Origin of the sequence: Nonomuraea sp. NPDC049714, from assembly GCF_044465295.1 — a bacterium.
In the GTDB taxonomy this organism is placed as follows: domain Bacteria; phylum Actinomycetota; class Actinomycetes; order Streptosporangiales; family Streptosporangiaceae; genus Nonomuraea.
The window spans coordinates 56896-284469 of record NZ_JBITLM010000010.1 but is presented as its reverse complement, the minus strand read 5'-3'; the positions used below and the strand labels follow the sequence as shown (position 1 = coordinate 284469).

212 protein-coding genes, 2 tRNA genes and 1 pseudogene (2 of these 215 cut by a window edge) are annotated in these 227574 nt (G+C 70.5%); 126 read left to right on the top strand and 89 right to left on the bottom strand.

Annotated features, from left to right (window positions below; genetic code table 11):
- On the bottom strand, positions 1–270 hold the 5' end (the start) of the coding sequence (locus ACIBQX_RS34585; protein ID WP_397012046.1) for a TetR family transcriptional regulator. The gene continues 648 nt to the left of window position 1, outside the view; the window shows 270 of its 918 coding nt (coding positions 1–270); the start codon lies at positions 268–270; its stop codon lies beyond the left edge, outside the window.
- A 79-nt stretch (positions 271–349) separates the two neighbouring features.
- Positions 350–1291, bottom strand: a complete 942-nt coding sequence (locus ACIBQX_RS34580; protein ID WP_397012044.1) for an acyl-CoA desaturase — start codon at positions 1289–1291, stop codon at positions 350–352.
- A 288-nt stretch (positions 1292–1579) separates the two neighbouring features.
- Between ACIBQX_RS34580 and ACIBQX_RS34575 the strand changes: the two genes are divergently transcribed.
- From ACIBQX_RS34575 to ACIBQX_RS34520, 12 genes are all read left to right on the top strand, one after another.
- A tRNA-Gln gene (locus tag ACIBQX_RS34575) sits at positions 1580–1651 on the top strand.
- 137 nt (positions 1652–1788) lie between these two features.
- Positions 1789–3240: a bifunctional UDP-N-acetylglucosamine diphosphorylase/glucosamine-1-phosphate N-acetyltransferase GlmU gene (gene glmU / locus ACIBQX_RS34570; RefSeq protein WP_397012042.1), complete on the top strand. Its 1452-nt coding sequence runs from the start codon at positions 1789–1791 to the stop codon at positions 3238–3240.
- Positions 3241–3292: 52 nt separating this feature from the next.
- Entirely contained in the window at positions 3293–4270 is a 978-nt protein-coding gene (locus ACIBQX_RS34565) for a ribose-phosphate diphosphokinase (RefSeq protein WP_397012040.1), read from the top strand.
- Positions 4271–4375: 105 nt separating this feature from the next.
- Positions 4376–4972 (top strand): 50S ribosomal protein L25/general stress protein Ctc, encoded by a 597-nt coding sequence (locus tag ACIBQX_RS34560; RefSeq protein WP_397012038.1) that lies wholly within the window; start codon positions 4376–4378, stop codon positions 4970–4972.
- 65 nt (positions 4973–5037) lie between these two features.
- Complete coding sequence (pth, locus tag ACIBQX_RS34555; RefSeq protein ID WP_397012036.1) at positions 5038–5622, top strand: aminoacyl-tRNA hydrolase; 585 nt, start codon at positions 5038–5040, stop codon at positions 5620–5622.
- Between the two features lie 149 nt (positions 5623–5771).
- Positions 5772–7184, top strand: a complete 1413-nt coding sequence (locus ACIBQX_RS34550; protein ID WP_397012236.1) for a sugar transferase — start codon at positions 5772–5774, stop codon at positions 7182–7184.
- Positions 7184–7948: a 3'(2'),5'-bisphosphate nucleotidase CysQ gene (locus ACIBQX_RS34545; RefSeq protein WP_397012034.1), complete on the top strand. Its 765-nt coding sequence runs from the start codon at positions 7184–7186 to the stop codon at positions 7946–7948. Before ACIBQX_RS34550 ends, ACIBQX_RS34545 begins: the two co-directional genes overlap by 1 nt.
- Positions 7949–7967: 19 nt before the next feature.
- On the top strand, positions 7968–8882 hold the full coding sequence (cysD, locus tag ACIBQX_RS34540; RefSeq protein WP_397012032.1) for a sulfate adenylyltransferase subunit CysD: 915 nt from the start codon (positions 7968–7970) through the stop codon (positions 8880–8882).
- A gap of 4 nt (positions 8883–8886) precedes the next feature.
- Positions 8887–10149, top strand: coding sequence for a sulfate adenylyltransferase subunit CysN (cysN, locus tag ACIBQX_RS34535; RefSeq protein ID WP_397012030.1), 1263 nt, complete (start codon positions 8887–8889; stop codon positions 10147–10149).
- A gap of 327 nt (positions 10150–10476) precedes the next feature.
- The gene (locus ACIBQX_RS34530; RefSeq protein WP_397012028.1) at positions 10477–11388 is read left to right on the top strand and encodes a sulfotransferase; all 912 of its coding nucleotides are present in this window, start codon (positions 10477–10479) and stop codon (positions 11386–11388) included.
- Positions 11385–12347, top strand: a complete 963-nt coding sequence (locus ACIBQX_RS34525) for a glycosyltransferase family 2 protein (protein WP_397012026.1) — start codon at positions 11385–11387, stop codon at positions 12345–12347. The genes ACIBQX_RS34530 and ACIBQX_RS34525 overlap by 4 nt, the downstream gene beginning before the upstream one ends.
- 213 nt (positions 12348–12560) lie before the next feature.
- Complete coding sequence (locus tag ACIBQX_RS34520) at positions 12561–13310, top strand: WecB/TagA/CpsF family glycosyltransferase (protein ID WP_397012024.1); 750 nt, start codon at positions 12561–12563, stop codon at positions 13308–13310.
- On the opposite strand, the gene ACIBQX_RS34515 is transcribed toward ACIBQX_RS34520, so the two are convergent.
- The 6 genes from ACIBQX_RS34515 to ACIBQX_RS34490 are packed head-to-tail and all read right to left on the bottom strand — an operon-like array spanning position 13276 to position 19819.
- Positions 13276–14205 carry a sulfotransferase gene (locus ACIBQX_RS34515; protein WP_397012022.1) on the bottom strand — a complete coding sequence of 310 codons (930 nt, stop codon included), beginning with the start codon at positions 14203–14205 and terminating at the stop codon, positions 13276–13278. The two genes, ACIBQX_RS34520 and ACIBQX_RS34515, sit on opposite strands and share 35 nt — an antisense overlap.
- A complete protein-coding gene (locus ACIBQX_RS34510) occupies positions 14202–15512 on the bottom strand; it encodes a lipopolysaccharide biosynthesis protein (RefSeq protein WP_397012020.1) in 1311 nt (436 codons plus the stop codon). The genes ACIBQX_RS34515 and ACIBQX_RS34510 overlap by 4 nt, the downstream gene beginning before the upstream one ends.
- Positions 15500–16345, bottom strand: coding sequence for a sulfotransferase domain-containing protein (locus ACIBQX_RS34505; RefSeq protein WP_397012235.1), 846 nt, complete (start codon positions 16343–16345; stop codon positions 15500–15502). Before ACIBQX_RS34505 ends, ACIBQX_RS34510 begins: the two co-directional genes overlap by 13 nt.
- Positions 16346–16350: 5 nt before the next feature.
- Complete coding sequence (locus ACIBQX_RS34500) at positions 16351–17256, bottom strand: hypothetical protein (RefSeq protein WP_397012018.1); 906 nt, start codon at positions 17254–17256, stop codon at positions 16351–16353.
- On the bottom strand, positions 17253–18521 hold the full coding sequence (locus ACIBQX_RS34495) for a hypothetical protein (protein WP_397012016.1): 1269 nt from the start codon (positions 18519–18521) through the stop codon (positions 17253–17255). The genes ACIBQX_RS34500 and ACIBQX_RS34495 overlap by 4 nt, the downstream gene beginning before the upstream one ends.
- Positions 18518–19819 (bottom strand): Wzz/FepE/Etk N-terminal domain-containing protein, encoded by a 1302-nt coding sequence (locus ACIBQX_RS34490; protein ID WP_397012014.1) that lies wholly within the window; start codon positions 19817–19819, stop codon positions 18518–18520. Before ACIBQX_RS34490 ends, ACIBQX_RS34495 begins: the two co-directional genes overlap by 4 nt.
- 361 nt (positions 19820–20180) lie before the next feature.
- Between ACIBQX_RS34490 and ACIBQX_RS34485 the strand changes: the two genes are divergently transcribed.
- Entirely contained in the window at positions 20181–21248 is a 1068-nt protein-coding gene (locus tag ACIBQX_RS34485; protein ID WP_397012012.1) for a glycoside hydrolase family 26 protein, read from the top strand.
- Here ACIBQX_RS34485 and ACIBQX_RS34480 read toward each other — a convergent pair.
- From ACIBQX_RS34480 to ACIBQX_RS34470, 3 genes are read right to left on the bottom strand one after another with little or no spacing between them, the layout of a single operon-like run.
- Positions 21193–22074 (bottom strand): sulfite exporter TauE/SafE family protein, encoded by an 882-nt coding sequence (locus ACIBQX_RS34480; RefSeq protein WP_397012010.1) that lies wholly within the window; start codon positions 22072–22074, stop codon positions 21193–21195. The two genes, ACIBQX_RS34485 and ACIBQX_RS34480, sit on opposite strands and share 56 nt — an antisense overlap.
- A complete protein-coding gene (cysC, locus tag ACIBQX_RS34475; protein ID WP_397012008.1) occupies positions 22071–23294 on the bottom strand; it encodes an adenylyl-sulfate kinase in 1224 nt (407 codons plus the stop codon). The genes ACIBQX_RS34480 and cysC overlap by 4 nt, the downstream gene beginning before the upstream one ends.
- Before the next feature lie 59 nt (positions 23295–23353).
- On the bottom strand, positions 23354–24070 hold the full coding sequence (locus ACIBQX_RS34470) for a class I SAM-dependent methyltransferase (RefSeq protein ID WP_397012006.1): 717 nt from the start codon (positions 24068–24070) through the stop codon (positions 23354–23356).
- 67 nt (positions 24071–24137) lie between these two features.
- Here ACIBQX_RS34470 and ACIBQX_RS34465 point away from each other — a divergent pair, with 67 nt between their 5' ends.
- The 18 genes from ACIBQX_RS34465 (at position 24138) to ACIBQX_RS34380 (ending at position 42197) form a co-directional block, all read left to right on the top strand.
- A complete protein-coding gene (locus ACIBQX_RS34465) occupies positions 24138–24494 on the top strand; it encodes a signal peptidase I (protein ID WP_397012233.1) in 357 nt (118 codons plus the stop codon).
- 98 nt (positions 24495–24592) lie between these two features.
- The gene (gene mfd / locus ACIBQX_RS34460; protein ID WP_397012004.1) at positions 24593–28081 is read left to right on the top strand and encodes a transcription-repair coupling factor; all 3489 of its coding nucleotides are present in this window, start codon (positions 24593–24595) and stop codon (positions 28079–28081) included.
- Positions 28082–28109: 28 nt separating this feature from the next.
- Positions 28110–28724 carry a SurA N-terminal domain-containing protein gene (locus tag ACIBQX_RS34455; protein WP_397012002.1) on the top strand — a complete coding sequence of 205 codons (615 nt, stop codon included), beginning with the start codon at positions 28110–28112 and terminating at the stop codon, positions 28722–28724.
- A gap of 8 nt (positions 28725–28732) precedes the next feature.
- Entirely contained in the window at positions 28733–29674 is a 942-nt protein-coding gene (locus tag ACIBQX_RS34450; RefSeq protein WP_397012000.1) for a MazG family protein, read from the top strand.
- Positions 29675–29725: 51 nt separating this feature from the next.
- Positions 29726–31942, top strand: a complete 2217-nt coding sequence (locus ACIBQX_RS34445; protein ID WP_397011998.1) for a WD40 repeat domain-containing serine/threonine protein kinase — start codon at positions 29726–29728, stop codon at positions 31940–31942.
- A 53-nt stretch (positions 31943–31995) separates the two neighbouring features.
- Positions 31996–33273 (top strand): phosphopyruvate hydratase, encoded by a 1278-nt coding sequence (gene eno, locus ACIBQX_RS34440; RefSeq protein ID WP_397011996.1) that lies wholly within the window; start codon positions 31996–31998, stop codon positions 33271–33273.
- 81 nt (positions 33274–33354) lie between these two features.
- Entirely contained in the window at positions 33355–33777 is a 423-nt protein-coding gene (locus ACIBQX_RS34435; protein ID WP_397011994.1) for a septum formation initiator family protein, read from the top strand.
- On the top strand, positions 33764–34252 hold the full coding sequence (locus ACIBQX_RS34430) for a DUF501 domain-containing protein (protein ID WP_397011992.1): 489 nt from the start codon (positions 33764–33766) through the stop codon (positions 34250–34252). Before ACIBQX_RS34435 ends, ACIBQX_RS34430 begins: the two co-directional genes overlap by 14 nt.
- Positions 34243–35187 (top strand): exopolyphosphatase, encoded by a 945-nt coding sequence (locus tag ACIBQX_RS34425; RefSeq protein ID WP_397011990.1) that lies wholly within the window; start codon positions 34243–34245, stop codon positions 35185–35187. The genes ACIBQX_RS34430 and ACIBQX_RS34425 overlap by 10 nt, the downstream gene beginning before the upstream one ends.
- Before the next feature lie 178 nt (positions 35188–35365).
- Positions 35366–36565 carry a hypothetical protein gene (locus ACIBQX_RS34420; RefSeq protein ID WP_397011988.1) on the top strand — a complete coding sequence of 400 codons (1200 nt, stop codon included), beginning with the start codon at positions 35366–35368 and terminating at the stop codon, positions 36563–36565.
- 191 nt (positions 36566–36756) lie between these two features.
- Positions 36757–37560: a uracil-DNA glycosylase gene (locus tag ACIBQX_RS34415; protein WP_397011986.1), complete on the top strand. Its 804-nt coding sequence runs from the start codon at positions 36757–36759 to the stop codon at positions 37558–37560.
- A 99-nt stretch (positions 37561–37659) separates the two neighbouring features.
- The gene (locus tag ACIBQX_RS34410; RefSeq protein WP_397011984.1) at positions 37660–38976 is read left to right on the top strand and encodes an NAD(P)/FAD-dependent oxidoreductase; all 1317 of its coding nucleotides are present in this window, start codon (positions 37660–37662) and stop codon (positions 38974–38976) included.
- Between the two features lie 113 nt (positions 38977–39089).
- A complete protein-coding gene (locus ACIBQX_RS34405) occupies positions 39090–39572 on the top strand; it encodes a glycine cleavage system protein R (protein ID WP_397011982.1) in 483 nt (160 codons plus the stop codon).
- Between the two features lie 65 nt (positions 39573–39637).
- Positions 39638–40189 carry a peptide deformylase gene (locus ACIBQX_RS34400; RefSeq protein ID WP_397011980.1) on the top strand — a complete coding sequence of 184 codons (552 nt, stop codon included), beginning with the start codon at positions 39638–39640 and terminating at the stop codon, positions 40187–40189.
- Positions 40190–40238: 49 nt separating this feature from the next.
- Positions 40239–40311 (top strand) — tRNA-Leu (locus tag ACIBQX_RS34395).
- 171 nt (positions 40312–40482) lie between these two features.
- Positions 40483–41271, top strand: coding sequence for a Bax inhibitor-1/YccA family protein (locus ACIBQX_RS34390; RefSeq protein ID WP_397011978.1), 789 nt, complete (start codon positions 40483–40485; stop codon positions 41269–41271).
- A gap of 161 nt (positions 41272–41432) precedes the next feature.
- The gene (locus ACIBQX_RS34385) at positions 41433–41666 is read left to right on the top strand and encodes a DUF4287 domain-containing protein (protein WP_397011976.1); all 234 of its coding nucleotides are present in this window, start codon (positions 41433–41435) and stop codon (positions 41664–41666) included.
- Between the two features lie 120 nt (positions 41667–41786).
- Positions 41787–42197 carry a PPOX class F420-dependent oxidoreductase gene (locus ACIBQX_RS34380; protein ID WP_397011974.1) on the top strand — a complete coding sequence of 137 codons (411 nt, stop codon included), beginning with the start codon at positions 41787–41789 and terminating at the stop codon, positions 42195–42197.
- A gap of 39 nt (positions 42198–42236) precedes the next feature.
- On the opposite strand, the gene ACIBQX_RS34375 is transcribed toward ACIBQX_RS34380, so the two are convergent.
- The 3 genes from ACIBQX_RS34375 to ACIBQX_RS34365 all read right to left on the bottom strand — a co-directional run bounded on the left by ACIBQX_RS34375 (position 42237) and on the right by ACIBQX_RS34365 (position 45931).
- Positions 42237–43454 (bottom strand): acetyl-CoA C-acetyltransferase, encoded by a 1218-nt coding sequence (locus ACIBQX_RS34375; protein ID WP_397011972.1) that lies wholly within the window; start codon positions 43452–43454, stop codon positions 42237–42239.
- A 91-nt stretch (positions 43455–43545) separates the two neighbouring features.
- Positions 43546–44886, bottom strand: coding sequence for a PQQ-binding-like beta-propeller repeat protein (locus tag ACIBQX_RS34370; protein ID WP_397011970.1), 1341 nt, complete (start codon positions 44884–44886; stop codon positions 43546–43548).
- A gap of 61 nt (positions 44887–44947) precedes the next feature.
- Complete coding sequence (locus ACIBQX_RS34365; RefSeq protein WP_397011968.1) at positions 44948–45931, bottom strand: SGNH/GDSL hydrolase family protein; 984 nt, start codon at positions 45929–45931, stop codon at positions 44948–44950.
- Between the two features lie 123 nt (positions 45932–46054).
- Here ACIBQX_RS34365 and ACIBQX_RS34360 point away from each other — a divergent pair, with 123 nt between their 5' ends.
- Positions 46055–47425 carry a cystathionine beta-synthase gene (locus ACIBQX_RS34360; protein WP_397011966.1) on the top strand — a complete coding sequence of 457 codons (1371 nt, stop codon included), beginning with the start codon at positions 46055–46057 and terminating at the stop codon, positions 47423–47425.
- Positions 47426–47485: 60 nt separating this feature from the next.
- Here the strand turns inward: ACIBQX_RS34360 and ACIBQX_RS34355 are convergent, their stop codons facing one another.
- The 3 genes from ACIBQX_RS34355 to ACIBQX_RS34345 form a co-directional block, all read right to left on the bottom strand.
- A complete protein-coding gene (locus tag ACIBQX_RS34355; protein WP_397011964.1) occupies positions 47486–48673 on the bottom strand; it encodes an ABC transporter substrate-binding protein in 1188 nt (395 codons plus the stop codon).
- A gap of 75 nt (positions 48674–48748) precedes the next feature.
- Positions 48749–49102, bottom strand: a complete 354-nt coding sequence (locus ACIBQX_RS34350; protein WP_397011962.1) for a hypothetical protein — start codon at positions 49100–49102, stop codon at positions 48749–48751.
- A gap of 173 nt (positions 49103–49275) precedes the next feature.
- A complete protein-coding gene (locus ACIBQX_RS34345) occupies positions 49276–50415 on the bottom strand; it encodes a sensor histidine kinase (protein WP_397011960.1) in 1140 nt (379 codons plus the stop codon).
- Positions 50416–50529: 114 nt separating this feature from the next.
- Between ACIBQX_RS34345 and ACIBQX_RS34340 the strand changes: the two genes are divergently transcribed.
- Positions 50530–50754: a hypothetical protein gene (locus ACIBQX_RS34340; protein WP_397011959.1), complete on the top strand. Its 225-nt coding sequence runs from the start codon at positions 50530–50532 to the stop codon at positions 50752–50754.
- 116 nt (positions 50755–50870) lie between these two features.
- Complete coding sequence (locus ACIBQX_RS34335) at positions 50871–52013, top strand: cystathionine gamma-synthase (protein ID WP_397011957.1); 1143 nt, start codon at positions 50871–50873, stop codon at positions 52011–52013.
- A gap of 122 nt (positions 52014–52135) precedes the next feature.
- On the opposite strand, the gene ACIBQX_RS34330 is transcribed toward ACIBQX_RS34335, so the two are convergent.
- The 5 genes from ACIBQX_RS34330 to ACIBQX_RS34310 form a co-directional block, all read right to left on the bottom strand.
- Complete coding sequence (locus ACIBQX_RS34330; RefSeq protein ID WP_397011955.1) at positions 52136–52363, bottom strand: hypothetical protein; 228 nt, start codon at positions 52361–52363, stop codon at positions 52136–52138.
- Positions 52363–53037: a hypothetical protein gene (locus tag ACIBQX_RS34325; protein WP_397011953.1), complete on the bottom strand. Its 675-nt coding sequence runs from the start codon at positions 53035–53037 to the stop codon at positions 52363–52365. Before ACIBQX_RS34325 ends, ACIBQX_RS34330 begins: the two co-directional genes overlap by 1 nt.
- A gap of 27 nt (positions 53038–53064) precedes the next feature.
- On the bottom strand, positions 53065–53391 hold the full coding sequence (locus tag ACIBQX_RS34320; protein WP_397011951.1) for a PadR family transcriptional regulator: 327 nt from the start codon (positions 53389–53391) through the stop codon (positions 53065–53067).
- 155 nt (positions 53392–53546) lie between these two features.
- Positions 53547–53978 carry a hypothetical protein gene (locus ACIBQX_RS34315; RefSeq protein ID WP_397011949.1) on the bottom strand — a complete coding sequence of 144 codons (432 nt, stop codon included), beginning with the start codon at positions 53976–53978 and terminating at the stop codon, positions 53547–53549.
- 10 nt (positions 53979–53988) lie between these two features.
- Positions 53989–54111 carry a hypothetical protein gene (locus tag ACIBQX_RS34310; RefSeq protein WP_397011947.1) on the bottom strand — a complete coding sequence of 41 codons (123 nt, stop codon included), beginning with the start codon at positions 54109–54111 and terminating at the stop codon, positions 53989–53991.
- A 140-nt stretch (positions 54112–54251) separates the two neighbouring features.
- On the opposite strand from ACIBQX_RS34310, the gene ACIBQX_RS34305 reads away from it, so the two are divergent.
- Positions 54252–54674 (top strand): DUF6292 family protein, encoded by a 423-nt coding sequence (locus tag ACIBQX_RS34305; protein WP_397011945.1) that lies wholly within the window; start codon positions 54252–54254, stop codon positions 54672–54674.
- A 48-nt stretch (positions 54675–54722) separates the two neighbouring features.
- On the opposite strand, the gene ACIBQX_RS34300 is transcribed toward ACIBQX_RS34305, so the two are convergent.
- Positions 54723–56690, bottom strand: coding sequence for a VWA domain-containing protein (locus ACIBQX_RS34300; protein WP_397011943.1), 1968 nt, complete (start codon positions 56688–56690; stop codon positions 54723–54725).
- A gap of 122 nt (positions 56691–56812) precedes the next feature.
- Positions 56813–58252: a sigma 54-interacting transcriptional regulator gene (locus ACIBQX_RS34295; RefSeq protein ID WP_397011941.1), complete on the bottom strand. Its 1440-nt coding sequence runs from the start codon at positions 58250–58252 to the stop codon at positions 56813–56815.
- Between the two features lie 122 nt (positions 58253–58374).
- Here ACIBQX_RS34295 and ACIBQX_RS34290 point away from each other — a divergent pair, with 122 nt between their 5' ends.
- Together ACIBQX_RS34290 and ACIBQX_RS34285 are read left to right on the top strand one after the other, a co-directional pair.
- The gene (locus ACIBQX_RS34290) at positions 58375–59556 is read left to right on the top strand and encodes an FIST N-terminal domain-containing protein (RefSeq protein ID WP_397012231.1); all 1182 of its coding nucleotides are present in this window, start codon (positions 58375–58377) and stop codon (positions 59554–59556) included.
- The gene (locus ACIBQX_RS34285) at positions 59553–60665 is read left to right on the top strand and encodes an ROK family protein (protein ID WP_397011939.1); all 1113 of its coding nucleotides are present in this window, start codon (positions 59553–59555) and stop codon (positions 60663–60665) included. Before ACIBQX_RS34290 ends, ACIBQX_RS34285 begins: the two co-directional genes overlap by 4 nt.
- Here ACIBQX_RS34285 and ACIBQX_RS34280 read toward each other — a convergent pair.
- The 3 genes from ACIBQX_RS34280 to hppD all read right to left on the bottom strand — a co-directional run bounded on the left by ACIBQX_RS34280 (position 60662) and on the right by hppD (position 63706).
- Positions 60662–60982 (bottom strand): DUF4386 family protein, encoded by a 321-nt coding sequence (locus tag ACIBQX_RS34280; protein ID WP_397011937.1) that lies wholly within the window; start codon positions 60980–60982, stop codon positions 60662–60664. The genes ACIBQX_RS34285 and ACIBQX_RS34280 overlap by 4 nt on opposite strands.
- A gap of 132 nt (positions 60983–61114) precedes the next feature.
- Complete coding sequence (locus ACIBQX_RS34275) at positions 61115–62524, bottom strand: M1 family metallopeptidase (RefSeq protein ID WP_397011935.1); 1410 nt, start codon at positions 62522–62524, stop codon at positions 61115–61117.
- Between the two features lie 72 nt (positions 62525–62596).
- Positions 62597–63706, bottom strand: a complete 1110-nt coding sequence (gene hppD / locus ACIBQX_RS34270; protein WP_397011933.1) for a 4-hydroxyphenylpyruvate dioxygenase — start codon at positions 63704–63706, stop codon at positions 62597–62599.
- A 103-nt stretch (positions 63707–63809) separates the two neighbouring features.
- On the opposite strand from hppD, the gene ACIBQX_RS34265 reads away from it, so the two are divergent.
- Positions 63810–64295 carry an Lrp/AsnC family transcriptional regulator gene (locus ACIBQX_RS34265; protein WP_397011931.1) on the top strand — a complete coding sequence of 162 codons (486 nt, stop codon included), beginning with the start codon at positions 63810–63812 and terminating at the stop codon, positions 64293–64295.
- Positions 64296–64393: 98 nt separating this feature from the next.
- Entirely contained in the window at positions 64394–66502 is a 2109-nt protein-coding gene (locus ACIBQX_RS34260; RefSeq protein ID WP_397011929.1) for a transglycosylase domain-containing protein, read from the top strand.
- A 97-nt stretch (positions 66503–66599) separates the two neighbouring features.
- Here the strand turns inward: ACIBQX_RS34260 and ACIBQX_RS34255 are convergent, their stop codons facing one another.
- Complete coding sequence (locus ACIBQX_RS34255) at positions 66600–68606, bottom strand: thioredoxin domain-containing protein (protein WP_397011927.1); 2007 nt, start codon at positions 68604–68606, stop codon at positions 66600–66602.
- A 98-nt stretch (positions 68607–68704) separates the two neighbouring features.
- Here ACIBQX_RS34255 and ACIBQX_RS34250 point away from each other — a divergent pair, with 98 nt between their 5' ends.
- A complete protein-coding gene (locus ACIBQX_RS34250) occupies positions 68705–69856 on the top strand; it encodes a hypothetical protein (protein WP_397011926.1) in 1152 nt (383 codons plus the stop codon).
- Here the strand turns inward: ACIBQX_RS34250 and ACIBQX_RS34245 are convergent.
- From ACIBQX_RS34245 to mca, 3 genes are all read right to left on the bottom strand, one after another.
- Positions 69842–70126, bottom strand: a complete 285-nt coding sequence (locus ACIBQX_RS34245) for a GNAT family N-acetyltransferase (protein WP_397011924.1) — start codon at positions 70124–70126, stop codon at positions 69842–69844. The genes ACIBQX_RS34250 and ACIBQX_RS34245 overlap by 15 nt on opposite strands.
- A complete protein-coding gene (locus tag ACIBQX_RS34240) occupies positions 70127–70288 on the bottom strand; it encodes a hypothetical protein (protein WP_397011922.1) in 162 nt (53 codons plus the stop codon). It abuts the gene before it with no gap.
- Positions 70289–70370: 82 nt separating this feature from the next.
- Positions 70371–71255: a mycothiol conjugate amidase Mca gene (gene mca / locus ACIBQX_RS34235; protein WP_397011920.1), complete on the bottom strand. Its 885-nt coding sequence runs from the start codon at positions 71253–71255 to the stop codon at positions 70371–70373.
- Between the two features lie 135 nt (positions 71256–71390).
- Here mca and ACIBQX_RS34230 point away from each other — a divergent pair, with 135 nt between their 5' ends.
- The 11 genes from ACIBQX_RS34230 to ACIBQX_RS34180 all read left to right on the top strand — a co-directional run bounded on the left by ACIBQX_RS34230 (position 71391) and on the right by ACIBQX_RS34180 (position 82593).
- Positions 71391–71807, top strand: a complete 417-nt coding sequence (locus ACIBQX_RS34230) for a DUF4307 domain-containing protein (protein WP_397011918.1) — start codon at positions 71391–71393, stop codon at positions 71805–71807.
- Between the two features lie 107 nt (positions 71808–71914).
- Entirely contained in the window at positions 71915–72415 is a 501-nt protein-coding gene (gene greA / locus ACIBQX_RS34225) for a transcription elongation factor GreA (RefSeq protein ID WP_397011916.1), read from the top strand.
- A gap of 86 nt (positions 72416–72501) precedes the next feature.
- Entirely contained in the window at positions 72502–73668 is a 1167-nt protein-coding gene (locus ACIBQX_RS34220) for a C40 family peptidase (protein ID WP_397011914.1), read from the top strand.
- 73 nt (positions 73669–73741) lie between these two features.
- On the top strand, positions 73742–74263 hold the full coding sequence (locus ACIBQX_RS34215) for a hypothetical protein (RefSeq protein ID WP_397011912.1): 522 nt from the start codon (positions 73742–73744) through the stop codon (positions 74261–74263).
- Between the two features lie 226 nt (positions 74264–74489).
- The gene (locus ACIBQX_RS34210) at positions 74490–76283 is read left to right on the top strand and encodes a phosphoenolpyruvate carboxykinase (GTP) (protein ID WP_397011910.1); all 1794 of its coding nucleotides are present in this window, start codon (positions 74490–74492) and stop codon (positions 76281–76283) included.
- 73 nt (positions 76284–76356) lie between these two features.
- The gene (locus tag ACIBQX_RS34205) at positions 76357–77316 is read left to right on the top strand and encodes a TIGR04222 domain-containing membrane protein (RefSeq protein ID WP_397011908.1); all 960 of its coding nucleotides are present in this window, start codon (positions 76357–76359) and stop codon (positions 77314–77316) included.
- Between the two features lie 66 nt (positions 77317–77382).
- Positions 77383–78384 carry a TIGR04222 domain-containing membrane protein gene (locus ACIBQX_RS34200; protein WP_397011906.1) on the top strand — a complete coding sequence of 334 codons (1002 nt, stop codon included), beginning with the start codon at positions 77383–77385 and terminating at the stop codon, positions 78382–78384.
- A gap of 100 nt (positions 78385–78484) precedes the next feature.
- Entirely contained in the window at positions 78485–79294 is an 810-nt protein-coding gene (locus ACIBQX_RS34195) for a DUF692 family multinuclear iron-containing protein (protein ID WP_397011904.1), read from the top strand.
- Between the two features lie 176 nt (positions 79295–79470).
- Positions 79471–79935 (top strand): hypothetical protein, encoded by a 465-nt coding sequence (locus tag ACIBQX_RS34190; RefSeq protein ID WP_397011902.1) that lies wholly within the window; start codon positions 79471–79473, stop codon positions 79933–79935.
- Positions 79936–80304: 369 nt separating this feature from the next.
- A complete protein-coding gene (locus tag ACIBQX_RS34185; RefSeq protein ID WP_397011900.1) occupies positions 80305–81066 on the top strand; it encodes an isoprenyl transferase in 762 nt (253 codons plus the stop codon).
- Positions 81067–81273: 207 nt separating this feature from the next.
- Positions 81274–82593 carry a PhoH family protein gene (locus ACIBQX_RS34180; RefSeq protein WP_397011898.1) on the top strand — a complete coding sequence of 440 codons (1320 nt, stop codon included), beginning with the start codon at positions 81274–81276 and terminating at the stop codon, positions 82591–82593.
- Between the two features lies 1 nt (position 82594).
- Here ACIBQX_RS34180 and ACIBQX_RS34175 read toward each other — a convergent pair whose 3' ends face one another.
- The 3 genes from ACIBQX_RS34175 to ACIBQX_RS34165 are packed head-to-tail and all read right to left on the bottom strand — an operon-like array spanning position 82595 to position 85181.
- Positions 82595–83101 (bottom strand): hypothetical protein, encoded by a 507-nt coding sequence (locus tag ACIBQX_RS34175; RefSeq protein WP_397011896.1) that lies wholly within the window; start codon positions 83099–83101, stop codon positions 82595–82597.
- Complete coding sequence (locus tag ACIBQX_RS34170; protein WP_397011894.1) at positions 83098–84510, bottom strand: ATP-binding protein; 1413 nt, start codon at positions 84508–84510, stop codon at positions 83098–83100. The genes ACIBQX_RS34175 and ACIBQX_RS34170 overlap by 4 nt, the downstream gene beginning before the upstream one ends.
- Positions 84507–85181, bottom strand: coding sequence for a response regulator (locus tag ACIBQX_RS34165; RefSeq protein ID WP_397011892.1), 675 nt, complete (start codon positions 85179–85181; stop codon positions 84507–84509). Before ACIBQX_RS34165 ends, ACIBQX_RS34170 begins: the two co-directional genes overlap by 4 nt.
- Positions 85182–85466: 285 nt before the next feature.
- Between ACIBQX_RS34165 and ACIBQX_RS34160 the strand changes: the two genes are divergently transcribed.
- Positions 85467–86159 carry a lytic transglycosylase domain-containing protein gene (locus ACIBQX_RS34160; RefSeq protein ID WP_397011890.1) on the top strand — a complete coding sequence of 231 codons (693 nt, stop codon included), beginning with the start codon at positions 85467–85469 and terminating at the stop codon, positions 86157–86159.
- Between the two features lie 70 nt (positions 86160–86229).
- The gene (locus ACIBQX_RS34155; protein ID WP_397011888.1) at positions 86230–88227 is read left to right on the top strand and encodes a glycosyltransferase family 2 protein; all 1998 of its coding nucleotides are present in this window, start codon (positions 86230–86232) and stop codon (positions 88225–88227) included.
- 43 nt (positions 88228–88270) lie between these two features.
- On the opposite strand, the gene ACIBQX_RS34150 is transcribed toward ACIBQX_RS34155, so the two are convergent.
- Positions 88271–90112: a helix-turn-helix domain-containing protein gene (locus ACIBQX_RS34150; protein WP_397011886.1), complete on the bottom strand. Its 1842-nt coding sequence runs from the start codon at positions 90110–90112 to the stop codon at positions 88271–88273.
- Positions 90113–90384: 272 nt separating this feature from the next.
- Between ACIBQX_RS34150 and trpD the strand changes: the two genes are divergently transcribed.
- Positions 90385–91443, top strand: coding sequence for an anthranilate phosphoribosyltransferase (gene trpD / locus ACIBQX_RS34145; RefSeq protein ID WP_397011884.1), 1059 nt, complete (start codon positions 90385–90387; stop codon positions 91441–91443).
- A 7-nt stretch (positions 91444–91450) separates the two neighbouring features.
- On the opposite strand, the gene ACIBQX_RS34140 is transcribed toward trpD, so the two are convergent.
- From ACIBQX_RS34140 to ACIBQX_RS34130, 3 genes are all read right to left on the bottom strand, one after another.
- Positions 91451–92839, bottom strand: a complete 1389-nt coding sequence (locus ACIBQX_RS34140; RefSeq protein ID WP_397011882.1) for a class II fumarate hydratase — start codon at positions 92837–92839, stop codon at positions 91451–91453.
- 95 nt (positions 92840–92934) lie between these two features.
- Positions 92935–94719, bottom strand: a complete 1785-nt coding sequence (locus ACIBQX_RS34135; RefSeq protein WP_397011880.1) for a protein kinase — start codon at positions 94717–94719, stop codon at positions 92935–92937.
- A gap of 35 nt (positions 94720–94754) precedes the next feature.
- The gene (locus ACIBQX_RS34130; protein WP_397011878.1) at positions 94755–95864 is read right to left on the bottom strand and encodes a serine/threonine-protein kinase; all 1110 of its coding nucleotides are present in this window, start codon (positions 95862–95864) and stop codon (positions 94755–94757) included.
- Positions 95865–96349: 485 nt separating this feature from the next.
- On the opposite strand from ACIBQX_RS34130, the gene ACIBQX_RS34125 reads away from it, so the two are divergent.
- Complete coding sequence (locus tag ACIBQX_RS34125; protein ID WP_397011876.1) at positions 96350–96538, top strand: DUF5999 family protein; 189 nt, start codon at positions 96350–96352, stop codon at positions 96536–96538.
- A 79-nt stretch (positions 96539–96617) separates the two neighbouring features.
- On the opposite strand, the gene ACIBQX_RS34120 is transcribed toward ACIBQX_RS34125, so the two are convergent.
- The gene (locus ACIBQX_RS34120; RefSeq protein WP_397011874.1) at positions 96618–98270 is read right to left on the bottom strand and encodes a fumarate hydratase; all 1653 of its coding nucleotides are present in this window, start codon (positions 98268–98270) and stop codon (positions 96618–96620) included.
- Positions 98271–98272: 2 nt separating this feature from the next.
- On the bottom strand, positions 98273–99202 hold the full coding sequence (locus ACIBQX_RS34115; RefSeq protein ID WP_397011872.1) for a DMT family transporter: 930 nt from the start codon (positions 99200–99202) through the stop codon (positions 98273–98275).
- Positions 99203–99312: 110 nt separating this feature from the next.
- On the opposite strand from ACIBQX_RS34115, the gene ACIBQX_RS34110 reads away from it, so the two are divergent.
- A complete protein-coding gene (locus ACIBQX_RS34110; protein WP_397011870.1) occupies positions 99313–100644 on the top strand; it encodes a PLP-dependent aminotransferase family protein in 1332 nt (443 codons plus the stop codon).
- Between the two features lie 16 nt (positions 100645–100660).
- A complete protein-coding gene (locus ACIBQX_RS34105; RefSeq protein ID WP_397011868.1) occupies positions 100661–101608 on the top strand; it encodes a Gfo/Idh/MocA family oxidoreductase in 948 nt (315 codons plus the stop codon).
- Between the two features lie 27 nt (positions 101609–101635).
- On the opposite strand, the gene ACIBQX_RS34100 is transcribed toward ACIBQX_RS34105, so the two are convergent.
- Together ACIBQX_RS34100 and ACIBQX_RS34095 are read right to left on the bottom strand one after the other, a co-directional pair.
- Positions 101636–102796: an MFS transporter gene (locus tag ACIBQX_RS34100; protein ID WP_397011866.1), complete on the bottom strand. Its 1161-nt coding sequence runs from the start codon at positions 102794–102796 to the stop codon at positions 101636–101638.
- A gap of 47 nt (positions 102797–102843) precedes the next feature.
- On the bottom strand, positions 102844–103521 hold the full coding sequence (locus ACIBQX_RS34095) for a DUF998 domain-containing protein (protein ID WP_397011864.1): 678 nt from the start codon (positions 103519–103521) through the stop codon (positions 102844–102846).
- Positions 103522–103614: 93 nt separating this feature from the next.
- On the opposite strand from ACIBQX_RS34095, the gene ACIBQX_RS34090 reads away from it, so the two are divergent.
- Together ACIBQX_RS34090 and ACIBQX_RS34085 are read left to right on the top strand one after the other, a co-directional pair.
- On the top strand, positions 103615–104166 hold the full coding sequence (locus ACIBQX_RS34090) for a TetR/AcrR family transcriptional regulator (protein ID WP_397011862.1): 552 nt from the start codon (positions 103615–103617) through the stop codon (positions 104164–104166).
- Positions 104167–104218: 52 nt separating this feature from the next.
- Entirely contained in the window at positions 104219–104869 is a 651-nt protein-coding gene (locus ACIBQX_RS34085; protein ID WP_397011860.1) for a DUF1707 domain-containing protein, read from the top strand.
- A gap of 110 nt (positions 104870–104979) precedes the next feature.
- On the opposite strand, the gene glpX is transcribed toward ACIBQX_RS34085, so the two are convergent.
- Positions 104980–106014 carry a class II fructose-bisphosphatase gene (gene glpX / locus ACIBQX_RS34080; protein ID WP_397011858.1) on the bottom strand — a complete coding sequence of 345 codons (1035 nt, stop codon included), beginning with the start codon at positions 106012–106014 and terminating at the stop codon, positions 104980–104982.
- Between the two features lie 80 nt (positions 106015–106094).
- Between glpX and ACIBQX_RS34075 the strand changes: the two genes are divergently transcribed.
- The 3 genes from ACIBQX_RS34075 (at position 106095) to ACIBQX_RS34065 (ending at position 107584) form a co-directional block, all read left to right on the top strand.
- Positions 106095–106706: a TetR/AcrR family transcriptional regulator gene (locus ACIBQX_RS34075; RefSeq protein WP_397011856.1), complete on the top strand. Its 612-nt coding sequence runs from the start codon at positions 106095–106097 to the stop codon at positions 106704–106706.
- Positions 106707–106717: 11 nt separating this feature from the next.
- Positions 106718–107254 carry a DUF4245 domain-containing protein gene (locus ACIBQX_RS34070; RefSeq protein ID WP_397011854.1) on the top strand — a complete coding sequence of 179 codons (537 nt, stop codon included), beginning with the start codon at positions 106718–106720 and terminating at the stop codon, positions 107252–107254.
- 93 nt (positions 107255–107347) lie between these two features.
- On the top strand, positions 107348–107584 hold the full coding sequence (locus ACIBQX_RS34065; RefSeq protein WP_189141880.1) for an exodeoxyribonuclease VII small subunit: 237 nt from the start codon (positions 107348–107350) through the stop codon (positions 107582–107584).
- Positions 107585–107775: 191 nt separating this feature from the next.
- Here the strand turns inward: ACIBQX_RS34065 and ACIBQX_RS34060 are convergent, their stop codons facing one another.
- Complete coding sequence (locus tag ACIBQX_RS34060) at positions 107776–108183, bottom strand: nitroreductase family deazaflavin-dependent oxidoreductase (RefSeq protein WP_397011852.1); 408 nt, start codon at positions 108181–108183, stop codon at positions 107776–107778.
- Between the two features lie 87 nt (positions 108184–108270).
- On the opposite strand from ACIBQX_RS34060, the gene ACIBQX_RS34055 reads away from it, so the two are divergent.
- A complete protein-coding gene (locus tag ACIBQX_RS34055) occupies positions 108271–108873 on the top strand; it encodes a TetR/AcrR family transcriptional regulator (RefSeq protein WP_397011850.1) in 603 nt (200 codons plus the stop codon).
- Between the two features lie 586 nt (positions 108874–109459).
- On the opposite strand, the pseudogene xseA reads toward ACIBQX_RS34055, so the two are convergent.
- Positions 109460–110659: pseudogene (gene xseA, locus ACIBQX_RS34050) on the bottom strand (exodeoxyribonuclease VII large subunit); the annotation flags it as partial.
- Positions 110660–110685: 26 nt separating this feature from the next.
- Positions 110686–111801, bottom strand: coding sequence for a hypothetical protein (locus tag ACIBQX_RS34045; RefSeq protein WP_397011848.1), 1116 nt, complete (start codon positions 111799–111801; stop codon positions 110686–110688).
- 102 nt (positions 111802–111903) lie between these two features.
- Between ACIBQX_RS34045 and ACIBQX_RS34040 the strand changes: the two genes are divergently transcribed.
- A complete protein-coding gene (locus ACIBQX_RS34040; protein WP_397011846.1) occupies positions 111904–112869 on the top strand; it encodes a 4-hydroxy-3-methylbut-2-enyl diphosphate reductase in 966 nt (321 codons plus the stop codon).
- 20 nt (positions 112870–112889) lie between these two features.
- On the opposite strand, the gene ACIBQX_RS34035 is transcribed toward ACIBQX_RS34040, so the two are convergent.
- Together ACIBQX_RS34035 and ACIBQX_RS34030 are read right to left on the bottom strand one after the other, a co-directional pair.
- The gene (locus ACIBQX_RS34035; protein WP_397011844.1) at positions 112890–113399 is read right to left on the bottom strand and encodes a DUF6542 domain-containing protein; all 510 of its coding nucleotides are present in this window, start codon (positions 113397–113399) and stop codon (positions 112890–112892) included.
- Between the two features lie 14 nt (positions 113400–113413).
- Positions 113414–114682 (bottom strand): DNA recombination protein RmuC, encoded by a 1269-nt coding sequence (locus ACIBQX_RS34030; protein WP_397011842.1) that lies wholly within the window; start codon positions 114680–114682, stop codon positions 113414–113416.
- Between the two features lie 105 nt (positions 114683–114787).
- Between ACIBQX_RS34030 and ychF the strand changes: the two genes are divergently transcribed.
- The 13 genes from ychF to ACIBQX_RS33965 all read left to right on the top strand — a co-directional run bounded on the left by ychF (position 114788) and on the right by ACIBQX_RS33965 (position 132486).
- The gene (gene ychF, locus ACIBQX_RS34025; RefSeq protein ID WP_397011840.1) at positions 114788–115864 is read left to right on the top strand and encodes a redox-regulated ATPase YchF; all 1077 of its coding nucleotides are present in this window, start codon (positions 114788–114790) and stop codon (positions 115862–115864) included.
- A 63-nt stretch (positions 115865–115927) separates the two neighbouring features.
- A complete protein-coding gene (locus ACIBQX_RS34020; protein WP_397011838.1) occupies positions 115928–116656 on the top strand; it encodes a class I SAM-dependent methyltransferase in 729 nt (242 codons plus the stop codon).
- Positions 116657–116736: 80 nt separating this feature from the next.
- On the top strand, positions 116737–117033 hold the full coding sequence (locus tag ACIBQX_RS34015; RefSeq protein WP_397011836.1) for a hypothetical protein: 297 nt from the start codon (positions 116737–116739) through the stop codon (positions 117031–117033).
- Positions 117034–117701: 668 nt separating this feature from the next.
- Positions 117702–118418, top strand: coding sequence for a conjugal transfer protein (locus ACIBQX_RS34010; protein WP_397011834.1), 717 nt, complete (start codon positions 117702–117704; stop codon positions 118416–118418).
- Between the two features lie 61 nt (positions 118419–118479).
- Positions 118480–118746: a hypothetical protein gene (locus ACIBQX_RS34005; protein WP_225277783.1), complete on the top strand. Its 267-nt coding sequence runs from the start codon at positions 118480–118482 to the stop codon at positions 118744–118746.
- 55 nt (positions 118747–118801) lie between these two features.
- Positions 118802–122164, top strand: a complete 3363-nt coding sequence (locus ACIBQX_RS34000) for a TcpE family conjugal transfer membrane protein (protein ID WP_397011832.1) — start codon at positions 118802–118804, stop codon at positions 122162–122164.
- 47 nt (positions 122165–122211) lie between these two features.
- Positions 122212–124686: an ATP-binding protein gene (locus tag ACIBQX_RS33995; RefSeq protein WP_397011830.1), complete on the top strand. Its 2475-nt coding sequence runs from the start codon at positions 122212–122214 to the stop codon at positions 124684–124686.
- On the top strand, positions 124683–127013 hold the full coding sequence (locus ACIBQX_RS33990; protein WP_397011828.1) for a type IV secretion system protein: 2331 nt from the start codon (positions 124683–124685) through the stop codon (positions 127011–127013). The genes ACIBQX_RS33995 and ACIBQX_RS33990 overlap by 4 nt, the downstream gene beginning before the upstream one ends.
- A gap of 2 nt (positions 127014–127015) precedes the next feature.
- Positions 127016–127642 carry a hypothetical protein gene (locus tag ACIBQX_RS33985; RefSeq protein WP_397011826.1) on the top strand — a complete coding sequence of 209 codons (627 nt, stop codon included), beginning with the start codon at positions 127016–127018 and terminating at the stop codon, positions 127640–127642.
- A complete protein-coding gene (locus ACIBQX_RS33980) occupies positions 127639–128730 on the top strand; it encodes an NlpC/P60 family protein (RefSeq protein ID WP_397011824.1) in 1092 nt (363 codons plus the stop codon). Before ACIBQX_RS33985 ends, ACIBQX_RS33980 begins: the two co-directional genes overlap by 4 nt.
- Positions 128730–129140 (top strand): (deoxy)nucleoside triphosphate pyrophosphohydrolase, encoded by a 411-nt coding sequence (locus tag ACIBQX_RS33975; protein WP_397011822.1) that lies wholly within the window; start codon positions 128730–128732, stop codon positions 129138–129140. The genes ACIBQX_RS33980 and ACIBQX_RS33975 overlap by 1 nt, the downstream gene beginning before the upstream one ends.
- Before the next feature lie 47 nt (positions 129141–129187).
- Positions 129188–131056, top strand: a complete 1869-nt coding sequence (locus ACIBQX_RS33970) for a hypothetical protein (RefSeq protein ID WP_397011820.1) — start codon at positions 129188–129190, stop codon at positions 131054–131056.
- A 74-nt stretch (positions 131057–131130) separates the two neighbouring features.
- Positions 131131–132486, top strand: coding sequence for a hypothetical protein (locus ACIBQX_RS33965; RefSeq protein ID WP_397011818.1), 1356 nt, complete (start codon positions 131131–131133; stop codon positions 132484–132486).
- Positions 132487–132549: 63 nt separating this feature from the next.
- Here the strand turns inward: ACIBQX_RS33965 and ACIBQX_RS33960 are convergent, their stop codons facing one another.
- The 7 genes from ACIBQX_RS33960 to ACIBQX_RS33930 all read right to left on the bottom strand — a co-directional run bounded on the left by ACIBQX_RS33960 (position 132550) and on the right by ACIBQX_RS33930 (position 139869).
- Positions 132550–133305, bottom strand: a complete 756-nt coding sequence (locus ACIBQX_RS33960) for a succinate dehydrogenase/fumarate reductase iron-sulfur subunit (RefSeq protein WP_397011816.1) — start codon at positions 133303–133305, stop codon at positions 132550–132552.
- Positions 133302–135191 carry a fumarate reductase/succinate dehydrogenase flavoprotein subunit gene (locus ACIBQX_RS33955; RefSeq protein WP_397011814.1) on the bottom strand — a complete coding sequence of 630 codons (1890 nt, stop codon included), beginning with the start codon at positions 135189–135191 and terminating at the stop codon, positions 133302–133304. The genes ACIBQX_RS33960 and ACIBQX_RS33955 overlap by 4 nt, the downstream gene beginning before the upstream one ends.
- Before the next feature lie 10 nt (positions 135192–135201).
- Positions 135202–135990, bottom strand: coding sequence for a hypothetical protein (locus ACIBQX_RS33950; protein ID WP_397011812.1), 789 nt, complete (start codon positions 135988–135990; stop codon positions 135202–135204).
- A 180-nt stretch (positions 135991–136170) separates the two neighbouring features.
- Positions 136171–136632, bottom strand: coding sequence for a response regulator (locus ACIBQX_RS33945; protein ID WP_397011810.1), 462 nt, complete (start codon positions 136630–136632; stop codon positions 136171–136173).
- Complete coding sequence (locus ACIBQX_RS33940) at positions 136625–137773, bottom strand: ATP-binding protein (protein ID WP_397011808.1); 1149 nt, start codon at positions 137771–137773, stop codon at positions 136625–136627. Before ACIBQX_RS33940 ends, ACIBQX_RS33945 begins: the two co-directional genes overlap by 8 nt.
- The gene (locus ACIBQX_RS33935; protein WP_397011806.1) at positions 137770–138906 is read right to left on the bottom strand and encodes a PP2C family protein-serine/threonine phosphatase; all 1137 of its coding nucleotides are present in this window, start codon (positions 138904–138906) and stop codon (positions 137770–137772) included. Before ACIBQX_RS33935 ends, ACIBQX_RS33940 begins: the two co-directional genes overlap by 4 nt.
- A 33-nt stretch (positions 138907–138939) precedes the next feature.
- Complete coding sequence (locus tag ACIBQX_RS33930; protein ID WP_397011804.1) at positions 138940–139869, bottom strand: LysR family transcriptional regulator; 930 nt, start codon at positions 139867–139869, stop codon at positions 138940–138942.
- Between the two features lie 135 nt (positions 139870–140004).
- Here ACIBQX_RS33930 and ACIBQX_RS33925 point away from each other — a divergent pair, with 135 nt between their 5' ends.
- The 5 genes from ACIBQX_RS33925 to ACIBQX_RS33905 all read left to right on the top strand — a co-directional run bounded on the left by ACIBQX_RS33925 (position 140005) and on the right by ACIBQX_RS33905 (position 145164).
- Entirely contained in the window at positions 140005–140757 is a 753-nt protein-coding gene (locus tag ACIBQX_RS33925) for a succinate dehydrogenase cytochrome b subunit (RefSeq protein WP_397011802.1), read from the top strand.
- Positions 140754–142679 carry a fumarate reductase/succinate dehydrogenase flavoprotein subunit gene (locus tag ACIBQX_RS33920; RefSeq protein WP_397011800.1) on the top strand — a complete coding sequence of 642 codons (1926 nt, stop codon included), beginning with the start codon at positions 140754–140756 and terminating at the stop codon, positions 142677–142679. The genes ACIBQX_RS33925 and ACIBQX_RS33920 overlap by 4 nt, the downstream gene beginning before the upstream one ends.
- Entirely contained in the window at positions 142676–143416 is a 741-nt protein-coding gene (locus tag ACIBQX_RS33915; RefSeq protein WP_397011798.1) for a succinate dehydrogenase/fumarate reductase iron-sulfur subunit, read from the top strand. Before ACIBQX_RS33920 ends, ACIBQX_RS33915 begins: the two co-directional genes overlap by 4 nt.
- 132 nt (positions 143417–143548) lie before the next feature.
- Positions 143549–144064: a SigE family RNA polymerase sigma factor gene (locus tag ACIBQX_RS33910; RefSeq protein WP_397011796.1), complete on the top strand. Its 516-nt coding sequence runs from the start codon at positions 143549–143551 to the stop codon at positions 144062–144064.
- The gene (locus ACIBQX_RS33905) at positions 144061–145164 is read left to right on the top strand and encodes a hypothetical protein (RefSeq protein ID WP_397011794.1); all 1104 of its coding nucleotides are present in this window, start codon (positions 144061–144063) and stop codon (positions 145162–145164) included. The genes ACIBQX_RS33910 and ACIBQX_RS33905 overlap by 4 nt, the downstream gene beginning before the upstream one ends.
- A 136-nt stretch (positions 145165–145300) precedes the next feature.
- Here ACIBQX_RS33905 and ACIBQX_RS33900 read toward each other — a convergent pair whose 3' ends face one another.
- Complete coding sequence (locus tag ACIBQX_RS33900) at positions 145301–146044, bottom strand: TetR/AcrR family transcriptional regulator (protein ID WP_397011792.1); 744 nt, start codon at positions 146042–146044, stop codon at positions 145301–145303.
- 58 nt (positions 146045–146102) lie between these two features.
- Between ACIBQX_RS33900 and ACIBQX_RS33895 the strand changes: the two genes are divergently transcribed.
- The 4 genes from ACIBQX_RS33895 (at position 146103) to ACIBQX_RS33880 (ending at position 150209) form a co-directional block, all read left to right on the top strand.
- Complete coding sequence (locus tag ACIBQX_RS33895) at positions 146103–147299, top strand: FAD-dependent oxidoreductase (protein WP_397011790.1); 1197 nt, start codon at positions 146103–146105, stop codon at positions 147297–147299.
- Positions 147300–147369: 70 nt separating this feature from the next.
- Positions 147370–148176 carry an alpha/beta fold hydrolase gene (locus ACIBQX_RS33890; RefSeq protein ID WP_397011788.1) on the top strand — a complete coding sequence of 269 codons (807 nt, stop codon included), beginning with the start codon at positions 147370–147372 and terminating at the stop codon, positions 148174–148176.
- A gap of 15 nt (positions 148177–148191) precedes the next feature.
- Positions 148192–148608: a VOC family protein gene (locus ACIBQX_RS33885; protein ID WP_397011786.1), complete on the top strand. Its 417-nt coding sequence runs from the start codon at positions 148192–148194 to the stop codon at positions 148606–148608.
- A 59-nt stretch (positions 148609–148667) separates the two neighbouring features.
- Complete coding sequence (locus ACIBQX_RS33880) at positions 148668–150209, top strand: ATP-binding protein (RefSeq protein ID WP_397011784.1); 1542 nt, start codon at positions 148668–148670, stop codon at positions 150207–150209.
- Here the strand turns inward: ACIBQX_RS33880 and ACIBQX_RS33875 are convergent.
- Together ACIBQX_RS33875 and ACIBQX_RS33870 are read right to left on the bottom strand one after the other, a co-directional pair.
- Complete coding sequence (locus ACIBQX_RS33875; RefSeq protein WP_397011782.1) at positions 150142–151077, bottom strand: MFS transporter; 936 nt, start codon at positions 151075–151077, stop codon at positions 150142–150144. The genes ACIBQX_RS33880 and ACIBQX_RS33875 overlap by 68 nt on opposite strands.
- Positions 151078–151425: 348 nt before the next feature.
- Positions 151426–152046: a phosphotransferase gene (locus ACIBQX_RS33870; RefSeq protein ID WP_397011780.1), complete on the bottom strand. Its 621-nt coding sequence runs from the start codon at positions 152044–152046 to the stop codon at positions 151426–151428.
- Positions 152047–152243: 197 nt separating this feature from the next.
- Here ACIBQX_RS33870 and ACIBQX_RS33865 point away from each other — a divergent pair, with 197 nt between their 5' ends.
- Genes ACIBQX_RS33865 through ACIBQX_RS33855 form a run of 3 tightly spaced genes read left to right on the top strand, consistent with a single transcriptional unit; the run spans position 152244 to position 156234 of the window.
- On the top strand, positions 152244–153902 hold the full coding sequence (locus ACIBQX_RS33865; protein WP_397011778.1) for an ABC transporter transmembrane domain-containing protein: 1659 nt from the start codon (positions 152244–152246) through the stop codon (positions 153900–153902).
- Positions 153903–153906: 4 nt separating this feature from the next.
- On the top strand, positions 153907–155691 hold the full coding sequence (locus ACIBQX_RS33860; RefSeq protein ID WP_397011776.1) for an ABC transporter ATP-binding protein: 1785 nt from the start codon (positions 153907–153909) through the stop codon (positions 155689–155691).
- A gap of 33 nt (positions 155692–155724) precedes the next feature.
- Complete coding sequence (locus tag ACIBQX_RS33855; protein ID WP_397011774.1) at positions 155725–156234, top strand: hypothetical protein; 510 nt, start codon at positions 155725–155727, stop codon at positions 156232–156234.
- A gap of 608 nt (positions 156235–156842) precedes the next feature.
- Here the strand turns inward: ACIBQX_RS33855 and ACIBQX_RS33850 are convergent.
- Complete coding sequence (locus ACIBQX_RS33850) at positions 156843–157775, bottom strand: helix-turn-helix domain-containing protein (protein ID WP_397011772.1); 933 nt, start codon at positions 157773–157775, stop codon at positions 156843–156845.
- Positions 157776–158049: 274 nt separating this feature from the next.
- On the opposite strand from ACIBQX_RS33850, the gene ACIBQX_RS33845 reads away from it, so the two are divergent.
- The gene (locus tag ACIBQX_RS33845) at positions 158050–158931 is read left to right on the top strand and encodes a hypothetical protein (protein ID WP_397011770.1); all 882 of its coding nucleotides are present in this window, start codon (positions 158050–158052) and stop codon (positions 158929–158931) included.
- Positions 158932–159000: 69 nt separating this feature from the next.
- Positions 159001–159495, top strand: a complete 495-nt coding sequence (locus ACIBQX_RS33840; protein WP_397011768.1) for a hypothetical protein — start codon at positions 159001–159003, stop codon at positions 159493–159495.
- A 226-nt stretch (positions 159496–159721) separates the two neighbouring features.
- Here the strand turns inward: ACIBQX_RS33840 and ACIBQX_RS33835 are convergent, their stop codons facing one another.
- Both ACIBQX_RS33835 and ACIBQX_RS33830 read right to left on the bottom strand, forming a co-directional pair.
- The gene (locus tag ACIBQX_RS33835; RefSeq protein WP_397011766.1) at positions 159722–161191 is read right to left on the bottom strand and encodes an alpha/beta fold hydrolase; all 1470 of its coding nucleotides are present in this window, start codon (positions 161189–161191) and stop codon (positions 159722–159724) included.
- 83 nt (positions 161192–161274) lie between these two features.
- The gene (locus ACIBQX_RS33830; RefSeq protein ID WP_397011764.1) at positions 161275–163347 is read right to left on the bottom strand and encodes a prolyl oligopeptidase family serine peptidase; all 2073 of its coding nucleotides are present in this window, start codon (positions 163345–163347) and stop codon (positions 161275–161277) included.
- Between the two features lie 45 nt (positions 163348–163392).
- On the opposite strand from ACIBQX_RS33830, the gene mshB reads away from it, so the two are divergent.
- From mshB to ACIBQX_RS33800, 6 genes are all read left to right on the top strand, one after another.
- Complete coding sequence (gene mshB, locus ACIBQX_RS33825; protein ID WP_397011762.1) at positions 163393–164298, top strand: N-acetyl-1-D-myo-inositol-2-amino-2-deoxy-alpha-D-glucopyranoside deacetylase; 906 nt, start codon at positions 163393–163395, stop codon at positions 164296–164298.
- Positions 164299–164309: 11 nt separating this feature from the next.
- Positions 164310–164729 (top strand): DUF6113 family protein, encoded by a 420-nt coding sequence (locus ACIBQX_RS33820; protein ID WP_397011760.1) that lies wholly within the window; start codon positions 164310–164312, stop codon positions 164727–164729.
- 18 nt (positions 164730–164747) lie between these two features.
- Positions 164748–165248, top strand: coding sequence for a flavin reductase family protein (locus tag ACIBQX_RS33815; RefSeq protein ID WP_397011758.1), 501 nt, complete (start codon positions 164748–164750; stop codon positions 165246–165248).
- Positions 165245–165676 carry a hypothetical protein gene (locus tag ACIBQX_RS33810; RefSeq protein WP_397011756.1) on the top strand — a complete coding sequence of 144 codons (432 nt, stop codon included), beginning with the start codon at positions 165245–165247 and terminating at the stop codon, positions 165674–165676. The genes ACIBQX_RS33815 and ACIBQX_RS33810 overlap by 4 nt, the downstream gene beginning before the upstream one ends.
- Positions 165677–165706: 30 nt before the next feature.
- Positions 165707–166642, top strand: coding sequence for an MBL fold metallo-hydrolase (locus ACIBQX_RS33805; RefSeq protein ID WP_397011754.1), 936 nt, complete (start codon positions 165707–165709; stop codon positions 166640–166642).
- A gap of 188 nt (positions 166643–166830) precedes the next feature.
- A complete protein-coding gene (locus ACIBQX_RS33800; RefSeq protein ID WP_397011752.1) occupies positions 166831–168771 on the top strand; it encodes a GH32 C-terminal domain-containing protein in 1941 nt (646 codons plus the stop codon).
- 39 nt (positions 168772–168810) lie between these two features.
- Here the strand turns inward: ACIBQX_RS33800 and ACIBQX_RS33795 are convergent, their stop codons facing one another.
- The 8 genes from ACIBQX_RS33795 to ACIBQX_RS33760 form a co-directional block, all read right to left on the bottom strand.
- The gene (locus ACIBQX_RS33795) at positions 168811–171333 is read right to left on the bottom strand and encodes a penicillin acylase family protein (RefSeq protein WP_397011750.1); all 2523 of its coding nucleotides are present in this window, start codon (positions 171331–171333) and stop codon (positions 168811–168813) included.
- A gap of 332 nt (positions 171334–171665) precedes the next feature.
- Complete coding sequence (gene cysS, locus ACIBQX_RS33790; RefSeq protein ID WP_397011748.1) at positions 171666–173024, bottom strand: cysteine--tRNA ligase; 1359 nt, start codon at positions 173022–173024, stop codon at positions 171666–171668.
- A 19-nt stretch (positions 173025–173043) separates the two neighbouring features.
- Positions 173044–174888, bottom strand: coding sequence for a sigma factor-like helix-turn-helix DNA-binding protein (locus tag ACIBQX_RS33785; protein WP_397011746.1), 1845 nt, complete (start codon positions 174886–174888; stop codon positions 173044–173046).
- 48 nt (positions 174889–174936) lie between these two features.
- Entirely contained in the window at positions 174937–176844 is a 1908-nt protein-coding gene (locus tag ACIBQX_RS33780; protein ID WP_397011744.1) for a UvrD-helicase domain-containing protein, read from the bottom strand.
- Positions 176845–176849: 5 nt separating this feature from the next.
- Positions 176850–179078 (bottom strand): hypothetical protein, encoded by a 2229-nt coding sequence (locus ACIBQX_RS33775; RefSeq protein ID WP_397011742.1) that lies wholly within the window; start codon positions 179076–179078, stop codon positions 176850–176852.
- A 134-nt stretch (positions 179079–179212) separates the two neighbouring features.
- Positions 179213–179989 (bottom strand): class I SAM-dependent methyltransferase, encoded by a 777-nt coding sequence (locus ACIBQX_RS33770; protein WP_397011740.1) that lies wholly within the window; start codon positions 179987–179989, stop codon positions 179213–179215.
- Positions 179990–180091: 102 nt separating this feature from the next.
- A complete protein-coding gene (locus tag ACIBQX_RS33765) occupies positions 180092–181150 on the bottom strand; it encodes an ABC transporter substrate-binding protein (protein ID WP_397011738.1) in 1059 nt (352 codons plus the stop codon).
- 17 nt (positions 181151–181167) lie between these two features.
- Entirely contained in the window at positions 181168–181398 is a 231-nt protein-coding gene (locus ACIBQX_RS33760) for a hypothetical protein (RefSeq protein ID WP_397011736.1), read from the bottom strand.
- A 115-nt stretch (positions 181399–181513) separates the two neighbouring features.
- Between ACIBQX_RS33760 and fdxA the strand changes: the two genes are divergently transcribed.
- From fdxA to ACIBQX_RS33745, 3 genes are all read left to right on the top strand, one after another.
- A complete protein-coding gene (fdxA, locus tag ACIBQX_RS33755; RefSeq protein ID WP_397011734.1) occupies positions 181514–181837 on the top strand; it encodes a ferredoxin in 324 nt (107 codons plus the stop codon).
- Between the two features lie 162 nt (positions 181838–181999).
- Positions 182000–183070, top strand: coding sequence for a succinyldiaminopimelate transaminase (gene dapC, locus ACIBQX_RS33750; protein ID WP_397011732.1), 1071 nt, complete (start codon positions 182000–182002; stop codon positions 183068–183070).
- Positions 183071–183176: 106 nt separating this feature from the next.
- A complete protein-coding gene (locus tag ACIBQX_RS33745) occupies positions 183177–183845 on the top strand; it encodes a DUF4178 domain-containing protein (protein WP_397011730.1) in 669 nt (222 codons plus the stop codon).
- A 4-nt stretch (positions 183846–183849) separates the two neighbouring features.
- Here the strand turns inward: ACIBQX_RS33745 and ACIBQX_RS33740 are convergent, their stop codons facing one another.
- Positions 183850–184671 carry a hypothetical protein gene (locus tag ACIBQX_RS33740; protein ID WP_397011728.1) on the bottom strand — a complete coding sequence of 274 codons (822 nt, stop codon included), beginning with the start codon at positions 184669–184671 and terminating at the stop codon, positions 183850–183852.
- A gap of 37 nt (positions 184672–184708) precedes the next feature.
- Here ACIBQX_RS33740 and ACIBQX_RS33735 point away from each other — a divergent pair, with 37 nt between their 5' ends.
- The 6 genes from ACIBQX_RS33735 to ACIBQX_RS33710 all read left to right on the top strand — a co-directional run bounded on the left by ACIBQX_RS33735 (position 184709) and on the right by ACIBQX_RS33710 (position 189597).
- Positions 184709–185542: a 2,3,4,5-tetrahydropyridine-2,6-dicarboxylate N-succinyltransferase gene (locus ACIBQX_RS33735; RefSeq protein WP_397011726.1), complete on the top strand. Its 834-nt coding sequence runs from the start codon at positions 184709–184711 to the stop codon at positions 185540–185542.
- Positions 185542–186597, top strand: a complete 1056-nt coding sequence (dapE, locus tag ACIBQX_RS33730) for a succinyl-diaminopimelate desuccinylase (RefSeq protein ID WP_397011724.1) — start codon at positions 185542–185544, stop codon at positions 186595–186597. The genes ACIBQX_RS33735 and dapE overlap by 1 nt, the downstream gene beginning before the upstream one ends.
- Before the next feature lie 247 nt (positions 186598–186844).
- Entirely contained in the window at positions 186845–187642 is a 798-nt protein-coding gene (locus ACIBQX_RS33725; protein ID WP_397011722.1) for a TIGR00730 family Rossman fold protein, read from the top strand.
- A 35-nt stretch (positions 187643–187677) separates the two neighbouring features.
- A complete protein-coding gene (locus ACIBQX_RS33720; RefSeq protein ID WP_397011720.1) occupies positions 187678–188262 on the top strand; it encodes a TIGR00730 family Rossman fold protein in 585 nt (194 codons plus the stop codon).
- 70 nt (positions 188263–188332) lie between these two features.
- On the top strand, positions 188333–189031 hold the full coding sequence (locus ACIBQX_RS33715) for a hypothetical protein (protein WP_397011718.1): 699 nt from the start codon (positions 188333–188335) through the stop codon (positions 189029–189031).
- Entirely contained in the window at positions 189028–189597 is a 570-nt protein-coding gene (locus ACIBQX_RS33710) for a DNA-3-methyladenine glycosylase I (RefSeq protein WP_397011716.1), read from the top strand. The genes ACIBQX_RS33715 and ACIBQX_RS33710 overlap by 4 nt, the downstream gene beginning before the upstream one ends.
- On the opposite strand, the gene ACIBQX_RS33705 is transcribed toward ACIBQX_RS33710, so the two are convergent.
- The gene (locus tag ACIBQX_RS33705) at positions 189584–190345 is read right to left on the bottom strand and encodes an enoyl-CoA hydratase-related protein (RefSeq protein ID WP_397012229.1); all 762 of its coding nucleotides are present in this window, start codon (positions 190343–190345) and stop codon (positions 189584–189586) included. The two genes, ACIBQX_RS33710 and ACIBQX_RS33705, sit on opposite strands and share 14 nt — an antisense overlap.
- 11 nt (positions 190346–190356) lie before the next feature.
- Positions 190357–191133 carry a PaaX family transcriptional regulator C-terminal domain-containing protein gene (locus ACIBQX_RS33700; protein WP_397011714.1) on the bottom strand — a complete coding sequence of 259 codons (777 nt, stop codon included), beginning with the start codon at positions 191131–191133 and terminating at the stop codon, positions 190357–190359.
- Between the two features lie 179 nt (positions 191134–191312).
- On the opposite strand from ACIBQX_RS33700, the gene ACIBQX_RS33695 reads away from it, so the two are divergent.
- Both ACIBQX_RS33695 and ACIBQX_RS33690 read left to right on the top strand, forming a co-directional pair.
- Positions 191313–191480: a DUF3117 domain-containing protein gene (locus ACIBQX_RS33695; protein ID WP_020545024.1), complete on the top strand. Its 168-nt coding sequence runs from the start codon at positions 191313–191315 to the stop codon at positions 191478–191480.
- A 78-nt stretch (positions 191481–191558) separates the two neighbouring features.
- Positions 191559–193004, top strand: coding sequence for a leucyl aminopeptidase (locus tag ACIBQX_RS33690; protein WP_397011712.1), 1446 nt, complete (start codon positions 191559–191561; stop codon positions 193002–193004).
- Positions 193005–193041: 37 nt separating this feature from the next.
- On the opposite strand, the gene ACIBQX_RS33685 is transcribed toward ACIBQX_RS33690, so the two are convergent.
- Positions 193042–193680, bottom strand: coding sequence for an O-methyltransferase (locus ACIBQX_RS33685; protein ID WP_397011710.1), 639 nt, complete (start codon positions 193678–193680; stop codon positions 193042–193044).
- Between the two features lie 161 nt (positions 193681–193841).
- Between ACIBQX_RS33685 and sigE the strand changes: the two genes are divergently transcribed.
- The 4 genes from sigE to ACIBQX_RS33665 all read left to right on the top strand — a co-directional run bounded on the left by sigE (position 193842) and on the right by ACIBQX_RS33665 (position 197692).
- Positions 193842–194540: an RNA polymerase sigma factor SigE gene (gene sigE / locus ACIBQX_RS33680; RefSeq protein WP_397011708.1), complete on the top strand. Its 699-nt coding sequence runs from the start codon at positions 193842–193844 to the stop codon at positions 194538–194540.
- 1 nt (position 194541) lies between these two features.
- Positions 194542–195084, top strand: coding sequence for an anti-sigma factor family protein (locus ACIBQX_RS33675; protein ID WP_397011706.1), 543 nt, complete (start codon positions 194542–194544; stop codon positions 195082–195084).
- 165 nt (positions 195085–195249) lie between these two features.
- A complete protein-coding gene (locus ACIBQX_RS33670; RefSeq protein ID WP_397011704.1) occupies positions 195250–197169 on the top strand; it encodes a trypsin-like peptidase domain-containing protein in 1920 nt (639 codons plus the stop codon).
- A gap of 169 nt (positions 197170–197338) precedes the next feature.
- A complete protein-coding gene (locus tag ACIBQX_RS33665) occupies positions 197339–197692 on the top strand; it encodes a sec-independent translocase (RefSeq protein WP_397011702.1) in 354 nt (117 codons plus the stop codon).
- Between the two features lie 97 nt (positions 197693–197789).
- Here the strand turns inward: ACIBQX_RS33665 and ACIBQX_RS33660 are convergent, their stop codons facing one another.
- The 3 genes from ACIBQX_RS33660 to ACIBQX_RS33650 form a co-directional block, all read right to left on the bottom strand.
- Positions 197790–198929 (bottom strand): Mrp/NBP35 family ATP-binding protein, encoded by a 1140-nt coding sequence (locus ACIBQX_RS33660; RefSeq protein WP_397011700.1) that lies wholly within the window; start codon positions 198927–198929, stop codon positions 197790–197792.
- Positions 198930–199118: 189 nt separating this feature from the next.
- A complete protein-coding gene (locus ACIBQX_RS33655) occupies positions 199119–199586 on the bottom strand; it encodes a DUF1003 domain-containing protein (protein WP_397011698.1) in 468 nt (155 codons plus the stop codon).
- Positions 199583–200788 carry a magnesium transporter MgtE N-terminal domain-containing protein gene (locus ACIBQX_RS33650; protein ID WP_397011696.1) on the bottom strand — a complete coding sequence of 402 codons (1206 nt, stop codon included), beginning with the start codon at positions 200786–200788 and terminating at the stop codon, positions 199583–199585. Before ACIBQX_RS33650 ends, ACIBQX_RS33655 begins: the two co-directional genes overlap by 4 nt.
- 109 nt (positions 200789–200897) lie before the next feature.
- Between ACIBQX_RS33650 and ACIBQX_RS33645 the strand changes: the two genes are divergently transcribed.
- The gene (locus ACIBQX_RS33645; protein WP_397011694.1) at positions 200898–201839 is read left to right on the top strand and encodes an EamA family transporter; all 942 of its coding nucleotides are present in this window, start codon (positions 200898–200900) and stop codon (positions 201837–201839) included.
- On the opposite strand, the gene ACIBQX_RS33640 is transcribed toward ACIBQX_RS33645, so the two are convergent.
- Entirely contained in the window at positions 201797–202216 is a 420-nt protein-coding gene (locus tag ACIBQX_RS33640) for a hypothetical protein (protein ID WP_397011692.1), read from the bottom strand. The two genes, ACIBQX_RS33645 and ACIBQX_RS33640, sit on opposite strands and share 43 nt — an antisense overlap.
- Before the next feature lie 128 nt (positions 202217–202344).
- Between ACIBQX_RS33640 and ACIBQX_RS33635 the strand changes: the two genes are divergently transcribed.
- Positions 202345–203283, top strand: a complete 939-nt coding sequence (locus ACIBQX_RS33635; RefSeq protein ID WP_397011690.1) for an HpcH/HpaI aldolase/citrate lyase family protein — start codon at positions 202345–202347, stop codon at positions 203281–203283.
- Here the strand turns inward: ACIBQX_RS33635 and ACIBQX_RS33630 are convergent.
- Both ACIBQX_RS33630 and ACIBQX_RS33625 read right to left on the bottom strand, forming a co-directional pair.
- Positions 203280–203825, bottom strand: a complete 546-nt coding sequence (locus tag ACIBQX_RS33630; protein WP_397011688.1) for a DUF6529 family protein — start codon at positions 203823–203825, stop codon at positions 203280–203282. The genes ACIBQX_RS33635 and ACIBQX_RS33630 overlap by 4 nt on opposite strands.
- Positions 203822–204553, bottom strand: a complete 732-nt coding sequence (locus ACIBQX_RS33625) for a hypothetical protein (protein WP_397011686.1) — start codon at positions 204551–204553, stop codon at positions 203822–203824. The genes ACIBQX_RS33630 and ACIBQX_RS33625 overlap by 4 nt, the downstream gene beginning before the upstream one ends.
- Positions 204554–204747: 194 nt before the next feature.
- Between ACIBQX_RS33625 and ACIBQX_RS33620 the strand changes: the two genes are divergently transcribed.
- Together ACIBQX_RS33620 and ACIBQX_RS33615 are read left to right on the top strand one after the other, a co-directional pair.
- The gene (locus tag ACIBQX_RS33620) at positions 204748–205647 is read left to right on the top strand and encodes a lysostaphin resistance A-like protein (protein WP_397011684.1); all 900 of its coding nucleotides are present in this window, start codon (positions 204748–204750) and stop codon (positions 205645–205647) included.
- Between the two features lie 348 nt (positions 205648–205995).
- Complete coding sequence (locus ACIBQX_RS33615) at positions 205996–208920, top strand: hypothetical protein (RefSeq protein WP_397011682.1); 2925 nt, start codon at positions 205996–205998, stop codon at positions 208918–208920.
- 14 nt (positions 208921–208934) lie between these two features.
- On the opposite strand, the gene ACIBQX_RS33610 is transcribed toward ACIBQX_RS33615, so the two are convergent.
- Entirely contained in the window at positions 208935–209318 is a 384-nt protein-coding gene (locus ACIBQX_RS33610; RefSeq protein ID WP_397011681.1) for an NUDIX hydrolase, read from the bottom strand.
- A gap of 62 nt (positions 209319–209380) precedes the next feature.
- Between ACIBQX_RS33610 and ACIBQX_RS33605 the strand changes: the two genes are divergently transcribed.
- From ACIBQX_RS33605 to ACIBQX_RS33595, 3 genes are all read left to right on the top strand, one after another.
- On the top strand, positions 209381–210031 hold the full coding sequence (locus tag ACIBQX_RS33605; RefSeq protein WP_397011679.1) for a DUF6758 family protein: 651 nt from the start codon (positions 209381–209383) through the stop codon (positions 210029–210031).
- Between the two features lie 81 nt (positions 210032–210112).
- Positions 210113–210829 carry an MBL fold metallo-hydrolase gene (locus tag ACIBQX_RS33600; RefSeq protein WP_397011677.1) on the top strand — a complete coding sequence of 239 codons (717 nt, stop codon included), beginning with the start codon at positions 210113–210115 and terminating at the stop codon, positions 210827–210829.
- A gap of 1 nt (position 210830) precedes the next feature.
- Positions 210831–211835 carry a RecB family exonuclease gene (locus ACIBQX_RS33595; protein ID WP_397011675.1) on the top strand — a complete coding sequence of 335 codons (1005 nt, stop codon included), beginning with the start codon at positions 210831–210833 and terminating at the stop codon, positions 211833–211835.
- Positions 211836–211845: 10 nt separating this feature from the next.
- Here ACIBQX_RS33595 and ACIBQX_RS33590 read toward each other — a convergent pair whose 3' ends face one another.
- Both ACIBQX_RS33590 and ACIBQX_RS33585 read right to left on the bottom strand, forming a co-directional pair.
- Positions 211846–212736 (bottom strand): alpha/beta fold hydrolase, encoded by an 891-nt coding sequence (locus tag ACIBQX_RS33590; RefSeq protein ID WP_397011673.1) that lies wholly within the window; start codon positions 212734–212736, stop codon positions 211846–211848.
- Between the two features lie 185 nt (positions 212737–212921).
- Entirely contained in the window at positions 212922–214751 is a 1830-nt protein-coding gene (locus tag ACIBQX_RS33585; RefSeq protein ID WP_397011671.1) for a DEAD/DEAH box helicase, read from the bottom strand.
- Positions 214752–215102: 351 nt separating this feature from the next.
- Between ACIBQX_RS33585 and ACIBQX_RS33580 the strand changes: the two genes are divergently transcribed.
- Positions 215103–215747, top strand: a complete 645-nt coding sequence (locus ACIBQX_RS33580; RefSeq protein ID WP_397011669.1) for a ferritin-like fold-containing protein — start codon at positions 215103–215105, stop codon at positions 215745–215747.
- 387 nt (positions 215748–216134) lie between these two features.
- Here ACIBQX_RS33580 and ACIBQX_RS33575 read toward each other — a convergent pair whose 3' ends face one another.
- The 5 genes from ACIBQX_RS33575 to ligD (ACIBQX_RS33555) form a co-directional block, all read right to left on the bottom strand.
- Entirely contained in the window at positions 216135–216368 is a 234-nt protein-coding gene (locus ACIBQX_RS33575; protein ID WP_308112994.1) for a DUF3107 domain-containing protein, read from the bottom strand.
- An 82-nt stretch (positions 216369–216450) separates the two neighbouring features.
- Positions 216451–217071 (bottom strand): TetR/AcrR family transcriptional regulator, encoded by a 621-nt coding sequence (locus tag ACIBQX_RS33570; RefSeq protein ID WP_397011667.1) that lies wholly within the window; start codon positions 217069–217071, stop codon positions 216451–216453.
- A 60-nt stretch (positions 217072–217131) separates the two neighbouring features.
- Positions 217132–217344 (bottom strand): hypothetical protein, encoded by a 213-nt coding sequence (locus tag ACIBQX_RS33565; protein WP_397011665.1) that lies wholly within the window; start codon positions 217342–217344, stop codon positions 217132–217134.
- A 31-nt stretch (positions 217345–217375) separates the two neighbouring features.
- Positions 217376–218257 (bottom strand): non-homologous end-joining DNA ligase, encoded by an 882-nt coding sequence (gene ligD, locus ACIBQX_RS33560; protein ID WP_397011663.1) that lies wholly within the window; start codon positions 218255–218257, stop codon positions 217376–217378.
- Positions 218258–218287: 30 nt separating this feature from the next.
- Positions 218288–219169 (bottom strand): non-homologous end-joining DNA ligase, encoded by an 882-nt coding sequence (ligD, locus tag ACIBQX_RS33555; RefSeq protein ID WP_397011661.1) that lies wholly within the window; start codon positions 219167–219169, stop codon positions 218288–218290.
- Positions 219170–219252: 83 nt separating this feature from the next.
- Here ligD (ACIBQX_RS33555) and ACIBQX_RS33550 point away from each other — a divergent pair, with 83 nt between their 5' ends.
- The 3 genes from ACIBQX_RS33550 to ACIBQX_RS33540 all read left to right on the top strand — a co-directional run bounded on the left by ACIBQX_RS33550 (position 219253) and on the right by ACIBQX_RS33540 (position 222052).
- The gene (locus ACIBQX_RS33550) at positions 219253–220152 is read left to right on the top strand and encodes a Ku protein (protein WP_397011659.1); all 900 of its coding nucleotides are present in this window, start codon (positions 219253–219255) and stop codon (positions 220150–220152) included.
- A gap of 1403 nt (positions 220153–221555) precedes the next feature.
- Positions 221556–221783 carry a hypothetical protein gene (locus ACIBQX_RS33545; protein WP_397011657.1) on the top strand — a complete coding sequence of 76 codons (228 nt, stop codon included), beginning with the start codon at positions 221556–221558 and terminating at the stop codon, positions 221781–221783.
- A 116-nt stretch (positions 221784–221899) separates the two neighbouring features.
- Positions 221900–222052, top strand: coding sequence for a hypothetical protein (locus ACIBQX_RS33540; RefSeq protein ID WP_397011656.1), 153 nt, complete (start codon positions 221900–221902; stop codon positions 222050–222052).
- Between the two features lie 1199 nt (positions 222053–223251).
- Here ACIBQX_RS33540 and ACIBQX_RS33535 read toward each other — a convergent pair.
- Together ACIBQX_RS33535 and ACIBQX_RS33530 are read right to left on the bottom strand one after the other, a co-directional pair.
- A complete protein-coding gene (locus ACIBQX_RS33535) occupies positions 223252–223593 on the bottom strand; it encodes a hypothetical protein (protein ID WP_397011654.1) in 342 nt (113 codons plus the stop codon).
- Between the two features lie 484 nt (positions 223594–224077).
- Positions 224078–224344 carry a hypothetical protein gene (locus tag ACIBQX_RS33530; protein WP_397011652.1) on the bottom strand — a complete coding sequence of 89 codons (267 nt, stop codon included), beginning with the start codon at positions 224342–224344 and terminating at the stop codon, positions 224078–224080.
- A 644-nt stretch (positions 224345–224988) separates the two neighbouring features.
- Between ACIBQX_RS33530 and ACIBQX_RS33525 the strand changes: the two genes are divergently transcribed.
- The 3 genes from ACIBQX_RS33525 to ACIBQX_RS33515 form a co-directional block, all read left to right on the top strand.
- A complete protein-coding gene (locus ACIBQX_RS33525; protein ID WP_397011650.1) occupies positions 224989–225885 on the top strand; it encodes an alpha/beta fold hydrolase in 897 nt (298 codons plus the stop codon).
- A 42-nt stretch (positions 225886–225927) separates the two neighbouring features.
- Positions 225928–227109: an adenylyltransferase/sulfurtransferase MoeZ gene (gene moeZ / locus ACIBQX_RS33520; protein WP_397011648.1), complete on the top strand. Its 1182-nt coding sequence runs from the start codon at positions 225928–225930 to the stop codon at positions 227107–227109.
- A 77-nt stretch (positions 227110–227186) separates the two neighbouring features.
- A protein-coding gene (locus tag ACIBQX_RS33515; protein ID WP_397011646.1) for a hypothetical protein crosses the window boundary here: on the top strand, positions 227187–227574 show its 5' portion. Its footprint extends 332 nt past the window's final position; the window shows 388 of its 720 coding nt (coding positions 1–388); the start codon lies at positions 227187–227189; its stop codon lies off the right edge, out of view.

Sequence of the window (227574 nt, the reverse complement as noted above, 5' to 3'; positions counted from 1 at the left end):
CCGCAGCAGGGCCAGCGCGGCGCGTTCGAGCTTGACCAGCGAGTGGCTCGCGGTCAGCGCCTCGGTGATCATGCCGAGCAGCTTCTGCATCTCCCGGTCGACGACGACGGCGTACACGCCTTCTTTTCCGCCGAAGTGCTCGTACACCACCGGCTTGGAGACGTGCGCGGTGGCCGCGATCTCCTCGATCGAGGTCCCGTCGAACCCCTTCTGCGCGAAAAGCGTCCGGCTGATCAGTATCAGCTGCTCTCTTCGTTCTTTTCCGGTCATACGCCTGCGAGATCGGGATTCGGTCACGGTTTCCATAATGGCGGTGCCTGACGAACCGCAGGGCCCCGATGGAGCGGTGTCAGGCAATCCGCTTCGCCGCCAGCCGCTCGGGATTCGGCCAGCGTACGTTGTACACCCAGCCCAGCCTCTCGAAGATCCGGATCAGGCCGGCGCTCAGGTCGATCTGGCCCTTGAGCACGCCGTGCCTGGCGCAGCTGGGGTCGGAGTGGTGCAGGTTGTGCCAGGACTCGCCGAAGGACGGGATCGCCAGCCACCACACGTTGCGGGACTTGTCACGTACCTGGAAGGCCTCGTCGCCGAACACGTGGCAGATCGAGTTGATCGACCAGGTGACGTGGTGCAGCAGCCCGATGCGGACCAGCGTGCCCCAGAACAGCGCGGTCAGCGCGCCCTGCCAGGACCAGGTGAGGAGCCCGCCGAGGATGCCGGGCAGCAGGAGGGAGACGAGGGCCAGCGCGCCGAACGCCCTGTGCAGCTTCATCACGTCGGGGTCGCGGCACAGGTCCGGGGCGTACTTCTCGCGGTTGGTGCGCTCGGCGTCGAACAGCCAGCCCATGTGCGCGTAGAGCAGGCCCTTGGTCATCGACTTGAAGCCGGGGCCGAAGCGCCACGGCGAGTGCGGGTCGCCCTCCTTGTCGGAGAACTTGTGGTGCTTGCGGTGGGTGGCGACCCAGTCGAGCACGGACATCTCCAGCGAGAGGCTGCCCGCGATGCCCAGGGCGATCTTCAGGGGCCGCTTGGCCTTGAACGAGCCGTGGGTGAAGTAGCGGTGCAGACCGACGGTGACGCCGAGACCGGACACGACGTAGAAGACACCGGCGATGACGACGTCCGTCCAGCCGAGCAGTCCCCACCCCCAGGCCATCGGGACGGCGGCCAGGATCGCGACGATGGGCAACCCGACGACCAGGGCGAAGGAGACGAGCTCGGCCTTGGTACGTGGTTCTGGTTCGACATCGGGCTTCGGTCCGGGTGTCGGACGGTCGGCGATAACGGTCATGGGCTGCCTCTCACGAGCTGTCTGGGAACTATGTCCGTCCTACGTCACCGTAACTTACGCCATCGTAGGTAAGGAAGACCTAAGACATGACGGAGTCCCGACGGGTATGCGTTGATTCCATGCCTTGCGGCGTTTCGGGCGGTCTGTTATAAGCGCCCACGGCTCCAACGTGCCCGTCAACCGGCGATCTAGTCCGCCGAGGGGGATCGGAGGGCGATATTCGGGCGCGCACGCCTGTGCGGGGTCGGTATCGTAGGACCGTGTCGGATGCCACGGTGTCCGCCTGATTCCCGGATCGTCTAATCGGCAGGACAAGTGGTTTTGGTCCACTTTGTAGGGGTTCGAGTCCTCTTCCGGGAGCTTTTCGGCTCGCCCTCCCGAAAGCCCCCCTGGAAGAGAGCTCAGGGCGGCCAGGTATCCTCACGGTGTCGGGAGGGTTGCGGTGCGATAGCCCGCATATGACCCTGAGACCGTCCAGCCACAGGGAGCCTCAGTCCGTGAGTGTGCCGCGCCCGGCCGCCGTCATCGTCCTCGCCGCCGGCGAGGGCACCCGGATGAAGAGCCAGACCCCGAAAGTCCTGCATGAGTTGTGCGGCCGAGCCTTGGTCGACCACATGCTCTCCGCCGCCAGGGACCTCGGTCCCGAGCGGCTCATCGTCGTCATCGGCCACGCGCTGGAGCGAGTCGGCGCCCACCTGGCCGAGACCAGCCCGGACGCGCGCGCCGTCGTCCAGCACGAGCAGCGCGGCACCGGTCACGCGGTCCGCACCGTGCTGGAGGAGACCGGCACCATCACCGGCACCGTCCTGGTCACCTACGGAGACGTGCCGCTGCTGCGCACCGAGACCATGGCCGAGTTGCTCCAGCGGCACGAGTCCGACGGCAACGCGGTCACCGTGCTCACGGCCGAGGTGCCCGACCCCACCGGCTACGGGCGCATCATCCGCGACGACGGCGGGGCCGTGCTGGAGATCGTCGAGGACAAGGACGCCAGCCCCGGCCAGCGGGCCGTCAAGGAGATGAACTCCGGCATCTACGCCTTCGACGGCGAGCTCCTGGCCGACGCCGTCAAGCGCGTCTCCAGCGACAACGCCCAGGGCGAGGAGTATCTCACCGACGTGCTGTCGATCCTGCGCGGCGACGGTCACCGCGTCGGCGCGCACGTCGCCGGCGACTACGCCGAGGTCGAGGGCGTCAACGACCGGGTCCAGCTGGCCTTCGCCCGCAAGGTGCTCAACCAGCGGCTGCTGGAGCGGCACATGCGCGGCGGGGTCACCGTCGTCGACCCCGGCAGCACCTGGATCGACGTGGGCGTGCGGATCGAGCCCGACGCCGTCATCCACCCCGGCACGCAGCTGCACGGCCGCACCGTGGTCGAGGCCGGCGCCGAGATCGGCCCCGCCACCACGCTGACCGACACCCTCGTCGGCGCGGGCGCCGTGGTGCGCAACGCCGTCGCCGACGGCGCCGAGATCGGCCCGCAGGCCAGCGTCGGCCCCTATGCCTACCTGCGCCCCGGCACCGTCCTCGGCCGCAGCGCCAAGGCCGGCACCTTCGTCGAGATGAAGAACTCCCAGGTCGGCGAGCGCTCCAAGGTGCCCCACCTGACCTACGCGGGAGACGCCACGATCGGCGACGACGTCAACATCGGCGCCGCCGTGGTCTTCGTCAACTACGACGGAGTCACCAAGAGTCGCACCACGGTCGGCGACGGCGCGTTCGTCGGCTGCGACACCATGCTCATCGCCCCGGTGACGATCGGAGACGGCGCCTACACGGCCGCCGGCTCCGTCATCGACGGCGATGTGCCGCCCGGCGCCATCGGGGTGGCCAGAGCGCGTCAGCGCAACATCGAAAAGTGGGTCTTGCGCAGGCGCGCGGGCACCAAATCAGCCGCGGCCGCCGAGCGGGCGCTGGCTGAGCAAGAACAGCGGGAGAGTGGCACATGACCGAGCTCGCCGAGGTCATCGGTACAGACAGCGGGTCCGTGGAGGACGTCTCATGACAAGCCTCAAGCAACCGGGTGAGAAAGCTCTCATGCTCTTCTCCGGCCGGGCCTATCCCGAACTGGCCGAGGAGGTCGCCGAGCACCTCGGCGTCTCCCTGACGCCCACCAAACTGATCGACTTCGCCAACGGCGAGATCTACGCCCGCTACCTCGAATCCGTCCGCGGTTGCGACGCCTTCGTGCTCCAGAGCCACACCGGTCCGATCAACCAGTGGATCATGGAACAGCTCATCATGGTCGACGCGCTCAAGCGGGCCTCCGCCAAGCGCATCACCGTGGTCATGCCGTTCTTCGGCTACGCCAGGCAGGACAAGAAGGGCCGGGGCCGCGAGCCGATCACGGCCAGGCTGATGGCCGACCTGTTCAAGACCGCGGGCGCCGACCGGCTCATGTCGATCGACCTGCACACCTCGCAGATCCAGGGCTTCTTCGACGGACCGGTCGACCACCTGTTCGCCATGCCGGTGCTGGAGAACTATCTGAAGAACCGGCTCGACCTGGCCAACACCACCATCGTCTCGCCCGACACCGGCCGGGTGCGCCTGTCGGAGCGCTGGGCCGACACGCTCGGCACCCCGCTGGCCTTCATCCACAAGAGGCGCGACCTCGACGTGGCCAACTCCGTGAAGGTCAACGAGGTCGTCGGCAAGGTACGCGGCCGCACCTGCGTGCTGATCGACGACATGATCGACACGGCCGGCACCATCTGCAAGGCCGCCGACGCCCTCTACGACCAGGGCGCCACCAACGTGATCACGGCCGCCACGCACGCGGTGTTCTCCGACCCGGCGGTCGACCGGCTGAAGAACTCCCGGATCTCCGAGGTCATCGTCACCAACACGCTGCCGTTGCCGGAGGAGAGCCGCTTCGACAAGCTGACCGTGCTGTCGATCGCCCCGCTCATCGCCCGAGCCATCACCGAGGTGTTCACCGACGGCTCCGTCACCAGCATGTTCGAGGGTGACACCTGAGCTGCGCCGGCGCTGTAGACTGGCCCGGTTGCGCTCGTAACGCCTTCCGCTAGGGCGGGTGAGGGGGAGCGCAAAATCCGATCTTCCGCATCCCTAGGAGATGTCGTGTCCGAAGTACGTATCACCGCTGAGTCGCGCACCGTGTTCGGCAAGGGCGCAGCCCGCAAGATCCGCCGCTCCGACAAGGTGCCCGCCGTCCTCTACGGGCACGGCACCGACACCAAGCACCTGACCCTGCCGGGTCACGAGGTCCTCCTCGCGCTGCGCACGCCCAACGTGCTGATCCGCCTGGCCGGTGACGGCATCGACGAGCTGGCGCTGCCCAAGGGCGTCCAGCGCGACCCGATCCGGGGCTTCATCGAGCACGTCGACCTGCTCCTGGTCCGGCGCGGCGAGAAGGTCACCGTCGAGATCCCTGTCACCACGGTCGGCGACGTCAACTCCGAGGGCCTGCTCGACCAGCAGCTCGTGTCCGTCTCCGTGGAGACCGAGGCCACGCACATCCCGACCGGCATCGAGGTCGACGTCGACGGGCTGACCGTCGGCACCGTCATCACCGCCGCTCAGCTTTCCCTCCCGGAGGGCACCACCCTCGCCGCCGACGCGGAGGCCGTGATCCTCCAGGTCATCGGCAAGCCGACCGAGGCTCCGGCCGAGGCCGAAGAGGGTGCCGAGGACGGCGCCGCCGAGGCCGCCGAGTAATTCGTCGCGATCACGGGACAGCCGGCACCGCGCCGGCTGTCCCGTTCCGCGCTTGAGGGGAGCACATGGACCGCTGGCTGATCGCCGGGCTCGGCAACCCGGGGCCCGAATACGCGGGTAACAGGCACAATGCGGGCTTCATGGTGCTCGACGAGCTGGCCGCCAGGGCGAGCGGGCGGTTCAAGGCGCACCGCAGCCGCTCGGAGGTGCTCGAGACCCGGGCCGCCGTGCTCGCCAAGCCGCTGACGTACATGAACCTGTCCGGCGGGCCGGTCAAGGCCCTCGCCGACTTCTACAAGATCGGCCCCGAGCGGCTGATCGTGGTCCACGACGAGCTCGACGTCCCCTACGGCGCGCTGCGCGCCAAGCTGGGCGGCGGCGACAACGGCCACAACGGGCTCAAGTCGATCACCAAGGTGCTCGGCACCCGCGACTACCTGCGCGTCCGCTTCGGCATCGGCAGGCCGCCCGGCCGGATGGACCCCGCCTCCTTCGTCCTGAAGGACTTCGCCACCGCCGAGCGTAAAGACCTGGCGTTCCTGGTCGACCGGGCCGCCGACGTGGTCGAATCGCTGATGGAACGCGGCCTCGAAGCCACTCAGAACGACTTCCATCGCGCCGATCTGAACATTTCCGGCCCTCCACGCTGACCTCCGCATAGGGCCGTTCGCGGGTTCCCTGTCGTCGCCGACCGCTACGATTTGGTGACTGTCTGTTCGCGATCGGTCACTCGGAGGCGTGTGTGCACGACGGACCCCACGGTGAGGCGCTGCTGGCCCTCGTCGGATCCGGTCCCGAGGTGGCCTGGCGCGTCGGCCCGCGCGTGCCCTGCTGGGTGCGCGCCTACAAGATCCAGGCCTTGGCGGCCGACCTGCTCGCCGCGAGCGCGGGTTCGGCCGCCGCCTTCGTGTTCAGGTTCGGCGAGGTCACCGCACACGCCGCCCCCTATCTGGTGGCGAGCGTGGTGCTGCCGCTGGTGTGGATCTGCGCGGTCGCGCTCAACAGGGCCTACGAGCCCCGGCTGATCGGCGTCGGCTCAGAGGAGTTCCGCCGGATCGTGCAGTGCGGCGTCGCGCTGACCGCCGCGCTCGCCATCGGCTCCTACGTGACCAAGACCGACATCGCCCGCGGCTACGTGGTGCTCGCCCTGCCGCTGGTCACACTCCTCACCCTGGTGCTCAGACACTGCCTGCGCCGCTCGCTGCACCGGCGCCGGGCGCGCGGCGCGTGCATGCGCAAGGTCGTGGCGGTCGGCCACGCCGCCTCGGTGGACGAGCTCGTCCGGCTCTTCCGCAAGGAGCGCCATCACGGCATGGAGGTCGTGGCGGCCTGCCTGCCCGACGAGGCTCCCCAGGGCAGCGTGGCCGGGGTGCCCGTGTTCGGCCACTTCAGCGACGTGCCCCTGGTCGTCGACCAGGTCCGGGCCGACACCGTGGCCGTGCTCGCCTGCCCCGAGATGGACGGCCTGGCGCTGCGCCGACTGGCCTGGCGGCTGGAGGCCACGCATACCGAGCTGGTGGTGGCACCCGCGCTGATGGACGTCGCCGGGCCGCGCACCACCATCAGGCCCGCCGCCGGGCTGCCGCTGCTGCATGTCGAGCACCCCGAGCTGACGGGCGCCCGCCAGCTCGTCAAGAACGTCTTCGACCGGCTGGTCGCGCTCTCCTTGCTGGTGCTGCTGTCCCCGCTGCTGACCGCGCTGGCCATCGCCGTCCGCGCGACCAGCCCGGGGCCCGCGCTGTTCAGGCAGACCAGGGTCGGCAGAGACGGCGAGCTTTTCACCATTGTGAAATTCCGCACTATGCGGCGCGGCTCCGAACGCCAGAAGATCACCCTCGTCAGCGACCGCGACGGGCCCCTGTTCAAGATCCGCAACGACCCGCGTGTGACCCCGCTCGGCGCGTTCATGCGCCGTCACTCACTCGACGAGCTGCCTCAGCTCATCAACGTCACCCTCGGCCACATGTCGCTGGTCGGGCCGCGCCCGCCGCTGCCCGAAGAGGTCGCCCGCTACGGCGACGACGTGCGCCGGCGGCTCCTCGTCCGGCCCGGCCTGACCGGTCTGTGGCAGGTGAACGGCAGGTCGGATCTGTCCTGGGAGGAATCCGTCCGGCTGGACCTGCGTTACGTGGAGAACTGGACCCTCATGCTGGACCTGCAGATCCTGTGGAAGACTTGGTCGGCCGTCGCCCGCGGGCAAGGAGCTTATTGATGACGATTCGTGACGACCACGCCCTGGCTGCCGACCTGGCCACCGAGGCGGGGGAGCACCTGCTGCAGGTCCGACGGCGGGAGGGTTTCGCCGACCCGGCCGTCCTGCGATCCGCCGGGGACCGTGCCGCGCACGTACTGCTGATGGAGTCGCTCGCCAGGCTGAGGCCCTCCGACAGCGTGCTGTCGGAGGAGGCCACCCGCGAGGAGCGGATGGATCCGCGCCGGCAGAGCGCGGATCGGGTGTGGATCGTCGACCCGCTCGACGGCACCCGTGAGTTCTCCGAGGAGGGCAGGTCCGACTGGGCCGTCCACGTGGCGCTGTGGGAGCGGGGAGTGCTCGCCGCCGGGGCCGTGGCGCTGCCCGCGCAGGGGCGCACGCTGACCACCGTCGAGCCGCCCAAGCTGCCCGCCTACGACGGAGGCAGGTTCCGCATCGCGGTGAGCCGCACCCGGCCGCCGGAGTTCGTGCAGAAGCTCGCCTATCTCGTCGGCGCCGATCTGGTGCCGATCGGATCGGCGGGCGCGAAGATCTCCGCGGTGCTGACCGGAGAGGTCGAGGCGTACGTGCACGCGGGCGGTCAGTACGAGTGGGATTCGGCCGCGCCGGTCGCCGTGGCCCTCGCCGCGGGCGCCCACGCCAGCCGGATCGACGGCGCGAAGCTGACCTACAACCAAGTCGACCCCTCACTACCAGATATTCTGGTTTCCCTACCGGACTTGGCGTCAACTCTGCTCGCCGGGATCCGGGACCTGCATCGATAACCGCCGGAGGAGAGCCCTCATGCTCCAGCGCGACTACACCACGTCGCAGCTCGACGTCCTCGAAGCCGAGGCCATCCACATCATGCGCGAGGTGGCGGCCGAGTTCGAGCGTCCCTGTCTGCTCTTCTCCGGCGGTAAGGATTCCATCGTCATGCTCCGCATCGCGGAGAAGGCGTTCTGGCCCGCCGCCATCCCGTTCCCGCTCATGCACGTCGACACCGGGCACAACTTCGACGAGGTCATCGAGTTCCGCGACCGCCGCAGCGCCGAGCTCGGCGCCCGCCTGATCGTGGCCAGCGTGCAGAGCTCCATCGACGCCGGCCGCGTGGTGGAGCAGACCGGCCGCAGGGCCTCACGCAACCGCCTGCAGACGACCACGCTGCTCGACGCCATCGAGGAGCACGAGTTCGACGCGGTCTTCGGCGGCGCCAGGCGCGACGAGGAGAAGGCCAGGGCGAAGGAGCGGGTGTTCTCCTTCCGCGACGACTTCGGCCAGTGGGACCCGAAGAACCAGCGCCCCGAGCTGTGGAACCTCTACAACGCGCGGATCAGCAAGGGCGAGCACATCCGGGTCTTCCCGCTGTCCAACTGGACCGAGCTGGACATCTGGGACTACATCCGGCGGGAGGGCATCGAGATCCCCTCCATCTACTTCGCCCACACCCGCAAGGTCTTCGAGCGTGACGGCATGCTGCTGCCCGACGCCGACATCGTGCAGCGGGGCGACGATGAGCCGCTGTTCGAGTCCGTGGTGCGCTATCGCACGGTGGGTGACATGACCTGCACCGGAGCCGTGCAGTCCAATGCCGCGACGGTCGAGGAGATCATCGAGGAGATCGCGGCGACCCGGATCACCGAGCGCGGGGCCACCAGGGCCGACGACCGTGCCTCGGAGGCCGCCATGGAGGATCGCAAGCGGGAAGGCTACTTCTAAACCGATGGACATTCTGCGTTTCGCCACGGCGGGAAGCGTCGACGACGGCAAGTCCACCCTCATCGGGCGGCTCCTGTTCGACTCCAAGGCGATCTTCGAAGACCAGCTGGAGGCCGTCGAGCGCACCTCGCGCGACCGCGGCACCGAGTACACCGACCTGTCGCTGCTCACCGACGGCCTGCGGGCCGAGCGGGAGCAGGGCATCACCATCGACGTCGCCTACCGTTACTTCGCGACGCCGCGCCGCAAGTTCATCATCGCGGACACCCCCGGGCACATCCAGTACACCCGCAACATGGTCACCGGCGCCTCCACCGCCGACCTGGCCATCATCCTCATCGACGCGCGCAAGGGCGTGCTGGAGCAGTCACGCCGGCACGCCTTCCTCACCTCACTCCTGCGCGTCCCCCACCTGGTGCTGGCCGTCAACAAGATGGACCTGGTGGACTACTCCGAGGAGCGCTTCGACGAGATCCGCGAGGAGTTCACCGCCTTCGCGTCCAAGCTGAACGTGTCCGACCTCACGTTCATCCCCATCTCCGCGCTCAACGGCGACAACGTGGTGTCCCGCTCCGAGAACACCCCCTGGTACCAAGGCACCTCGCTGCTCCACCACCTGGAGAACGTGCACATCGCCTCCGACCGCAACCTGGTCGACGTGCGCTTCCCCGTCCAGTACGTCATCCGCCCCCAGCGGGCCACCGACCACGCCTTCCACGACTACCGCGGCTACGCCGGGCAGGTCGCGGGCGGGGTGCTCAAGCCGGGTGACGAAGTGGTGCACCTCCCATCCGGGCTGACGACCAGGATCGCCTCCATCGACACCTTCGACGGGCCGGTGGAGGAGGCGTTCCCGCCCATGTCGGTGACGCTCCGGTTCGAGGACGACCTCGACATCTCCCGGGGCGACATGATCGCCCGGCCCAACAACCAGCCGCAGGTCGCCCAGGACGTGGAGGCGATGGTCTGCTGGATGGCCGACGGCGTGAAGCTCACGCCCCGCTCCAAGCTGACCATCAAGCACACCACCCGCACGGCCAGGGCCCTGGTCCGCGACCTGCAGTACCGCCTCGACGTCAACACCCTGCACCGGGACGAGGAAGCGACGTCGCTCGGCCTCAACGAGATCGGCCGCGTCACGCTCCGGATCACCCAGCCGCTGTTCGTGGACGACTACGGGCGTAACCGGATGACGGGCGGCTTCATCCTGGTGGACGAGTCCACCAACGGGACGGTGGGCGCCGGCATGATCATGGACGTCCGCTGACCTTCCGGTGCCGGGTGCGTGGGCCGGGCCTGATGGGTTCTGGCTGGGTTGGCCGGGCCTGACGGGGTTGTGGTTGCGGATTCGTACCGAAAACATCTGTGCTGGTCGGTCCGGCCGATGTGCTCTGATGAGCACGTCGGCCGGACCTTTTTGAATTCCCGAGCCTGGCCTTCCTCCGCGCGGAGGCCGTACGGGCGCGTGCGGTTTTCCCGGCACGTGGCGTAACGCGGGTCTGAAGGTAGATCTCTTGGCGGTTCGGTGACCATGCGATTACTCTCCGCGCTAGCATCTCCACGTTCCGTGTTCGCGACGTGAGGGTTCACGCTTGTGACCGATCGTTCGACCGCTCCCCGTGTGATCTTCCTGGGCGGCCTCGGCCGTAGCGGCACCACTCTGCTCGAACGGCTTCTCGGCCAGTTGCCCGAGGTCGCGCCCCTCGGTGAGGTGGTGCACCTCTGGGAGCGCGGCGTCCTGGCCGACGAGCCGTGCGGCTGCGGCCGGCCGTTCACGACGTGCCCGTTCTGGCGCGGCGTCGGTGAGCGCGCCTTCGGCGGGTGGACGTCCATGCTGGCCGAGCGCGTCATGGCGCTACGCCATCGGGTCGACCGCACGCGCCGGTTGGCGCGCATCGCCCACGAGGACCTGCCGGAGTACGTACGCGCCTACCGCCGTGTCTACCAGGCGGCGGCCGACGCGGCCCAGGCCCGGACGGTGGTCGACTCCAGCAAGCACGCCTCGCTCGCCTACTGCCTGCTGGAGGCCGGGGTGAACGTGCACATCGTGCAGGTGGTCCGCGAGCCCCGGGCCGTCGCCCACTCCTGGCGCAGGACCGTGGCCCGCCCCGAGGACGGCAGGCCGATGACCCGCTGGGGCCCCGCCCGCACCGCCGTGCACTGGACGGCCCAGAACCTGGCCCTGGAGCTGCTGGCCGTCCGTGGCGCCCCCGTCACCCGCGTCCGCTACGAGGACCTGCTGACCGCGCCGCACGACACGCTGACGAACCTGGCTCAGGACCTCGGCTTCACGGCCCCGCGCCTGCCGTTCCTGCAGGGCACGACCGCCTACCTGACCACGGCGCACACCGCCTCGGGCAACCCGATGCGCTTCACCGCCGGGGCCGTCGAGCTGGCCAGGGACGACTCCTGGCTGCGCGGCCTGCCCCGGCACCACCGCGGCCTAGTGGCGGCCCTCACCTGGCCGCTCAGAGCCCGGTACGGCTACGGAAGGGACACCGCGTGACGCCTGCCTCGGTGGGCGTGGTGATCCCCACTCGCGGCGACCGCCCCGCCCACCTGCGCGCAGCCGTCGAAGCGGCCCTCACCCAGGACTACGAAGGCACCGTGACCGTAGCGGTGGTCGTCGACGGCGGTGACCACCGTGCCGTCGCCGACAGCCTTCACCCCATCCCTGTCGGTGCCGTTCTCCGGTCGGCCGTTGACGGTGGGGAGCGGCGTGTGGTCGCCGACCGTGTGCCGGGTGTGCGCGTGCTGGCCAATCGGCTCACTCCGGGGTTGCCGGGGGCCCGTAACACCGGCATCGCCGCCTGTGACACCGACCTGATCGCCTTCTGCGACGACGATGACGTGTGGCTGCCCGGCAAGCTCGCCGCTCAGACGCGGCTGCTCGCCGACGCGGGCGCCGAGTTCGCCAGCTGCGGCATCGAGGTCGAGTACGGGGGGCGGCGGGTGCCGAGGCTGGCCGGGACCCGACGGGTCACCGCCGCCGACCTGGTGCGCTCGCGCATGGTGATGGTGCACTCGTCGACGTTCCTGTTCAGACGTGGCACGGTCTGGGTGGACGAGAGCGCCCCCAGCGGCCAGAACGAGGACTGGGACCTCGCGCTCCGCGCCGCCAAGCGACACCCGATCGCCAACGCCGACGAGCCGTTCGTCCGGGTCCGGTGGGGCGCGTCCCACTACGTCGCCCGATGGGCGGACCGTATCGCCGGGCTTGAGTGGATGCTCGCCCGGCACCCCGAACTGGCCGTGGATCCGCGCGGCGCGGCACGGATCTACGGTCAGCTCGCCTTCGGCCACGCCGCCCTGGGGCACCGCCGTGACGCGGGCCGCTGGGCCGCCCGCACCTTCGCCGCCCGCCTCGGCGAGCCCCGCGCGCCCATCGCCCTGGCCGTGGCCGCGGGCCTGATCCCCGCCTCCACCGTCCTGGCCCTGCTCCACCAGCGCGGGCACGGCATCTGATGATCCCGGCTCCAACGAACCCCACAGAAGACCTGTCCGGCAAGGCGTACGGCCAGGGGACGCTTGGGCGTGCGGTGAGGGGGATGGCGAGGCGTACGGCCAGGGGACGCCAGGGCGTGCGGTGAGGGGGAGGGCGCGGTGAAGAGCAAGGGGGATGGTGGGGTGGGTTGTAGGGCGGCGCGGGTGGTGGTCGGGGGGGTTGGGTTTGATCCGGTGACCGAGGGTGAGGTGGCCGGGTGGGTGGAGGGTGAGCTGGCCGCCGGTAGGGGTGGGCACATCGTGACCCCGAACGTGGACATCTGCCGGGCCGTGGCCGGGGACGCCGCGCTGCGGGAGCTGGTGAACGGGGCTGAGGTGGTGGTGGCTGACGGGATGCCGCTGGTGTGGGCGTCACGGCTGCTGGGGACGCCGGTGCCCGAGCGGGTCACGGGGGCGGACCTGATCTGGTCGCTGAGCGATCGGGCCGCTCGGTGCGGGTGGCCCGTCTATCTGCTCGGCGGCCCGCCCGGTGTCGCCGCGGCGGCCGCCGCCGAGCTGGCGAGCCGCCATCCAGGGCTGCGGGTCTGCGGGGTGGACGCGCCGCCGTACGGGTTCGACGCGACCGCGCGAGGCAGGCGGCGGGCGCGGCGGAAGGTCGTGGAGGCGCGGCCGAGCCTGGTGTTCGTGGGGCTCGGGTTCCCCCGGCAGGATCTGCTCATCGGCGAGCTGCGTCGGGAGCTGCCCGGAGCCTGGTTCGTGGGGTGCGGGGCGGCGATCGGGTTCGCCGCCGGCACGGTGTCACGGGCGCCCGGGTGGATGCGCGGGGCGGGGCTGGAGTGGCTGTTCCGGCTGGCCTGTGAGCCCGGCCGGCTGGCCAGGCGCTATCTGGTGGACGGCGTGCCCTTCGCGCTGCGCCTGCTGCTCTCCTCGGCGGTCACCCGCCTGCGCCTCAGCGGGGCGGCGGGTCGGCGGTCAGCGCTCTGATCCTGTCGATCTCGTCCTGGGTGAGGCCCCGGGCGCCCGCTTGCAGGGCCGCCCGCGAGTTCATCGGTCGGTAGCCGGTGCGCGACAGTCCTGACCAGGCGAATCCCCGGTCCCGCCCGCCGGGGGCGGTGCACGCCTCCATGACGCGCTCCTCGGCGGCCGGGGTCCAGGTCAGACCGGCGTACTCGTACAGGCGCTTGAAGCCCGTCCGGGGGTCGGCGGCGAGATCGTCGTAGGACGTGACCAGGATGCCGGAGGTGCGGGCGAGGATCTCCCGCGTCACCCGCCACAGCGCCGCCGCCTTGGCGACCCGGTCCTGGGAGCCGACCAGGACGCGCAGCCGCAGCACCTGGGGATGGTCACGGACGAGCAGGGGCTGTTCGAGGAGCTCGTGGAAGTAGACCGTCCAGCCGAGCCGCTGCCAGCTCGCCACGAATGACACCGGGTCGCGGACGAGGGCGATCACCCTGCACCCCAGCCGCTCGGCGAACCAGCCCGCCGACAGCACCGCGAACGGGTCGTCCAGCAGCGCCCGCCGCCCCGCGAGGCGGCCCAGCGTGAAGGCCCCGCCGTAGCGGAGCATCCGCGCCAGGTCGTACGGGGAGCGGTTGGCCCGCAGTTCGGCTGCCCAGCGGTAGCGCAGCGCGACGGTGTCGCGGAAGGCGGGCAGCCAGGTGGGGGAGTTGTCGTCGCAGATGTACTGGAAGCGGTGGCGTACCTGGGCGCGCAGGACGCCGGGGCAGCGGCCGGGCGGGTGCTGCGGGTTGAGCGGCTCGTTGACGTAGATGAGCTCGCCACCGGCGGCCAGCATCTTGCCCACCCAGCTCGTGCCGCTCCTCGGCAGCCCGGTCACCAGCACCGGGGGACGGTCGTTCCTGCCGCTCGTGCCGTTCATGCTGTGGCCCAGGTGCGCAGGCGCAGCGCCGACAGGCTGTGGCGGCCGAAGGGGCGCAGGCCGTAGCGGCGGTGGAGCTGCCAGAGCGGCAGCGCGTTCTTGACCAGCACGCCGGCGGACCAGCCGAGCGCCGCGCCCAGCGCGCCGTGGGCCGGGACCAGCGCCAGGTCCAGCAGGACCGTGCAGGCGCAGGCCGCGACGAGGTTGCGCAGGCTGGCCGTGGTGTGGCCGGCGGCGGTCAGCACGACGTCGACCATGCCGGACGCGGTGGCCGCCATCATCGTGGCCGCCAGGACCAGCGCCACGGGCACCGCCGCGCCGTAGTCGTCGCCGAAGAGCCGCAGCAGCCAGGGGGCGGTCAGCGCGTAGGCGAGCCAGACGGGCCAGGTCAGCAGCACCAGCCACATGGTGGTCGCCTGATAGAGCTCCCTGGCCCCGGCCAGGTCGCCGTCGGCGAGCGTTCTGACCAGGCGTGGTTGTACGGCCCGCGCCAGGCCCTGGTTGGCGAGCTGGCCCACGATCTTGAAGCGGGTGGCGGCGGTGTAGACGGCCGCCTGCACCGGGCCGGCGAGCAGGGCGACGATCACGATGTCGAACCGCTGGAACACCGCCTGGATCGCCGCCGCCACCGATCTCGGGGCGGTGTGCCGCCACAGGTCCCGGCCGGCGCCGGGCAGGCAGGGCGTGCGGGGCGCGCGACCGCGCAGGGCCAGCGCCGCCAGCACGAGCACGGGCAGGTACGGCAGCGCCCACGCGACAGGCAGCGCCCACGCGGCGGCGACGGCCGGACCCGGGAGCCAGGGCGACGTGCCCGCCAGCGCCACGGCGCCCACCAGGACGAGCTGGCCCACCGGGAGCAGCACCCCGTCAAGCAGCACCGTGGGGCGCAGGGCGCCGAAGCCCCGGCCGGCGGCGAGCAGCACGTCGGCCACGGCCATGACCGGCAGGGCCAGGGCCACGGGGCCGAGCCATGGGTACAGCAGCACGCCGACGACCGTCGCGGCCCCCGTGACCGGCACCAGGGCCGCCCGGATATATCCCGAAATACCGTGATATTCGTGGGCGCTGGCTCGGGCGATGAAGTACACCAGCCCGTTGCCCGCGTCCAGCTTCACGATCCCGGCGGCCATCAGCACCAGCGCGGTCACCGTGAAGAACGCGCCCGCCTGCCCGGCAGGGAAGGCCCTGGTGACGACCACGACGAGAGCGAACTGGGCCAGCGCGGCCACCACCGCCCCCGTCAGCCCGGCCACCCCACCCCGAGCCACCCGCCCGAGCGCCGCCCGCCGCTGGGTCAACTCCGCCATGATGGCTCACCGCCCAGCCAGCTCACCAGGCGGGTGTCGTACGCCTCGAAGTGGTCGCGCAGACTCCGGCGGAGAGAGTTCGGCAGTGGCCTGGGCAGCGGCCGGCCGTTGTGCCGTTCGAACGCCGGCTCGCCCAGCGGGGGCACCCCCAGGAAGTCCAGCACCCGGTCGTAGGCCTGCCGGGGGTCGGCGAAGAAGCGGTGACTGTCGAGGACCAGGATCCGCTCCCGCCCCAACAGCGGCTCCAGCCGGTCGAGCTGATCGGCGTAGCGCCCGCGCGCCAGGTAGCCGTGGTGGCGGTGGGAGTGGTGCGCGGCGTGCGGCCGGGCCCGCAGGCTCTCCTCGGCCCCCGCGAGCCGCCCGGCCTCCAGCTCCAGCGCGTGCTCGAAGTCGGGCTCCGTCTCGAAGCCTCTGGCCAGCTCGTGGGCGTGCGCGGAGCAGGCCCGCTCGACCGGGTCGCGCACCAGCACGATCAGCTTCACCCCCGGCAGGTCGGCGGCGATCCGCTCCCCGGCCAGCGGATGGAACAGGTAGTACGGCGCGGACTCGAACGCCTGTGGCGCGCTGCCGTGCCGCCGGGCGAGCAGCGCCGCGCCCACCCGGAGCGGGAAGTGCGCCCGGTACCAGGCGGGCCCTCGCCAGTAGGCGGCGTCGAAGTAGTGGACCCCCTTGTGCAGCACCGGTTTGAGCAACAGGGGGTGCTGCGCGAGCGCCCGGTAGAGCGAGGTGGTGCCGCACCGCTGCGCCCCGGCGATCAGGAACGACGGCAGGATCCGCGCCCCGGAGGTGATCCGTCCGGTGGTGCGCGACACGGACAGCGCCGATCGCTTCATGGCCTTCACGTCAGCGACTCCTGGTGGTCGACGACCGGGCTGAGCCAGCGGCTCGGCGGGCCGAGGGGTTCGTGGCCGTCGGCGGCGTGCCGGTCGGCCAGCGCGATGAGGTAGTGCAGCGCGGTCTGCCTGGCCTGCGCGGCCGACAGCCCGAGCGGCGCGAGGGTCCGCACCGCCTGGGCGAGGCAGGCGCGCGCGGCGGTCGGCGGGTCCATGCGGCGCAGCGCCCGCTGGAAGAAGTGGTGCACCGCGTCGAACCCGTAGGGGACGCCGGTCGCGTAGCGTTCCCAGTCCCATACGAGCAGCCGCCCGTCGGCTGACGGCGAGACGTTCCACGGGGACAGGTCGCCGTGCCAGGCCGCGCCGTCGGGGCCGCCCGTGGCCGCGATCTCCTTGACGGCCCTGACCAGCAGCGGGCCGGGCACCCGGCGGCGGCGGACGGGCAGCGGCGACAGGGCGAGCAGGCTGAGGCCGCGCCAGTCGCCGTGGTGGAGCACGGTGGGTGGGACGACGGTCTTGAGCGGTCGTCCGGCCAGTTCGCGCAGTGCGGCGGCCTCGTTGTCGATCAGCGTGCGGGCCCGGTCGGTGTCGCCCACCTTGACGAAGGCCAGGCGGGCGCCGTCGCTGTGCACCTCCAGGACGGGCTTGCGGTTGGCCCGGCGCGCCGGGCGCACGCGCAGGACGGTCTCCACCGGCACGCCGAAGACCTCGCCTAGATGGGCCGAGATCGACCCGTCGATGGGCAGCAGGATGCGCGGCCCGGCCAGCCGGTGCCACCAGCGGCGCGGCGCCAGCCGGCGAGGCAGCCGCGCGTGCGGGAGCAGCGTGTGGGCGCGCGGATCGCCCTGGCCGGGATAGAGGAGCCGGAGCGTGTCGCCGAGGTAGCTGAGCCTGATGTCGGTGTCGGTCATGCGGGATTTCTCCACAGGAGCGCGAAGGAGATGAAGTAGAGGCTGAGCGGCGTGACCAGGCCGTCGTAGACGAACATGTAGAGCAGCACCAGGCCCATCACCAGCACTCCGGCGAGCCCGATCGGGGTCCTGTCGGTCCAGTGGCGGCGGATCGCGCCGACGAAGAAGGCCACGTAGAGCGCCGCCCCCACGAAGCCCTGCGTGATGAGCATCAGCCAGAGCTGGCCGTCGCCGCCCAGCGGGGGATGGCCGCAGCCGGGGCACCAGCCGGTCTTGCCGGTGGTGATCGTGCGGTGGTTGCCCGTGGCGTTGCGGGTGTTGCCGAAGCCGATGACGGGCGAGTGGGTCGCGGCTTCGATCGTGGCCGACACGGTGAAGGCCCGGATGCCGTTGGAGTGGGGGTTGTCCAGCCGCTGCACGACGAGCGGGGCGAGCGGGCTGAGCGCGAACACCAGCGCCCCCGTCGCCGCCGCCGCGCAGAGGGTGATCCTGGTCCTGCCGCCCACCCGGACGATCAGGTAGCCGACGGCCAGCCCGAGGCCGATCCACAGGCCCCGGTTGAGCGAGTAGGCGATCGGGACGGCCGCCAGGGCGATCACCACCACGGCCAGCGCCTTACGGCCGCGAGAGCCGTACACCCACCAGCCGACCACGAACCAGACGAGCAGCACCGACACGTTGCTGCCCCACGCGTTGGCCCACTCGAACGGCGCCTCCGGCCGGGGCGAGGCGTAGCCGAGCACCTTCTGGGTCTGCGCGGCGGTGGGGTGGATCAGGTTCTGGACGAACGAGTTGTCGGCCAGCCAGCCGGGCAGGACCAGCTCCACCGGCGAGGTGAAGGAGAAGCCGGGAGCCAGCACGCCGAGCAGCCCGCCCGCCACGGTGGTGATGAACAGCACGCCGAGCATCCGTACGAGCCGGAGCTGCGGCAACTCGCGCTCGGTGAGGTTGCCGAGGTAGAGGACCATGGTCAGCAGCGACAGGTAGAGCGTCAGGCGCATGGAGTAGCCGACGAGCCGGCCCAGGCCGAGCTCGCCGTAGGTGCCGGGCGGCATCTCCCCCAGCATCAATCCGCTCACCAGGTAGCCGGCGAGCAGCAGCAGCCACAGCCCGAACCCGCGCGGCACCCGGATCGGCCGGCGCCGCCACAGGATGATCCCCATGGGCACGGCCAGCACGACCACCGACAGTCCGCCGAAGCCGAGCGCCCACCAGACGGGATAACCGAGCAGCAGCGCGGCGATGGGCCACGCGGGCCCTGTCACGCCTGCTTGCCCGGCGGCTGCTGGAGCGCGTGCAGGGGCGTGGTCTCGGCACTCGCGGGCGGCTCGGGCTCGCCGCTGGCGACCAGCTTGCCCAGCGACGTGTGCTGGGGAGCGTAGGGGGCGGGCGTCAGGTCCGTGGTGATCACCGCGCCGATGATCGGCACGTTGTGCCGGCTGAGGTGCCGTACGGTGGCCGCGACCTGGACGGAGGTCGCCCGGCCCAGCCCGATCAGCAGCAGGGCCGCGTCAGCCCTGGCCAGGTCGCTCACGTCCGCGCCGCTCAGCACCGACAACGGCGCGCTGGTGGCCAGCGGGGCGGTCACCCGGGAGGAGCCGAGCTCGGCCGGGACGGACCTGACCAGCAGTCGCTTGCCCGGGCAGGCGGCGAGCACGGCGGAAGCCAGGTCGTGCAGCGCGGCGGGGTCGCGCGGGTGTGACAGGTCGGCCAGGGCGGGCAGCCCGGTGAGCCGCTCGACGTCGGCGCCGCTGCGCAGCCGGGTGTCGAGCCGGTCGCGCAGCGCCGCCGCGGCGGCCCCCAGCAGTAGGCCCGCCATGAGCCCGGAGCCGAGGTACAGCGGCAGGGTGGGGGAGCTCGGCGCGGGCGGCGCGACGGCCGGGCTGATGACCGATCCGGGGGTCACGGCGAGAGTCCTGAGCGCGTCGTACTTGAGCGTGAGGCTGTTGGCCTGCCGGTTGAGCACGCCCTGCCGGTGGGTGGCGAGCGTGTGCGCGGCGGTGCCCCTGGTCAGCCCGCCGAGCTGCTTGATCACCGCGCTGAGCGAGGTGTTGACGTGCTTGAGCTTGGCCAGCAGGAGCTTCTGCTGGGCGAGGATGGCGGCCTGCGCGCTCTCGGTGCGGTGGGCGAGGTAGGCCTCGGCGTAGGCCCGCGAGCCGGCGGCGGCGGCGGCCGGGTCGGCGGCGCTGTAGGAGATCGACAGGACGGACGAGTTGGGCGGGACCGTCACCTGGGCGGGCTCCAGGGCGGTGGCGCGCACCGCCTGGGCGGCCTTGGCCGCGACGACGGAGGACAGGGCGATCTGCGCCTCGGTGTCGAGGTTGAGGGGCTCGCGCTGGCGGGTGGTCACCTGGTTGACCTGCTCGGTGGTGCCCACGGGCGTGACGAGGACCTGGGTGGTCGCGGTGTAGGCGGGAGGGACGATCCGCAGCAGGGCCAGCCCCGTCGTGCCCCCGGCCAGCACGCAGCCGAGCAGGAGCAGCCAGCGCCTGCGGAGCAGCGAGAGGTGCTCTCCCAGGTCGGTGCCGGAGCGGTGGGCCGGGCGATCCGGCGACAGGCTCATGGAGGCGGGTCTCCCTGCAGTGAGTTGCGCGTTGTCGCCCTTCGGCGACTCTGCGTAACGTGCCGAGGTGTGCGCCCACTATAGGCGGGCCAGATATTACCCAGCCAGATTACCCAAGATTTTCTCTTGTACGACCAGCGAATCGTACCGCTATAAAGCGAGAAATCGGGATTTATTGGTGAGCCAGATGCCCCTCTGGCCTGCCCTGACTGCTACTCCGGCTGAAGTTCCCGCATGGGCGTGGCATGGTTCAGGTTGATAGGGCGGGGGTCGCCCAATGAGAGGGTTGAAAGTTATGGCGCGCTGGAATTATTCGTATAGAGCGGTAAATGGTAATTTGAAGGCTAATGTCGCCAAAGGTGTGGTCGGCAAGAGCGTCATTCCGGCCTTGGTCGTCCTGCTGGCCGCGTGCTCGGGCGCCGAGCCACGTGTGCCGGACGCCGGCGCTCGGAGCGCGACGGCGGGAAGCGGCAGTCCGGCGGCGGCGAGCGCGCCCGCCTGCGCCGTCACCGGCAAGCTCATCCCCTCGTGCGGCGCGTGGTGGGGCATCGCCCCGGAGATCTTCACGGGCGCCCGCCTGGAGGAGGCGCTGCACAGCGCCGAGTCGCGCATGGGAGCGACGGCCGACCTGGTGCACGTCTACCACCGGGGCAAGGAGTTGTTCCCGACCGAGCAGGAGATCCGGCTCGCCCGGGACCCGGCCAGGCCCCGCCTGCTGCTGATCAACTGGAAGCCGTCGCTCGGTCACACCTGGGCCGAGATCGCCGAGGGCGCCATCGACGCCAGGATCGACCGCCTGGCCCACCATCTCCGGCGGACCTTCCCCGAGGAGTTCTTCCTCACCATCCATCACGAGCCGGAGAACGACGTGGACACGGCGGCGGCGTCCGGCATGGGGGCCGACGACTACGCGGCCATGTTCCGGCACGTCGTGCTCCGGCTGCGCGACCGGGGCGTGAAGAACGCGGTGACCGTGATGACCTACATGGGCGCGCCCAACTGGGCCTCCAAGCCCTGGTTCGAGGAGCTCTACCCGGGCGACGACGTGGTCGACTGGGTGGCGATGGACCCCTACGCCGACAGTCGGGTGCACGACTTCGGCAGCCTGGTCAACAAGACCCGCGAGGACTTCGACGAGTGGCCCGGGTTCTATCGCTGGATGCAGTGGCGCTTTCCCGGCAAACCGGTCATGGTCGCGGAGTGGGGGGTGTTCGAGCGGGCGGACGACCCGGCGTTCAAGCGCGCGTTCTTCGAGTCCGTACGCAGCCAGGTCCGTCGCTATCCGCAGATCAAGGCGCTGGTCTACTTCGACTCGCCGAGCGCGCCGAGGGGCGACACCCGCTTCGACACCGACCCCACGGCGGACCGGGCGTTCACCGAGCTCGCGCGAGATCAGCACTTTCGAGCGACGCGCGTGCCCCGGCCCTGACCCGCAGGCGCCAGCCGACGACCATGGCCAGCGCGGTCACCGCCACCACGGCCAGGGTGACCAGGTCGGCCACGCCGAGCAGCTTGAGCGCCGAGGCCAGCAGCACGACGGCGAGCATCGCCCTGATGAGACCGCCGGGAGCCCGGGAGGAGACACGGGCGCCCAGATAGACGCCGGGGATCGAGCCGATCAGCAGTGAGAGCGTGAGATCGAACCGGAAGTCGCCGAACAGCAGGTGCCCCACCGCCGCCGAGACCACCAGCGGCACGGCCTGGACCAGGTCGGTGCCGACGAGCTGGTTGGCCTTGAGCGCCGGATAGAGGGCGATCAGGGCCACGATGATCAGAGAACCCGAGCCCACGGAGGACACGCCCACCACCAGACCGCCTACCGTACCGACCAGTAGGGTCGGGATTGGGCGTACGACGATCTCCCGTGCTTCCGCCGAGCCGCCCCTGTCGCCCAGCCACGCCTTGATCCCCAGGCCCGCGACGGCCAGCAGCAGCGCGACGCCGAGCGCGTACTTCACCCCGTCGCCGACCGCGAACGCGCGCGCCAGGAACACCCCGCAGAACGCCGCCGGGACCGACCCCACGCAGAGCCAGCCGACCAGGCGCATGTTCACGGTGCCCCGGCGCAGGTGGACCATGCCGCCCACCGGCTTCATCACCGCCGAGGCCACCAGGTCGCTGGAGACGGCGGCCAGCGGCGGCACGTTGAAGAACAGCATCATCATCGGCGTCATCAGCGCGCCGCCGCCCATGCCGGTGAGCCCGACGACGATGGCCACCAGGAACGAGCCGAGGATCAGGGGGAGATCGATCACCGGATCCACCGTCCGTTGCGCAGGGTGCCCAGCACCTGTTCGACCGCCGCCTCGACGGAGATGTGCGTGGTGTCGACGACCAGGTCGGCGTCGTCCGGCTCCTCGTAGGGATCGGAGATGCCGGTGAACTCGGGGATGAGGCCCGCGCGGGCCTTGGTGTACAGGCCCTTGCGGTCGCGGCGCTCGCACTCCTCCAGCGGGGTGGCGACGTGCACGAGCAGGAAGTCGGCGCCGACCGACTCGACCATCTCGCGCACCTCCTCGCGGGTGGCGGCGTAAGGGGCGATGGGGGCGCAGATGGCCAGGCCCCCGTGGCGGGCGGCCTCGGCGGCGACGAAGCCGATGCGGCGGATGTTGAGGTCGCGGTCGGCCTTGGAGAACGTCAGGCCCTTGGAGAGCAGGTGGCGCACCACGTCGCCGTCGAGGTAGGTGACCGTGCGGGTGCCGAGCTCCAGCAGGGTGTCACGCAGGCCGCGGGCGATCGTGGACTTGCCCGATCCGGACAGGCCGGTGAAGAACACCACCAGGCCGCGGCGGTGCGGCGGGCCGGGGATCTTCACCGGCTCGGGCCCGGCCAGGTGCTCGGTGGCGCCGTAGGAGAAGGCGATGTGCTCGCGCAGCTCCAGGTCGATCTCCGGCTCCTCGCGCGGCGCCAGCGGCACCGGGACGACGATCGTGGTCTCGGGCAGCTGGTCCCGGGCCTTCAGCGCGGCCCTGACCACGGCCGGGCCGGCCTCGCCGTACGACAGCGGGAGCAGCAGGATCACCGCGTCGAGCTCCTTGGCGGTGGCGAGGATCTCGCTGAGGTCGTCGAGCGGGCCCCGCATGGTGACCGCGAGGGCCGGACGCCCGCCGAGCTCCACGCGGACCTCGTCAGGGGTGCGGCGCAGCCGGGCGAACGGGCCGTGCTCGGCCGCGCCCAGCCCGCGCACCGGCCCGGCGGCCGGGCCGTCCGCCGGGTGCTCGGTCACGGTGAGCACGGCGAGCGGGACGCCCTCGGGGTCGAGCAGCGTGACCTCGTCGCCGGGAGCGACGTCGCCGGGCAGGTGGATGGTGATGGGGGCCGGCCATGGAGTGCCGTCGGCGAGTGTGCCGCGCTCGTGCACCAGATGGACGTCGTCGTGGCCGAGGAACCCGGTCAACGGCTGGAACGCCCCGGAGAGCAGCAGCTCCAGGTCGGCCAGCTCACGCGCGTCGGGGGTCCACTCCACGTCATTCATCCCAACTATTCCGATTACATTGGTAGGAAACAATCCTAGCCACTGTGACCGGCGTGTCGCTAGATGAGCCGGGCGAAGTGGTATTGCGGTTTTCTGATGACCATGGTGATCTCATCGTGCGTGGCAGGGTAGCGCCCCCGGCTCAGCTTGGCAGCCAGGCTCACGGCCGCGCTGCCCACCCGGCCCATGGCGGGCCCGCTCGTCGCCGTCTCCTCGTCCATGACCAGCAGGCCACGGGTCAGGCAGAAGGCGTGCATGCCGTCGGCCGAGGTCAGCGGCTCGTAGACGGCGGGCAGCGGCCCCGGGGTCCCCGCCGCCACCAGGCGCCGCCAGACCAGCCGGCGCGCCCACGACGGGATCATCCTGTCCAGGGCCCCGTAGGCGGAGTCGCGGTCGCGCATCCGCAGCAGCACCAGGCCTCCGGGCCGCAGCGACTGCAGGAGCCGGTCCAGCACCAGCTCCGCGTGCTCGATCCGCTCCAGCAGGAAGGACAGCTGGATCACGTCGAACGACCTGGGCGGCAGCGGCGCGGAGCGCAGGTCGCCCAGCGCCCAGGTGACCAGGTCGGCCCGCTCCTCCACCACTCTCCTGATCGCCGGCCGATCCTCATCGACCCCCGACGCCCGCGTCTCGATCCGCTCCACGGTCAGTGGCTCGTCGTGCGCACACCCGGCGACCAGCACATCCAGCCGCCGGCCGAGCTGCCCCGCCCACTGCTCCCGGATGCGCTGATCGAACAGATCGCCCCTCGGGACTACCGATCGCACCTCAGACATGTGACCCACAGTAATCAATAAATGGCCGAGAGTGATGCACATCTCCCTGGTAGCGTCCGGAACCGTGATGCGGGTGTACGTGGGGAACGCGGTCATGGACGGGGCCGGCGACGACGGATGGCTGCTGGGCCACTTCAAACCCGGCGGCGACGTCCGGCACAGCGACGACGTCGAGATCAAATGGGGTACGCACGCGGCGGGCGAGGAGCGGGCGCGCTGGGTGAGCGGTGAACGGCGCACCGCGCTGCTGGTGCTGATCAGCGGCCGGTTCCGGGTCGAGTTGCCCGGCCGCAGCGTGCTGCTGGCCGAGCGCGGCGACTACGTGGTGTGGGGCGAGGGGGTCGACCACTCCTGGCGGGCGGAGGAGGAGTCGGTCGTCATGACGGTGCGCTGGCCCAGCGTGGCGGGCTACAAGGTGCCGTAGGGGGCGCGGGGGCATGGCGGCGGGCAAGTAGGCTGGTACGCAACACCCCCGCGCTGGCTTGGCCGGGGGTCGTCGTGTTGCCATCTGGGGCCTATCTGATGAGTCTTTCCGGACTGCTCGACCTTCTCACCGCTGATCCGAAGCTGACCGCAGCCCTGGAGCAGGGCGGCGACGTCTCCCTGGTCGCGCCCGCCTCCTTGAGGCCGTTCGGCGTGGCCGCGCTGGCCGGACACGACCAGCGGACCGTGCTGGCCGTCACCGCGACGGGCCGGGAGGCCGAAGACCTGGCCGCCGCGTTGACGAGCCTCATCGAGCCGAGTTCGGTGGCCGTCTTCCCGGCTTGGGAGACGCTGCCGCACGAGCGGCTCTCGCCCCGTTCCGACACGGTGGGGCAGCGGCTGGCCGTGCTGCGGCGGCTCGCGCACCCGGTCAAGGGTGACACCGCCGCCGGCCCGCTCAACGTGATCGTCACGCCGGTCAGGGCCCTGCTGCAGCCGATCGTGCGGGGGCTGGGCGACCTGGAGCCGATGCGGCTCAAGGCCGGCGACGACGCCGATCTGGACGAGGTGGTCGCCAACCTCGTCGGCAACGGCTACCACCGGGTCGACATGGTGGAGAAGCGCGGCGAGGTCGCGGTGCGCGGCGGGCTGCTCGACGTGTTCCCGCCGACCGAGGAGCACCCGCTGCGGCTGGAGTTCTGGGGCGACACGGTCGAGGAGATCCGCTGGTTCAAGGTGGCCGACCAGCGCTCGCTGGAGGCGGCGGAGGACGGCCTGTTCGCGCCGCCCTGCCGTGAGCTGCTGCTGACCGAGGAGGTCCAGGGCCGGGCCCGCGAGCTGGCCGAGCGCCACCCCGCGCTGGCCGAGGTGCTCGACCGGCTCGCCGAGGGCATCCCGGTCGAGGGCATGGAGGCGTTCGCGCCGGTCCTGTGCGGTGAGATGGACCTGCTGATCGACCACCTGCCCGCGAGGGCGGCCGTGTTCGTCTGCGACCCCGAGCGGATCAGGGGCCGGGCCGAGGAGCTGGTGCGCACCTCGCAGGAGTTCCTGGAGGCGTCCTGGATCACCGCCGCGGCCGGCGGCGAGGCGCCGATCGACCTGGGCGCGGCCGCGTTCCGGACGCTGGAGGAGATCCGCGACCACGCGGACTCGCTGGGGCAGCCGTGGTGGTCGATGGCCCCGTTCGGCAGCGGGATCGAGCTGGCCGCGCACGACTCCGAGGCTTACCGGGGAGACACCCGGAAGGCGCTCGACGACATCAAGGGCTGGCTCGCCGAGGACAAGGCGGTCGTGCTGCTCAGCGAGGGACACGGCCCGGCCGAGCGGATGGTCGAGCTGCTCAAGGGCGTCGACGTTCCCGCACGTCTAGAGAAATATCTGGACAAGGCGCCCGAGCCGAAGGTCGTGCACGTCACCACCGGGCTCATCGAGCACGGCTTCATCACCCCCGGCCTGGCCGTGCTCACCCACCTCGACCTGGTCGGCCAGAAGGCGTCCACCAAGGACATGCGCCGCCTGCCGTCGCGCCGCCGCAACATGGTCGACCCGCTGCAGCTCAAGGTCGGCGACAACGTCGTGCACGAGCAGCACGGCGTCGGCCGCTACATCGAGATGGTGCAGCGCACCGTCCAGGGCGCCACCCGCGAGTACCTCGTCATCGAGTACGCCAAGGGCGACCGGCTGTACGTGCCCACCGACCAGCTCGACGAGGTCACCCGTTACGTCGGCGGCGAGGCGCCCACGCTCAACCGGATGGGCGGCGGCGACTGGGCCAAGGCCAAGTCGCGGGCGAAGAAGGCGGTCAAGGAGATCGCCGGCGAGCTCATCCGCCTCTACTCCGCGCGCATGGCCTCACCCGGCCACGCCTTCGCCCCCGACTCGCCGTGGCAGCGCGAGATGGAGGACGCCTTCCCCTACGCCGAGACGGGCGACCAGCTGGAGGCCATCGACGAGGTCAAGCGCGACATGGAGCGCGGCGTCCCGATGGACCGGCTGATCTGCGGCGACGTCGGCTACGGCAAGACCGAGATCGCGGTACGGGCCGCGTTCAAGGCCGTGCAGGACGGCAAGCAGGTGGCCGTGCTGGTGCCGACCACGCTGCTGGTGCAGCAGCACCTGTCCACCTTCGCCGAGCGGTTCTCCAGCTTCCCCGTCTCGGTCCACCCGGTGTCGCGTTTCCAGACCGACGGCGAGATCAAGGGCACCCTCGAAGGGCTCCGCACCGGCGCCGTGGACCTGGTGATCGGCACCCACCGGCTGCTCAGCCCCGAGGTCAGGTTCAAGGACCTGGGTCTGATCATCATCGACGAGGAGCAGCGCTTCGGCGTCGAGCACAAAGAGGCCATGAAGCACCTGCGCACCCAGGTCGACGTGCTGGCCATGTCCGCCACGCCGATCCCGCGCACGCTGGAGATGGGGCTCACCGGCATCCGTGAGATGTCGACGATCCTCACCCCGCCGGAGGAACGCCACCCCATCCTCACCTTCGTCGGGCCGTACGACGAGAAGCAGATCGCGGCCGCCATCAGGCGCGAGCTGATGCGCGACGGCCAGACCTTCTTCGTGCACAACCGGGTGGCCTCGATCAACCGGGTCGCCGCCCGGCTGCGGGAGCTCGTCCCGGAGGCCCGGGTGGCGGTCGCGCACGGGCAGATGAACGAGCACCAGCTTGAAAAGATCATGGTCGGGTTCTGGGAGCGCGACTACGACCTGCTGGTCTGCACCACGATCGTGGAGTCGGGCCTCGACGTGCCCAACGCCAACACGCTGATCGTCGACCGGGCCGACAGCTACGGCCTGTCGCAGCTCCACCAGATCAGAGGCCGGGTCGGGCGGGGCAGGGAGCGGGGCTACGCCTACTTCCTCTACCCGCCGGAGAAGCCGCTCACCGAGACCGCGCACGAGCGGCTGGCCACGATCGCCCAGCACACCGAGATGGGCGCGGGCATGTACGTCGCGATGAAGGACCTGGAGATCCGCGGCGCCGGCAACGTGCTGGGCGCCGAGCAGTCGGGCTTCATCGCGGGCGTCGGCTTCGACCTGTACGTACGGCTCATGTCCGAGGCGGTCCAGGAGCAGAAGGCCAAGCTGTCGGGCGAGCCCGTGCAGGCGGAGCAGCACGACGTCAAGGTCGAGCTGCCGATCAACGCGCACATCCCGCACGACTACGTGACATCCGAGCGGCTGCGGCTGGAGGCGTACAAACGCATCGCCGCGATCTCCACCGACGGCCACATCGGCGAGGTCCGCGACGAGCTGACCGACCGGTACGGCAAGCCGCCCGTCGAGGTGGAGAATCTGCTGGAGGTCGCCCGGTTCCGGATCATGGCCAGGCGGGCCGGATTGACGGACGTCACCCTGCAGGGACAGAACATCAAGTTCGGTCCCGCGAGCCTGCGGGAGTCGCAGCAGGTCCGGCTGGACCGGCTCTACAAGAAGGCCATCTACAAGCAGGCGGCGCAGACGCTGCTGGTGCCGGTGCCCAAGACCAAGCCCCTGGGCGGCCGGCCTCTGCGGGACCTGGAGTTGCTCAAATGGTGCGGTGATCTGGTTGAGGCGATGTTCCTCGAGCCCGCACGGGTAAGCTAGCGGCGGTTTTTGGCGGAAAGGGAAGCATGTGAAGTCGATTCGAGTGGCTCTGGCCGCTACAGCGGCGGGGGCCGGCCTCTTCGCGCTGACGGCCTGCGGGACGACGGTCGAGGCCGGTGCCGCGGCGGTCGTCGGGGACCAGCGGATCTCCTCCCAGGATCTCAAGCGCAACGTTCAGGAGTTCGAGGCCGCACTGAGGAAGGCCCGGATCGACCCGGGCCAGCTCGGCGTGCCGATCTCCCAGTTCGTCCTGTTCCGGATGACGAACCAGCTCCGCTACCAGCAGATCGCCGACAAGCACGGCGTCACGGTCAGCGAGACGGAGATCGACCAGGCGCTGAAGCAGCCGGGCCAGCAGCAGACGCCCGAGATGAACCTGCTGACCAAGGGCGTCTCGCCGGCCAACCCGCGCGCCTACCTGCGTGCCGAGCTCGGCGCCGCCAAGGTGATCGAGAAGTGGGGCGGTACCCAGAGCCAGGACGCCGCGGCGAAGTGGAACGAGGAGTACAACGCGGTCAAGCCCGTCTTCAGCCCCCGCTACGGCTCCTTCACGCCGGATCAGGGCTTCGTCGACCCGGGCCGGTTCGGCACGCCCGCGCAGCCGCCGCAGCAGCAACAGCAACAGCAACAGCAGCAGCAGTAGGGCCGGGTATGCCGCTCGTCGTCGTCACCACCTCGCCGCGCATCGCGCCGGGCCTGCTGAGCCACCAGGCCTGGCAGGCGTTGCGGTCCGGCCAGGTGCTGACCGGCTCACCGGCCCACCCGCAGCTGCCCTACCTGGCGGAGGCGGGCGTCGAGGTCGCCGTCGTGACCCCGGACGCGGCGGAGCTGGCCGGGCGGGCGGTGCGCGAGACCGTGGTCTGGCTCGCCGACGGCGACGACGAGGACTTCATGCGCGCGCTCGGCCACGCCGCGGTCGCGCTGGAGGAGCCGCCGCTGATCGAGGTGGTGCCCGGCTCCTACGACCTGCCGGGCGCCCGGGTGCTGGACCTGGTCGCGGTCATGGACCGGCTGCGCACCGAATGCCCCTGGGACCGCAAGCAGACGCACGAGTCGCTCGTGCCGTACCTGCTCGAAGAGGCCTACGAGGTGCTGGAGACCATCGAGGGCGGCGACTATCCGGCGCTCCGCGAGGAGCTCGGTGACCTGCTGCTCCAGGTGGTGTTCCACGCCCGGGTGGCCGACGGCTTCGACATGGACGACGTGGCCGCCGGGATCGTCGAGAAGCTGGTGCGCCGCCACCCCCACGTGTTCGGCTCGGTGCGGGCGGAGACGGCCGACGAGGTGAGCGACAACTGGGAGACGATCAAGGCGGCCGAGCGGGCGTCCAAGGGCAGCCGGTCGCTGCTCGACGGCGTGCCGATGGGACAGCCGGCGCTGTCACTGGCCGCTCAGCTCGTACGACGCGCCGAACGGGCGGGCGTGCCCGCCGGGCTCGCGTCAGCGGTCGGACAGGGGATCGCCCGAGAGCTGTTCGACCTGGTCCGCCGCGCCCAGGAGGCGGGGCTGGACGCCGAGGCGGAGCTGCGCGCGGCCGCCCGCTCCTACCGCGATCGGGTACACGCCTGGGAGTCCCGGCAGCCTCCTCAGTAGCGCCACGCATCCCGAAATGCCAGGATTTACCCGTTACGGGGGAGGTCTCTGATGTCTCGGTTACGCCAGCTGCAGCATGGCGAGCTGCGCGAGGTCGCGGGCTACCGCCTCCTGCGTGGCCTGGGAGACGGCGGGCAGGGATCGGTCTACCTCGGCGAGGACCACGGCGGCCGGCAGGTCGCGATCAAGATCCTGCACGCCAGGCTGCTCGGCGACCGGCGGGCGACGCGCAGGTTCCTCCAGGAATGCGAGCTGGCCGAGAAGGTCGCCGCCTTCTGCACGGCCAGGGTGATCGGCTCCGGCCTCGTGGCCGGCCGCCCGTACATCGTGAGCGAGTACGTCCCCGGGCCCTCGCTGCAGGAGTCGGTGGTCAGGGAAGGCGCCAGGACGGGCGGCGCGCTGGAACGGCTGGCCGTCGGCACCGCCGCCGCGCTGAACGCCATCCACCGCGCGGGCATCGTGCACCGCGACTTCAAGCCGGCCAACATCCTGCTGGGCCCCGACGGGCCGAGGGTGATCGACTTCGGCATCGCCAAGGCCATGGAGGCGGGCACCACCGCCAGCAGCGTGGTGGGCACCCCCGGCTACATGTCGCCCGAGCAGATCGCCGGTGAGCCGGCCAGCGCGGCCTCCGACATGTTCAGCTGGGCCTCCACCGTGGCGTACGCGGCCACGGGCCGGGCCCTGTTCGCGGGCGAGTCGATTCCGGCGGTCATGCACCGCATCCTGACCGAGGAGCCGGACCTGCCGGACGTGGCCGAGCCGCTCCGCTCGTTGCTGGCCGGCTGCCTGGACAAGCGGCCCGCCGCCCGGCCGACGGCCTCCGACGTCCTGCACGCGCTCATGGAGGGCGACGAGGGCCTGCGCCGGTACGGTGGCGGGTCCACCGGCGCGGCGAGCCGGCGTCCCGGCAGGGCGGTCACCGGAACCCGCCGGACGGCGACGGGCGGCCGAGCCGAGGCCCGGCCGATGAGAGCGCGCCCGTCCGTACGGCGACGGCCCGCGACCGGCGACGTGCCCGAGTCCCCGCGACGTCGGCCGGTGACGGGTGACGTGCCCGAGTCCCCGCGACGTCGGCCCGTGACCGGCGACGTGCCTGGGTCCGTGTGGGCGCAGGTCGAGCACGACGGCCGGCACAGCGGGGAGCTGCGCCGGGGCGTCGCCAGGCCCGCTTCCCCGGTGCGCCGGAGGCGGGCCAAGGCGGCGGGGGCCGTGGCCGTCACGCTGGTCGGCGGCATCACGCTGGGCCTGCTGTGGCGCGGTTCGGACAGTCCGCCCGCCGGCACCTCCGTGACGAGCGAGCCCGCCGCGGCCGAGCAACTCGGCAGGCCCTTCGGGCTCGGCAAGCTCGTCGACGCGCTGGCGGTCGGCGTGCTGGACGGCAGGACCGTGGTGGCCGCCGCCGCTCCGCAGGCGCGTAACGTCCAGCTCTGGGACCCCGCCACGGGCGAGCGGCTGGCCGTCTCCCCGTCGTCGGACGCCGCCTCGGGCGTCACAGCGCTTCAGTTCGTCCAGGTCGACGGGGTGCCCTCGGTCGCCTGGTCCAGCAAGGACGGATTCGTTTCGCACTGGGCGCCCGGCTCTCCGGTCGTGACGGCCAAGGTGTGCGGCAGCGACGCCGTGATGGCCGCCGTGCCGCGCAAGGAGGATCCGGTCGTCGCCGTCGGCTGCCCCAACGGCCGCCTCCAGGGCTGGGACCTGCGTACCGGAAAGAAGACCGGTCCGTTCCACGCCTCGAAGGAGCCTGTTTCCCAGCTCGCCTGGACTGGGGAGGACGGCCTGGTGGCCTTCGGCTCTCGGTGGAACGGGCTGCGGCTGGCCAACCTGTGGGGCGGCGCTCAAGGCATGTCGCCCCAGGTGGCAGGCGAGGCGGCGGGCGAGGTGCTGGGCGAGGGGGCAGGCGGGGAGACGGGCGAGGTGCTGGCGATCGCCGCCGCACCGGGGCAGCCGGTGGCCGTCGGCGTCCGTGGCCGGGGCGCCGACCTCCACGACCACCGCACCGGCCGGCGCAGGTGCGCCGTCGCCGCGCCGGACGGCGCGGAGCTGACCAGGCTGGCCATCACCGGGGCGGGCGGCCGTGGCCTGCTGTACGGGAGTGGCGGCGCCGTGCTGCACGTGTGGGACACCGGCTCCTGCGCGCGGCTGGCCTCCGTGCCCGTGCCGGACCAGGTCACCGCCCTGGCCGTGGGGGAGATCGGCGGCCGTCAGGCGGTGGTGGCGGCCACCGGGGGCATGATGCGCGCGTGGACCGTGCGGGGCGGACGGTGAGCGTACCGATAGGCTCTGAACGCATATTGCCTTTCGAATTAGGAGCGCATCCCGTGGCTACCATCGAGGTCGTTTACGCTCGCGAGATCCTCGACTCCCGGGGCAACCCCACGGTTGAGGTCGAGGTGATTCTCGACGACGGCAGCACCGGCCGTGCGGCGGTGCCCAGTGGCGCGTCCACCGGCCAGTTCGAGGCCGTCGAACTGCGTGACGGCGACGCACGCTACGGCGGCAAGGGCGTGCAGAAGGCCGTGCTGGCCGTCACCGACGAGATCTTCGACGAGGTGCACGGCGTCGAGGCCGAGGACCAGCGCATCGTCGACCAGATCATGATCGACCTGGACCGGACGCCCAACAAGGCCAAGCTCGGCGCCAACGCCATCCTGGGCGTCTCGCTGGCCGTGGCCAAGGCCGCCGCCGACAGCGCCGACCTGCCGCTCTTCCGTTACGTCGGCGGTCCCAACGCCCACGTGCTGCCCGTGCCGATGATGAACATCCTCAACGGCGGCGCGCACGCCGACACCAACGTCGACATCCAGGAGTTCATGATCGCGCCGATCGGGGCGGAGACGTTCCGCGAGGCCGTGCGCATGGGCACCGAGGTCTACCACGCGCTCAAGGGCGTGCTGAAGGAGAAGGGCTACGCCACCGGCCTGGGCGACGAGGGCGGCTTCGCCCCCAACCTGCCCTCCAACCGCGACGCGCTCGACCTGATCCTGGTCGCCATCGAGCGGGCCGGCTACACCCCCGGCACCGACATCGGCCTGGCGTTGGACGTGGCCGCCTCCGAGTTCCACAAGGACGGCGTCTACACCATCGACGGCAAGGGCCTGTCGGCCCAGGAGCTCATCGCCTTCTACGCCGACCTCGTCGACAACTACCCGCTGGTCTCCATCGAGGACCCGCTGGACGAGAACGACTGGGAGGGCTGGCACGCGATCACCGAGGCGCTGGGCAGCAAGGTCCAGCTCGTCGGCGACGACCTGTTCGTGACCAACCCGGAGCGGCTGGCGCGCGGCATCAAGGAGGGCACCGCCAACTCCCTGCTGGTCAAGGTCAACCAGATCGGCACGCTGTCGGAGACGCTCGACGCGGTCGCCCTGGCCCACCGCAGCGGCTACACCTGCATGATGAGCCACCGCTCCGGCGAGACCGAGGACACGACGATCGCCGACCTGGCCGTCGCCGTCAACTGCGGTCAGATCAAGACCGGCGCCCCGGCCCGGTCCGACCGGGTGGCGAAGTACAACCAGCTGCTGCGCATCGAGGAAATCCTCGACGACGCCGCACGCTACGCGGGTCGCGGGGCTTTCCCGCGTTTCCAGCGCTAGTTTCGGGTACGGCTCGCGGCGGGGCGACATGCCCGGCCGCGAGCCGCGCCGGAGCCGTACGACGGATTGGGGGTGCTCAGCATGGCGAAGAGACCGCAGCTGACCGGCAGGGCCGCCATCCTCGCGATCGTGGTGTGCGCGATCGCGATGAGTCTCGCCTACCCCGTGCGCGAGTACATCGCCCAGCGCCGCAACATCGCCGAGCTCCGCGAGGAGAAGGCCAGGGTCCAGGCGGAGCGGCAGAAGCTGGTCGCCGAGAGCGAGCAGATCCGCGATCCCAACTGGATCAAGCGCACGGCCAAGGAGCGGCTCCACTACTGCGGGCCGGGCGAGAAGTGCTACGTGGTGATGGACGCCGCGCCGGGCAAGGATCAGACGGCCGTGAAGCAGGCCGCCGCGCTCCCGCCGTGGTATCAGACGCTGTGGGAGTCGGTCGAGGCGGCTGACACCGGCAAGGGACGCAGAGCGGGAGCAGGGGAGAAGGCAGGCGTTGGAGAGCAGTGACGTGGAGGCGGTCCAGCGGCAGCTCGGGCGGCCGCCGAGAGGGCTGCGCGGTGTGGCGCACCGCTGTCCGTGCGGCAATCCGGACGTGGTGGAGACCGCGCCTCGGCTGGCGGACGGCTCGCCCTTCCCGACCCTCTACTACCTGACCTGTCCCAAGGCGGCCTCCGCGATCGGCACCCTGGAGGGCTCGGGGCTGATGCGGGAGATGCAGGCCAGGCTGGCCACCGATGCCGAGCTGGCGGCGGCCTACGACGCCGCGCACCACGACTACGTCGCCAGGCGCGACAAGATCGCCGAGGAAGAGGGCCTGGAGCCGCTCCCGCGTGACATGCAGAGCACCGGCGGCATGCCGAAGCGGGTCAAGTGCCTGCACGCGCTCGTCGCGCACGAGCTGGCGGTGCCGGGCGCCAATCCGTTCGGCAGGGAGGCGCTGGACGCCCTCCCGGACTGGTGGAGTGACGGACCATGCGCGTAGCGGCCATCGACTGCGGCACCAACTCGGTGCGCCTGCTCGTCGCCGACGTCGACGACGACACGCTGACCGAGGTCGAGCGGCGGATGGAGATCGTCCGGCTGGGCCAGGGGGTCGACGAGACCGGCCGGCTGGCGCCTGAGGCGCTGGCGCGGACGTTCGGCGCGATGCGCGGCTACCGCAAGCTGATCGACCAGCACGGCGTGACGGCCACCCGGGTGGTCGCCACGAGCGCCACCCGCGACGCGGCCAACCGGCAGGAGTTCGCCGACGGGGTGCGGGAGATCTTCGGGGTCGAGCCGGAGGTGGTCTCGGGGGCGGAGGAGGCCGAGCTGTCGTTCACCGGCGCGACCAGGGGGCTGGTGCGGTTGTCGCCGGAGACGGAGGTGCCGCAGGGGCCGCTGCCTCCTTACCTCGTGGTGGACATCGGTGGTGGCTCGACCGAGTTCGTGGTCGGCTCCGCGCACGCCGAGGCGGCCGTCTCGGTCGACATCGGGTGTGTCCGGCTGACCGAGCGGCATCTGCGCGCGGCCGGGGATCCGCCTTCGGCGGTGGCGCTGGAGGCCGTGGTGGCCGACATCGAGGCGGCGCTCGACCGGGTGGAGGCGGAGGTTCCGGTACGGCGGGCGCGCACGCTGGTGGGGCTGGCCGGTTCGGTGACGACGGTCGCGGGCATCGCGCTCGACCTTCCCGCGTACGATCCGGAGCGCATCCATCACTCTCGGATATCCGCCGGGCAGGTGCATGAGGTGACGCGCAGGCTGCTGTCGATGACCCATGGTGAGCGCGCGGCCGTTCCGGTGATGCATCCCGGACGAATTGACGTGATCGGAGTCGGTTCCCTGATTCTGGACCGTCTTGTGCGGCGCTTCGGGTTTCCGCAGGTCGTCGTCAGCGAGCACGACATTCTTGATGGAATTGCCTGGTCCATAACTTAACGTTGCGACCAGATTGGGACATATCCCCATTGGGTGTCCTGTTGAGTGCGCAATCCTTTTTGTGCTTTAGTGATCGCGTGCATTGCGGGGGCTTTGCCATATTGTCGGACACGGATGCTGTCGACGTGGCAACCGTTCCCGGGTGCGTCCTCCCCTCACGGAATGGAGCACTCCTGTCATGAAGTCCTCTGCGTTAGCGCGGAAGGCGGCGGCGTTCGGCGCCTCCACCGCCATGATGGCCGGTCTGGTGGCCGGGCTGGCGGCCAGTCCCGCCCAGGCGGCCACCTCCGGCTCGGCGGCCACGGCCGCCACCGCCAAGGCCAAGGTGTCGGTCTCGAAGCCCAAGGTGTCGACCGGCGACTACCAGGGCTCCTGCCCGGTCGACGTGAAGTTCTCGTCGACGGTCAAGGTCAAGCCCGGCAAGAAGCGGACCACGCTCGCTTACCGCTGGCTCCACGCCGACGGGTCCAAGAGCAAGGTCAAGACCGTCACCGTCAAGGGCACCCGTACCAAGTCCATCACGGTGAGCGAGAAGGCCACCTTCAACGGCGACCTCAAGGGCTGGCAGGCCCTGCAGGTGCTGAGCCCGCGCAAGGTGACCTCCAAGAAGAGCTACTTCTCGGTGTCCTGTCTCAAGCTGGACGCCAAGAAGCCCGAGGCGCGGGTCTCGGCCCGGGCCTGGGCGAGCCCGTCTCGCTACGTGGGCGCCTGCACGCCCGGCACCAAGATCGACATTGTCGGCAAGATCAGGGTCGACCGTCCGTCGTGGGTCCGCTATCGCTGGGTCGTCAACGGCGATGTCGTGGACTACGGCAAGGTCAGGGTGTGGGACTCCCGCACCGTCAGCGTCGGCGTCTCGCCCCGCCACAGCCAGCACGGCTCGGCGGTCCTCGAGGTGCTCAGCCCCGACCGCACCACCTCCAACCGGGCCCACTACAAGGTCTGGTGCAAGGACTACACCCCGCGTCCCGTCCCGTCCGTGAAGGTCTTCGCCACTGGGATGTCGGCCTCGACGGACAAGGACTGCAAGGTCAGCGCGAGCGCTTCGATCCGCTCCACTGGCTCCGCCCGCGTCCAGTGGACCTGGTCGCTGAACGGCCGGACCGTCTCCAGCGGTCAGGGCTACTTCCACGGCCGCGACTCCAAGAGCGTCTCACTGCCTGCCCAGGCGCTGAGTGGCTCGGCGAAGGACGGTGGCAGAATCGTGCTGTCGGTCCAGGGCCCGAACAACAGCGACTCGACCGGGGCGGTCTACGCCGCGTGCGCCAAGCCGGAGCCGGCCGTCACGGCGACTCCGGTTCCCACGGTGAAGCCGACCGTCACGGCGACCCCGGTCCCGTCGGCGAGCCCGGTTCCTTCCGAGGTTTCCAGCAAGTAGCCGAGACGGGGCTGATCGACGGCCAGGTCGGCGTCGGTCCGCCTCGGTGAGGTGAGCGGTTTCTCGACCGGGTGGCGCCCTCATGCGCCGCCCGGTCTTCCGCGTCCGGCCTTCGCCCGGGAGGGCACCCGTGGCTCATGAGCGGGACTGCGGTTCACGGGTGGGCTCGGTGGTCGGGCACCATCGGTGTCATGAGTTTCGTACCGCCCGGCACCGGCTGGCCCGACGATCCGGCGACCGCCGACACCCCGGTCGCGCACGACCCCGCCGACGTGCGCGGGCTCGCGGCCACGAGTGACACCCTCGCGGAGCTCACCGCCAGGCAGTCGGTCTGCCGGGCCTGCCCGCGCCTGGTGACCTGGCGCGAGGACGTGGCGGTGGCCAAGCGGCGGGCGTTCGCCGGGGAGACCTACTGGGGGCGGCCCGTCGCCGGGTGGGGCGACGAGCGTCCCCGCGTTCTGATCGTGGGGCTGGCCCCGGCCGCGCACGGCGGCAACAGGACCGGCCGGATCTTCACCGGCGACCGCAGCGGTGACTGGCTGTTCGCCTCGCTGTACCGCACCGGTCTGGCCACGCAGGAGACCAGCACGCACGCCGGCGACGGTCAGCGTCTGATCGGCGCCCGGATGCTGGCGTCGGTGCGCTGCGCGCCGCCCGCGAACAAGCCGCTCCCGCAGGAGAAGGCGGCCTGCCTGCCGTGGATGGCGCGGGAGATCGCGCTGGTCGCGCCGACCGTCCGGGTGATCGTGGCGCTGGGCGGCTACGCCTGGCAGGCGATGTGGCCGGCGCTCAAGGACGCCGGTTACGTCCTGCCGCGTAGCCGGCCGCCGTTCGGGCACGGGGTAGAGGTCCCGGTGCGGCACGGTGACGCGGGTGACGCGGTGGTCACGCTGCTGAGCTGCTATCACCCCAGCCAGCAGAACACCTTCACCGGCAGGGTCACCGCCGCGATGCTTGACGACGTCTTCACCAGAGCGGGGGAGTTGGCAGTGTGACGCGTCGCACCATCCGGGAATTGGCCTTTTGCGCGACGGAGACGTACGCTGCTTGTGAAAGCTTTCACAAAGTCTTTCCACGAGGGATGGGGCCTCAGGATGAGTAAGCACGTTCTGATCGTCGGCGGCGGTTACGTCGGCCTCTACACAGCACTGCGCCTGCAGCGGAAGCTCGCCAGCGAGCTGCGCGGCGGCGAGGTGCGGATCACGATCATCGATCCCCAGTCCTACATGACCTACCAGCCGTTCCTGCCGGAGGCCGCCGCGGGCAACCTCTCGCCCCGGCACCTGGTCGCGCCGCTGCGGCGGATCCTGCCCAAGGTGCGGATTCTGAACGGCCGGGTCACCAAGGTGAACCACTCGGGGCACACCGTCACCTTCCAGCCCGCCGAGGGCGCGCCGCGTGACGTCTCCTACGACGTGATCGTCATGGCGGCCGGCTCGATCTCGCGCACCCTGCCGATCCCCGGTCTCACCGACATCGGCATCGGCTTCAAGACCGTCGGCGAGGCCATCGCGCTGCGCAACCGCGTGCTGCACCTGCTGGACGTGGCCGAGTCGACCGACGACCCGGAGCTGCGCCGCAGGGCGCTGACCTTCGTCGTGGTCGGCGCGGGCTTCGCCGGGGTGGAGGCGCTGGCCGAGCTGGAGGACATGGCCAAGCACTCCACGCGCTACTACCGCAACCTCACGCCGGCCGACATCCGCTGGGTGCTGGTCGAGGCCACCGACCGGGTGCTGCCCGAGGTCGGGCCGGAAATGGGCAAGTGGACGCTGGAGCAGCTGCGCGAGCGCGGCATCGACGTGAAGCTGGAGACCCGGCTGGAGTCCTGCGAGGGCGGCCACGTGGTGCTCTCCGACGGCTCGGAGTTCGAGGCCGAGACGCTGGTGTGGACCGCGGGCGTCAAGCCCAGCCCGGTCGTCGCCGAAAGCGACCTGCCGCTCGACGAGCGCGGCCGGCTCAAGGCCACGACCAAGCTCACCCTCGCGGGCACCCGGGACGCCTTCGCCGCCGGTGACGCGGCCGGGGTGCCCGACGTGACCAACCCGGGCCAGTACTGCGCGCCCAACGCCCAGCACGCGGTCCGCCAGGCCAAGGTGCTGGCCGACAACATCGTCCGGTACCTGCGCGGGCAGGAATTGGTCGATTACCGGCACAAGTATGTCGGATCGGTCGCCGGTCTCGGCCTGCACCAAGGCGTCGCCAACGTCTACGGCGTCAAGCTTCGCGGATTCCCTGCGTGGTTCATGCACCGCACCTACCATCTGTCGCGGGTGCCGACGCTGAACCGCAAGGTCCGCGTCGTCGTCGACTGGACCCTGGCCCTGTTCTTCAAGCGGGAGACGATCTCGCTCGGGGAGATGGAACATCCACGCGAGGGATTCAGGGCCGCGGTCAAGACGATGCGCCGCTAGCCCTTCGCGCGCAGCGCCCCGGCGATCACTCGCGCCGGGGCGCTTTCGGCACCCACCCGAACTGATCGGAAGGGGATTCACGGGTGGGGCTATCAGCGGTGACCGTGCTAGGCGTGGACAGGCCAGGCGTGATCGCCGCGGTCACCGGTTCGCTCGCCGACTGCGGGGCCAACATCCAGGACTCGACGATGACGTTGCTCGGCGGCCATGTGGCGATGATGCTGCTGGTCTCGGGCGACCTGAGCCCTGACGAGCTGATGAAACAGCTCTCCGTGCCCGATCTGGTGGTGACGGCCTCCGCCGTGGAGGCGTACCGCTACTTCCGCGGCCAGAGCGACGGCCTCGGCTACGTGCTGACCGTCCACGGCCCCGACCGGCCCGGCATCATCTCCGGGATCAGCGCCGTGCTCGCCGCCGACGGCGGCAACATCACGGGGATGAGCACCCGGCTCACCGGCCGCCTGTACGTCCTCATCGCCGACGTCGAGCTGCCCGAGAACGTGGACGTGGCCGCGCTCATGCGCAGGCTGGCGGCCGTCGGCGCCGGGCTCGACTCCGAGATCACCTTCCGCCCGGTCGAGCCCGACCTGCTCTGAGCCCCCTGGCGGACCCTGCCGGCCGCCTCCGAAACCGTCCAGGAGATCAACGTCAGGAGATCGACGTGCCCGAACGCTCAAGCCCCCGCCCGGTGAACGGGCCGCGAGGGAAGGCGCGTCAGGTGCTCGGCGCGCCCGACCCCATCCTGTCCTCCCCGGCCGAGCAGGTGGACCCGACGGCCCCCGAGGTGGTGGCCGCGGCGGCCGACCTGCTGGCCACCCTCCGCGACGAGCCCGCCAGAACCGGCCTGGCGGCCCCCCAGATCGGGCTGAGCTGGCGTCTGATCGCCTTTGACGCCGGTCGCCACCCCAGGAGTCGGTCCTGGGCCGGAGAGCTCGTGGTGGTCAATCCTCGCCTCACGGAGGCCTCGCGCTGGGACTGCGGGCGCGAGGGGTGCACGTCCGTGGCGGGCCTCATGGGTGATGTACGCCGAGCGTCCCGTATCACGGTAGATGGGCGTTTGCCAGGAACCGGGAAGCCCGTCACCATCGAAGCCGATGCTTTCGAAGCTCGGTGCATTCAGCACCAACTGGACCATCTGGACGGCGTACTCTTCCTGGACAGAGTGTCAGGAGCCATCTCACTTCATCGCAGACTTCACACTTGTGACGCCTGATACGAAGTTGTGCTCCTCGGAAGCATGGTCCGTTTCGTATGATTGCGGCGCCCCCGTAGCCCAATGGCAGAGGCAAACCCCTTAAAAGGGTTGCGGTGCGGGTTCGAATCCCGCCGGGGGCACCGACCATCTACCATCCGAAATGCTTCCGAATTCGCTCCGTTGACCTTGGGAACTTCCCGGCGGGCGCGTTCGTTGACCACCTGCTTGGAGTCTCGAAACCACATAGATCATGAGTGCGAGTTGACCTAGGTGCCGTCCGGTCCCATAGGCTCGGCGCACAGGAGGCAGCGATGCAGAGTAGAAACCCCGTTTTCAGTAGGTCACGGCAGTCGGCGGGCTGGGGCGCCCCGGCTCCGAGCCCCGACCAGCTGCAGAACATGTACGACGCCCCTTCCTACGCTCCGCCGACCCAGCCCGCCTTCCGGGCCATGACGCTGGACGACGTCGTCGTCCGCAGCTTCATGACGCTGGGCACCCTGGTCGTGACGGCAGCCGCGGCCTGGTATCTCGACGTGTCCCCCGGAGTGGCCATCGGCGCCGCCATCGTGGCGCTGGTCCTCGGCCTGATCGTGTCGTTCACGCAGAGCAGCAACCCGGCGCTCATCCTGGGTTACGCCGCCTTCGAGGGTGTCTTCCTGGGCACCATCAGCAGCCTGTTCGAGGGACAGATCAGCGGCATCGTGATCCAGGCGGTCCTCGGCACCGCCATGGCGTTCGGCGGCGTGCTGGCCGTCTACACACTACGGATCGTCCGGGTCACCCCGAAGATGGTGAAGTACGTCATCGCGGCGGCCGTCGCGGCCCTCGGTCTGATCCTCGTCAACCTGGTGGCCGGCTTCTTCGTCCCGGGCGGGCTCGGCCTGCGCGAGGCGGGCACGCTCGGCATCGTGTTCAGCGCCGCCATGATCCTGCTCGGCTGCTTCTTCCTGCTCCTCGACTTCGACTCGATCGAGCAGGGCGTCAAGCAGGGCGCTCCGGCCAAGTTCGCCTGGCAGTGCGCCTTCGGGCTCACGCTGAGCCTGGTCTGGATCTACCTTGAGGTGCTCCGCCTGCTCAGCTACTTCTCCAGTAGCGACTGATCCCGCGTCTCGACGAGAGGGCCCCGCCACACTTGGCGGGGCCCTCTTTTCGTGCTATAGGAAATCTACCCGCATAACGAAACGATCACAGCTTGGGGTCTTGCCATTCGGCAAGCGGTGTTGCAGGGTCAAGCAAAGGACCTTAATCCGTGGAGGTGCCCATGTCCTTGAACCACTCACCGGAGACGCAGACGAAGCTCATCGCAAGGGTCCCGGCCATAACGGGACGCGAACTCCCCGAGTGGTTCCTAGCCATCGACAACGGCCCATCCTTCCTGAGGTGCGACGAGCGGGCCAACTGGCTCGCCGACGAGCACGGGCTGACCCACGGCTACGCCGCCGCGATCGTGCACGAACACGAGCGGTTCCGCCGTAACCGCATGGGCTTCATCTAGGCTCATCGCTGACCCGCGCCCGTGCCGTCCGGCACGGGCGCGCAGCCATGACCGCAGCCATGACCGCTCCCACGGCGCGCGTACCCGCGCACACGGATCCGTACGCGCGATCATAGGCTCATGGACCTAGACAAGGCGCGGGACTTCCTCGCCCGCCACCATCGCGCCATCCTGCTGACCGCGCACCCCGACGGCCGTCCCCAGATGTCGCCGGTGCTGGTGGGCGTCGACGACGAGGGCCGCATCATCGTCAGCACCAGGGAGACGGCGGCCAAGACCCACAACGCCCGCGGCAACCCCCAGGTGGCCGTCTGCGCCTTCACCGACGGCTTCTTCGGCGAGTGGATCCAGGTGGAGGGCACCGCGGAGGTCGTCTCGCTGCCGGACGCCATGGACGACCTGATCGAGTACTACCGCAGGATCTCCGGCGAGCATCCGGACTGGGACGACTACCGGGCCGCGATGGTCCGCGAGCGCCGCGTCGTCCTCCGCATCACGCCGCACCGCGCCGGCCCCGACCGCCACGGCTGAGCCGGCCGGGCGTTTTGTGCGGCCCGGCCGGTGCGCCGGTCAGCTCAGGCGCTCCAGAATCATCGCCATGCCCTGGCCACCGCCCACGCACATCGTCTCCAGGCCGATGCTCTTGTCGTGGTGGCGCAGGCTGTTGATCAGGGTCGAGGTGATGCGGGCGCCCGTCATGCCGAACGGGTGGCCGACCGCGATGGCGCCGCCGTTGACGTTCAGCCGGTCGAGGTCGATGCCGAGGTCCTGGTAGGACGGGATGACCTGGGCGGCGAACGCCTCGTTGATCTCCACCAGGTCGATGTCCTCGATCGCCATCCCGGCGCGGGACAGCGCCTGCCTGGTCGCGCCGACCGGGCCGAGGCCCATGATCTCGGGCGACAGGCCGGTGACGCCGGTCGAGACGATCCGGGCCAGCGGGGTGATGCCCAGCTCCGCGGCCTTGACGTCGCTCATGATGACCACCGCGGCGGCGCCGTCGTTGAGCGGGCAGCAGTTGCCCGCCGTCACGGTGCCGTCGGGGCGGAAGACCGGCTTGAGCGTGGACACCTTCTCGTAGGTGGTGCCGGCGCGCGGCCCGTCGTCCTTGCTGACCACGGTGCCGTCGGGCAGCGTGACCGGCGTGATGTCCTTCTGCCAGAAGCCGTCGGCCAGTGCCTTCTCGGCCAGGTTCTGCGAGCGTACGCCGAACTCGTCCTGCTCCTCGCGGCTGACGCCCTTGATCTGGGCGAGGTTCTCGGCCGTCTGGCCCATCGCGATGTAGATGTCGGGCACCGCGTCGTCCTCGCGCGGGTCGTGCCAGCTCTGGCCGCCCTGCCCGGCCGCCTTGGTCCTGCCCCGGGCCTCGTCGAAGATCGGGTTCATGGTGTCGGGCCAGCTGTCGGAGCTGCCCTTGGCCAGCCGGGACACCGTCTCCACCCCGGCCGACACGAACACGTCGCCCTCGCCCGCCTTGATCGCGTGGAACGCCATCCTGGTGGTCTGCAGCGACGAGGAGCAGTAGCGGGTGATCGTGGTGCCGGGCACGTCGTCCAGGCCCAGCATCACCGCCACCACGCGGGCCATGTTGAAGCCCTGCTCACCGCCGGGCAGGCCGCAGCCCAGCATGAGATCGTCGATCGTGTGCGGATCGAGCTGGGGCACCTTGGCCAGCGCCGCCTGGATCATCTGCACGGTCAGGTCGTCGGGGCGGATCTCCTTGAGCGATCCCTTGCCTGCCCGCCCGATGGGCGAGCGGGCGGTTGCGACGATGACTGCCTCGGGCATGGCCCCTCCTTTGTCAGCACAGGACTAGAACTATATTCCAATATCCCTTCTGTCATCACGCCCGCCCCCACTGTTTTTCGGTACGGCGACGCTAGCCGTACATGCCGGGAGCGGTGGCGGTGCGGTCGTTGGTGGCGTGCACCGCGCCCTTCTCGTCGCGCCACAGCCGCCAGCCGTGCTGGCTGCCGGTGAACCAGGACGGCGGGGTGGCGGCCTCGGCGATCCGCTTGCCGGTGGCGAGGTCGTACTCGCACAGGGCGGCGGTGGAGTAGAAGCCGGGGGCCTGGCCCTTGAGCGGGAGAGGCTTGGGATCGGTCACGCAGAAGGACCAGCCCCGCTGCTCCTCGACCGGCACCGGCTTGCCGGTGACGAGGTCGAAGGCGCTGCCCTTGTGGTCGTGCTTGAGGAAGCCGAGCTTGTCCATGCGGTTGGGGAAGGCGAGCCACCAGCCGGAGCCGGGGACGTCGGCGGCGGTGATCTGGCCGACGACGCGGCCGGTCTCGGAGTCGAGCCTAGCGAAGCCGCCGTAGGAGCCCTGCCGGTCGACAGGGCGGACGACGGGGGCGAAGCCGGGGCTGCCGCTGGGATAGACGCGCACCACGGAAGGGCGCATCCAGTTGATCGTGCCGTCGCCGATCTTGACGGAGAACAGGCCGAAGGTGGAGACGTTCTTGGTCTTCGGGTTGGTGTAGGGGGCGACGTAGCCGATGAGGTTGTCGCCGGTGGCGCCGAAGGCCCAGCCCCCGGACATGTCGATGCCGGGGCCGAGTGCCTGCTCGATGGGCTGCTGCCACTGGAGCTTGCCGGTCTTGAGGTCGTAGGACTCGATCATCGGGTTCTTGGCCAGGCGCAGCATCAGGACCCGGTCGCGGTCGGACCACTCGACCTCGGCGATGCCGGGCAGCTTCCACTTGAGGTTGCCGGTGTCGGGGTCGAGCACGACGACGCGGGCGCCCGCCGTGGCGGTGTGCTCCGACAGGCAGACGTACGGGCCGCAGCGTTGCGGGCCGAAGGTCGAGTGGATCGGCCTGGTCCACTTCTGCTTGCCGGTGCGGGCCTCCCGGGCGACGAGGGTGGCGTTCCAGCGGCCCTTCTTGGCCGGGTCGAGGGCGACGATCGTCGCTCCCTTGGCCGTCTCCACCAGGGCGGGGGCCGAGACGCCCATCCCGGGGAGGCGGCCGGCCATGGTGGCGGGGTGGGCCCAGAGCTTCTTGCCGTCGGCGAGGTCGAGCGAGACGGTCTCCAGTGCGCCGTCAGGCTTCATGGCGGTGGTGGTCACCACCCCGCCGGCCGCAGCCATCCGGCTGACGGCGTTGATCTCGGTGTTGTGCCAGGTCGGATAGGTGGCGGTGGCTGCATCGCTGTTGGAACAGCCGGCCAGGGCCAAGGTCCCGGCGAGTGCGAGAGCCGGTTTCGCGAGAGGCCGGAGCACGGGCAATTCACTCCAAACTGGGGAACACGAGTGACGGCTCCAGCGCGGAGGGTGACCGGTTTCAGGCGTCGTTGAGCCCCTCCCCAAGACGCCGGCGGAACAGCGCCGCCCACTTTCCGTGGGTGCCGCTGGTCCGCCCGGCGACCCGGGTCGCGGACACCTCGGTGCCGGGCTCCTCCGCGGCCGTGGCCGCCGCAAGGTAGATCGGTTGCAGTCCTTCGCCGCGCGCGGGTCGCGGCTCGGGCCACAACCCCAACGCAGCGCACACCGAAGGTAGCACCGCGTAAGCGGCCTGTGCGTAACCTCGGTCAGATGGATGGAAACGATCCGGTCCGAACATTTCGCCCGGGTTTGTGTGGAATTCCGGTCCCAGGAGGTCGGCGAACGCCACCGTACGGCCACCCGCGTCCACCACCGCGACCGTCTGCGCGGCGGCGATCTGGCGGCTCCAGCGCCGGGCCACCCAGCGCAGCGGCTGGGCGAGCGGCCGGACCGTGCCGAGGTCGGGGCAGGTGCCGACGATCACCTCGGCGCCCACGTCACGCAGCCGCCGCACCGCCTTGATCAGGTGCCGCACGGAGGTGGCGGGCGAGGTCGCGGTGATGACGTCGTTGGCGCCGACGAAGAGCACCGCCACATCCGGCTCCATCGCCAGCGCGGCGTCCACCTGCTCGTCCAGCTCGGCGGAGGCCGCCCCCGACTTGCCCACGACGCACAGCAGCACCGGGCGCTCGGCGATCGCGGCCAGCCCGTTGGCGAGCATGACCGCCGGTGTCTTGGCGGGATCTGTCATGCCGAGCCCGATAGAGGTGGAATCGCCCAGCATGGCCAGTTTGATCGGCAGGCCGGGGTAGTCGCCGTAGACCCCGTCGGCAGGTGGGCCGTCCATGCCGTGCGGGCGTCCGATGGTCTTCCTCGCCAGCAGGCTCTCGGCGATCAGCAGCCCGTAGGCGGTGGCGCCGAGCGCCGTCAGGCCGCCGCCTCCCAGCGCGGCGGCCGTGGCGATGCGTCGTGCCGCGCGTGCCGTGCCCGCTGTCCAGACCACGTGTGCCTCCCTGGCCGAACTCGGCGGTAGCGTTTGCATGAAACTAGCCGAGGGCCTGCCACCTGCACGGGATCTCGGCCTCGGACCTGCTGACCAAGCTTTGGCAAAGAAGGTGACACCTCGGTGCGCGTTTATGATTCCCTGGTCGAGCTGATGGGCAACACCCCACTCGTCCGGTTGCACAAGGTTTCGGCGGGAATGCCGGCCCAGGTGCTCGCCAAAGTCGAGTACTTCAACCCCGGTGGGTCCGTCAAGGACCGCATCGCCGTCCGCATGATCGACGCTGCCGAGGCCTCGGGCGAGCTGCGGCCCGGCGGCGTCATCGTCGAGCCGACGTCCGGCAACACCGGCGTCGGCCTGGCCATCGTGGCCCAGCAGAGGGGCTACCGGTGCCTGTTCGTGGTGCCGGACAAGGTCGCCCAGGACAAGATCTCGGTCCTGCGCGCGTACGGCGCGGAGGTCGTGGTCTGCCCCAGCGCCGTCGCGCCCGAGCATCCGGAGTCCTACTACTCGGTCTCCGACCGGCTGGCCCGCGAGATCCCCGACGCCTGGAAGCCGGACCAGTATTCCAACGTCAACAACCCCGACTCCCACTACCACTCCACCGGCCCGGAGATCTGGGAGCAGACCGAGGGCAGGATCACCCACTTCGTCGCGGGCATCGGCACCGGGGGCACCATCAGCGGCACCGGCCGCTACCTCAAGGAGGTCTCCGGCGGCAGCGTGAAGATCATCGGCGCTGACCCGGAAGGGTCCGTCTACTCCGGCGGCTCCGGCAGGCCGTACCTGGTGGAAGGGGTGGGCGAGGACATCTGGCCGGCCACCTACGACACCAAGATCTGCGACGAGATCATCGCGGTGTCCGACAAGGACTCCTTCAACATGACCCGCAAGCTGGCCCGTGAGGAGGCGCTGCTGGTCGGCGGCTCCTGCGGGATGGCCGTGGTCGCGGCGCTCCAGGTGGCGGCCACGGCGGGGCCGGACGACGTGGTCGTGGTGCTGCTGCCCGACGGCGGCCGCGGCTACCTGTCCAAGATCTTCAACGACGACTGGATGGCCGACTACGGCTTCCTGACCACCACCTCGGAGGAGGGCCTGGTGCGCGACGTGCTGGCCCGCAAGGGGGCGAGCCTGCCCAACTTCGTGCACGCGCACCCGCACGAGTCGGTGGGCACGGCCATCGCCACCATGCGCGAATACTCCGTGTCCCAGCTTCCGGTGATGAACGAGGAGCCGCCGGTGATGGCGGCCGAGGTGGTCGGCTCGATCGTCGAGCGCGACCTCCTCGACGCTCTCTACCACGGCAAGCTGACCTCCGACGACCTGGTCTCGCAGCACATGTCCGCGCCGCTGCCCATGATCGGCAGTGGCGAGCCGGTGTCGATGGCGGTCGAGGCGCTGAAGTCGGCGGACGCCGCGGTGGTGCTCGAAGAGGGCAAGCCCGCCGGCCTCCTCACCCGCCAGGACCTGCTCACCTTCCTGGCCAACCACTGATTCGGAGCGGTGCGCCGCCGCTCGGGCGCGGCTCGACCGGCGTCCGCTTCGGTGCAGAGGTCACCGTGCCGACATCAGGTCCGCGGTGATGGGCACCTCGGGCAGGCCGGTGTTGGTGACCAAGGCGAGCTCGTGCCCGCGGCTGGTCGGCTGCCATTGGCCGCCGACCAGGGGGACGAGCGCGATGTTGGGGGTGGGGCCGCTCGTCCAGTCCAGCGACCCCGCCATGGTGGTGATGCGGGTGCTGCTGATCGCCTGGGCGATGGCGTGGCGGTCGGTGGGGTCGGCAGCGCGGGCCAGGGCATGGTGGGCGACCTCGATGAGGGCGTGGGCCAGGCCCAGGGGCTGCAGCCACGGGTTGCCCGTGACCTGCTGGTATGCCGTGGCCAGGTCGGCGGCGGTGGTGCCGTCCAGGCTGGAGCGGTAGGGGTGGTGCGGCGTCCAGTAGACCAGGGTGCCCACTCGCGCCTGAGCCAGTTCCTCGCTCCCGGCAGCTCCGGTGTGCGGGTAGGCCAGCCACCGCGAGCAGGTGATCAGGCGCGGGTGCAGCCCGGATCGGTGGGCCTGGCGGTGGAACAGCGTCAGGTCGGCGGCGGTGGCGGCGCTGGTGACGATGTCGGCGCCGTGCCGGCGCAGCTGGTCGACATGGTCACTCAGATCGACGGCGGGCTCCCGGTAGCCGCCGGGGTCGATCAAAGTGTGGCCGCGTTTCCTGGCCACGGGCGCGAAACCGTCACGGTCGTGGCGCAGCAGACGGCCTTGTAGGTCGTCGTTCCACAGGCATCCCACCGTCTGCGTCGCACCCAGGCGCTCCCACATCTCGGCGAACACGGTGGCGATGTCGTCCAGGCCCCAGGCGAAGTGGTAGGTCCATGCGAATCGTTGGTGCTCCTCGGCGCCGGCCCGGTGGACGTAGGCCTGCCAGGGGAAGGTGGTCGACACGCAAGGCACCTGGAGTTCTTCGCAAGCGTCGACCACTGCGGGCAGCACCTGGGTGCCCGCCATGGTGATCACGACGTGTGCCTGTTCGTCGGTGGCCAGTTCCCGTACGGCCTGGCGGGCGCGGACGGGGTCCGATCGGCTGTCGCGGATCGCGATGCGCAACGGGTGGCGGCGGCTCCCGTTGCGTAGGTGGGTCAGTCGTGGCGCCAGCCATGGGAGCAGAAATGACAGCGGATCTCCGAGCCGGGCCAGTCGCCCGGTCAGGGGGATCACGGCGCCTATGCACACCTGCGGATCTGCCATCATCACCTCGGTCTGCGGTCGTCGGGGCAGGGGTGTGGGGGCCTGGGCGGGCAGACCCCCCGGGCGGCTGCCCGGTCGTTACCCGTGCACGGTCACGCAGGTGGTGCGGCTCATGATGGAGATCGTCTCGTTCCCGCAGTTGTTGCTGTGGCCGGAGGCGTTGCGGGCGAACAGGAGGTTGGACAGGATGCCGCCGCTGGGGCCGGCGATGTCGCCGCCCTTGCCGGGGTTGTGGCGGTCCTTGGCGATACAGGTGCGCTCTTTGAGCAGGGAGAGCTTGCCCGTGCCGCAGAGGTTCGCGTGGCCGGAGGAGTTCCGCCCGGAGATGTTGGACAGCAGGCCGCCCGGGCCTGCGTCGCGGTCGCCCGTGGCGGCGCCGGCGGCGCCGATCCCGGCCGGCGCGGCCATGATGCCCGCCACGGCTGCTGCCACTACGAAGATTTTCCGTACTGTCTGCATGGTTCCCGTCTCACTTGTGCGGAAGGTTGTGCCGCCTGGTCGCATCCTGCGATCGGGCAGCACTGAGAGTAATGGAATCATCGCGTTCGGTTATAGAAATCTTCAAACGCCATGGTTCTGAGCGGCTGTGCCGGCCGGGCGGGGGGTCAGTGGAGAGGGAACTCGGCGCGGATCTCCCAGGCGCCCTCGGGGGTGAGGCCGGCGTCGAGGTGGCCGCCGAGCGCCTCGACCCGCTCCGCCATGCCCACGAGACCGAAGCCGCCGCCGAGGCGGGAGACCCTGGGGTCCGAGACCGAGTCGTAGTTGCGCACCCGCAGCACCACGACGGCGTCGTACCGCCGCAGGTCGGCCTCGACCCAGGCGGCCCGCGGCGCGTGCTTGCGGACGTTGGTGAGCGCCTCCAGCAGCACCCGGTGCAGGGTCGTCAGCACCTCGGGGGCCAGCGTGCGATCGTCGATGCCCTGGCCGATCTCGAACGCCACCTTCGGACCCTCCGCCGAGAAGCGGTCGGTGAGCAGCCGCAGGTCCGCGAGCGAGGTGCCGGGGCTGCGGGACGCCTCGTCGGCTCTGAGCACGGTGACCATCCGGCGCATCGAGGTGAGCGCCTCGCCGCCGGCCGTGGCGATGGCGTCGAGCGCCGGCACCACGGCCGCCGGGCTGGTCTCGGCGACCGTACGGGCGGCCTGTGCCTGCACGACGATGCCGGTGATGTGGTGGGCGACCAGGTCGTGCAGCTCCCTGGCCAGCTCCAGCCGTTCGGCGCGTCGTACGGAATGGACGGCCTCTTTACGGCGCTCCTGCTGGAAGCGCAGGTAGCCGCCGACGCCGGCGATCGTCGACCAGGCGGCGAACAGCAGGAACGCGAAGGCGAGGGCCTCGACGCTCGAGCTGCGGCCGAAGGCCTCGGTCATGAGCACGATCAGGCCGGCGCCGGTCAGGATGGCCGCCGTGCGGACCGGCTCCACGTGTCTGATCACGCCGAGGGAGAGGACGAGCAGCGCCCCCGTCTCCGCCGCGCCGGGCATGCCGGTGGTGCCCGAGAATCCCATGATCAACGAGGTGAGCATGGAGAGGGCGAACATGATGCCCAAGGTCTCCACCCGGAAGCGGCGGCGCAGGGCCACGGCCGCGATCCCGGCGACTCCGCAGCAGAACACCAGAATCTGGAGCCCCGCGGAGGTGATGGCGACGGCCAGGTCGGCCAGGAGCATGAGGCCGAGCCAGCCGAACATGGCGATCTCGCTCAGCCGGCGGATCCAGTAGACGACGCGTTTGGATTCCCGCACGGTCCGAGCCTAGGCCGCAAGTCGTAGAGGTCGTATCGACCATTCGGCCGAGCACGGGGGAGAGGGACCGGCCCTTCAGCCGAGGCGGGGACAGGGGGTGGGGAGCGATTCTGGATGAGCCGGAAGGGGGCGACCATGGTGGTCATCGGATTCGTACTACTGGGTGTCGGGCTGGTCATCGGGGTGCTGCTGGCACTGACCGACCCGGTGCTGCTGTCGCGCATCAACGGGGAGCCCGCTGAGGGGGCCAGCGGGCGGCACATCAGGGTGCGCGAGGCGGAGATCGTACGGCTGCCGCGCAGCAGGGCCGATGACCGCCGGGAGCCCACGGCCGCCTGAGACCGGCTCGCGCGGTATGGCGCGCGAGCCGCAGGGCATCGCGGGGGGTGATGCCCCGGCGCGGCCCGCGCTCTGTTGGGGAACGGAGCGCGGGCCGCGTCCGTTACGGTGGCGGTATGACCAACGGTTTCGAAACCCTGGCGATCCACGCAGGTCAGGAGCCTGATCCTGTGACCGGCGCGGTCGTGCCGCCGATATACGCGACCTCCACCTACAAGCAGGACGGTGTGGGCGGCCTGCGTTCTGGATACGAATACAGCCGCTCGGCCAATCCCACGAGGACGGCGCTCGAAGAGGCGCTGGCGGCGGTGGAGGGCGGGGCGCGCGGGCTGGCGTTCGCCTCCGGGCTCGCAGCCGAGGACACCCTGCTCCGCGCGGTGTGCAAGCCACAAGACCACGTCGTCATCCCGAACGACGCCTACGGCGGCACCTACCGGCTGTTCGCCAAGGTGCACGAGCGCTGGGGCCTGCACTACGACCCGGTGCCGCTCGGCGACCTGGACGCGGTGGCGTCGGCGCTGACCCAGAAGACGAAGGTCATCTGGGTGGAGACGCCCACCAACCCGCTGCTCGGCATCGCCGACATCGCGGCGCTGGCCCGGCTCGCCCATGACAACGGCTCGCTGCTCGTCGTCGACAACACCTTCGCCTCGCCGTACCTCCAGCAGCCGCTGGCGCTCGGCGCGGACGTCGTCGTGCACTCGACCACCAAGTACGTCGGCGGCCACTCCGACGTGGTCGGCGGCGCTCTCGTCGCGGCCGACCAGGGGCTCGGCGACGAGCTCGCCTACCACCAGAACGCGATGGGCGCGGTCGCGGGGCCGTTCGACGCGTGGCTGACGCTGCGCGGGCTCAAGACGCTCGGCGTGCGCATGGACCGCCACTGCGACAACGCCGAGCGAGTCGTCGACCTGCTGCTCGCGCACCCGAAGGTGACCCAGGTGCTCTACCCGGGGCTCGGCGAGCACCCCGGTCACGAGGTGGCCGCCAAGCAGATGAAGAGGTTCGGCGGCATGGTGTCGTTCCGGGTGGCCGGCGGCGAGGCCGAGGCGGTCGAGGTGTGCAACCGCACCGAGTTGTTCACGCTCGGCGAGTCGCTCGGCGGTGTCGAGTCGCTCATCGAGCATCCGGGCAGGATGACGCACGCCTCCGTGGCCGGCTCGCCGCTGGAGGTCCCCGGCGACCTGGTGCGCCTGTCGGTCGGCATCGAGACGATCGACGACCTGCTCGCCGACCTGACACGGGCGCTCGGCCAGTGATCAGGTGACGCTTCGCGCTGTGGGCTAGGGGTCACACGGCGACGGTTGCTGATTCGCCGCCACTTCGTCCCTGGGACGGCATCCGCAGCCCTGGACCTCCACTTGCGAAACGCGTCCGCCCGTCACCTTGCCGGCTTGACGGGCGGACGCTCGCTCTCGGCGGATGCTGACCTCCGACTGCGATAGAGCACCGTCATGATGGCCGGGATGTGTTTGGCCTCGGCCTTGTCCAGGGCTTTTGAGGCCAGGAAGAGCAGGACCAGTTGCCTACATATGTAGGCCATGAGCCATGCAACACCGCCGATGAGGTAGGCCCACCACGGCATGCTCGACAAGAGTGCGCTGCTCATCACGTGTCCTCTTCAAGGGGCATGACCTTGTAGTGGTTGGTATAGGTCGTGCGGTAGGCAATGGCGATACGCCTGGTGGCCGGCACGATGCCGCTGGCGCAGATGCACAGTGAGATCAGGCCGATCGGGCCATTCGCCAGGGCCATCACGAGGACGCAAACCGTCGCGGCGCCCGTCAGCGTGCCACCCAGAGCCGCACGGATGACGGTGTCGTCGTTGGTGGTGTCGAGCAGCTCGCCGATGACCACCTTTCCCGCGCCGGCGAAGTACAGGCCGCTGGCGATCGCCAGGATCACGGAGGTCACAACCCCCAGGGCGGGCGATTCGACCACCATGCCGACGAAAACGCCGACGAAAAAACCCGCGCCTGAGGCAAGGACGGTGACAATTCCCGCGGATACACCGCCGATGAGGCCAAGGACGAAGGCGATGGCCGTCAGCCCGATGAGCAGGCTTCTGGAGCTGCGTCTGCGGCTGCCATGGGGAGCCAGCTTGCGTACGCTCCGGTGTTGGTCGACGGCGAACGTGAGAGCCCGGATGATGCGTATTGAGGGGCTTCGGACCTCGTGATCGTCAAGGATGGCCGGGAGCTCTGCCGTCCACTCCCCGGTAGTAGCTTGGCGCGATGTCGATCGGCAGCTTGAGGCAGGCGCTGCGGATGAGGCGCTTCGCATTCCGTAAGGTACGGGGATGAAGGGCCATCACACCGCCCCTTGTGGCGAAGGCCTGGACGGTTGGAAGCCGTTACTCGTGGCGTCCAGGGACGCCCGAGCCAGCTCCTCCCGAGCGATGCGAATGCCGTCCCCGGTCAGCCGGTAGTACTTTCGCGGCGGACGCCCCGCCTCGTCGGCCGACTGCGACTCCCACTCGGCTGTGACCAGCCCCTCGTCCATGAGTCTGGCGAGCATGGGATAAAGCGTGCCGCTGGCCAGTCGGGCGGCCTTCATCAATTCGTAGCCGTAGCGGTCTTCCGTGGGATCTGCCAGAAAGGCCGCCAGCACCCGCGCCAGGGGCCCGGTTAGCTTCATGACTTAAATCTACCTATGTAGGCTACATATGTCGAGGCTACTCCTCCCTGGCTTGAGGAGTGGGTCATTCATGCTCCGCCACGTGTGCTCCGGCGGGCCGCGGTGACCGCGACAGGTACCTCGAACCCTCAAGATCGTGAAGCGTCTCCGGAAGGCTAGCCGGGCACCACCATCAGGAAGAGGATCACCAGCCAGATCACCGCGAGCAGGCCGCTGATGGCGGCGATCCGGCCGTTCTGCACCTTCGCGTCGTCGTCCTTCTCCTCGCTCTGGAGGGCCTGGACGGCGCCGCGCAGGTCGCGGTCGATGATGAAGAGCAGCACGATGCCGACGATGAACAACGTCATCGACGCCGTCATGTACCACTCGCCGAGCACCCCGCCGCCCAGCACCACGCCGAGCACCACCCCGAACACGAAGACGCCCAGCGCCGCGACGCTGTAGATCCGGGTCGTGCGCTGGATGTTGCGGAGCACGGGCAGGTTGTTGTCGCGGATGGCGCGCGGCGCGGCCATGGTTGCGGCGGTCAGCGGCCCGATGGTGAAGACCGCGAAGCCGATGTGCAGCCAGAGAAACAGGGACGACATGCGGGAGAGACTAGTCCCCGGCGATCTCGGCCGGGGACTCGACACTCTCTTTGCTTTCGGCGGAGCAGCGCATGATCAGCTCGTTGCCGACGATGGCGATGATCATCAGCGTGATGAGAATGACGGCGATCATTAGCACCCCCTCTTTCCCCGTAGCGGGCGGAAATACCGCCCGTAATGACTAGACGCTTGGGCGTCGGCACGAGTTCGGCCCAGGTATCGTTGTGCACCGCTGGATTTTCCTTACCTTCTGGGCACAAGGGGGTGCCGTCCGTGACCATCAGGCACGTCGAGCCGTATTCCGATGAGTGGCTGCAGCAGCCGGTCTGCTACGTGCGGCTAGTCGTCGAGCTGCTCGGAGCCGAGGTCGCCGACTGGTGGGAGGGCCCCTGCGATCCGCGCGAGGCGACCGTTCGCCTGGCGGACGGGGCCGCGCTGGTGTGGGACGAGGAGAGCGGCTGGCGGCTGGGCCGCCTCGTCTCCGGCGGTCCCGGCGAGCGCACCGAGCTGACCGGGTCCCGCTATCTGGGCGGCGGGCTGCTGCCCAGGCCGGAGCGGGTGCCCGCGGCGCTGGCCGACGCCCGCGCGGGCGTCGGCGCCTGCAGCGCGTGGCGTCCCTGCTACCGCTCCCACCGCAACTGCCACGACGGCTTCGACCTCGCGCTCGATTTCTACACGCGCCTCATCGACGCCTGACCGCTTTTACCCGCGCCTCATCGACGCCGGGCCGCGCGGGCCGGGACGTCAGCGTGCCCGGCGCACGCGCAGGAAGTCGCTCACCACGTATTCGCCCAGCCGGTCGGCGTCGGGCGAGAAGACGCGCCCGCCGTTGCGCCGGGCGACCTCGTCGACGAACTCCTTGAGCCGGTCGTCGCCCGCCAGCATGAAGACGTTGAGCGTGGCGCGGCGGCGGGTCATCTTGTCCACCTCGGCCAGCGTCAGCTCCAGCGTCTCCGACGACGGCGGCCACTCGAAGGCGGAGCGGCCGTTGCGCATCAGGTGGGCGGTCGGCTCGCCGTCGGTGACGACGAGCACCACCGGCTCGAAGTCGGGGTGGCGATCCAGGTGACGTCCCGCGATCAGCAGCGCGTGGTGCAGGTTGGTGCCCTGCACCATGTCCCAGTCGAGGCCGGCGAGCTCGTCCGGCTGCAGGACCCGCGCGTAGTTGGAGAAGCCGATGATCTGTACGGCGTCCTGCGGGAATTTGGCGGCCACCAGCGCCTGCAGGGCCAGCGCCGTCTGCTTGGCCGCGGCCCAGGTGCCCCGCAGGGCCATCGAGTAGGACAGGTCGACCAGCAGGCAGATGGCCGCGGCGCTGCGCCGCTCGGTCTCGGCCACCTCGAAGTCGTCGACGGACAGGCGCACGGATGTGCCGGCACCGGAACCGGTGCGCAGGCCGCCGCCGCGCACGCCGTTGACCAGGGTGCGGACCACGTCGATCGGCTGCTCGTCGCCGAACCGCCAGGGGCGTGACGAGCCGGTGAGCTCGCCCGCCGAGCCCGCGTCGTGCTGGTCGTGGTCGCCCCGCCGCCCGGCGTCGAGCGAGGAGAACACCCGGCGCAGCGCGGTCTCGCCGAGCCGCCGCACGGCCTTGGGGGTGAGCTCCAGCTTGCCGCGGCGGCGCAGGAGGTAGCCCTGCTCCTCCAGCTCCCGCTCGATCCGCTTCAGCCCTTCGAGGTCGTCGACGGCCGAGCGGCCGAGGGCACGGCGGACCGCGGCCTCGTCGATGTCGTCCAGCCTGGCCCCGGGGTAGTCCTGGCGCAGGGCGGTCTCCAGCTGGGCGAGGTCGGCCAGCTCCTCCAGGGCGGTGACGGCGTCGCCCATGCCGAGCGGCTCCTCGCCGGTCATCCGCTCGCCGGCGTCCCAGGCGAGGTCGGGGCGGCGGGCGGCGAGGGCCTCGCCGAGGCGGCGCATCTGGTCCGACAGCCCGGACTGGTCGAGGGTCTCGTCGATCAGGTTGCCGAGCTCCTCGCGCTGGCGCGGGGTCATCGAGGCGAGCATGCGCTGGGTGGCGGCGGCGCGGCGGGCGAGGGCGTCGACGAGCTCGTCGAGGTTCCGGGGCTTCTCCGGGAACATGTCGCCATATTTCGCGATGAAGTCGTCGAAGTCGGCCTGCTGGTGCTCGCCTCGGGCGTCCTTGTCCAGCATGTCGTTCAAGTCCGACATCATCTGGCGGACCCGCTCCATCGCCTCCGGGTCAGGATTCGCCAGCGCGTCGCGCAGCCCCTTGAACTGGCTGTCGAGAACCTCCCGCCGCAGCAGGTCGCGCAGCTCCTCGAAGGTCTGCCTGGCGGCGGCAGAGCGCCACTCGTAGGGCGTCAGCGCCTGGATGGCGCCGGCGGTGTCGTCGGGCAGGGTGTCGAGCTCGGCCTCACGCAGCCGGGCGTCGTCGGACGGGTCGGGGAACAGCTCGGCGCGCTCCTGCCCGATCGCCTTGTCCAGCAGCGCCCGTGCGCGCTCCAGGGTGCCGTCGAGCCGGCCGCTCTCCCGCAGCTCCCGGCGGCGTCGGCGTACCTCTCTGAGCATGTCGTCGAGGCCCCGGCGGTCTCGCGCGCCCGGCAGCCCGCGCTTGAGCAGGTCGCGCAGGGCGTGCACGGGCGTGGAGCCGGACAGGATGGCGTCGCCCATCTCGTCGAGAGCCGCACGCACGTCGTACGGCGGGGCGAGGGGGTCCGGGCCGTCGTGGAACTCGCCATAGCGGTAGGCCGTCACGGACCCACGCTAACCCCAGATGCTCCCCTTTGCGGACCCTGAGCCCGTACGTGTGGGTCCGCCTGTGGTGAACAGCGCCGAGGCGGCCCCGCCGGCGAAGCCGGGCGAGACCGCCCCGACGGTCAGGTCCGGTAGACGGCGACGCCGTCGAGGTCGTCCTTCGACAGCCGGCGCATCAGGTAGAGGCCCTCCAGGGTGAACTCCAGCGCCGCCGCCGCGTGTCCCGGAGACTCCTCGCCGGCGCCCATGCCCAGCGCGGTCATGATCTTGGCGAGGCCGTTGACCGGGCCGATCCGGTGCAGCAGCTCGCCCGCGCCGATCAGCTCGCCCGACTCCACCTGGTTGCCCTCGGCGAACTTGTCGGTGAGCGGCGACAGGTCCAAGCCGCCCAGCCGGCTCCTGAACGTCTCGGCCGTGGCCCGGCGCAGCAGGTGGGCCAGGATCTCGGTCTCCCTGCCCTCCTCGCTGACCTCGAACTCGACCTTGCCGCGCAGGCTGTGCACGACCGGGGCCAGGTCGCACACCCGGGTCACCGCCTGCTCCTCGCCGGCGATCGCGGCCCTGCGCACGGCGGAGGCCGAGGCGGTCTCGGCGGCCGCGATCGAGAAGCGCGCCGACACGCCGGAGCGGGCGTCGACGGCCGTGGACTCGCGGACCAGCCGGGTGAACCTGGCGATCGCCTCGATGAGGTGCTCGGGGATGTCGGCCCCGATGTCCGGCACGGTCTCCTGCCGGATGAGCGTGAGCTCGTCCTCGATCGTGAGTGGGTAGTGGGTGCGGACCTCGGCGCCGAAGCGGTCCTTCAGCGGGGTGATGATCCGGCCCCTGTTGGTGTAGTCCTCGGGGTTGGCGCTGGCGATGAGCAGGATGTCGAGCGGCAGCCGCAGGTTGTAGCCGCGCACTTGGATGTCGCGCTCCTCCAGCACGTTGAGCAGCGAGACCTGGATGCGCTCGGCCAGGTCGGGCAGCTCGTTGACGGAGAAGACGCCGCGGTTGGTGCGCGGGACCAGGCCGTAGTGGACGGTCTCGGGGTCGCCGAGCCGCCGCCCCTCGGCGATCTTGATCGGGTCGATGTCGCCGATCAGGTCGCCCACCGAGGTGTCGGGGGTGGCGAGTTTCTCGCCGTAACGCTCGTCACGGTGCTTCCACGCCACGGGGAGCTCGTCGCCCAGCTCGTCCGCCAGCGCGCGGCAGCGACCGCAGACAGGGGAGTAGGGATGGTCGTTGATCTCGCATCCCTCCACGACGGGGGTCCACTCGTCGAGGAGGCCGGTGACCGTGCGGATGAGCCGGGTCTTTCCCTGGCCCCGCTCACCGAGCAGGACCAGGTCATGCCCGGCGATCAGGGCCCGTTCGAGATGGGGCAGGACGGAGTCGTCGAAGCCCACGATGCCTGGGAAACGGGGCTCGCCCGCTCGGAGTTTGGCCAGCAGGTTTTCGCGGACCTCGGCTTTGACGGTGCGATGAACGTGGCCGCTCTCTCGCAACTCGCGAAGAATACGAGGCTGATGCACGGGATCGAGACTACGTCCCTCAGAGATGATGCGGGGAGAGTTTCGCATCTGGCGGAGATTTCGGATCTTGACTATTAGGTGACGGTTCGTGTGCGTGCTTGTCCTTTTAAGGGGGAGAATCGGGCCTAGGGGACTTGGACCTGCTGAGGGAGGCGAGAGGCGTGGCACTGATGACGAGCCGCTTCGCTGACGGCCTCGCCGTGGATTCCGATCTGGTGACGGCCGCGGAGAAGGCCGTCGGCCAAGCCCTGGCGAGACTCAACGGGCAAGCCGACCTGGTCTGTTTCTTCATCTGCGGCGAGGACCCAGAGGACGTGGCCAGGGCGGGCGAGCGCGCCATGCGGCTCGCCCCGGAGGCGCAGGTGATCGGCTGCAGCGCCACCGGGGTGATCGGCGACGGGCAGGGCGTGGAGCTGACGCCCGCCGTGAGCGCCTGGGCGGCGACCCTCGACGGGGCGGAGATCACGACCTTCGCGCTGGAGACGCTGACCGCCGAGGACAAGTTCGTGGTGGTCGGGCTGCCCGAGCGCGGCGCCGACGACCATGTGGCGATCATCCTCGCCGACCCCTACTCCTTCCCGACGGACGCCTTCGTCGAACGGTCCGTGGAGGTGCTCGGTGACCTGCCGTTGATCGGCGGCCTGGCCAACGGGCTCCAGGGCCGCGGGTCGGTCCGGCTGTTCGCCGACGGCGAGGTCTACACCGAAGGCGCGATCGGCGTGCTGATCAGCGGAGCCGTACGGGTCAGCACCGTGGTCAGCCAGGGCTGCCGCCCGATCGGCCCCAGCATGGTGGTCACCCGTTGCGAGGAGAACCTGCTGCTGGAGCTGGCCGGGCAGCCCGCCCTCTCCCGCCTTGAGGACATCGTCAGCGACCTCGACGAGGACGACCGCGAGCTGGTGGCCGCCGGACTGCAGATCGGCGTGGCCATGGATGAGTACGCCGAACGCCACGAACGCGGCGACTTCCTGATCAGAGGTGTGATCGGCATCGACCCCGAACGCGAGGCCGTGGCCATCGGCGACATCGTGGACATCGGCCGCACCGTGCGCTTCCAGGTGCGCGACGCCGCCACCGCCGACGAGGACCTCTACGACCTGCTCGACGCGCACCGCGAGGAGCTCGGCAGGGTCGACGGCGCGCTGCTGTTCTCCTGCAACGGCCGCGGCTCGGCGATGTTCGGCACCGCCGACCACGACCCCGTCGCCCTGCGCGACACGCTCGGCCCCATCGGCATGGCCGGGTTCTTCGCCGCCGGCGAGGTCGGGCCGGTCGCGGGCCACAACCACGTGCACGGCTTCACCGCCTCCGTGCTCGTCTTCTCCTCCTCCGGATCGGCGGGCGGCGCGTGATCCTGGCGATCGACGTGGGCGGCACCAAGATGGCCGCCGCCCTCGTCGGCCCCGACGGCACGCCGCGGCGGATCACGCGCGTCGCCACCCCGCAGCACGCGGACGGGCAGACCCTGTGGAAGACCCTCACCGACCTGATCGAGCCGCTCTCCGGCGAGGTGGAGGGGGTGGGGGTCGGCTGCGGCGGCCCGATGACCTGGCCGGACGGCGAGGTGTCACCGCTCAACATCCCCGGCTGGCGCGGCTTCCCGCTGCGCGCCAGGCTCGCGGCCCGCTTTCCCGGCCTTCCGGTACGGATACACAACGACGCGGTCTGCGTGGCCGTGGCCGAGCACTGGCAGGGCGCGGGCCGTGGCAGCGCCGACATGCTCGGGATGGTGGTGTCGACCGGGGTGGGCGGCGGGCTCATCCTCGGCGGACGCCTGATCAACGGCGGCACCGGCAACTCCGGGCACATCGGGCACGTCGTGGTGGAGCCCGAGGACGGGCCGCGGTGCGGGTGCGGCGGCCACGGCTGCCTGGAGGCGGTCGCCAGAGGCCCCGCCCTCACCGAGTGGGCCCTGTCCCAGGGCTGGACCCCGGCCACCCCCACCGGCAGAGAGGGCACCGCTCCTGGGGCCGCTGACCGGGGGGACACCGGCCGGGAATCCGAAGGCAGGCGAGCGGTGGGTCCGGGGATCGGTGATCCGTGTGCGGCCGGTCCGGGGATCGCCAATCTGGGGGCCGCCGGGGTGGGAGTCGTCGGGTCGGTGGCCGCCGGTGCTGTGGGGGCGGAGCCGTACCGGGAGGATCGGGCGGTCACCGGGCGCGCGCTGGCGGCGGACGCCCGGGCGGGTGACGAGGTGGCCGTGGCCGCGATGCGGCGGGCCGGACGCGCACTGGGCATCGCGATCGCGTCCGCCACCCATCTGTGCGACCTGGACCTGGTGACCATCGGCGGCGGCCTGTCGCAGGCGGGTGAGCCGCTGTTCGGGCCGCTGGAGGAGGCGCTGCGCGAGCACGCCCGCATGGACTTCGCCCGCCGGGTCCGGGTGGTGCCCGCTGCCTTGGGCCAGGAGGCGGGACTGGTCGGCGCGGCCGCGCTGATCTTGGCCGCGGAGCGCTACTAGGCGGCCATCGCCATGCTGCTCGGGGTGATGTTCCGGCCTTTGACCAGCAGCCACAGCATGAGGACCACTTCGCCGACGAAGGTGAACACGGCGGCGTCGGGTGTGTGACCGAGCACCGCGCCGAAGCTGTCCACGAGGTATCCGAGCCCCGCGATCCCGAGCAGGACGCCCACCACCCTGGCCCACCGGTAGGCCAGGTAGCCGAGAAGCAGCAGGTGAAGGCCGAAGAAGGTGACCAGGTTCTCCAGGACGGCCATCGCGAAGAGGGATAACCCCGCGACCAGGGCAGGCCCGCGCATCGTTCCGGACGAGTTCATTTCCCCTCCTGGGGCTCGAACACGAGTCAGGTAAAGAATCTTTGACATCGTCAAAGTAACAAAAGACGGACATCGTGTCTATGATTCTTTACATCAGGAGGAGCGGTGTCCTGGCGCCGGGGGCTTGCCAGGTCAGAGGGTGGGACGCTTCGGCTGGAAGAGCCAGGCGTCGAAGAGAGCGTCGAGCTGCTTGCCCGACATGCGCTCGGCCAGCGCGACGAACTGCTCCGTCGTGACGGAGCCGTACTGGTGCTCGCTGGTCCAGGTCTTGAGCAGCTCGAAGAACGTCTCGTCGCCGATGGCCCCGCGCAGCGCGTGCAGCGTCATCGCGCCACGGCTGTAGACGGACTCGTTGAACAGGTCGTCGGGCCTGGCGCGGCCGGGCGGGTAGGCCCAGATGGAGTCGTTCGCCGGGCGCTCGTAGAAGGATTTGAAGGAGGCGTCGGCGGTGCCGGTGCCCTTGTGCTCGGCCCAGAGCCACTCGGCGTAGGTGGCGAAGCCCTCGTTGAGCCACAGGTCCTTCCAGCGCTTGATGCTCAGGCTGTTGCCGAACCACTGGTGGGCCAGCTCGTGGGCGATGATGTCCGCGCCGGGCTCGAAGCCGCCGTAGAGGGGCTTGGTCTGGTTCTCCAGCGCGTAGCCGGCCGAGAAGTCGTCGACCACGCCGCCCGTGGAGGAGAACGGGTAGCGGCCGAACACGGTGCCCCAATGGTCGGTGATCTCGGCGGAGAGCTTGTAGAGCTTGTCCAGCGAGCCGGCGAACTTGGGGTCGACCGCCGCGAGGTTGCGGATGCCGCCCGGAGTCGTGCCCTGCCGGAGCCGGAACTTGCCGACCGTGGCCGTCGCCAGGTAGGTGGTCATCGGGTGCGCTTCGCGCCAGGTGAAGGTGGTCTTGCCGCCCGAGGTCCGCGGCTTGCCGGTGAGCTCGCCGTTGGCCAGCGCGGTCACGCCCTTGGGCACGGTGATCTCGAAGTCGAAGGTGGCCTTGTCGGCGGGGTGGTCGTTGCCGGGGAACCAGGTCCTGGCGCCGTTGGGCTCGCAGGCCACGAACGCGCCGTCGGGGGTCGGGATGAAGCCGTACCGGCCGAGGTTGGAGGAGTCCACGACCGGCTGCGGGACGCCCGCGTAGGCCACCTTGACGGTGAAGGCCGACCCCTGCCGCAGCGGCGCGGCGGGGGCGACGGTCAGCTCGTGGCCCGCGCGGGAGAACGTCGCGGCGGCCCCGTCAACGGAGACCTCGCTCACCTTGAAGCCCTTGAGGTCCAGGTTGAACCGGGTCAGCGACTGCTTGGCCGTGGCCTGGATCGTCGCCACGCCGTCGAGCCGCCGGCCCGCCGGGGTGTAGCCGAGCTTGAGCGCGTAATGGGAGACGTCGTAGCCGCCGTTGCCGTCGAGGGGGAAGTCGGCGTCGCCGATCCCCGGCGCGCCGGCCTGGGCGGAGAGTCGCTCGGCCGGGCGGGCCGCCCCGTCGGACGGCCCGCAGGCGAGCGCGCCCATCAGGGTGGCCAGGAGAACGGCGGCCTGCCGCTTGGTGGACCTCATCTGTGCTACGTCCCCCTTCGATGCGTGACCACAAGACTACGCTGAGTCAGGCACCGCTGGAGACGCCTCGGGTCAGAGGTTTCCCCTGCGCTCCTGCTCGCGCTCGATGGCCTCGAAGAGCGCCTTGAAGTTGCCCTTGCCGAACCCGAGCGAGCCGTGCCGCTCGATGAGCTCGAAGAAGACCGTCGGCCGGTCCTGCACCGGCTTGGTGAAGATCTGCAGCAGGTAGCCGTCCTCGTCCCTGTCGACCAGGATCTTGCGCTTCTTCAGCTCCTCGATCGGCGCCCTCACCTCGCCGATGCGGCCGCGCAGTTCGGGGTCGTCGTAGTAGGAGTCGGGCGTGTCGAGGAACTCCATCCCGGCCGCGCGCATGTGGTCGACCGTGGTCAGGATGTCGTTGGTGGCCAGCGCGATGTGCTGCACGCCGGGCCCGCCGTAGAACTCCAGATACTCGTCGATCTGCGACTTCTTGCGGCTGACCGCCGGCTCGTTCAGCGGGAACTTGACCTTGCGCGAGCCGTCCGCGACGACCTTGGACATCAGCGCCGAATACTCCGTGGCGATGTCGTCGCCGACGAACTCCGCCATGTTCGTGAAGCCCATGACCTTCCGGTAGAACTCCACCCACTCGTCCATCTTGCCGAGCTCGACGTTGCCCACACAGTGGTCGACGGCCTGGAACAGCCGCCCGGTCCTGGTGGCGGGCGGCGCGACGAGCGGCGCGGCGGGCTGGTAGCCCGGCAGGTACACGCCGCCGTAATTGGCCCTGTCCACGAGTGTGTGCCGCGTCTCGCCGTAGGTGGCGATCGCCGCGAGCACGACCTTGCCGCGCTCGTCCTCCATCGTGTACGGCTCCGCCAGGCCGCGCGCGCCGTGGGCCACGGCGTGCCGATAGGCCGCCTCCACGTCCGGGACCTCCAGGGCCAGGTCGATCACTCCGTCGCCGTGCTCGGCCACGTGCCTGGCCAGGTCGGTGCCGGGCCTGATCGAGGACCGGAGCTCGAACCTGGCGCTGCCCGAGGTGAGTACGTAGGCCACCTCGTCGCGGCTGCCGTTCTCCGGCCCGCGATAGGCCACCAGCTTCATGCCGAAAGCCGTCGAGTAGTAGTGGGCTGCCTGCTTGGCGTTGCCGACGGCGAACACCACGGCATCCATCCCGTTGACCGGAAAGACATCGCTCATAGAGCTAACTCTCGATAGAGATGGACGAGTTGTGCAAGAGTTGCTTAAAATAGTGGACAATCTGCCCACTGCTGGACGGCATCCACCGGAGAATCTGTACACCATGACGATCGATGAGCTGGACGCCCGGTTGATCGCGCTGCTGTCCGCCGAGCCGAGGCTCGGCGTGCTGGAGTGCTCGCGCAGGCTCGGCGTCGCCCGCGGGACCGTCCAGGCACGGCTGGACAGGCTGGCCGCCCGGGGCGTCATCACCGGGTTCGGCCCCGACATCTCGACCGAGGCGCTCGGCTACGACGTCACCGCCTTCGTCCTGATGGAGATCCGCCAGGTCGCCGGGCACGACCCGGTCGCCGACCGGCTGGCGCTCATCCCCGAGGTGCTGGAGGTGCACACCATCACCGGCGGCAGCGACCTGCTGTGCCGGGTGGTGGCCCGGACCAACGCCGATCTGCAGCGGGTCATCGACGAGATCGTGGACGTCCAGGGCGTGCTCAGAACGTCGTCGATCATCGCCCTGGACACCCCGGTTCCGTACCGAGTCCTCCCGTTGGTCGCCGATGTCCCTCGCCGGGCGGCGCGCGAGCCGTAGCATCGGCGGAGGGACGATGCACCGTTATCGATCGTTTACCCTTGTGACCTTCGCCCAGGTGACGGGGGGATCGACGGACGTGATCGGGGGGTGACGGCATGCGGAAGCGGCGATGGCTCCGTATCTCACTGATTGTCGGTGGCTCGGGGTTCCTCGTGCTGGCCGCGCTTTTCGGCATCGCGTGGGCGATGACCCCCATCCCGGACACCACCCAGAAGGACGCCACGGCGCAGGGCTCGGTCATCTACTACCGCGACGGCAAGAGCGTCATCGCCCGGCAGGGGGTCGACCGCCGCACCGTGGAGCTGGCCAAGGTGCCCGAGCACGTGCGCGACGCCGTGATCGCGGCCGAGAACCGCTCGTTCTACGAGGACGGCGGCGTCTCGGCCAAGGGCACCACGCGAGCCCTGTGGTCGACGCTCACCGGCCAGCAGCTCCAGGGCGGCTCCACCATCACCCAGCAGCTGGTGCGTAACTACTACAGCGGCCTGAGCCAGGAACGGTCCATCACCCGCAAGTTCAAAGAGATCATGATCTCGATCAAGGTCGACCAGTCCAAGTCCAAGGACTGGGTGCTGGAGCAGTATCTCAACACCATCTACTTCGGCCGCGGCGCCAACGGCGTCCAGGCCGCGGCCCAGGCCTACTTCGGCAAGGACGTCGACGAGCTCGGCGTCGCCCAGGGCGCCTACCTCGCCGCGGTCATCCAGCAGCCCAGCCGCTTCGCCGACCCCAAGGGCGCCGACCTCGACGCCGCCGAGGTCCGCTGGCGGTCGGTCGTCCAGGCCATGGTCGAGACCGGCGCGCTCACCGCCGAGGAGGCCGCCGAGCAGAAGTTCCCCAAGCTGACCGCGCCGAAGAAGCCGTTCCAGCTCAAGGGGCAGGCGCAGTACATGCTGGAGCAGGTGACCTCGGAGCTCAACCGGCGCGGCTACTCCGACGAGGACATCAACGGCGGCGGCCTCAAGATCGTCACCACCTTCGACAAGAAGCTCATGGAGGCGGCCGAGCGCGCCGTCAAGGAGACGCTGCCGGACTCCACACCCAAGAAGGTGCGCACCGGCCTGGCCGCGGTCGACCCGGCCACCGGCGAGATCGTCGCCTTCTACGGCGGCAGCCCCGACCAGACGAAGTACGACAACGCCTTCTCCGCCAAGGTGATGGCCGGCTCCACCTTCAAGCCCTATACGCTGGCCGCCGCGCTGGACAACGGCTTCGAGCTGTCCACCAGGGTCAACGGCAACTCCCCGATGCGGGTGGCCTCCGCCCCCGACACCCCCATCCCCAACGACAGCGGCCGCTCCTACGGGCAGATCAACCTGGTGAGCGCCACCCAGAACTCCGTCAACACCGCCTTCGTGGACCTCGCCCAGAAGGTGGGCACCGACAAGGTCGCCGCCACCGCCACCGCCATGGGCATCCCGGCCCAGCAGCTCGGCCCGCACGTCGAGGCCGCCACCTTCCCGCTCGGCGTGGCCTCCGTGAGCGCCGTGCAGAACGCGTCCGGCTTCTCCACCCTCGCCAACGGCGGCGTCCACATGGAGGCGCACGTGGTCAAGCGCGTCACCGGCGCCGACGGCAAGAAGGACACGATCAAGCCGGTCGCCACCGAGGCCGTCAGCAAGCAGGCGGCGGCGGACGCCACCTACGCGATGCGGCAGGTCGTGCAGTACGGCACCGGCACGGCGGCACGGCTCTACGACCGTCCCGTGGCGGGCAAGACGGGCACCACGGACGACTCCCGGTCGGTCTGGTTCAACGGCTTCACCCCGCAGCTGGCCGTCGCGGTGGACATGTTCCGCTCCGACAACAAGCCGGTCAGCGTCCCCGGTTACGGAGTGCAGTTCGGCGGTCAGCTGCCGGCGCAGATCTGGCGGGCGTTCATGACCGAGGCCATGCGGGACAAGCCCGTCGAGGACTTCCCCGAGCCGTCCGGCCTCGGCTACACGCCGGACTACTCCGCGCCGGAGCGCGACTACGACGAGCGCCCCACCACCGCCCCCACCCGGCAGCCGGAGCAGTGGGACGACGTCCCGGAGAACGAGGCCACCGAGCCGCCTCTCATCGACGACGCGCCGATCGAGGAGGGCCCCGTCGAGGAGGAGCAGGGACCTCCCGAGCGGGACACGGACCAACCGGCCGAGCCGGACCTCCAGCCCTCCGGCCGCCCCGACGACGGCGAAGCCGACCCGGCCGACCTCGGCTGACCACCCGGTCGCGCCGCCACCCGGTCGCGCCGCCACCCGGTCGCGCCGCCACCCGGCCGTGTAGATCTGACGATCAGGCGGCCGGGGCGCGGTGGGGCTAGCGGTCGGCCAGCTGGGCCCGTAGGTCTTCGGGGGTGGTGACGGGCAGCCGGCAGGTGAAGCCGCGGCACACGTAGGCCGCCGGCGCGCCGGCGATCAGCTGCCGCCCTTCCAGCAGCGGCACCCCGCCGTCCGCGACCCCGCCGTCCGCGACCCCGCCGTCCGCGACCCTGCCGGCCGGCGTCGCGGGGCCGCCCAGGGCGATCACCAGGCCGGGCACGTCGGCGAGGTAGGCCTCCCGATGCAGGATCTGGGTACGCGGGTCGCCGGGCGGCCCGACGACCGCCACCTCGACCGGCCCGTCGAGCGCCGCCCGCGCCACCGCGAGCCCCCAGCCGGCGAACCGGGCGTGCTTGGCCGCCAGCACCGAGACCGTGCCGAGGGCCGCGTGCGCCGCCTCCCGGTGCCTGCTGGAGCCGGTCAGGGCGGCGTACGACAGCAGCGCCCCCGCCGCGGCGTACTGCCCAGAGGGCGTGGCGTTGTCGGTGGGGTCCTGCGGCCGCTGGAACAGCCGCTCGGCGTCGTCCGCGGTGTCGAAGAAGCCGCCTGTCCCGTCGGCGAACCGGTCGAGCAGGGTGTCGAGCAGCGTGCCCGCCAGCCGGAACCAGCGCGTCTCCCCGGTCGCCCCGTAGAGGGCGATCAGCCCCTCGGCCAGGTTGGCGTAGTCCTCCAGCACTCCGGCGTTCGTGCCCGCCCGGCCGTCGCGGGAGGTCCGCAGCAGTCTGCCGTCGGCCACGTGCACCCGTTCGAGCAGGGTCGCGGCGGCCTCCGCGGCCGTCACCAGGTCAGGCCGGTCGAGCGCCATGCCGGTCTCGGCCAGGGCCGCGATGGCGAGCCCGGTCCAGCCGGCCACCACCTTGTCGTCCCGTCCTGGACGTACGCGCTCCTCCCGGGCGGCGAGCAGCCGCTCGCGCACGCTCGCCAGCCGGGCGGGGTCGGCGGGGTCCTGCGGGAGCTGCAGGACGGATGTGCCGTGCTCGAACGTGCCGGTCACGTCGAACACCTCGGCCGCCCACGCCCCGTCGTCGTCGCCGAGCACCTCGCTCAGCTGCTCGGGCGTCCAGACGTAGAAGCGGCCCTCCTCGCCCTCGCTGTCGGCGTCCAGGGCGGAGGCGAAGCCGCCCTCGGCGGTGCGCAGCTCGCGCAGCAGCCAGTCGGCGGTCTCCAGCGCCACCCGACGGGCCAGGGGGCCGCCGCCGGCCCGCCACCAGTGGGTGTAGACCCGCAGCAGCAGCGCGTTGTCGTACAGCATCTTCTCGAAGTGCGGCACCACCCAGCCGGCGTCCACGCTGTAGCGGGCGAAGCCGCCGCCGAGCTGGTCGTAGATGCCGCCGCGCGCCATCGCGGCGAGCGTCGTGCCGCTCATCTCGCGCTCACCGGAGCGCAGCAGGAACTCCAGCACCATCGACGGCGGGAACTTCGGCGCGCCGCCGAAGCCGCCGCGCACCGGATCGAACGACTCGCGCAGGTTGCGTACGGCCGTCTCCAGCGTGTCCTCGGTGGGCAGCGGCCCGCTGGGCAGGGAGGCGCTGGAGTTGAGCACCTCCACCACCTTCGAGCCCTGCTCCAGCACGGTCGCCCGGTCGTTGGCCCACGCGCCGGACAGGCCCTGCAGCAGCCGCTGGAACTGGGGGCGCGGGAAGTAGGTGCCGCAGTAGAAGGGATGCCCCTCGGGTGTGGCGAACACGGTCATCGGCCAGCCGCCCTGCTGGGTCATGGCCTGGGTGGCGCTCATGTAGACGGCGTCGACGTCGGGGCGTTCCTCGCGGTCCACCTTGATGTTGACGAAGTTGTCGTTCATCAGCCGGGCGGTGTCGGGATCCTCGAAGCTCTCGTGCGCCATGACGTGGCACCAGTGACACGCCGAGTAGCCGACGCTGATCAGCAGCGGTACGTCGCGGCGCCGGGCCTCGGCGAACGCCTCCTCGCCCCACGGGTGCCAGTCGACGGGATTGCCCGCGTGCTGCAGCAGGTAGGGGCTCGTCGCGTCCTGCAACCGGTTCATTACTTCACTTTAGACGGTCGCTCCGGTGACGATCGCGGTGACCTGGTGTTCTCCGGGCGGCTGTGTGCGCGGAGGAGCGGGGGCGTAGTTTACGGATCGTGGACCTCGACTACGTCTGTGCGCACGCCGGCCGTCCCGCAGCCGCTCTCACTCGCAGGGACGTCGCACGCGCGCTGCTCACCGTGCCCTCTGGAGTGGCGCTCGTGGCGCTGCCCGACCTGCGGCGGGAGCTTCTGGCCGCCGGTAACCCGCTGTCGTCGTCGTTCTGGGAGTCGGCCAGGACGACGCTCGGCTCGATCGAGTCGGGGGCCGCCACCGTCGGCGACGTGCAGCGCTGGGTCGAGTCGACGGGGAGCGAGCCGATCCTGATGACGCCGAGCTATTTCGTGTGGGCGGAGGAGAACGAGCGCGGGCCGGTGGCGGAGGAGATGTTCGACCTGCTCGTCGCCTACCTGGAGGAGCGGATGCGCTCGGGGGAGATCGACCCGGACGCGCTGGCGACCGGCGACCATCGGGCCCGCCGCGCCTACGAGGAGCTGCAGGAGCGCTGGCTCAGCACGCCGCTGCCCGACGGGCGGGTGCCGGGCTTCGTGGTCAGCGACGAGCAGGACGAGGAGCTGTACGCCGCGGTGGGCGAGGAGGAGGCACTGGCGCTGTCGGAGCTGCACCGGATCATGGGCGAGCTGGACAAGCAGCCGGATCTGCCCGTGGCCGACCTCGCGCGGGCCGGCACCCGGCTGCGGGGGCTGCTCGACCGTCCCGGCTATCCGGCCAACGTGCTGCGCGCCTGCGCGGGGTTCGAGGACAGGCCGCTGCCCGACGACGACACGGAGCTGTGGCTGGCGGTCGCGGCGGGGATCGCGGGGCCGCTCTCCGACCTGCCGGAGGAGGCGGACCTGCTGGAGGAGTTCGTGGACCTCGACCGTGAGCTCAGCGACGAGGACACGGTGCTGGCCAACCTGTTCGCCATCCAGTACGCCGACTGGCTGGCGGCGGTCACCGCCCTCGTCAGGCTGGGGCCGGGCGTCCTCGCCTCACCCGAGCGGATCGCCCGGCTGATCTCGGAGTCCGAGGACATCGACGCCTACGACGAGGGCCCGGACGACCTCGGCGCGACCGAGGTGCTGTTCGGCCCGGTGGTGAGCCTGTGGAGGCACCTCGGCATCGTCGACGAGGACGGCGTGCTCACTCCGCTGGGCTGGTGGGGCCTGCCCAAGGCGCTGGAGCGCGCCTGGTCACCCGTCGACTAGATCTTGGTATTCGGGGTGGCGCTCGATGTAGGTCACCACGTAGGGGCACAGGGGCACGACCCGCAGTCCGGCGTCGCGGCTCGCCTCCAGGGCGTGCTTGACCAGCCTGCCGGCCAGCCCCTTGCCCCCGTGCTCCGGCTGGACCTCGGTGTGCGTGAGCACGATCTTCGCGCCCCGCAGGCGGTAGTCGGCGAACCCGGCGACCTGTCCGTCCACGAGGACCTCGAACCGGCTCTTCGCCGGGTCGTCGACCACTTCAATCGTCGGCATCTACTCGGATTTCTTGTCGAGGTCGGCCTCGTGCGGCACTTCGATCCTGGCGATCTGCTTGTTCATGGACTTGACCAGAACGTACAGGGCCAGGCCGATGAGGGCGACGACGGTGAAGCCGAGAATGCCCGGGCTGATATCACCTGCTGCTAGAACGTGCACACATCCAGTCTGCCACCTGGGTGCCGTGCTCGGTTCGGCGGCTCAGTGCCTCGGCGGAGAGGTGGCTCAGTGGAGAGGTGGCTCAGTGGCAGGCCGGTGAGCTCTCCTCGGCGTGGATGCCGGCGAACAGGTCGTCCTCCGGCAGCTCGGTGTCGACCAGCGAGCGCGCCAGGTGGTAGTCCTCGGTCGGCCAGACCTCCTCCTGCACCTCACGCGGGCACTGGAAGAACCAGCCGTCGGGGTCCACCTGGGTGGCGTGCGCGAGCAGCGCCTCGTCGCGGATCCGGAAGTATTCGGCGCACCGCACCTGGGTGGTCACGTGCCACTTGGTGGGCCGGTCCTCCCACCGGGAGATCCAGTCGGCGTACGGTGAGCCGAGGCCGCGCGCGGTCATCGCCTCGTGCAGCGCCTCGAACCGGTCCTTGCTGAAGCCCATGTGGTAGTAGAGCTTCAGCGGCTGCCACGGGTCGCCGGTGCCGGGGTAGCGGTCGGGGTCGCCCGCCGCCTCGAACGCCTCCACCGAGACCTTGTTGGTCATGATGTGGTCGGGGTGCGGGTAGCCGCCGTCGTCGTCGTAGGTGATGATCACATGCGGCCTGAACTCGCGCACCGCGGCGACCAGCGGAGCCGAGGCGTCCTCCAGCTTCTGCAAGGCGAAGCAGCCTTCGGGCAGCTCCTCCTCCTCGTTCTCCGGCAGCCCCGAGTCGACGAATCCCATGAAACGCTGCTCAACGCCGAGGATCTCTCGGGCCCGGGCCATCTCGGCTCTGCGCACCTCGGCGATGTTCGCCACGATCTCAGGGCGGTCCATCTTGGGGTTCAGCACGGAACCACGCTCACCGCCCGTGAGCGTACAGACCAGCACGTCCACGCCTTCACGGACGTAACGTGCCATCGTCGCAGCGCCCTTGCTCGACTCGTCGTCGGGGTGGGCGTGGACGGCCATCAGCCTCAGCGGTGCACTCACGGGCTCGATGTCTCCTCAGTAGGGACCGATCACTTGCCCAGAGAGGTTAGTTTCTGCTGGGCGGTCGCGAGGGCGTGGCCCCCGCAGGCGACAATTGTCTCGGATAACGCTCAGGGAGTGCAGGGAGATTCCGCCATGGCCACCAGAGATGTCGAGAACGGGCCCGTTCTCGGCACACCCGACGACTTCCCCGACCGTCCAGAACGCGGCGGGCGGCTCGTCGTGCACGTCGTGATCGGCGTGCTCGTGGCCATCATCGCAGGTGGATGGGGTTATGTGATGTGGTCGATGACCGGGAGCAACACCGGCGCGGTGGCGCAGGTGGTGTCCTTCGACGTCGACCCGGCCCAAGCCGAGATCACCTTCACCGTCAGCAAGCCCTCCGGCAGGGCGGCGGTCTGCCGGATCAGGGCCACGGACGTGGACCATGCAGAAGTGGGCAGCAAGGAAGTAAGAATTCCCGCTGGTGAGGGTAGTAAGCAGCTCAAGGAACGCCTGGACACCAGTGTCCAGGCCACTTCCGTGCACGTGCAGTACTGCAATCTCGTATAGTGAGACATTTGGGGAAGCGTTCGCGCGGTTGGCTTGTTAGTCTTTCGCGATTCAACCGCATGCAACCTTCAGTGATCTCAGGGCCCCCTAGCTAGCAAGGAGAACCCGTGGCCGACTCTCGCGATGAGAACGTCACATGGCTGACGCAGGAGGCGTACGACCGCCTGAAGGCCGAGTACGAATATCTCTCGGGGCCCGGGCGCGTCGACATCGCCAAGAAGATCGAGGCCGCCCGCGAAGAGGGTGACCTCAAGGAGAACGGCGGCTACCACGCGGCCAAGGACGAACAGGGCAAGATGGAGGCGCGGATCTTCCACCTCCGGCAGATCCTGGACAGCGCGCAGGTGGGTGAGGCCCCCAAGACCGAGGGGGTGGTGGGCCCCGGCATGACGGTGACCATCCGCTTCACCGGTGACGACGACGAGGTGACGTTCCTGCTCGCCTCCCGTGAGGAGAGCGGCTCCCCGATCGACGTCTACTCGCCACGGTCCCCGCTCGGTGCGGCGATCAACGGCAAGAAGATCGGTGAGAAGGCGACGTACAGCATGCCCAACGGTCGTCAGAACACCGTCGAGATCCTCGAGGCTGTGCCGTACATCGGCAACTGACCCCCGAAGAACAGCTCCGCCGGGCCCACGCTGGCCCGGCGGAGTTCGCTCGTTCCTCGGGGATCGGCCAGGACCTCAGCTTCCTGGTGAGCACGAGGCGGCGGCGTGACACCCGCAAGCTGATCCCGTTCATCGTGGTGGCGCTGGTCGCCGTGCTGACGGCCGACGTGCTGCTGCTCGCCGAGATCAGGCAGCCGGCCGAGCCGGTCGTCACGGAGGCCGTACGGGTCCGCCCGGCTCCGAAGCAGAGCCTGATGGCGCAGTCGGAGACGGTGCAGCCGGTGAAGCCGCTCGCGGGCCTGCACAAGCCCAATCTCTTCGTGGTGACGCGCAAGCCGCTCACCCAGGCCCACTTACAGAAGGTCGCCCGGCTGCCGGGGGTGCGCGCGCTGGAGCTGGCCGACGCCGCCAGCGTCACGCTCGACGGCAAGCGGGTGCAGACCCTCGCCGTCGACCCCTCCTCCTTCCGCGCCTACACGCCCAAGGTGACGGCCGCCTCGGACGCGCTGTGGTCCAACGTGGCGGCGGGTGACGTGGCCGTGTCGTTCGTGCTGGGCAACGACGGCGGGCTGACGCTGCATCGGAAGGTGAGCGGGCCGGCCGGGCCGCTGCGGATCGGCGCCTACGCCACGACCGGCTTCGGCGGGGTGGACGCGGTCGTGTCCAAGCGGACCGGCCGCACGCTGGGCCTCCCGCGCGACAACGCGCTGATCATCAGTGCCCCGAAGGCCGACTCGGCCAAGCTCCGCGACAGGCTGGAGAAGCTGCTGCCGAAGGGCACCCAGACGGCCATGGTCAACCCGGTGCTGCCCGTACGGCAGACCAGGCAGCGCAACTGGCCGACCGGGTCGTTCATGTCGGGTGAGCAGCTCACGGCCGCCTTGGAGGCCGCCGCCTCCAAGCTCGGCACACCGTACGTGTGGGGCGCCGAGGGGCCGACCACCTTCGACTGCTCGGGGCTGGTCCAGTGGGCCTACGGGCAGGCGGGGGTACGCATGCCGCGCGTGACGCACCAGCAGTGGGTGACGGGGCCGCAGGTGCCGCTCAGCGATGCGCAGCCGGGTGACCTGCTGTTCTGGCGCAATGACCCCACCAATCCCGGCTACATCTCGCATGTGGCGATCTACTGGGGCAACGGCAAGATGCTGCACGCCCCCCGCACCGGCGACGTGGTCAAGATCGCCCCGGTGAACACCCGCAACCTGGCCGGTGTGGTCAGGGTGAGCCCGCAGGCCGCCACCCAGGTTCGCTGAGCCTTCTGGTTCCGTACGAGACCGCCTCGTTCTGGTGCGTGCTATTTTCCGGCAACTATGTAATGTTGATTACATGGCAAGCGATGACATGACAGCGCAGATGCGCGGCTGGTTCACCGGGCGGCTCCCGCAAGGCTGGTTCACCGGCCCGCCCCAGGTCACCAGGGACCGCGAGGAGATCGCGGTCGTCGGCACGCTGCCGGATCCCCCGGCGGGTGTGGAGGAGGCCGAGCGAGGGGCCCTCATCGACGGGCTGATCGGCCGGTTCAGGGAGGAGACGCGGGAGCGGCGCATCGAGATCGCCAAGGAGGCCGAGCGGAAGTTCCGGCAGAAGGTCTCCTGGGGTGTCACCTGTGGTGGTGAGACTGTGATGTTCACCACACTCTCCGTGCCCGTCATGACCAGGTTGCGGCAGTCCGAGCGACAGGTCCTCGACACGCTCGTGGCCGCCGGGGTGGCCCGCAGTCGCAGCGACGCCCTCGCCTGGTGCGTCCGCCTGGTCGGCCGCAACACCGACACCTGGCTGGGGGAATTGCGCGACGCCCTGCAGCATGTGGACCGGGTCAGGTCCGCGGGGCCCGACGTCAATTCGTGAGCGGATTGGACTAAACCATTCGGCACATTGGTTTAGACCATTTCGATTGGCCTAAACCAGCGTGCCGGCGACTTTCTTTTAAAACGTGTCCCGGTGGGTAGGCTCCCCCAATCGTCAAGGCCGCTGCCTGCGGCGACAGCCGAGTCAGAGGTCTATGCCAATTGGCTTTCCGGTGTCGTCGTCGTTAATGATGAGCGGGCCCTGAGAGAGTGGAGGAGCCGCAGCCGTGTCTGTTTCCGTGGAAGTTCCCACGCCTACCGCCAATGCCGAATTGGCCGCGTGGGTGAAAGAGATAGCCGCCCTTACCGAGCCGGACCGGATCGAGTGGTGCGACGGCTCGGAGGAGGAGTGGACGCGCCTGACCAACCTCCTGGTCGACCAGGGCACGTTCACCCGGCTGGCCAAGCGGCCCAACAGCTTCTACGCGACCTCCGACCCGAGCGACGTGGCCCGGGTCGAGGACCGCACCTTCATCTGCTCCGAGCGGGAGCAGGACGCCGGGCCGACCAACCACTGGATCGCGCCGGCCGAGATGCGCAGGACCTTCGGCGAGGTGTTCAAGGGCAGCATGCGCGGCCGCACGATGTACGTCGTGCCGTTCTGCATGGGGCCGCTCGGCGGCGACATCTCCCAGCTCGGCGTCGAGATCACCGACTCGCCGTACGTCGTGGTCTCGATGCGGGTCATGACCAGGATGGGCGATCGGGCGCTGCGCCTGATCGAGGAGCGCGGCGAGTTCGTCAAGGCCGTCCACAGCGTCGGCGCGCCGCTGGAGCCCGGCCAGCAGGACGTCCCGTGGCCGTGCAACTCCACCAAGTACATCAGCCACTTCCCCGAGACCCGCGAGATCTGGTCCTACGGCTCCGGCTACGGCGGCAACGCCCTGCTCGGCAAGAAGTGCTACGCGCTGCGCATCGCCAGCGTGATGGCGCGTGACCAGGGCTGGCTGGCCGAGCACATGCTCATCCTCAAGCTGACGCCGCCCTCCGGGGAGCACCGCTACGTCGTGGCCGCCTTCCCCAGCGCTTGCGGCAAGACCAACCTCGCCATGCTCCAGCCGACCATCCCCGGCTGGAAGGTCGAGACGGTCGGTGACGACATCGCCTGGATGCGCTTCGGAGACGACGGCCGGCTCTACGCCATCAACCCCGAGGCCGGCTTCTTCGGCGTCGCGCCCGGCACCGGCGAGACCACCAACGCCAACGCGGTCAAGACGCTCTGGGGCAACAGCATCTTCACCAACGTCGCGCTCACCGACGACGGCGACGTGTGGTGGGAGGGCCTGACCGACAAGCCGCCGGCGCACCTGACCGACTGGAAGGGCCGTTCCTGGACCCCGGACAGCGACGAGCCCGCCGCCCATCCGAACTCCCGCTTCACCACGCCTGCCTCCCAGTGCCCGATCATCGCCCCCGAATGGCAGGACCCCAAGGGCGTGCCGATCTCGGCGATCCTGTTCGGCGGCCGCCGGGCCACCGCGGTGCCGCTCGTCACCGAGTCGCTGAGCTGGGAGCACGGCGTCTTCCTCGGCGCGAACATCGCCTCGGAGAAGACCGCGGCGGCCGAGGGCAAGGTCGGTGAGCTGCGCCACGACCCGTTCGCGATGCTGCCGTTCTGCGGCTACAACATGGGCGACTACTTCGCCCACTGGCTGGACATCGGCCGCCGCCAGGGCGCGAAGCTGCCGCGCATCTACTACGTGAACTGGTTCCGCAAGAACGCCGACGGAAAGTTCATCTGGCCGGGCTTCGGCGAGAACAGCCGCGTGCTCAAGTGGATCGTGGACCGGCTGAACGGCGAGGCCAAGGCCGTGCCGACCCCGATCGGGCTGGTGCCGGACTCGCTCGACACCGAGGGGCTCGACCTGCCCGAAGAGGACCTGCGCACGCTGCTGAGCGTCGACCGCGAGGTGTGGCGCGAGGAGGCGGCGCTGATCCCGGCCCACTTCGACACGTTCGGCAAGCAGCTGCCCAAGGAGCTGTGGGAGGAGTACAACGCCCTGGTGGACCGCCTCGGCTGACCTTGTGCGACGCGGCCGGCCCGGCTAGCTTGGCGGCCCCGCAGTGCTGCCGAGGGAGCCGGGACGGACACGGATGGACAACGTCTTACTGATCGCGGCCATCGGCGTGGTGGGGCTCGTCCTCGCCGCAGACCGAGCCGCTCAGCGTGCCGCCGACAAGGCCCGGGGCAGGGCGGGGGCGGGAAGCTTCGGCCACGACCTGTCCCCTTATGAGCTGGCGTACCTCTCCGGTGGGCCGCGACGCGCGCTCAACGCGGCGCTGGCCGTCCTCGCGACGGCCGGCGCCGTCCGCGTCTCACGGGGCGCGCGCGTGACGATCGTGTACGGCGCCCGCCCGTCGCCGGTGCCGATCGAGCAGGCGGTGCTGGACGTCCTCGGCGCGCGGCCGGGCGGCTGTACGGCGGGTGAGCTGCGGCACGCGCTGGCGGAGCACCCGGCGCTCGCCGAGCTGGCCGGTGGTCTCACCCGCCGGGGCCTGCTGCTGCCCGAGGGGGCGGTGGCCGACGCCGCGAACGGCCGCCTGAGGTGGCTCATGGCGGCCGTGGCGGCGGGGTTCGTCTTCGAGGTGACCGCGATCGTGCTGGCGGTGGCCGGCGTGGCGGGCAAGGAGGGGAAGTTCCTGGGGGCGCTGCTGTTCGGCGCGTTCGGGGTGTTCGTGGGCCTCTCGTCGATCTACAAGGAGCGCCGCAAGCAGCGTGACCGGGTCAGCAAGGAGGGGCGCCAGGTGCTGCTGTCGGCGCTGCGCCGCCATCCGCGCGGCTTCCGCGACCCGGGGTCGCTCAGCCTGGCCGTCGGCGTCCCCGTGGCGCTGTACGGCCTGGGGGAGGTGGACGATCGGATCATCGGCGAGGAGTTGTCGGCCGGGAGCCCGGGAGGCGACATCGCCGGATCCTGCGGGACCTACGCGGACCCCTCCTCTGGCTTCGGATCCTCTGGTTCCGGGGATGGCGGCGGGGGTGGTTTCGGGGGCGGAGACTTCGGCGGTGGCGGCGGATCCTCCGGCTGCGGCGGAGGCGGCGGGTCAGGTGGTTGAGACCTTCAGGCGGGAACCTTTCCGCCTCTCGCGGGCGTCTACTGGATACTCGTAGAGGAGGCGGCCATGGGAGTCCTTGTAACGCTCATCCTGGTCTGTGCCGTATTGATCGCAGCCGTCATAGCGACGACCAGCTCGCTGAAGAGCAGATACGCGCGCATGCGCGGGGCCGTGGACGCGGGAACGCGTGAGCTCGGCGCCTACGAGGTCGCCTATCTCGCGGGCGGCGCGCTGCGGGCGGTCAACACCGCCATCGCCGTGCTGACCCGGGCGGGGCTGCTCCGCGTCTCCAGAGGGGGCCTCCTGCACCCCGTCGCGGGCGCGGCTCGCCCCGGCGACGACCTCGAACGGGCCGTCCTGGCGGCGGCGGGCAGCGGGGCCTCAGCCCACGAGGTCCGCCACGAGGTCGGCAAGGGCCAGGAGATGACCGCCATCCACCACCAGCTGATCGCCCTGGGCCTGATCGCGCCCGAGGAGGCGACCGGGACGGTCCGCTCGCGGCTCAGGCGCCTGGCGCTGCTGTCGGTGCTGTGCCTGATCCTCGTGCCAGTGACCCTGCTCTGCGTGCTGTACCTGCCCGAGGCGGACACCATGGCAGGGGCAGTGCTGGCCGTGGGCGCGATAGCGCTGGTGGTGACCGGGATCTCCGGGCTGAGCACCTATGTCCGGCTGCGGCGGGCGCTGCGGAGCCTGGTCACCTACGCGGGCCAAGAACGGCTGAGCAGGGCCAAGAGCACGCACCGGCCGGGCGCCCCGGCGGCGACGGTGTCGGACATCTCCATGCCGGTCGCCCTGTACGGCCTGAGCGCGATGGGCGACCCCGAGACCGAGGCCGAGCTCAACGCCCGCGACAACGCGGTGCCGCCCGGCGGCAGCTGCGCCGGCGGAACCTGCGGCGGCTCCCACGACACCACCCAGAGCTTCGGCGGCGGCGACTTCGTCGGCTCCAGCGGCACGAGCTCCAGCGGCGGGAGCGGCAGCCACAGCGCCTCCAGCAGCTCCTGTGGCGGTGGCGGCAGCTCGTGCGGTGGTGGCGGCGGCTGTGGCGGAGGCTGCGGTGGTGGCTGACCAGCCACGGGAGCATGCGGCGTCGGCTGACCGATCTCCGGAGCATGCGGCGTCGGCCGATCGTCGATCGGAGCACGCGGCGAGTGGGAGGTGGGGTCGGATGGGGCGGCTGGGGTTGGGCATCGGGTGGCGCGCGGAGATCGATCTCACCGTGGAGCGGCTGGCCGGCGTCGAGTTCGTCGAGGTCATCGCCGAGAACATCCGTCCCGCCTCCCTCCCCGCGTCGCTGCGGGTGCTGCGCGAACGCGGCCTCCCCGTGATCCCGCACGGCGTGAGCCTCGGCGTCGGCGGCGCCGAACCACCCTCCGCCGCCACCCTCGCCCACCTGGCCGCCTGCGCCCAGGCGCTGGACGCCCCGCTGGTCAGCGAGCACCTCGCGTTCGTCCGGGCGGGCGGCGTCGAGGCCGGTCACCTGCTGCCGGTGCCCCGCACCCGCGACGCCCTGAAGGTCGTCGCGCAGAACGTGCGCCAGGCCCAGGACGCGCTGCCGGTCCCGCTCGCCCTGGAGAACGTGGCCGCCCTCTTCGGCTGGCCAGAGGACGAGCTCACCGACGCCCAGTTCCTCGGCGAGCTGGTCGAGCTCACCGGCGTGCACCTGCTCATCGACGTCGCCAACCTCTACACCAACCAGGTGAACCTCGGGCTGTCGGCCGTCCAGGCGCTCGACGACCTGCCGCTGTCGCAGCTCGCGTACGTGCACGTCGCCGGCGGGGAGGAGCACGGCGGCGTCTGGCACGACACGCACACCGCCTCGGTGCCCGAGCCCGTCCTCGACATCCTCCGGGAGCTCTGCGCCCGCACCCACCCGCCGGGCGTCCTGCTGGAGTGGGACGACCACTACCCCAGCGACGAGGCCCTCGCCGCCGAACTCTCCCGCATCCGAGCCGCCACGACCACCCCCACCCCATGACCCCCGACCCACCCCCAACCCAGCCCCCGAGCGCGCCCACGGCTAAGTTCTCTGGCTTGTCCGATGGGCAGTTCCCGTGCACGCCCACCGCACAGTCGCCGAGCTTGTCCGACGGGCAGCCGTCGGGTGTTCCTGCTGAGCGGGGCCGGAGGCAGTCGGCTGGGCAGGAGCCGCGGGTGGCCGGTGACCGGGATCCCGGTGGGGAGGATGGTGCGGGTCGGCGGAGGTTGGCCGAGGCGCAGGCGCGGGTGGTGGCGGCGTTGGTCAGCGGTGCGGAGCCGCCGGAGGGGTTCGACGCCGCGCGGTTGAGGGTGCAGGCGGGGAGCCTCGTGGCCAAGCGCCGCAGTGTCGTGGCCAGGCTGCGGCCGGATGCGGCCCGGGCGGCGGGGAAGGATCTGGCCGCCGACTTCGCCGCCTACGCCCGCTCCCGTACGGTGCCGCCGCCCGGTTATCGCGCGGACGCCGACGACTTCGCGGCCTGGCTCCGCGCCCAGGGGAAGATGCCCACCGCGCCTGCCGGGCCCACCGCGCCTGCCGGGCCCACCGCGCCTGCCGGGCCCACCGCGCCCGCCGGGTTCGCTGAGGCTGCGGGGCCGGACAGGTCGTCCTGGTGGGTCAGGTTGTGGCGGCGTTCTCCCTGATCAGGCGGCGCGCTTCCGGTCAGGTGCCCTCTTCCCCGTCGGCAGGCGGATTTCCTCCGGGGCAGACCCTCCCCGGAGGAGGGCTACGCTGTCGAATACGCACCATTCCGCCGTGCCCAAGTGGCACGGGTGGTGAGTGGCGGCTGCCCGGAGGCCTGTTAAAGACCTGCGGGACGGGCGGGCAGGGCAGGTGAGTGGTGCTCGTGCCGGCGGCGTTCGGCTGGGTTCGTGTACGGGCTCATGGACGGCTTCGGGCGGGTCGGAAGGCCGCCTGGAGCCCGTGGATGGGCACGGGCACGGGCGAAACGCGGTGATAATTGCCTGTTGGGTCGTCCGACCTGAGGTACTGCAGCGCTGGGGAGGGACTCCGTGGGCCTGCGCGATGTGGTCTACCGGGTGTACGAACGCCGGCTGGAGGCCAAGCTGTCGAAAGACAGCGTGCCCCGGCACGTCGGGGTCATCATCGACGGCAACCGCCGCTGGGCGCGCGCCATGGGGATGCGGGACGTCGCGACGGGACACCGTAAGGGCGCCGACAAGATAGCCGAGCTGCTCACCTGGTGTCGTGAGACCGGTGTCGAGGTCGTCACGGTCTGGATGCTGTCGAACGACAACCTCAACCGGCCCAGCGAGGAGCTCGAGCCGCTGCTGGGCATCATCGAGGACGTCACGCAGGAGCTCGTGGAGCTGGGGTGGCGGATCAGTCCGGTCGGAGCGCTCGACCTGCTCCCGGACAGGACGGCTAATGTCCTAAAAAATGCGAAAGAAGTAACATCACACCGTCCGGGCCTGATTGTGAACGTTGCAGTTGGGTATGGAGGAAGGCGTGAGATTGCCGATGCGGTGCGCTCACTCCTCCAGGAGCATGCGAGCAGGGGCGCGAGCATCGAGGACCTCGTCGAGGTGCTCGATGTCGAACATATCGCGGAGCATCTCTACACTCGCGGCCAGCCCGACCCGGATCTTCTCATCCGGACCTCGGGCGAACAGCGTCTGTCGGGCTTCATGTTGTGGCAGAGTGCTCACTCAGAGTTCTACTTCCACGAGGCCTACTGGCCCGACTTCCGCAGGGTGGATTTCCTGCGGGCGCTGCGTGATTACGCTGCGAGACACCGACGTTACGGTTCCTGACGGGACATCTGGGTATCCAGAACGTAACGTTGGAAGTGTCCGGTCGCAGACCGAACACTCCGGAGAGGTCCCGCCTTTGCACCAACATCTGCCGAGGGGGGCCGGAACCCGGCACCGCCGGCATGTCGCGGTGGGAGACCCGGGTCCGGTCCGATTCCCGCCTCGTCTGCAGGGCGCCCGACCGCTAGGGCGCCCGGGGGAGAACGTGTGGCAGTGTCCTCGAGCAACCCTTCGACCAACCCCGCCAAGCGCACTTACGTGCTGGACACCTCGGTCCTGCTAGCCGATCCGGCGGCAATGACCCGCTTCGCGGAGCACGATGTCGTTCTGCCGATCGTCGTGATCACGGAGCTGGAGGGAAAGCGGCACCATCCCGAGCTGGGCTATTTCGCCAGAAAGGCCCTGCGCTACTTCGACGACCTGCGCGTTGAGTACGGCAGGCTGGACGAGCCCATGCCGACAGGGGACGGCACGATCAGGGTTGAGCTCAATCACAGCGATCCGTCCATCTTGCCCGTGGGGTTCCGCCTGGGCGACAACGACACGCGCATCCTCACCGTGGCCCGTTCGCTGGCCGCGGAGGGGTGTGACGTCGTGCTCGTCTCCAAGGACCTGCCCATGCGGGTCAAGGCGGCCTCGATCGGCCTGTCGGCGGAGGAGTACCGCGCCGAGCTGGTGGTCGAGTCCGGCTGGACGGGGATGGCCGAGGTCCAGGTGACCGCGGAGGGCGTCGAGACGCTCTTCGAGCACGGCACGGCCGACCTGGAGGAGGCCAGGGAACTGCCCACGCACACCGGCCTGCGGCTGCTGTCGGCGAAGGGATCGGCGCTCGGGCGGGTGCAGCCGGACAAGTCGGTGCGGCTGGTGCGCGGTGACCGTGAGGTGTTCGGGCTGCACGGCCGCTCCGCCGAGCAGCGCATCGCGCTGGACCTGCTCATGGACCCGGAGATCGGCATCGTCTCACTCGGCGGCAGGGCGGGCACGGGCAAGTCCGCCCTGGCCCTCTGCGCGGGGCTGGAGGCGGTCCTGGAGCGCCGTCAGCACCGCAAGGTGGTCGTCTTCCGCCCGCTGTACGCCGTCGGCGGTCAGGAGCTCGGCTACCTGCCCGGCGGCGAGGGCGAGAAGATGGGCCCGTGGGCGCAGGCGGTCTACGACACCCTGGGCGCGGTCACCACGCCGGAGGTGATCGACGAGGTGCTCGATCGCGGCATGCTGGAGGTGCTGCCGCTGACGCACATCCGCGGCCGGTCGCTGCACGACGCCTTCGTCATCGTGGACGAGGCCCAGTCGCTGGAGCGCGGGGTGCTGCTGACCGTGCTCAGCCGCATCGGCGCCAACTCACGGGTGGTGCTCACCCACGACATCGCCCAGCGTGACAACCTGCGGGTCGGGCGGCACGACGGCGTGGTGGCCGTGGTGGAGAAGCTGAAGGGGCATCCGCTGTTCGCGCACGTCACGCTGACCAGGTCCGAGCGCTCGCCGATCGCCGCGCTGGTGACGGAGATGCTGGAAGACCTGTCCATCTAGCTCACTTGAACTCGCCGCACGTGCGCCGTCCCTCCGTGGTGGTGGAGGGGCGGTCCACGTACTGGCGGATGATCTTTACTTCCTCGACCGTCGTGTCCTGCTGGGCGGTGCACACGATCTGCGCCTTGCCGAGCTCGGTCAGCGTGCCCTCGCCCTTGATGAACACGGTCAGCGTCGAGGTCCGCGGCAGCTTGACCTCGTCGCGCTGGACGGGGTTGAGCGAGTCCTCGATGCCCTCGAAGACGAAGCCGCGCAGGGCGGTGTCCCGGTCGCCGAGCGGCTGGGTCGAGGCGTCGAACAGGGCGGTGAGGAGGCTGCTCACCGAGTCGGAGTCCACGTCGGCGGGCTCCAGCGTGAGCTCGCCGTCCTTGAGCAGGTAGATGGTCTTGGACGGTGGCGGGACCCGGACGACGGGCGGGCCGCCCCGGTCGATCACGTCGGTGGGGGAGATGCCGCAGGCCGCCGTCAGGAGCAGCGCGACCGCCGCGAGCGCGTGCCGCCTGCTCATGGGTGCGGGAGCCAGACCGTGAAGAGCGTGCCGGGAGTCTGCGCCCGTACGGAGATCGTGCCGCCGTGCAGGTGCACGTTGGCGCGCGCGATGGCCAGGCCCAGGCCGCTGCCCTGGCTGCGGGAGCGGCCCGCGCCCGCCTTGTAGAAGCGGTCGAAGACGTGCGGCATCGCCGCCGCCGGGATGCCCTGGCCGTGGTCGCGCACCTTCACCTCCAGGCCGTTCTGCGTGGCTCTCGCGCTGACCTCCACCGGGGGCGCGCCGTGCTTGAGCGCGTTGCCGACCAGGTTGGCCACGATGACGTCGAACCTGCTCAGGTCGAGGGTGACGGTCAGGCTCCGGGAGGAGGTCACCTCGACCTGCTCGCTCCAGCCTCGCACTTCCAGGCAGTCGTGGATGGCGTCCGACACGTTCACCGGCTCCAGGTTGAGGGTGGCCGTGCCCGCGTCGAAGCGGCTGACCTCGATGAGGTGCTCGACCAGTTCGCGCAGCCGCTCGATCTCGCGCAGCACCAGCCGCACCGCCTCGGCGGGCGCCGTCGGCAGCCGGCTGGCCTCCTCGGAGAGCATGTCGGCCACGGCCGTCATCGCGGTGAGCGGCGTGCGCAGCTCGTGCGAGACGTCGGCGACGAACCTGCGCGACATCGCCTCCAGCGAGCGCAGCTCCGCCACGCTCAGCTCCAGCGCCGCCGCCGCGTCGTTGAACCTGGAGGTCAGCTCGGCGAGCTCGTCCTGTCCGTGTACGGGCAGGCGCGTGTCCAGGCGGCCCTGGCCGAGCGCCTGAGCCGCCGCGCTGAGCCTCCGTACGGGCAGCAGCACCTGTCTGGCCGACAGTACGGCCACCACCAGGGCGATGAGCACGATGGCGGCGCCGCCCTGGGCCAGGGTGGCGCGCAGCGTGGCCAGCTGGCTCTCGTCGTCGCGCAGCGGGAAGAAGACGAACGCCCGTAGCCCGGTGGGCTCGGGGGCCTTGGCGGTCGCGCGGTGGACCTCCGCGCCGACGATCAGCCAGAGCTCGCCGCGCAGCGTCTTGCGCTGGGTGACGATGTTCTGCTTGGAGCGGCCGTGCAGCTCGTTGGGCACGTCGTTCATGGTCATCGGGCCGTCGGTGTGCGTCAGGTCGCCGTACTCCAGCACGACGCTGCGGCCGGGGCCGTCGAGTGCCTGGGACAGGTTGGACAGCTCTCTGGTGCCGGGCTCGGCCTCGCCCGGCCTGAGCCTGCCGATGGGGAAGCTGATCTGGTTGAGCTGCCTGGTCACCAGGTCGACGGAGGAGTCCTCGGCCCGCTTGAGCAACGCCGTCTTGGCCAGCTCGAACCCGATGGTCGCGACGAGGACGGACGCGGTGACGGCCACCAGGGTGAAGGTGATGACCAGGCGCGCCCGGAACCCGGTGGGCGGCCGGATCACGGAGGACTGAACCGGTAGCCGAAACCGCGCACGGTGTGGATGAACACCGGCTCCGCCGGCCTCGGCTCGATCTTCGCCCTGACCCGCTGCACGCAGGCGTCGACCAGACGGGAGTCCGCGACGTGCGTGTGGTCCCAGACCGCGCGCAGCAGGTAGCGCCGGTTGAGCACCTGGCCGGGATGGCGTACCAGCTCCAGCAGCAGGCGCAGCTCGGTGGGCGTCAGGTGGATCTCCTTGCTGGCCAGCATGACCTTGAGCGCGCCTCTGTCGATCATGAGGTCGCCGAACGAGATGCGGTCGGAGGTGGCGGATTCGGCCCGGCGCAGTACGGCGCGGATGCGGGCGTCCAGCACCCGCGGCTCGACCGGTTTGACCACGTAGTCGTCGGCGCCCGCCTCCAGGCCGACCACCACGTCCAGGTCGTCGCCCCGCGCGGTGAGCAGGATCACCGGGAGCTGGTCGAGCTTGCGGATGCGCCGGCACACCTCGACGCCGTCGATGCCGGGCAGCATGACGTCGAGGATGACGATCTCGGGGCGGCGCGAGCGTATGTGGTCCAGGGCCTCCTCACCCGTCGCGTAGGCCGTGACGGAGTGCCCCTGCCTGGTCAGCGCCAGCTCCAGGGCTGTGCGCACAGAGGGGTCGTCTTCAACGAGAAGGATGCCTGCCACGGGCACATTATTAGTCCATGTCGCGTATATCCGGGTTGTGTCACGAAACCGTGACGTGCCGGGGATGTGGCTCTGAAGTCCCTGCGGCAGGCTGATTACGGTCCGCCCTTCGGTTACGGGAGCCCGAAGGGCGGACCATGCCACTGTGACCAAAATCACAACCATGAGGAAAGTCCGGGCTAACCTGCAGGTTAGCCAACAGATGGCAAAGTAAATCCCGCGTTTCGGTTGCGGAGTACCCCCCAAGGCAGGGCAAGCTCATGGACCGTGAGCCCAGGTCCGAAGTTGAGTGAGCGCCCAGCGCGCAGCGCCTCCCGCCCGGCACGCCGGCGCTCGCGGCTGACCCCGAAGCGGATAGCGATCATCGGCCTGTCCGTCGTGGTCGTCTTCGGCGGTGGCGGATACGTCGCCTACCGCGCGGTCCAGAACGCCAACGCCCCGCAGACCGACGCGTTCTCGCTGGAGGACCTCGGTGCGTTCGCCAGTGGCGACCTCAGCGCGCCCGACCCCGAGACCGACGCGCTCAAGGAGGCGGCCACGCAGGCGTACAAGGCCGCCGAGCTCAAGGCCGCACGCGAGGGCAAGGACCCGCTCGACGTGATCGAGATCAAGAAGAAGGCGCCGGGCGGCGACGGTTTCCCGCCCGCCAACTTCCCGCCGGGCAGCGACCCGTCCCCCGGCACCAACAAGGCCACGGCCAAGAGCATGCTTGCCTCGGCCGGGTTCGGCCAGGACCAGTGGGGCTGCCTGGAGTCGCTCTGGATGAAGGAGAGCGGCTGGAACGAGCGGGCGATGAACCGCTACTCCGGCGCCTACGGCATCCCCCAGTCCCTGCCCGGCACCAAGATGGCCAGCGCGGGCGCCGACTGGCAGACCAACGCCGCCACCCAGATCAAGTGGGGTCTGGGCTACATCAAGGGCCGCTACGGCACTCCCTGCGCTGCTTGGGGGCACTCCCAGGCCAAGGGATGGTACTAGCGGGTCAGGTTTCCTTCTGTAATCGGCAAGCCGTCGCGACCGCCCATGTATGACCGCGCACGCTGGCGGCATGGGTGTGAAGGTCAGTGTGATCGTCAATGTCCACAACCCGGGGGATCGCGCCGATGCGTGCATCCGCTCCACGCTGGAGCAGACCCTGCCGGCGGACGACTATGAAGTGATCTTCGTCGACGACGGGTCCACGGACGGGATCGCGGAACGGCTCGACACCGTGGGCGCCGTCCGCCGCAACGTTCGGGTGCTGCACCTGCCGCACACAGGATCACCGATGCGCGGGCGCAACGTCGGCCTGGCGTCCGCCCGGGGCGACTACGTCTACCTGCTCGACCAGTACGACAGGCTGGAGCGCGACGCGCTGGAGCGGATGCACGAGCGGGCCACGGAGACCGACGCCGACGTGCTCGTCGGCCGCCTGGTGCGCGACGGCGGCGCGCCGATGACCGCGTTCGACCGCAGCAAGGCCCGCGCCGACATCCTGCGCGACCGGCTGCTCACCCTGCTCACGCCGCACAAGCTCTACCGCCGCGCCTTCCTGGAGGAGCACGAGCTCGGCTTCGCCGTGCCGGGCGGGCCCATCGCCGAGCAGGACTTCGTGATGCGGGCCTACCTGCAGGCCAAGGTCATCGCCGTGCTGGCCGAGCACGTCTGCTGCCACCTCGGCGAGCGCACAGTCATCGAGGAGCACCCGCGCACCACCGTCCGGGAACTGCGGGCGCTGCTCGGCCACATCGACACCTATGTCGGGGAGGGCCGCCAGCGCGACCGCATGTACGCCCACTGGTTCCGCACCGCCGTGCTGCGGCCCTTCCTCACGGCCACGTTCGCCAGCTCCTCCACCGACAGGGGCGCGTACTTCCGCATGATCCAGGACCTGGTCGGCGAGCGTTTCCCCGACCGGCTCGACCGCTACCTGCCCGTCCAGCTCAGGGCCATCGCGGCGCTGATCCGCGCCGGGCGGCTGGACCAGCTCGTCATGCTGGCCAACTCCTCACGCCGGGCCGGGCTGCGCGCCGACCTGACCGAGGTCCGCTGGGACGCGCACGTCCTGGTGCTCGGGCTGGCCGTCGAGGTGCTGGCCGGGGACGGCAGACCCGACAGGTTCCGCACGGACGGCGACCGCCTGTTCTGGAGGCCGCCGCGGGCCATCGACGCCAAGCTGCTCCCGGACCACGTCACCGACGTCACCGACGCCGTCGAACGCGCCCGCATCGAGGTCTACGTACGGCACGCCGAGACCGGGGACGTGCACTTCCTCCCGGTGGCCTACCAGGTCGAACGGGTGCCGGAGGGACGCCGGCACGCCCGCGTGCGGATCACCGGGGAGGCCAGGGTCGACGTGATCGCCGCCGCCCAGGGCGAGCCGCTCAGGCCCGGCCAGTGGGAGGTGCACGTACGCATGTTCGGCGGGGCCTACCAGGCCAGGAGCCGGGTGCGGCGCACGGACGGGCCGCTCAACTGCCTCGGCGTGCTCGCCCAGCGGCCCAGGATGCGGCTGGTGGTGCCGTGCTGGACCGACGACGGCCGGCTCGGCCTGGCCGTCGAGCCGCGCTCGTTCACCGAGTCGATCGCCCTGGTGTCCCCGGGGGTGCGGGCCAAGCTGGTCGACGAGCACCTGTTCGTCGTGCTGCCCGTGCCATATGTGCCGCCGAGCGGCGGGCCGCCGCTGGAGCTGGTGCTGCGCGGCGCCGGCCGGCGGCCCCGCGAGGTGTCGGCGCCCGCGCTGGTCGAGGCCGGGGTGCCCGGCAAGATCGCGGGTCAGCTGGTGGCCAAGGTGCCGGTGAAGCGGCGAATGCCGGGCCGCGACGCCCTCGGCCCCGGCGCCTGGCTGCCGTCGCTGCGCAGCACGGAGGAGGAGATCGGGCTGCGCTTCGCGCTGGAGATGCGCAGAGGGAAGGTCGAGGTGTGTCCCAGCTCGGCGGTCACCCCGCAGCGGCGCTCGCCCATGGGCCGCGACACCGCGCTGCACCGCCTGGGCCGCCGCCTGCCCGGCGCGCGGCACCTGGTCCGGCTGGCCCGCGCGGGCAGGCACCGCTACCTCAAGGACTGACCATCCCTCCCTCAAGACCGGCCATGGTGCCGTCACCCACAGGCTAAGCGGAGGTTGTGTGGCCGAGCCGGTGCAGGCGGAGGGCGAGCTGGATCTCCAGCGCCCGCTCCGGCTCCTGCCAGCCGTCGCCGAGCAGCCTGCCGATCCTGTCGAACCGCTGAGTGACGGTGTTCACGTGGATGTGCATGAGCTCGGCCGTGCGTGACGGCGACCCTCCGCTGCCGAAGTAGGCGGCGAGCGTCCCGGTCAGCGCGGTGCCCCGGCGGGCGTCGTAGTCGATGACCGGGCCGAGCACCGAGCCGACGAAGCCCCGCACGTCGCGGCCGTCGCCGATGAGCAGCCCGACGAAGCCCAGCTCGGCGGCGCTCGCGCCGTCGCCCGCCCGGCCGAGCGCGATGAGCGCCTCCGCGCAGCGCCGCGCCTCCTGATAGGCGGCGGCGACGGGCACGTCACCGGCCGGCGCCGCGCCCGCCGTCGCGGGGGAGTGCAGGGACGCGCTCAGCTCGGCGGCCAGGCGCTGGGCGAGCGGGCCCGCGTCCGCTCCCGGCAGCAGCAGCACCACCTCGCCGGCCCGGCCGGCGGCCAGCCCTTGCCTGATGGTCGCCTCCGACGAGGCCCAGAACGCGGCCCGTTCGCGCTGCGCGTCGTGCTTGACCACCACCACGACGTGCGGCGCCGACAGGTCGACGCCCAGCCTGCGGGCGCGTTCGTCCAGGCCGGGCGAGCCTGGGTGGGAGATCAGGTCGTCGAGCAGCTCGCCGCGCACCCGTCCCTCGGCCTCCGCGACGCTCCTGCGGAACAGCAGCAGCAGCGCGCACACCAGCGCGGCCCGCTCCAGGATGCGCTCGTCGGCGTCGTCGCTGCGCAGGACCAGCGTGCAGAGCGGCTCCCCGCCGACGTCCACCGACGCGATCCGCAGATCGCCTTTGCGCACCGTACGGCCCAGCGCCCGGGACGCCTGCGCGGCCTCGGCGACGCCGGCGTCGAGTTCCCCGGCGTCGCCGGTGAGCGGCCGGCCGAGGGCGTCGAGCACGGCCAGCGATCCGCCGAGCACGTCCGTCACGACGGCGGCCACGTCCTCGATGCCGCCGCCGCGCAGCACCAGCGAGGTCATCCGGTCGTGGGCCGTCGCCGCTCGCTCCACGGCCTCGGCGTGCCGGCCGGCGGCGCGGTGCGCCTCGGAGAGCTCCTCCAGCGCGTTCCTGGTCTCCTGCAGCAGCCTGGCGTTGTCGAGCGCCACGGCCGCGTGCGCCGCCAGGCTCGCCAGCAGCGACACCTCCTCCTGCCCGAACGGCCTGGCGGTGCGGTTGGCCGCGAACAGCACGCCGATCACCCGCCGGCCCAGCCGCAGCGGCACGCCGAGGATCGCGACCAGGCCCTCCTCGATGACGGCCTCGTCGATGTCGCCCTCGCGGCGGAAGCGCGCGTCGTCGAAGTACTCGGCCGTCGTGTACGGCACCCCGGTCTGCGCGACCAGTCCGCCGAGGCCCGCGCCCATGGCGAGCCTGAGCGCCCCGAACTTGGCCGAGATCGAGCCGTCGGTCACCCGCATGTAGGTGTCGCCGCGTTCGGGGTCGTGCAGCGTGAGGTAGGCCGCGTCGGCGGCGAGCAGCCGCCTGGCCCGGTGCACGATGGCCTCCAGCACCGCGTCCACGTCCCGCAGCGCCGACAGGTCGCCGACCGTGTCGTAGAGGGCGGACAACTCGGCCTCGCGCCTGGCCCTGCGCCTCAGCAGCGCCCGCACCTTGAGCGCCTCGACCTTGGCGCGTTCGAGCTCCTCGACGGCCGCCGGATCGGCTCCGGCGGCCCGGGCCTCGATGATCGGGCCCTCGAACTCGACGGCCGAGGCCTGTCTGGCCAGCAGTTCAAGAAAGCGTGTGCTCATGGCCTCCACTTCGCCGACCCTATGCCCTCGCCGGTTCGGGACACATGGGCGCAGCCGACATGACCGGGCGGTCGGTCATGTGTGCGTGCCGTCCGGAGGGGGAATCTCCCTGACGCTGATACCGTATGAGGCATGACCGCGTATCCGTGCATGTGGTGGCCCGCCGACTAGGCGGACCCACCAGCGCATACGCATCCTGGCCGCCTCGACGAGGCGGCCGCCGGCATCAGCAGGGACGCCCGTCGAGCACTCGACACACGAAAGGGCGTCACATGACCGGCACGACCACCTGGGCCACCCTGCTCGCCACCCTCCTCGACCGCGAGCCCCTCACCTCCGTCCAGGCGGCCTGGGCCATGTCCCAGATCATGTCGGGCACCGCGACGGACGCCCAGATCGCCGCCTTCGCCATCGCGCTGCGCGCCAAGGGCGAGACCGTCGCCGAGGTCGCGGGCCTGGCCGACGGCCTGCTCGCCGGCACCTCCGCGATCAGGATCCCGGGCGACACCGTGGACCTCGTCGGCACCGGCGGAGACCGCGCGAACACGGTGAACATCTCCACCATGGCCGCCATCGTCGCCGCCGCGGCCGGCGCCAAGGTCGTCAAGCACGGCGGCCGGGCCGCCTCCTCCACCACCGGCGCCGCCGACGTCCTGGAGGAGCTGGGCGTCGCCATCGACCTGCCCCCGGCCGCCGTCGCCCGGGTCGCCGAGGAGGTGGGCATCACCTTCTGCTTCGCCCCCACCTTCCACCCGGCGCTCCAGCACGCCTCCCGCGCCCGGCGCCAGCTCGGCATCCCCACCGTCTTCAACTTCCTGGCCCCGCTCACCAACCCGGCGCTCCCCGCCGCCCAGGCGGTCGGCGTCTACCACGAGACCATGGCGGAGGTGATCGCCGGAGTCCTGGCCGAACGCGGCGCCTCCTCCCTGGTCTTCCGCGGCGACGACGGCCTGGACGAGCTCACCACCTCGGGCCCGTCCACGGTCTACGTCGTACGCCGCGGCACGGCCACCCGCACCCGCCTCGACCCGGCCGACCTCGACATCCCCTACTGCGACCCGGCCGACCTGCGCGGCGGCGACGCCGCCCACAACGCCGCCGTGGCCCGCGCCGTCCTGTCCGGCGAGACCGGCCCGATCAGGGACATCGTGCTGCTCAACGCCGCCGCCGCCCTGGTGGCCGCCAACGGCGCACCGCCTGCCGACGAGCTCACCCCCGCCCTGGCCCAGGCCTGCAAGCAGGCGACGGAGGCCGTCGACACCGGCGCCGCCACGGCACTGCTGGCGCGCTGGATCACCGCCACCCAGCGCGCCGGCACGAAGAAGGCATGACCAGGGCTCAGCTGGGGCGGGTCATCGGCAGGACGTCCAGCAGGGCGTCCAGCTGTTCCTCGGTGAGGGTGCCCTTGCTGATGTGACCGCGTTCGATGACCACCTCGCGGATGGTCTTGCGCTCGGCGAGGGCCTGCTTGGCGATCTTGGCGGCCTCCTCGTATCCGACGTGCCGGTTGAGCGGGGTCACGATGGACGGGGAGGATTCGGCGTACTCGCGCATCCGGTCCTTGTTCGCCGTGATGCCGATCACGCAGCGGTCGGCGAGCAGGCGGGAGACGTTCGCCAGCAGGCGGATGGACTCCAGGATGTTGCGGGCGATGATCGGCAGCTGGACGTTCAGCTCGAAGCTGCCCGAGGCGCCGGCGAACGTGATGGCGGCGTCGTTGCCGATCACCTGGGCCGCGACCATGGCGGTGGCCTCGGGAATGACCGGGTTGACCTTGCCGGGCATGATGGACGAGCCCGGCTGCAGGTCGGGCAGGTTGATCTCGCCGAGGCCCGCCGTGGGGCCCGACCCCATCCAGCGCAGATCGTTGGCGATCTTGTTGAGGGAGACGGCCACCACCTTGAGCTGACCGGAGAGCTCGACGATGGAGTCCTGGGCGCTCTGCGCCTCGAAGTGGTCCATCGCCTCCCGGAAGCCGATCCCGGTGGCCTCCCGCAGCTTGGCGATCGCCAATTCGGCGAAGCCGGGCGGGGTGTTGATGCCGGTGCCGACCGCCGTCCCGCCCAGGGGAAGCTCCAGAACGTGCCCGAGCGCGGACTTCACCCGCACCGAGCCGTGCTCCACCTGCGTGGCGTAGCCGCCGAACTCCTGGCCGAGCGTCACCGGCGTGGCGTCCATCAGGTGGGTCCTGCCGGACTTCACCATCTCCTGGAACTGCAGCTCTTTGGTACGCAGCGCCGTCGCCAGGTGCTCCAGCGAGGGCAGCAGGTGGTAGCTCACCTCGGTCGCCGCCGCCACGTGGATCGAGGTGGGGAAGACGTCGTTGGACGACTGGGAGGCGTTCACGTGGTCGTTCGGGTGCACCGGGCGGCCCAGCCGCTCCTCGGCCAGGGACGCGATGACCTCGTTGGCGTTCATGTTGGACGACGTGCCCGAGCCGGTCTGGAACACGTCGACGGGGAAGTGGGCGTCATGCTCGTTCTCGGCCACGTCGGCCGCCGCCTGGGCGATGGCCTCGGCCAGGTCCTTGTCGAGCACCCCCAGCTCGCCGTTGGCCTCCGCGGCCACCGCCTTGACCAGGCCGAGCGCGGCGATGTGGGACGGCTCCAGCGGCCGTCCCGAGACCGGGAAGTTCTCCACCGCTCGCTGGGTCTGCGCACGCCACCTGGCGCCGGCCGGGACGCGCACCTCGCCCATCGAGTCATGCTCTATGCGGAACTCGCTCATGCCTCCCAGTCTGGCTCACGCATCGCCGATCAGCCGGGAGCGGCCCCGCGTTGAGCTGTCAGCTTGAGCGGTGCCAGCTTGAGACTTGAGAGCTGTCAGCTTGAGAGGAGCGCCACGATCAGGATGGCGATCACCACGGCGGCCGAGGCGGCCACGGCCATGAGGATCAGCATCCCGTTGCGGCTGCCGTTCGACTGCTGCTCGGGCTGGCTCGCGATGGAGAACAGATCGGTGCCCAGGCCCTGCGAGTCGGGCCGCTCAGGCGGCGGGCCCAGCGGAGGCTGCTGTCCCTGCGGGAAGGGCTGCTGTCCGCCCTGGTAGGGCATCGAGCCGGGCTGGCGGCCCTGCTGCCCGGGGTGCTGGGCGGGCGGATAGACCTGGAGGCCGGGGGAGCCGTTCTGCGGCCTGGACGGGTGGACGCGGGTGGCGGACATGGCGCTGTCGTCGCCCGGCCGCTGCGGGGGCGGGCCCTGCGGCGGGGCGCCCTGCTGGGGGGCGTCGTGGGGAGGTGTCTGGGGGAGCGGGGACTTCGGGCGCATCAGGCTGACGGTTCGCTCGGGGTCCACGGGCTGCTGGCGCGGTGCGGGGCCCGTACCTTGGACCGGCGGCCCTGACAGCCCCTGCTGCGGCCACCCGGGCGGCTGCTGACCGGCAGCACCGGCAGCACCGGCCTGTCCCGGCGCACCGACGGGAGGGCGGCCCTGTCCCGGCGCACCGGCTGCGGGACGACCACCTTGCCCCGGAGCGCCGCCAGGAGGACCCCCGGCCTGTCCCGGAGCGCCGGCAGGAGAGCTCCCGGCCTGTCCCGGAGCGCCGCCAGGAGGACCTCCGGCCTGTCCTGGAGCGCCGAGGGGAGGCGGGCCTCCGGCCCGTCCGGGGGCGCCGGCCGGCGGGCGGCCCTGTCCGGAGGCGCCGGGAGGACCCCCCGGCTGCCCTGGTCCGCCCGTCGGCCGGCCTGGCGCGCCGGGGGCGGCTACCGGAGGGTTGGCGGGCGGCTTCGGCATAAGGCTCTCCTGGTCGGTCAAGGCCTCAGCCGTGATCACCGGCATCTCGCTGGTAGGCGTGTCCGCGACCATCCTGAGCATGGTCTCCGCCGTGGCGGCGTTGAGCCGCTTCTTGTAGTTCTTGTTCAGCAGTCCGTCGAGCACCGGCCGCAACTGGCCCGCCTGGGTGGGCACGTCGGCGCTCTCACTCAGCAGCGCCGCGAGGGTCTCGGCGATCGTGGAGCGCTCGTAGGCGGGCCGCCCCTCGACGGCGAAGTAGAGGGTGGCCCCGAGGGACCAGATGTCGGACTCGGGCCCGGTGTACTCGCCCCTGGCCCGCTCGGGGGCGGTGTAGCCGGGGGAGCCGATGACCATGCCGGTCTTGGTGAGCCGGGGGTCGCCCTCGGCCTTGGCGATGCCGAAGTCGGTGAGCACCACCCGGCCGGTCTCGGTGATGAGCACGTTGCCGGGTTTGACGTCACGGTGGGTGATGCCCTGGGCGTGCGCGGCGCGCAACGCGCCGAGCAGGTCGACGCCGATCTCCGCCACCAGCCGAGGCGGCAACGGGCCCTCCTCGTCGATCACCTGCTCCAGCGAGCGGGCCTCGATGAGCTCCATGATGATCCATGGGCTGTTGTCCTGGATGAGCACGTCGTGGATGGCGGCGACGGCGGCGTGGCTGATGCGCGCGGCGAGGCGTCCTTCGCGGACCATGCGTTCGCGCAGCTCAGCGCGCTGCTGCTCGGTCAGCCCGGGGTCCTGGCGGATTTCCTTGACCGCCACCTCGCGCCCGAGGGCGCGGTCGCGGGCTCGCCACACGGTGCCCATGGTGCCCCGGCCCAGGGGCGAGATGAGCTCGTAGCGCTCCGCGAGCAGGCGTGTCTGGTGTTCCGGCATGAGAAGAAGATATCGATTCTCGGTTGGGAAGTGCTTTACCCTCGCTTGCGAAGTTCTCTTGGCCAGAACCGCCGAGGAAGGAACAACTTTATCACCGTCGCTTTCAAACGGGCATAAGCGGACGGAGCCGGTCGAGATTCGCCTCGTTTCCGGTGGACGCCCTCACCCGGCCTGCGCTCCTGCCGCTGCACGGGCATGCTGAGCGCCGCCGCGGTGGCCTCGGCCCGGTGCAGCCCTCGATGCGAGGGCCTGCGTGGGAAAGACGGCCCCCCGAGCGCCACCGCCGGGCGCTCCGGCCGGCGCGGCGTCAGCGGCTCCTCCGCCGAGCCGCCCGCGGCCACCCGGGCGAGCATCAGTGAGGCGCGCACGGAGTCGAGCCGGGTCTGCGGGTCGATGCGCAGCAGGGCGTCCAGCACCGGAGCGATGGGCCCCGCCTTGGTCATCGGGATCGGCTCGCCGCTGGTCAACGCCGCGAGCGCGGCCGCCGCCGTACGACGTCCGTGCAGGCCTCTGCCCTCGACGGCGGTGTAGAGGGTCGCGCCGAGCGACCACAGGTCACCGGCGGGACTGGCCTTCGAGCCGAGCACCCGCTCTGGAGCGATGTAACCGGCGGACCCCAGCACGATGCCCGCCTGAGTGATGGAGACGTCACCTTCGAGCGCGGCGAGGCCGAAGTCGGTGAGGACCGCGCGGTCCTCGGTCACCAGCACGTTGCTGGGCTTGACGTCGCGGTGCAGGATGCCCTTGGCGTGGACGGCGCGCAGCGCGCCCAGAATCTGGCGGCCGATCTCCGCGGCCCGGCGCGGGTGGAGCGGTCCCTCCTCCTGGATGAGCTGCTCCAGGGACTTGGCGCGGAGCAGCTCCATCACGATCCACGGCCGGTCGTCCTCGGTGACCACGTCGAAGACGGTGATCACGGAGGGGTGCGCGACCATCGCGGTCGCCCTGCCCTCCCGCTCGGTGCGGGCACACAACTCGGCGCGCAGCTCCTCGTCGAGGACGGTCGGCAGCCGGACCTCCTTGACGGCCACCTCTCGGTTGAGCAGCTCGTCATGTGCCCGCCAAACGGTGCCCATGCCGCCGCGTCCGACCGGCTCCACCAGCCGGTAGCGCGCGGCGAGAAGGTAACCGGAGGGCGCACGCATGCCTGGCAGCTTACCTATTCGTGTAAACCGACCAGTAGAGGCAGGGCCGATAATTTGTTGCGAATCGAAGTCAACTGGTCTGACTTCTCACGTCAGCGATCCCAGGGTGACATGTCATGGCGCAGCGTGGTCGTGGACGCACCGTACCCCTGCGGCCGGAAAGTCGAGCGCCGGCTTGCAGAAAGGAACTCTGATGGCCGTCAGCAAGTTGTAAGGCTGTGGTAAGAGAGCGAAGGCATGGTGGATCCATCGGGAAGGAATCCTCATGAAGTGGCCGAAAGTGTCGGTGTCGGTCGTCAGAATGAGGACATAACCCGAGGTCGGACAGCAACGGAATACGTCAAGGACGTGATGAAGATGCGCCAGATACAGGTTCGCCGCCGGTCCCGCAGGCCGCGCGCGACCATGCTGGACCTTCGCACGCCGTCAGGGCGCCAGCTGCCCTACTAAGATCAATTCCAGGAGCGCCATCTGAGAGGTGCACGATGTGCAGTCACCACCCCGAATGTCCCAGTGCCGACTCGCTCGACCGTGAGGCCGCGCACGTGATCCGCGCCCACCCCGACCAGGGCTGGAGCCTGCTGTGCAACGGCGTGGTCCTGTTCGAGGACACCGGTCTGCTCCTTCCCGACGGCCGGATCGTCGCGCCGCACCGGGTGTCGGTGGCCGCCTGAGCGGCCGGGCCACCGCGCCCGGCGCCGAGGCGGACCGCCCGGCGGGCGATCCTGCCCGGCGCCCCACGGCGTCCGGCGGTCAGCGCCGCCCGATCGACAGCACCGGCCCGGTGCTGTCGGTGAAGAAGTCCTCGCCCTTGTCGTCGACGACGATGAACGCGGGGAAGTCGACCACCTCGATCTTCCACACCGCCTCCATCCCCAGCTCGGGGTATTCGAGCACCTCGACCTTCTTGATGCAGTCCTGCGCCAGCCGGGCCGCCGGGCCGCCGATGGACCCGAGGTAGAAGCCGCCGTGCTGCCGGCAGGCGTCGGTGACCTGCTGGGACCTGTTGCCCTTGGCCAGCATCACCTTGGAGCCGCCGGCCGCCTGGAAGCGCTCGACGTAGGAGTCCATCCGGCCCGCGGTCGTCGGCCCGAACGAGCCGGAGGCGTAGCCCTCGGGCGTCTTGGCCGGGCCCGCGTAGTAGACGGCGTGGTCCTTGAGGTACTGCGGCATCTCGCCGCCCGCGTCGAGCAGCTCGCCGATCTTGGCGTGCGCGATGTCACGCGCCACCACCAGCGGCCCGGTCAGCGACAGCCGCGTCTTGACCGGATACTTCGACAGCTCGGCGAGGATCTCCGGCATCGGCCGGTTGAGGTCGATGGAGACGACGTCGTCCGACAGGTGCTCGTCGGTGGTCTCGGGCAGGAAGCGCGCCGGGTCGGTCTCCAGCTTCTCCAGGAAGACGCCCTCCGGCGTGATCTTGGCGAGCGCCTGGCGGTCGGCCGAGCAGGAGACGGCGATGGCCACCGGGCAGGAGGCGCCGTGCCGGGGCAGCCGGACGACGCGCACGTCGTGGCAGAAGTACTTGCCGCCGAACTGGGCGCCGATGCCGAGCTTCTGCGTCAGCTCGAAGACCTTGGCCTCCAGCTCCACGTCACGGAAGCCGTGCCCGGACGCCGAGCCCTCGGTGGGGATCGAGTCGAGGTAGCGGGCGCTGGCGTACTTGGCCGTCTTGAGCGCGTACTCCGCCGACGTGCCGCCCACGACCACGGCGAGATGGTACGGCGGGCAGGCGGCCGTGCCGAGCGAGCGGATCTTCTCCTCCAGGAAGGCCATCATCCGCTTCTCGTTGAGCACGGCCTTGGTCTCCTGGTACAGGAACGACTTGTTGGCCGAGCCGCCGCCCTTGGCCATGAAGAGCAGTTTGTACTCGTCCGGGTGACCGTGCGGGTCCTCGGCGTACAGCTCGATCTGGGCGGGGAGGTTGCTGCCGGTGTTCTTCTCCTCCCACATGGTCAGCGGGGCCATCTGCGAGTAGCGCAGGTTGAGCTTGGTGTAGGCGTCGTAGACGCCGCGTGAGACGTGCTCGGCGTCGCGGCCGTCGGTGAGCACGTGCCGGCCGCGCTTGCCCATGACGATCGCGGTGCCGGTGTCCTGGCACATGGGCAGCACGCCGCCCGCCGAGATGGAGGCGTTCTTGAGCAGGTCGAGGGCGACGAACCGGTCGTTGCCGCTGGACTCGGGGTCATCGATGATCTTGCGGAGCTGGGCCAGGTGTGACGGGCGCAGGAAGTGGGAGATGTCGTGGATCGCGGCCTCGGTGAGCTGCCGCAGCGCCTCCGGCTCCACCTCCAGGAAGGTGCGCCCCGCCGCTTCGACCGTCCGCACCCCCTCCGCTGTGATCAACCGATATTCCGTGTCATCGGCGCCCAAGGGCAGCAGGTCGGTGTAGTCGAAGTCGGCCATAGTCATCCTTTCGATCGCGAGGAAACCTTACGCTCCCGGCGCGGCTCTCCCGCCGTGGGGGATGATTCTTCACGGCCAGGCCCGGGAAGGCCCGGAGCCCGCGCGCTGAGTCCCACGAGGATGCCGGCGATCACCAGGCCGGCGCCCAGCAGGTCGTAGGCGGACGGGATGGCGAGGCCGAGGACCAGGCCGGTGACGATGGCGCCGACCGGGATGAGCCCGGCGAACAGGCCCGCGCGGCCGGGGCCGAGCTTCGGCAGCGAGGTGTACCAGAGCAGGAACGCCCCCACGGTCACCACGACCGCGAGATAGGCGAAGCCCAGCGACTCCGCGAGCGTCGGCACCCGCAGCATGCCGGCGCCCTCCCGGACCAGTCCGACGGCGGCCAGGATGGGCGCGGCCAGGACGGTGGAGTAGGTGGACACCCTGATCGCGCCCAGCTTGGGCAGCAGGGGAAGGGCCATGAGGGAGAAGGAGATCTCGCCGACGAACGCGCCGAGCGCCCACAGCAGGCCGGCCAGGTTGCCGCTGCCCAGCCCGGCGGCCAGCGTCGCGCCCGCGACCACCACGGTGGCGCCGGCGAGCAGGCGGGGCGCCGGGCGGTCGCCCGCCAGGGCCAGGGCGAGCGGGACGGCGCCGAGCACGGTGCCCACCAGCGCCGGGCCGGAGGCGCGGGCGGACTCGACCACGCAGACGTTGAAGATGGCCAGGCCGGTCAGGGCGAGGCCGCCGAGCAGCAGCCACTCACGCGGTGTCAGGCGGACGAAGCGCAGCCCGAGCGCCCTGGTCACGGCGAGCAGGACGACGGCGGCCAGCAGGTAGCGCACCGCCTGGCCGCCGTACACGGGATAGTCCTTGACCAGGGCGGACACCCCGGCCAGCGTCCCGACGCTGAACATGGCGGTGGCGGCTCCGGCGACTCCGTTTCTCATGTGTCGGATGCTAGGGAGACAATGGTCCCCCTAAACAGTCCAATGGCCGACGATGAAAAAGGACCAATGTGGCCGACCTCCATATAGCGATAAATCGCGAAAAAGGTGGAATGGCCGGACAGGTCGCGTCCGAGCTGCGCGCCTCCATCCGGCAGGGCCGGCTGGCCCCCGGCACCCGCCTGCCCGCCAGCCGTGACCTCGCCGCCGACCTCCAGGTCTCCCGGGGCGTGGTGGTGGAGGCGTACGAGCAGCTGGTCGCCGAGGGCTTCCTCATCTCCCGCGTGGGCTCCGGCACCCAGGTGGCCCCCGTCACCGCCCCGCGCTCCCGGCCGCCGGCGACCGGCGAGGAGCCGCGCGCCCCCTTCTACGGGCACCGGGCCACCTCGCCCGACCTCGGCCACTTCCCGAGGCAGCGCTGGCTGGCCTCGGTCAAGCACGTCCTGACCACCATGCCGGGCGACGCCCTCGACTACGGCGACCCCGGCGGCGTGCCGGAGCTGCGCGAGGAGCTGGCCGGATACCTCAGGCGGGTGCGGGCGGCCGACGTCCGGCCGGAGAACGTGGTGATCGTCGGTGGCGTCGCCCAGGGCCTCAGCCTGATCCTGCGCGTGCTGGCCCGTGACCGGCGGGTGCGGCTGGCCGTGGAGGACCCCACGAGCCACCGCCAGGAGCCCCTGCTCCGCCGGGCGGGCGCGGACCTGTTCCCGGTCCCGGTGGACGGCCAGGGGCTGGACGTGGCGAAGCTGCCGCCGGCCGACGCGGTCCTGCTCACCCCGGCCCACCAGTACCCGACGGGCGTGGTGCTGTCACCGGCCCGCCGGGCCGCGCTCATGGAATGGGCCCGTCAGGGCGACCGGACGATCCTGGAGGACGACTACGACGCCGAGTTCCGCTTCGACCGCGACCCGGTCGGCTGCCTGCAGGGGCTGGCGCCGGACCGGGTGATCCTGTCCGGCAGCGTCAGCAAGGCGCTCGCCCCCGGCCTCCGGCTGGGCTGGGTGGTCGCTCCCGCGTCCCTGGCCGAGGACGTCCGGCGGGCGCGGGGCGAGCTGGACCTGGGCTCCCCGGTGGTCGAGCAGTACGCGCTGGCCCACTTCCTGCGCACCGGCGGCTACGACAAGCACCTGCGGCGCATGCGCAGGGAGTATCACCGGCGCCGGGACGCGCTGGTCGGGGCGCTGGCCGAGCAGTTGCCCGAGGTACGGGTGCGCGGCATCGAGGCCGGGCTGCACGTCTACCTCGACCTGCCGGACGGCTGGGACGAGGGCCGGACGGCGGCGGCCGCCCTGGAGCTGGGCCTGTCCGCCGAGCCCGTCGGCATCATGCGCTCGGCCGCCGGACCGCCCGCCGTCGTGGTCGGCTTCGCCCGGCTGCCCGCACGCAAGGCTGCGGAAGCCGTACAAGGCTTAAAAGACAGAATGTCTGGACAAAATATGCTTTAAAAGCCTTGGAGGGGTCATGCGTGTGGGGTTGATGGGTCTGGGCCGGATCGGGGCGTTCCACGCCGCGACGCTCGCCGCGCATCCGCTGGTGGACGAGCTGATCGTGGCCGATCCGGTGCGCACCTCGCCGCACGGCCGTCCCGGTGATCCCTTCCAGGCGGACGCCGTGGTGATCGCCACCCCGACCAGCACCCACGCCGAGCTCCTCGTCGAGGCGTGCCGGCGCGGCATCCCGGCCTTCTGCGAGAAGCCGGTGGCCGGCGGCGTCAAGGAGACGATCGAGGTGCTGGAGGCCGCACGGGGCAACCGGGTGCAGATCGGCTTCCAGCGCCGGTTCGACGCCGGTTACGTGGCCGCCGCCGAGGCCCTGCGCGCCGGTGAGCTGGGAGAGCTGCACCGCGTGCACCTGATCACCGCCGACCCGTCGCCGCCGCCCGCCGCCTACATCCCGCTGTCCGGCGGCATCTTCCGCGACTGCCACATCCACGACTTCGACATCCTGCGCTGGGTGACGGGCCGCGAGGTGGTCTCCGTCTACGCGACCGGCGCGAACCGGGGCGCCGCCTTCTTCGGCGAGGCCGGCGACGTCGACACCAGCGCCGCACTGCTGACGCTCGACGACGGCACGCTCGCCACCGTGCAGGGCTCGCGTTACAACGGCGCGGGGTACGACGTCCGCATGGAACTGGCGGGCACCCAGGCCACCAGGGCCGTCGGCCTCGGCCCGCGCGCCCCGCTGTCCACGACCGAGGGCCTGCAGCCACCCGGGGAGCCGTGGCCGGACTTCGTCGCCCGGTTCGCCGACGCGTACGCGGCCGAGCTCGACGCCTTCCTGCGCGGCGCGGACGGCCTGTGCTCGATCGAGGACGCGCTGGCCGCGCTCTACGTCGCCGAGGCGGCCGAGCTGTCACGCCGCGAGGGTCGCCCCGTGCAGGTCGCGGAGGTCCGGGACACCGAGACCTGACCGCCGCGCGGCGCTCGCCCGGGGCGGCTAGGCCCGGGTCTTGAGCGCGGGCTCGAAGCCCCTGGCCAGCACCACGATCGCGGCGGCCAGCACCAGCGGCGCGACGAAACCGAGCCGCATGTCACCGACGTCGGCGAGCGCGCCCACCAGGCCGGAGCCGACGATGAAGCCGACGTAGTTGAACAGGTTGACCCTGGCGATGGCCACGCCGGTGCCCGCCGGATCCAGCCGTCCTGCAGCGGAGAACGACTGCGGCGCCACCACCGCCAGGCCCACGCCCGTCAGCCCGAACGCCACGATGGCCAGCGGCTGGCTGGGAGCGGCGACGATGCCGAGGAAGCCGAGCGTGGCGATGGCGCCGCCGAGCCGGACGACGGTGGCCGGGCCGTACCTCCTGACCGCCACGTCCCCGCCGAGCCGCACGAGCAGCGTCGTCGCCTGGTAGGCGGCGTAGGCCAGCGGGATCACCCGCGCGTCCGCCGCCAGGACGTCCTGCATGAAGACCGTGCTGAAATTGGAGACCGCCGCGTCCCCGACGTACAGGAAGCCCATCGCCAGGCAGAGCGGGATGATCGGCCGCCAGGGGAACCGGCCGACGGCGGCTCCGGCCTGGGTCTCGGCCTTCTCCTCCGCCGTCGTGCACAGCTGCGGCCCGGCGTACAGGGAGCCCGCCACGGCCACGGCCATCGGGATCGCCATGACGGCCTCCAGCGGCAGGCCGTCACCGACGGCCGCCACCCAGAGCGCCCCGGCCAGGCTGAACACGCTCCACAGGCAGTGGAAGCCGTTCAGCACCGCCCGTCCGTACCTGCGCTCGACCGCGACGCCCTGCATGTTCATGCCCGCGTCCACCGCGCCGACGCCCAGCCCGAACAGCAGCAGCGCAGGCACGAGTAACAGCACGTTCGGGGCCAGACCGGCGAGCACGACGGCGACGGCGACCGTGGGCTGGGCCAGCCGCAGCAGCGTCTTGCTGCCCAGGCGGGCGGCGATCGAGCCGGCGGCCACGCTGCCGACCCCGGCGAAGAGCGGCACGATGAGCAGGAGCGCGGTGAGCGCCCCGGTGCTGAGCTGGTGTTTGTCCTGAAGGTGGGCGACCTGGGTGAGGAGTGTGGCGAAGGACAGTCCCTGCACCGCGAAGACGACGAACGTCGCATGGCGGGCCTGGCGATCACGCGTGGACGGCACAGTGGCCTCCCTGACCGGGGGGAAATCAAACGTGAGGCGGGGTCAGGTTAACTGGCTGTCGAGCGCTCCACCAGTGGTTGGCCGTTCTCGGCCGGTACGCGTGCCCCGGCGAGCCGCTGCCCCGCGGCCCACACGCCGAGCGCCGTCAGCGCCGCCACCTCGATCACCGCCAGGCCGCGCTCGACCAGGCCGATCGGCATCACCCGCCACCACGGCAGCCCGCTCTGCGCGCCGATGGCCATCACCGCGGCCATGCTCAGCACGAACAGCACCGAGAGCAGCCCGAAGACGAAGGCCGTCAGCGACGCCGCACCCCGCTCCGCGCGCCGCCACGGCCTGGCGATGATCAGCGCGGCCAGCGGGAGGCTGAGGAAGGCGACGACGCTGCCCGCCCGGTGGATGCTGCCGCTGAGGCTGGGCCCCACGGACCAGTCATGCTTGGGGAAACAGGCGATCACGAGCAGCCCGGCGCTCCATGCCATCAGCGCCAGTGTGCCGGCGGTCCCCGCCATCCGCCTGCGCGCCAGCGAGATGCCGATGGCCGCCGACCCGGCCGCGAGCAGGGCGATGCCCAGCCCGAAGACCCACCCGTACTCCCGCAGGCCGTGCTCGCTGATGGTGCCCCTCAGCGGATCCAGCTCGCCGAGGGCGGCCAGGTCCAGTCCGAGGATCAAGGTGGCGCCGGCGCCCACTCCGCCCAGACCCCAACGTGCCGCCCGATGCACGACCACCCCTCTCTTTGTCGGCTTCAACAGCCGGAAACCCCGACGGATTCCGGCTTTCAGTAAACGAGGCATGGTGTCTTGTAAAATCGGCTGATGGCAGGCAGACCGCGGAGCGAGGTGGCCAGGCAGGCGATCCTGCGGGCCGCGTTGGAGCTGTGCGAGCGCGACGGGTACGCCGCCGTCACGCTCAAGGGCATCGCCGAGGCGGCGGGCACCGGGCGCCAGACGCTCTACCGATGGTGGCAGACCAAGGCCGAGCTGCTGCTCGAAGCCCTGACCGAGGTGGTCGGCCGGCGGCTGCCGATGCCGCCGGAGAGCGGCGACCCGCAGCGGGACCTGGTGGTCTTCCTGAGCGAGACGTTCGCGGTCGCCCACGGCCTCGCCGGGCGGGTGGTCGTCGGGCTCATGGCCGACGCCCAGAGCGATCCGCGCTTCGCCGCCGAGCTGGACGCCAAGCTCATCGGCCCACGCCGCCGCGCCCTGCGCGTCGTACTCGAACGTGGTGCGCTGCCCGCCGGCGTGGACCCCGAGCTCGCGGTGGACATCGCCTTCGGCGTCATGTGGTACCGCCTGCTCAACCGCCACGCCGAGGTCGACGAGAAACTGGCCGAGGACGTCGCCGCCCTCGTCGCCCGGATCCGATGATGTGCCTCTTCAGGGGGAGCGCTCCGGATTCTGGCGGGATATGGTCTGAACTGTGAACGAACGCCCTGGATCCTGGTTGCCGCGCCTGCAGGAAGTCGGGGAACGGCTGGCGGAGGAGTGGACCTCGGCCCGCCGCGGCGCGCCGGATGAAACCTCACCCCAGCCGCACGAACTGCGCGCCTCCGACGCCGACCGCGAACGCGTCGCCCAGGTGCTCCAGGACGCCCACGCCGACGGCCGCCTCATGCTGGACGAGCTCGAAGAACGGCTCACGACGGTGTACGCCGCCCGCACGCTCGGCGAGCTCGCCCAGGTGACCGCCGACCTGCTGCCGCCCGAGGAGCAGCCGCTCAACCTGGACGGCAGGCCGGTCTCGGCGATCTTCAAGAAGGAGCAGCGCGGCGGTCGCTGGGTGGTGCCGGCCGAGTTGAGCGTGACCGCCATGTTCGGCACCACCAAGCTCGACCTGCGCGACGCGATCCTGCAGAACCGGCGCATCGTCATCAACGCCACCCTGGTCTTCGGCGGGCTGGAGATCCACGTCCCCGAGGGGCTCGAGGTCATCCGCGTCACCAAGGAGAAGACCGTCCGCCTCACCAAGCGGCCGAGCGAGCCGGACTCGCCCGTGGTCGAGGTGCGCACCAGCAACTTCCTCGGCGAGGTCAAGGTCAAGGAGCCGCCCCGCCGCAAGCGCCGCCGCTGACCCTCAGCCGCCGCTGACTCCGAGCCGGACGGTGATCTTCAGCCGGACGGTGGTCCTCAGCCGGACAGTGGTCCTCAGCCGGACAGTGGTCCTCAGCCGGGCGATGATCCTCAGCCGGCGGTGTCGAAGTTGATCGCGCTGTAGGCGCGCAGCTTCCACAGCTGGTGCTCGCTCTCGACCTTGCGGATCGTTCCAGACCGCCCGCGCATCACCAGCGACTGCGTCATCGCCACGCCACCCCGGTAGCGGACGCCGTCCATCAGCTCGCCCTGGGTGATGCCCGTCGCCGCGAAGAACACGTCGTCGGACCTGACCAGGTCGTCCGTGGTCAGCACCTGGTCCAGGTCATGCCCGGCCGCGATGGCCTTCTGGCGCTCGGCCTCGTCCAGCGGCCACAGCTTGCCCTGGATGACGCCGCCCAGGCACTTGAGCGCGCAGGCCGCGATGATGCCCTCAGGCGTGCCGCCGATGCCGAGCATCAGGTCGATGCCGGTGCCGCCACGCGCCGCCATGATGGCGCCCGCCACGTCGCCGTCGGTGATGAACTTGATCCGCGCGCCGCTCTCCCTGATCTCCTTGACCAGCCGCTCGTGCCTCGGCCGGTCGAGCACGACCACCGTGACGTCGGAGGGCGAGCAGTGCTTGGCCTTGGCGACGGCGGCGATGTTCGCCTTGACGGGCGCCTCGATGTCCACCACGTCGGCCGCTTCCGGCCCGGTGACCAGCTTCTCCATGTAGAACACCGCCGACGGGTCGTACATCGACCCGCGCTCGCTCAACGCGATCACCGAGACCGCGTCGGGCATGCCGAGCGCGGTCAGCCGGGTGCCGTCGATCGGGTCCACCGCCACGTCGCACTCGGGGCCGCTGCCGTCGCCGACCCGCTCCCCGTTGTAGAGCATCGGGGCGTGGTCCTTCTCGCCCTCCCCGATGACCACCACACCGTTCATGGACACGGTGTTGATCAACTGGCGCATCGCGTTCACGGCCGCGCCGTCGGCGCCGTTCTTGTCGCCTCGTCCCACCCAGCGGGCCGCCGCCATGGCCGCCGCCTCCGTGACCCGTACGAGCTCAAGGGCGAGGTTTCGGTCGGGGGCGCGCTCGCCCGTGGCCAGCGCGGCAGGTACGGACGTCTGATCGGACATGATGAGAGGCCTCCTAGGAACGACTACCTCGATCGTAGTTGTCCCTGTATCCCCGGTCAGCGGAGGATAATGTGCCACCCATGAGCAGCGATGTGGAACAGCCGGTGGCAGCGCGTACATCCGAGCGCGGAGCGGCCACCCGCACGGCGCTCCTCAAGGCCGCCAGGGACGTCTTCGTCGTCAGGGGATTCGCCGAGGCGGGCGTGACGGAGGTGGTGGCCAAGGCCGACGCCAGCGTCGGCAGCCTCTACCACCACTTCGCGGGCAAGGCCGACCTCTACCTCACCCTGTTCGAGGAGTTCCAGGCCCGGCAGACGGAGCGTACCAAGCAGGCCGCCCGCGAGGCCCGCGGCTCCGGCGAGACCGACCCCATGCGGGTCTTCATCAGCGCGGCCCGCGCGTACCTCGAAGGCTGCCTCGCCGAACGCGAGCTCGCCGCGCTGTTCCTGCGCGGCGACGGCCCGCCCGGCTTCGAGGTGGTCATGCGCAACCGCCTGCGCACCTGGGCCCGACGCAACGCCACACTCTTCGACGACGGCGAGAACGCCCTGGTCGTGGTCGTCACCGGCGCCCTGGCCGCCGCCGTCACCGAGATCGTCCAATCGGGCGACCGCGAACTGGCCGAGGACGTGCTCACCATCATCGGGCAGATCCGGCCGGCCGCTTCGGCGACCGGCCCCTCCAGCGGGTAACCTCGCCAAATGTGCGACGGTTCACCGAAGGTTTCTACGGCTACGCGGTAGCCCTGTTCGTCTGTCTCGGGGCGGCCGGACTCTTCCTGCTCGTGACGCCGCAGAGCAGCGGGGAGCACATCCCCAAGCTGGACTACTCCATCACGGTCGCCAACTTCAGCCGTACGGTGCCGTACCAGGTGTGGGCTCCCACCAAGGACCCCGAGGGCTGGGTCCCCAACAGCAACAAGATCGCCACCGGGGAGAACGGCGCCCAGGTCCTCCACCTCGGCTACGCCACCGGCGAGCGGGAGCACGCCATGATCATCCAGAGCGACGAGAAGCCCCCTGCCGGGTTCGCCAACCGCATGGCCAACTCCGACAAGATCGTCGGCACCGAGCAGATCAACGGCCGGTCCTGGGAGCGGCGCTTCCGCGAGGACAAGAACCAGCGCACCCTGGTCCTCCCGCTGCCGGACGTGACCGTGGTGGTCACGGGCACGGCCGACTGGCCAGAGCTCACCGAGATCGCCACCCTCCTCCAGCAACGTCCTAAGCCGACCGCCTGACCCACTCCTCTGACCCGCTCTGCTCTTGGCTGCGCTCTTGTCTGCTCGGTGAGGCGGGACGCACTTGTCGGTGGCTGACCCTAGGGTGGGCGGGTGGCAGACGAGAAGGCACCCTCATACGAGCAGGCCCGCGAGGAGTTGACCGAGGTGGTGCGCCGCCTGGAGACCGGCGGCCTCACCCTGGAGCAGTCCATCGAGCTCTGGGAGCGGGGAGAGAAGCTGGCCGCCATCTGCGAGGAGTGGCTGCAGGGCGCCAGGGTCAAGCTGGCGGCCGCGATGGCCCGCAGATCCGACCCGACCGCCGCCTCACCGGACGACGCCCCCTTCTAGCGTGGTGACGCTCCAACTCTGACACCGAGACGCACCTGCCCTGGCGTCGTGACGCTCAAGCTCCGGCCTTGTGACGCATCGGATTGCGCTCTGTGGCGCCGCAGACGTAACTCTGTGGCGCAGCAGACCTAGCTCTCTGTGACGCCAGGAGCGGCAGGCGCGTTGTCGGGCTTGGGGCGGTGGGGCCGTGATCAGGCGCGGTGGAGGGCCACGACCGGGATGCGGCGCGTGGTCTTGGCCTCGTACTCGGCGAATCCCGGCGCGATCTCCACCATGCGCGCGTAGAGCCGGTCGCGCTCCTCACCCTCGATGAAGTCGGCCTTCACCTCGAACGTCTCCGTGCCGATCTCGGCGGTGGCCTGGGGCGTGGCCCGCAGGTTGTGGTACCACGCGGGGTGCTGGTCGGCACCGGCGTTGGAGGCGATGACGATGTAGCGGTCGCCGTCCTCCATGTACATCACCGGGCTGGTGCTGCGCTTGCCGCTCTTGGCGCCGGTCGTGGTGAGCAGGACCAGGGTCGCTCCCTGGAAGGGGCCACCGACCACGCCGGCGTTGGCACGGAACTCTTCGATGATCTGCTTGTTGAAGTCGTTCGGCATAGCGATCTCCCTAAGCGGACGGTTCTCCGTATAACCGCGGAGACTAACCGGAGATTCCTCCGGTTGCAACGGAGCTATGCTCGCCCTGTGTCCCACCAGTTGCCGATCGTCGGGCAGCCGCAACCTGAGCGCGCCGACGCGGCCCGCAACAGACAGAAGATCATCCAGGTGGCCGCGCGCATGATCGAGACCAGCGGGGCCGACCAACTCTCGCTCGACGAGGTGGCCCGCGAGGCCTGCGTGGGTGTGGGCACCGTCTACCGCCGCTTCGGCGACCGCGCCGGGCTGGTGTACGCGCTGATCGACGAGCGCGAACGGCGCTTTCAGGAGGCCTTCCTGAGCGGCCCACCGCCGCTCGGCCCCGGCGCGGACCCCGCCGAGCGCGTCGCGGCCTTCCTGCCCGCGCTCATCGATCGTGTCGTCGACCAGCAGGACCTGCTCTTACTGCTGGAGATCGGCTCGCCGAAGGCCAAGTTCCGGGGCCCGTACAGGCTCTACCACACCCACCTGGCCGGCCTCCTGGCCCAGACCCGTCCGCCTGCCGACCCCCACTTCCTGGCCGACGCCCTGCTCGCCCCCCTCAACGCGCACCTGATCAGCTACCAGCGCAAAGAACGCGGCCTGAGCGTCGATGCCATCAAGAAAGGCGCCGAAACCTTGGCCCAAGCCCTCACCCAGCCAAGAACCTGAAGCCCAAACACGGCTAGAGGGCTGTAGCGCTCACGTGGCCAGGGGCCTGACGCGCTCACCCGGCCAGGGGGCTGAAGTGCTCGCGCGGTGGAGGGGGCGCTTGCGTCGCTGGGAGGCTGAAGGCTTGCTGCCAGGGGGCTGATGAAGGGCTTGCGCGGTAAGGGGTGTTCGCGCAGCCTGTGGACGGGAGGCCCGCGTTGGAGGAGTACGGGCGTGCACGTCTTAAGGCGCTGGCCAAGGCGGAGGAGCGGTCCTGCGGTCAGGGCGTCTTGGAGGAGCTGTCCGGTTTCTTGCGGGTTTTACCCGGCTTTCCGGGCTTGTCCACGGCTGACTGATCGTCAGCGCGTTGCTCCTCACCCTGTTGCTGCTCAGCCTGACGCGCCTCGGCCTGCGGTGCCTCAGTCCGTTGGTCCTCCACCGCCGGTGGGGCCTCGGCCGGCCTCTTCTTGGCCGTCTTGGTCTGGACCGGTGTGTCCGCGGTCGGTCTGTCCCCGGTCGGCTTGGTCTCGTTCGGCTTGGTTGCGGTTGGTTCGTCCCTGGTCGGCTCGTCCCCGGTTGGCCTGGTCTTGGTTGGTTCGTTGGTGGTTGGTTCGGTGCGGACGGTTAGGCGGTCGTCGGGGAGGCGGAGGGTGAGGAGCGTGCCCGGTGGGACGTCCTTGGCGCGGCGGACCACCTCGCCCGAGGGATGCTGGACGATGGCGTAGCCGCGCTCCAGCGTGGCCGCCGGGGACAGGGCGACGAGCCGGCCGCGGATGTGGGTGAGGTCGTCGCCGGCCCGGTCGAGCGAGCTTGTCAGCGACCGCCGGGCGCGCTCGCGCAGGGCGTCGACCTGCTCGGCCCGGCGTTCGAGCTCCCGCACCGGGTCGGCCAGCGACGGGCGCGAGCGGACCGAGGTGAGCCACGACATCTCGCGGTCGAGCCAGCCGCTCACCACCCTGCGCCCTCTGTCGCGGAGCTGGCGGACCAGCGAGAGCTGCTCGCCGACGTCGGGGACGACCTTCTTGGCGGCGTCCGTGGGAGTGGAGGCGCGCACGTCGGCCACCAGGTCGAGCAGCGGGCTGTCCTGCTCGTGACCGATCGCGCTCACCACGGGGGTGCGGCAGGCGGCCACGGATCGTACGAGCGTCTCGTCGGAGAACGGCAGCAGGTCCTCCAGGGAGCCGCCGCCACGGGCCACGACGATGACCTCGACGTCTGCGTCCGCGTCGAGCTTGGCCAGCGCCTCGGTGACCTCTCCCACCGCGTAGGGGCCCTGGACGGCCACCTCCTCGACCTTGAACCGCACGGCGGGCCAGCGGCGCCGGGCATTCTCCAGCACGTCGCGCTCCGCGGCCGAGTCGCGGCCACAGATCAGCCCCACCGTGCCGGGCAGGAACGGCAGCCGCCGCTTCCTGTCAGCGTTGAACAGGCCCTCGGCCGCCAGCAACTGGCGCAGCCGCTCCAGCCGGGCCAGCAGCTCGCCCACGCCGACGGGGCGGATCTCCAGAGCGGTGAACGCGAACGAACCTCTGTTGACCCAGAAGTCCGGTTTGACGTGCACCACCACCCTGGCGCCGTCGGCGGGGCGCGGCATGGTGGCCTCATAGACTCCGCGCGGAGCGGTGACCCGGGCCGACACATTGGCCACCGGGTCGCGCAGCGTCAGGAAGACCGTGCCACCGCGCGCGCTCAGGTCCGTGATCTGGCCTTCGACCCAGACGGTCCCGAGTTTGCCGATCCAGCCGCCCACCATCTGCAAGACGGTGCGGATCGGCAGCGGAGACTCGGGTGAGGTCTTCGAGGTCATGGCGGAAGACTACGGTGCCGCGGTGACTATTCTCCGGCCTGCAGCTTGGCCAGGCGGTTCTCGTACATCCGCACGACCTCGGGGCGGGCCTTGGTGGCCTGCTCGAAGGCGAGGCACGCGCTGATCTGCTCGGCCGACTTGCCGCGCATCCTGGCGCGCAGCGAGGCGACGGTCAGCTCCGAGTAACCCGGCAGCGGCTCGGCCAGGCCGGTCACCGAGGCGGGGGCGGTGTCGCCCTCGGCGGCGGGCACGGCTTCGGCGGCCTCGGCCAGCTTGTCACCCTCCACGACGGGCTTCGGCTTGGCAGCCCTGGGCTTGGTCGCCCTCGCCTTGGCAGCCTTCGGCTTCGCCTCAGCGACCGGAGCCGACGCCGTCTCGGCAGCCGTGTCCACAGCGGGCTTCGCCTCAGCGACGGGCTTCGCCTCAGCAACCGGCTTCGCCTTGGCAGTCGTGTCTACGGTCGGCTTGGCCTCGGCGGTCGGCTTCGGCGCGGCGGCCGGCTGGGGCTCGGTGGTGACAGGCTCGGTGACGGCCGGCTTGGCAGCGGTAGCGGCAGCGGGCTCGGGAGCGGCCACGGGCTCCGTGGACGCCACGGGAGGCTCGGGAGCGGCCACGGGGGCGGACGTCGCAGCCGCAGGCTCAGGAGCCGCCGTCGGCGCGGACGAGGCCGCAGTGGGCTCGGAGGCGACGCTGGGAGCGGTGGAAGCGGGAGCGGCGGGAGCGCTGGTCGCGCTGGGCGCGGGCTCGGCGACCGCCGGGGACGGCTTGGCCGGGGAAGCGCCGCTCTCCGGCTCCGCCTCGGTCTTCGTGGCGGGGCTGAAGATGACCGGGTCCGGCTTGGTCTTGGCGGTGCCGTTCGACTCGGCCGCGCCGGGGCGAGGCGCGAAGATCACCGGCTCCCTGCGCGCCGGCTTCTCCTCCTCGGCGGACGCGGCGACCTCGGCGGCCGGCGCGGACTCGTGCTCCTCCTTCTTCTCCTCCTTCGCGCCCAACCCCTTGATCGACTTCTTCACGCGGTCGACCAGCCCGAGCGCGTGGCCCGCGGCGCTGAGCGTGCCCTGGACGACAAGGAGCGGCAGATCCTTCGCTTTCTTGTCGGTGACGGTCTTGGTGATGTTGCGTATCACGTCGCTGAGGGACATGTACGTCTCCCTGGGAGGTCTGTATCGGACGGCCAGCATGGCAAACGGCGGGCAAGCACGCACGCACGGGCCCGTTGGCCGCTCTCACGTAGCATAAGAAGTATGGAGCCCCAGACCCCTACTTCCCGCCGAGTCCTCGTAGCCAAGCCCCGCGGCTACTGTGCCGGAGTCGATCGAGCCGTCGTAGCGGTCGAGAAGGCTTTGGAGCAGTACGGCGCGCCCATCTACGTGCGCAAGCAGATCGTCCACAACACGCACGTGGTCAAGACGCTCGAGGCCAAGGGCGCCATCTTCGTCGAGGAGACGGAGGAGGTGCCCGAGGGAGAGATCGTGGTCTTCTCCGCGCACGGCGTCTCGCCCGCCGTGCACAGTGAGGCCGAACAGCGCAAGCTGCGCACCATCGACGCCACTTGCCCCCTGGTGACCAAGGTACACAACGAGGCGAAGAGATTCGCCGGCCAGGACTACGGCATCCTGCTCATCGGCCACGAAGGGCACGAGGAGGTCGAGGGCACCGCCGGCGAGGCGCCGGAGCACATCCAGCTCGTCGACGGCCTCGGCTCGGTGGACGGCATCCAGGTGAAGGACCCGGAGAAGCTGGTGTGGCTGTCGCAGACCACGCTGTCGGTGGACGAGACCGTCGAGACGGTGGCCCGGCTCAAGGAGCGTTTCCCGACGCTGATCGACCCGCCCAGCGACGACATCTGCTACGCCACCCAGAACCGGCAGGTCGCCGTCAAGGAGATCGCGGCGCAGTGCCAGCTCATGATCGTGGTCGGCTCCGAGAACTCCTCCAACTCCAAGCGGCTGGTGGAGGTGGCCAAGGACCACGGTGCCGACGCCTCCTACCTGGTCGACAACGCCACGTTCATCCGGGACGAGTGGCTCGACGGCGTCACCACGGTCGGCGTGACCAGCGGCGCCTCGGTGCCCGAGGAGCTGGTGGATCAGGTGCTGGCCCGGCTGGCCCAGCACGGCTTCGGTGACGTGGAGGAGGTCGAGTCGGTGCGGGAGAGCATGCGCTTCTCCCTGCCGCACGAGCTCCGCAAGGACCTGCGGGCGTCGTAGCGCCTGAGCGGCCCGGGTGGTCAGTCCTCGGTGCGCGGGGTGCCGTACACCTTGGGCTCGAAGTAGCCCTCAGGCTCGGGGACGAACGACTGGCGCGGGCGCGGCGCCTCCGCGCCCGCCCGCAGCTCGTCGCGTAGTTCGCGGACGTTGTCGCGCAGCCCGCGGCCCCAGGCGACGCCGAGCACGATGGCCGATCCGGCGAACAGCCAGGGCGCGCCGTGCGACAGCGAGCCGTACAGGCCGAGTGCCAGCGACTGGATGATGCCGACCGAGCTGAGCGCCCGGCCGAGCTCCACGAAGAGCGTCGCGACGAAGAACACCAGCGGCGGCGTGACCACCAGCGACAGCAGCTCGCGCGGGTTGACCAGGATCACGCCGAGCAGGCACGCGGACACGAACGCCAGCCCGATCAGCGGCTGCAGGCCGAACAGGGCCGCCAGGACGTATCCGGCGAGGGTGGCGAGCAGGATGAGCGCGATGGCGCCACGGGCGGTCAGCCTGACGGCCGATCGCTTGCCTTTCCCGGTCATTGGCCCCGCCCCCCTTACTGCGACCCGTTGGCCAACTTACCGTTCGCGTGCGAAATGAGAGACGTGGTTTCCAGCAGTTCGGGAGAGGACAGGGGCCTGGGCAGGCTCTCGACCATCTCGGGCGGGTCGAGCTCGCCGTCCACCACGCCCAGGTCGCGCAGCTTGCGCGCGCTGACCAGGACGCGGCTCTCAAGAGAGCCGACCGACTTGTTGTACGCCTCCACGGTACGCGTGAGCGCCCTGCCGAGCGACTCCACGTTCCTGCCCAGCGACGACAGTCTTTCGTACAGCTCCTTGCCCAGCTCGAACACCGCCCTGGCGTTCTCGCTGAGCGCGGCCTGCTGCCAGGCGTAGTGGGCGGTGCGCAGCATCGTGATCAGCGTGGTCGGGGTGGCGATGTGCACCCGCCGCGTCATGGCGTACTCCAGCAGGCTCGGATCCCGCTCCAGCGCGGGCGCGAGGAACGCCTCCCCGGGGATGAACAGCACCACGAACTCCGGCGACGGGTTGAACCCCTGCCAGTAGGCCTTGGCGGCGAGCCGGTCGACGTGCTCGCGCACGTGCCTGGCGTGCGCGTCGAGCCGTACCGAGGCGAGGGACTCGTCGGCGGCCTCCGCGGCCTCCAGGTAGGCGGCCAGCGAGACCTTGGAGTCGACCACGATGTTCTTGCCGCCGGCCAGCCGCACCACCATGTCGGGCCGCTGGGCGCCCTCGGTCACCTGCTCGTCGAAGTCGCAGTGACGCTGCATCCCGGCGATCTCGGCGACCCTGCGCAGCTGCATCTCGCCCCAGCGCCCGCGCGCCTCGGGCCGCTGCAGCGCGCGTACCAGCGCCATGGTCTGCGACCGCAGTTGCTCGTGGCTGTGCCGGACGAAATCCATCTCCCTGGCCAGCTCGGCGCGGGCGGCGCGCTGACCGGACTCGGTGTCGCGCAGCTGCGCCTCCACCCGCGCCAGCGCGTCCTTCAGCGGCTCGACCAGGTGCTCGACGGCCTGCCTGCGCTGCTCCAGGTCGCCGCTGGCCTCGGCGCGGCTGGCCGACAGCCGGGTCTCGGCCAGCTCCAGGAAGCGCACGTTGTTGACGTCGAGCGCCCGGGTGGACAGGGCCTGGAAGCGCTCGGCGAGCTGCTCCTCGACGTAGACGAGCTTCTCGGCCGAGGATCTGGCCCTGGCGTCGGCCTCGGCCACCCGCACCGCCGCTCTCGTCCTGGCCAGCAGGAACCCGATGGCAGCGCCGGCCAGGAGGCCGATGAGCAGGCCGATGAGGAGGGAGACGACGTCCATTCGATCGATGATTGCAGCACATCGGGCCGGGATCTCAGCCCGACACGCCTGGGCCCCTCGCGGCCGTAACCTGCTGCGTCGCAGGAGCAAGTAAACTCGCTGGGCGTGAGCCTCTCCATCGGCATCGTCGGCCTGCCCAACGTCGGTAAGTCCACGCTGTTCAACGCGCTGACCAAGACCGGCAACGCCCTCGCGGCCAACTACCCGTTCGCCACCATCGAGCCCAACGTGGGCATCGTGGGGGTGCCGGACGAGCGCCTGCCCAAGCTGGCCGAGATCTTCGACTCGGCCAAGATCCTGCCCGCCAAGGTGGAGTTCGTCGACATCGCGGGCCTGGTCAAGGGCGCTTCCGAGGGGCAGGGCAGAGGCAACCAGTTCCTCGCCAACATCCGCGACACCGACGCGATCTGCCAGGTGATCCGGGTCTTCAACGACCCCGACGTCACGCACGTCGACGGCGACATCTCGCCCAAGCGCGACATCGAGACGATCAACACCGAGTTGATCATGGCGGACCTGCAGACGGTCGAGAAGGCCATCCCGCGCCTGCAGAAGGAGTCGCGCCACAACAAGGACAAGAAGGCCGCCCTGGAGGCCGCCGAGGCCGCGCTCGCGGTCCTGGAGACCGGCAAGACCGTCTTCGAGGCCGGGCTGGACGGCGCCGAGCTGCGCGAGCTCCACCTGCTGACGGCCAAGCCGTTCCTGTACGTCTTCAACCTCGACGCCGACGAGCTGACCGACGACGACCTCCGGGCCCAGCTGTCCGCCCTGGTCGCGCCCGCCGAGGCCGTCTTCCTCGACGCCAAGATCGAGTCGGAGCTGGTGGAGCTCGACGACGAGGAGGCGCTGGAGCTGCTGCAGTCGGTCGGCCAGCAGGAGTCCGGCCTCTCGCAGCTGGCCAGGGTCGGCTTCGAGACGCTCGGCCTGCAGACCTACCTGACGGCCGGGCCCAAGGAGAGCAGGGCCTGGACGATCCCCAAGGGCGCCACCGCGCCGGAGGCGGCCGGCGTGATCCACACCGACTTCCAGCGCGGCTTCATCAAGGCCGAAGTCGTCTCCTTCGAGGACCTGGTCGAGGTCGGCTCGATCGCCAACGCCCGCTCCGCCGGCAAGGCCCGGATCGAGGGCAAGGACTATGTCATGCGCGACGGTGACGTGGTCGAGTTCCGCTTCAACGTCTGACCGAGCTCCTGTGCGCGGATAACGCTTTGAAACGGCACTCGCCGGTCGCCTAGCGTGGGCGGCGTGCCCGATCCGATCTTCGGCGACCCCCGGCTGGCCCGGATCTACGATCCGCTCGATCCCGACCGGGGCGACCTCGACGTCTACGCCGCCATGGTGGACGAGTTCGGCGCGCGCCGGGTCCTGGACGTGGGCTGCGGCACCGGCTCGCTGGCGTGCCTGCTGGCGCGGCGCGGGGTCGAGGTGACCGGGGTGGACCCGGCCGGGGCCTCGCTCGACGTCGCGCGGGGCAAGCCGGGCGCGGACCGGGTGCGGTGGATCCTGGGCGACGCCACGACGCTGCCGCCCCTCCAGGTCGATCTGGTCACCATGACCGGCAACGTGGCGCAGGTGTTCCTCACCGACGAGGACTGGGCCGCCGCCCTGGCCGGGGTCCGGGCCGCCCTGCGACCGGCGGGCGTGCTGGTCTTCGAGACCCGTGACCCGGCCCGCCGGGCCTGGGAGGAGTGGGACCGGGCACGCACCCACGCCGTCACCGACGTGCACGGCGTCGGGGTCGTAGAGTCGTGGTGCGACGTGCTGGAGGTGTCCGGTCCGCTGGTCACCTTCCGGCACACGTACGTCTTCGCGTCTGACGGCGCCGTCCTCACGTCCGACTCCACGCTGCGGTTCCGGAGCCGCGGGGAGGTCGAGCGGTCGCTGCGCCGGGCCGGGTTCGGTTGCCGCGAGGTCCGCGACGCGCCCGACCGGCCGGGGCGTGAGCTCGTCTTCGTCGCCGGCGAACTTGATTGAGGGACAACTGCGGCGTCAACCACTTGGGCCGCCCGCGCGTCGAATCCACACGGCGTTCACGCTGACTCGGGAGGCCCCTCATGAGACGCATCATCCGGAAACAACGCCCAGCGCCCAGGCTCACGGGCATCAGCCTGGAGGAGGAGCTCGCCCTGCTGAGGGTCGAGCTCATGTACGGCCTGCGCGTCAACCGCGAGGCCTACCTGCGCAGGAAGGTCGACGAGCGGGAGGAGCTGGCCACCCAGATGCGCGCCCGCGACGCCACGAGCATGCTCGCGGAGCTGCGCGGGTCGCTGGAGCGGGCGGTGCAGCCCACGGTGGTGGACCTGCACGCGCGCAGGCAGCCGGTCGGCAACCAGGACCCCGAGCCCGCCTGACGACGACCCCCGGATACGGACGCGCCGCCTGCCCGGTATCGGGCAGCCGGCCGTTCCTGTTTTTCGGTACGTCTCCGCAGGTCAACGGCACCCGGCGTGATGAGGACAGGATTTCGTGGCTGCCGGGCTATGCGAAATTAGGTCTCTGGCCTGGTCAAATGCCCATTCGACAGGGAACCCTCACAAGTTGGCACTCCGATGCGTCCCATGCGCACTCGGTTTGCTACCGGACGGCGATGCCTGCAGCATGGGCATGGCTTTCCTGGAACAATGGCGGAGACCGGATAAGGTGACTGCTTCACCGCGGATGATGGGGATCGGCAACGGACGACACCGCGCCAGCCGGGGCGATTGGCGCGAGCGGAGGCGTGATGGCTCGTAGGTCAACCGTCCAGCACGGTCCTCGGATCGCTGGCGACCCCGAGCTTTCCGTACGCTCAGACACAGCCGCCTTCGACGCGCCGCCTCCGCGCAGGCCGCGACGTGGCGGTTGGTCGGGCGGCGGCGGGCGTTGGCTGGTGTGGACCGGCCGCATCATTCTCTGGGCGCTTATCGTGGTTATCGTGGTTAATGGGATCCGTGCACCTTTTGAGCGGTTTACCGGGCAGAACACCGCCGCTCCGAATGAGACCGTGCAGCCGGAGAGTGACTTCCCGACTGATCGTGGCATGGCATTCGCCGCCCAGTTCGCCGGCGTTTACCTGAATTTCAGTCCCGAGGACGCCGTGAGCAGGTCCGGCAAGCTGGCCGCGTTCCTGGCCGACGGCATGGATCAGCAGCTGGGCTGGGACGGCAACGGCAAGCTGGGCGCCGTCGCCATCCAGCCGTACGACATCGAGGTCACCGACGACGCCAACGCCGTGGTCACGGTCGCCTTCCAGACGGGCAGCCGCAGGCTGCACCTGTCCGTGCCCATCTACTACTCGAGTGACGGCAGCAGGTTCGTCGTCTCGGGCTGGCCCGCGATCCTGCCCGCGCCGGGGCCCGCCGACCTGCCGCAGGTGGCGCAGGCGGAGAGCGACGACGCGGCGGCGACCGAGCTCAAGCCGCAGCTCGAAGGCTTCTTCCGCAACTACGCCTCGGGCAACGGCGCGGAGTTGCAGCGCTACGTCACCGCCGGCACGAGCCTGCCGAGCTTCGCCGGTGCCTTCTCCTTCGCGGAGCTCAAGAGCGTCGTGGTGCCCGTGGGGGGTGCCACCCGAGAGATCCAGGCGGTCGTGGTGTGGGTCCTGCCTGACGGCGCGGCCGCGACCACCGACCCCATCGCCACCGACGCGAGCGCGGGAGCGGGCCGCCTCCAGCAGGCCTATCGCCTCACGGTCGTGAAGCAGGGCGACAAATGGTACGTCGACGACATCCGCGGCGCCGGTCGGGCCGTTGGATAGACGCACGACCGCGCTGCTGATCGGCACCCCCCCGGGAGGACACGAAGTGATCTTGAAAACGATAGTGCTCAACCTGATCGAACTGACGCCGACACCCGCACCCACAGGCGTCAACACCGAAGGACTCGCCGACTTCCTGCGCGCGTTCTTCGCGCCGCTCTTCCTTGTGGTCGTCTCCGTGGTCGCGCTGTTCTTCCTCTTCACCCGCGAGATCACGAGGTTCGTGCAGTTCCTCATCCTGGCCGTGGCCATCGGCGTGATCTTCTACGTGCCCAACATCATCGAGGTGACCGCCAAGGCGATCGCGGGAGCCCTGGGCATCCAGTAAAGGGTTGAGACCGCTCCTTGGCGGTCATGAACGAGCGGGTGGAGAGGAGGACCGCGTGGACCTGCCTACGTATACGAACATCTGGCGCATCGAGAAGCGGCTCTACAAGCTGTACGACCTACGGCTCCCCATGCCGCTGCCCATCGTCTGGATCGGCGTGTTCGTCGGCGTCTTCGTGCCGTGGTCGCTCCTGCTCTGGCTGGTCGGCGTGCCGGTGGAGATGCCCTGGCACGTCCTCTACCTCGTACCCCCCGGGATCGTGACGTGGCTGTCGACCCGCCCCGTCATCGAGGGCAAGCGGCTCACCGAGCTGCTCGAATCCCAGCTCCGCTACCTCGGGCAGCCGCGCGCCTGGTACCGCCTCGCGCCCGGGGCCGAGCCCGAGACGATCAGTTTCTCCGGCCGCGTCTGGCGCGCCTCGCCGGCCCGGGTCCGCGTCAAGTCGACGCGCAAGGCCCGCCAGGCCCAGCGCAAGCGCTCGGCCCAGCGCATCGCCGGCCCGCGCCAGGTCCGCCCCGCCGTGGCGGCCGCCGCCGTCGCCGCCGCACAGGCCCCGCTCGCCGAGTCGCCGTCCCCCAGCGCGGGCTGGGGCTCCCGGACCCGCCCCGGCGCCGCGCCCGCCCTCGGCACCACCGCCCTCGCCCTCCCGCCGTCGCGCCAGGACCACGAGCCCGTACGCGATCCCCGCGCCGAGACGAGAGATTCGGCGGAAACACCGGCCGCCCCCAGGACCACGACCACTCCGAAGACCGGCCAGGACACCCCGGCCCGAGCACGGACCCCCCGAGACCCGCAGAAGAGCACCGCGAGGGACCCGCAGAGCACCGCGAGGGACCCGCAGAGCGCGGCAAGGGACCCGCAGGGCGCGGCAAGGGGCTCTCAGGGCGCTGTGCGTGGTTCGCGGGATGTCGGGCGCGATTCGCAGGGCGGGGTGCGGGACGGGAGGGACACGTCGGCCGCGCTCCGTCTGGTGCGTGATGCCCCGGAAGGCGCATCCACCGGCCGCGGCTACGGAGAAGCGGGGCGCGATGACGTCCGCACCGCCGGCACCGTCGGTACTGCCGGCACCGGCAGCGCCGCCCGAACCGCTCGCGGCGATGCCTCCAACGGTCTGCATGACGGCCCGCGCACCGGGCGTGACGCTCGCGGTGACGCGCGGGCTGAGCTCGATGCGGTCGAAGGCGCCGTACAGGATGACCTTGACGACGCCCGGCACGAGGCGGCGGCGGGCGGCGTCGCTGAGAGGGCGGGCGAGCGGGCGTCCGGTCAGGCCGCAGGGAGCGAGGCAGGCGGGCGGAGTTCGCGTCAGGGTGAGTCGGGTGAGCGTGCGGGGGGGCGGACCTCGCGGCAGGCCGCGGCGGGTAAGCCGATGGACACGGAGGCGCTGCGGCGGTTGCGGAAGCTCGCCGCCAGCGCCGACGCGCCGTCAGAGGCTTCGGCCCTGCCGGGCGGCGAGGACGAGCGGACCGCGGACGAACACGGCCGGGACGACGAAGTCGCCAGGAACCAGCACCGGAAGGGGCAGCCGCCGAGGCTGGGGCCCGCTCTGCTGCTGCCGGACGCCCAGCGGGGCTGGTCGCCGCTGACCCCCGACTCGACGCCGGTGAAGCTGTCCCGCCCGTTGCGAGGCAAGGGGCCGGACTCGGAGCTGCCCGCGTTGCCGGTCCACCATGACGACGCGGTTCCCTCGGTGTCCGTTCGACCCGAGCGGGTGGATCCCGCTCAGCACGACGATCCCACCCGTCCCGAGCAGGCCGACGAAGAGCTCCAGGCCCCCACCGGCTCCGCACGTCGGGACGACGAGGGGCCCACCCCTGAGAGGGACGTTTCCGAGCGCCCCCAGGGCGTCGAGGAAGGGCCTGTAGGCACCCCAGAGGGCGAGGAAGCCCCGTCCACGTCGTCGACAGCCCCGGAGGTCCCGTCCGAGGCGCTGCGGCCACTGGAGAGCCTGCCGCCCACGCCCCATCACTCGTCCGCACGACCCGAGCAGCCCGAGTCCGCCGAACACGAACCGTCCGAGCCCATAGAGGCTCAGCGGTCCGAGGGCGCGGCACATGGGCAGTCCGAGTCCGTGGAGGCTCAGCGGTCTGAGAGCGCGGAGTCCGAGTCGTCCGAGCGTGTTGGAGCCGAGCGGTCTGCGGAGGAGCGCCGGCAGTCCCCCGCGCGCCGCCCATCGCCGCAGCGTCTGCGCTCGGTCGAGCCTCTGGAGCCGGTCCAGGACCGGGAGCCCGAGGAGGACGGTCGGTCCGCCGAGCGTCAGCAGCGTGTGAGGCAGGAGCAAGAACAGGAGCAGGAGCAGGAGCGGTCCGTGGTGGGGCTGGAGGCGCGTGAGGGGGGTGCCTCGGGGGCGGCGATGGAGCAGGAGCGGTTGCGGTTCGTGGGGCGGCCGCAGGCGCCGGAGCGGCGGGATGTCGCGGCCGGGCCGCCCGTGCCGGTGCCGAGGACCGAGGAGCGGGAGCCGCGGGTACGGCGGGTGGAGTCCGTCGTGGGGCGCGACTCCGGCGGCTGGCGGCGGATCGCTCAGGTGGTGGTCGGCGGCAACGGGGTGCGGACCGACGGCTCGGAGATCGACGAGGCCAGGGCCAGGGGCGTGTTCGGCGGCAGCCGCAGGATCGTGGTGCTGGGATGTACGGGCGGTGCGGGCCAGAGCACGACGGCATTGATGCTCGGCCACACGCTGGCCCGCTACCGCGACGACCGGGTGGTGGCGGTGGACGCCGCGACCGGCGGCGGGAGCCTGACCAGCAGGATCGAGCAGGAGACGCCGGAGACGCTGACGTCGCTGCTCGCGGGCCTGCACGGGGTGAGCGGCTATCTGACGATGCGCGGCTTCACCACCCGTACGGCGTCCGGGCTTGAGGTGGTCGGGGCCGACAGCGACGCGGAGGCCGAGCAGCGGCTGGCCGATCGCAACCTCTTCTCCGACCACCGGCTGGGCGAGGCGCTGAGCCTGCTCGACCGGCACTACAAGCTGACCGTCATCGACCCGGCGGCCTCGCTGGCGGCGCGCGTGCTGCCGTACGCCGACCAGCTCGTCCTGGTGCTCCCCGCGAGCGAGGAGGCCCCGGAGGCCGTGGCGATGACGTACGAGTGGCTGGACGGCCACGGCTGCGCGGACCTGAGGCGGCGGGCGGTCATGGTGGTCAACGGGGTGAGCAGGCGTTCGATGGCGGACGTGGAGCAGGCGGAGGCGGTGGCCAGCGGCAGGTGCCGGGCCATCGTCCGGGTCCCCTGGGAGGACGGGCTGGCGCCGGGCGGCGACGAGGTCGTCGATCCGGGGCAGCTGCGCGCGGCCGGGCGGCGGGCGTATCTCGCCCTCGCCGGGGTCGTGGTGGCGGGCTTCGCGGCACAGCGGATCCGACCGAGCGAAGAGGAGTTGGCGAGTGACCCCCCGGGCACGAGAATCGGTGAGCGATAAGTGAACATGCGAGCAGGTATGGCCAGTTCATGCGCCGAGGGGGCGGCATGAGCAGGGCGTCCCGAGCGCATCAGCGCCTGGCGGTCCGCTACTTCGACGACCGCATCCTGCTCACAGACTCCTCCGCATGGGCGTACTTCCGTCTCCCCACGGTCAGCTACGAGTTCGTCACGCCGGAGGAGCGGGAGTCGCTGGCCACCAACATCACGATCGCGCTGGCGGCGATCAGGATGCCGGACGCCGAGGTCCACCTGCGGGTGGCGCATCGCGCCTATCCGGCGGCCGAGTGGGCGATGGCGCTCAACTCCACCTCCGACGAGGGGCCGGGCTGGCGCGACTACCTGGAGGAGATGTACCGGCACGTCTGGGCGAAGGACTTCTGGTCCAAGGAGGTCTATCTCGGCGTACGGCTCGGTCCCCGGGGCAAGCAGCTCGGCAGCGGGGTGCTCTCGCAGCTGTTCGGCTTCTACCAGCGGACGGAGAAGGCGCTCGGCCTCGACGACGACCACGTGCCCGACGGCGAGATCCGCCGATGGACCGAGCAGGCCGAACGGCTGGGCCGGGCCCTCTCCTCCAGCGCCCTGTACGCCCGTCACGCCACCTCGGTCGAGGTGGCGTGGTTGTTCCAGCACGCGGCGGCGGGGGCGCTGGCGGACGCGCCGCCGTCGGCCAGCCCGAAGCGGCGCTGGGGCAAGGGCGAGATCGAGTCGCTGGTCGAAGGCGAGATCCACAACGGCAGGTCGCTGCTGCGCATCGTGCAGCCGCAGGGTGACTCTTATGTGGCGCATCTGTCGTTCGCCCGGTTCCCCGACATCATGCCGTTCCCGGACGGCGAGCCGTGGATGCACTTCTCCGACCAGCTGCCCTTCCCGGTGGAGATCTCCTCGCGGATGCGGCTGATCCCCCCGGTCAAGGCGTCCAGGGATGTGGCGCGCAAGCTGGCGCACGCCCGCGACATGGACATCCACATCCGGGAGGCCGGCGCGGAGGCGCCGCTGGCGCTGGCCGAGCAGATCGACGCGGCCCGCATGCTGGAGCACGGCATCACCAAGGAGCGACTGCCCTTCGTGTACGGATGGCACCGGCTGATCGTGTCGGCCCCGTCCGAGGACATCTGCGTGCAGCGGGTGGAGGCGGTCGTCGAGCACTACCGCGACATGGGCATCGACGTCGTCAACTCCACCGGCGACCAGTTCTCGCTGTTCTGCGAGGCGCTGCCGGGGGAGAAGGTGGGCGTCAACGCCTACGCCCAGCGCCAGCCGCTGCGGACGATCGCGGGCGGCATGGCGACGGCCACCGTGGACCTCGGCGACCGGCTGGAGGACGCAGGTGAGGGCTGGCTGGGCCCGTACATCGGCGAGACCGTCGGCAGGGCGCGCAGCATCGTGCACTTCGACCCGCTGCTCGCGGCCAGCCGCAACCGCCCGACCGCCATCGCGATCACCGGCGAGCCGGGCGGCGGCAAGACGACGCTCGCGCTGCTGATGATCTACCAGATGGCCCTGCGCGGGGTCACCGTCGCGGTGATCGACCCCAAGGGCGACGCCGAGTCGCTCGTGCAGTTGCTGCAGAAGCGCGAGCGCAAGGCGCGGATCATCCCGCTCGGCTCGGCCGCGCCGGGGCTGCTGGACCCGTTCTCGTTCGGCGACGACATCGCGGCCAAGAAGACGATGGCCACCGAGACGCTGCGGTTGCTGCTGCCGAGGATGTCGGAGGAGCGCGAGTCGGCGATGATCCAGGCGGTGGCGGCGGTGTCGAACGCGCCCGACCCCTCGCTCGGCAAGGTCGTCGACTACCTGGAGCAGACCGAGGACGCCGCGTCGAAGAACCTGGGCGCGGTGCTGCGCTCGATGTCGGAGATGCACCTGGCCCGGCTCTGCTTCGACCCCTCCGGCGGCGACCAGATCGACTCGGAGGGGTGGACCACCGTGTTCACCCTGGGCGGTCTGACGCTGCCCGACGTGGCCACCACCAGGGACGACTACTCCTACGAGCAGCGCCTGTCGGTGGCGCTGCTCTATCTGGTCTCCCAGTTCGCCCGGCGGCTGATGAACGGGCTGGACCGGCGAGCGCCCAAGGCGATCTTCCTCGACGAGGCGTGGGCGATCACCTCCACGCCCGAGGGCGCCAAGCTGGTGCCCGAGGTCAGCCGGATGGGCCGTTCCCGCAACACCGCACTCGTCCTGGTGTCGCAGAACGCCGGCGACCTGCTCAACGAACAGGTGACCAACTGCCTGTCCTCCGTTTTCGCCTTCCGGTCCACCGAACGCGTGGAGGTCGACCACGTCATGTCACTGCTCGGGGTGGAAGCATCTGAGGAGCACAAGGCCGTCTTGCGCTCACTCGGCAACGGTGAGTGCATTTTTCGTGATCTGGACGGCAGGGCAGGGCGGATCGGGGTGGATCTGATCTCCGAGGACCTGCTCCGCTGGCTCGACACGAACCCGACACACGACAAACCCGACGGCAACGGGCATGATCTTCAAGGGGGAGTGGTCCGGGCGCAGGAGGTGCGGTCATGAGGATCCGACTATCCAGACGGTTGACGCTTGCCCTGGTGGTGCTGCTGGGCATCCTGGTGGTGCCGCTCGTCGTGGGCAGCATGTCGCCCGCCGCGGCGGCGCCCTGTGACCTTTCGGGCGAGCTCGCCCCCGAGGTGATCGGCAGCGGCACCGACGGCCTGATGGCGGCGCCGGTGCCGGAGGGCGGCGTACAGCCACCCACCACCAACTACGGCCAGTTCGGCATGAGCGGCCAGTTCTGGCACACGCACGAGCTCGGCTGCTCCGACATCGCCGCGGTCCTCGGCAACTCCTGGGCCAACACGATCTTCCTGTGGGCCAAGGCCGTCGACCGGCTGACGATCACCACCTACCAGGCGGCGGCCACCGAGGGACCGCTCCAGTCGATCAAGGACGTCGTCGACGACATCGTCACGAACCTGGCGCAGGCCATGTACTGGCCCTACCTGCAGCCCATCGTGATCCTCGGCGCGATCTGGCTGGCCTGGTACGGCCTGATCCGCAAGCGGGCCACCACCACCGCCGAAGGCGTGATCTGGATGGTGCTCGCGGTCACGGTGGCGACCTGGTTCCTCAGCCGGCCGCAGGACTTCACCGGGCTCGGCAAGATCGTCACCGACAAGACCGGCGAAGTGGTCAACTCCGCGTTCTCCGGGCTGCCCGGCGCGGGCGGCGCCTCCTGCCTGCCGCCGCCCGGCGACGCCAGCCCCGACGTCAAGGCCGGCGGGTTCGGCCAGAACGGCACGCCGGGCGTCGACCAGAACGCCGACGCCCTGTGGTCCACGCTGGTGTGCAAGCCCTGGCTGATGGGCCAGTTCGGCACCGCCGACCCCAACCAGCCCATCGTCCGCGACTTCGGCCGCGTCATGCTGGAGACCCAGTCCATACCGGCGGCCACAGCGGCCAACCCCGCGCCGGACAGAGCCGCCCACCAGGCGAAGTACATCGAGATCGCCGACAAGCTGAAAAACGACTCGCGTTACTTCATCTTCTCCGGCCGGGACTGGACGAGCAGGCTCGGCGTGGCCATCGGCGCGCTCATCGCCGCCCTGGTGGCGGGGGTGCTCATCTTCCTGGTGGCGGTCTCGCTGCTGGTGCTCAAGGTGGGCTTCCTGTTGTTGCTGATACTCGGGCCGGTGTTCCTGCTGATCGGCGTCCATCCGGGCAGCGGGCGGATCATCGCCATGCGCTGGGTGGAGATGCTGATCGGCACCCTGCTCAGGCAGGCCGTGCTCGCGCTCGTGCTCAGCGTGCTCGTGTACGGCTACGCGCTGATCATCTCCACGGCGATGCCCTGGGGGTTGCAGATCCTGTTCATGGCGTTGCTGACGATCGCGGTGTTCTTCTACCGGCGGCCGTTCCAGCATCTGTTCGCCTCGATGGGCGGTCACACGCTGACCACCCGCATGCTCGGTGAGGCGGCGAGTTCGCCGGTGCTGGAGCGGGCCTCGAACGTGCTGCCGCCGGTCGCCTCGGCCAGGATCGGACGCTGGGGCGCGCGTAAGGCCGAGCCCCTCATCCACGCGGCCACCGGCGGCGTGGCGGGCGGGGTGGCCTCCGCCGTCGCGCAGGGCCGGGCCAGGGGCGAGGAGTCGGAGGGCGCGGCGACGCCGTCGGGTGTCCGGGTGCCCGCGCCTCTGGACACGGACCAGCAGGGCGGCAGGGCGGCCGGCAGGCAGGGACCGGCGCCGCGTCAGGGTGACGCGCCGCCGCTCAACCTGGGCGGCACGCCCACCCGCACCCGTGGCGCCTCGCCCGGGGCGGGCCCGCGCGGCACGGGAGGCGGCACGGGCGCGTCCAGCGGCGGCACAGGCAGCACAGGCGGCACAGGTGGCTCGGGTGGTGGCGGCTGGTTCGGCGGCCGTTCCGGCGGTGGCTGGGCGCCTCGCGGTGGCTCAGGGGGCTCTGGCGGCTCGCGGAGCTCGGGTGGCTCCGGCGGCTCCCGGTCGGGTGGCTCACGGTCGGGCGGCTCCCGCTTCGGCGGGTCCGGCGGCTCGGGCGGTTCACGGTCGGGCGGGTCAGGTGGCTCGGGCGGCTCCCGGTCAGGCGGGTCCCGTTTCAGCGGGTCCGGCGGCTCGCGCCGCTCCCGCTGGAGCGACTCCCGGTCGAACGGCTCGTCCAACGGCTCCTCGGGCGGCGGCATCTTCGGCCGCAACCCTGACGGCCGGGTCTTCGGCGGCGGGTCCGGCGGGTCCGGCGGCGGGATGTTCGGCGGCTCCTCCGGCTCCGACAGGCGTTCGGAGCCGCCACCGCTGTGGGGCAGCTCCCGTAAGGACGAGCCCCCGGTGCCGTTCTGGCTCAACCCGTCCAATCCCGACAAGGACTGATCATGGCCCAGCCCGGTGACAGGCGAGGGGTGGCCTTCGCCGCCGTCGTGGTGATCATCGCCGCTGTGGGGCTCTACCTGGCGCTGTGGCCGGATCCTGAGGAGCCGGTCGCGGAACAGGCGCCTGCCGGCGTCACCACGAGCTCGCCCGTCGTCGAGAGCACACCGCTGGCCACCGCCAGCGACGCGCCCTTCGACGTCTACTCCTACCTGCCGATGTCGAAGGAGCAGCTCGCCGCCGCCGCCGACCTGGCGGAGCGGTTCACCGTCGAGTACGGCACGTTCCGCCACGACGAGGACCCGGCGGCCTACGCGGCGCGGGTGAAGCAGTACACCACGGCCGAGCTGGGCGACATCCTCGCCAGGACCCTGACCTCGCCCGGCACGGTGGAGCGCAACCGCGCCGACGAGGTGGTCTCCACGGCGACGGCCGCGCTCAAGGAGATCCGGCAGGTGGACAAGACCTCCGTCGTGTTCGTGGTGGCCGGCACGCAGCAGCTCGCCACGAAGAGCGGCACCAAGCAGCTGGCGGAGGAGTACGCGGTCACGGTCAGCCAGCTCGGCTCCGACTGGCGGGTCTTCGAGCTGCGGCCCGCCGGCGAAGGTCAGGACGGAGACCCCGAAGGGTGAACGTCTCCCGCCCTCGCGTCCTCCTGGCGGTCGTGGTCGCCGGGATGCTGCTGCTGGCCCTGGTGATCATGTCGCCGATGATGATGACGTCGATCCCGTCCTTCATCGGCAACGGCGGCGAGCAGCCCGACTGCACCGACGACGGCACGCGGGTGCAGGAGGCCTCCGACTCGGCCGCCGCCGACATCCCGGCCGAGTACCTGGAGCTCTACCGGAAGCACGGCGAGAAGGTCGGCGTCCAGTGGAGCGTCCTGGCCGCCGTCGGCAAGCGTGAGACGAACCACGGCCGCTCCGACCTGCCGGGCGTGAAGAGCGGCACCAACTACGCGGGCGCGGCCGGCCCGATGCAGTTCCTGATCAGCACGTGGGGCGGCAAGGCCAGGATCCCGATGTCGTCGCAGTTCAACGGCTACGCCTCCGACGGCGACGGGGACGGCGTCGGCGACGTCTACAACCCCGACGACGCGATCCTCGGCGCCGCCAAGATGCTCAAGCGCAACGGCGCCCCCGAGAACGTGCGGGGCGCGCTGTTCGTCTACAACCGCGCCTGGTGGTACGTGGACCAGGTCCAGGAGATCGCCAGGGGGTACGCCAAGTCCGGTGAGGTCGAGGTGCCGCCGGAGGCGGACGACGCCTGTGACGACCCGCTGGTCGAGGCCGCGCCCAGCGACGTGGTCGCGAAGATCCTGGCGTACGCGCTGGACCAGCGTGGCAAGCCGTACGTGTGGGGCGGGACCGGGCCGGACTCGTTCGACTGCTCGGGCATCGTGTTCGCCGCCTACCGCGCCGCGGGGCTGTCGATCCCGCGCACCACGTTCACGCAGTGGCCGTTCGGGGTGAAGATCGAGCAGGGCAGCGAGCAGCCGGGGGACTTAGTGTTTTTCGACGCGGGGCCCGGCACCTCGCCGAACAATCCTGGACATGTGGGGATGGTCGTGTCGAAGGGGAAGATGGTGGAGGCGCGCTGCCGCCTGTGCGGGCCGATCAAGGTGACGGCCTACGACAACCGGGACAAGATCGTGGGCTTCACCCGGCCGCTGCGGAACCCTGACGTGATCGCCCAGTTGGAGAGGCTGGAGAACGCCTGATGACGGTGATCGTGGTCGCCGCGGTGATCCTCGACCCGGGCGGCCGGGTGCTCGCCGCGCAGCGCGCCGACCCGCCTGAGCTGGCAGGGGGATGGGAGTTCCCCGGCGGGAAGGTCGATCCGGGGGAGAGCGAGATCGAGGCCCTGGTGCGCGAGTGCCGGGAGGAGCTCGGGGTCGAGGTCGGCGTCGGGGAGCGCGTCGGTGGGGACTGGCCGCTGAGCGAGGGGTACGTGCTGCGCGTCTGGTTCGCCACGGTGACATCGGGGACCCCGGAGGCGAAGGAGCACCTGGCGCTTCGGTGGCTGGAGCCGGGCGGATACTACGACGTGGAGTGGCTGGGGGCCGACCTGCCGGTGATGGAGGCCGTGGAGAAACTGCTGTCGCAAGGGTTGAATAGTTGCTCTGTGTGACATAAGTATTACTGGTAGTAATCGTCGCATCGGGGGAGGCGGCTTCAATGAATCGGGGCTGGATCGTGGGCGGAGCCCTGGTTCTGGTGGCGGCGCCGGCGGTGCCCGCGGCGGCGGCCGGGGTGACCATGGTGCTCGACCGGGTGGACGACTCCGCCGGCCTGCGCACCGGGGTCAGCGCGGGGGACGTGCTGCGGTACCGGGTGCGCTTCAACGGGGCGGCGCCCGACGCCCGGCTGGCCGTGGCCACCACGCCCGTCCATGCCCTCACCACCCTGACCTGCTCGTCGCCGTCCCGCGTGAAGCAACCGGCCAACGGGACACCCGCCACTGACCCGCAGGCACTGACCACGCGGCAGCCGCTCGCCTCGCAGGGTGCGGCTGAGCCGACGGTGTCGCAGGCTGAGCCGACGGCGTGGGAGGGGGCGGTCGAGCGTGATGGCTCGGCGTCCGTGATGTCCTCTTCGGGGCTCGGCGCGGATGCTGCTCCGGCCTCCGGTGAAGGGATCTCAGCCGGCTCGTCCGACGGCGTCTCCGCTGCCAGTGCGCTCGCCGCGCGGACTCTCGCCGGCATGGAGGCCTCGGGGTCGAGTACGGCGGTCGCGGCCGGAGCGCGGGCGTGCGTCCTGGGCGAGCTCTCCGGCCGACGGGCCGTGGACGTGGTGCTCACCGTCCCGGAGGGGGCGGGCGAAGTGGCGCTCGCGGCCGTGGCCAGGGTGCGCCTGGGGGGCGGGAAGGGCCTGACGACCATGACCGAGGCCACCGGCGTACCGGTGCGGGGCGCAGAGCCGGACGACGCGCCCGCCCTCGGCGGGGAGGCGGTGCGCGTCGGCCCCGAAGCCAGGGCCAACAAGCGCCAGACCGTACGGCAACGCGAGGCGAAGACGGTCACGAGGACGCGACGGCAGACCCGCGAGCCGGGGACGGCGGAGGTCCCCCAACAGCCCGAGGTGCCAGGGTCGACCGAGGTCGCCGAGCAGTCGGTGACCTCGGCAACGGCCGAGGGCTCCACGAACCAGGGGGAGCCGGGCAAGGCCGGGGTCGTCCGGCAGTCGGGAAAGCCTGGCAGGGCCGGGATCGCCGGGAAGCCGGGCAGGGCCGGGGTCGTCGTCGGGCAGCCGGGGAAGCCGGGCAGGGCTGAGGGCGTGGGAGAGCTCAAGAAGGCTGACGTACCGCAAGGCAGGGAAGCCGGCGCGCCTGAGGGCCTGCGGCCTGCGGCTGAGGCCGTACGGCCGGGGGCTGAGGCTGTACGGCCGGGGGCTGAGGCCGTACGGCCAGATGGGCCGGCCGGTAAGGGCTTGCGGCGGGTTGCTGAGCAGGCACGATCGGGCGATCAGGCCGGTGGGGGCCTGCGGCCAGGGCAGCAGGGCGGGGAACGCGTGCCGCAGGCCGCTGAGCGGCCTGGCCTGAAGGCCGCAGAAGGTTTGCGGCCTGGTCTGGAGGCTGGCGGTGCGCGGTCCGGCCTGGAGGCGAGGGACGCGCGGTCCGGCCTGGAGGCTGGGGGTGTGCGGCCTGGTCTGGAGGCTGGGGGCGTGGAGGTTGGCGGGGGCGTGGGGCGGGGTGGTGTGCCGGTCGGCGGCACCGAGGCGGGGGTGGCTGGGGGTCTCTGGCGGGAGCCTCCTCTCGGAGCCGCGCGTGAGGGGAAAGGGGAGAACGCGGCGGAGTTGCCTCCGGCGGTCCTTCCCACCGCGTCCGCGTCGCCCTCAGTCACCGGCGTGTCAATGGATGCCCCGGGGGCGCCGCTGCCCCGGGCGGTGGCCGCGCCGCAGGTGCGGTTGCAGGCCGCGGAAGTGGTGAATCCGCTGGCCGGAGGCCGTGGGCTGTCGGCGGCGGCGGGAGGGATCGCGGTGTTGATGGCAGGGCTGTGGGCAATCAGCAAGGCGCATCGGGGACGTACAAGGAGAAAGGTGTTGTAAATCGGTCTTTACTGTTGCATTTACCCGACTAGTATTCCCTTGACCATGGTTGCGGGATTGCGCGGAGGGCACTGGTGGCACGTACCGGAGCGACGGCCGTGTCCGCGGTGCTGCTCGCACTGACCTTGACCAGCGTGGGCGCCAGCCCCTTCGTCGGCTACGGCGCGAGCGCCTCGGCCGTCGCCTACGATCCTATCGAGATCGAGCCGTGCGAAGCCGGCGTCGAGTGCCCGCCCGAGACCACTGTCACGGTCACCACCACCCTGCCGACCCCCAGCTCCGAGGCCGAGGCGCCGGAGACGACGATCACCAAGACCGTCACGGCGAATCCGACGCCGAAGTCGACCCCGACTCCCAAGCCGACGAAGACCACGAAGGCGCCGGAGCCGACGCCGGTCACGCAGACCACCGCGCCGCCGCCGGCGACCCTGCCGTCGCAGACCGTTGAGGTGCCGAGCGTCTCGGCGACGCCCCAGGACACCGACGTCGTGCTGCCTCCGGTGACCGGCACGACGGAGGCCCCGACCTCGCCGCCCCCCACCGAGGGCCAGTCGGCCGAGACGGACGAGATCCCGCTCGAGATGCGCAACGCGGCGCCGGAGTTCGACCAGCGGAGCCTGACCCAGCAGCTCAGCATCCCCGCGCTGGTCCTGGTGCTGCTCGTGCTGTTCGCGGTGCTCATCTTCGAGGGGCGGCTGCGCCGCATGGCCCACGCCGCGGCGGTCCGCAAGGCCGGACCCATGGCAGGAGTCATGACCGGGCACCCTGGCCATCCCGACCCGCACGGCTATCCGGCGGGCCCCGGCTACGCCACGGCCGCCATGCCCGCCCCCGGCTATCCGGGTGGCACGGCGTACGCGCCGATCATCAGTTTCGTCCCGGTGCAGACCTATCCGGGCGGTCAGGTGCAGTACGGCGCGGTCTATCAGGATCCGAACGCCTACACCCAGCCTGGCTACGTTCCCGACGAGCCGGCGCCGGCCCAGCCGGAGCCCGTGGTGCTGCAGCCGGACCAGTTCGACTCCTTCAGCCACCAGCCGGAGCCCGGAGGGGAGATGTACCGGCCGCCCCACGGGGACACACCGCTGGAGACGCCGCTGAAGACGTCGCCGGAGACCGAGGTGTACCGGTCGCCGTTCGAGCCGGTGATCCCGCCGGAGGCGCCGCCCGCCGACATCCCGCCCGGCGGCGCGAAGCCGTACGAGGACTCCCCGGAGCGGCCGCTGCCCTCGGCCTCGGCCGCCGAGCCGGGCGACTCCGAGCCGTGGGGCGGCGTGCTTCCGCTGCCCGGCCACAGCCCGGCGCCCGAGAGCGCGGACATCCCGTGGCCGGCCGAGACGCCGACCGAGACGCCCGCCGAGACGACGGTCGTCCAGCCGCTGCCTCCGGCGGGCAAGCCCAAGCGCGGGATCGGCCGCCGCCGGAAGTAGTCCACCCCGGACACGCGACGTGGCGGGACCCAGGGGCCCCGCCACGTCACCTCACGTCACCGGCTACTTCGAGCGCTTGAAGATCTTGTTGCCCAGCCACACCAGCGGGTCGTACTTGGTGTCGACCACGCGCTCCTTCATCGGGATGATCGCGTTGTCGGTGATCTTGATGTGTTCGGGGCAGACCTCGGTGCAGCACTTGGTGATGTTGCAGTAGCCGAGGCCGTGCTCCTCCTGGGCCGTCTCCTTGCGGTCCGGCACCACGTCGTACGGGTGCATGTCCAGCTCGGCGATCCGGATGAGGAAGCGCGGCCCGGAGAAGGCCGGCTTGTTCTCCTCGTGGTCACGGATGACGTGGCAGACGTTGTTGCACATGAAACATTCGATGCACTTGCGGAACTCCTGGCCCCGCTGCACGTCGACCTGCTGCATCCGATACTCGCCCGGCCGGACCCCCTCCGGAGGCGTGAAGGAGGGGACCTCCCTGGCCTTCTCGTAGTTGTAGGAGACGTCGGTGACGAGGTCCTTGATGACGGGGAACGTCCGCATCGGCGTGACGGTGATCGTCTCGTCCTCGCTGAACGTGGACATCCGCGTCATACAGCCCAGCCGGGGCTTGCCGTTGATCTCCATGGAGCAGGAGCCGCACTTGCCGGCCTTGCAGTTCCAGCGGACCGCGAGGTCGGGGGCCTGGGTGGCCTGGAGGCGGTGGATGATGTCGAGGACGACCTCGCCCTCGTTCACCTCGATGGTGAAGTCCTCGAGTTGGCCCTCGCCGCCTTCTCCGCGCCAGACCTTGAACTTTGCCTTGTAGCTCATGACTTCGCGATCCTGTCGAATTCGGCCATCTCTTCGTCGGTGAGGTATTTGGACAGCTCGTCCCGATCGAAGAGCGTGATCAGGTCGTCCCGCATCGCGGGCTGGGCCTTCTCCTCGATCGTGATCGACGCGCCGTCGTCGGTGGAGCAGGTGAGCAGCTTGCGCCGCCACTCGGGCCGCATGCCGGGGAAGTCGTCGCGGGTGTGCCCGCCCCGGCTCTCCTGGCGCAGCAGCGCGGCGCGGGCCACGCACTCCGACACCAGGACCATGTTGCGCAGGTCCAGGGCGAGGTGCCAGCCGGGGTTGTAGATGCGAGTCCCGGCCGCGCCGACGAGCTGGACGCGCTCCTTGAGCTTCTCCACGACCTCCAGCGCCTCGGACACCTCCTCGGCCTTGCGGATGATGCCGACGAGCTCGTTCATCGTCCGCTGGAGCTCTTGGTGCACTTCGTACGGGTTCTCGCCGGAGCGGTGCAGGGGCGCCTCGGCCTCCTCGCGGGCGGCGTCCACCTGGGACTGATCCACCTTGGGCCGGGCCGCGAGCCCGTCGAGGTAGGCCGCCGCGCCCGCGCCCGCCCGCCGGCCGAAGACCAGCAGGTCCGACAGCGAGTTGCCGCCCAGCCGGTTGGAGCCGTGCATGCCGCCGGAGACCTCGCCCGCCGCGAACAGGCCGGGCACGGAGGCCGCGCCGGAGTCGGCGTCCACCTCGACGCCGCCCATGATGTAGTGGCAGGTCGGGCCCACCTGCATGGGCTCGGCGGTGATGTCGACGTCGGCCAGCTCCTTGAACTGGTGGTGCATCGACGGGAGCCGCCTCTTGATCTCCTCGGCGGGCAGCCGGGTGGAGACGTCGAGGTAGACGCCGCCCTGGGGCGAGCCACGGCCGGCCTTCACCTCGGCGTTGATGGCGCGCGCCACCTCGTCACGCGGCAGCAGCTCCGGAGGGCGGCGGTTGTTGGCCTGGTCGGTGTACCAGCGGTCGCCCTCCTCCTCGCTGGTGGCGTACTTGTCCTTGAAGACGTCCGGGACGTACTTGAACATGAACCGCTCGCCCTCGGAGTTGCGCAGCACACCGCCGTCGCCGCGCACCGACTCGGTGACGAGGATGCCGCGCACCGAGGGCGGCCAGACCATCCCGGTCGGGTGGAACTGGATGAACTCCATGTTGATCAGGTTCGCGCCGGCCAGCAGGGCCAGGGCGTGGCCGTCACCGGTGTACTCCCAGGAGTTGGAGGTGACGACGTAGGACTTGCCGATGCCGCCGGTGGCCAGGACCACGGCCGGGGCGTCGAAGAGGACGAAGTTGCCGGTCTCGCGCCAGTAGCCGAAACCGCCGGAGATCCGGTCACCGTCCTTGAGCAGGCGGGTGATCGTACATTCCTGGAAGACCTTGATGTAGGCCTCGTAGTCGCCGTGCGTCTCGTAGTCCTCCTGCTGCAGCGCGACCACGCGCTGCTGGAGGGTACGGATCAGCTCCAGGCCGGTGCGGTCGCCCACGTGCGCCAGGCGGGGATACTCATGGCCGCCGAAGTTGCGCTGGCTGATCTTGCCGTCCTTGGTGCGGTCGAACAGCGCGCCCCACGCCTCAAGCTCCCAGACCCGGTCAGGGGCCTCCTTGGCGTGCAGCTCGGCCATCCGCCAGTTGTTGAGGAACTTGCCGCCCCGCATGGTGTCACGGAAGTGCACCATCCAGTTGTCGTCGGAGTTGACGTTGCCCATCGCGGCCGCGGCGCCGCCCTCGGCCATGACCGTGTGGGCCTTGCCGAACAGCGACTTGCAGACGATCGCGGTGCGCTTGCCCTGCTGGCGCGCCTCGATGGCCGCCCGCAGCCCGGCGCCTCCTGCGCCGATGACGATGACGTCGTATTCGTGACGCTCGATTTCCACTGAAAGATCCTTACGCGAACGGGAAGGCGATGATGCCCTTGGCCACCAGGCGGACGTAGAAGTCGGCGCCCATGACGGAGAACATCGAGGCCCATGCCAACTGCTGGTGCCGGGCGTTGAGCTTGGAGACGAACGTCCAGGCCCGGTAGCGGACGGGATGGCGGGAGAAGTGGTTGAGCCGGCCCGCGGTGATGTGGCGGCAGGAGTGGCAGCCGAACGTGTAGCCGAGGATCAGGACGGCGTTGAGCACCAGGATCCAGGTGCCGAGGCCGACCGGCTTGTGGATGAGCGCGAGGATCGCGTCATAGGTGAGCACGCCGCCGATGAGGACCGCGAAGTAGAAGAAGTAGCGGTGCACGTTCTGGACGATCAGCGGGAAGCGCGTCTCACCGGTGTACTTGCCGTGCGGCTCCTGCACCGCGCACGCGGCCGGCGACAGCCAGAAGGAGCGGTAGTACGACTTGCGGTAGTAGTAACACGTCAGCCGGAACCCGCCCGGCAGGCCGAGGATCAGCAGCCCCGGCGGCAGGGTGTACCAGTCACCGAACGGCGCCCAGCCCAGGAACCTGGCCCCCTCGGGGCACGAGGTCGCCAGGCACGGGGACGAGAACGGTGCGATGTACGGGTCGACGAAGTAGCTGGTGTCGAGGATCGCCCACACACCGTAGACAAGGAATGAACTGAGCCCGAGGAACGTCAGCAGCGGAGCGAGCCACCATCGGTCGGTGCGCAGCGTGCGCACCTTGACTTGGGCACGCTGCCTTCTCACTGGAGCTGCATCGGGCGTCGTCTGGGTCATCGCGGACCTCTCCACCTCCCGCGGACCCCGCACGCCTGGGATCCGGGTTCGTTCGTTGTGGCGCGTATGCGGTCGGGCTGAGCCGTACCGGCGCGCGTTGGTGTGGGATACGTTACGACGACCGCATGTGGATTTGTGAGGAGCATCACTCACTTTTTCAATGACCCGCTGTGATTCCTGTCACGTACCCCCGTCAGGGGTACTGCCCAGGTGGGGCAACTTCACCACGGTCACGAAAAAGTTATCGATTTGGCGGACAACCCTTATGAATTGCGCAAAGTCCACCGGCTTGGAGACATACGCGTTCGCGTGCAACCGGTAACTGTGCAGGATGTCCTCTTCGGCCTCAGAGGTCGTCAGGATCACCACCGGAATCATCCGCAGATCGCTGTCGGCCTTGATCTCGCCGAGCACCTCCAGGCCGCTCTTCCTGGGCAGGTTGAGGTCCAGCAGGATGAGATCGGGCCGCGGCACGCCGCCGTAGCCCTCCTGGCGCCGCAGGAACGCCATCGCCTGCTCGCCGTCGGTGACCACGTGCAGGCGGTTGCGCACCTTGTTGAGCTCGAACGCTTCCCTGGTGAGCAGGATGTCGCCCTGGTCGTCCTCCACGAGGAGCACTTCGATCGGTCGCCAGTCAATCATGGTCGCCCTCTCCGGCGGCGGGTAGCGTCCAGCGGAATGTGGTGCCCTGGTCCTCGCCGCTCGCGTCGAGCCAGAGCTGCCCGCCGTGAAACTCCACGATCTTGCGGCAGAGGGCGAGCCCGATCCCGGTGCCGGGGTAGACGTCCCGCGGGTGCAGCCGCTGGAAGATGAGGAAGATCCGCTCGGCGAACCGGGGCGCGACCCCGATCCCGTTGTCGGAGCAGCTGAACTCCCACATGTCACCGGACCTGGTGGCGCCGATGTGGATGCGGGGCGGCGACTCGGAGCGGAACTTGACGGCGTTCTCGATCAGGTTCTGGAAGAGCTGGGTGATCTGGGTGCGGTTGCCCAGCACCGTGGGCAGCTCGTCCGCGGTGACGGTGGCCTCGGCGTCCTCGATCGCCGCCGACAGGTTCTCCAGTGCCGCGTTCAGCGCCGGCCGGGTCGCCACGGCGCCGCGCCCGTTGGTGACCCGGCCGACCCTGGAGAAGTCGAGCAGGTCGTTGATCAGGAGTTGCATCCGCTTGGCGCCGTCGACCGCGTAGTGGATGTACTGCTTGGCGCGGTCGTCGAGCTGGTCGCCGTAGCGCTGATCGAGCATCTGGGTGAAGCTGGCGACCTTGCGCAGCGGCTCCTGCAGGTCGTGGCTGGCCACGTACGCGAACTGCTCCAGGTCCCCGTTGGAGCGCCGCAGCTCGTCGGCCTGGTCCGAGGCGGTGCGCCAGGCCGACAGGATGCGCCTGCGCATGGAGTCGACGTGGCTCGACAGCTCGGCGAGCTCCGCGGGCCGCTCGACGCCCAGCCTGTGGTCGAAGTCGCCGCCCGCGACGGTGCGCACCTGGTCGGTGAGCTGGGCGATGGGCTTGAGCACGGCGAAGTACACGATGAACCCCAGCCCCAGGCCCGCGGCCAGGAGCACCAGGAACAGCACCCACAGCGCCACGTTCAGCAGGCCGATCTGCTCGGCGACCTCGGGCTTGGGGTTCATGGCACGGGCGTCGGCGATCATCTTCATGATGACCGCCGCCCCGGCCAGGAACGCCGCCGTGGTCACCGCGGCGGCGAAGACGAACCAGCGGGCGACCGGCAGCCGGCCGATCCCGGTGGCCGGCTTGGGCGGAGGCAGGGGATGAATGCTCATGTGACGCTCCTGCTGACGAGCATCGCGGCGAGGTCGTCGCTGAGCGTGCCCACATGCCGGATGAGCCGGTCGAGGTCGATGGTCCCGTGCTGCCTGACGAGGTCCACCAGACCGTCGACGCCCAGCAGCTGCCTGTCTTCGCCGACCGCCGCCTCGATCAGGCCGTCGGTGTAGAGCATCATCGACCACCGCTCGCCCAGCGGCACGTCGATGACCGACCACTCGATGTCGGGGAAGATGCCGAGCGGCGGCCCGGACGGCCCGCCGCCGAGCACCTCGACGACGCCGTCGCGCACCAGCACCGGAGGCGGGTGGCCGACCACCCGCATCCTGGCGTGGCTCAGGTCCGGCGTGATCGTCGCCATGCACAGCGTGGTGAAGATCTCCGGCGCCTTGCGCTCGGCCCGCAGCAGCGTGTCCATCGTGCGCAGCAGCAGGTCACCGCTCTGCCCGGCGAGCACCAGCGTGCGCCAGGCGATGCGCAGCGCCACCCCGAGCGCGGCCTCGTCGGGGCCGTGCCCGCACACGTCGCCCACCACGATGTGCACGAAGCCGTCGGGGGTCTGCACGGTGTCGAGGAAGTCACCGGCGAGCCGGGAGCCCTGCGTCCCCGGCAGGTAGCGCGTGACGTGCTCCAGCTTCTTGGTGCGCAGCAGGGGAACGGGCAGCAGGCCGTTCTCCAGGCGGGCGTTCTCCTTGGCCGTCAGCTCGGCCTCGACCAGCCTGATCTGCGCCAGGTCCGCCCGCTTGCGTTCCATCGCGTAACGGATCGCCCTGGCCAGCAGACGGGCGTCGACGTCCTGCTTCACCAGGTAGTCCTGGGCTCCCGCCTGCACGGCCGCCACCCCGACGTGCACGTCGCGCAGACCGGTGAGGACGAGCACCGCCGCGTGCGGGGCCATCCGCAGCACCTGCTCCAGCGCCTCCAGGCCGGTGGCGTCGGGCAGCGAGAGGTCGACCAGCACGCACTGGATCTTCGAGGTCAGCTCGGCCCTGGTCTCCGCCAGGCTGCGCACCCAGGTGATCCTCGGTGGCGCTTCGGCCTGCCTGAGCAGCTCCTCGACGAGGAACGCATCCCCGTCATCGTCCTCTATGAGGAGCAGCGTCAGCGTTTCGGAGAGAGTTGCCGTCACACACGCCTCTTCGGGAAGTGGGGCCGTCGGTGCTCATTCTGCGATGAGTTCCACCCCTTGTGGAAGGGTGCCGTCCTGTCCGGCTTCGAGGACGAAGGCGAGCAGAGTAGCGCGGAACGCCTGCGCCGCGCGGGTCGGCTCCACATCCTTGCGGTGCGCCAGCGCGATCGTCCTGGACAGACCCGGCGGCGCCAGCGGCGTGCCCGCCACCCCCGGCCGCCCGTCCAGCACCATCGACGGCACCACGGCCACGCCCAGCCCGGCCTCGACGAACCGCAGCACCGCGTCCATCTCGCCGCCCTCGATGGCGAACCTCGGCTCGAACCCGGCCTGCCGGCAGGCCGCCAGCGTCGCCTCCCGCAGGTCGTAGCCCCGCCGGAACATCACCAGCGGCCGGCCGCGCAGGTCGTCGATGCGCAGGTACGGCTTGCGTATCTGATCGTGCGCCGGCGAGACCACCACGAGGTTCTCGCGCAGGATGTCCTCGGTCACCAGGGAGGGGTCGTCATGCTGCAACGGCATGATGATCAGCGACAGGTCCAGCTGGCCGCGGGCCAGCGCCCGCACCAGGTCACGCGAGCCGCCCTCCTCCACCAGCAGGCCGATGCCCGGGTAGGCGTCGTGGAAGCGGGCCAGCACGTCGGCCATCAGCCCGGCGCACAGCGACGGCGTCGCCCCCAGCCGGACCCGGCCCCGGCGCAGGCCGGCGAGCTCGGCGACCTCCTGCCTGGCGGTGTCGGCGTCGGCCAGCATGCGGCGGGCGAGCGGGAGCAGCGCCTCGCCCGCCGGGGTCAGCGTGACGTTGCCCCGGGCGCGCGAGAACAGCGGAGCGCCGAGCTCGGTCTCCAGAGCCTTGATCTGCTTGCTCAACGACGGCTGGGCGACCCGCATCCGCTGGGCCGCGTGGGTGAAATGCCTGCTCTCCGCCACCGCGACGAAGTACGCCAACTGCTGCAGCTGCATGTGATTTTCCTCGCACCGGCTGACTCGGATGTCCTTATGTCGGCCGTACAAACCAGACATCATAGCCGGGGGCTATGGAAACCAGGCCCGCGATGACTTGGACGAACCGTTGCTGGGTACCTAGCGTCGGAAGATGTGACAGCCACGATAGAGCGCGGCGCCGCTACTGCGCCGATCCCCCCCAAGCCCGCTGACAAGCCAACGCGCGGTAGGCCACGTGGGTTCCTGGCCTCGTCCAACGGCAAGAAGGTCGTCATGGCCGTCACCGGGGCCGTGATGGTGCTCTTCCTCGTCGCCCACATGCTGGGCAACCTCAAGATCTTCATCAGCAGGGACTCGTTCAACGACTACGCGGCCGCCCTGCGCACCCTGCTGGAGCCGCTCGCGCCGTACCGGACGCTGCTGACGATCGTGGAGGTCGTGCTCGCCGTCTCGGTCATCCTGCACATCTGGGCCGCCGTCTCCCTGTCGCGCCGCGCCCACGCCGCCCGACCGGTGAAGTACGCGGCGAAGAAGTCGCAGGCCGGCGGCTACTCCACGCACATCATGCGGTACGGCGGCGTCACGATCGTGCTGTTCCTGGTCTGGCACCTGCTCGACCTGACCTTCGGTGTGGTCAACCCGAAGGGCCCCGTCTCCACCCCGGCCGACCGGATGATCGCCGGGTTCGACCCGTCGCGGTGGTGGATGACGCTGATCTACCTCGTGGCCGTGGTCATGGTCGGTCTGCACCTGCGGCACGGCATCTGGAGCGCCTTCCAGACGCTCGGCTGGGCCAACCGCAACCGCTACAAGGCACTGCGCACGGGCGCCGCGCTGGTCTCCGCCGTACTCGTCCTCGGCTTCCTCGCCCCGCCCCTCGCCATCACGTTCGGAGTGATCAAGTGAAGTACACCGAGGGCTCGCCGATCCAGGACACCAGGGCTCCCGAAGGTCCGATCGAGGACCGCTGGGAGAAGCGGAAGTTCGCCGCCAAGCTGGTCAATCCGGCCAACAAGCGCAAGCTCAACGTGATCGTGGTCGGCACCGGCCTGGCCGGCGGGTCCGCCGCCGCGACGCTGGGCGAGCTGGGCTACAACGTCAAGTCGTTCTGCTACCAGGACACGCCCAGGCGCGCGCACTCCATCGCCGCCCAGGGCGGGATCAACGCGGCCAAGAACTACCGCGGCGACGGCGACTCGGTCTACCGCCTGTTCTACGACACGGTGAAGGGCGGCGACTTCCGCTCCCGCGAGTCGAACGTCTACCGGCTGGCCCAGGTCTCGGTGAACATCATCGACCAGGCCGTCGCCCAGGGCGTGCCGTTCGCCCGCGAGTACGGCGGGCTGCTCGACACCCGCTCCTTCGGCGGCGCCCAGGTCTCCCGTACGTTCTACGCCCGCGGCCAGACGGGCCAGCAGCTGCTGCTCGGCGCCTACCAGGCGCTGGAGCGGCAGGTCGCGGCCGGCACCGTGGAGATGTTCACCCGGCACGAGATGCTCGACCTGATCGTCGCCGACGGCCGGGCGCGCGGCGTCATCGTGCGCGACATGGTGACCGGCGAGATCGAGCGGCACGTCGCCGACGCCGTGGTGCTCGCCACCGGCGGCTACGGCAACGTGTTCTTCCTGTCCACGAACGCCAAGGGGTGCAACACCACGGCGATCTGGCGGGCGCACGAGCGGGGCGCGTACTTCGCCAACCCCTGCTACACCCAGATCCACCCCACCTGCATCCCGGTCTCCGGCGAGTACCAGTCGAAGCTGACGCTGATGTCGGAGTCGCTGCGCAACGACGGCCGCGTCTGGGTGCCGCTGCGCAAGGGCGACGACCGCGTCCCCGGCGACATCCCGGACGACGAGCGCGACTACTACCTGGAGCGGATCTACCCCGCCTTCGGCAACCTCGTCCCCCGGGACATCGCCTCCCGCGCCGCCAAGAACGTCTGCGACGAGGGCCGTGGCGTCGGCCCCGGCGGGCTCGGCGTCTACCTCGACTTCCGTGACGCGATCGGCCGGCTCGGTCGCGACGCCGTGGAGAAGAAGTACGGCAACCTCTTCGAGATGTACGAGCGCATCACCGGCGAGAACCCGTACGAGCAGCCGATGCGCATCTACCCGGCCGTCCACTACACGATGGGCGGCCTGTGGGTGGACTACGACCTGCAGTCCACGATCCCCGGCCTGTTCGTGGTCGGCGAGGCCAACTTCTCCGACCACGGCGCCAACCGGCTCGGCGCGTCCGCGCTGATGCAGGGCCTGGCCGACGGCTACTTCGTGCTGCCGACCACCCTCGGCGACTATCTGGCGGCCGGGCCGTTCGGCGAGGTCGACGAGGAGGCGGTCGCCGAGGCCGAGGCCAAGGTGACGTCCAGGATCGAGCGGCTGCTCGCCGTCAACGGCACCCGCACCCCGGACTCCTTCCACCGGGAGCTGGGCAGGCTCATGTGGGACTACTGCGGCATGGAGCGCACCGAGGAGTCGCTGCGCAAGGCGCTGGAGCGCATCCCCGAGCTGCGTGCCGAATTCTGGGCGAACGTCAAGGTCTCCGGCACCAACGAGGAGCTGAACCAGGTGCTGGAGAAGGCCGGCCGGGTGGCCGACTTCTTCGACCTGGCCGAGCTCATGTGCCTGGACGCCCTGGTGCGCTCGGAGTCGTGCGGCGGCCACTTCCGCGCCGAGTCGCAGGACGCCGACGGCGAGGCCCTGCGCGACGACGAGCACTTCGCGCACGTGTCGGCCTGGGAGCACTCGCCCACGGGTGAGCCGGTGCTGCACAAGGAACCGCTCGAGTACGACTACGTCAAGATGAGCCAGCGGAGTTACAAGTGAACCTGACCCTCAAGGTCTGGCGTCAGAGCGGCCCCTCCGACTCCGGACGGATGGTGAAATATCGAGTTGAAGAAGTGTCTCCGGACATGTCCTTCCTGGAGATGCTCGACGTCCTGAACGAACGCCTCATCCTCGAAGGCGACGACCCGATCGCCTTCGACCACGACTGCCGCGAAGGCATCTGCGGCATGTGCGGCATGGTCATCAACGGCGTCGCCCACGGCGAGCAGGTGGCCACCACCACCTGCCAGCTCCACATGCGCCACTTCGAGGACGGCGCCACCATCACCATCGAGCCGTGGCGGGCCGCGCCGTTCCCGGTGGTGAAGGACCTGGTCGTGGACCGCAGCGCGTTCGACCGCATCATCCAGGCGGGCGGTTTCGTGTCCGTCCCGGCCGGATCGGCGCCCGACGCGCACAGCCTCCCCGTCCGCAAGGAGGACGCCGACTCGGCCTTCGACGCGGCCACCTGCATCGGCTGCGGCGCCTGCGTGGCGGCCTGCCCCAACGGCTCGGCCTCCCTCTTCACCGCCGCCAAGATCACCCATCTGAGCCTGCTGCCCCAGGGCCAGCCGGAGCGCCTCTCGCGCGCCAAGGCCATGGTGGACCAGATGGACGCCGAAGGTTTCGGCGGCTGCACCAACACCGGCGAGTGCACGGCCGTCTGCCCCAAGGGCATCCCGCTGGACACCATCGCCCAGATGAACAGCGACTACCTCAGGGCCAACGCCAAGTAGGTCTTTCTTCAAGAGAGCCGTACGGATGCCGTACGGCTCTCTTTCGTTTCTCCTTCCGTATCGCGACGCCTGGGAGATGGGCGCAACCTTTCGTCCGGTGGGTGGCGTTGATACGGGTGAGAGGAGATCACCTTGGATCGTCACGACGACTTCCGCGAGTTCGTGCTCGCCCGCCAGCAGTCGCTGATACGGACGGCGTACTTGCTCACGGGAGACGCGCACCTCGCCGAGGACCTGCTGCAGAGCGCCCTGATCAAGGTCGCGGGCCAGTGGTCCAAGCTGTCCGGCGGCCATCCCGAGGCGTACACCCGCAAGGCGCTCGTCAACCAGTACATCTCATGGGGGCGCCGGCGGCGGCTGGAGGTGCCGAGCGCCGATCTGCCGGAGCGTGGCGCCTCCCATGATGACGCCGCGCTCCAGCGGATCGTGTTACGCCAGGCTCTGGCCAAGCTGGCGCCCAAGCAGCGGGCCGTGATCGTGCTGCGGTTCTGGGAGGACCTGACCGAAGCGCAGACCGCCGAGGCGCTCGGCTGCGCGCCCGGCACCGTCAAGAGCCAGGCGCATCGCGCGCTGGCCCGCCTGCGGGCGCTCGCGCCCGAGTTGGCATACCTGCTGAACGATCTGGAGATCGAGGAGGTGGCCCGATGACGAGGCTGCATGAGGCGCTGGACGGCATCGCCGCAGAGGCACCTCTGGTGGACCTGGCCGACGTGGCCGTGGCGGGCCTCCGGCGCCGGCGGGCCAGCGCCGTGCTGGCCGCCGTCGCGACGGTCGCGGTGGTGGCCGTGGCGAGCGCCGCCGTGGCGTTGCCGTGGCAGCGAGCCGACCGCACGGCCGCGCCACAGCGGGTGGACACCATTGCCGACCTGCCGGACGGGGCGGTGGGGCCGATCGCGTACGCGTTCCAGACGACCTGTACGACCCAGAGCAACCCGTTCCGCGTCGACTGCAGCCCGGTCGAGTGGCGGGTGGTCACCCGGAGCGGCAAGACCTACCGGGTGCCGCAGGCGCTGGTCAGCACCACCAAGGACCACAGCGTGCCCATGGCGGTCAGCCGGGACGGGCGCATGATCGTCTACTACAGTCGCCAGGCCCAGGCGCACGTGGTCCGCGACCTGGTGGGCGGCACGCAGGTGATCTCGCCTGTCGCCGTGAAGGAGGAGCGGATCGGCATCGGCTCCATGCTGGCGCTCTCCGACGACGGCCGTTACGTGATCTTCGATCCGCGTGAGGGGACCAAGGATCCCGGGCTGCTGATCGACGTCCGTACCGGCAAGAGCAGGCCGGTGGACGGCAAGTACGAGGTGATCAGCATCAGGGGCGGCATCGCCGCGCTGGTCCGTTACATCAAGACCGACCTGTGGCGGATGCCGGTCACCGGCGGCGGCCGGCCGGTGCGCTTCGACGGGAAGTTCATCATGTTCAGCGAGATCGCCCCGGATGGCCGCACGGTGGCCGCCTTCGAGTTCCCGGACCAGACCAAGCGCAAACTCACTGTGCTGGACGCCAAGACCGGACGAACCTTGCGGAAGGTGTCCATCCGCGGGCTGCCCGGAGGTCGTAACAGCGCTGTGGCCGGCACTGCTCTATGGACCAGCGGATCCAAGGTCGAGGTCGTCTACCGGCACCGGGACGACACCCGCACGTACGCGGTCGACGTCAACACCGGCCAGGCACGCCAGGTGGCCGGCTACCCGGGAATGGGGAACGCACAGCGGCTGGCTCTGCCCGGGGTCGCGAGCCAGTGAGCGCGGGCGGCCGGCGGCGAAAGGGCCGCTCAGCCGACCCGCGTGTACGGCCCGTCCGACTGTTTCATAGGCCTGCCGGATGGCTAGAGTGATCGGCTTCTGGCCGTAGGGGAGCAGCCGATGTGCTCCCCGGCGCTCACTTTCCGGGAGGCCCGGTCATGAGAGCCGCCACACCGTCCAGAATCCGCGCGAGGCCGAAGGAGTAGTCGAACCGCCGCTCCTCCTCGGGAGTGCCCGCCGGGTAGTCGAACGCCCCCGCGTCGATCGCCGTACGCAGTGCTGGGAAACGCCGTTCGTCGGCGAGCGCGCCCAGCAGGGTGCTGTAGGCGGCGATCGACTCGCCCGAAGCGGCCTGGCCGAGGTCGGCGGTCAGCCGGGCGGCGGTGTGCATGTAGTTGGCCACCAGGAGCACCACGCCGACCTTGTCGCTTTCGGTGAGACCGGTGCCACGCAGCGTGGCGAGGGCGCGGTCGGTCCAGGCGAGCTGGTTGGGTGTGATCGGCGGCCCGGTGATGGGCAGGTGCACGATCCAGGTGTGGGCCCGGAGCATCACCCACTGGGCCTGGCACCAGCGCTCCAGCCCGAGCCGCCAGTCGTCGCCGGGTTCGGCCGGGTCGGCCATCTCGGCCGGCAGTGCCGCGACCGCGTTCAGCATGAGGAGCAGCAGCTCGTTCTTGCTTTTGACGTGCCGGTAGAGCGACATCGTGGTGAAGCCGAGCCGCTCGGCGACCCTGGCCATCGAGACGGCGTCGAGGCCGCCGGCGTCGGCCAGCTCCACCGCCGCCTGCACGATGCGGGACAGGCTCAACCCCATCTTGGGCTCCGGCTGTTCGAGCCGTTTCCAGAGCAGGTCGAGCCCGTCGGGCAGCTTGTCGTCCATCGTTCCTGCCTTCGTTCGAGCTTGCGCCGAGCATAAGTGTATGCCATAAACTGCGTGTATGACATACACAGCGGTGATCGCCGGTGGCGGGATCTCGGGGTCGCTGAGCGCGATCGCCCTGCACAAAGCGGGCATCAGAGCCGTCGTCTACGAGGCGTACGACCGGGGTGCGGACCACGTCGGGGCCTTCCTGACCCTGGCGGTGAACGCGCTCGACGCTTTACACGCGCTCGATCTCGATCTTGACGGGGTGGGCTTCGACACGCCGAGGATCACCATGACCAGCGGTTCCGGTAGAAGACTCGGCGAGCTGCCCTACGGCACGGCCGGATCGAGCGGCCCCAAGAGCCGGACCGTGAAACGTGCCGACCTCTATCGGGCGCTGCGCGACGAAGCCGTCCGCCGCGGCGTGCGGATCGAGTACGGCAAGCGGCTCGTCGATGCGGAGGCCACCGGTGACGGGGTCCTGGCGAGGTTCGCCGACGGCGGCACGGCCCAGGGCGACCTGCTCATCGGCGCGGACGGCCTGCGCTCGCGCACCCGCGAGATCATCGATCCGCACGCTCCGGCCGCGCGGTATGCGGGCTTGCTCAATACGGGCGGCTACGCGCACGGCGTCTCCACCGGGAGCGAACCGGGCACGATGCACGCGATCTTCGGAAAACGCTGCTTCTTCGTCTACACCGTGGATCCGTACGGAGAGGTGTGGTGGATGGCGCAGCCCGCGTGGGCCGACGAGCCCGCACCGGGCGAGCTGGCCGCGATCACTCCGGAGGAGTGGCGCGCCCGCCTGATCGGCCTGTTCCGCGACGACCGCGGACCGGCGGTGGACCTCATCACCGCGACCGGCGAGATCTTCACCGGCTGGAACACCTACGACCTCCCCACCGTGCCGAGGTGGCACCGCGACCGGATGATCGTCATCGGCGACGCCGCCCACGCGACCTCCTCGTCGATCGGGCAGGGGGCGGCCATGGCCATCGAGGACACCGTGGTGCTGGCCAAATGCCTGCGCGACGGCCCCGGCGTCGACGCCGCCTTCGCCACCTACGAACGGCAGCGGCGCCGGCGCGTGGAACGCGTCGTCGAGCAGGGCAAACGCACCGGCGACTGGAAGGCGCTCGGACCGCTCACCAGGGGCGTACGCGACCTGATCATGGGCCTGGCCATGAAGCGCATGGCCCGCACCGGCGACGACCCGAGCGGCTGGATCTACGACCACCACCTCGACTGGGACACACCGGTCGCCACCTGACCACGGTGGCTCCCGCCCCCGCCCGCGGGCCCCGGAGAAATGTCGGAGGCTGCCCGTACAGTGCCGGAGCATGGAGCATGTGACATCGAAGGATGGCACGACACTCGCGTACGAGCGCTCTGGCCACGGACCGGCCGTCGTGCTGGTGTCCGGCGGGCTCGACGACGGCGCGGAGAACGCGCCGCTCGCCGGGGAGCTGGCCGGGAGCTTCACCGTCTACACCTACGCGCGGCGGGGCCGGGGTGACAGCGGCGACACCCTGCCGTACAGCGTGGCGCGCGAGATCGAGGATCTCGACGCGCTGATCGGCGCGGCCGGCGGATCGGCCTGCCTGTACGGGGTCTCGTCGGGTGGTGCTCTCGTCCTGGAGGCCGCGGCGGCAGGGCTGGCGGTCGACAGGCTGGCGGTCTACGAGGTGCCCTACAGCGTGGGCGAGGAGGCGGTGCGGGGCTGGCGGGACTATGTTCAGCGGCTCGACGCGGCGCTCGCGCGCGGGGATCGCGGGGAGGCGCTCGCGTGCTTCATGCGGTTGGCGGGCTCGTCGGAGGACGACATCGCGGCGGCGCGGAGCGCACCGGTCTGGGGCGATCTGCAAGCACTGGCGCACACCCTGGCCTATGACGCGGCCTGCCTGGCGGATGGCCGTCCACCTGCGCGACTCTCGCGGATCAACCGGCCGACCCTGGTGATCACCGGCGGGGTGGGCCCGGACTCGCAGGCCGGCATGGAAGGGCTGGCGAGCGACTTCTTCGTGCGCGCCGCCGAGGCCGTCGTCGCCCGTGTCCCGCATGCCGAGCGGCTCACGGCGGACGGGTCGGGACACATGGCCGACCCCAAGGTGCTGGCCCGTATGCTCGAGCGATTCTTCATCGCATAGTCAGGAGACGACAGTATGGCGATCCGCGTCGATCTGACCTTCGACTGCGCCGATCCGGTGCGGCTGGCGGAGTTCTGGAAGCTCGCCCTGGGCTACGAGGACGAGCCCCCGCCGGCGCCGTATGTGACCCGGGAGGAGTGGCTGGAGCAGTTCGACCTTCCCGAGGACGACGGCGACGGGGCCTGGCTGCATGACCCGACCGGCGCCGGGCCCCGGCTGTCCCTGCTGGAGGTGCCCGAGCCGAAGACGGCGAAGAACCGGTTGCACATGGACGTGCGGGTGGCCGGTGACGGCACGGCGGAGGAGAAGTGGGCCAGGATCACGGCGAAGGTCGCGATCCTGACGGATGCCGGGGCCTCGGTGCTGTGGGAGGACCCCGGCCACCATGTGTCCATGGCCGACCCGGAGGGCAACGAATTCTGCGTCTGCTGAGCGGAGGGACCTGCGGAGCTAAATCTGTATGCTTTTAAACATACAGAAGAGGTGACGCCATGGAGAAGCCCACCCGGGTGCTGGACCGAGACACCGAATGGGCGACATTGGTGCGGTTCGTCGAGCACCCCGACGCCCGGCTGCGGCTGGGTGTCGTGTCGGGGCGGAGACGAGTGGGGAAGAGCTACCTGCTGCGCGCGCTCGCCGAGACCGCCGGCGGGCTCTACGTCACCGCGGTCGCGGAGGAGGGAGTCGTGCCCGCGAGACGCCGACTCGCCACCGTCATAGCGCGATACGCCGGCATCGAGCCCACGCTCATCGGCGACGCGAGCTGGGAGTCCCTGCTGACCACTGCCATCGACCTGGTGCTGCGCCGCAGCGGGACCTCCGGACTTCTGGTCATCGATGAGCTGCCGTACTGGATGGCGCACTCGCCCGAGCTGCCCGGCCTCCTCCAGCTGCTGTACGACCAGTCGCAGGCAGGCCACGGGCACCAGGGTGGGCGGGTGATCGTATGCGGTTCGGCGATATCGGTGATGAACGAGCTGCTGTCAGGCACCAAGGCATTGCGTGGCCGCGCCGCGATCGACCTGCGTTTGCAGCCGTTCGACCTGCCCACCATGGCGCGGCACTGGGGCGTCGATGATCCAGCGGTGGCTCTGCGCATGCACGCCGTCTTCGGCGGCTCCCCGGGTTACCGGAGCCTGGCCAACGTGCCGGCACCGCAGACGCCGGACGAGCTGGACGCCTGGATCCCGGCCACCGCTCTGGATCCGACCCAGGCGCTGTATTCAGGGAGTGAGACCGAATACCTGCTCCGTGAGGATCCCCGGTTCTCCGGAAGCATCCTGCACTACGGGATCATCAATGCCGTCGCGAGCGGGGCCACCAGCCCGGCCAAGATCGGTGGACTGCTGGAGCTGCCCCGATCGTCGCTGACACGTCCGATCGAAGCGCTGGTGAGCGCGGGGTACCTGCGGCACGACAGCGACCCGCTATGGGAACGACGGCCGGTGATCAGCGTCGCCGACCCGATCATCCGGTTCCACAACCTGATGACCGTCCCCCATCGTGATCTCGTCGACACCGGCCGGTCGGCCGAGGCCTGGCACCGCGCAAGGCCCACCTTCACGGCTCGCATTCTGGGGCCGCACTTCGAGGACTGCGTCAGGGCCTGGCTCCGTGGTCAGGCCGACCCCGCCGTCCGCGGCTCGGCCGGCCAGGTCACCGCCACGGTGGTCAACGACAGAAAGGGCCAGGCCAAGCACGAGATCGACGTCATCGCCCTGGACAAGCGGGCGGGGCGGGCGGTCATCGGCCTCATCGGTGAGGCCAAGGCGACGGTGACCAGACGCGGCGTGGCGGACCTCGACCGGCTGGACAGGCTCAAGGCGCTGCTGGGTGAGCACGGGCACGACACGACAGCCGCGACCCTGGCGATCTTCTCCCTCGAAGGGTTCCACCCTGAGCTGGTCGCCACGGCACAGCGCAGGGGCGATGTCCTCCTGGTCGGCCTGGAGACGATGTTCGGGCTCAGAGAGCCGGTGGCCGTGCCGAAGGCGGACGGCGCTGCAGGGAGAACCAGAGGACCGACGCCGTGAGGGCGGCCAGCGCGCCCGCGATCCCCATGACGGCCGCTACCGAGATGCGGTCGACGACGATGCCCCCGGACAGCGCCCCGAGCGACAGCGTCGCCTGGAACGACGAGGTGAAGAGGATCGAGGCCGCCTCCGGCGCGTGCGGAGCCGACCTGGCGAACCAGGTCTGCGAGCAGACCGGCACCGCGCCGTACGCGAGGCCCCAGATGACCAGCAGCGTCAACGCGCCGGCCGTGGAGCCGCCGGCCACCGGGAGCAGGGCGGTGGCGGTGGCCAGCAGGGCGGCGGCGGTCACGGACGTGGCGCGCGGGTGGCGGGACAACGCCGCGCCGGCCAGGAAGTTGCCGGCGATCCCGGCGACTCCGTACACCAGCAGGTAGGTGGTGACCGAGCCCGCGCTCACCTGCGTGACCTGCAGCAGGAAGGGGGTGACGTACGTGTACGCGCCGAAGTGGGCGAGCACGACGAGGACGGTCGCGAGCAGCGCCAGCCGGATGCCGCCGTCCCCGAGGAGGCCGCGCAGCACGGCCAGGCGGGTGGGCCGCCCGGCCGGCAGCGGTGGCAGCAGCACCAGGAGCGCGACGAGGACTCCCAGGCTCAGCAGGCCCATGACCACGAACGCCGTGCGCCACCCGGCCAGATGTCCGATCAGCGTGCCCGCAGGCACGCCCAGCACCGAGCCCAGAGGGACGGCGGAGAAGATCACCGCGGTGGCCGTGCCCACCTGCTCACGCCGGACCAATCGTACGGCCAGACCCGCCCCGATGGACCAGAAGCCGCCGATGGTCAGGCCGACCAGCGCCCGGGAGACCATCATCACCCAGTAGGCGGGGGACGCGGCGGCCAGGAAGTTCGCCACCGCGAGCAGCACCCGATGGGCAGGATCTCCGTGGTGACGATGGAGAAGATCCCCGTCATCACCGAGACGACGGCCGGCCAGCTCGTCAGCGGCGAGCCAGGCGGTCGAGTGGGGGTTTCCAGCACCGGTATGTCCCTTTGGTCGGCGAACTGCTGTCAGCAAGCAGTGCAGCAGCTGGAGGACGCCCGGAGCTGGCGGGTTTCCGACGTGAGCGAGTTCAAGGTGATCCAGAAGCCTGAGCGGTTGTTCGGGCTGCTCTTCGCCCGGTCCGGCTTCACCGCCGAGCTGGCTCGCGTCGCGGACGGGCGTGCCGACGTCGAGCTGGTGGATCTGCCCCGCATGTACGGCGGCGAACAGGGGCTACGGGGTCCAGGTCGCGGTGTCGTCGATGCGGCGGCGCCACAGCTTCTCGCCCTCACCGCCCGGCTCCCAGCGGGCGCTGAAGTCGAGCAGGTCGCGGCAGCGGGCCAGCATGAAGGCGTGCCGATCCGCCCACGGCGGCACGGCGGCGGCGTAGGCGTCGAAGAAGTGGCGCAGCAGCGGCACGTGCTCCGGATGGTGGGCGCGGACGATCCACTCACACCAGGCCAGATCCTCCACCGGGCGCCCCGGGTGGGCCCACTCCCAGTCGAGGATGGCGGCCGTCTCGAACGTCACCGGGTCGAACAGCATGTTCTGCGGGCCGTAGTCGCCGTGCACGATGCCCAGCCGGTGCAGGCGGGCCAGGGTGCGGCCGCACTCGGCGAGAACCTCGGCCGCCCGGCCGTCGTCGAGCAGGTCCTGTCCGTGCGCGCCCGGCACGAAGCGCATGCTCACGCTCGTGTCGGTGACCGAATGCACCCGAGGCACGGGCAGCCGCCCCCGCAGCCGCCGCAGGAACCTGGCCTCCGTCCTGAGCCGGACCCCGGCGTCAGGGCCCTGGTAACACTTGACGACCAGAGCGCCGTCTCCGACCGTGCTGTTGGTGTACCCGTGCTCCACAGGCAACGATTGTGGCCTACTCCTGGGGCGGGTGTGAGATGCCGCGCCCGGCTCGTCCACATGTTGTACGCGGCGTCATGTCGATCATATTTTCGGTCACTTCGCGCAACGGTGCAGCTGGAAAATCGTTTGTGTGACCAGCGATCTTTTGGAAATCTTGACGGGCTATGCGTCCCCTTCCCGAAGCCGATCCTGGCATGCCCGACATTCGCAGCCCGCTCCGCTACCTGTGGTGGAACGCGCGCAGGCAGAGCCGTTCCCTGGTGGTCGGCATCGCCTTCGCCACCCTGTGGTGGCTGGTCCAGGCGCTGGTGCCGGCCGTGCTCGGCAAGGGGGTCGACGCCGTCAGGGCGCAGGACACCCGCGCCCTGCTCATCTGGTCGGCGGCCCTGCTCGGCCTCGGCCTGGTGCAGGCGTTCAGCGGCATCATGCGACACCGCTTCGCCGTCTTCAACTGGCTGTCGGCCGCCTACCGCACCGTCCAGCTGACCGCCAGGCACGCCGCCCTGCTCGGCGCCACCCTGTCCAAGCGGCTGTCGACCGGCGAGGTGGTCAGCGTCGGAAACTCCGACATCGCCCACATCGGCCACTCGATGGACATCCTGCTGCGCGGCACCGGCGCGATCGTGGCCATCGTCACGGTCACCGTGATCCTCCTGTCCACCTCGCTGCCGCTCGGCCTGCTCGTGCTGTTCGGCGTGCCGCTCATGGCCCTGGCCGTCGGCCCGGTGCTCAGGCCGCTGCACCGACGGCAGAAGCGGCACCGTGACCTCACCGGAGACCTGTCCACCCGCTCGGCCGACATCGTGGCGGGCCTGCGGGTGCTCCGCGGCATCGGCGGCGAGCAGGTGTTCGCCGGCCGCTACCGCGAGGAGTCCCAGCGCGTCCGGCACGCCGGCGTCAGCGTCGCCAGGGTCGAGTCGCTGCTCGAAGGCGCCCAGATCGTGCTGCCCGGCCTGCTCGTCGCGCTCGTCACCGGCCTCGGCGCGTCGTTCGCCGTCGCCGACGAGATCACCCCCGGCCAGCTCGTCTCCTTCTACACCTACGCGGTCTTCCTGATCGGGCCGATGCGCACGGTCACCGAGGCCGCCGACAGGCTGACCAAGGGACACGTCGCCGCGCGCCGCGTGATGCGGATCCTGGCCATCGAACCGGAGATGACCGGCGGGGCCGCCGCCGGCACGGGCGGTGTCCTGCGCGACTCCTACAGCGGCGTGACCGTACAGCCCGGCAGGCTGACCGCGCTGGCGGCCGGCTCGCCCGAGGACGCCATCGTGATCGCCGACCGGCTCGGCCGCTACAGCGACGGCGACGTCACCTTCGGGGCCGCCGACCTGGCCACGCTGCCCATCCACGAGGTCCGCGCACGCATCCTGGTCGCCGACAACGGCGCCCGACTGTTCACCGGCCGGCTCCGCGACGAGCTCGACGTGCGCGGCACCGCCTCCGACGAGCAACTCGAGCAAGCGCTGTACGCGGCCTGCGCGGAGGACATCGTCGAGGCGCTGCCCGGCGGGCTCGACGCCCAGGTGGCGGAGGCGGGGCGGGAGTTCTCCGGCGGCCAGCAGCAGCGGCTCCGGCTGGCCAGGGCGCTGCTCGCCGACCCCGAGGTGCTCATCCTGGTGGAGCCGACCAGCGCCGTCGACGCCCACAGCGAGGTCCGCATCGCCGAGCGGCTGGCCAAGGCCCGCGCCGGCAGGACCACGCTGATCTGCACGACCAGCCCGCTGGTGCTCGACCGCACCGACCAGGTGATCTACGTACGGGACGGCAGGGTGCACGCCGAAGGCGTCCACCGCGACCTGCTGGACACCTCGCCCGACTACGCCGCGACCGTGACCAGAGGGGAGGACTGACGAGATGGCACGCGAGATCCTGCCCGTCGCCGATCAGAAACAGGTGCGCGCCTACGCCCGGCGGCTCACCCTGAGATACCCACGCGAGCTCGGCGTCGCCCTGGGCCTGCACGGGCTCGCGGCCGCCGCCGGGCTCGCCGTACCGTGGCAGCTGGGCGGTCTGGTGCAGGACGTCCAGGACGGCGTCCAGGTGAACCCCTGGCTCGTCGCCGCGGGCATCGGCGCCTTCCTGCTGCTCCAGGGCCTGCTCGTGCGCTACGCGGTGCTCGCCTCGGCCAAACTGGGCGAGAAGGTGCTGGCCCGGCTGCGCGAGGAGTTCGTCGACCGGGTGCTCGCCCTGCCGCTGTCCACCGTCGAGCGCGCGGGCGCCGGCGACCTGCTCACCCGGACCTCCCGCGACGTCGACGCCCTGTCCAGAACGGTCCGGCACGCGGTCCCGGAGACCTTGATCGCGGTGGTCACGTTCACGATCACCGTCGGCGCGCTGGTGCTGGTCGGGCCGCTGCTCATGCTGCCCGTGCTGATCACCTCGCCGCTGCTGTTCGTCAGCACCCGCTGGTATCTCAAGCGGGCCCGCGACGGCTATCTGCGCGAGAACGCCGCCTACGCCGAGATGACCGAAGGCCTGGCCGAGACGGTCGAGGGCGCCAGGGCCATCGAGGCCCTCGGCCTGCACCAGCGGCGGCAGGAGCGCACCGACCGCGACATCGCCGGCTCCTTCGCCGCCGAGCGCTACACGCTGCGGCTGCGTACCGTCTGGTTCCCCACGGTCGAGCTCGGCTACGTGATCCCGGTCGTCTCGACGCTGCTGGTCGGCGGCCTCTTCCACGCTCGTGGCCAGGTCACCCTGGACCAGGTCGTCACCGCCACCCTGTTCGCCCAGCAGCTCATCGACCCGCTCGACCGCTTTCTCATGTGGATCGACGAATTGCAGGTCGGCGGCGCGGCCATGTCCCGCCTCCTCGGCGTCGCCAACGTGTCCGACGACCGCACGCCCACCGACGACCGCCCGGCCGGCGAGCTGCTACAGGCCGACGAGGTCCGCTACGCTTATCGTGCGGGCCGCGACGTGCTCCACGGCGTGTCGCTCACGGTCCGGCCCGGCGAGCGGCTGGCCATGGTCGGCCCGTCGGGCGCCGGCAAGTCCACCCTGGGCAGGCTCCTGGCGGGCATCCACGGCCCGCGCACCGGCGCGGTGTCCGTGGGCGGCGTTCCCCTCGTGGACCTGCCTTTGGACGACCTGCGCGGGCACGTCGCGCTGGTCACCCAGGAGCACCACATCTTCAAGGGCAGCCTGCGCGACAACCTGCTGATCGCCCGCCCGGACGCCGACGACTCCGCCGTCCGCGCCGCCCTCACGGCGGTGGACGCCCTCGACTGGGTGCTCGCCCTGCCGGACGGCCTGGACACGGAGGTCGGCTCCGGTGGCGTGACCATCCCACCCGCGCACGCCCAGCAGCTCGCCCTGGCTCGCCTCGTCCTGGCGGACCCGCACACGCTGGTCCTGGACGAGGCCACCTCGCTGATCGACCCGCGAGCGGCCAGACACCTCGAACGATCACTCGCCGCGGTGCTGGACGGCCGCACTGTCATCGCCATCGCCCACCGCCTGTACACGGCCCACGACGCCGACCGGGTCGCCGTGGTGGAGGACGGCCGCATCAGCGAGCTCGGCTCCCACGACGAACTGGTGGCCGCCGGCGGCTCCTACGCCGCCCTGTGGGCCAGCTGGCACGGCACCCCGGCGGCGGATCAACGCCAGAGCCAGGTCGTACGGCCGGCCACGTGACAAGCGCCAGGGCTGCGACGGCTGAGCGCGGACGTGGAATCGGACACCTCGATCGCGGGCGGACAAGCCTCGATTGCGGGCGGGCAAGCCGGTCACGAACTTCCCGGCAATCCGGGTGAGGGACTTACGGAGGGCGGCGTTGTCGAGATCCGGCTCCTCATGGCCGGGGGTGTCGCGGACACCGCCGCCGGTATTCGTGCCGTCATAGCTGAGCATGATGAGGTGGTCGCCGGCCAGGACGCGGACGTGGTCGGCGACGGCGAACGCCCGGTCCCCGAGGACGGACAGGCGCTTGACGGGCGCGTCCTTGGCGAGATGTTGGGCCTGGCTGTCGAACTCGCTCTCAAGATGCCGGCGGTCGTGGCGTCCGACGTTGATGTGCAGTTCGCCGCAGCGGGGGGCGACGTCCTCGAGCCGCATCACTCCCCGGCCACAGTAGCCGCCTGTCTGCACTCCTCCGTCTGCCTGCCCGACGTCGTCGCGGATCTGCCAGGTGCAGGTGGTGGTGCCGCCGGGAAAGTCCCTGCTTACGCACTTCCGTGACGGAGAGAAGAAGGCCGAGGCTACGGCGGCGGTGGAGACGGCCTCGCACAGGGCGCCGTCCTTGGCGACAACAGTGAGCTGCGGCCGCCGCGGTGGGGGTGGGGGCCGCCACCGGAGGAGTGACGGCCGCGTGAGCTTCGTCGCTGAACGCGCGTAGGAGCAGCCGGTCGCCGCCCCGCCGACCATGAGGACGCCGGGTACGACGACCAGGCCGATCAGCAGCCCCTTCCCGCCCCCGCAGCGAGGCGGTCGAGGTGGTGGCCAGTACCCACTGGTCTGGCGACCCGGCGCTCCGGGTCTCTCCGGCTGCCCAAGCGCCTGACCCTTCGGTCACCGGAAATGAACGGGCCCGTTGGACGGCGGGGGCGGCGTGGGCATCGCGACCTTTCAACCGGCTGCTGGCTGGTCGCGACTCTACGGCGAGCCGAATGCCCGGTCTGTCAGGTGAACACCCGACAGGATGAACAAGCGACTCCCCGGGAGAAACGTAAGAAGCCCGAGTGTTGATCTCGGCGTTGGTGTCGGCGATCTGGATGGTGATCTTGTGCTTGTTGGGCGGACAGATGGCTCCAGGCTGATGGACAGCGAAAGTCCAGGTGGGCGGCCAGTCAGATATCTGGATCCAGTCCGTTGCCGGAGGGTGGAGTTCGGTGGCGGATCAGGTCGGTACCCAGATGGGTGATCCGGTGGATGACCATGTTGGTGTGGCGGACGCTGATGATCAGTCCGGCGCGCTGGAGTACCTGGGCGTGAGCGCTGGCCGAGGAGAGTGAGGTGCCGGTCTGGCGGGCGAGTTCGCTGGTGGTACAGCCGGTGGCGGCGCCGATGCAGCGCAGGATGCGGGCTCTGGTGGTGCCGAGCAGGTTGGGCAGGGCGTCACCGGGGCCGGGCACCGGGGTTCGGCGGGGGGCGGGGAAGATCAGGACGGGCGGCAGGCTGGGATCGGCCAGCGCGACCGGGGTGTAGCGGCAGAAGTAGGAGGGGATGAGGGTCAGACCGCGGCCGCGCAGGTGGATCTCGTACCGGCCGATGGCGTAATCGGTCTCCAGGATCGGGGGTCGCCAGCGCGTGCGTGGACTCAGGGCGGCGAGCATGGCCTCCACGCCGTGGTCGGTGAGCAGGCGGGTGAGTCGGGCGCGTTCGTGTCCCAGGGCGTGCTCCATCCTGGTGCGGTGGGGGGCGAAGGCGGTTCGGCAGTAGCGGGCGGCCAGATCGGACAGGCCGGTGATGGCGCGCTGGTTGCCGCGGGCGAGATCGTCGAGGGTGGCGGGCAGGGCGGCGTGCCGGCGCAATTGGTCGACCTCGCGGCGCACGCGCAAGGGCGGGGTGTCGGCCAGCTCGTCGATGGGGTTCTGCGGCCTGGTCGGGGCTTGGTGCGGGGTCAGGAAGTCGGGGAAGTAGGCCTTGATCGGGACCAGCGGCACCAGTGTCCGCCGCACCGGCGTCAGCAAACCCGTCTCGGCCAGGTCGGCCCGGGCCCGCCGCCGCCAGTCGGCCAGGTCCGCACCGCCGCCGGGCCTTTGCAGCACATGCAGGCTCATCGCCATTTCCCACAGTTCATCGACAGCTGAGGCGATACGTACCCGGGCCAGGTCCTCAGCGGTAAAGACGATCTTCAGGGTTCCCCCAGTCATGCCCGCATGCTCCGTGGCGCGGATCACCGAACGATCAACATCTGGTCGACGGTGCCGGATGCGGGGCTGTGAGCTCGGTGTTCCGGCGCAGGCAGGAACACCATGACAGCCAGGGGCGGCGCGTTGTGAACTGGCCTGGACCGATCGATGGCGGAATGCGTCGGGTCCTACGGGAGGTGCGGTGGCGGTTCGGGGGATCGTGGTGTTGCTGGTCCTGGCGTTCCTGGCGGCATGCGGGAGCCCGTACAGTCCCGCGCCGGCTGATGGCGAGCTGGCCGAGCCGGAGCGGATCCAGCTGGAGAAGGCCGAGTACCTGCTGATTCAGCAGTGCATGACGCGCGAGGGCTTCCGCTACTGGCTGCCCCGCGTGCTGACCGTCGAGGAGCGCAAGGGCTCCCGATACATGCTGACCGACGTCGGATGGGCCAGGAGATACGGCTACGGTCTACGCCTCAAGCAGGAACTCGCGGCCGCCAAGGAGCACGACCCCAACCTCGTCTACGTCAAGGGCCTGAGCGAGGATCAGCGCGGCCGCTACAACGATGCTCTCGACGGTGGTCCCGGAGCGGCGATCATGACGGTCAAGCTGCCTTCGGGCGGAACCGTCAGCGGGAAGTTCGGCGGCTGCGCGGGCGAGGCTCGCGACGAGCTCTACAGGGACCACGAGACGTGGTTCCGGGTCAACAAGATCGCCACGAACCTTCTGCCGCTCTACGTGCCTGGCCTGGTCGCCGACAAGCGCTTCACCGCCGCGGTGCGGGCATGGTCGCGGTGCATGGCCGGGCAGGGGCATGAGTATGCCGATCCGGGCGCGATCCGGGCCGCTCTCCCCAGGCTCACGAAGGGGCTAGGCCCGGCCCGTGCCCATGCGCTCGAGGTCGAACTGGCCGTGGCCGAGGCCACCTGCGCCCGCCGTACCTCCTACGCCGAGACCGCCCGCCCGCTGGAGCGCGAGTACCGCGATCACGTGAGCCGGTCGTACGCCCAGGAGCTGGCGCTGCACCGGCGTCTGGAGCGCGCGGCTCTGGAGCGGGCCCGGCGGATCATCGGCTCCGGAGCTTGACGCCTCGGTCGCCATGCGTCTCCTCGGCGTCGGGCCGAGGAGCGAATCCAGGTAGACGAAGGGATCAGCATGCGTAGAATCCGCACCGCTCTGGCCGCCATCGGTCTGGCCGCCGTAGGTGTGACGGTGCCCCTGGGGGTGCCGAGCGCCCAGGCGGACACTCGCTGCAACCAGGAGTGGGACGCGTTCGGCCGGGACGGCAAGGTTCGCATCTACAAGGACCCGTACTGCACCAACCAGCTCGATTGGGCTGTCGGTGACGACTGGGATTGGGGTGACGGCACGGGCGAAATCACGAATGCCACCAACACCGTCTCCTCGGTGATGAACAACGGAACGCTGGGCGGCGTGGACGTGGTCGCCTTCTACGACTACACCGGCTATGACTGGAGGTACGGCTACACCTGCCTGAAGCCCGGCGAGTACTACGCCGACTACCTGGCCGACAACAGATTCAGCGCGCGCACAGCGGGCGAACACGCGGGCAAGAAGTTTCTCGTGAACGACGCCATCTCCTCGCACAAGTGGGTGACCGAGGGCGACTGCAACACGTTCGTGGAATAGGACACGCCGCCCGGTGATCGCCCGGCTCTGGGCGATCACCGGGGCAGGGTGGGAAGCTCTCCGGCGTCGGCGCCGAGCTGCGGTCGGTGTTCTTCGAGCGAGGCGCAGAGCGCCCGCATCACTGGTTATGCGCCGACGTGGCGAGGAGCTGAGCGGGAGCCACTGTCTACCGGGGAGGCCGCTGGAGTCTGTCCACATACCCGTAGGGTCCGGGTGGTGGAGTGGCTCAGCACTTGGTGCCGCGTGGTGGCATGGTCTCGTCGGTGAGATAGCGGTTGATGTGGCCGCGGGCGCAGGGGTTGGTGCCGTAGAGGGTGTGGCCGGGGCCGTCGTGGGTGATGGTGGCGCTGCCGGGCACCTGGGAGACGACTCGGCCGACCGCGTCGGACTCGCCCCACGCACCCGCGCCCAGCAGCGGCGGGAGGGTCTTGGGCAGAGGAGCGGGCGGGTTGGTGACCGGTGCGGGCCAGCCGACGCAGGCGAGCGTCCCGGTGGCGAGGGTGTTGGCGGTGCCCGCGTTGGGGGCGACGCGGCGCAGGCGGGCGATGGTGGCGTTGAGGTCCGTGCGGGTGGCGGGGCGGGGCCAGTCGACGCATTCGGTGACGCCGGTGGACTGGTCGGGGTAGCGGTGGCCGCGCTCGGGGACGAAGGCGGCAGCGTCGCCACCGTGGGCCGCCCGGATCGCCTTGGCCAGCTTGGGCCAGGCGGGCTTGCCCTGCCGGGCGGAGCTGACCGCGAAGGACCGCAGGTCCCGGCCGGTGTAGGCGACGCCGTCCTTGGCCGGGATCGGGGTGCGATCGGCTCGGGCGAGCAGGGCGCGCCACATGCGCGGGACGTCGCGGCAGTCGCCGGCCTTGCACCAGGCGAAGAAGCGGGTCAGGAACTCCTCGTTGCTCTTGGCCATCTCCTCCAGCTCACGTGTCCAGTCGGCGGAGCTGTGGCTCCAGGTGCCGTCGAGGACCATCGTGCGGACCTGGCCGGGGAACAGGCGGGCGTAGGCCTGGCCGAAGAAGCCGGCGTAGGAGGCGCCGTAGTAATTGAGCTCGGCGGCGCCCAGCGCCTTGCGGATGGCCTCCATGTCGCGGGCGTGGTCGGCTGAGCTCATGTTGGCGAACAGCTCGGGGTCGCTCTGGCGGCAGTGCTCGGCGATGCCCCTGTTGGTGTCGGACAGGCGGGCGAAGTCGGCGTCGTCCTCGGGGAACTCGGCGATCGGGTAGCGCGACCAGAGGCAGGGCAGGCCGGTGCTGAGGCCGCCGAACTGCTTGCCGTAACCGCGGGTGTCCCAGGTGACGACGTCCATGTGCGCGCGCAGCTCGGCCCACTGGTCGGGGAAACGCTGGGTGTAGCCGATGCCGGGGGCACCGGGGCCGCCATAGGCCACCAGGGCCGACCCCTTGGCGGTGCCGGTGGCTTTGAGGCGGCCCAGCTTGAGCGTGATCTTGCGGCCGTCGGGCTTGTGCCAGGCGATCGGCACCTGCAGATCGGCGCACAGCATGCCGATCTTGTCGTCGGGACAGGCGCTCCAGGCCAGGGCGTCGGCCTGCCGCACCTGGCCGACAGAGCTCTGCCACACCTGGTCGACGGAGCCCTGCCGCACCCGGTCGACGGAGCCCTGCCGCACCTGGTCGGCGGAGTGCTGTGCGTGAAGACCGCCCGAGCCGATGAGGGCCAGGGCGATCACGATTGACTTCAGCATGCCGGTCACGATCCCGGAACCGGCACCCCGCACACATCAGCCCACGGTCTGGTCTCGCGGCCCCCGAATCAACCCACGGTCTGTCATCCCAGCACGTGCAGCGCCTTCTTGAGGAACTCCACCTGCAGCAGCATCAGGTTCTCCGCCACCACCTCCTGCGGCGTCATGTGGGTGACGCCCGACAGCGGCAGCACGCTGTGCTGACGGCCCGCCGCGAGCAGCGCCGACGACAGCCGCAGCGTGTGGGCGGCGACCACGTTGTCGTCGGCCAGCCCGTGGATGAGCAGCAGCGGCCGGTCGAGCTTGGCGGCGTCGCCGAACAGCGAGGAGTTGTCGTAGACCTCGGGCTGCTCGTCGGGGTGGCCCAGGTAGCGCTCGGTGTAGCAGGTGTCGTACAGCCGCCAGTCGGTCACCGGAGCCCCCGCCACGGCCGCGTGGAACACCTCGGGCCTGCGCAGCACCGCCAGCGCCGCCAGGAAGCCGCCGAACGACCAGCCGCGGATCGCCACCTTGGTCAGGTCGAGGTCGTCGGGATACTGCTCGGCCACCCCGTGCAGGGCGTCCACCTGGTCCTCCAGCGCGGGTGTGGCCAGGTCGCCCAGCACCGCCCGCTCGAAGTCGGGACCGCGCCCGGGGGTGCCGCGCCCGTCCGCCACGATCACGGCGAAGCCCTGCTCGGCGAACCACTGGCTCTCCAGGTAGCCGCCGCGCCGGTTGAGGACGCGCTGCGCGTGCGGGCCGCCGTACGGATCCATCAGGACAGGGAGCGGGCGCGAGCCCGGCTCGTGCCACGAGGGCAGCACCACGGCGGTGGACAGCTCGCGGCGGCCGGAACGGCCGAGTGAGACGCGCAGGTCGAGGCCGGGGTGCTCGGCGTAGGAGGGGATCGGGATCGCCATGCCGTCGCGGCGCACCACCGTGGTGGAGACGCCTTCGACGTCGAGGCTCTGCTCGCTCAGCACGCCCACGCCGCCGGCCATCCGCCCGGTGAACACGCCGGACCTGGTGGAGACCGGCAGCAGCGAGTGGCCGTCCCAGGTCCACAGCTGGATCTCGGTGGGGTCGCCGCTCGCGCTGAACAGCACGCTGTCGTGGTCGACGTCGAGCACGGCGCGCACCTGCAGCGTGGGCGGGGTGACGGCGCGGTCGCCGACGAACAGGCGGTGGCCGCCGTCGGCGGTGGCCACCCAGACCAGCGAGCCGTCGTCGAGGTGGGCGGGCACGCCGCCCACGATGTCGACCCACGCGGGGTCGGTGTCCTCGCGCACCAGGTCGGCGCTCCCCGTCGCCGGATCCACCGTGAGCAGGCGCATCGTCTTCTGGTCGCGTGACAGCGTCACGATCGACAGCGCGTGGGAGTCCCAGGACGCGGCCGCGAGATATTCGTGCTCGTACGGCACCGCGACCCGGGACCCGTCGAGACCCAGGACGAACAGCTCGGTGACGGCGTTGGGCGTGCCGGCCGCGGGATAGCGCTGGGCCGCGGGCTCGCGGTCGGGGTTGGCCGGGTCGGCGACGTACCAGGTCTGGACGGGCGTGTCGTCGGCGCGCTCGACCAGCAGCGCGTCACTCGACGGCGACCACCAGTGGCCGCGCATCCGGTCCATCTCCTCGGCCGCGATGAACTCCGCCAGCCCGTAGGTGACGGTGGGGGACTCGGGCGTGGCCAGCGTCCGGTCCTCGCCGGAGGCCAGGTCGCGCACGTGCAGCGCGCCGCCGGTGACATAGGCGACACGTCGCCCGTCGGGGGAGACGCGGGGGTCGATGACGGCGCCGGAGGTCTCCAGCCTGCGCGTCCGGCCGTCAGGCAGCTCGGTGACGTAGAGGCCGCCGGCCAGGGCGAAGGCGGCCCTGGCCACCGAGGAGTCGGTGGAGTAGGCGACCACGCCGCCCGCCTGCTCACGGCTGCGCTCCCGCCGGGCGCGCTCCTCCGGCGGGAGGTCGCGGTCGTCGGCGTCGAGCGTGCGCGGGTCGACGACGAGCCGCTCGACGTGCGTCTCGGTGTCGAGCTCCCACAGGCAGGTGACCGGGTCGGTGCCCGAGCGGGTGCGCAGGAACAGCACCTTTCCGCCGTCGGGTGAGATCGTGAAGCCCCTGGGCACCCCGAGGGTGAACCGGCGGGTCCGGGCGGACAGGCGCGGGAAGCTCTGACTCATGGGCCCAATCCTGCCAGCAGCCAGGCGTTGGTTACGCTCGGGACCATGATTGACCGACGGCTGCTGCTCGTGCACGCCCACCCGGATGACGAGTCGATCGGCACCGGGGCGACCATGGCGCGCTACGTCGCCGAGGGCGCCCACGTCACCCTCGTGACCTGCACCCTGGGCGAGGAGGGGGAGATCATCCCGCCGGAGCTCGCCCACCTGGCCGCCGACCGGGACGACACGCTCGGCCTGCACCGGATCGGGGAGCTGGCCGCGGCCTGCGCGGCGCTCGGCGTCGAGGACCACCGCCTGCTCGGCGGGCAGGGGCGCTGGCGCGACTCGGGCATGATGGGCGCCGCCTCCAACGACCGGCCCGAGGCGTTCTGGCAGGCCGACCTGGACGAGGCGGCCGGCGAGCTGGTCAAGGTGATCCGCGAGGTGCGGCCCCAGGTGCTGGTCACCTACGACGACAACGGCCACTACGGCCATCCCGACCACATCCAGGCCCATCGGGTCTCCCGGCGGGCGGCCGAGCTGGCCGCGGACGCGGGGTTCGGCGAGGGCGATCCGTGGCTGATCGCGAAGTTCTACTACACGGCCAGCGCCAGGTCCGTGATGCGTCGTACGAACGAGGCGCTCAGCGAGGCCGGCACCGGCTTCATCGTGGAGAGCGTGGACGAGATGCCGTTCGGCAGCCCCGACGAGGTGATCACCACCGAGATCGACGCGCGCCCGTGGATCGGCCACAAGGTGGCGGCCATGCGCGCGCACGCGACGCAGATCACCGTGCGGGAGCCGTGGTTCGCGCTGTCGAACGACATCGGCCAGGAGATGCTGGGCGTGGAGCACTTCATCCTGGCCAGCGGGCTGCGCGGGCCGGCCGTGCCGGGGCCGCCGGTGGAGGCGGGAGGGCTCGGTGAGCCGTACGACCGCGAGAACGATCTGTTCGCCGGGATCCACTAATCTCGTTCGACATGGAGCAACGCAGCCAGGCCGAGTCGGCCTTGGCAGGAGCCGCCTACGGCATGCTCTTCGTGCTGGGCGTCGTCATGGGCGTCGTGGGCGGGTTCACCCATGGCGGTGAGATCTGGCCGGCCGGGCCGGTTCCCGTCACGGCGATCATCTGGCTGCTCGCCCTGTTCGGCGTCTGCCTGGGCGCCGGCAGGATGATGCGCTCGCGCCTCGGCGCGGGCGTGATCGCGGTGGGGTGGCTGCTGGTGTCGATGGCGTTCTCGTTCGAGCTCGGCGCCGGCGACCTGGTCATCTCGGGCAGCACCGCAGGGTACGTGTACCTCTACGGCGGGATCTGCGCCCTGGTCGCGGCCTTCTGGCTGTCGCCCTCATCGGGTCGTTCGTGGTTGATGCACGGGCACCCGGAGAGCAGCCAGTTATAGGAGCATAAAGTAATCTTTGTGCACCATGGATCCATAGAGCGGCACGTAGATCGGCAAACCTACCGTAAGGTCGTTGGCCGATTCGCCACAGGCGTGGCGATCGTCACGACTCGCATCGGCGGCGTCGACCACGCCATGACGGTCAACTCGTTCACCTCCGTGTCGCTGGATCCCCTGCTCGTGCTCTTCTGCGCGGAGAAGGTGGCCCGCTTCCACGACGCCGTGCTGGAGACCGGGGTGTGGGGGGTGTCGGTGCTGCCCGATTCCATGCGGGACGCCTCGCAGTTCTTCGCGCACCGAGGGCGGCCGCTGAACGGGCAGCTCACCAGGTGGCCGCACCACCGGGGCGAGTCGGGGGTGGCGCTTTTCGACGCCGCGCTGGCGACGGTGGAATGCGACACGCACGCGGTCCATCCCGGCGGTGACCATTCGATCATCGTGGGAGCCGTGACAGCCCTGGGGGCGCCCGCCGAGGGGGCGCCGCTGATCTATCACGAGGGGGAGTACAAAAGGCTGTGAAGCGGCGCTATCGGGTGCGTCGGGTGGTCAACTACGTCAACCTCGCCACCCCGCTCGGCCTGCTGCTCTGCGTCGTGGGCGGCGCCACGAGGCGGCCGGGGCCCGACGGGCTGGTGCTCGCCTGCGGTTACCGCTTCCGCTTCCCGATCGCCGGCGCGTTCACCGTCGGCAACGTGGTGCTGACCAGGCGCGATTCGCTCGGTGAGCGGCTGCTCTTGCACGAGGGCAGGCACGCGACCCAGTGGGCGTGGTGCGCGGGCCTGCCCATGCTGCCGCTGTACCTCCTGGCGATGCTGGTCTCGGTGGTGGTCTGCGGTGACCAGGCTTCGTACAACCCCTTCGAGCGCCTGGCGAACCTGGATGACGGCGGATACCCACGTGCGCCCCTGCGCCGGCGCGGACGCGCAGGTGAGCGTCGCTCAACGTGAGTGATCCACCGCGCGGGGCAGTGGCAGTCCATGACGCAGCAGATCACTCATGTTCCGCATCGGCCGGTGCATTACCGGGACCGGCTCACCGAAACCCTCCCGGAGTTCCGCGAGTTGCTCAGCATCATGTGGCACACCACGTTCCCCCCGGACCTGCGTGACGCCGGTCGCATCCCCGTCGCCACCGGGCCCGCCACGGCCGTCACGGGCGAGTCGACGATCACCTGGGTCGGCCACGCGACGTTCGTGCTGCGGATCGGCGGGCGCACGATCCTGACCGACCCCGTCTGGTCGCGCCGGCTCCCCGGGGTGCGATCGCGGCTGACGGCGCCGGGTGTCGCCTGGGAGGAGTTGCCGGAGATCGACGCCGTGGTGATCAGCCACAACCACTATGACCATCTGGACTGGCCGACCGTGCGCAGGCTGCCGAGGGACACCCCCGTCCTGGTGCCGGCGAGCCTGGGGTCCTGGTTCACCCGGCGCGGATTCACCGAGGTCGTCGAGCTGGACTGGTGGGAGTCCGCGCGGGTCGGCGGCGTGCGCTTCGACTTCGTGCCCGCGCATCACTGGAGCAGGCGCACGCTCTGGGACACCTGCAGGACCCTGTGGGGCGGCTGGGTGATCGACGGCTCGGTCTACTTCGCGGGCGACACCGGCTATGGCGAGCGGCTGGCCCAGATCGGTGAGCGGTACCCGGGGCTGGACCTGGCGCTGATGCCGATCGGCGCCTACCAGCCGCCGTGGGCCATGGAGCCCGCCCACGTCAATCCGGCGCAGGCGGTCCAGGGCTGCCTGGACGTGGGCGCGCGGCGGATGGCCACCATGCACTGGGGCACGTTCGTGCTGTCGGGCGAGCCGCTGCTGGAGCCGCTGGAGTGGACCCGGTCGGAGTGGGCGGCACGCGGCCTGCCCCGCGAGGACCTGTGGGATCTGGCGGTGGGGGAGACCCGGTCGTTCGCGGCCTGAAATCCTGTATTTCCAATTTGTTACGGCCTGAGGCATTGACGCGCCCCGCTCCGGGGGCCGATCATCTCAGCACGCGATGTCAACGTTGACATATGTCAACGTTGACACATCATCCCCCCAGGTGAGAGGCGCATTAAGGCACTCATCTGAGACCGCGTGACTCAGGAGAAGACCCCATGCACAGGATCATGCGTCGCTTAGCGGCCCTGTTCGCGCTCGCCACTTTGGCCGCGCTGACCACCTCATCGCCCGGTCACGCGGGCGAGACGGCCGACTATCCAGAGTTCCCCTACCAGCCGACCTCCTACGGCGAGCCGCAGCGGGGCCAGTTCCACTTCAGCTCGCAGAGCGGCTGGATGAACGACCCGAACGGGCTGCTCCACTACAAGGGCACCTACCACTTCTTCTACCAGCACAACCCGCACGGCCTGGAATGGGACACCATGCACTGGGGCCATGCCACCAGCACCGACATGGTGCACTGGACGCAGAAGCCCATCGCCCTGGAGCCGGGGGTCCACCCCGGTGACCTCTTCTCCGGCGCGGGCGTCGTCGACCACGCCAACACCTCCGGGCTGCGCTCCGGCGAGGAGGCCCCGTTCGTGGTCTTCTCCGGCACCAACGGCGTCACGGTCTTCTACAGCACCGACGCCGGCCGTACCTTCAAGTCCTACGACAACGGCCGCAAGGTCGTCACCATGCCCGGCACCAGCCGCGACCCCAAGGTGCTGTGGCACGAGGCCACCAAGCGGTGGGTGATGCTGGTCTGGTCCGACGAGGGCGGCAACGGCGCCAACTTCTACACCTCGCCGAACCTGCTCGACTGGACCTTCCAGAGCAGGTTCGAGGCGGACTGGTTCTTCGAGTGCCCGGACCTGTTCGTGCTGCCGGTCGACGGTGACAAGCGCGAGATGAAGTGGGTGCTCACCGACGCGAGCGCCGAGTACGTCGTCGGCGAGTTCGACGGCAGGACGTTCAGCACCGACTGGACGCGGCCGCAGCGGATGGACGCGGGCCGCACCAACGTCGGCGGCTCCTTCTACGCCGCGCAGGTCTTCAACGACATGCCCGACGACCGGGTCGTGCAGATGGCCTGGATGGGCGAGAACCGGGGCGCCACCTGGACGGGCAACGCGAGCTTCCCCTCGGTGCTCGGCCTGCGCGGCACCCCGGACGGCCCGCGCGTCACCCGCACGCCCGTCGAGGAGGTCGAGAAGCTGCGCGACGGCACCTTCTCGCTGCGCAACGAGATGCTACGGCCGGAGACCGCAGGGCGGTTGCTCCGCGACCAGTCAGTCGACACCTACGAGGTGGAGGCCGAGTTCGACCTCCGGGGCTCCACCGCCACCCGGTTCGGGCTGCGGCTCGACGTGCGGCCGAACGGGGTCGCGGGCAAGGAGGTCCTGTACGACGCCAAGGCCCGCACGCTGAACGGCGCCGCGCTTGAGCCGGTGCGCGACCGGGTCAAGATGCGGATGCTGGTCGACCGGGCGCAACTGGAGGTGTTCGGCAACGACGGCCGGCTCTCCATCACCGAGGGCGTCAACTTCGATCCCCGGCCGGACAGCCGGGGCGTGTCGCTGCACACCGACGGCCGGATCAGGCTGGTCTCCCTCACGATCCACGAACTGGCCTCCACCTGGGGCCTGGGCGAGCCGACCCTGAACCACGACCTGCCGGGCCAGTGGCGGACGGTGGGCGGCTCCTGGACGGACGTCGCGTGGGGCAAGCAGGCCGTGGCGGGCGGGGACGCCTTCTACCTCAGCGACCACACAGGCGCCGACTTCACCTACGAAGGAGACGTGCGGCTGGTCTCGGGCGTGGCCGCCGCGCTGACCTTCAGGGCCGACCCGCTGGCGAAGCAGCACTACACGATGAACATCGACAGCAAGGCGGGCGTGGTGAAGCTGTGGCGGCCGGGCCGTGACATCGCCACCTACAAGACGCCGATCACCCTCGGCCAGACGTACCACCTCAAGGTGGTGGCCAAGGGGGACAATCTCAAGGTGTACCTCGGTGACGGCGCGGAACCGGTGATCGACGCGACCGACGGCGAGTTCGCCAGTGGTCACTTCGGGCTGAACGTCTACAACGGCACCGCCCAGTACCAGAACATCCGGGTCAGCTGACCGTGACGGGCCCGGAGCCGCCGGCTCCGGGCCCGAGGGTCAGGGGGTGAGGCGCAGGACGTGCACGGCGGCCTTCTTGACCGAGTCCGTCTCCGAGTACATCGGCAGCAGCTCACCCCTGGCCCAGCGCGGCGCCTGGTCCCAGTAGTTGGCGTGGAAGGCGTGACCGGAGGCGCCCGTCAGGTTGATCCACTGCGACTTGTCCAGGTCGGCCAGGTCCACGATCATCCGCATCGAGGGCACCGTGGTGATCGTGTAGTCCTGCCGCACGTCCCAGCCGGTGGCGTTGACCGCGTCCTTGCCGCCCGCCACCGGGAGCGGGCCCCGGTTGAACAGCGCCTCGATCGGCGCGATCCCCGACGTGCCGAGCGAACCGTGGGTGAGGGTGAGCCGGTGCAGATCGCCCCACCGCCACGCCTTGACGTCCGTGCCCAGCAGGTCGGAGACCTCCTGGTAGGCCGAGGCCATGGCCTGGCGCAGGATGTCGTCGCGGCCCTCCTTGAGCCCCTCGGTGGCGATGTCGTCCCAGAAGGGGTCGTCCGGGGTGTCGAGCAGCCGCCCCACCACCTCGTACCAGCGGTCGCCGCCGCCCGGCCAGGCACGCTCGGGCAGGTCGTCGTGGAAGGTCAGCCGCAGCAGGTGCCGCCAGATCGCGTTGAAGTACGCCGCCGGGGCCGAGCCGACCCCCTGGGAGCCGTCCCAGCCGTCGAGCAGCCGCCTGGCCTCGGCGCTCGGGCCCGCCAGGCCCACCTCCATCAGCATCGGGACCAGCCTGGCCGCGAAGCCGTTGTGGGTGTCCTGCTGGATCCGCGACATGGCGGCGGCGTCCACCTTGCCCTTGCCGATCTCCTCCTTGAGCCGGTCCAGGATGCGCTGGGAGCGGTAGCCGTACGCCCAGTCCTTCGTCAGCAGCGGCCCGTAGCGCCGGGGGTCGATGACGGCGTTGTTGGCGGTGACGACGAAGCCCTCGGCCGGGTCGCGCACCGACGGGAGCTGGTCGTACGGGATGGGGGCGGTCTTCCAGTCGTACTCGCCCGTCCAGCCGGGGACGGGCACGGTGCCGTCGCCCCTGGTCCGTACGGGGATGCGGCCGGGGGCCTGATAGCCGATGGTGCCGGTGACGTCGGCGTAGACCAGGTTCTGGGCCGGCACCTCGAACAGGGCGGCGGCGGCGCGGAACTCGTGCCAGTCGCTCGCCTCGTTCAGCGCGAAGATCGCGTCGGCGGTCCTGCCGGGCATCAGCGCCGTCCAGGACAGGGCCACGGCGTTCGCCTCGCCGGTCTTGTCCAAGCCCTCCTGGACGCCGCCGATCACGCCGTTCACCAGCGGCCCGTGCCGCGTGCCGCGCACAGTGAGCGAGACGGTCTTGCCGCCCGCCACCTTGATCAGCTCCTCGCGGGACTCCAGCTTGACCTGTTCGCCCTGGTAGAGGTAGGTGTCGCCGTCCACCTGCTCCAGGAACAGGTCGGCCACGTCGGGGCCCAGGTTGGTGAATCCCCAGGCGATCTCGTCCGTGTGGCCGATGATCACGCCGGGGACGCCCGAGAAGGAGAAACCGGTCACGTCGTACGCGCACGCCTCGGTCACCTTCCGGCAGTGCAGCCCGACCTGGTACCAGACGGACGGCATCGACGCGGACAGGTGCGGGTCGTTGGCCAGCAGCGGCCTGCCGCTGGCCGTGTGCTCGCCCGCCACCACCCACGAGTTGGAGCCGAGACCGTCGCGGTCGACACCGCCCAGGGTGCCGGGCACGGCGGCGAGCGTCGCGGCGGCCTGGGTGAGGACGCGCGCGCCGGCGCGGGGCTCGTCCTTCTTCTTCCGCCGTCCCGGCTCGGCCGCCTGGTCGAAGCGCTCTTGGTCGATCGTGCCCTGCGTGACGATCGGGTCGTGCTCGTCGTACGGATACCCCGGGTAGAGCTGGTCCACCCGCTCGGCCGGCAGCTTGGTGCGGGCGAGCGCGCGGTCGATCTCGTTGTCCAGGTTGGAGCGCAGGTCCCAGGCCATGGCCTTGAGCCAGGACAGGGAGTCGAGCGCGGTCCAGGGCTCCGGCGTGTAGCCGCCGTTGGTCACCTTGAGCACGGAGTACTCGAAGCTGCGGTCGGAGGCGTTGGGGTTGGCCGCCAGCCAGGCGTTGACACCCTTGGCGTAGGCGTCGAGGTAGCGCTTGGTGGCGTCGGTCAGGTCGGGTAACTCCTGCTCGGCGACCCGGCGCCAGCCCATCGTCCTGATGGCCTTGTCGTTGTCGAGCGTCGCCTGGCCGAACAGCTCCGACAGCCGCCCGGCGGTCAGGTGCCGCCGGAAGTCCATCTCCCAGAATCGGTCCTGCGCGTGCACGAAGGCCTGGGCCATGAACAGGTCTTCGGAGGTGTCAGCGTAGATGTGCGGAATTCCCGCTTTATCACGATAAATCTCCACATTCCCGGATAAACCGGGGAGTCGCAGGCTGCCCTCCAGCTGTGGGAACGACCGCTTGACCGTATAGGCGACCACCGCCGAGAGAACGAGCATCAGCACCAGGAGGACGGTCAGAATCCGCAGGAACCAGCGCAATGGCCAGGGCATCCATGCATATGGTCTCAACCTCACGAATACCTCCAACTTCCCAGGCTGGACCTAAGTCTGACAGCCCTAGATCACTCCTCCTGCCGCCGTCACAGCCGGTTCCGTCCCCGGTACGGCAGGGGTTCTCGCAACCCCGTTGCAACCCAAGATCTGCCTATCGTGCGTACGGCGCGTATCCGTCCACACCCCCGCACCAGGACGGCGCCACCGGGCGGACGGCCCCTGCCATGCCGTCCGCCCACCTTCTTCGGACGATCATGAACACAACTATAAATGATCATGAACGGGCACGCGGCAGCCGTACGACGCTCAGCGGGCGGCGGCGGTCTCGATCAGGACCGGGTCTGGCCGTCGGGGGCGTCCGCGATTCTGACGCCGAGCGCGGCGAGCTCGTCGCTCAGCCGGTCGGCGGCGGTCCAGTCCTCGGCCTCCCGCGCGCGGGACCGCTGCCGCAGCAGCTCGGCCGCGCCGGGCGGCAGCGCGGCCGGCGCCCTGCCGATCTCGATGGACAGGTCGAGGGCGAGGACCTGGTCGAGATGCAGGAACGACTCGAACTTCGCTCCCGGCGCCACGGACTCGTCGCCTTCGAGGTCGAGCAGGACGCGCAGCGCGGTCGGGGTGTCGAGGTCGTCGTCGAAGGCGGCCTCGACGCGCTCGACGTAGGAGGCGGCCATCGGGGCGCTGGGCGACTCCGACCACTCGGCGACCCGGGAGCGCCAGCGACGCAGGGTGCGGTCGGCGGCGCGCAGGCCGTCCCAGGTGAGGTTCATCTGGTGGCGGTAGGGGTGCTCCATGAACGCCAGGCGCACGGCCAGCGGGTCGAGCCCGGCCTCGGCCACGTCGGAGAGCCGCACGAGGTTGCCGGTGGACTTGGCCATCTTGCGGCCGTCGAAGATCAGATGTTCGCCGTGCACCCAGTGCTGGACGACCTCGTGCCCGGCCGCCGCGTCGGACTGGGCGCGCTCGTTCTCGTGGTGCGGGAAGCGCAGGTCGGCGCCGCCGGTGTGCAGGTCGATGTGCTCGCCGAGGAAGCTCAGCGCCATGGCCGAGCACTCGACGTGCCAGCCGGGAAAGCCGCGGCCCCACGGCGTTTCCCAGGTCAGCTCGCCCTCTGCGGGCTGCCACAGCGCCCAGTCGGCGTGGAAGCGCTTGCGCGGATCGGCGGCCCCGATGCCGCGCGCGGGCTTCAGCGTGTCGACCCTGTTGCCGGAGATCTCCCCGTAGGAGGGGAAGGACTGGGCGGCGAAGAAGACCGAGCCGTCGGGGACGGTGTAGGCGTGCTCCCGCTCGATCAGCTTGGCGATGAGCTCGACCATCTGGTCGATCGTCTCGCTGGCGCGCGGGGTGTGCTCGGCCGGCCGCAGGTTGAGCGCCTCCATGTCGGCTCGGAAAGCGGCCTCGTAGTCGCGGGTCAGCTCGGCGGTCGGGCGTCCCTCGGCCCGCGCCCGCAGGCGGACCTTGTCCTCGCCGCTTTCGGCGAGGTGGCCCACGTCGGTGATGTTCTGGCAGACGACCACGCGCACGCGCTGCCGCTCCAGGACTCTGCGGATCAGGTCGGACAACAGGTAGGAGCGCAGATTGCCGACATGCGGGCGCCGGTGAACCGTCGGCCCGCAGGTGTACATCCGCATGGCGCGAGCGGGCTTGATGGACTCGACCTGCCTGGCGCGCGTGTCGTGAATCCGCAGCATCCTTCGAGCCTATCCGGAGTCAGCCTCCCAGGTAGCCGAGGATGTCGCGGTCGCCGCGCTCGCGCAGCCGGGCGAAGACCTCCTCGCGGATGGCCGTGTCCGGCAGCCCGATGCGGGCCCCGATGAGCCGCAGTCCCTCCGCCTCCGACGTCACGGGGGCGGTGTAGCCGATGAGGTAGAGCGCCCGGTTCAGCGGCGGCATCCCGGCGGGAGCACCCGGGAGGTAGCGGGTCAGCAGCTCGCCGCCGTCCGACACGGTGAGGAAGACGTGGTCCCCCTCGGCGGCCTTGAAGTCGGCGAGCACGTTGCGGATCGAGCCCATCGTCGGCTGGTTGTGCCAGCTGATCACCACGTCGCCGGACGGCGTCGCGGCGGTGAGCTGCCCGCCTGGGGCCATCCCGAGATAGGCGGCGAACCCGGTGGGCAGCGGGGAGCCGGATCCGCGCAGGTGCTCGGCGTTGACGTCCACCCGGTGCCACCAGCGCCCGTCCCGGCTGCGGAAGCTGCGGCGGGTCTCCGACACGTCCTTGCGCGGCTGGTACGGCTCGGCCTCGCCGGTGGGGGAGGTGCCCGCCACCCGGATCCACCCGCGCTGGGTCCGCTCGAACCCGGGCCCGCCCGAGTAGGCGCGCACCGAGCTCTCGCTCACGTCGTAGCGCGAGGTGAGGCTGGCCACGATGGTGCTGACCGAGGCCTCGCCGCCGGCCCGCTCGATCTCCCTGGCGATCATCTCCCTGATCCCCAGGTACTCGTCGCCGCCCCAGCGGGTCAGGCCGTACTTGTTCCGGTCGACGCGGCGGAAGCGGTCGTCGGCGGTGAGCTGGTTGCGGATGCCGACCAGGCTGTAGTCCTCGCCGATGCTCTCCTGGATCTCCTCCGGGGCCATCGGCCGCTTGGCCACGGCCAGCACGGCCTCGGCCTTCTCGTTGATGCTGCGCGGCCACGGCACCACGTGCTCGTCCAGCACCCGGAGCTGGGGCACGGCCAGGATCCACCGCTCGGCCACGTCCTCGCGGACGCCGAGCTGGGCGACCATGCTCACGGCCTCGGCCAGCGGGCGCGGCCCGTCGGTGAACAGCTGGCGGGTCTTCTCCCGCAGCTCGTCGGCGCCGCCCGCGACCAGCCAGCCGTCGGCCTGCTCGTAGCCGGTCAGCAGGGTGCGCACGAAACGCCAGGCGGGGATGCCCAGCGCGTGAAGATCACCACGATGCCAGGGCACGGCCGCCGCGAGGTCGTCGGCCGGCACCGCGGAGCCGAGCCTGCCGCGCAGCCAGGTGACGTGCGCGACGAGCGCGACCGCCTCCGGGCCGCCCAGCCAGGCCTCGACGTGGTCGCGCAGGTCCCGCTCGATCTGCCTGATGCGCTCCCTGGTCACCGAGAAGCGCTGGGCCAGCTCGTCGAGCGTGACCCGGTTGACCGCGTACAACCTGTCCCTGGCGATCGCCCGCTGCCGCTCGTCCAGCGTGGCGAACAGGGCGTCGATCGCCTCGGGCAGCGGCCGGTCCGGCCGGGCGGGCGTGGGCACGGCGGCGGAGGCGGGCTCCAGCAGCCGGTCGAAGACGCCGCCGAAGAGCTTCTGCACGACGTCCTTGCCGAGCATCTCCGGCGTCCGCTCGGCCTCGGCGGGGTCGGAGAAGCGCAGCAGCGGCAGAATGTCGCCCAGCAGCAGGTGTCCCCAATGGGCCACGGCGAGGTCGGCCAGCCGGCCCGCCACCGTCTGCGTTCCGACGATGGCGCACACGCGGTCGAGCGGAATCGCCTGCCACCAAGCCTCGGGCAGCTGGGGCTCGTCCGCGATCGGCGCTATCTGGCCAGGTGAGGTCCAGCGCAGGGGTGGCGCGATGTCGCTCAGACTGAGGTTCATTGGGGTCCAACCGGCAATGGGTAGATATCCGCAGTTCAGACTATGTGATCAGAAGGACAAAAATGGGCTTCCTCTCCCTGAATGGGATATATAGAGCATGGAACGGGCCCGCGTACAGGCCACGAACAGCATGCTTCGCTCACGCTGCAGAGCCCGCGCGCGTGCGCCGGGATCATCGGGAGGCTGCTCCGGCACGACCCCCTCGGACACCCCTATCAGCGCCACGCGGTCGAATTCCAGCCCCTTGAGATTCTGGAACGTCGACACCCGCACCGGCGCGTCCCCCAGCACCCGCCGGGCCTCGCGCACCAGCCGCGGATCACGCGCCCCCACGGCGATCCGATCCGCGGGCACGCCCGCCTCCAGCCAGGAGGCGACGGTGATCGCCAGACCGGCGAGCTCCGCCTCGCGCGTGTCGTACGCCCGCACGACCGGCCGCTCCCCGGCGTGCGCGCCACGGAAGCCGTACATCGACGACATGCCCTTGACCAGCCCGTCGGCGGGCCCGCCACCGCGCACCCTGACCGCGAACGTCACCAGCTCGCGCGACAGCCGATGGGACAGCTTGAGCGTGTGCTGCACGGCGGGGATGCCCACCGCGCTGAGCGCCACGTGCGTGTCGGTGACCCGCTGGTGCGGGTCCCCGACGATGAACAGGTCGTCGTACGTGCGCGGCACCGCCGCCCGCAGCAGCCGCCACTGCGCCGGGCTGACGTCCTGCGCCTCGTCCACCACTATGTGACGGTACGGTTTACGCCCCGGTTCCACGTCGTCGAGCAGGTCGCCCGTGGTCCTCGACAGCAGCATGAGGGCCTCGTCGACGATCTCGTCCATGCTCCGCGCGCCCGGCCCGACCAGCGCAGGACGCCGCCCCTCCGACTGGGCCACGATGCGCATCGCCAGACGTTCGGGATTGTCCACCTCGACCCGCTTGCGCACCACGTCGTCGGGGATGAGCAGGTCCAGCCTGGACGACAGCTCCTCGGCCAGCCCCTGCGAGAACGTCGCCAGCAGCACCGGCCCGCGGCCGCGCGCGGCCAGGTGGGCGGCCCGGTGCAGGGCCACCAGCGTCTTGCCTGTCCCCGCGCCGCCGATCACCAGCACGGGATGCTCGTAACGCGGGGCCCTGGCCAGGCGGTGCTGCGGCGGATGCAGGTAGGTGCACCAGTCGGGCGCCGTCAGCGCCTGCTCCAGCTCGACCTTGTCGGCGGTGAACACCGCCCGGTCCGGGCTGCGCAGCAGCGCCGCGTGCAGATCGTCGGGATCGACCGGATCCTCGCCAGAGCCGCCAGAGCCGCCAGAGCCGCCAGAGCCGCCGGCTCCGCCTGCCCCGCCAGAGCCGCCGTCCACGGCGGATCCGCCGGTGGATCCGGGCACGGCCCGGCAGCCGTCCAGCTCCCGCCACGCCTCCGCGAGGGTGCCGCCCCTGGCCAGCACCGCGAGCGGCAGGTGCTGCGTCGGCGGCAGCAGCGGCGCGAGCGCCTCCACGTCGGCCTCGGTGGTGATGAGCCGCACCAGGGGCAGTGCGCGCACGTCGATGCCGAGCGCGATCAGGTCGCCGTCGCAGATCGGCTCGAACAGCCGTGAGACGCCGGCCGACCGGCGCAGCGCGGGCTCCACCCGCTCCAGCGCCTCGGCGTCCCACTCCTCGACGACGCCGATCACCGGGTTGATCCCGTAGCGATGCCGGGTGGCGTACGCCCAGGCCTCCGGCTCGGGCAGCACGGTGAGCAGCCAGTAGACGTCCTTCTGGCGCACCACCACGCCGCGCACGCCCTCGGCCAGCCGCAGGGTCGCCACCCGCGCGTCCCGGCCGCCCCTGACCCGCTCCGGGTGCGGGGCGCCTGCCACGTTCAGCAGGAAACGCCGCAGCGCGACCACGGCGTCCCTGCGCACCGGCGGGGCCAGTGCGCTGAGCTCCCTGGGGAACGCGGGGCCGATCGCGAGCCGCGGCACGGCTCTCAGTCCAGCAGGGCGAGCAGGTCGCGGTCCCCGCGTTCGCGGAGCCTGGTGAGCAGGTCGGGCAGGCCCACCGGGCCGGTCATTCCTATCCTCGTGGCGATCACCCTGGCGGCCTGGTCACGGGTTCCGCCCGGAGCCGTGTAGCCGACCAGGCGCAGCGCCTTGGTGATCTTCTCGGCGCTCTGCGCGGCCACCGGCAGGTGCCTGGCCCGCAGCACGCCCTCGTCCGACAGCGTGAGGAACAGGTGGCCGCCTTCCTTCGCCCCGACGTCGGCCAGCAACCGCTCGATCGACTCCAGAACCGGCCTGCCGTGCCACGTCATGGTCAGCTCCCCGGCGGCGCTCCTGACCGTCCTGCTCTCCCCGGGCGACAGCCCCAGGTAGGCGGCGAACCCGGTCGGCAGCGCGCACTCGCTCCCGGACAGCTGCTCGGCCGTCACGTCGATGCGCAGCCACCACCGCCCGTCCGGCTGGCGGAAGCACCGCCTGGTCTGGGAGACGTCCTTCAACGGCTGGTACGGCTTGCCGGAGTGCTCGTCCGAGGCCCCGTTGCCCTCGGCCGGCACGGCCACCGGCGCGAACGCCTGGAACTGCGACGGCACGGGATCCGGCGGCACGAACCCGGGCGGCAGCGGCGCCGCCTGTCCGGGCATCGGGCCCAGCGGCAGGGCGGCGGCCTGGACGAAGACGGGCGGTCCCGCGTCCTCACCCGACTCGAACGACTCCTGTGGGGGGACGTGCGGTCCCGGCGGCAGGGTCGCGAGCACGAACTGCCAGGCGGGCACCTCCAGCGCGCGGATCTCCTTGCCGTGCCAGTCCGCGGCGCTGATCAGCCGCTCCTTGGGCGCGGTCGTGCCGATCGTCTTGCGCAGCTCGTCCAGATGCGCCCGGTAGGGGGCGGCCTCGTCGCTGGCCAGCCAGTTGTCCAGCTTGGCCCACAGCCGCGCCTCCGTGGCGGAGATCTCGGCGGGGGGCACGGCGAACAACTTGGCGAGCTGGTCCACGGCCGACGGCTGGTCGGTGAAGACCCGGTTCTGCGCCACGGCCCAGCTCTTGTCGTCGAGCCCCGCGAACGCGGCCTCGATGAGCTCGGGCAGCTCATCCACCTCAGCCTGCTCGCCCTGCGGCTCAGCGTCCTTCACGCCCTGAAGCCCGGCGTCCTGAAGCCCGGCCTCCCGGGGCTCAGCGTCGTCCTCCTCGGCCTGCGAACCGGCCTTCGGCTCGGCCTCACGCTCGGCCCCCGACTGGGCCGCCGGCTCGGCCGCCTCCTCGGCGGCGGGCTCCGGAGCGGGCTCGTCAGCGGCGTCCAGCACCGGCTCCGCCTTGTCGCCTACCTCGGCGTCGGCCTCGTCACCCGCCTCGGCGTCGCTCTCTGCCTCTACCTCGGCTACCTCTACCTCGGCGTCGCTCTCTGCCTCGGCCTCTGCCTCGGCGTCGGCCTTGGCCTCGCGGTCGGCGGTCTCGTCGATCGGCTCGTCGTCGGCATCGAGCACCGCCGGACCGGCGTCCTGCCCGGCCCTGGCCGCTGACGGCTCCGCCTCTCCGAGGGGATCTGCGAGGGGATCTTCGAGGGCCTGTTCGGCATGCTGCGCGGCCTGCGGCTCCTCCTCGGACTCCTCGTCCAGGGTGTCCTCGCCGCGTTCGTCAGACGCCCCCTCAGCCTCGTGCGCGTACGCCTCGTGCGCGCGCGCGACGGCGGCCACCGACTCGGAGAGCACGACCTCAGGCTTGACGACCTCAGGCTTGACGACCTCAGGCTCGGCAGCCTTCCGCCCGGGGCTGACGGCCACCGGCTCGGCGAGGAGGGGCGCCGGGTGGGCGGAGGTGGGCGCCAGCCGCACCAGAGCCGCAGAGAACAGCGTGCTCAGCACCGGGCGGGCCTGGACGAACGGCTGGTCGACCAGCTCCCTGCTGGTCAGCGCCAGCAGGCCGGGCCACGAGCCCGCACGGTCGAGCGCGATCGCCACGTGCGGATCGTCCGCCTCGTCGGGATCGAGCATGTGCAGCGCCGGGAGTACGTCGCCCACGGCGGCGGCGGGCCAGTGCTCGAGCGCGATCTCGGTGAGCAGCCCGCCGAGCGCCTCGGGCCCGATGGCCGCCAGCACGAGCGGCATGGGCAGGCTCCGCCACCAGGCATCCGGCAGGTCGGGCTGCCCGGTGAGCAGCGTGATCGTGGACGCGTCGCTCCACCTCAACGGTGGTACGAGGTCGCTCAGGCAGAAGTTCATCCCGTTCCGTTCACCAGCCCCTCACGCCGCCGTTTCGTCGCGGGCTCTTCACCGTCGAGTAGCGATGCCATCATCTCGCGCCTACGAACAGACCATAGTCCGGCAAAACAGCCCTACGCATCATGCACTACGCATCAACGTCGAACGGCGGCAAACCGCAGACGCACGTAGTCGGCCATCCAGCCCGTCTCGCGGCGCAACGCCGGCGCGGCCAACTCGTTCACCCGCTGGAGCAGGGGCTCGACAAGATCCGGCGGCAGCCCGTCGAGAGCCGAGGCGGCGAACACCCGCACCCAGTCGGCGGCCCCGCCCGGACACTCGTCGAGCGGCGTGGGCCGGTCGAAGTACTCCAGCAGCCGCACCACGAAACCCTCCCGCTCAAGAATGCGGGCGTAGTCGGCGGGCGTGGGGAAGTACCACGGCAGATCGGGCTCACGCAGGCCGTACTCCCGCCAGGCCGTGAGCATCGCGGTGGTCAGCTCGGCGCAGTTGCCCGCCCCGCCCATCTCCGCGACGAAGCGCCCGCCCGGCGCGAGCGCCTCGCGCACGCTGCCGACGACCGCCGCGGGGTCGCGGCTCATCCAGTGCAGCGCCGCGTTGGAGAAGACCGCGTCGTACGGCCGGGCCACGGTGAAGTCGTGCCCGTCGCCGACGATGAAGTTGATGCCCGGATACTGCGCCAGGGCCTTTTCGATCATCCCCGCGGAGCCGTCGATGCCCAGCACCTCGGCGCCGCGGAAGGCGATCTGCGCGGTGAGCACGCCGGTGCCGCACCCGAGGTCGAGCACGCGTTCGCCGGGCTGCGGGTCGAGCAGGTCGACCAGCGGCGCGCCCTGGGTGGAGACGTAGCCGAAGCTGCTGTCGTAGGCGCGACTGTTCCACCGCTCCAAGCTCGGTGTGTCATATCGCAAGACGGATCAGCTCTCATTCGTCAGACATCGGGCCCCCGTGGCCGTGCTGTCGATTCACTTTAGAGCCAGATTGTCTCTGCGACATATCAAGTCACATCGGTCTCACCCCACGCTTCGCGCCCACTCCTTCTTCAGGTAGGACTTACCCGCGTCGGTCTGCGGGATCGTCAGCAGCACGGGAGGCCCGGGGGCGACGGGCAGCTTGGCCGCCTGCTCGGTGTCGAGCGTGCCGCGCATGAGCATGGCCTCGGCGCGCGCCGGGCGGGCGTACCCCTTCTGAAGCAGGTTCTGGCCCTCGTCGGAGAAGAGGAACTCCTGCCAGAGCCGGGCGGCGGCCGGATGCGGCGCGTCCTTGTTGATGGCCTGCACGTGGTAGGAGCCGAGCGGCGCGTCGCGCGGGATCGTCACCTTCCAGGAGTCGGCGTCCTGGGCGCTGCGGGCGGCGTTGAGATGGTCCCAGCTGACGATCACGTTGGCGTGGGCGGGGTCGGTCAGCTGCCCGGCCTTCTTCAGCTTGCCGAACAGCTCCACCCCGCGCCGGGGCTGCGGGACGCCGCTCTGCAGGGATGCGGCCATCACGCCCTTGAAGGCCGCCGCCGAGCGCAGCGGGTCGCCGTCCAGCGCGACCTTGTAGCCGGGCTTGGCGAGATCGGCGAAGGAGACGGGCGCGGGCACGGCGCGGGGGTCGTACCCGATGGACATGTAGCCGCCGTAGGCGGCGTACCAGGCGCCGGCGGGGTCCTTGATGTGGTCCGGCAGGTCCTGCCAGCCCTGCACCCTGTACGGCGCGAACCTGCCGGCGGCGGACACCGCCACGTCCAGAGTCAGGTCGAACACGTCCGGCTTGAGCTGGGCGGCGGCGTCGACCGAGCGGCGGCTGCTCGCCTGGGGCTCCAGCTCCTTGACCTCGATGCCGTACGTGTCGGAGAAGGTGTCGATGATCTCGCCGTAGTTCACCCAGTCGCGGGGCAGCGCGACCACGGTCAGCGTGCCCTCCTGCTTGGCGGCCTGGGCGAGCCGCTCCATGGTCCCGAACCCCTCCTTCATGGAGGCGGCCTTGACGTTGACGGGCTTGCCGGGCTGGGCCGGCGTCGCGGGCGACGCGCCGCATCCGGCGCTGACGAGGATGGCAGTTACGGCTGCGCAGGTACGTACGGTCACACCATGAATACTCGCTGTTACGTTCGCCCAGGTCGAGGAGGCGCGGCGGGAACGACGCGCCCGGCCACCAGCGACTCTTCGGAGATCTCCACCACGGTGCCGTCGCGCTTGCGGATCCGCAGCACGCCGCCGGCCCACGATTCGAGCGTGCCCACGACGTCGCTGAAGCCTCCGGGGACCCTCCTGCGCGTGGTGATCCGGGCTCCGACGTCGGCGGCTGAGATAGTGATGACGAGGCGAGCGGCCACGAGTTTGCCACCCTCCGTTCCAGCCAGTTGGTCAGCACGGCAATACTAGGGCTTAGCAAACCGCGGTCAGAGTCATGCCCATGTGCGGAATGGTGCGGAGAAGAAGGAGCTCGAGGTGACCTACGTCATCGCGCAGCCTTGCGTGGACGTCCTGGACAAGGCGTGCATCGAGGAATGCCCCGTCGATTGCATCTACGAGGGCGAGCGCATGCTTTACATCCACCCCGACGAGTGCGTGGACTGCGGCGCGTGTGAGCCTGTGTGCCCGGTCGAGGCGATTTTCTACGAGGACGACCTTCCTGAGCAGTGGAAGGACTTCTACAAGGCCAACGTGGACTTCTTCGAGGACCTGGGCTCGCCCGGGGGCGCCTCGAAGGTCGGCAAGATCGAGAAGGACCACCCGGTCGTGGCGGCCCTGCCGCCGCAGGCCGAGGCGTAGCCGGCCGCCTGTCGTCACGGCTCACCCGCGGGCCGTCCGCCCGCGGGTCGGCCTCCCGTCCCCGGACGGGGGCGGCGTCACCGTGTCGTGCGGGCCGTTCGCCTGCGCGCGTGGTAAGCCGGTTGCACCTGCGGCGTGCGCCGACCGAAACCCTGGAGAACCATGAACAAACTGCCTGACTTCCCCTGGGATCGGCTGGAGCCGTACAAAGAACGCGCCCGCGCTCACCCCGACGGGATCGTGGACCTTTCGGTCGGCACCCCCGTCGACCCGGTGCCGCAGCTGATCCAGGACGCGCTGGTGCGGGCGGCCGACAGCCCCGGCTACCCCCTCACGCACGGCACCAAGGCGCTGCGCGAGGCGGCCGCCGGCTGGTTGCGCCGCAGGCAGGGCGTCATCGTCGACCAGCAGGACGTGCTGCCGGTGATCGGCTCCAAGGAGTTCGTCGCCTGGCTGCCCACCTATCTCGGCGCCAAGCGGGTCGTCTTCCCCGAGCTGGCCTACCCCACCTACGACGTGGGCGCCCGCCTGGCCGGAGCCGCCGCGACGGCCGCAGACGGCCTGCTCGCGCTCGGCCCGCAGCACGTCGACCTGGTCTGGGTCAACTCTCCCGGCAACCCCACCGGCAAGGTGCTGCCCGCCGAGCACCTGCGCAAGGTCGTCTCCTGGGCGCGTGAGCGCGGCGCGGTCGTCGCCTCCGACGAGTGCTACATCGAGCTCGGCTGGGAGGAGCGGCCCATCTCGATCCTGCACCCCGACGTCTGCGAGGGCTCGCACGACAACCTGCTGGCGCTGCACTCGCTGTCCAAGCGTTCCAACCTGGCCGGCTACCGCGCCGGGTTCGTGACCGGCGATCCCGTCCTGGTCAAGCGGCTGCTGGAGACCCGTAAGCACGCCGGCATGCTGATGCCCGGCCCGGTGCAGGCCGCGATGACGGCGGCGCTGGGCGACGACCGGCACGCCGACGAGCAGCGCGAGGTCTACGCCGCCCGCCGCGCCGCGCTGCGGCCCGTGCTGGAGGCGGCGGGCTGGCGCATCGACCATTCGGCCGCGGGCCTGTATCTCTGGGCGTCCAACGGGCAGAGCGCGTGGGACCAGGTAAGCCGGCTTTCCGAAATCGGGATTTTGGTCGCACCCGGTGATTTCTATGGATCAGCAGGTGGACGGCACATCCGCGTCGCGCTGACGGCGACCGACGAACGCGTCGGTGCGGCAGTGCGCCGCCTCCAGTAGTATCGCCCCGCAAGCGCCCCTCCATCGGGGAGGTCGGGGGTCGCTTGCAGGACAAATAGATAACGGGCGTTTGCCCAGGCTAACCGCGAGTGGAGCGAGCCGAACGATGAGCATGACCTCCATGGTCGTTCTCGGGCTGAGCATCGCCACCGTCCTCCTCCTCTTGGGGGCCTTCCTGGCCACCTTGCGACAGGACAGGAAGGGCCGCACGCCCGAGCAGCCGCTGGAGGCCGCTCCCGCCGAGCCCCCGTTGGCTGCGCCGGTCAGCGTGCCAGGGCATGCCGGTGCCGACTACGTCGACCCGCGCACCATCAAGGTGGGCGACAAGATCGGCGTGCACGGGTCGCAGGCCCGCGTGCTCGGCGTCGTGCACATCTCCTGGCAGGGGCAGGAATGGGTCGAATACCGGCTGCGCGACAGCGCCCGGCGGGTGCAGTGGCTGTCGGTGCAGTTACGCGGAGGGATGAACCCCGGCGACCCGACCCACCTTGAGGTGCTGCTGTGGACCGGCGTGCCCACCGAGGGCATGATCCCGGCGCGGAGCATGCTGATCATGGAGGGCGTCGAGTTCTTCCCGCTGGAGCGGGGCACCGCCGCGTTCCGGTCCGAAGGCAGCACCGGCATCCCCGACAGGGGCCTGCTCGACTTCGCCGACTACCGCGCCGGCGACGGGCGGTTGTTGTCCTTCGAGCGCATCCAGGGCGCATCCTGGACGGCCAGCTACGCCCAGCCCCTGGCGCCCGGCTCGATCACCATCGTCAGCCGCGCCTCCTGACCTGTCAGGCCAGCTCGACCTTCCTGGCGCCCGCCTTGCCGCCCTCCTGCCAGTCCTTCTGGCGCATGTCGTTGGTCCAGGTGGCGCCGCTGTAGGCGACCCGGCGCAGGTCGTACTTCTGCGCGTGGGCCACCGACCAGGCGGCGACAAGCCAGCCGCGCCGCGCGCTGGTGATGGACGTGCTGCCGAGCGCCCGGGTGAGCTGGCGGCGGGCCTCGCCCGCGCGCGGGCGAGGCGTGGCGCTCTGCCCGTCCTCCGGCGGATACCAGCAGTGCAGGGCCCGGGGGGCGCGGCCGGTGAACGCCTGGGCCAGGATCTTGGCCTCCTCCTCGTGCGGCGCGTAGGCCTCGCCGGCGGCAGAGCGCTGCACCGCCTGGGCGGCCTCGGCCAGCGGCATCTTGCGGTAGCCCTTGATCTTCGCCAGCGCGGCGAAGAACTTGTTGGTGGCGTAGACGGGGTCCAGGAGCTGTTTCTTCTTCCCCCAGCCCTGGGACTCGCGCTGCTGGAACACGCCGACCGAGTCGCGGTCGCCGTAGCCGACGTTGTAGAGCTTCGACTCCTGCAGCGCCGTCGCGTAGGCGATCACCACGGCGCGCTCGGGCAGCTTGCGCCGGGCCGCGACCGCCGCGATCGTGGCGGAGATCTGCGCCTGCTCGATGTCCAGGCCCCGGTCCCCCAGGGGGGTGCGCACGGTGCAGAAGGCCTCGGGCACGACCATCGGGTCGGCGCGTTTGAGCAGTTGGTAGAGGCCGAAGGTGATCCCCACCGCGAGGACGACGACGACCACCGCGATGGTGATGACTCCCCGGGAGAAGCGCAGGTGCACGCTGAGAAACCTACCCGGCCAGATAGGCTCCGTGCCCATGAAGGACGTGAGCACTCTGTCACCGGTACCCGCGGTGATAGACGCGTTGTGGGAGCGCCGCGCCGAGCTGTCACCGGCGGACCACGAGGCGCGCGCCGCCGTGGCCGGCGCCGTCGACCTGCTCGACCAGGGCAGGGCGCGGGCCGCCTGGCCGTCCGGCGACACGGTCGTCGTGGACGAGCGGGCCAAGCGGGCCATCCTGCTGAGCTTCAAGGTGCTCGGGCTGACCAGGTCGCAGGTGGGCGACTTCCACCATCACGACCGGCTGCCGCTCAAGAACACCCTGGACGGCGTGCGCGTGGTGCCCGGCGCCATCGCGCGCTGGGGCTCCTACCTGGCGCCGGGCGTGGTGCTGATGCCGTCCTTCACCAACATCGGCGCGTACGTCGACAGCGGCACCATGGTCGACACCTGGGCCACCGTCGGCTCCTGCGCGCAGATCGGCAAGAACGTCCACCTGTCCGGCGGCGTGGGCATCGGCGGCGTGCTGGAGCCGCCGAACGCGGCCCCGGTGATCGTCGAGGACGAGGCCCTGATCGGCAGCCGCGCCATGATCGTGGAGGGCGCCCGGGTGGGCCGCGGGGCGGTCGTCGGCGCCGGCACGATCCTGTCCGCCTCCATGCCGGTGATCGACGTGACGACCGGCGAGGAGCTGAGCCGCGGCCGGATCCCCGACTGGTGCGTCGCGGTGGGCGGCACCCGCCAGAAGGACTTCCCCGGCGGCACGTTCGGCCTGCCCTGCGTGCTGGTGCTCAAGCGCCTGGAGCCGGGGCAGCGGCACGACAAGGCAGCGCTCAACGAGGCGCTGCGCGAACACGGAGTGAACACCTGATGCTGGATCTCACGCAGGACGTGCGCGCCCTGACCGCGGCCATCGTCGACATCGAGTCGGTGAGCGGTGCCGAGCAGGCGCTGGCCGACCAGGTGGAGCGGGCGCTGATCACCCTGCCGCACCTGAAGGTGGACAGATCGGGGCAGACCATCGTCGCCCGTACCGAGCTCGGCCGGGATGAGCGAGTGCTGATCGCCGGCCACCTCGACACCGTCCCCGTCGCCGCCAACCTGCCCAGCCGTGTCGAAGGCGACCTCCTCTACGGCTGCGGCACCTCCGACATGAAGGCCGGGGTGGCGGTCGCGCTGAAGCTGGCCGCCACGGTGCCCGTCCCCAACCGCGACGTCACGTACGTCTTCTACGACTGCGAGGAGATCGAGGCCGACCGCAACGGGCTCACCAGGATCACCCGCGACCACGCCGACTGGCTGACCGCCGACTTCGCGGTGCTGATGGAGCCCACCGACGGGGTGATCGAGGGCGGCTGCCAGGGGACCGTGCGCGCCGAGATCGTGGTGACCGGCAAGCGGGCGCACAGCGCCAGGTCGTGGTTCGGGGTCAACGCCATCCATGGCATCGAGCCGGTGCTGGCCAGGCTCAACGCCTACCAGGAGAGGCTGCCGGTCGTCGACGGGCTGGAGTACCACGAGGGGCTCAACGCGGTCGGCGTGCGCGGCGGCGTCGCCGGCAACGTGATCCCGGACGAGTGCGTGGTCACGGTCAACTACCGCTTCGCCCCGGACCTGACGGTCGAGCAGGCCCAGGAGCACGTGCGGGAGGTTTTCGACGGCTACGAGGTCCGCTTCGTGGACGCGGCGCCCGGCGCGCGGCCGGGGCTCACCCACCCGGTGGCCGCCGCGTTCACCGCCGCGGTCGGCGGCACACCCCGGGCCAAGCTGGGCTGGACGGACGTGGCCCGCTTCTCAGCGCTGGGCGTGCCGGCCGTCAACTACGGCCCCGGCGACCCCAACCTGGCCCACCAGCAGGGCGAATACGTGTCACTGGCGAAGATCGCAGACAGCGAGCGGGCGATGCTCGCCTGGCTCGCGTCGTGACGGGACCCCGGACAACGTGAAAGTGGCTCTCCTCGCCGGCCATTTGGCGGGGAGAGCCACTTTCAGTCCCGAGCAGCACCCTCGCCGGTTAGACGCAGGCTCCGCGAAATTCGGTTCCAGGTTTCACGGGAAGTTTTTCAAGATTCTTCTGAGCGGCCTCCGCGACCGGCCCTGAGCCAGGTAGAGCTGGGTACCAGCAGGCCAGAGCGGCCATGGGAATGCATGTGGAAGGGCTAGCGTGACCAACATGAAAGCAACACGCCGCGAAAGGCGCCGGGGACAGGCCGTGCTCCGGGGCAACATGGTGGACGACAGCACGCACGACCAGCGTCTGCTGGCCCGGCAGGGGCCGGCCGACTGGGTGCACATGGACCCGTGGCGGGTGCTGCGCATCCAGTCGGAGTTCGTGGAGGGCTTCGGCCAGCTCGCCGAGCTGCCCCGCGCCGTCACCGTGTTCGGCTCCGCCAGGACCCCCGGCGACTCGCCCGACTACACGCTGGGCCGTGAGCTCGGCACCGCCCTGGCCCGCAGCGGCTACGCCGTGATCACCGGCGGCGGCCCCGGCGTCATGGAGGCCGCCAACCGCGGTGCCACCGAGGTCGAGGGCGGCGTTTCGGTCGGGCTCGGCATCGAGCTCCCCTTCGAGCAGCGCATGAACGACTACGTGGACCTCGGCATCGAGTTCCGCTACTTCTTCGTACGCAAAACCATGTTCGTCAAGTACTCCTGCGGCTTCATCGCCCTGCCCGGCGGCTTCGGCACGCTCGACGAGCTGTTCGAGGCGCTGACCCTGGTGCAGACCGGCAAGGTCACCTCCTTCCCCGTCGTGCTGATGGGCACGGAGTTCTGGGGCGGCCTGATGGACTGGATCAAGGGAAGCCTGCTCGGCTCCGGCAAGATCGCACCCCAGGACCTCGACCTGATCACCGTCACCGACGACGTGGACGAGGCCGTGCGCCTCATCATGGACGCCGACCGGGCCAGGTCCGAGGTGGACCGGGAGGAGGAGCGGGCCGTCGGGGCCCAGGTGGCCGAGCCGCAATAGGCCGGCCGCTGAGCCGGCCAATAAGCTGGCTCGTCGTGAACATCTGCGTCTACTGCTCCTCCAGCCAGCACATCGACGACAAGTACCTCGACCTGGCCGCCGAGGTCGGCGCCGAGCTCGCCCGGCGTGGCCACACCCTGGTGAGCGGCGGCGCCACCGTCTCCTGCATGGGCGCCGTCACCACGGCCGCGCGGGCCGCCGGCGGCCACACGGTCGGGGTGATCCCCCAGGTGCTCGTGGACATCGAGGTGGCCGACAGGGACTCCGGCGAGCTGATCGTCACGGCCGACATGCGCGAGCGCAAAGGCGTCATGGACGCCCGCTCCGACGCCTTCCTCGTGTTGCCGGGCGGCATCGGCACGTTGGAGGAGCTGTTCGAGATCTGGACGGCCAGGGTGCTCGGCATCCATGACCGCGCCCTGGTGATCCTCGACCCCTGGGGCCTCTACCAGCCGCTCAGAGACCTGGTGACCGGCATGTACGACCAGGGTTTCACCCGGGCGAACGTCTTCGACGCCATCTCCTGGACCACCACCGTCGAGCAGGCCTTCGCCCATCTGGAAGGCCGTCCCCAGCCGGTACGGCCCAGCGTCGAGGAGCTGGGGGAGGCGGCGGGCTGAAGAGTCCCGTCCGGCACCGGGCGCGGCAAGTGCGGGACTCGTGCCCTGGTGGTATGAGTACGATGCCAATGTGCTGGTCATACTCGCCATCGCCGCGCTCGCCATCCTGGTCTGCGTGGTGCTGGTCTCCCTGGGCAAGGGCGGTGAGCTGACCGAGTTCCCGCCGGACGTGCCGCCACTCAACCTGCCCGAAGCCGGGCAGCTGACGGCTGTCGACTTCATGGCGCTCGAGCTGCCGGTCAACCTCGTCGGCTATCACACGCAGTCGGTCGACGAGACGCTGCGCCGAGCCGCCACCGCGATCAGCGCCCGCGACACCAGGATCGCGGTTCTGGAGCAGCGAGTCTCCGAGCTGCTGTCGCGCAGGCTGTACGCCCGCCAGGAGGCCTACGCGGCCCCCGGCGGCGGCCCACGCACCGACCACGAGCCCGAGGCGCCCGCCACGCCGCGAGACCTGCCGGAGGAGGGCGACTCGCCGTCCGAGTCCGGCGACCACCTGCCGCAGGCGGTGAACGGCAATCCGGACCACGCTCCCGTCAGGTGGGGGGATCGGGAGGCGGCCGAGGCCCCTGAGGCAGCCGAGGCGGCTGAGGCGGCTCCTGAGGAGGCCGCCGCGGACGCTGACGGCGGCTCGCAGATGAGCACGAAGACGGGTACGAAGACGGGCACGGAGACGGGCACCGAGACGGGCACGGAGACGGGCGCGACGGGCTCCGAGCAGGAGCCCGCGAGCGCCATGCTCGGCAAGGCCTCGGACGAGCGCCAGTGAACGAGATCATCCGATGCGCCTGGGCGGGCATGACGGACCCGCTCTACCTCGCCTACCACGACGAGGAGTGGGGCCGGCCGGTCCGAGGCGACGACAAGGTCTTCGAGCGCGTGACGCTGGAGGCGTTCCAGTCGGGGCTGTCGTGGCTGACGATCCTCCGCAAGCGCGACAACTTCCGCGCGGCGTTTGACGGCTTCTCCATCGCGAAGGTGGCCGCCTACACCGAGCAGGACGTCGAGCGGCTGCTCGGCGACGCCGGCATCGTGCGCAACCGGGCCAAGGTGCGAGCGGCGATCGTCAACGCCAGGGCCGCCCTGGAAGTCCCCGGCGGCCTGTCGGACCTCGTCTGGCGCTACGCCGATCCGTCGCTCCCGGCGCCCAGGTCCATGGCCGACGTCCCGGCCGTCACACCGGCCTCCAAGGCGCTGGCCAAGGAGCTGAAGAAACACGGCTTCACCTTCGTCGGCCCCACCACCGCCTACGCCCTGATGCAGGCCATCGGCCTGGTCAACGACCACGTCGAGGGCTGCGTGGCCCGCGTCACCCCCCGGCTCAGCGACCGGTGAAGACCGGGCGTTCCTTGGCGAGGAAGGACTTCGTCGCGCTCAGGTGATCCCTGGTGGCGGCGCACTCGTCCTGCAGGTCGGCCTCCAGGGCCAGCGCCTCCGGCAACGTGTGCGTCGCCGCGTACGCCAGCGCCCGCTTGGTGGCGGCGAAGGCCCTCGTCGGTCCGCCGGCGAGCCGCCGGGCGAGCTCCCCGGCGGTCTTGAGCACCTCGTCGGCGGGCACCACGCGGGTGACCAGGCCGAGCTCCAGCGCGCGAGTCGCGTCGACGGGCTCGCCGAGCAGCATCAGCTCGCTCGCGCGGCCGAAACCGACCAGGCGCTGCAGCGTCCAGGAGGCGCCGGAGTCCGGGGCCAGCCCGATGCCGGAGAAGGCCAGCGCGAACTTGGCCTTCTCCGAGGCGACCCGCAGGTCACAGGCGAAGGCGAGCGAGGCGCCCGCGCCGGCGGCCACCCCGTTCACCGCGGCCACGACGGGTTTGTCCATGGTGGTGAGCAGCTCGACGATCGGGTTGTAGTGCTCGCGCACGGTGTCGGCCAGGCCGCGGCCCGCCTCCAGGTTGGCCGCGTGCTCGTGCAGGTCCTGACCCGCGCAGAAGGCCCGGCCCGAGCCGGTGAGCAGGACGGCGCGCACCTCCTGGTCGCTCGCCGCCCGCCGCAGCGCCTCCAGCAGCGCGGTCTTGACCTCGGCCGTCAGCGAGTTCATCGCGTCGGGGCGGTCGAGCGTGACGGTGGCGACGGCTTCGGTCATCTCGTAGCGAATCAATGCAGCTCCCTGTCGACGAACGCGGCGGCTGCGGGCAGCAGCCTGGCGGCCTCATGCTCGAAGAAGGCCCGCGCCTTCTCGCCCGGCCAACCGGCCGGCAGCAGCTCGGGTGGCAGGCCGGGGTCGCGGAACAGGAAATTTCGCCATCCGTGGACGAGCTTGCTCCTGGTCGCGAACACCCGGTCGGCCGATGCCCTCTCCGGCAGGGCGCTGACCAGCGTGACAGCCTCGGCGTGCCAGCTCTCGTACGCCTCGCCGATGGCGGTCAGATCCCACGCCCGCGCGACCAGTTCGCGCGGGTCGCCGTCGAGCGTCGCGTCGAACCTGTCGGCGCGCACGCCCTCGCCGTCGAGCAGGTTGTCCAGCTCGACGGCGGATCGGGGGCCGATCCAGGTCGTCTCCGACAGCGCGGCGTACCCGAGGAAGGTGAGGTCGGCCCTGATCCGTTCGCGGCGCGGACGCTCCTTGATCGGACCGAAGACGATCACATGCCAGTGGCCGTGCCAGGTCAGTGTTCCGGCTCGGTAAATTCTTAGCGCCGCCTCATCCAGCCGCCTGACGCACTTCGGGGTGAGCCCGTAGCCCGCCCCCTGAGGAAGCCTCAGCGGCTGCAGCCATCCCTGCCGGACCATGCGGGAAACGGCCGTACGCACTGCCGGAGCGGCTATTTCCAGCGGATTCATCAGCCGGACGAGCGCGGCCACGGACGCCTGCCCACCGCGCGAGCGCAGGTGGTCCCCATAGAGGTCGAACAGAGCGGCGCGTGCGTGCACGAAGTCCAGTTTGGACCCCTTCGCCACCTTGGACAACGCATTCTGGGAGGAGATCGTTACCCATGAGGGCTCTCGATGCGGGAGAATAGGACATCACAGAAGACGTGAATGCGCCGACCTCCCCCATGGAGGCCGGAAATCGCGGGCCGCGGGAGCCCAAGGCAGGAAGGGATGCACGCATGGCGGCGATGAAGCCGCGGACCGGCGATGGTCCGCTCGAGGTCACCAAGGAAGGGCGCGGCATTGTCATGCGAGTCCCCCTGGAGGGTGGCGGACGGCTCGTCGTGGAGATTTCCGCCGACGAAGCGAAGGCGCTCGGCGAGGCGTTGAAGAACGTCGTCGGCTGAGAGCTCCCGAGACAACTTTTCCGGCCCCACGACCCTGGCGTACCTGGCGCCAGGGTCGCTGACGTTGAAGGAGTGACAGTGCCCATTGAGACCGCCGCGTTGGTGGTCGCCGACGTTCCCGCCGACGCCGACCTGCTCGCCGTTCCTTACTCCTCGGAGCTGAATCCCGCGCTCGCGGTCGACCTGCACGTGCCTGTCGCCGACCTGCTCGCTCATTACGAGGCCAAGGGTGAGGCGGGCGAGATCGTCGAAGTCCCGGTGGCGCGGGAAGGCGGTGTCGGCCGGGTGCTGCTCTACGGCGTGGGCGACGGCTCCCCCCGGGCCTTGCGCAGGGCGGCGGCCGCGGTCAGCCGCCGGGCGCGCGGCAGGGAGGGGATCGCCGTGGTGGTGCCGGACGGTGACGTCACGGTGTTCGCCGAGGCCGCGCTGCTCGCCTGCTACTTCTTCAAGATCGGCACACCCGGCAAGAAGCCCGTGGCCGCGATCACCTTCGTCGGCGCCGACGAGCAAGGCGTACGACGCGGCCGGATCCTGGCGCGGGCGGTCGCGCTCGCCCGGGACCTGGCCAACACGCCGGCGTCGGTCAAGACCCCCGCCTGGCTCGCCGACCGCGCGGTCGAACAGGCCGTCGGGCAGGCCGTCGGGCAGGGCGGCGGACAGGGCGTCACCGCTCGGGTGTGGGACGAGGAGCAGCTCAAGGCCGGCGGGTTCGGCGGGCTCGTCGCCGTCGGCATGGGCTCGGCCAACCCGCCCCGGCTCATCCAGCTCTCCTACACGCCCGCCGAGCCGGCCACCCGGCATGTCGTGCTCGTGGGCAAGGGCATCACGTTCGACTCCGGCGGCCTGTCGCTGAAGCCGACGGCGAACATGAAGACCCAGAAGACCGACATGGCCGGCGGCGCCGCCGTCATCGCCGTCCTCGGCGCGCTGGCCGAGCTCGGCGCACCCGTCCGGGTCACCGGCCTCATCGCCTCGGCCGAGAACATGCCGTCCGGCACCGCCCAGCGCCCCAGCGACGTGATCACGCAGTACGGCGGCCGCACGGTCGAGGTGCTCAACACCGACGCCGAGGGGCGGCTGGTGCTGGCCGACGCGCTCGCCTACGCCGACGCCGAGCTCGACCCCGACGTGGTCGTCGACATCGCCACCCTCACCGGCGCGATCACGGTGGCGCTGGGGCGCGACGTCGGCGCCGTCTACTCCACCGACGACGACCTCGCCAAGCAGCTCGTGGACGCCGGTCAGTCGAGCGACGACAAGCTGTGGCGGATGCCGCTGATCGAGGACTACGCCGCCGGGCTGCGCTCCTCCATCGCGGACCTGTCCAACGTCGAGATCGGCTCCACCTACGGGGGCGGCTCCATCACGGCGGCGCTGTTCCTGCGCGAGTTCGCGGGCAAGAGGTCCTGGGCGCACCTGGACATCGCGGGCGTGGGGCGCAGCACGGTGGACGAGGGCGTCCTGGCCAAGGGCGCCACCGGGTTCGGCGTGCGGGTGCTCCTGGAGTGGCTGACCAAGCCGTAGCCGAGCCGTAGCCGAGCGTACGGCCTGCTATTCGGCTCTATTCGGCGATCTTGACCGCGGCGAGCAGACCGTCGCCCAGCGGCATCAGCAGCGAGCGCAGGCGGTCGTCCGCCTGCACGAGCTTGCCCAGCTCGCGCAGCGACACCGTGTCAGGGTCACGCTGCGCGGGATCGGCCACCCGGTTGTGCCACAGCACGTTGTCGAAGGCCACGATCCCGCCCACCCGCAGCAGGCGTACGGACTCCGCCAGGTAGTCGGCGTACTCCTGCTTGGCGGCGTCGGCGAAGACCAGGTCGTAGCCGCCGTCGGAGAGCCGCGGCAGCACGTCGAGCGCCCGGCCCGCGATCAGCCGCACCCGCCCGCCCGCGAACCCGGCCTCCGCGAACGCCTGACGCGCCAGCCGCTGGTGCTCCGGCTCCACGTCGACGCTCGTCAGCGTGCCGTCGGCGCGCATGCCGCGCAGCAGCCACAGGCCCGAGACGCCGCAGCCGGTGCCGACCTCGACGACCGACTTGGCGTTGAGCGCGGTGGCGAGGAAACAGAGCGCCGCTCCGCCACCGGGAAGGATGGGCGGAGCCCCCATTTCCAGCCCGCGCTGCCGCGCCGCGTGCAGGATCTCATCCTCATGATGGAACTGCTCCGCATAGGCCAGAGTGGCCTCTACCGGACTGGTCATCGGCCTCCTCCCCCCACTTTCGTGCGATTGGTCACCGATCGCAGCCTAGGGGAGACACGCCGGGACGGGAACTCAGGAGGGCCTCGAGGCGTTGCAGGTTTAAACGGGCTTTGCCGGTCTGGAAGGCAGCCAGTGCGCACGGAGGGACAAAACCAGGCACTATGGCGGTAGCGGTGGTCCCAGAGAGAGGAGTGCTGGTGGACGAAAGTGACCACCAGGCTGATACTCCGATGCCAAATGCGCCCGAGTCCGGCGCGATGTCAAACGTGCCAGAGTCCGGTGTGAGTTCAAGCGCGCCTGAACCCGACTGGACTCCTCCGTCGTGGGACGAGGTGGTGCGGAACCATTCCGCACGCGTCTATCGCCTGGCCTACCGTCTGACGGGCAATGTTCACGATGCCGAGGACCTCACTCAGGAGGTCTTCGTCCGGGTCTTCCGATCGCTGTCGAGCTACACGCCCGGCACGTTCGAAGGCTGGCTGCACCGGATCACGACCAACCTGTTCCTCGACATGGCGCGGCGCAAGCAGCGCATCAGGTTCGAGGGGCTCGCCGACGACGCCGCCGAGCGGCTTCGCGGTCGTGAGCCGTCACCGGCGCAGGCATTCGACGACGCACACCTCGAGCCGGACATTCAGGCCGCGCTCGACGCGCTCACCCCGGAGTTCCGGGCGGCGATCGTGCTGTGCGACATCGAAGGCCTGTCGTACGAGGAGATCGCGGCCACGCTCAGCGTCAAGCTGGGGACGGTCCGGAGCCGTATACATCGTGGCCGGGCGCAGTTGCGCGAGGCGCTCGAGCATCGGGCTCCCCGTAATTCCCAACTCCCCCCGACCTTCACCCGTGGGGAGGAAGTCTGACATGGCTCATCTTGGTGAACGTGTATCCGCGCTCGTGGACGGCGAGCTCAATCACGCCGAGCGCGAACGCGCCCTTGCCCATCTGACGTTCTGCGCCGACTGCAGGCGGGAGGTGGACTCGACGCGGGCGCTCAAGTCGCGCCTGCGCTCGATGGACCATCCGCCGATGCCGGCCGATCTCACGATGTCGCTCCTGCGCATGTCCGAGCCCGGCGGGCCGTTGCCGCCCCGGGAGCGGCCTTTCCCTACCCGGACGTTCGGCGGCGTGCCGATCCCTGGGCCGCACAGCATCGCCCCTTTGGACAACCGCCCGGGAAGGGGCGCCCATGGTGGCGCTTCTTCGGGTCCGGGCCGCGGCGGTAGAAGCCGCCGCACCACCTACGTGGCGGTCAGCGTGGTGTCCGCGGCCGTCGCGCTCGGCACGTTCTTCGCCGTGTCCGGCGCCGGGCAGCAGGGCACGCCGCCGGCGGTCGAGCTGGTCAAGCGGGTGCAGCAGCCGCCCTCGGTGACGCCGACAGCCCCGCCGTCCACCGCCACACCCTGAAAGCCCGGCCCTGCTGGGATACTCGTGATGGCGTAGTCCGTGGTGTGGGGGGCATACGATCTGAGATCGGGATTTGTCAGAGCATTTACTGACAACTGCTTTACGACTCTCGTATGCCGATCCCGCCATGATTGCGGTGTCCGAGCAAGGAGTGGTGAGAACTAGATGACCGACGAGACGCGCCCCACCGAAGGACGCACGCCGTCGGACAGCTCCGGGCCACAGGGAAGGCCGGAGTTCCTGCCGGCGGGTGGGCAGCCGGAGCAGTCCGGCGAGCCATCCGGCAGTCCGTGGGGCGACCCCTCGGGCAGCGGCAACTCCTACGACGACAACGCGTTCGGCGCCCGCCGTGGCGACACCCGCGCGTACGACGGCCCCGCCTTCGGGGCGAACCCGTCCTTCAGCGGCGACAACCCGTTCGCCAGACCCCCCGGCAACGACGGCCCGTCCTTCCGGACCGGCGCCGAGAACTCCGCCTTCCCACCGCCCGGCGGCGAAGGCCCGTCCTTCCGGCCCAGCGGTGAGAGCCCCGCCTTCCAGTCCCCGGGTGGTGAAGGCCCGGCTTTCCGGCCCGGCGGTGGTGAAAGATCCCCGTTCCAGCGGCCCGGTGGCGACGACTCCGCCTTTCAGCGGCCTGGCGGTGACGACTCCGCCTTTCAGCGGCCCGGTGGTGACGACTCCGCCTTCGGCCCCGGTCCCTCCTTCGGCAGCCCCAGCGGGGAAGGCCCCGGTTTCGGCCATCCGAGCGGCGAGACCCAGACGTTCGGCGATCCGCGGGGTGACGGTTTCGGCAACCCCGGAGGCTCGAACTACGGCACCTCGGAGTGGCCGTTCTTCGGCAACCAGGGCCGCGGCAGCATCCCGCCCCCACCGCCGAACGCCCTCGGCATGGGGCCGGCCTGGGCGCCACCGCCTCCGGGCGGCTCGCCGGGCGGCGCCACGGCCGCGGGCAGGCGCGGTCCCAGCACCGCGTTCCTCGTCGTGCTCGCCACGGTCATCGCGCTCACCGCGTCCCTGCTCGGCAGCGCGGGGACGTACCTGCTGACCAGGCCGAGCGGCGGCACCGACCCCAGCTACAGCCTTCCCCAGGCGCCGACCGGCGCCACCAACCGGGCGCCCGACTCCGTCGCCGGTGTCGCCTCCCGGGTGCTGCCCAGCGTGGTCTCCCTCGAAGTCGGCAACGGCGGCAACACCGAGGGCGCGAGCGGCTCAGGCTTCCTGATCAAGGACGGGTACGTGGTGACCAACAACCACGTGGTCGCCCTGGCCGCCAAGGACGGCGTGATCAAGATCATGTTCAACAACCGCAAGACCACGACCGCCCGCATCGTCGGCCGTGACCCCGGCTCCGACCTGGCCGTGGTCAAGCCCGAGGAGACCTTCGGCACCCCGGAGGCCAGGCTCGGCAACTCCGACCAGGTCGTCGTCGGCGACCCGGTGATCGCGATCGGCTCGCCGCTGGGCCTGACGGGCACGGTCACCACCGGCATCGTCAGCTCCATGAACCGCCCGGTCATCGCGGGCGACGAGAGCGGCGCCAGCGGCGAGGAGCCCGCCTACATCAGCGCCATCCAGACCGACGCGGCCATCAACCCCGGCAACTCGGGCGGCCCGCTGGTCAACGGCAACGGCGAGGTCATCGGCGTCAACTCCGCCATCGCCACCCTGAGCCGCTCCATGACCAACCAGAGCGGCAGCATCGGCCTCGGCTTCGCCATCCCGGTCAACCAGGCCCGCCGCGTGGCGCAGGAGCTGGTCACCACGGGCAAGGCCAAGCGCCCCAAGATCGGCATCGTGCTGGACCGGGAGTACACCGGCGAAGGCGTCCGCATCGCCACCGGCAACCTGGGCGGCCGGCCGTCGGTGGACAAGGACGGCCCCGCCCACCAGGCGGGCCTCAAGCCCGGCGACGTGATCGTGGAGATCGACAGCGTACGCCTGCAGGACGGCAACGAGCTGATCGCGCTGATCCGCAGCAAGGCGCCCGGCGCCAAGCTCACCATCAAGTACGAGCGCGACAACGAGGAGCACACGGCGACCCTGACGGTGAGCGCCGACGAGGAACCAGCGCCCACCCCGTCCTGACACGCCCGCCCGCTATGGGGGTTAGGGGGTCCGGACGGGGCCCAAAAGGCTTTTGCCCTGTGTGTGGTGAATTGGTACCGGCAGGAGAGGCCGGCTCACGCCGGACAGCCCTTACCCTGGGGATAGGCCGAGGCCGATTCCTCGGGGCGGTGGACTGCTAGGAGCTCAGGTGTTCGGACTTGGCTGGATGGAAATCGGCGCGCTGATCATCATCGCGTTGCTGGTCTTCGGTCCGAAGAAGTTGCCGGAAGTGGCTTCCCAGGCCGGCCGGACGCTGCGCAACCTGCGCCGGATGGCCAACAACGCGCGCGACGACCTGCGTGCGGGCCTGGGCCCGGAGTTCTCCGACTTCGACCCGGCCGACCTCAACCCGCGCAACTTCGTACGCAAGCATCTCCTGGACGACGTCGAGGACGACTGGAACGCCAAGCCCGAGCTGGACCCCGCGCCCGCCTACGCGGGCGCTCCCGGGGGCGAGCTGGGCTTCGGCGAGATCCCCCCGTACGACTCCGAAGCCACCTGAGACCTGCCGCCGCTGAACATGTGAAGGCCCTCCCGGACATTCCGGGAGGGCCTTCCCCATGAGCCCCTCCGAGGAGGGGCGGGCCGGGCGTGGGCGGTCAGGCGCGGTTGGGGGCGAGGCCCAACTGGAGGCCCTTGAGGCTGGAGGAGCGCTTGCTCAGCCGGTCGGCGATCTGGCGCAGCTCCGACGCGGCGGGCGAGTCGGGGTCGGTCAGGACCAGCGGCTTGCCTTCGTCGCCGCCCTCGCGCAGGCGCAGGTCGATGGGGACCTGGCCGAGGAGGGGGACGCGGGTGCCGAGGGTGCGGGTGAGCGCGTCGGCGACCGTCTGGCCGCCGCCCTCGCCGAAGACGTTGATGCGGTCGTCGCAGTGGGGGCAGGGCAGCCAGGCCATGTTCTCGATGACGCCGGCGATCTGCTGGTGGGTCTGAGCGGCGATGGAGCCCGCCCGCTCGGCCACCTCGGCGGCGGCCATCTGCGGGGTGGTGACGACCAGGATCTCGGCCGACGGCAGCCGCTGGGCCACCGAGATGGCGATGTCGCCGGTGCCGGGCGGCAGGTCGAGCAGCAGGACGTCGAGATCGCCCCAGTAGACGTCGGCGAGGAACTGGTGCAGGGCGCGGTCGAGCATCGGGCCGCGCCACACCACGGCGCTGTTGCCCGGCGGCTTGAACATGCCGACCGAGATGACCTTGATGTCATGCGCCACCGGCGGCATGATCATGTCTTCGACCTTGGTGGGCCGTTCGGCGGCGCCGAGCATGCGCGGGATGCTGTGGCCGTAGATGTCGGCGTCGACGATGCCGACCTTGAGCCCGTTCGCGGCCATGGAGGCGGCCAGGTTGACGGTGACGGAGGACTTGCCGACGCCGCCCTTGCCGCTGGCCACCGCGAAGACGCGGGTCAGCGAGCCCGGCTGGTTGAAGGGGATCTCCTTCTCCGGACCCCGGTCGCCGCGCAGCGTCGTCTGCAGCTTCTTGCGCTGCTCGGTGCTCATGACGTCGAGCTCGATCTCGACGGCGGTGACGCCGTCGAGCTTGGCCACCGCGGCGTTGACGTCGCGGCGGATGGTGTCCTTCATCGGACAGCCGGACACCGTGAGGTAGATCCCGACGCCGACCTTGCCGTCCGCGGCGATGTCGATGCTCTTGACCATGCCGAGGTCGGTGATCGGGCGACGGATCTCGGGGTCGATGACGGTGGCGAGGGCGGCCGTCACCTGTTCCTGGGTTGGTGCCATCGAAGTCTCGGCACACCCATGACCGAGGGGTGCCGTCCCTCCTTTGCCGGTATATGTAGGACAGGCGCTGGACGCCAGTTGAGGATGCCCCTCAATGGTATGAACCTGCGGAGCGGCCTCGGTAATCCACGTGGGCGAACCGAGCTTCCCAGGTTACTCCGTGACCCCCCTGCCCGACGAGGAGCCGCCTCACCGGTGCTCCCCGAGCTCCTCTCCCAGCCGCTGGAGCTCCGAGCGCAGATAGTCGCGGGTCGTCACCTCGCTCAGGGCCAGCCGGAGCCCGGCGATCTCGCGGGTCAGATACTCGATGTCGGCCCGGTTGCGCTCGGCCGCCACCCGGTCGTGCTCGTACTGTACGCGGTCCCTGTCGTCCTGCCGGTTCTGCGCGAGCAGGATGAGCGGCGCGGCGTAGGAGGCCTGCAGCGACAGCATGAGCGTGAGGAAGATGAACGGGTACGGGTCGAACTGGAGGCCGGCCGGGGCCGAGGCGTTCCAGATGATCCAGATCGCCACGAAGACGGTCATGTAGACCAGGAAGCGGGCCGTGCCGAGGAAGCGGGCGATCCGCTCCGACAGCCGGCCGAACGCTTCCGGGTCGTAGTGCGGCCGCCGTGCGCGGCGCAGGTCCCGTGGCTGGTCCAGGCGGTCCGTCGTCACTGCTGGGCCCCCTCGCGCCAGTCTTCGGGGAGAAGGTGGTCGAGGACGTCGTCGACCGTCACGGCGCCGACGAACCTGTTGAGCTCGTCCACGACGGGAGCCGCGACCAGGTTGTAGTTGGCCAGGTAGAAGGCGACCTCCCGGAGCGTGAACTCGGGCTTGATCGGGTCGATCGACGGGTCGATGACGCCGCCCAGCAGCGTGGACGGCGGATCGCGCAGCAGCCGCTGGAAGTGCGTCACGCCGAGGTAGGCGCCCGTGGGCGTCTCGTTGGGCGGCCTGGTGACGAACACCTGGGCGGCGACGGCGGGCAGGAGGTCCTGCTGGCGGATGTGCGCGAGCGCCTCGGCCACCGTGCTGCTCGGCGGGAGGATCACCGGCTCCGTGGTCATCATGCCGCCGGCGGTGTCGGGCGGGTAGGTGAGCAGCCGCCGCACCGGGGCGGCCTCGTGCGGCTCCATGAGCGCGAGCAACTCGGCCGCCTTCTCCTCGGACAGGTCGTGCAGCACGTCGGCGGCGTCGTCGGGACCCATCTCCTCCAGCACGTCGGCGGCCCGCTCCGGCTCCAGCATGCCGAGGATGGTGATCTGGTCGCCGGGGGGCAGCTCTTCGAGGATCTCGGCGAGCCGTTCGTCGTCGAGGGCGCGGGCGATCTCGATGCGCCGCTTGCCGGGCAGGTCGTGCAGGGCGCCGGCGATGTCGGCGGCGCGCATGGACTCGAAGGAGGCGATCAGCCCGGCGGCTCCCTGGTCCTCCTGCAGGATGTCGAACCCCGACACCTCGCTCCAGTCGACGATCGCGGGGTCGCGTCTGCGCCTGCTGCGGTAGACGGCGACCTTGGTGATCTCCCAGGTGGACGGCCTGGTCTCGGTCATCGCCACGTCGTAGACGGTCACCGGCTGCCCGTGCACCCGGACGGTCAGATCCAGCATCTCGCCGATCACCAGCGTCTCGGTGGCGCGCTGCTCGAACCTGCGGACGTTGATCCGCCCGGTGAAGACGACCGCGCCGGCCTCGATGCCCCGCACCCGGGTGATGGGTAGGAACACCCTGCGACGTGGTTGCACCTCGACCACCATGCCGTGGACGCTCGGCGGCCGGCTGCCGCGCAGTCCGGTCACGACGTCCCTGATGCGGCCGATCTTGTCGCCGGCGGGGTCGAAGACCGGCGTGCCGGCCAGGCGGGCCACGAAGATCTGCACGTCAACCAGGCTAACAGTGCCATGGCATTGCGCCTGGGACCCGAGACGTGTCAGTATCAAACGTTTTCTACGCTCATTACTTCGCTCATTTACTTTCCGGCGGTGTGTCATGCGGTATACGGGGCTCGCGATCGCTTTCGTGTCCTCGGTCTGTTTCGCCTTCTCCGGCCCTATGGCGAAATATCTCATCGCCGCCGGGATGGCCCCGATGGAGGCCGTCTGGGTGCGCATGGCGGGGGCGGGGGTCCTGTTGATCGCCGTACTGGCCGTGGTGAAGCCGTCGGCGTTGCGGATCCCGCGCGAGCGGCTGCCGTTCTTCGCGATGTACGCGATCGTCGCCGTGGCCGGGGTGCAGTCCCTCTACTTCGCGGCGATCACCCGGCTGCCGGTGGGCGTCGCGTTGCTGTTGGAGTTCATGGCGCCGGTGATGGTGGTGGTCTGGGTGCGGTTCGTGCAGAAGGTACGGCTCGCCCGCGCCGCCTACGTGGGCGCGGTGATCGCGGTGATCGGGCTGGCCATCGTGGTGGAGGTCTGGGCCGGGCTCCAACTGGACGCGCTGGGCCTGCTCCTGGCGCTGCTGGCCGGCGCGTGCTGCGCCGGATATTTCCTGATGAGCGATAGCTTCGGGTCGGATGTGGACCCACTCGGCCTGATCGCCTGGGGGATGACGGGCGCGGCCGTGGTGCTCGTGCCGTTCTCCCAGCCGTGGAACATCCCGTGGAGCGCCTTCACCACCACCGCCACGCCCGACGGCGCCACCACCCTGCCGGTGCTGGGCGCGTATCTGTGGATGGTGCTCGTCGCCACGATGGCCGGCTACATCCTCGGCGTGAACGCGGTGCGCCGGCTGTCGGCGGCGGTCGGGGCCACGGTGGCCTCGCTGGAGGTCATCGCCGGCGCCGTGGTGGCGTGGGTGCTGGTGGGCGAGGCGCTCGGCGCCTTCCAGATCATCGGCGGCCTGATCGTCCTGTCGGGCGCGCTGCTCGCCCAGACCGCCACCGTCGCCCGTCAGCCGGCGGCGGTGCTCGCGGAGCCGGTGCGGACCGGCTGAGGCGTGAGCCGCACGACCGTGGAGCTCTCGGCCCAGCGCTCGGTGAGGTGCTCGCTGTCGCGGGCGTTGAGCCGCTCCTTGGCGAGCAGGGCGATGGCCTCGGCCTCGGCCGACTGGTCCACCACCGTCGACTGGTCCACGACCGTGACGGCGGCCTCGAAGTCCACCAGCCTGGCGCCGTTGTCCTTGCTGCGCAGCGTGACGCGGACGGAGCCCAGCGCGGCGAGACCGGGCAGGTCCTGCTCCTGGCCGCCCGTGACCACGTAGAGGGAGCCGTCGTGCCAGGCGTGCCAGGCCAGGCGGGGGCGGTCCAGGTCCAGCCAGCAGATGCCGGACTTCTTGGCGCCTTCCTGGATGGCGGCTGTGGGGTCGCTCACAGCACGACTCTAACCCGGTATCCGGCCTCCGCGAGAGCCTCCGCGAGAGCCTGCACGAGGGCCTCCGCGAGGGCCTCCGCGAGGGTCGGAGAGCCGGGGCGGGGACGTTGCCGCTAGCGTGTGTGCGCATGCGCTCACGTCGGTCCGTACTCGCAGTCCCCGGCAGCAGCCCCCGCTTCCTTGAGAAGGCGCAGAGCCTGCCGGTCGACGAGGTATTCCTCGACCTGGAGGACGCGGTCGCGCCACTGGCCAAGCAGGAGGCGCGGCAGAACATCGTGGCCGCCCTGCGCGAGGGCGACTGGACCGGCAAGACCCGGGTCGTGCGGGTCAACGACCTGACGACGCAGTGGACGTACCGCGATGTGATCGAGATCGTGGAGGGCGCCGGCGACAGGCTCGACTGCCTGATGCTGCCCAAGGTGCAGGACCCGACCGAGGTCGTCTGGCTCGACACGCTGCTCACCCAGATCGAGAAGACCATGGGCTTCGAGGTGGGCCGGATCGGCATCGAGGCGCAGATCGAGAACGCGCGCGGCCTGGTGAACGTCGACGCCATCGCCGGATCGTCGCCCCGGCTGGAGACGCTGGTGTTCGGCCCGGCCGACTTCATGGCCTCGATCAACATGCGCACGCTCGTCGTGGGCGAGCAGCCGCCCGGCTACGAGGAGGGCGACGCCTACCACTACATCCTGATGAGGCTGCTCATGGCCGCCAGGATGCACGACCTCCAGGTCATCGACGGGCCGTACCTGCAGATCAAGGACGTCGACGGCTACCGGCGGGTCGCCCGGCGCTCGGCGGCGCTCGGCTTCGACGGCAAGTGGGTGCTGCACCCGTCGCAGATCGACGCCGCCAACGAGGTGTTCTCGCCGTCGCAGGAGGATTATGACCACGCCGAGCTCATCATCGAGGCGTACGAGCACTACACCACGGTCGAGAAGCGCGGCGCGGTCATGCTGGGGGACGAGATGATCGACGAGGCCTCGCGCAAGATGGCGCTCGTCGTGGCGGCCAAGGGCCGGGCCGCCGGGCTGAGCCGTACGCAACGGTTCAGCCCGAACGGTTAGACCTTGAAGCCGATCGTGGTGAAGAACCAGAAGGACGAGGTCAGCCAGAGCCCGACCAGCGCGGTGAACGCCAGCCCGCCCAGCACCGGCAACGTCCAGCCCGGCGCGTCCTGCTTGCGCAGCGACAGCAACTTCGTGGTGAACACCCCGTAGAAGAAGCAGCCGAGCACCGAGTGGATCAACACCCGTGGCGCGTCGTACTGCAGGCCCAGGGCGTACAGGCAGTGGAAGGCGACCGGGATGGTGAGCAGGAAGGCCAGCCTCCCGGACCAGCGGTGCACGCCGGCCGGGATGTCGATGCCGAGCCTGCCCCACATGGACAGGGCCGACACGACCTGGACCACGGCGAGCACGGTCGCGCCCGTCGTCAGCCACACCTTCATCGGCAGCGCGGCGGAGAAGCCCGCGATGCCGACCGCGAACCCGGTCGGCGGGTGCACGCGCCCGTAGACGCCGAGCGCGACCATGATCAGGCCGCCGACGAACAGCGGCATCAGCAGGGAGGCGGTGTCACGCGCCGGAGGTCGCTGGATGGCGGTCATCGCATCTCCTCGATGAAGCCGTCGACGTCCTCAGGCGTGACGGTCGTGCCGTTGACGGATACGGGGCTGGTGGGCGAGTCGCCGTCCAGCTCGGGGATCGGCACCCGCTTGTCGTCCTGGAACGCGGTGCCGACCTGCGTGAAGCCGCCCTGCGGCCGCTTCAGCACGATCCAGCCGGCGCGTACCCTGGCGCCTCTGACGATCGCGCTGGCCCGGTACAGGCCGGAGGGCTTCACCGCGGTGGGGGCGACGAAGCTCCACTTCTTGCCGCCGACCGCGACCTGGCCGGTGGCCTTGCCGCCGGCCAGCTCGGCCGTGACCTTCGCGCCGCCGAAGCCTTCGAGTTCGAGGTCGCCGCTGCCCGCGTCGCCCTTGAACCAGGCCTCGATCTTGCCGTCGCAGAAGTAGCCGACGGCCTTGCCCTTGCGCAGACTGATGGCGATGAGGCCGCCGTTGCCCTTGACGCGGCCCGCGTAGTCGGCCTTCTTCGGCGCGGGAGGCGTCGATTCCTCGAACGTGGGCGTGTCCGTGGGTGACGGGCTCGGCTCGGCCGCCGCCGTCTCGGTGCCTTCAGGGGTTTCCTCGGGTGCTCGGCTCGCTGTTTCTGTGTCGTTCGCTGTGGCGGCGGTGTTGTCCGCCGCCGGTGTCGCCGTGATGCTGGCGACACCCAGCCCCAAGGCGAGCACGGCGCCCGCCGTCAGGGTGACGATAGGTCCCAGCCTTGACATGGACTTCTCCCAGGGTCGAAATGCTTACCCCCCGAGCATCCGCCGAAATAGCTCGACCGTCTGTGAACTATTGCGCACCGGCCGGACAGAATATACAGATGCAGGAGAACCCCGGGTCTCATCCGCCGTTCGGCGCGCAACCGCCCTATCCATACACACCACCCCAGCCACCACGGCCGTCGTGGTTTCTTCCGGTGCCCCTCGGCGCCCGTTATGACCACCTGGCCAGGACCACTGCGAGTGAGCTGTGGCGTCAGGTCGTCGGCACGCTGCTGGTCGCGGTGAGCTTCTTCACCGTCGGCGTGCTGGTGATCGGCGGGGGCGCCGTCGTGGCGTTGCTGCTGGAGATCCCGCCGCCGCCGGCCGATCCGGAGCAGATCTCCAGCGACCCGGTGTTCGGGCTGGTGGTGTTGCTGCTGTCGCTCTCGGCCGTGCTCCCTCTGGTGTTCGGTACGGTCGCGCTGGTGCAGCGCCGCGCGCCCGGGACGCTGTCCTCGGTGGCCGGGCGGCTGCGCTGGTCGTGGCTGCTGCGCTGCTCGGGCGTGGCCGTGCTGGCGCTCGCGCTGGGGCAGACGGCGCAGTTCGCCGCGCTGGCGTCCACCGGGGAGACGGTGGACGGCATGTTCGGCTGGACCGGGTGGGAGCGGTTCCTGCCGGCGCTCATCGTCATCGTGCTGCTGGTGCCGTTCCAGGCGGCCACGGAGGAGTACATCTTCCGTGGGTGGTTCCTGCAGGCGTTCGGGACCCGGCTGCGCAATCCGCTGTGGGGCATCCTGATCAGCTCGGCGCTCTTCGCGTCGCTGCACGGGTACTCGTGGGCGGGGCTGGTCGACGTGTTCGCCTTCGGGGCGGCGATGGGGTTCCTGGCGGTGCGCACCGGCGGGTTGGAGGCGCCGATCGCCCTGCACGTGGTGAACAACATGGTGGCGTTCGGGCTGAGCGCGGCGGCCGGGCAGCTCGAAGACGCTCTTCAACAGGACGAGATGCCGGTGCCGTGGCAGTCGCTGGTGGGGACGGTGGTGCAGCTCGGGGTGTTCATCATCGGGGTGCTTTACCTCACAAGAAAGCGGTCAATCAGCACTATTTCCGGATAAAAGTCCGAGGGGTGCCGGGAATCTCGCTAGAGAGCTCTCGCCATTCCGGCTTCGGCATGCTGCTCTGGACGTTGTGGACGTACGAGAAAATCGGAGGTGATCATTTCCGGCGGCCGGGGTAAAAGTAGTCCCGGGTTCCACCAACTCGACGAGTTCGACTAGGAGGTACGGCGCGTGGCCTCCGGCGCCAGTGAACCGCCACGGCGACCGCCGGGTGACGACGATCCGCGTGCTGACGACGGGCGCGCCCCGGATCGGCATCCTTCCGATGAGCCCAGGATCCGGCATTCCCCGCCCGGCCCCTCGGACGACAGGACCGGCGCACCGCCGCTGAGCTCACCCTGGGGCATGCCGCCCTTCGCCGCACCCACCCCCGAGGACCCCCAGGACCCCCCGAAGGGCCGCAGACCGTACAGCTCCCCGACGGCGGAGCCCGAGGTCGAGCCGCGCCGCCGCCGCACGGTCGACCGCCCCGACAAACTCGTCGCCAGCGGCCCACCCCGCCCCACCACCCCGCCCTCCCAGCCGCCGTCCTCCGAGCCCCCGTCCTCCGAGCCCCCGTCCTCCGAGCCGCCGCCCTCCGAGCCGCCGTCCTCCGATGCGCCGCCTGACGTCCGCGAGCAGCCGGCCCGCCGCGACCCCAGAACGGCCCCCTACCGCATGGCGCACCGCCCACCCGCCCCCGGCGCCGCCCCCACATCGACGTCCGACACAGGGCCCGCCCATGCCGGCGAGGACCCCGTACGCCCACCTGACGCAGCGTCCCCGTACGCCGGTGAGGAGGTCGCGCGGGCCTCTGGCGCCGCGCATGACGACTTCGGGCACGACGAGGAGTTCGTACGGCCGCCCGATGAGCAGGCGGATGACGGCGAGGAGTTGGTGCGGCGGGTGGGGCGGCCGCCCGGCGGTCGGCCCACGCGGCCGGATCTGCTGGTCGCGTCCGGGCCGGAGCGGTCGTCCAGCGGCAGGCACCACCGGGGGCCGGCGCCGGCCGCCCTTCGACGGGCGGGCCCGATGCGGCGGCGGCGCGGTGTTCCCGTCCCGGTCGTGCTGGCGGTGGCGCTGGCCGTGCTGGTGGCGGGCGGGGTGCTCGTGTGGCAGTGGGGCGGCGCCGGGGATCCGGGGCTGAGCCTGGCCACGGGCACCGGGCGGTCGGGGGACGACCTGTTCACCGTCCCCGCCTCCACCGGCCAGGGCTCGATCCAGAAGCTCAACGACGTGGTCGCGGTGGGGGGCGCGGTCGTGGCCGTGGGCAGTGACACCACGAGCCCGACGCCGCGCCCGCTGTTCCTGTTCTCGCCGGACGGCAAGAAGTGGCAGCTCGGCAAGGTGACCGGCTCGACCACGCCCACGGTGCGGCGGGTCGTCGGCGGCGCGGGCCGCTGGCTGGCCAGCGGCGGTGACGGGCTGACCGAGCGTGGCATGTGGACCAGCGCCGACGGGCTGACCTGGCAGGCCGTGGAACCGGCCGGTCTGGCCGCCTTCCGCGACGGTGACCTGGTCAACGACATCGCCAGGACGGCCTCGGGATTCGTCGCGGTCGGCCGGGTGGCCCAGCAGGACGGCGGTTCGGGGACGGCCGCGTGGTGGTCGGCGGATGGGCGTGCCTGGGAGCGGGTGGAGACGCGCGGCCTGGGCGTGGGGGAGCTGAAGGCGGTGGTCGCCAAGGGTGACACCGTGGTGGCGCTGGCCCAGCCGGGGCAGGGCGACGGCTCGCGGGTCATCCGCTCGGCCGACGGCGGGCGCAGCTGGCAGGCGACCGGCTTCCAGCTGCCCGAGGCGCAGCCGAGGATCGGCTCGCTGGCGGTGGCGCCGAAGCGGTTCGTGCTGGTGCCGACGCGGCAGCGGACGATCGCGGGCGACGTGCGCGTCTACTGCTCGCCGACCGGTGCCGAGTGGTCGCAGTGCGGCACGATCGGCGGTCTGAGCAGGACGAGCCCCGGGGTGGAGTCGCTGATCTCGCACGCGTCCGGGGTGGCCGCGATCAGCCAGGCGAGCCTGGGCGGCTATTCGGTGCTGAACAGCGCGGACGGCCGCGACTGGGACGAGCGGGCGGAGCTCCGCGACCTGGCGGGGGCGACGCTGCGCGGGTTCGCGATCTCGCGGGGCGGCACCCTGTTCGCGGGCGGCGACCAGGCGGCGGCGGACGTGGACAACCAGCTCGTCCTGATGACCGTGCCGTCGCGGGGCAAGCCGTCGCGCGTCCGGCTCGAACAGGTGGCGGGCCTGTCCAGGGTGGCCCGCGAGACCAGCAGGGTGGCCGGCCACGAGGGCAGGTACGTCGCGGTCGGCTCGGCGTCGGGCGACGCCGGCATCTGGACCAGCCTGAACTGGCAGGACTGGAGGTCCATCAGCCTCGGCGGCCAGGGCTCGCAGCAGCTGCACGACGTCGCCTTCGGCCGCCGCGGCTGGCTGGCGGTCGGCGGCACGCAGACGGCCTTGCAGGTCACCGAGCCGCTGCTGGTCACCTCCCGGGACGGACGCCAGTGGAAGAGGGTGGGGATCTCCGGTGACCTGGCGCGTCCGGGCGACCACCCGTACCTCGACGCGCGGGTGCTCGCCGCGGGGCCGGAAGGCTACGTGCTGGCGGGCGAGGACAGAGCACCTTCCGGTACGGTCTCCGCCGCCGTCTGGTTCACCCCTGACCTGCGCAGGTTCACCCGGTCCAAGAAGCTCCCGCAGGGCGGCTCGAACGTGCGCCTCCACGACCTGGCGGCCACCCCTGCCGGGTATGTGGCGGTGGGCGGCGCGGGGGCCGGCGGGGACGAGAGCGGCGTGGTCTGGGTATCCGAGGACGGCGTCAACTGGAAGGCCCGCAAGCGGGTGGCGCCGCCGGAGTCGACCTCGGCGGGGCTGCGGCAGGTGGCGGCCTTCCAGGACCGGCTCGTCGCGATCGGCACCGCGCAGCCGTCCACCGGCGGCCGGCGTGCCTTCTCCGCGGTCTCCGAGGACGACGGGGTCACCTGGACGACGGCCTGGCTCCCGGCGGAGCGGGCGGCCGAGGTCTACGACCTGGCGGCGGCGGAGCAGGGCCTCGTCGCGGTCGGCCGGCACGGCGAGCCGGGCGAGGGTGACAGCGCGGCGTGGATCTCCCAGGACGGCTCGGCGTGGAGCCGCTTGGACCTGGCCCAGGACCGGCTGGGCGGTCCGGGCGGCCAGTGGCTGACGGCGGTCACGGTGGCGGGCGAGGAGGTGGTGGCACTGGGCCGCTCCACGACCTACAGCGACGACCACCTCATCCTGTGGACCTCCACCCTCACCGCCAGCCGATAGTCCCCGGCTGGAGATCAGTGCTCGGGCAGGACGTTCCAGAGGGTCAGGGCGTCCAGGAGGCCGGGCGTGAGCGGGAGGCGTACCAGGTCGTCGTGGGCGCACCAGCGGGCGTCGGCGGCGTCGTCCCCAGCGGTGAGCGAGCCGCCGGTCACGGTGGCGAGGTAGTCGCGGATGACGTACATGTCGCCGCCGAGGCCGGGCCGGTCCACCGCGCCCGCGAGCTCGCCCACCCGCACCACCAGGCCCGTCTCCTCCAGCACCTCGCGCCGCACGGCCGCGGCGTCCGTCTCGCCGGGCTCCACCCGCCCGCCGGGCAGGGACCACAGCCCCTCGCCAGGAGGCCGGCCACGCCGGATGACGAGCAGCCGCCGCGAGGGGTCGAAGATGATCGCTCCCACACAATTTACGCGCACCTGACCAAGATTACGACGAGATAACGGGCAGTGCCCTTGACGGGGCGGTGGGCGAGGAAGCACCGTGGGTAGCTGTGAGAGCGGCTCCGACCTGCCCGCGGTGTTTTGGCCCGCTTCACGGGCCCAGTGCGTTGAGCGCATGGCGATGCGACGCGCACGGTGACGTCCTGCCCTATCAGCCACCCTGGCCGCCGTCGCAGGCGGCGGTGGAGGCCATGCGAAAGAACTCCCTGCTGCCGGTGTGGCTGCCCTGGCCGTTGCCCGCCGGCTGGCTGGTGACGGGCTTCGGCGAGGTGGGCGACGAGCACCGGGGAGGCCGGGCCAGCGTGGTCGCCCTGTCCGGGCCGGCGCTCCTGCACGGCCCCGCCGACCTGCTGATCATCGCCGAGGAGCCGGGCGTGGGGCTCGGCGCCGCGTTCGCCGGGCTGGACGGGCCCGATCCCGGCGAGGGATTCGACTCCGGGCCGCCGAACGCCAAGATCGAGGTGCTCGGCCACCCGACGCCGCTGTGGTGCGTGGGCGGCGCGCCCGACCGGGCCGTCTACGCCGGTGAGGCGCTCGGCAACTGGCTGTGGACCATCGCCTGGCCGGCGGAGGCGGGATGTCTCATCGGGCTGGGCGACCTGAGCCTGCTCGACCTGCGCGACCACGACCTCGACGTGCCCTTCGGGGCGTTCTCGCCGAGGCTGGAGGACTAGGACCGGCCAGATCCGGATCGCGCGGCGGCATGTCGCGAACGTGATTCGCTCATTCACCCAGACGGACTAGAGTTCGGAAGCGTGACAGCGCGTATCGAGCGAGTGGTGACCGAGGGCGTCGTCGACATCGACGACGTCGAATACAAGGTCGAGAACAACACCTGGATCATCGGCGACGACGACGAGGTGATCGTCATCGACCCGGCGCGTGACGCCGACAAGATCCTCGAGCAGGTCGGCGAGCGCGAGGTGCTCGCCGTGATCTGCACCCACGGCCTGCCCGACCACGTCGGCGCGGCCATCGAGGTGGCCAGCAGGGACGAGGCCGTCATCGCCCTCCACCCCAAGGACAAGCCGCTCTGGCGGGAGACCTGGTCGGAGACGTGGCCCGACATCGACATGGAGGACGACGGCATCTTCGGTGTCGCCGACGTCCAGCTCGACGTCATGGAGACGCCCGGCATCACGCCCGGCGGGGTCTCCCTCTACTGCGAGGGGCTCGGGGCCGTCTTCTCCGGCAAGACGCTGCAGGCCGACGGGCCGGGCAAGCTCGGCGGCGAGTATCCCCGCCTGGCCGACCAGCTGACCGCGATCGGCGGGCGGCTGTTCACACTGCCCGCGGAGACGCGCGTGCTGGCGTCCCACGGTGACGAGGTGACGGTCGGCGACCTGGAGCCGCACTTCGACGACTGGATCTCGGGTTCGCTGACCCGCACCGCGGCCGAGCCCGCCGCCGAGGGCCCGCTCTCCGACGGCACGAAGATCTCCGGCATCAAGCTCAACGCGGGCGACGAATAGGGTGCAGGACCAGCTCCCGCTGGAAGGGATGCCGCGGCGGCTCTACTCGTGCACGCCGTCGCGGTTGAACGCCTGGCTCGACTGCAGGCGCCGTTACCGGTTCAGCTATCTGGACCGGCCGCAGCCGTCCAAGGGTCCGGGCTGGGCGCACAACAGCGTGGGGGCGAGCGTCCACAACGCGCTGGCGGCCTGGTGGCGAGAGCCGTACGAGCGGCGTACACCGTTGACGGCGGCCATCCTGCTGACCAACGGGTGGATCGGGGAGGGGTTCAGGGACGCTCAGCAGTCGGCTGAGTGGCTCGGGCGTGCCCGTGACCTGGTGTCCGGATATGTCGCCACTTTAGATCCGTCGGATGATCCCGTCGGCGTCGAGCGCACCGTGGCCACCCGCACCAGCGTCATCGCGGTCTCCGGTCGCATCGACCGCCTCGACCGGCGCGGGGACGAGCTGGTGGTCGTCGACTACAAGACCGGGCGGCGGCCGCTGACCCAGGACGACGCGCGCTCCTCGCTCGCGCTGGCGATCTACGCGGTCGCGGCGACCCGGATGATGCGCACCCCCGCCCGCGCCGTCGAGCTGCACCACCTGCCCACCGGCGAGATCGTCGAGTGGCGCCACACGGACGAGTCGCTCGGCCGTCACCTGGCGCGTGCGGAGGAGATCGCCCTGGAGGCCTCCGCCGCCGACGAACGCTACCGAGAGGTCATGGGCCCTCCGGCCGCCAGGACCCGGCGGCCCTCAGGAGCCGCTGGCGGCCGCTCCGGCACGGCGGGTGGCGCTGGTGCCCCCACGGCGGCTCAGGGCGCCAGAGGCCCCTCTGGGGCGTCCCACGGCTCGCGTGAGGACAGGCCCTCCGTGGGGCCCGCGCGGATCCCCGAAGAGCTCGACGCTCTCCTCGCGCCCAACCCCGGCCCGATCTGCGGCTGGTGCGACTTCCGCCGCCACTGCCCCGAGGGGCAGGCCGCGGCCCCCGAGCGCCGCCCCTGGGACGCGCTCGCCGAGTGACCCGCGCGGTTCACAGGGGGATGGGCCTGGTGTCCATGAAGTGAGTTTCGGCGGCGTTCCAGAACCTGACGAGCGCCGCCGCCGTCGTCTCCGGCGCCTCCACCGAGGGGGAGTGCACGGCGCCCGGCACCACCACGCACTCGGCGTTGAGGTTGGCGGCCATCTCCGACTGCGTCTCGGCCGGCCAGCCGTCGTCGTGCTCGCCGTACAGCACCAGGGTGGGGAGCTCGACCTGACGCAGCTCGTCGACGCGGTCGTGCATGGTGACCACCTGCTCGGCCATGCACCGCAGGCCCGTGGGGGAGTTGGACAGCAGGCGCTTGCGCAGGAAGGCGATGATGTCGTCCGGCACCCCGTTGGCCAGCGCCTCCGGCTCGAAGCCGGCGTGCCACACATGGTCGAGCCCCAGCTCGGGGATGTCGCGCATCATCCTTCTGGCATGGTCCGCGCGCTTGCCCGCGATGGCGGCGGGACCGGAGCTCATCAGCGTGAACGAGGCGAACTTGGTGCGCCCGTCGATGACGGCCTCGCGCGAGACCAGCCCGCCGAAGGAGTGGCCCACCAGGTGGACCGGCTCGCCGTCGCCGATCTCCTGGGCCAGCACGTCGATGTCGGCGCCGAGCGCCGCGCAGGTGTAGGCCACCGGATCGTCGCCGCCCGGCGTTTCGTACTGGCCGCGCAGGTCGACGGCCAGCACACGGCGGCCCGACTGGGCCAGGGTCTGCAGGACCGCGATGAAGTCTTCCTTGCTCCCCGTCAGGCCGGGCACCATGAGCGCGGGCCAGCGCTCCACCACGCCGCTCACGGGCAACGCCTCAAGGGCCGCGAACATGCCCTGGGGCGTTTCGATCTTCCGGGGTGCAACGCCAGGAGGCAGGTGCAGGAATCGCGGCGTACTCACGTGGGGCAACAATACCCAGAGCCCAGCGCGTCAACACCGGTGAACGGACCACACCGGTGCGGTTTTGGGCGAAATGTGAGTAATGCCGGAGCTGGTGGCGTACAAGCGAAAGGCGCGCACCGCGGGTGCGGTGCGCGCCTTCATGACTGTGCTCAGCCTGTGCTCAGCCTGCGCTCATCCTGTGCTCAGCCCGTGCGGCGGCGGTTGCCGCCACCGCCGACGCCGCCGCCACGCGGCTGGCGGCGCTGCTGCTTGCGCTCGGTGGCGGCGGACGGGGCGATGTCGTCGTCGTCCGTCGCCAGGTCCGGCGACTGGAAGATCACCGAGAACGGGCTGGCCGGAATGATCCGCTCCGGCTCCTTGCGGGCCGGGGGCTCCGGCGTGGACAGGAAGCTGGGAGCCTGCACAGTGGTCTGCACTGCGGCCTGCTCTGTCGCTGTTTCGGTCACCGGGGTGGCCTCCATGATGGGCTTGGGTGCGGTGGCCGGCTCGGACACCGGGCCGTTGTCCACAACTGAGTCCACAACAGGGTCCACGACCGGCTCGCCGGCGGGCTCCACGTTGTCGACGACCGGCGCGGCCTGCGCCGGAGCGGTGCGGCGGGTGCGGCGGCGCGGCTCGGCGGCCACCGTCTCCACCTCATCCGTTGAGATGATCGCGGGCGTCTCCGCCTGACTGCGGGAGCGACCGTTCACGGGCTCGACCTCCGGCGTCTCGACGAGGACGGCCTCGTCGGCGGGCTTGCCGCCGCGGGTGCGGCGGCGCTGGCGTGGCGCGCGAGCGGGACGCTCCCGCTCCTCACGCTCGTCACGGCGCTGTCCTCCACGCACTGCACTGCGTACGCGGGGCCGACCCGTCTCGCCGAGGTCCTCCACCTGCTCCGCCGACAGGCCCGCCCGTGAGCGGTTGGCGCGCGGCAGCACGCCCTTGGTGCCTTCGGGAATGCTGAGCTCGGTGTAGACGTGCGGTGAGGTGGAGTAGGTCTCCACCGGGTCGGGGAAGTCGAGGCCGAGCGTCTGGTTGATCATCTTCCAGCGCGTCAGCTCCTCCCACTCCACGAACGTGACCGCGATGCCGGTGCGTCCGGCCCGGCCGGTGCGGCCGATGCGGTGCACGTAGGCCTTGTCATCGGCCGGGCAGTCGTAGTTGACCACGTGGGTGACGTCGTCGACGTCGATCCCCCGGGCGGCCACGTCGGTGGCGACCAGCACATCGATCTTGCCGTGCCGGAACGCGCGCAGAGCCTGCTCACGCTGGCCCTGACCGAGGTCGCCGTGGACGGCCGCGACCGCGAATCCACGCGTGTCGAGCTGCTCCGAGACCATGTCACAGGCCCGCTTGGTCTCGCAGAAGACCATGGTGAGCCCGCGGCCCTCGGCCTGCAGCAGCCGGGCGACGATCTCGATCTTGTCCATCCGGTGCGCCCGCCAGACGATCTGCCGGGTCTGCGGCGGGGTGTCGCCGTCGCCTTCCTCGACGTCGGCGCGCACCCGGGTGGGACGGTTGAGGTACTTGCGGGAGAGCCCGACGATCTCGCCCGGCATGGTCGCCGAGAACAGCATCGTCTGGCGCTCGGCCGGGACCAGCTTGAAGATCCGCTCGATGTCGGGCAGGAAGCCCAGGTCGAGCATCCGGTCGGCCTCGTCGAGCACGAGGCTGTTGATCTGGCTCAGGTCCAGGTGCTTCTGCTTGACCAGGTCGAGCAGACGGCCGGGAGTGCCGACGATGACGTCGACCCCGGCCTTGAGCGCCTCGATCTGCGGCTCGTAGGCGCGGCCTCCGTACACGGTCAGCACTCGGGAACCGAGCTTGCCCGCGGCGGTGACCAGGTCTTCGCTGACCTGCACGGCCAGCTCGCGGGTCGGCACGACGACCAGCCCGCGCGGCTTCTTGCGGTTTTTGCGTGGCTTGCCGATGCCTTGCAGCATCGGGATGCCGAACGCGAGGGTCTTCCCCGTGCCCGTCCTGGCCTGACCGATGAGGTCCTGGCCGCTCAGGGCGAGCGGGAGAGCCATCTCCTGGATCGGAAACGGTGTCGTGATGCCCTCGGTCTCGAGGGCATCGGCGATTTCTGGTGTGACTCCGAGGTCTCGGAAAGTCGTCAGCGTGGCCTGCCTCAGTCTCAAATGAAGGCGGGCCTGCCGGGACCGACGGGCGGAAATGAATCCCCGTGCCTGGGTCCTCGCGGTAGAGCCAGCCCTCTCGCGTCATCAGCGACCGCGCACCCGGGGAGCGGGGGTTATCGGGGGAGATTCCCCCGAATTAACACAGTGCGGTCGCACTTTCACAGAGCAGTGTACTCGATACCACAACGTTGGCCGAGCTCAGATATGTTCCCGAAGATTTCGCCAAGTACGCTGCGAGGCATGAACGAGTCCCCTGGGGTCGCCGACCTGCTCGGCGTTCTGGCCTATGCCGAGCTCAGCGCATTCACGAGGATGACCGAGGACGCCGCGCACCTGGCACCCTCACTGGCCGACCGCGCCGCGCTGAGCGAGCTGGCCGTGGCGGAGTACGCACACTTCCGGCTGCTCCGCGACCGGCTCAACGAGCTGGGAGTCGATCCCGAGCAGGCGATGCGGCCCTTCGCCGAGGCGCTCGACGCCTGGCACACCCAGACCAGACCGGCCGACTGGCTGCAGGCCCTGGTCAAAGCATACGTGGGGGTGGGCATCGCCCTCGACTTCTACCGGGAGGCGGCCAGGCGGCTGGAGCCGTCGATCGCGAAGCTGGTGGACGAGGTGCTGGCGGACGAGGGCCGGGCGGGCTTCGCCGTGGAGCGGGTCAGGGCGGGCGTGGCGGCCGATCCGGTGGCGAGCGGACGGCTGGCTCTGTGGGCGCGGCGGCTCGTCGGCGAGGCGCTCAGCCAGGGGCAGCGGGTCGCGGCGGCCCGGCCCGAGCTGGCCGGGCTGCTGGTGCGGTCGGGGGACGACGACCAGGCGGAGATCTCCCGGCTGTTCGCCGCGCTCACCGAGGAGCACGGCAAGCGGATGGCCGCGCTGGGACTCTGAGACCCTCTTCTGGCTTCTGGGCCGTCGACCGAGGAGCGGCGCTGCTCCGCGCGGCGGCGGAGATCTTCCGGCGCTGCTCCGCGCGGCGACGGAGATCCTCTGAGACCTCCGGCCGACCGTCGTCCGGCATCGTGCGGCGCGCGGGCCCGCAACGGTTGTACGGTGCGTGGTATGAGGGCCTCGCGCCGCTATGGCAGTTCCTTGACCAGATGTGGGCCGAATCGCTGGACTTCGCGCGCCGTACTGCGCAGGGGAAGCGCGGACTGTCCGACCGAACCCAAGCGAAATGTCCTTCTCCGCCGCCGGCGGCCCCGTGGCTGCCGGCTCGGCGAGCACCAGCTTGGCGAGCCCCACGAGGATTGCTGAGGCCCGGCCAAGCCGGACGCGCTAGAGGGTGCCGCCGAAGCCTACGGGGCGGGTCTCGTCCTCACCGATCTCCAAAAATCCGAGTGACGAGACCGGCACCACGATGCGCCTGCCCTTCACATCGGTGATGGCGAACACCCCCCGATCGGCTGCGAGGGCCTTCCTGATCTCCTCTTCGACCTGGTCGGCTGACAGGTCGGTCTCGACAACGAGCTCACGGTGCACGGAACGCACGCCGATCTTGATTTCCATCATGCTCCCTTTCGACGGGGCTGGCTCATCCCATCGTGGCTGCCGAACGGTGGAAAAACGCCGCTGATCGCGGCCAGCGAACGGGTTATGCCGTACGCGGAAAACCGCTGATGCCCCGCCAGGCCAGCCGGGCCATGAGCTGCTCGGCCGCGTCCTTGGGGATGGAGCCGTGGGTGGTGACCCAGTAGCGGGCACTCACCTCGGCCATGCCGACCAGCCCGACCCCCAGCAGGTGAGCCTCGTCGCTGGTGCAGCCGGTGTCCTCCTGGATCACCGCGCTGACCATCTCCGCGCACTCGCTCAGCGACCGCTCGACCATCTGCCGCACCGGCGCCACATTGCGCAGATCGGACTCGAAGACCAGGCGGAAGGCCTCGCCCTGGGTGGAGACGAAGTCGAAGAACGCGCTGAACGTCGCCTGGACGCGCAGTTTGTTCTCGTGGGTGGAGGCCAGCGCCTCGCGGCACCGGGAGACCATGTCCTCGACGTGCAGGTCGAGGAGCGCCAGATAGAGCTCAAGCTTGCCGGGGAAGTGCTGGTAGAGCACCGGCTTGCTGACGCCCGCCCGCTCGGCGATCTCATCCATGGCGGCCGCGTGATAGCCGTTCTCGACGAAGACCTCCTGTGCCGCGCTGAGCAGCTGCCGGCGGCGGGCGAGTCGGGGCAGCCGGGTGCCCCGGGGCTTGGCGTCCGGGGTAGCGGTCACGCGGGTCTCCATGGGCTCGTACGGTTCGTGCCGACATCCTATGTGTGGGGAGTCGACGTCTCAGCGATAGTCGTCATCATCGAGCTCGACCACCCGGTCCTGCTCCGCCGCGTCGGCCGGGTCCACTTCGAGCGGGGTCTCCCGGCGTGCCTGGGTCTCGCCCTCGCCGAGCTGGCGCTGCTGCTCGGCGGCGTCGGCCTCCGGAGCCTCCATGGACAGCTCCTCGCCCTCGGCGAAATGTCCTTCGTCCCCGCGTATGTCCATCTCCGACATTGGTCCCCCTCTACGTGTGGACGCGTCCAGCCTACGCCCGGGTGAAAAGGTCGCCGTGCTCATCCACTCTGGCGAGCACGTCCGACGTGGTGAACACCAGATCCTCGGGGTTCTCGCAGGCTTCCACCTCCTTCCACAGCAGCGGGGTCGACACCGTCGGGTGCGCCCTGGCCCGCAGTGAGTAGGGGGCCACGGTGGTCTTCGCGGGATTGTTCTGACTCCAGTCGATGAACACCTTGCCCGGTCGCAGCTTCCTGGTCATCACGCTGAGCACCTGCTCGGGATGCTCCTTCGCGAGCATCTGGGCCAGCCGCCTGGCGTACGCCGACGCCTCGTCGCGGCCGTCCCAGTCGGCGTAGAGCTGCATGCCCTTGCTGCCGCTGGTCTTCGGCCTGGCGGTGAGCCCGTCGTCCGCCAGCACCGCGCGCAGCATGAGGGCCACCTCGCAGCACTCCACGATCGTCGCGGGCGGGCCGGGGTCCAGGTCGAACACCAGCGTGTCGGGCGGCAGCGCCTCGCCCTCGGCGGACACCCGCCACTGCGGCACGTGCAGCTCCAGGGCGGCGAGATTGGCGTAGTAGACCAGGGTCGGCAGGTCCTCGACGATGGCGAAGTCGATGGTCTCGCGGTTCTTGGTGCTGCCGGGCACGGGCAGCCGGACCCTGCGCACCCACTCGGGCGTGTGCTCGGGGGCGTTCTTCTCGAAGAAGCTGGCGCCCTCGACACCGTTCGGGTAGCGCTTGACGGTCAGGGGTCTGCCGTCGAGGTGCGGCAGCAGAACCGGCGCGATGCGACTGTAGTAGTCGATGACCTCGGCCTTGGCGAATCCGACCTCCGGATAGAGCACCTTGTCCAGGTTGCTCAGCGTCAGCTCGCGCCCGTCGACCTTGACCGGAACCTTCGCCCTGCTCATCGGGCCGGGCTCACCTCGCTCGTCACAGCCCTACCTCCTTACCTCCGAAGGGAGTTTGTCCGGACGCAGGCCCCGCCACACGGGGTGGCGCAACCTCTGCTCGTCCGTCCACATGGTGTAGGCCACCTCCCCGACCAGATCCGGTCTAACCCATCGATTACGCCACGGAACCGGGTTGTGGAAGGGGCTGCGGGGGATCTCCAGCGGGCGCAGGATCGCGTACAACAGGTTGAGGACCTCGTCGGTGAAGCCGGTGCCGACGTGTCCGACGTACGTCAGCCCCCGCGACGTGAACACGCCCATGATCAGCGAGCCGATCCCGGCGGCCCGGCGGCCCTTGCCGGGCTTCCAGCCGCCGATCACCACCTCCGTCGTGCTCAGGTTCTTGACCTTGACCCAGGAGGGGGAGCGCACGCCCGGCCGGTAGGGCGAGTCGAGGCGCTTGGCGACGACGCCTTCCAGGCCCTGCTCGTGGGTGGCGGAGAGCAGGTCGCTGTCTCCGGGGAAGTACGGCGGGGCGCCGATGTCCAGCTCGTCGAGCAGGGCGCGCCGGTCCTGGTAGGGCAGGTCGCACAGGGACATGCGATCCAGGTAGAGCAGGTCGAAGGGGACGTAGGTGACCGGGTAGCGGTCCACGATCAACGGTTCGGGATCGGTCAGGTGCATCCGGTGCTGCAACCGTACGAAACTGGGCTTGCCGTGGGGGTCCAGAGCCACCACCTCGCCGTCGATGACCGCATTTTTGATGGCGAACCCCGAAATTTCGGGGTATTTGCGGGTGTAGTCGGCGCCGTGCCTCCCCGTGACCTTGAGCGCGTCGTCCAGGTGCATGAGGGCTCTGATGCCGTCCCACTTGACCTCCAGGCCGTACCGCTCGCGATCGGACGGTAGTTCCCCAGGTACGGCCAGCATTGGTTCGAGGGGGTGTGGCATTGCTTGCACCATGACGGGTATGTGCCCATTAGCGACCCGCCCGCTACCGCTGAGGAGTGCCCATGCGCAGCATCTGGAAAGGTGCGATCTCCTTCGGGCTGGTCACCATCCCGGTCAAGCTCTACTCGGCGACCGAGCAGAAGGACGTCAGCTTCCATCAGGTGCACCGCGACGACGGCGGCAGGATCCGCTACAAGCGGGTCTGCACGATGGACGGCGAAGAGGTCCCCTACGCCGACATCGCCAAGGGCTACGAACTGGCGACCGGCGAGATGGTGGTGCTGACGGACGAGGACTTCGAAGGCCTGCCGCTCAGCACCTCACGCAGGATCGACGTCCTGCAGTTCGCCCCCGCCGAGCAGATCGACCCCATCTACTTCGCCAAGTCGTACTACCTCGAACCTGACGCCCAGGGCGCCAAGCCGTACGTGCTGCTGCGTAACGCGCTGGAGAGCTCCGGCCAGGTCGCGGTGGTCAAGGTCGCCCTGCGCCAGCGCGAGTCCCTCGCCACCCTGCGCGTACGCGACGGCGTCTTCGTGCTGGAGACCATGCTCTGGCCCGACGAGATCCGCAAGCCCGACTTCGAGTTCCTCGAAGAGGACATCGAGGTACGCGCCCAGGAGCTCAAGATGGCCGAGTCGTTGATCACCACGATGGAGTCCGACTTCGACCCGACCGAGTACCACGACACCTACCGCGAGGCCCTGCAAGAGGTGATCGAGGCCAAGGTCGCGGGCAAGGAGGTCATCGCGCCGCCGGAGGGTGAGGAGGAGGCCGGCCCGGCCGTCGACCTCATGGCCGCGCTGCGGGCGAGCGTCGAGGCGGCCAAGCGCGAACGCGACGGCGAGGCCGCCAAGCCGAAGAAGGCGGCGTCCAAGGCCGCTGCCGCCAAGTCGACGGCGTCGAAGGACACCAAGGAGAAGGAAGCGGCCCCCAAGCGCAAGACCCGCAAGTCCGCCTGAACACCCCTGCCACCCCAGCCCCTGTCAGGGCGGCCCGGCCGTGCCTGTGTTTGCCAGGTTGACTCGTCCCGCCGCGCCCGCCTTCGTCGCGGCGGTCCGGTCCGGTGCGCCCGCCCTTGTCAGGATGGCTGGACCCGCCGTGCCGCCTTTGTCACGGCGGCTCGTCCCGCCGTTTCCGGCACTGTGAAGGCGGCTTGGCCCGCGTGCTCGGTGTTGCCACTCTCGTCCCGCCGCCCGCCGCCCGCCGTTCGCCTGGTGTACGTGCGCTTGGGCCGCAGGACTGGCGTGCGCCGCGTGAATCGCGGCGAGCAACCGAGAGGTGCCGTCAGTTGTCGGTACGGCGCGAGTGCTGACCTTTGAACACGGCTGTGTACGGCGCGCTGCCGGCGCGAGCGCGGGCGTGCTGACCTGTGGGTACAGCCCGCGTGCTGATCTGTGTACGGCCTGCGTGCTGATCTGTGTGTACGGCCTGCGTTCTGGCATTCGTGTGCGGTGGGCGTAGCGGTTGGGCGTGCGGCGGGCGTCGTGGCGCTCGCGTGGCGGCGGTCGGGGCGTCGGGTGTGCGGCGATTTGTGCTGCGGCGGTCAGTGTGCGGTGGGCGTGCTGGCGGTTTTGTGCACGCCCTGGGTGCTGATGGGTGGTCGTACGACAGGCGGGTCCGTAGTTGTGCTGCGGGGTGTGCCGGCTTCAACGAGGGCTGGAAGGACGCCCTGATGGGCTTGGCCAGGCGTACGGACTGCCGGGCATCGCTGTCGGGCTTGGCCGGCTTGGGACGGGCTTCGTCATCGCTCAGGCGCCTGGCGCCGGAGACTGGTCGCGCCTGAGACTGCTGGTGCTTGGGCCGGCGGTTTCGGTCGGTGCTCTTCTTATGGTCGAGGCGGCTTGTGACCGCATCATTCGACGGCTCACGAGCTCACCAGCACGCCGAAGGCGATCGGCTGGCTTGCGAGACCGACCCTGGCCCGGAACAGATCAACTCACCTCCACCCGAGCCACCTCGGCGCTTCGATGATCGTGCGGGTGTCAGGCCCTTTGGTGATCTTGTGGTGGGTGAGCCTTGGGGACGCGATCTTGAGGTCTTGCTGTCTGAGGCGAGTAGATCGTTGGGCGGGACATAATCGGACAAATCGCAGCATTTCATTTGATAAATGCTTAATGCAAGCAATAAGGTTCTTGGGGTATAGCAAAATGGGGTCATTCCAGTTTATTTGCCCCCTCTCCCGGAAATGACTTTTCACGGATGACTCGTTAACGGCCATCCGAGACAGTACCGGTAATCCGGAAATGTCGAGAACGGGGCAACCGATCCTTTAGGGGGAAACGCAATGCCCAAGCTCAAGAGTGTTATCGCAGGAGTCGCCATCAGTACGGCGCTGACTGGGGGGGCAGTCAGTCTGGGCGCGATGACCACCGCAACCAGCGCCAACGCGGCCACCACCGTAAAGGCCGGCACGTCCGTCCTCGCCGGCTCGGGCTGCTGGCGCCACCGCCGCTGCGGTTGCGGCCACTGGCGGCACCACCGTCACCACCACGGTCGCCAGAAGATCCGCATCAAACTGCACGTGCACAACAACAACCACAACAACAACCACAACGACAACCGCCAGGTCGCCAACGGCGACGACTTCTGACCGCCGAAGCTGAATGGGAGCACGCTTCAGCTTGAACCTGTGTTGCATATCTGAATGCCATAGGGTTTCATCAATGCGATGAAGTCGAGCGCCTGCATGGGTGCCCGTATTCGAGGGTGACGTCGCTTTTCATCGAACAGCGACATGCACCGTTTGAATACGGGCATTCGGCGTTGCAAAATCACGAGATGGAAGCCGGCACCCCTGCCCTGAATGCCGCCCCCGAACGGCTTCAGCACAATCCCGAACGGCCCGAGCGCGACACCTGACGGGCCAGAGCAAGACCTTGTCGCCCCCACCGCCCATGCGGTGTCAACGGCTCCGCGCGGCTTGGCCAACCCCACATAGGGACACCCCCCGGCATTCCCAGGAGTCGCCCCCTGGCACCACGGCGGATCCCCGGTCGCGCCACGTCAGATCGAGCGGCGTCGACAGGATCTGTCTCCGCGCCGAACATCTGATCCCGGACGACAGGCAGTACAGAATTGGCCGCCCACCTGGCGCGACCCTCGCCGATCCGAGCCTCAAGGCCCCATAGAAGCCTGGCTGGGTCAGCTCCCAGCTGAGTTGGTGCGACATCATCATCGGTACGCTGGATGACCTTGCCCTTGCCCTTCGAGCCGCCCTTTGCCGGCAACGGCCTGGGCCTGCGTCACGTCGGGCGCGTACCGGATCTCACCCAACGGCAGAAGGCCGACGGTTCGGTGGTGTGACCGAGGCTGACCTGCCCGTGAAGGAGGAGGTGCGTCGGGTACTGCCGGCTGGGCGGCCGGAGGACGCGTTCCTGAGCGAGGAGGCCGGTGAACCCGGCTGGATAGCGTCGCTGGATCCTGGACGACATCGACGGGACCTTGGTCTTCGTGCTGGGCGACGAACGCTGTGCCTTCGCCGTGGACGTGGCGGAGGTGCGGGGTGCGGCGATGGCTTCGGGGAGTCGCCCGAGGCGCTGGGAACGTGCCGGGTCTGCCGATGGCCGAGACGAGGCCCGCACGGTTTCTGCCGAAGGGCGGGATCGGCCGGCGGCGGTGCTGTGTCGGCCGACTGGTCATGCACGGGGCGCTACCGGGGGCCTCAGGGGAGTGGACGTGGCGGTGCAGGTGGGCGGAAGGTGTGGGATTGCGCGCCGTCGTCCGTGATCGTGACTGGGGGTCCGGCGGTGCACAGGACTGTGTGCTTGGTCCCGGCCGGCGGCTCCATGGCCGAGCCCGTCGATGCGGAGAAGCAGCCGGCGATGCGAGTGGCCGGGGTCACCGTTAATCGCCTTGCTCTGGCGCTGGGAGAGGGCACGGGACGAGGGGGATGTGGGGAAGGTCGAATGCCCGTATTCGATGGATGAAGTTCGCTGCTCGGTGAGGAGCCGCGGTCCATCGAATACGGGCACTTATCCAGGTGCTAGGAGTTCATCGCAGATGCAACCCTATGACCCTTGGATGTTCGACTCAGGCTCAAGCTGACGCGTGATCCTTGGTCATTCGCCGTCGTCGCCGCCGTTGCCGCCGCCGTTGCCACCGTTGTTGGGCGTGACATCGATGTCGCGACGGTTGTCGTTGGTGTTATTGGTGTGGTTGTTGTTGTGCACGTGCACCCTCACACGAACCTTGCCGTGGCCGTGGCGGTGGTGGCGGTGACCCCAGTGGCCGCCCCAGCCCCAGCCGCAGTGGTGGCGGTGCCCGCAGCCCGAAGCCAGGACGGACGAGCTCGTGCTGACAGCGGTCTCGGCGTTGGCCGCCGAGGTCATCGCGCCCACGGTGACCGCGCCACCCGTCAGCGCCGAGCTGATGGCGACACCTGCGAGAAGACTCTTGAGCATGGGCATTGCTTTTCCCCCTAAAAGGATCGGTTGCCCCGTTCTGATGTTTCCGGATTACCGGGAACTGTTGCGAATAACTGCTATATGTCATCCGCATCGTGTATATTTCCTGGCTCGGTGGCGGACAAACCGGCTACTGTCCGGCTTTGCTCCGTAATAGCATTTTCATTGCATTCATCAAGATCCGCCCCGATAAATGGCGAAGCCTCAGCGTGCAGAAAGCAGAGCGGGCATGGCAAAAGGCCCCCCTGGCGAGCCAGGCGAGCCTTTCTTGTGAATGACGGTCTGATCTTGTGAATGACGGTCTGAATGGCGTACGGAGATCGAGCCGAATATGGAGCCGGGCCGAGTGCCCGTATTCGCCGGGCGTCGTCCATGGACCACCCGGTGAATACGGACACTCATTCGCGTGCCTCATCGGCGCGTGCCCGGTTGGTTCGACCGGCGGCCGGACCGAGGCCGAAGCCGGGGCCGAGTGGAAGCCTCAGTCGGTGACGTCCCCGGTCTCGTCCTCTTCGGTCTCGTCGTTCCTGTTGACGTTGTTGGTGCAGTTGCGGTTCTCGATCTTGATGGTGACTTCGCGCCGGTGGAAGTGCCGGAAGTGATGGTCGTTCTTGCAGGTGTCGCCGGTGAGGACAGGCGCGCTGGCGACGGCGCTCGCCGTGGTGGTCAACACGCTCATGCCGACCAGGCCGCCGGCCAGTGCCGTGCTGATGGCGACTCCCGCGATAACACCCTTGAGCTTGGGCATTGCGTTCCCCCTGAATGATTTGATGGTCCGTTCCAGACTTTTCCGGATTACCGGAAAACATCCTGGGTGGCTAACCAACCACCCATTTAATGGCATTTCCTGGACAGGAGAGAAGTAAACTGTGTCTGTGCTATTTTGCCGTAGAGCAACGGCTTTATTGCTTACATTGAATGACATCCACCGCAATACTGCGACTTGTCCGAGCATGTCGTAATCAGTGCTGACCGACTAAAGGGCACGCGCCGCCTCGGGAAAGATGCCACCGTGTCCGAGCTCCGCCATCTTTCGCCCTCAAGGGTGTCCCGCACTTCCTACGAGCCGACGCCAAGTGCCGCTACCGCCACCCATCTGCCATCTGGTTGTCATGTTCTCCGATCTCGAAGGCCACAAACGACGATCAGTAGCCTTTATCCATAGTTGGAAAGTCATGAGATCGTTTAGATATCCATAAATGGAAATAAGCTGATATGTCCGAATCGGGATCACGGCCGACGGCAGAGCCCCGGTCCGACGGCCGGCACTCCCCGCCACCAGCGCCCCGCCCTCCCCGTCTTTCGTATGGTTGGTACGTACCGCGCCGAAGACCGAGACCCGGTGCCACGGTCCCGGCAGCGGGACGCTCAGGTGACGGAGAGGAGCAGACGATGGCGGAGCCGGTCCCCCACTGGCCAGGACGCATGATCGGTCCGGTGCACGTCAGGTCCACCCCGAAGGGCGCCGCCGAGCAGGCGGTGTTCGTCCACGGCCTGGCCGGTTCGGCGACCAACTGGACCGACCTGATGGAAGAGCTGAGGGACGAGGTCACCGGGCACGCCATCGACCTGCCCGGAGCGGGTTTCTCACCCGAGCCCGCCGACGGCGACTACAGCGTCGCCGCGCACGCCACCGCGGTGATCGGTCTCCTGGAGCGCATCGGGCCCGCCCATCTGTTCGGCAACTCGCTGGGCGGTGCGATCTCGGTCAGGGTCGCCGCCACCCGCCCCGACCTGGTCCGCTCGCTGACGCTCATCTCGCCCGCGCTGCCCGACCTGCTGCCCCGGTACGGGCCGGTGCGGGTGGCGGCGGCCGCCACGCCGCGGCTGGGCGAGTGGGTGGCCGACAGGCTCAGGCTGGTCCCGGCCGAGCAGCGGATCAACGCCTCCTTCAGCATGGTCTGGGCCAACGCCCGCGCGGTGCACCCGGTGCGGCTGCGTGACGCGGTGGAGGAGCTGCGCCGGCGCGACTCCGTGCCGCACGCGGCCGCCGCGATGATCGGCTCGGCCAGGGGCATCGTGGCCGAGTACTTCCGCCGTGGCGAGGACAACCTGTGGCGGCAGGCGGAGCAGGTCCAGGCGGCCACTTTGATCATCCACGGCCGGCACGACCGGTTGGTGCGGCCCGCCATGGCCGCCAAGGCCGCCCGCTCGTTCCGTCAGGTCAGGCTGGTGCTGCTGCCCAGGGCGGGGCACGTGGCGATGATGGAGCTGCCGCAGGTCGTGGCCATCGAGGCGCGCCGTCTGATCAGTGAGACACGATTGGGGAATGCCCCACTGCCCGGCTAGGTTTCACTGAGAGATAAGACCCCTGAAACGGGAGCGTTGAAAGTGTCGTTGCCACCGCTGGTCGAGCCGGCCGCCGAACTTACTGTCGACGAAGTGCGCCGCTACTCGCGCCACCTGATCATCCCTGACGTGGGGATGGCCGGGCAGAAGCGGCTGAAGAACGCCAAGGTGCTGTGTGTGGGCGCCGGCGGCCTTGGGTCGCCCGCGCTGCTCTACCTCGCCGCGGCAGGTGTCGGCACGCTCGGGATCATCGATTTCGACGTCGTCGACGAGTCCAACCTGCAGCGCCAGGTCATCCACGGTCAGTCCGACGTGGGCCGGCTCAAGGCCGAGAGTGCCGCCGCGTCAGTCCGCGAGATCAACCCCCTGATCGACGTCGTGGTGCACAACGCGACGCTGACCACCGAGAATGTCATGGAGATCTTCTCCGGCTACGACCTCATCGTCGACGGCACCGACAACTTCGCCACCCGCTACATGGTGAACGACGCCGCGGTGCTGCTCGGCAAGCCGTACGTCTGGGGCTCGATCTACCGCTTCGACGGCCAGGCGAGCGTCTTCTGGGCCGAGCACGGCCCCTGCTACCGCTGCCTCTACCCCGAGCCCCCGCCTCCCGGCATGGTCCCTTCGTGCGCCGAGGGCGGCGTGCTGGGCGTGCTCTGCGCCTCGATCGGTTCGATCCAGGTCAACGAGGCCATCAAGCTGCTCACCGGCATCGGTGACCCGCTGGTCGGCCGGCTGATGATCTACGACGCCCTGGAGATGAAGTACCGCGACGTCAAGGTCCGCAAGGACCCCGAGTGCGTGCTGTGCGGCAAGAACCCCACGGTCACCGAGCTGCTGGAGGACTACGAGGCGTTCTGCGGCGCGATCTCCGACGAGGCCGCCGAGGCCGCCACCGGTTCGACGATCACCGCTCAGGAGCTCAAGGCGATGCAGGACGGCGGCGAGAGCATCTTCCTCGTCGACGTGCGCGAGCCCAACGAGTACGAGATCGTCTCCATCCCCGGCGCCACGCTGATCCCCAAGGGTGAGTTCCTCAACGGATCCGCGCTGGAGCGGCTCCCGCAGGACAAGCGCATCGTGCTGCACTGCAAGTCGGGCGCGCGCTCGGCGGAGGCGCTGGCGGTCGTGAAGAACGCCGGCTTCTCCGATGCCGTTCACGTCGGCGGCGGCGTGCTGAGCTGGATCAAGACGGTGGACCCGAGCCTGCCCGAGTACTAAATCCCTGAACGGTCCAATCCCGTCAACGGTCCGGTTTCTGAGGATGACGGAGGGTCGCCCGCATTAAGGTCGATCCTGTGGACAATCCTCGCCTCTGGCCCTCCCTCGTGGTGGCCTCCGCGCTGACTTTGGTCTGCGCGGTGGCCGCCGGGATGGCGGCCGGTGAGGCGGGGACCGAGCTCACCCGCGGCCCGAGCGCCGCCGAGCTCCGAGCGGCGGCCGAGCGCGAGGTCGCCGAGCGCTGGCGCACCTGGGAGGCCGGGCGCATCTTCCCCGCCAGCCTGCCGTACTCCGCGGAGCAGGGCGGGCGGGAGCGGGCCAGCCGGATCGGCATCTCGCCCGACACGGGCTGCGCCGGCTCGGTCGACGCGAAGGTGGCCGAGGCGCTGGCCGTGGCGGGGTGCCGGGCCGTGCTCCGCGCCACCTACATCGACGCGCTGCGCGGCGTGCTCGTCACCGTCGGGG

Coding starts and splice junctions, on each gene's coding strand:
- ACIBQX_RS34385 (WP_397011976.1), top strand. CDS start 41,433: ATGTCCTTGAACCACTCACCGGAGACGCAGACGAAGCTCATCGCAAGG.
- ACIBQX_RS34200 (WP_397011906.1), top strand. CDS start 77,383: ATGGGAGTCCTTGTAACGCTCATCCTGGTCTGTGCCGTATTGATCGCA.
- ACIBQX_RS34045 (WP_397011848.1), bottom strand. CDS start 111,801: ATGTCCCTCAGCGACGTGATACGCAACATCACCAAGACCGTCACCGAC.
- ACIBQX_RS34500 (WP_397012018.1), bottom strand. CDS start 17,256: ATGACCGACACCGACATCAGGCTCAGCTACCTCGGCGACACGCTCCGG.
- ACIBQX_RS34060 (WP_397011852.1), bottom strand. CDS start 108,183: ATGCCGAACGACTTCAACAAGCAGATCATCGAAGAGTTCCGTGCCAAC.
- ACIBQX_RS34330 (WP_397011955.1), bottom strand. CDS start 52,363: ATGAGCAGCGCACTCTTGTCGAGCATGCCGTGGTGGGCCTACCTCATC.
- ACIBQX_RS34130 (WP_397011878.1), bottom strand. CDS start 95,864: ATGCGTGCGCCCTCCGGTTACCTTCTCGCCGCGCGCTACCGGCTGGTG.
- ACIBQX_RS33905 (WP_397011794.1), top strand. CDS start 144,061: ATGACGAGGCTGCATGAGGCGCTGGACGGCATCGCCGCAGAGGCACCT.
- ACIBQX_RS34195 (WP_397011904.1), top strand. CDS start 78,485: ATGGGGCGGCTGGGGTTGGGCATCGGGTGGCGCGCGGAGATCGATCTC.
- ACIBQX_RS34280 (WP_397011937.1), bottom strand. CDS start 60,982: ATGAACTCGTCCGGAACGATGCGCGGGCCTGCCCTGGTCGCGGGGTTA.
- dapC (WP_397011732.1), top strand. CDS start 182,000: ATGAACAAACTGCCTGACTTCCCCTGGGATCGGCTGGAGCCGTACAAA.
- ACIBQX_RS33885 (WP_397011786.1), top strand. CDS start 148,192: ATGGCGATCCGCGTCGATCTGACCTTCGACTGCGCCGATCCGGTGCGG.
- cysS (WP_397011748.1), bottom strand. CDS start 173,024: ATGCTGCGGATTCACGACACGCGCGCCAGGCAGGTCGAGTCCATCAAG.
- ACIBQX_RS33800 (WP_397011752.1), top strand. CDS start 166,831: ATGCGTCGCTTAGCGGCCCTGTTCGCGCTCGCCACTTTGGCCGCGCTG.
- ACIBQX_RS34445 (WP_397011998.1), top strand. CDS start 29,726: ATGTCTCGGTTACGCCAGCTGCAGCATGGCGAGCTGCGCGAGGTCGCG.
- ACIBQX_RS33945 (WP_397011810.1), bottom strand. CDS start 136,632: ATGATTGACTGGCGACCGATCGAAGTGCTCCTCGTGGAGGACGACCAG.
- ACIBQX_RS34450 (WP_397012000.1), top strand. CDS start 28,733: ATGCCGCTCGTCGTCGTCACCACCTCGCCGCGCATCGCGCCGGGCCTG.
- ACIBQX_RS34565 (WP_397012040.1), top strand. CDS start 3,293: ATGACAAGCCTCAAGCAACCGGGTGAGAAAGCTCTCATGCTCTTCTCC.
- ACIBQX_RS33585 (WP_397011671.1), bottom strand. CDS start 214,751: ATGGCTCTCCCGCTCGCCCTGAGCGGCCAGGACCTCATCGGTCAGGCC.
- ACIBQX_RS34245 (WP_397011924.1), bottom strand. CDS start 70,126: ATGCCGACGATTGAAGTGGTCGACGACCCGGCGAAGAGCCGGTTCGAG.
- ACIBQX_RS33635 (WP_397011690.1), top strand. CDS start 202,345: ATGCGCTCACGTCGGTCCGTACTCGCAGTCCCCGGCAGCAGCCCCCGC.
- ACIBQX_RS34315 (WP_397011949.1), bottom strand. CDS start 53,978: ATGTCGTCCCTGTTTCTCTGGCTGCACATCGGCTTCGCGGTCTTCACC.
- ACIBQX_RS34545 (WP_397012034.1), top strand. CDS start 7,184: ATGACGATTCGTGACGACCACGCCCTGGCTGCCGACCTGGCCACCGAG.
- ACIBQX_RS33990 (WP_397011828.1), top strand. CDS start 124,683: ATGAGGATCCGACTATCCAGACGGTTGACGCTTGCCCTGGTGGTGCTG.
- cysD (WP_397012032.1), top strand. CDS start 7,968: ATGCTCCAGCGCGACTACACCACGTCGCAGCTCGACGTCCTCGAAGCC.
- ACIBQX_RS33900 (WP_397011792.1), bottom strand. CDS start 146,044: ATGGACGACAAGCTGCCCGACGGGCTCGACCTGCTCTGGAAACGGCTC.
- ACIBQX_RS34515 (WP_397012022.1), bottom strand. CDS start 14,205: ATGAACGGCACGAGCGGCAGGAACGACCGTCCCCCGGTGCTGGTGACC.
- ACIBQX_RS34320 (WP_397011951.1), bottom strand. CDS start 53,391: ATGAAGCTAACCGGGCCCCTGGCGCGGGTGCTGGCGGCCTTTCTGGCA.
- ACIBQX_RS34355 (WP_397011964.1), bottom strand. CDS start 48,673: ATGATGGCAGATCCGCAGGTGTGCATAGGCGCCGTGATCCCCCTGACC.
- ACIBQX_RS34490 (WP_397012014.1), bottom strand. CDS start 19,819: ATGAGCCTGTCGCCGGATCGCCCGGCCCACCGCTCCGGCACCGACCTG.
- ACIBQX_RS34175 (WP_397011896.1), bottom strand. CDS start 83,101: ATGAGCAGGCGGCACGCGCTCGCGGCGGTCGCGCTGCTCCTGACGGCG.
- ACIBQX_RS34140 (WP_397011882.1), bottom strand. CDS start 92,839: ATGAGCGAGTTCCGCATAGAGCATGACTCGATGGGCGAGGTGCGCGTC.
- ACIBQX_RS33545 (WP_397011657.1), top strand. CDS start 221,556: ATGACCACCGCAACCAGCGCCAACGCGGCCACCACCGTAAAGGCCGGC.
- mshB (WP_397011762.1), top strand. CDS start 163,393: ATGATTGACCGACGGCTGCTGCTCGTGCACGCCCACCCGGATGACGAG.
- ACIBQX_RS34090 (WP_397011862.1), top strand. CDS start 103,615: ATGGCAGGCAGACCGCGGAGCGAGGTGGCCAGGCAGGCGATCCTGCGG.
- ACIBQX_RS33985 (WP_397011826.1), top strand. CDS start 127,016: ATGGCCCAGCCCGGTGACAGGCGAGGGGTGGCCTTCGCCGCCGTCGTG.
- ACIBQX_RS33735 (WP_397011726.1), top strand. CDS start 184,709: ATGAAGGACGTGAGCACTCTGTCACCGGTACCCGCGGTGATAGACGCG.
- mfd (WP_397012004.1), top strand. CDS start 24,593: ATGAGTCTTTCCGGACTGCTCGACCTTCTCACCGCTGATCCGAAGCTG.
- ACIBQX_RS34340 (WP_397011959.1), top strand. CDS start 50,530: ATGAGCCGGAAGGGGGCGACCATGGTGGTCATCGGATTCGTACTACTG.
- pth (WP_397012036.1), top strand. CDS start 5,038: ATGGACCGCTGGCTGATCGCCGGGCTCGGCAACCCGGGGCCCGAATAC.
- ACIBQX_RS34265 (WP_397011931.1), top strand. CDS start 63,810: ATGACGATCGATGAGCTGGACGCCCGGTTGATCGCGCTGCTGTCCGCC.
- ACIBQX_RS34110 (WP_397011870.1), top strand. CDS start 99,313: ATGGCCGGACAGGTCGCGTCCGAGCTGCGCGCCTCCATCCGGCAGGGC.
- ACIBQX_RS33550 (WP_397011659.1), top strand. CDS start 219,253: ATGCGCAGCATCTGGAAAGGTGCGATCTCCTTCGGGCTGGTCACCATC.
- ACIBQX_RS34505 (WP_397012235.1), bottom strand. CDS start 16,345: ATGAAGCGATCGGCGCTGTCCGTGTCGCGCACCACCGGACGGATCACC.
- ACIBQX_RS34410 (WP_397011984.1), top strand. CDS start 37,660: ATGAGTAAGCACGTTCTGATCGTCGGCGGCGGTTACGTCGGCCTCTAC.
- cysN (WP_397012030.1), top strand. CDS start 8,887: ATGGACATTCTGCGTTTCGCCACGGCGGGAAGCGTCGACGACGGCAAG.
- hppD (WP_397011933.1), bottom strand. CDS start 63,706: ATGAGCGATGTCTTTCCGGTCAACGGGATGGATGCCGTGGTGTTCGCC.
- ACIBQX_RS33830 (WP_397011764.1), bottom strand. CDS start 163,347: ATGAGTCAGAGCTTCCCGCGCCTGTCCGCCCGGACCCGCCGGTTCACC.
- ligD (WP_397011663.1), bottom strand. CDS start 218,257: ATGAGCAGGGCGAAGGTTCCGGTCAAGGTCGACGGGCGCGAGCTGACG.
- ACIBQX_RS33930 (WP_397011804.1), bottom strand. CDS start 139,869: ATGCAGCTGCAGCAGTTGGCGTACTTCGTCGCGGTGGCGGAGAGCAGG.
- ACIBQX_RS34010 (WP_397011834.1), top strand. CDS start 117,702: ATGGCATTCGCCGCCCAGTTCGCCGGCGTTTACCTGAATTTCAGTCCC.
- ACIBQX_RS34105 (WP_397011868.1), top strand. CDS start 100,661: ATGCGTGTGGGGTTGATGGGTCTGGGCCGGATCGGGGCGTTCCACGCC.
- ACIBQX_RS34295 (WP_397011941.1), bottom strand. CDS start 58,252: ATGCGAAACTCTCCCCGCATCATCTCTGAGGGACGTAGTCTCGATCCC.
- ACIBQX_RS33725 (WP_397011722.1), top strand. CDS start 186,845: ATGAAAGCAACACGCCGCGAAAGGCGCCGGGGACAGGCCGTGCTCCGG.
- ACIBQX_RS33970 (WP_397011820.1), top strand. CDS start 129,188: ATGAATCGGGGCTGGATCGTGGGCGGAGCCCTGGTTCTGGTGGCGGCG.
- ACIBQX_RS33895 (WP_397011790.1), top strand. CDS start 146,103: ATGACATACACAGCGGTGATCGCCGGTGGCGGGATCTCGGGGTCGCTG.
- ACIBQX_RS33890 (WP_397011788.1), top strand. CDS start 147,370: ATGGAGCATGTGACATCGAAGGATGGCACGACACTCGCGTACGAGCGC.
- ACIBQX_RS33535 (WP_397011654.1), bottom strand. CDS start 223,593: ATGCTCAAGAGTCTTCTCGCAGGTGTCGCCATCAGCTCGGCGCTGACG.
- ACIBQX_RS34335 (WP_397011957.1), top strand. CDS start 50,871: ATGACCAACGGTTTCGAAACCCTGGCGATCCACGCAGGTCAGGAGCCT.
- ACIBQX_RS34255 (WP_397011927.1), bottom strand. CDS start 68,606: ATGAACCGGTTGCAGGACGCGACGAGCCCCTACCTGCTGCAGCACGCG.
- ACIBQX_RS34290 (WP_397012231.1), top strand. CDS start 58,375: ATGACGAGCCGCTTCGCTGACGGCCTCGCCGTGGATTCCGATCTGGTG.
- ACIBQX_RS33975 (WP_397011822.1), top strand. CDS start 128,730: ATGACGGTGATCGTGGTCGCCGCGGTGATCCTCGACCCGGGCGGCCGG.
- ACIBQX_RS33850 (WP_397011772.1), bottom strand. CDS start 157,775: ATGAGCCTGCATGTGCTGCAAAGGCCCGGCGGCGGTGCGGACCTGGCC.
- ACIBQX_RS34015 (WP_397011836.1), top strand. CDS start 116,737: ATGAGACGCATCATCCGGAAACAACGCCCAGCGCCCAGGCTCACGGGC.
- ACIBQX_RS34275 (WP_397011935.1), bottom strand. CDS start 62,524: ATGAGGTCCACCAAGCGGCAGGCCGCCGTTCTCCTGGCCACCCTGATG.
- ACIBQX_RS33575 (WP_308112994.1), bottom strand. CDS start 216,368: ATGATGGAAATCAAGATCGGCGTGCGTTCCGTGCACCGTGAGCTCGTT.
- ACIBQX_RS34075 (WP_397011856.1), top strand. CDS start 106,095: ATGAGCAGCGATGTGGAACAGCCGGTGGCAGCGCGTACATCCGAGCGC.
- ACIBQX_RS34215 (WP_397011912.1), top strand. CDS start 73,742: ATGGCAAGCGATGACATGACAGCGCAGATGCGCGGCTGGTTCACCGGG.
- ACIBQX_RS34375 (WP_397011972.1), bottom strand. CDS start 43,454: ATGCCCGAGGCAGTCATCGTCGCAACCGCCCGCTCGCCCATCGGGCGG.
- ACIBQX_RS34325 (WP_397011953.1), bottom strand. CDS start 53,037: ATGCGAAGCGCCTCATCCGCAGCGCCTGCCTCAAGCTGCCGATCGACA.
- ACIBQX_RS34425 (WP_397011990.1), top strand. CDS start 34,243: ATGCGCGTAGCGGCCATCGACTGCGGCACCAACTCGGTGCGCCTGCTC.
- ACIBQX_RS33865 (WP_397011778.1), top strand. CDS start 152,244: ATGCCCGACATTCGCAGCCCGCTCCGCTACCTGTGGTGGAACGCGCGC.
- ACIBQX_RS34420 (WP_397011988.1), top strand. CDS start 35,366: ATGAAGTCCTCTGCGTTAGCGCGGAAGGCGGCGGCGTTCGGCGCCTCC.
- ACIBQX_RS33580 (WP_397011669.1), top strand. CDS start 215,103: ATGAACGAGTCCCCTGGGGTCGCCGACCTGCTCGGCGTTCTGGCCTAT.
- trpD (WP_397011884.1), top strand. CDS start 90,385: ATGACCGGCACGACCACCTGGGCCACCCTGCTCGCCACCCTCCTCGAC.
- ACIBQX_RS33820 (WP_397011760.1), top strand. CDS start 164,310: ATGGAGCAACGCAGCCAGGCCGAGTCGGCCTTGGCAGGAGCCGCCTAC.
- ACIBQX_RS34135 (WP_397011880.1), bottom strand. CDS start 94,719: ATGCCGGAACACCAGACACGCCTGCTCGCGGAGCGCTACGAGCTCATC.
- ACIBQX_RS33940 (WP_397011808.1), bottom strand. CDS start 137,773: ATGAGCATTCATCCCCTGCCTCCGCCCAAGCCGGCCACCGGGATCGGC.
- ACIBQX_RS33795 (WP_397011750.1), bottom strand. CDS start 171,333: ATGCCCTGGCCATTGCGCTGGTTCCTGCGGATTCTGACCGTCCTCCTG.
- ACIBQX_RS33840 (WP_397011768.1), top strand. CDS start 159,001: ATGCGTAGAATCCGCACCGCTCTGGCCGCCATCGGTCTGGCCGCCGTA.
- ACIBQX_RS34030 (WP_397011842.1), bottom strand. CDS start 114,682: ATGGACGTCGTCTCCCTCCTCATCGGCCTGCTCATCGGCCTCCTGGCC.
- ACIBQX_RS33685 (WP_397011710.1), bottom strand. CDS start 193,680: ATGACCAGTCCGGTAGAGGCCACTCTGGCCTATGCGGAGCAGTTCCAT.
- ACIBQX_RS34390 (WP_397011978.1), top strand. CDS start 40,483: ATGCAGAGTAGAAACCCCGTTTTCAGTAGGTCACGGCAGTCGGCGGGC.
- ACIBQX_RS33675 (WP_397011706.1), top strand. CDS start 194,542: ATGGCTCATCTTGGTGAACGTGTATCCGCGCTCGTGGACGGCGAGCTC.
- ACIBQX_RS33525 (WP_397011650.1), top strand. CDS start 224,989: ATGGCGGAGCCGGTCCCCCACTGGCCAGGACGCATGATCGGTCCGGTG.
- ACIBQX_RS34510 (WP_397012020.1), bottom strand. CDS start 15,512: ATGGCGGAGTTGACCCAGCGGCGGGCGGCGCTCGGGCGGGTGGCTCGG.
- dapE (WP_397011724.1), top strand. CDS start 185,542: ATGCTGGATCTCACGCAGGACGTGCGCGCCCTGACCGCGGCCATCGTC.
- ACIBQX_RS34260 (WP_397011929.1), top strand. CDS start 64,394: ATGCGGAAGCGGCGATGGCTCCGTATCTCACTGATTGTCGGTGGCTCG.
- ACIBQX_RS33565 (WP_397011665.1), bottom strand. CDS start 217,344: ATGTCGGAGATGGACATACGCGGGGACGAAGGACATTTCGCCGAGGGC.
- ACIBQX_RS33630 (WP_397011688.1), bottom strand. CDS start 203,825: ATGACCGCCATCCAGCGACCTCCGGCGCGTGACACCGCCTCCCTGCTG.
- ACIBQX_RS33625 (WP_397011686.1), bottom strand. CDS start 204,553: ATGTCAAGGCTGGGACCTATCGTCACCCTGACGGCGGGCGCCGTGCTC.
- ACIBQX_RS33880 (WP_397011784.1), top strand. CDS start 148,668: ATGGAGAAGCCCACCCGGGTGCTGGACCGAGACACCGAATGGGCGACA.
- ACIBQX_RS33530 (WP_397011652.1), bottom strand. CDS start 224,344: ATGCCCAAGCTCAAGGGTGTTATCGCGGGAGTCGCCATCAGCACGGCA.
- ACIBQX_RS33705 (WP_397012229.1), bottom strand. CDS start 190,345: ATGACCGAAGCCGTCGCCACCGTCACGCTCGACCGCCCCGACGCGATG.
- ACIBQX_RS33615 (WP_397011682.1), top strand. CDS start 205,996: ATGCCGCCCTTCGCCGCACCCACCCCCGAGGACCCCCAGGACCCCCCG.
- ACIBQX_RS34580 (WP_397012044.1), bottom strand. CDS start 1,291: ATGACCGTTATCGCCGACCGTCCGACACCCGGACCGAAGCCCGATGTC.
- ACIBQX_RS33670 (WP_397011704.1), top strand. CDS start 195,250: ATGACCGACGAGACGCGCCCCACCGAAGGACGCACGCCGTCGGACAGC.
- ACIBQX_RS33645 (WP_397011694.1), top strand. CDS start 200,898: ATGCGGTATACGGGGCTCGCGATCGCTTTCGTGTCCTCGGTCTGTTTC.
- ACIBQX_RS33860 (WP_397011776.1), top strand. CDS start 153,907: ATGGCACGCGAGATCCTGCCCGTCGCCGATCAGAAACAGGTGCGCGCC.
- ACIBQX_RS34470 (WP_397012006.1), bottom strand. CDS start 24,070: ATGTCTGAGGTGCGATCGGTAGTCCCGAGGGGCGATCTGTTCGATCAG.
- ACIBQX_RS33835 (WP_397011766.1), bottom strand. CDS start 161,191: ATGCTGAAGTCAATCGTGATCGCCCTGGCCCTCATCGGCTCGGGCGGT.
- ACIBQX_RS34415 (WP_397011986.1), top strand. CDS start 36,757: ATGAGTTTCGTACCGCCCGGCACCGGCTGGCCCGACGATCCGGCGACC.
- ACIBQX_RS34035 (WP_397011844.1), bottom strand. CDS start 113,399: ATGACCGGGAAAGGCAAGCGATCGGCCGTCAGGCTGACCGCCCGTGGC.
- cysC (WP_397012008.1), bottom strand. CDS start 23,294: ATGAATGACGTGGAGTGGACCCCCGACGCGCGTGAGCTGGCCGACCTG.
- ligD (WP_397011661.1), bottom strand. CDS start 219,169: ATGCTGGCCGTACCTGGGGAACTACCGTCCGATCGCGAGCGGTACGGC.
- ACIBQX_RS33960 (WP_397011816.1), bottom strand. CDS start 133,305: ATGAGCTACAAGGCAAAGTTCAAGGTCTGGCGCGGAGAAGGCGGCGAG.
- ACIBQX_RS33950 (WP_397011812.1), bottom strand. CDS start 135,990: ATGACCCAGACGACGCCCGATGCAGCTCCAGTGAGAAGGCAGCGTGCC.
- ACIBQX_RS34125 (WP_397011876.1), top strand. CDS start 96,350: ATGTGCAGTCACCACCCCGAATGTCCCAGTGCCGACTCGCTCGACCGT.
- ACIBQX_RS33995 (WP_397011830.1), top strand. CDS start 122,212: ATGAGCAGGGCGTCCCGAGCGCATCAGCGCCTGGCGGTCCGCTACTTC.
- ACIBQX_RS33775 (WP_397011742.1), bottom strand. CDS start 179,078: ATGAACTTCTGCCTGAGCGACCTCGTACCACCGTTGAGGTGGAGCGAC.
- glpX (WP_397011858.1), bottom strand. CDS start 106,014: ATGTCCGATCAGACGTCCGTACCTGCCGCGCTGGCCACGGGCGAGCGC.
- ACIBQX_RS33660 (WP_397011700.1), bottom strand. CDS start 198,929: ATGGCACCAACCCAGGAACAGGTGACGGCCGCCCTCGCCACCGTCATC.
- ACIBQX_RS33785 (WP_397011746.1), bottom strand. CDS start 174,888: ATGAACCTCAGTCTGAGCGACATCGCGCCACCCCTGCGCTGGACCTCA.
- ACIBQX_RS34435 (WP_397011994.1), top strand. CDS start 33,355: ATGGCGAAGAGACCGCAGCTGACCGGCAGGGCCGCCATCCTCGCGATC.
- ACIBQX_RS34115 (WP_397011872.1), bottom strand. CDS start 99,202: ATGAGAAACGGAGTCGCCGGAGCCGCCACCGCCATGTTCAGCGTCGGG.
- ACIBQX_RS34155 (WP_397011888.1), top strand. CDS start 86,230: ATGGGTGTGAAGGTCAGTGTGATCGTCAATGTCCACAACCCGGGGGAT.
- ACIBQX_RS33695 (WP_020545024.1), top strand. CDS start 191,313: ATGGCGGCGATGAAGCCGCGGACCGGCGATGGTCCGCTCGAGGTCACC.
- ACIBQX_RS34310 (WP_397011947.1), bottom strand. CDS start 54,111: ATGATCGCCGTCATTCTCATCACGCTGATGATCATCGCCATCGTCGGC.
- ACIBQX_RS34230 (WP_397011918.1), top strand. CDS start 71,391: ATGGCCACCAGAGATGTCGAGAACGGGCCCGTTCTCGGCACACCCGAC.
- ACIBQX_RS34040 (WP_397011846.1), top strand. CDS start 111,904: ATGGAGCCCCAGACCCCTACTTCCCGCCGAGTCCTCGTAGCCAAGCCC.
- ACIBQX_RS34120 (WP_397011874.1), bottom strand. CDS start 98,270: ATGGCCGACTTCGACTACACCGACCTGCTGCCCTTGGGCGCCGATGAC.
- ACIBQX_RS34465 (WP_397012233.1), top strand. CDS start 24,138: ATGCGGGTGTACGTGGGGAACGCGGTCATGGACGGGGCCGGCGACGAC.
- ACIBQX_RS33745 (WP_397011730.1), top strand. CDS start 183,177: ATGAGCATGACCTCCATGGTCGTTCTCGGGCTGAGCATCGCCACCGTC.
- ACIBQX_RS33805 (WP_397011754.1), top strand. CDS start 165,707: ATGACGCAGCAGATCACTCATGTTCCGCATCGGCCGGTGCATTACCGG.
- ACIBQX_RS34205 (WP_397011908.1), top strand. CDS start 76,357: ATGGACAACGTCTTACTGATCGCGGCCATCGGCGTGGTGGGGCTCGTC.
- ACIBQX_RS34150 (WP_397011886.1), bottom strand. CDS start 90,112: ATGAGCACACGCTTTCTTGAACTGCTGGCCAGACAGGCCTCGGCCGTC.
- sigE (WP_397011708.1), top strand. CDS start 193,842: ATGGCGGTAGCGGTGGTCCCAGAGAGAGGAGTGCTGGTGGACGAAAGT.
- ACIBQX_RS34380 (WP_397011974.1), top strand. CDS start 41,787: ATGGACCTAGACAAGGCGCGGGACTTCCTCGCCCGCCACCATCGCGCC.